At 67.2% G+C, this 228058-nt stretch carries 209 protein-coding genes, 3 tRNA genes, 1 other RNA gene and 1 pseudogene (1 of these 214 cut by a window edge); 81 read left to right on the plus strand and 133 right to left on the minus strand.

The window, feature by feature from the left end:
- The 4 genes from C7H84_RS11065 to C7H84_RS11080 all read right to left on the minus strand — a co-directional run.
- Positions 1-585, minus strand: a 585-nt coding sequence (locus C7H84_RS11065) for a beta-ketoacyl synthase N-terminal-like domain-containing protein (protein WP_276208397.1), incomplete at its 3' end; no start/stop codon positions are given.
- Positions 586-684: 99 nt separating this feature from the next.
- The gene (phaC, locus tag C7H84_RS11070; protein WP_121858864.1) at positions 685-2577 is read right to left on the minus strand and encodes a class I poly(R)-hydroxyalkanoic acid synthase; all 1893 of its coding nucleotides are present in this window, start codon (positions 2575-2577) and stop codon (positions 685-687) included.
- A gap of 378 nt (positions 2578-2955) precedes the next feature.
- On the minus strand, positions 2956-3795 hold the full coding sequence (gene pgeF / locus C7H84_RS11075; protein WP_121859038.1) for a peptidoglycan editing factor PgeF: 840 nt from the start codon (positions 3793-3795) through the stop codon (positions 2956-2958).
- A gap of 6 nt (positions 3796-3801) precedes the next feature.
- Positions 3802-5028, minus strand: coding sequence for an RluA family pseudouridine synthase (locus C7H84_RS11080; RefSeq protein ID WP_121858865.1), 1227 nt, complete (start codon positions 5026-5028; stop codon positions 3802-3804).
- Between the two features lie 41 nt (positions 5029-5069).
- Between C7H84_RS11080 and C7H84_RS11085 the strand changes: the two genes are divergently transcribed.
- The gene (locus C7H84_RS11085; protein WP_121858866.1) at positions 5070-5894 is read left to right on the plus strand and encodes an outer membrane protein assembly factor BamD; all 825 of its coding nucleotides are present in this window, start codon (positions 5070-5072) and stop codon (positions 5892-5894) included.
- Between the two features lie 96 nt (positions 5895-5990).
- Here C7H84_RS11085 and C7H84_RS11090 read toward each other — a convergent pair whose 3' ends face one another.
- From C7H84_RS11090 to C7H84_RS11100, 3 genes are all read right to left on the minus strand, one after another.
- Entirely contained in the window at positions 5991-8234 is a 2244-nt protein-coding gene (locus tag C7H84_RS11090; RefSeq protein WP_121858867.1) for an ATP-dependent DNA helicase, read from the minus strand.
- A gap of 55 nt (positions 8235-8289) precedes the next feature.
- Positions 8290-8505, minus strand: a complete 216-nt coding sequence (locus C7H84_RS11095) for a YdcH family protein (protein WP_006755091.1) — start codon at positions 8503-8505, stop codon at positions 8290-8292.
- Positions 8506-8582: 77 nt separating this feature from the next.
- Positions 8583-9332: a hypothetical protein gene (locus tag C7H84_RS11100; RefSeq protein ID WP_121858868.1), complete on the minus strand. Its 750-nt coding sequence runs from the start codon at positions 9330-9332 to the stop codon at positions 8583-8585.
- Positions 9333-9489: 157 nt separating this feature from the next.
- Between C7H84_RS11100 and C7H84_RS11105 the strand changes: the two genes are divergently transcribed.
- Positions 9490-11814, plus strand: a complete 2325-nt coding sequence (locus tag C7H84_RS11105) for a Tex family protein (RefSeq protein ID WP_121858869.1) — start codon at positions 9490-9492, stop codon at positions 11812-11814.
- 126 nt (positions 11815-11940) lie between these two features.
- Here the strand turns inward: C7H84_RS11105 and C7H84_RS11110 are convergent, their stop codons facing one another.
- The 17 genes from C7H84_RS11110 to ndk form a co-directional block, all read right to left on the minus strand.
- Complete coding sequence (locus tag C7H84_RS11110; protein ID WP_121858870.1) at positions 11941-13854, minus strand: potassium transporter Kup; 1914 nt, start codon at positions 13852-13854, stop codon at positions 11941-11943.
- Positions 13855-14127: 273 nt separating this feature from the next.
- The gene (locus tag C7H84_RS11120; RefSeq protein WP_006755319.1) at positions 14128-14724 is read right to left on the minus strand and encodes a phosphoribosyltransferase; all 597 of its coding nucleotides are present in this window, start codon (positions 14722-14724) and stop codon (positions 14128-14130) included.
- Positions 14725-14732: 8 nt separating this feature from the next.
- Complete coding sequence (locus C7H84_RS11125; RefSeq protein ID WP_121858871.1) at positions 14733-16079, minus strand: adenylosuccinate synthase; 1347 nt, start codon at positions 16077-16079, stop codon at positions 14733-14735.
- Between the two features lie 113 nt (positions 16080-16192).
- Positions 16193-17341: an ATP phosphoribosyltransferase regulatory subunit gene (locus C7H84_RS11130; RefSeq protein WP_059680129.1), complete on the minus strand. Its 1149-nt coding sequence runs from the start codon at positions 17339-17341 to the stop codon at positions 16193-16195.
- 100 nt (positions 17342-17441) lie between these two features.
- Complete coding sequence (locus tag C7H84_RS11135) at positions 17442-17633, minus strand: DUF2065 domain-containing protein (RefSeq protein ID WP_009687995.1); 192 nt, start codon at positions 17631-17633, stop codon at positions 17442-17444.
- 36 nt (positions 17634-17669) lie between these two features.
- Complete coding sequence (locus C7H84_RS11140; RefSeq protein WP_121858872.1) at positions 17670-18569, minus strand: protease modulator HflC; 900 nt, start codon at positions 18567-18569, stop codon at positions 17670-17672.
- 15 nt (positions 18570-18584) lie between these two features.
- A complete protein-coding gene (gene hflK / locus C7H84_RS11145) occupies positions 18585-19937 on the minus strand; it encodes an FtsH protease activity modulator HflK (RefSeq protein WP_121858873.1) in 1353 nt (450 codons plus the stop codon).
- Between the two features lie 47 nt (positions 19938-19984).
- Complete coding sequence (hflX, locus tag C7H84_RS11150; RefSeq protein WP_205611422.1) at positions 19985-21160, minus strand: GTPase HflX; 1176 nt, start codon at positions 21158-21160, stop codon at positions 19985-19987.
- 72 nt (positions 21161-21232) lie between these two features.
- Positions 21233-21472 carry an RNA chaperone Hfq gene (gene hfq, locus C7H84_RS11155; protein WP_006399927.1) on the minus strand — a complete coding sequence of 80 codons (240 nt, stop codon included), beginning with the start codon at positions 21470-21472 and terminating at the stop codon, positions 21233-21235.
- 153 nt (positions 21473-21625) lie between these two features.
- Positions 21626-22963 carry a ribosome biogenesis GTPase Der gene (der, locus tag C7H84_RS11160; protein ID WP_121858875.1) on the minus strand — a complete coding sequence of 446 codons (1338 nt, stop codon included), beginning with the start codon at positions 22961-22963 and terminating at the stop codon, positions 21626-21628.
- 246 nt (positions 22964-23209) lie between these two features.
- Positions 23210-24355: an outer membrane protein assembly factor BamB gene (bamB, locus tag C7H84_RS11170; RefSeq protein ID WP_121858876.1), complete on the minus strand. Its 1146-nt coding sequence runs from the start codon at positions 24353-24355 to the stop codon at positions 23210-23212.
- 40 nt (positions 24356-24395) lie between these two features.
- Complete coding sequence (locus C7H84_RS11175; protein WP_121858877.1) at positions 24396-25025, minus strand: tetratricopeptide repeat protein; 630 nt, start codon at positions 25023-25025, stop codon at positions 24396-24398.
- Positions 25026-25079: 54 nt separating this feature from the next.
- The gene (gene hisS / locus C7H84_RS11180; protein ID WP_121858878.1) at positions 25080-26420 is read right to left on the minus strand and encodes a histidine--tRNA ligase; all 1341 of its coding nucleotides are present in this window, start codon (positions 26418-26420) and stop codon (positions 25080-25082) included.
- A 21-nt stretch (positions 26421-26441) separates the two neighbouring features.
- Positions 26442-27746: a flavodoxin-dependent (E)-4-hydroxy-3-methylbut-2-enyl-diphosphate synthase gene (ispG, locus tag C7H84_RS11185; RefSeq protein WP_121858879.1), complete on the minus strand. Its 1305-nt coding sequence runs from the start codon at positions 27744-27746 to the stop codon at positions 26442-26444.
- Positions 27747-27852: 106 nt separating this feature from the next.
- Positions 27853-28875, minus strand: a complete 1023-nt coding sequence (locus C7H84_RS11190; protein ID WP_121858880.1) for a RodZ domain-containing protein — start codon at positions 28873-28875, stop codon at positions 27853-27855.
- 235 nt (positions 28876-29110) lie between these two features.
- On the minus strand, positions 29111-30250 hold the full coding sequence (gene rlmN, locus C7H84_RS11195; protein ID WP_044848980.1) for a 23S rRNA (adenine(2503)-C(2))-methyltransferase RlmN: 1140 nt from the start codon (positions 30248-30250) through the stop codon (positions 29111-29113).
- 55 nt (positions 30251-30305) lie between these two features.
- Positions 30306-30731 carry a nucleoside-diphosphate kinase gene (gene ndk, locus C7H84_RS11200; RefSeq protein ID WP_006478674.1) on the minus strand — a complete coding sequence of 142 codons (426 nt, stop codon included), beginning with the start codon at positions 30729-30731 and terminating at the stop codon, positions 30306-30308.
- A 250-nt stretch (positions 30732-30981) separates the two neighbouring features.
- On the opposite strand from ndk, the gene C7H84_RS11205 reads away from it, so the two are divergent.
- Positions 30982-31680: a Bax inhibitor-1/YccA family protein gene (locus C7H84_RS11205; protein ID WP_121858881.1), complete on the plus strand. Its 699-nt coding sequence runs from the start codon at positions 30982-30984 to the stop codon at positions 31678-31680.
- A 66-nt stretch (positions 31681-31746) separates the two neighbouring features.
- Here C7H84_RS11205 and rlmD read toward each other — a convergent pair whose 3' ends face one another.
- Positions 31747-33144 carry a 23S rRNA (uracil(1939)-C(5))-methyltransferase RlmD gene (gene rlmD / locus C7H84_RS11210; protein ID WP_121858882.1) on the minus strand — a complete coding sequence of 466 codons (1398 nt, stop codon included), beginning with the start codon at positions 33142-33144 and terminating at the stop codon, positions 31747-31749.
- 235 nt (positions 33145-33379) lie between these two features.
- Here rlmD and C7H84_RS11215 point away from each other — a divergent pair, with 235 nt between their 5' ends.
- Positions 33380-34240, plus strand: a complete 861-nt coding sequence (locus tag C7H84_RS11215) for an endonuclease/exonuclease/phosphatase family protein (protein WP_121858883.1) — start codon at positions 33380-33382, stop codon at positions 34238-34240.
- A 27-nt stretch (positions 34241-34267) separates the two neighbouring features.
- Here the strand turns inward: C7H84_RS11215 and C7H84_RS11220 are convergent, their stop codons facing one another.
- The 10 genes from C7H84_RS11220 to ffs form a co-directional block, all read right to left on the minus strand.
- Positions 34268-35044, minus strand: a complete 777-nt coding sequence (locus C7H84_RS11220; RefSeq protein WP_121858884.1) for a 3'-5' exonuclease — start codon at positions 35042-35044, stop codon at positions 34268-34270.
- 3 nt (positions 35045-35047) lie between these two features.
- Positions 35048-36133 carry an RNA polymerase sigma factor RpoS gene (gene rpoS / locus C7H84_RS11225; RefSeq protein ID WP_121858885.1) on the minus strand — a complete coding sequence of 362 codons (1086 nt, stop codon included), beginning with the start codon at positions 36131-36133 and terminating at the stop codon, positions 35048-35050.
- A gap of 11 nt (positions 36134-36144) precedes the next feature.
- Positions 36145-37026: a peptidoglycan DD-metalloendopeptidase family protein gene (locus C7H84_RS11230; protein ID WP_121858886.1), complete on the minus strand. Its 882-nt coding sequence runs from the start codon at positions 37024-37026 to the stop codon at positions 36145-36147.
- A 5-nt stretch (positions 37027-37031) separates the two neighbouring features.
- On the minus strand, positions 37032-37961 hold the full coding sequence (locus tag C7H84_RS11235) for a protein-L-isoaspartate(D-aspartate) O-methyltransferase (protein ID WP_121858887.1): 930 nt from the start codon (positions 37959-37961) through the stop codon (positions 37032-37034).
- Positions 37958-38719, minus strand: a complete 762-nt coding sequence (surE, locus tag C7H84_RS11240) for a 5'/3'-nucleotidase SurE (protein WP_121858888.1) — start codon at positions 38717-38719, stop codon at positions 37958-37960. The genes C7H84_RS11235 and surE overlap by 4 nt, the downstream gene beginning before the upstream one ends.
- Positions 38720-38936: 217 nt before the next feature.
- Positions 38937-40142, minus strand: a complete 1206-nt coding sequence (locus C7H84_RS11245) for a CaiB/BaiF CoA-transferase family protein (protein ID WP_121858889.1) — start codon at positions 40140-40142, stop codon at positions 38937-38939.
- 48 nt (positions 40143-40190) lie between these two features.
- Positions 40191-40787, minus strand: coding sequence for a recombination mediator RecR (gene recR, locus C7H84_RS11250; RefSeq protein WP_059693248.1), 597 nt, complete (start codon positions 40785-40787; stop codon positions 40191-40193).
- Between the two features lie 49 nt (positions 40788-40836).
- Positions 40837-41163 carry a YbaB/EbfC family nucleoid-associated protein gene (locus C7H84_RS11255; RefSeq protein WP_014896896.1) on the minus strand — a complete coding sequence of 109 codons (327 nt, stop codon included), beginning with the start codon at positions 41161-41163 and terminating at the stop codon, positions 40837-40839.
- Between the two features lie 94 nt (positions 41164-41257).
- Complete coding sequence (locus tag C7H84_RS11260) at positions 41258-43675, minus strand: DNA polymerase III subunit gamma/tau (RefSeq protein WP_121858890.1); 2418 nt, start codon at positions 43673-43675, stop codon at positions 41258-41260.
- Between the two features lie 127 nt (positions 43676-43802).
- An RNA gene (gene ffs, locus C7H84_RS11265) (signal recognition particle sRNA small type) lies at positions 43803-43901 on the minus strand.
- 413 nt (positions 43902-44314) lie between these two features.
- On the opposite strand from ffs, the gene trxA reads away from it, so the two are divergent.
- The 8 genes from trxA (at position 44315) to C7H84_RS11310 (ending at position 52914) form a co-directional block, all read left to right on the plus strand.
- Complete coding sequence (gene trxA / locus C7H84_RS11270; protein WP_006402348.1) at positions 44315-44641, plus strand: thioredoxin TrxA; 327 nt, start codon at positions 44315-44317, stop codon at positions 44639-44641.
- 194 nt (positions 44642-44835) lie between these two features.
- Positions 44836-46098, plus strand: coding sequence for a transcription termination factor Rho (rho, locus tag C7H84_RS11275; RefSeq protein ID WP_006478662.1), 1263 nt, complete (start codon positions 44836-44838; stop codon positions 46096-46098).
- A 130-nt stretch (positions 46099-46228) separates the two neighbouring features.
- The gene (locus tag C7H84_RS11280; protein WP_121858891.1) at positions 46229-46729 is read left to right on the plus strand and encodes a MerR family transcriptional regulator; all 501 of its coding nucleotides are present in this window, start codon (positions 46229-46231) and stop codon (positions 46727-46729) included.
- Complete coding sequence (locus C7H84_RS11285; RefSeq protein WP_121858892.1) at positions 46726-48282, plus strand: MFS transporter; 1557 nt, start codon at positions 46726-46728, stop codon at positions 48280-48282. Before C7H84_RS11280 ends, C7H84_RS11285 begins: the two co-directional genes overlap by 4 nt.
- A 38-nt stretch (positions 48283-48320) precedes the next feature.
- Positions 48321-49151 (plus strand): M90 family metallopeptidase, encoded by an 831-nt coding sequence (locus C7H84_RS11290; protein WP_121858893.1) that lies wholly within the window; start codon positions 48321-48323, stop codon positions 49149-49151.
- 160 nt (positions 49152-49311) lie between these two features.
- Positions 49312-49572, plus strand: coding sequence for a type B 50S ribosomal protein L31 (locus tag C7H84_RS11295; protein ID WP_121858894.1), 261 nt, complete (start codon positions 49312-49314; stop codon positions 49570-49572).
- A gap of 220 nt (positions 49573-49792) precedes the next feature.
- Positions 49793-51550, plus strand: coding sequence for a glycosyltransferase family 39 protein (locus C7H84_RS11305; protein WP_121858895.1), 1758 nt, complete (start codon positions 49793-49795; stop codon positions 51548-51550).
- Between the two features lie 2 nt (positions 51551-51552).
- A complete protein-coding gene (locus tag C7H84_RS11310) occupies positions 51553-52914 on the plus strand; it encodes an MATE family efflux transporter (RefSeq protein ID WP_121858896.1) in 1362 nt (453 codons plus the stop codon).
- 15 nt (positions 52915-52929) lie between these two features.
- On the opposite strand, the gene lipA is transcribed toward C7H84_RS11310, so the two are convergent.
- The 5 genes from lipA to C7H84_RS11335 form a co-directional block, all read right to left on the minus strand.
- Entirely contained in the window at positions 52930-53895 is a 966-nt protein-coding gene (lipA, locus tag C7H84_RS11315) for a lipoyl synthase (RefSeq protein WP_121858897.1), read from the minus strand.
- A gap of 2 nt (positions 53896-53897) precedes the next feature.
- Complete coding sequence (locus C7H84_RS11320) at positions 53898-55013, minus strand: acetoin dehydrogenase dihydrolipoyllysine-residue acetyltransferase subunit (protein WP_121858898.1); 1116 nt, start codon at positions 55011-55013, stop codon at positions 53898-53900.
- A gap of 4 nt (positions 55014-55017) precedes the next feature.
- Positions 55018-56022 (minus strand): alpha-ketoacid dehydrogenase subunit beta, encoded by a 1005-nt coding sequence (locus tag C7H84_RS11325; RefSeq protein ID WP_121858899.1) that lies wholly within the window; start codon positions 56020-56022, stop codon positions 55018-55020.
- A gap of 86 nt (positions 56023-56108) precedes the next feature.
- Positions 56109-57092, minus strand: a complete 984-nt coding sequence (locus C7H84_RS11330) for a thiamine pyrophosphate-dependent dehydrogenase E1 component subunit alpha (protein ID WP_121858900.1) — start codon at positions 57090-57092, stop codon at positions 56109-56111.
- A 63-nt stretch (positions 57093-57155) separates the two neighbouring features.
- Positions 57156-58226, minus strand: a complete 1071-nt coding sequence (locus tag C7H84_RS11335; RefSeq protein WP_121858901.1) for an NAD(+)/NADH kinase — start codon at positions 58224-58226, stop codon at positions 57156-57158.
- A gap of 524 nt (positions 58227-58750) precedes the next feature.
- Here C7H84_RS11335 and C7H84_RS11340 point away from each other — a divergent pair.
- Positions 58751-60682 (plus strand): sigma-54-dependent Fis family transcriptional regulator, encoded by a 1932-nt coding sequence (locus C7H84_RS11340; RefSeq protein ID WP_121858902.1) that lies wholly within the window; start codon positions 58751-58753, stop codon positions 60680-60682.
- A 29-nt stretch (positions 60683-60711) separates the two neighbouring features.
- Here C7H84_RS11340 and C7H84_RS11345 read toward each other — a convergent pair whose 3' ends face one another.
- Together C7H84_RS11345 and C7H84_RS11350 are read right to left on the minus strand one after the other, a co-directional pair.
- Positions 60712-61146 carry a carboxymuconolactone decarboxylase family protein gene (locus C7H84_RS11345; protein ID WP_121858903.1) on the minus strand — a complete coding sequence of 145 codons (435 nt, stop codon included), beginning with the start codon at positions 61144-61146 and terminating at the stop codon, positions 60712-60714.
- Complete coding sequence (locus C7H84_RS11350) at positions 61130-61603, minus strand: MerR family transcriptional regulator (RefSeq protein WP_121858904.1); 474 nt, start codon at positions 61601-61603, stop codon at positions 61130-61132. Before C7H84_RS11350 ends, C7H84_RS11345 begins: the two co-directional genes overlap by 17 nt.
- 322 nt (positions 61604-61925) lie before the next feature.
- On the opposite strand from C7H84_RS11350, the gene C7H84_RS11355 reads away from it, so the two are divergent.
- Positions 61926-62537 carry a helix-hairpin-helix domain-containing protein gene (locus C7H84_RS11355; protein WP_121858905.1) on the plus strand — a complete coding sequence of 204 codons (612 nt, stop codon included), beginning with the start codon at positions 61926-61928 and terminating at the stop codon, positions 62535-62537.
- Positions 62538-62625: 88 nt separating this feature from the next.
- The gene (locus tag C7H84_RS11360) at positions 62626-63057 is read left to right on the plus strand and encodes a YidB family protein (RefSeq protein ID WP_121858906.1); all 432 of its coding nucleotides are present in this window, start codon (positions 62626-62628) and stop codon (positions 63055-63057) included.
- Between the two features lie 128 nt (positions 63058-63185).
- Here the strand turns inward: C7H84_RS11360 and clpB are convergent, their stop codons facing one another.
- The gene (gene clpB, locus C7H84_RS11365) at positions 63186-65783 is read right to left on the minus strand and encodes an ATP-dependent chaperone ClpB (RefSeq protein WP_121858907.1); all 2598 of its coding nucleotides are present in this window, start codon (positions 65781-65783) and stop codon (positions 63186-63188) included.
- A 157-nt stretch (positions 65784-65940) separates the two neighbouring features.
- The gene (locus tag C7H84_RS11370; protein ID WP_121858908.1) at positions 65941-66459 is read right to left on the minus strand and encodes an Rrf2 family transcriptional regulator; all 519 of its coding nucleotides are present in this window, start codon (positions 66457-66459) and stop codon (positions 65941-65943) included.
- 263 nt (positions 66460-66722) lie between these two features.
- Here C7H84_RS11370 and C7H84_RS11375 point away from each other — a divergent pair, with 263 nt between their 5' ends.
- Positions 66723-67283 carry a group III truncated hemoglobin gene (locus C7H84_RS11375; protein ID WP_121858909.1) on the plus strand — a complete coding sequence of 187 codons (561 nt, stop codon included), beginning with the start codon at positions 66723-66725 and terminating at the stop codon, positions 67281-67283.
- Positions 67284-67369: 86 nt separating this feature from the next.
- Here the strand turns inward: C7H84_RS11375 and C7H84_RS11380 are convergent, their stop codons facing one another.
- From C7H84_RS11380 to C7H84_RS11405, 6 genes are all read right to left on the minus strand, one after another.
- Positions 67370-67846, minus strand: coding sequence for a molybdenum cofactor biosynthesis protein MoaE (locus C7H84_RS11380; protein WP_121858910.1), 477 nt, complete (start codon positions 67844-67846; stop codon positions 67370-67372).
- Positions 67847-67853: 7 nt separating this feature from the next.
- A complete protein-coding gene (moaD, locus tag C7H84_RS11385) occupies positions 67854-68111 on the minus strand; it encodes a molybdopterin converting factor subunit 1 (protein WP_006758354.1) in 258 nt (85 codons plus the stop codon).
- Positions 68112-68130: 19 nt separating this feature from the next.
- Complete coding sequence (glp, locus tag C7H84_RS11390) at positions 68131-69378, minus strand: gephyrin-like molybdotransferase Glp (RefSeq protein WP_121858911.1); 1248 nt, start codon at positions 69376-69378, stop codon at positions 68131-68133.
- A 264-nt stretch (positions 69379-69642) separates the two neighbouring features.
- Positions 69643-71094: a threonine synthase gene (gene thrC / locus C7H84_RS11395; RefSeq protein WP_121858912.1), complete on the minus strand. Its 1452-nt coding sequence runs from the start codon at positions 71092-71094 to the stop codon at positions 69643-69645.
- 14 nt (positions 71095-71108) lie between these two features.
- Complete coding sequence (locus C7H84_RS11400) at positions 71109-72437, minus strand: homoserine dehydrogenase (RefSeq protein ID WP_121858913.1); 1329 nt, start codon at positions 72435-72437, stop codon at positions 71109-71111.
- Between the two features lie 54 nt (positions 72438-72491).
- Positions 72492-73730 carry a pyridoxal phosphate-dependent aminotransferase gene (locus C7H84_RS11405; RefSeq protein WP_121858914.1) on the minus strand — a complete coding sequence of 413 codons (1239 nt, stop codon included), beginning with the start codon at positions 73728-73730 and terminating at the stop codon, positions 72492-72494.
- A 316-nt stretch (positions 73731-74046) separates the two neighbouring features.
- Here C7H84_RS11405 and C7H84_RS11410 point away from each other — a divergent pair, with 316 nt between their 5' ends.
- The 9 genes from C7H84_RS11410 to C7H84_RS11450 all read left to right on the plus strand — a co-directional run bounded on the left by C7H84_RS11410 (position 74047) and on the right by C7H84_RS11450 (position 82447).
- A complete protein-coding gene (locus tag C7H84_RS11410) occupies positions 74047-74421 on the plus strand; it encodes an Mth938-like domain-containing protein (protein ID WP_121858915.1) in 375 nt (124 codons plus the stop codon).
- Positions 74422-74567: 146 nt separating this feature from the next.
- Positions 74568-76244 (plus strand): glycosyltransferase family 39 protein, encoded by a 1677-nt coding sequence (locus C7H84_RS11415; RefSeq protein WP_121858916.1) that lies wholly within the window; start codon positions 74568-74570, stop codon positions 76242-76244.
- A gap of 13 nt (positions 76245-76257) precedes the next feature.
- Complete coding sequence (locus C7H84_RS11420; RefSeq protein WP_121858917.1) at positions 76258-76629, plus strand: SMR family transporter; 372 nt, start codon at positions 76258-76260, stop codon at positions 76627-76629.
- Between the two features lie 151 nt (positions 76630-76780).
- The gene (locus C7H84_RS11425; protein WP_121858918.1) at positions 76781-77932 is read left to right on the plus strand and encodes a DegT/DnrJ/EryC1/StrS aminotransferase family protein; all 1152 of its coding nucleotides are present in this window, start codon (positions 76781-76783) and stop codon (positions 77930-77932) included.
- A gap of 6 nt (positions 77933-77938) precedes the next feature.
- Positions 77939-78961: a glycosyltransferase gene (locus tag C7H84_RS11430; RefSeq protein WP_121858919.1), complete on the plus strand. Its 1023-nt coding sequence runs from the start codon at positions 77939-77941 to the stop codon at positions 78959-78961.
- Positions 78958-79905, plus strand: coding sequence for a formyltransferase (locus C7H84_RS11435; RefSeq protein WP_121858920.1), 948 nt, complete (start codon positions 78958-78960; stop codon positions 79903-79905). The genes C7H84_RS11430 and C7H84_RS11435 overlap by 4 nt, the downstream gene beginning before the upstream one ends.
- A complete protein-coding gene (locus C7H84_RS11440; protein WP_121858921.1) occupies positions 79902-80957 on the plus strand; it encodes a bifunctional UDP-4-keto-pentose/UDP-xylose synthase in 1056 nt (351 codons plus the stop codon). Before C7H84_RS11435 ends, C7H84_RS11440 begins: the two co-directional genes overlap by 4 nt.
- A 12-nt stretch (positions 80958-80969) precedes the next feature.
- Complete coding sequence (locus C7H84_RS11445) at positions 80970-81866, plus strand: polysaccharide deacetylase family protein (protein ID WP_121858922.1); 897 nt, start codon at positions 80970-80972, stop codon at positions 81864-81866.
- A gap of 119 nt (positions 81867-81985) precedes the next feature.
- Positions 81986-82447, plus strand: a complete 462-nt coding sequence (locus tag C7H84_RS11450; protein ID WP_121858923.1) for a peroxiredoxin — start codon at positions 81986-81988, stop codon at positions 82445-82447.
- Positions 82448-82639: 192 nt separating this feature from the next.
- On the opposite strand, the pseudogene C7H84_RS37145 reads toward C7H84_RS11450, so the two are convergent.
- Positions 82640-82884, minus strand: a pseudogene (locus tag C7H84_RS37145) (hypothetical protein); the annotation flags it as partial.
- Between C7H84_RS37145 and C7H84_RS11460 the strand changes: the two are divergent.
- Positions 82780-84591, plus strand: a complete 1812-nt coding sequence (locus C7H84_RS11460) for a PhoH family protein (RefSeq protein ID WP_121858924.1) — start codon at positions 82780-82782, stop codon at positions 84589-84591. The pseudogene C7H84_RS37145 and the gene C7H84_RS11460 overlap by 105 nt on opposite strands.
- Before the next feature lie 239 nt (positions 84592-84830).
- Positions 84831-85898, plus strand: a complete 1068-nt coding sequence (locus C7H84_RS11465; RefSeq protein ID WP_121858925.1) for a C40 family peptidase — start codon at positions 84831-84833, stop codon at positions 85896-85898.
- A 116-nt stretch (positions 85899-86014) separates the two neighbouring features.
- Here C7H84_RS11465 and C7H84_RS11470 read toward each other — a convergent pair whose 3' ends face one another.
- The 10 genes from C7H84_RS11470 to C7H84_RS11520 all read right to left on the minus strand — a co-directional run bounded on the left by C7H84_RS11470 (position 86015) and on the right by C7H84_RS11520 (position 93707).
- The gene (locus tag C7H84_RS11470; protein WP_096503049.1) at positions 86015-87025 is read right to left on the minus strand and encodes an inorganic phosphate transporter; all 1011 of its coding nucleotides are present in this window, start codon (positions 87023-87025) and stop codon (positions 86015-86017) included.
- A gap of 10 nt (positions 87026-87035) precedes the next feature.
- Positions 87036-87662: a DUF47 domain-containing protein gene (locus tag C7H84_RS11475; RefSeq protein ID WP_121858926.1), complete on the minus strand. Its 627-nt coding sequence runs from the start codon at positions 87660-87662 to the stop codon at positions 87036-87038.
- Positions 87663-87808: 146 nt separating this feature from the next.
- A complete protein-coding gene (locus tag C7H84_RS11485; RefSeq protein ID WP_121858928.1) occupies positions 87809-89191 on the minus strand; it encodes a replicative DNA helicase in 1383 nt (460 codons plus the stop codon).
- Positions 89192-89331: 140 nt separating this feature from the next.
- Positions 89332-89784, minus strand: coding sequence for a 50S ribosomal protein L9 (rplI, locus tag C7H84_RS11490; protein ID WP_121858929.1), 453 nt, complete (start codon positions 89782-89784; stop codon positions 89332-89334).
- 27 nt (positions 89785-89811) lie between these two features.
- Positions 89812-90087, minus strand: a complete 276-nt coding sequence (rpsR, locus tag C7H84_RS11495; protein ID WP_004193360.1) for a 30S ribosomal protein S18 — start codon at positions 90085-90087, stop codon at positions 89812-89814.
- Between the two features lie 4 nt (positions 90088-90091).
- Positions 90092-90391, minus strand: coding sequence for a primosomal replication protein N (priB, locus tag C7H84_RS11500; RefSeq protein WP_121858930.1), 300 nt, complete (start codon positions 90389-90391; stop codon positions 90092-90094).
- A gap of 40 nt (positions 90392-90431) precedes the next feature.
- Positions 90432-90806: a 30S ribosomal protein S6 gene (rpsF, locus tag C7H84_RS11505; protein ID WP_006755436.1), complete on the minus strand. Its 375-nt coding sequence runs from the start codon at positions 90804-90806 to the stop codon at positions 90432-90434.
- Between the two features lie 237 nt (positions 90807-91043).
- On the minus strand, positions 91044-91976 hold the full coding sequence (locus C7H84_RS11510; RefSeq protein ID WP_121858931.1) for a zf-HC2 domain-containing protein: 933 nt from the start codon (positions 91974-91976) through the stop codon (positions 91044-91046).
- Positions 91966-92607 (minus strand): RNA polymerase sigma factor, encoded by a 642-nt coding sequence (locus C7H84_RS11515; protein WP_121858932.1) that lies wholly within the window; start codon positions 92605-92607, stop codon positions 91966-91968. The genes C7H84_RS11510 and C7H84_RS11515 overlap by 11 nt, the downstream gene beginning before the upstream one ends.
- A 188-nt stretch (positions 92608-92795) precedes the next feature.
- A complete protein-coding gene (locus tag C7H84_RS11520) occupies positions 92796-93707 on the minus strand; it encodes a LysR family transcriptional regulator (protein ID WP_121858933.1) in 912 nt (303 codons plus the stop codon).
- A 171-nt stretch (positions 93708-93878) separates the two neighbouring features.
- Here C7H84_RS11520 and gcl point away from each other — a divergent pair, with 171 nt between their 5' ends.
- The 4 genes from gcl (at position 93879) to lysM (ending at position 98384) form a co-directional block, all read left to right on the plus strand.
- Complete coding sequence (gcl, locus tag C7H84_RS11525; protein ID WP_121858934.1) at positions 93879-95654, plus strand: glyoxylate carboligase; 1776 nt, start codon at positions 93879-93881, stop codon at positions 95652-95654.
- Between the two features lie 44 nt (positions 95655-95698).
- Positions 95699-96508 carry a hydroxypyruvate isomerase gene (gene hyi, locus C7H84_RS11530; protein ID WP_011549644.1) on the plus strand — a complete coding sequence of 270 codons (810 nt, stop codon included), beginning with the start codon at positions 95699-95701 and terminating at the stop codon, positions 96506-96508.
- On the plus strand, positions 96396-97454 hold the full coding sequence (locus C7H84_RS11535) for a 2-hydroxy-3-oxopropionate reductase (RefSeq protein WP_346428382.1): 1059 nt from the start codon (positions 96396-96398) through the stop codon (positions 97452-97454). The genes hyi and C7H84_RS11535 overlap by 113 nt, the downstream gene beginning before the upstream one ends.
- Before the next feature lie 459 nt (positions 97455-97913).
- Positions 97914-98384, plus strand: coding sequence for a peptidoglycan-binding protein LysM (lysM, locus tag C7H84_RS11540; protein ID WP_006755060.1), 471 nt, complete (start codon positions 97914-97916; stop codon positions 98382-98384).
- Between the two features lie 145 nt (positions 98385-98529).
- Here the strand turns inward: lysM and C7H84_RS11545 are convergent, their stop codons facing one another.
- A complete protein-coding gene (locus tag C7H84_RS11545; RefSeq protein WP_121858935.1) occupies positions 98530-99552 on the minus strand; it encodes an asparaginase in 1023 nt (340 codons plus the stop codon).
- Between the two features lie 278 nt (positions 99553-99830).
- Between C7H84_RS11545 and C7H84_RS11550 the strand changes: the two genes are divergently transcribed.
- The 3 genes from C7H84_RS11550 (at position 99831) to C7H84_RS11560 (ending at position 101767) form a co-directional block, all read left to right on the plus strand.
- Entirely contained in the window at positions 99831-100121 is a 291-nt protein-coding gene (locus C7H84_RS11550; protein ID WP_121858936.1) for a PsiF family protein, read from the plus strand.
- A gap of 368 nt (positions 100122-100489) precedes the next feature.
- Complete coding sequence (locus tag C7H84_RS11555; RefSeq protein WP_121858937.1) at positions 100490-100948, plus strand: hypothetical protein; 459 nt, start codon at positions 100490-100492, stop codon at positions 100946-100948.
- A gap of 231 nt (positions 100949-101179) precedes the next feature.
- Positions 101180-101767, plus strand: a complete 588-nt coding sequence (locus C7H84_RS11560) for a YSC84-related protein (RefSeq protein ID WP_121858938.1) — start codon at positions 101180-101182, stop codon at positions 101765-101767.
- A 131-nt stretch (positions 101768-101898) separates the two neighbouring features.
- On the opposite strand, the gene C7H84_RS11565 is transcribed toward C7H84_RS11560, so the two are convergent.
- The 9 genes from C7H84_RS11565 to mltG form a co-directional block, all read right to left on the minus strand.
- Positions 101899-102963 (minus strand): glycosyltransferase family 4 protein, encoded by a 1065-nt coding sequence (locus C7H84_RS11565; RefSeq protein ID WP_121858939.1) that lies wholly within the window; start codon positions 102961-102963, stop codon positions 101899-101901.
- Between the two features lie 252 nt (positions 102964-103215).
- The gene (locus C7H84_RS11570) at positions 103216-104394 is read right to left on the minus strand and encodes an AAA family ATPase (protein WP_121858940.1); all 1179 of its coding nucleotides are present in this window, start codon (positions 104392-104394) and stop codon (positions 103216-103218) included.
- 45 nt (positions 104395-104439) lie between these two features.
- The gene (locus tag C7H84_RS11575) at positions 104440-105612 is read right to left on the minus strand and encodes a mechanosensitive ion channel domain-containing protein (protein ID WP_121858941.1); all 1173 of its coding nucleotides are present in this window, start codon (positions 105610-105612) and stop codon (positions 104440-104442) included.
- 96 nt (positions 105613-105708) lie between these two features.
- The gene (locus C7H84_RS11580; protein WP_121858942.1) at positions 105709-106065 is read right to left on the minus strand and encodes a Rap1a/Tai family immunity protein; all 357 of its coding nucleotides are present in this window, start codon (positions 106063-106065) and stop codon (positions 105709-105711) included.
- A gap of 119 nt (positions 106066-106184) precedes the next feature.
- On the minus strand, positions 106185-106895 hold the full coding sequence (locus C7H84_RS11585; protein ID WP_121858943.1) for an ankyrin repeat domain-containing protein: 711 nt from the start codon (positions 106893-106895) through the stop codon (positions 106185-106187).
- 43 nt (positions 106896-106938) lie between these two features.
- Complete coding sequence (locus tag C7H84_RS11590; protein ID WP_121858944.1) at positions 106939-107718, minus strand: TatD family hydrolase; 780 nt, start codon at positions 107716-107718, stop codon at positions 106939-106941.
- A 78-nt stretch (positions 107719-107796) separates the two neighbouring features.
- The gene (locus C7H84_RS11595; protein WP_121858945.1) at positions 107797-108825 is read right to left on the minus strand and encodes a DNA polymerase III subunit delta'; all 1029 of its coding nucleotides are present in this window, start codon (positions 108823-108825) and stop codon (positions 107797-107799) included.
- An 18-nt stretch (positions 108826-108843) separates the two neighbouring features.
- On the minus strand, positions 108844-109464 hold the full coding sequence (gene tmk, locus C7H84_RS11600; RefSeq protein WP_121858946.1) for a dTMP kinase: 621 nt from the start codon (positions 109462-109464) through the stop codon (positions 108844-108846).
- Positions 109464-110483 (minus strand): endolytic transglycosylase MltG, encoded by a 1020-nt coding sequence (gene mltG / locus C7H84_RS11605; protein ID WP_121858947.1) that lies wholly within the window; start codon positions 110481-110483, stop codon positions 109464-109466. Before mltG ends, tmk begins: the two co-directional genes overlap by 1 nt.
- A 77-nt stretch (positions 110484-110560) precedes the next feature.
- On the opposite strand from mltG, the gene C7H84_RS11610 reads away from it, so the two are divergent.
- The gene (locus tag C7H84_RS11610; RefSeq protein ID WP_121858948.1) at positions 110561-111595 is read left to right on the plus strand and encodes a folate-binding protein YgfZ; all 1035 of its coding nucleotides are present in this window, start codon (positions 110561-110563) and stop codon (positions 111593-111595) included.
- A gap of 82 nt (positions 111596-111677) precedes the next feature.
- Positions 111678-112523, plus strand: coding sequence for an NRDE family protein (locus tag C7H84_RS11615; RefSeq protein WP_121858949.1), 846 nt, complete (start codon positions 111678-111680; stop codon positions 112521-112523).
- 40 nt (positions 112524-112563) lie between these two features.
- On the opposite strand, the gene C7H84_RS11620 is transcribed toward C7H84_RS11615, so the two are convergent.
- The 5 genes from C7H84_RS11620 to C7H84_RS11640 form a co-directional block, all read right to left on the minus strand.
- The gene (locus tag C7H84_RS11620; RefSeq protein ID WP_121858950.1) at positions 112564-113004 is read right to left on the minus strand and encodes a GNAT family N-acetyltransferase; all 441 of its coding nucleotides are present in this window, start codon (positions 113002-113004) and stop codon (positions 112564-112566) included.
- A 34-nt stretch (positions 113005-113038) separates the two neighbouring features.
- A complete protein-coding gene (locus C7H84_RS11625; RefSeq protein ID WP_121858951.1) occupies positions 113039-113998 on the minus strand; it encodes an alpha/beta hydrolase in 960 nt (319 codons plus the stop codon).
- Between the two features lie 61 nt (positions 113999-114059).
- Positions 114060-115058: an NADP-dependent oxidoreductase gene (locus tag C7H84_RS11630; protein WP_121858952.1), complete on the minus strand. Its 999-nt coding sequence runs from the start codon at positions 115056-115058 to the stop codon at positions 114060-114062.
- Positions 115059-115190: 132 nt separating this feature from the next.
- Positions 115191-115670, minus strand: a complete 480-nt coding sequence (locus C7H84_RS11635; protein ID WP_121858953.1) for a PaaI family thioesterase — start codon at positions 115668-115670, stop codon at positions 115191-115193.
- Positions 115667-115981 carry a Dabb family protein gene (locus C7H84_RS11640; RefSeq protein WP_121858954.1) on the minus strand — a complete coding sequence of 105 codons (315 nt, stop codon included), beginning with the start codon at positions 115979-115981 and terminating at the stop codon, positions 115667-115669. Before C7H84_RS11640 ends, C7H84_RS11635 begins: the two co-directional genes overlap by 4 nt.
- 842 nt (positions 115982-116823) lie before the next feature.
- On the opposite strand from C7H84_RS11640, the gene C7H84_RS11645 reads away from it, so the two are divergent.
- On the plus strand, positions 116824-118965 hold the full coding sequence (locus tag C7H84_RS11645; RefSeq protein WP_121859039.1) for a hypothetical protein: 2142 nt from the start codon (positions 116824-116826) through the stop codon (positions 118963-118965).
- A 133-nt stretch (positions 118966-119098) separates the two neighbouring features.
- Here the strand turns inward: C7H84_RS11645 and C7H84_RS11650 are convergent, their stop codons facing one another.
- The 5 genes from C7H84_RS11650 to C7H84_RS11670 all read right to left on the minus strand — a co-directional run bounded on the left by C7H84_RS11650 (position 119099) and on the right by C7H84_RS11670 (position 126617).
- Positions 119099-120499, minus strand: a complete 1401-nt coding sequence (locus C7H84_RS11650) for a GGDEF domain-containing protein (RefSeq protein ID WP_121858955.1) — start codon at positions 120497-120499, stop codon at positions 119099-119101.
- A gap of 311 nt (positions 120500-120810) precedes the next feature.
- Positions 120811-121989: an acetyl-CoA C-acyltransferase gene (locus tag C7H84_RS11655; RefSeq protein WP_121858956.1), complete on the minus strand. Its 1179-nt coding sequence runs from the start codon at positions 121987-121989 to the stop codon at positions 120811-120813.
- 42 nt (positions 121990-122031) lie between these two features.
- The gene (pncA, locus tag C7H84_RS11660; RefSeq protein ID WP_121858957.1) at positions 122032-122664 is read right to left on the minus strand and encodes a bifunctional nicotinamidase/pyrazinamidase; all 633 of its coding nucleotides are present in this window, start codon (positions 122662-122664) and stop codon (positions 122032-122034) included.
- A gap of 44 nt (positions 122665-122708) precedes the next feature.
- Positions 122709-124793: a 3-hydroxyacyl-CoA dehydrogenase NAD-binding domain-containing protein gene (locus C7H84_RS11665; RefSeq protein ID WP_121858958.1), complete on the minus strand. Its 2085-nt coding sequence runs from the start codon at positions 124791-124793 to the stop codon at positions 122709-122711.
- A 180-nt stretch (positions 124794-124973) separates the two neighbouring features.
- Positions 124974-126617 carry a 3-(methylthio)propionyl-CoA ligase gene (locus tag C7H84_RS11670; RefSeq protein WP_121858959.1) on the minus strand — a complete coding sequence of 548 codons (1644 nt, stop codon included), beginning with the start codon at positions 126615-126617 and terminating at the stop codon, positions 124974-124976.
- A 164-nt stretch (positions 126618-126781) separates the two neighbouring features.
- Here C7H84_RS11670 and C7H84_RS11675 point away from each other — a divergent pair, with 164 nt between their 5' ends.
- The 5 genes from C7H84_RS11675 (at position 126782) to C7H84_RS11695 (ending at position 130583) form a co-directional block, all read left to right on the plus strand.
- On the plus strand, positions 126782-128350 hold the full coding sequence (locus tag C7H84_RS11675) for a protein adenylyltransferase SelO (RefSeq protein ID WP_121858960.1): 1569 nt from the start codon (positions 126782-126784) through the stop codon (positions 128348-128350).
- Between the two features lie 36 nt (positions 128351-128386).
- Positions 128387-128818, plus strand: coding sequence for a peptide-methionine (R)-S-oxide reductase MsrB (msrB, locus tag C7H84_RS11680; RefSeq protein WP_121858961.1), 432 nt, complete (start codon positions 128387-128389; stop codon positions 128816-128818).
- A 123-nt stretch (positions 128819-128941) separates the two neighbouring features.
- Positions 128942-129472, plus strand: coding sequence for a septation protein A (locus tag C7H84_RS11685; protein WP_121858962.1), 531 nt, complete (start codon positions 128942-128944; stop codon positions 129470-129472).
- 1 nt (position 129473) lies between these two features.
- Positions 129474-129782, plus strand: coding sequence for a BolA family protein (locus tag C7H84_RS11690; protein WP_012364068.1), 309 nt, complete (start codon positions 129474-129476; stop codon positions 129780-129782).
- An 18-nt stretch (positions 129783-129800) separates the two neighbouring features.
- Complete coding sequence (locus C7H84_RS11695) at positions 129801-130583, plus strand: peptidylprolyl isomerase (protein WP_121858963.1); 783 nt, start codon at positions 129801-129803, stop codon at positions 130581-130583.
- Between the two features lie 211 nt (positions 130584-130794).
- Here the strand turns inward: C7H84_RS11695 and C7H84_RS11700 are convergent, their stop codons facing one another.
- Entirely contained in the window at positions 130795-131337 is a 543-nt protein-coding gene (locus C7H84_RS11700) for an N-acetyltransferase (protein ID WP_121858964.1), read from the minus strand.
- Positions 131337-135401: a phosphoribosylformylglycinamidine synthase gene (purL, locus tag C7H84_RS11705; RefSeq protein WP_121858965.1), complete on the minus strand. Its 4065-nt coding sequence runs from the start codon at positions 135399-135401 to the stop codon at positions 131337-131339. The genes C7H84_RS11700 and purL overlap by 1 nt, the downstream gene beginning before the upstream one ends.
- Before the next feature lie 329 nt (positions 135402-135730).
- Here purL and C7H84_RS11710 point away from each other — a divergent pair, with 329 nt between their 5' ends.
- The 3 genes from C7H84_RS11710 (at position 135731) to pgi (ending at position 140365) form a co-directional block, all read left to right on the plus strand.
- Positions 135731-137035, plus strand: coding sequence for an FAD-dependent oxidoreductase (locus C7H84_RS11710; protein WP_121858966.1), 1305 nt, complete (start codon positions 135731-135733; stop codon positions 137033-137035).
- 51 nt (positions 137036-137086) lie between these two features.
- On the plus strand, positions 137087-138631 hold the full coding sequence (locus C7H84_RS11715; protein ID WP_121858967.1) for an NAD(P)H-hydrate dehydratase: 1545 nt from the start codon (positions 137087-137089) through the stop codon (positions 138629-138631).
- 111 nt (positions 138632-138742) lie between these two features.
- Complete coding sequence (pgi, locus tag C7H84_RS11720; protein ID WP_121858968.1) at positions 138743-140365, plus strand: glucose-6-phosphate isomerase; 1623 nt, start codon at positions 138743-138745, stop codon at positions 140363-140365.
- A 73-nt stretch (positions 140366-140438) separates the two neighbouring features.
- Here the strand turns inward: pgi and C7H84_RS11725 are convergent, their stop codons facing one another.
- Positions 140439-141140 carry an ABC transporter ATP-binding protein gene (locus C7H84_RS11725; protein WP_121858969.1) on the minus strand — a complete coding sequence of 234 codons (702 nt, stop codon included), beginning with the start codon at positions 141138-141140 and terminating at the stop codon, positions 140439-140441.
- Here C7H84_RS11725 and C7H84_RS11730 point away from each other — a divergent pair.
- Positions 141139-141822 carry an arylesterase gene (locus tag C7H84_RS11730; RefSeq protein ID WP_121858970.1) on the plus strand — a complete coding sequence of 228 codons (684 nt, stop codon included), beginning with the start codon at positions 141139-141141 and terminating at the stop codon, positions 141820-141822. The two genes, C7H84_RS11725 and C7H84_RS11730, sit on opposite strands and share 2 nt — an antisense overlap.
- 73 nt (positions 141823-141895) lie before the next feature.
- On the opposite strand, the gene C7H84_RS11735 is transcribed toward C7H84_RS11730, so the two are convergent.
- The 7 genes from C7H84_RS11735 to tig form a co-directional block, all read right to left on the minus strand.
- Positions 141896-143830, minus strand: a complete 1935-nt coding sequence (locus C7H84_RS11735) for a SurA N-terminal domain-containing protein (RefSeq protein WP_121858971.1) — start codon at positions 143828-143830, stop codon at positions 141896-141898.
- Between the two features lie 308 nt (positions 143831-144138).
- Positions 144139-144215: transfer RNA gene (locus C7H84_RS11745), tRNA-Asp, on the minus strand.
- A 23-nt stretch (positions 144216-144238) separates the two neighbouring features.
- Positions 144239-144314, minus strand: a tRNA-Val gene (locus C7H84_RS11750).
- 207 nt (positions 144315-144521) lie between these two features.
- Complete coding sequence (lon, locus tag C7H84_RS11755; RefSeq protein ID WP_121858972.1) at positions 144522-146945, minus strand: endopeptidase La; 2424 nt, start codon at positions 146943-146945, stop codon at positions 144522-144524.
- A gap of 197 nt (positions 146946-147142) precedes the next feature.
- Entirely contained in the window at positions 147143-148414 is a 1272-nt protein-coding gene (clpX, locus tag C7H84_RS11760; RefSeq protein ID WP_006754177.1) for an ATP-dependent Clp protease ATP-binding subunit ClpX, read from the minus strand.
- Positions 148415-148578: 164 nt separating this feature from the next.
- Complete coding sequence (gene clpP / locus C7H84_RS11765) at positions 148579-149232, minus strand: ATP-dependent Clp endopeptidase proteolytic subunit ClpP (protein WP_006496351.1); 654 nt, start codon at positions 149230-149232, stop codon at positions 148579-148581.
- A 140-nt stretch (positions 149233-149372) separates the two neighbouring features.
- Complete coding sequence (gene tig / locus C7H84_RS11770) at positions 149373-150719, minus strand: trigger factor (protein WP_121858973.1); 1347 nt, start codon at positions 150717-150719, stop codon at positions 149373-149375.
- 402 nt (positions 150720-151121) lie between these two features.
- On the opposite strand from tig, the gene C7H84_RS11775 reads away from it, so the two are divergent.
- Positions 151122-152267, plus strand: a complete 1146-nt coding sequence (locus C7H84_RS11775; protein WP_121858974.1) for a glycerate kinase — start codon at positions 151122-151124, stop codon at positions 152265-152267.
- Between the two features lie 62 nt (positions 152268-152329).
- Positions 152330-152779 carry a MarR family transcriptional regulator gene (locus C7H84_RS11780; RefSeq protein WP_121858975.1) on the plus strand — a complete coding sequence of 150 codons (450 nt, stop codon included), beginning with the start codon at positions 152330-152332 and terminating at the stop codon, positions 152777-152779.
- A 254-nt stretch (positions 152780-153033) separates the two neighbouring features.
- On the opposite strand, the gene C7H84_RS11785 is transcribed toward C7H84_RS11780, so the two are convergent.
- Positions 153034-154032 carry a 2-dehydropantoate 2-reductase gene (locus tag C7H84_RS11785; protein WP_121858976.1) on the minus strand — a complete coding sequence of 333 codons (999 nt, stop codon included), beginning with the start codon at positions 154030-154032 and terminating at the stop codon, positions 153034-153036.
- A gap of 403 nt (positions 154033-154435) precedes the next feature.
- On the opposite strand from C7H84_RS11785, the gene C7H84_RS11790 reads away from it, so the two are divergent.
- On the plus strand, positions 154436-154666 hold the full coding sequence (locus C7H84_RS11790; protein ID WP_121858977.1) for a hypothetical protein: 231 nt from the start codon (positions 154436-154438) through the stop codon (positions 154664-154666).
- 114 nt (positions 154667-154780) lie between these two features.
- Here the strand turns inward: C7H84_RS11790 and C7H84_RS11795 are convergent, their stop codons facing one another.
- Together C7H84_RS11795 and C7H84_RS11800 are read right to left on the minus strand one after the other, a co-directional pair.
- The gene (locus C7H84_RS11795; RefSeq protein ID WP_205611419.1) at positions 154781-155089 is read right to left on the minus strand and encodes a hypothetical protein; all 309 of its coding nucleotides are present in this window, start codon (positions 155087-155089) and stop codon (positions 154781-154783) included.
- Between the two features lie 161 nt (positions 155090-155250).
- Positions 155251-155337: transfer RNA gene (locus C7H84_RS11800), tRNA-Leu, on the minus strand.
- A 236-nt stretch (positions 155338-155573) separates the two neighbouring features.
- Between C7H84_RS11800 and hpnD the strand changes: the two genes are divergently transcribed.
- Positions 155574-156407 carry a presqualene diphosphate synthase HpnD gene (gene hpnD / locus C7H84_RS11805; protein WP_121858978.1) on the plus strand — a complete coding sequence of 278 codons (834 nt, stop codon included), beginning with the start codon at positions 155574-155576 and terminating at the stop codon, positions 156405-156407.
- Between the two features lie 51 nt (positions 156408-156458).
- Here hpnD and C7H84_RS11810 read toward each other — a convergent pair whose 3' ends face one another.
- From C7H84_RS11810 to C7H84_RS11820, 3 genes are all read right to left on the minus strand, one after another.
- A complete protein-coding gene (locus C7H84_RS11810) occupies positions 156459-157676 on the minus strand; it encodes a DUF1501 domain-containing protein (RefSeq protein WP_121858979.1) in 1218 nt (405 codons plus the stop codon).
- Positions 157677-157743: 67 nt separating this feature from the next.
- Complete coding sequence (locus tag C7H84_RS11815) at positions 157744-159240, minus strand: DUF1800 domain-containing protein (RefSeq protein ID WP_121858980.1); 1497 nt, start codon at positions 159238-159240, stop codon at positions 157744-157746.
- 121 nt (positions 159241-159361) lie between these two features.
- Positions 159362-159637, minus strand: a complete 276-nt coding sequence (locus tag C7H84_RS11820) for a hypothetical protein (RefSeq protein WP_121858981.1) — start codon at positions 159635-159637, stop codon at positions 159362-159364.
- Between the two features lie 267 nt (positions 159638-159904).
- Between C7H84_RS11820 and ompR the strand changes: the two genes are divergently transcribed.
- The 4 genes from ompR (at position 159905) to C7H84_RS11845 (ending at position 163374) form a co-directional block, all read left to right on the plus strand.
- On the plus strand, positions 159905-160630 hold the full coding sequence (gene ompR / locus C7H84_RS11830) for a two-component system response regulator OmpR (protein ID WP_004199523.1): 726 nt from the start codon (positions 159905-159907) through the stop codon (positions 160628-160630).
- Positions 160631-160670: 40 nt separating this feature from the next.
- Positions 160671-162032, plus strand: coding sequence for an ATP-binding protein (locus tag C7H84_RS11835; RefSeq protein ID WP_121858983.1), 1362 nt, complete (start codon positions 160671-160673; stop codon positions 162030-162032).
- A gap of 189 nt (positions 162033-162221) precedes the next feature.
- The gene (locus tag C7H84_RS11840; RefSeq protein ID WP_006478563.1) at positions 162222-162770 is read left to right on the plus strand and encodes a peroxiredoxin; all 549 of its coding nucleotides are present in this window, start codon (positions 162222-162224) and stop codon (positions 162768-162770) included.
- 76 nt (positions 162771-162846) lie between these two features.
- On the plus strand, positions 162847-163374 hold the full coding sequence (locus C7H84_RS11845) for a carboxymuconolactone decarboxylase family protein (protein WP_096503187.1): 528 nt from the start codon (positions 162847-162849) through the stop codon (positions 163372-163374).
- 119 nt (positions 163375-163493) lie between these two features.
- Here C7H84_RS11845 and ispF read toward each other — a convergent pair whose 3' ends face one another.
- Positions 163494-163979, minus strand: coding sequence for a 2-C-methyl-D-erythritol 2,4-cyclodiphosphate synthase (gene ispF / locus C7H84_RS11850; RefSeq protein WP_121858984.1), 486 nt, complete (start codon positions 163977-163979; stop codon positions 163494-163496).
- A 29-nt stretch (positions 163980-164008) separates the two neighbouring features.
- On the minus strand, positions 164009-164719 hold the full coding sequence (gene ispD, locus C7H84_RS11855) for a 2-C-methyl-D-erythritol 4-phosphate cytidylyltransferase (protein WP_121858985.1): 711 nt from the start codon (positions 164717-164719) through the stop codon (positions 164009-164011).
- A 107-nt stretch (positions 164720-164826) separates the two neighbouring features.
- Here ispD and mfd point away from each other — a divergent pair, with 107 nt between their 5' ends.
- The 4 genes from mfd to C7H84_RS11875 all read left to right on the plus strand — a co-directional run bounded on the left by mfd (position 164827) and on the right by C7H84_RS11875 (position 171307).
- A complete protein-coding gene (gene mfd, locus C7H84_RS11860) occupies positions 164827-168297 on the plus strand; it encodes a transcription-repair coupling factor (RefSeq protein ID WP_121858986.1) in 3471 nt (1156 codons plus the stop codon).
- A 96-nt stretch (positions 168298-168393) separates the two neighbouring features.
- On the plus strand, positions 168394-169614 hold the full coding sequence (gene argE, locus C7H84_RS11865; protein WP_121858987.1) for an acetylornithine deacetylase: 1221 nt from the start codon (positions 168394-168396) through the stop codon (positions 169612-169614).
- Between the two features lie 60 nt (positions 169615-169674).
- Positions 169675-170694 carry a threonine/serine dehydratase gene (locus tag C7H84_RS11870; RefSeq protein WP_121858988.1) on the plus strand — a complete coding sequence of 340 codons (1020 nt, stop codon included), beginning with the start codon at positions 169675-169677 and terminating at the stop codon, positions 170692-170694.
- A 133-nt stretch (positions 170695-170827) separates the two neighbouring features.
- Positions 170828-171307 carry a DUF3574 domain-containing protein gene (locus tag C7H84_RS11875; RefSeq protein WP_240462021.1) on the plus strand — a complete coding sequence of 160 codons (480 nt, stop codon included), beginning with the start codon at positions 170828-170830 and terminating at the stop codon, positions 171305-171307.
- A gap of 84 nt (positions 171308-171391) precedes the next feature.
- Here the strand turns inward: C7H84_RS11875 and C7H84_RS11880 are convergent, their stop codons facing one another.
- Entirely contained in the window at positions 171392-173911 is a 2520-nt protein-coding gene (locus C7H84_RS11880) for a penicillin-binding protein 1A (RefSeq protein WP_121858990.1), read from the minus strand.
- Between the two features lie 434 nt (positions 173912-174345).
- Between C7H84_RS11880 and C7H84_RS11885 the strand changes: the two genes are divergently transcribed.
- From C7H84_RS11885 to C7H84_RS11900, 4 genes are all read left to right on the plus strand, one after another.
- A complete protein-coding gene (locus C7H84_RS11885; RefSeq protein WP_121858991.1) occupies positions 174346-175026 on the plus strand; it encodes a PspA/IM30 family protein in 681 nt (226 codons plus the stop codon).
- 78 nt (positions 175027-175104) lie between these two features.
- Positions 175105-176295, plus strand: a complete 1191-nt coding sequence (locus C7H84_RS11890) for a tetratricopeptide repeat protein (RefSeq protein WP_121858992.1) — start codon at positions 175105-175107, stop codon at positions 176293-176295.
- A gap of 233 nt (positions 176296-176528) precedes the next feature.
- On the plus strand, positions 176529-176960 hold the full coding sequence (gene mscL / locus C7H84_RS11895) for a large conductance mechanosensitive channel protein MscL (RefSeq protein WP_121858993.1): 432 nt from the start codon (positions 176529-176531) through the stop codon (positions 176958-176960).
- Between the two features lie 341 nt (positions 176961-177301).
- Positions 177302-177748, plus strand: coding sequence for a hypothetical protein (locus tag C7H84_RS11900; protein WP_179949053.1), 447 nt, complete (start codon positions 177302-177304; stop codon positions 177746-177748).
- A gap of 77 nt (positions 177749-177825) precedes the next feature.
- Here the strand turns inward: C7H84_RS11900 and C7H84_RS11905 are convergent, their stop codons facing one another.
- Entirely contained in the window at positions 177826-178719 is an 894-nt protein-coding gene (locus tag C7H84_RS11905; protein ID WP_121859040.1) for an NAD(P)-dependent oxidoreductase, read from the minus strand.
- Between the two features lie 135 nt (positions 178720-178854).
- Here C7H84_RS11905 and C7H84_RS11910 point away from each other — a divergent pair, with 135 nt between their 5' ends.
- On the plus strand, positions 178855-179064 hold the full coding sequence (locus tag C7H84_RS11910; RefSeq protein WP_121858994.1) for a dodecin: 210 nt from the start codon (positions 178855-178857) through the stop codon (positions 179062-179064).
- A gap of 222 nt (positions 179065-179286) precedes the next feature.
- Positions 179287-180216, plus strand: coding sequence for a LysR substrate-binding domain-containing protein (locus C7H84_RS11915; protein ID WP_006762467.1), 930 nt, complete (start codon positions 179287-179289; stop codon positions 180214-180216).
- A gap of 176 nt (positions 180217-180392) precedes the next feature.
- Here C7H84_RS11915 and C7H84_RS11920 read toward each other — a convergent pair whose 3' ends face one another.
- Complete coding sequence (locus C7H84_RS11920) at positions 180393-181805, minus strand: 8-oxoguanine deaminase (RefSeq protein ID WP_121858995.1); 1413 nt, start codon at positions 181803-181805, stop codon at positions 180393-180395.
- Here C7H84_RS11920 and C7H84_RS36325 point away from each other — a divergent pair.
- The 3 genes from C7H84_RS36325 (at position 181788) to C7H84_RS11935 (ending at position 183916) form a co-directional block, all read left to right on the plus strand.
- Positions 181788-182240: a hypothetical protein gene (locus C7H84_RS36325; RefSeq protein ID WP_162999263.1), complete on the plus strand. Its 453-nt coding sequence runs from the start codon at positions 181788-181790 to the stop codon at positions 182238-182240. The two genes, C7H84_RS11920 and C7H84_RS36325, sit on opposite strands and share 18 nt — an antisense overlap.
- 76 nt (positions 182241-182316) lie before the next feature.
- A complete protein-coding gene (uraH, locus tag C7H84_RS11930) occupies positions 182317-182670 on the plus strand; it encodes a hydroxyisourate hydrolase (protein ID WP_011657188.1) in 354 nt (117 codons plus the stop codon).
- 52 nt (positions 182671-182722) lie between these two features.
- Entirely contained in the window at positions 182723-183916 is a 1194-nt protein-coding gene (locus C7H84_RS11935) for a urate hydroxylase PuuD (RefSeq protein ID WP_121858996.1), read from the plus strand.
- Positions 183917-184018: 102 nt separating this feature from the next.
- On the opposite strand, the gene C7H84_RS11940 is transcribed toward C7H84_RS11935, so the two are convergent.
- From C7H84_RS11940 to C7H84_RS11990, 11 genes are all read right to left on the minus strand, one after another.
- Positions 184019-184429: an ACT domain-containing protein gene (locus C7H84_RS11940; RefSeq protein WP_121858997.1), complete on the minus strand. Its 411-nt coding sequence runs from the start codon at positions 184427-184429 to the stop codon at positions 184019-184021.
- A gap of 322 nt (positions 184430-184751) precedes the next feature.
- Positions 184752-185264, minus strand: a complete 513-nt coding sequence (locus tag C7H84_RS11945) for an ureidoglycolate lyase (protein WP_121858998.1) — start codon at positions 185262-185264, stop codon at positions 184752-184754.
- On the minus strand, positions 185261-186274 hold the full coding sequence (alc, locus tag C7H84_RS11950; protein ID WP_121858999.1) for an allantoicase: 1014 nt from the start codon (positions 186272-186274) through the stop codon (positions 185261-185263). The genes C7H84_RS11945 and alc overlap by 4 nt, the downstream gene beginning before the upstream one ends.
- A 75-nt stretch (positions 186275-186349) precedes the next feature.
- Complete coding sequence (gene uraD / locus C7H84_RS11955) at positions 186350-186871, minus strand: 2-oxo-4-hydroxy-4-carboxy-5-ureidoimidazoline decarboxylase (protein WP_121859000.1); 522 nt, start codon at positions 186869-186871, stop codon at positions 186350-186352.
- Positions 186868-187821: an allantoinase PuuE gene (puuE, locus tag C7H84_RS11960; RefSeq protein WP_121859001.1), complete on the minus strand. Its 954-nt coding sequence runs from the start codon at positions 187819-187821 to the stop codon at positions 186868-186870. Before puuE ends, uraD begins: the two co-directional genes overlap by 4 nt.
- 149 nt (positions 187822-187970) lie before the next feature.
- Positions 187971-188807, minus strand: coding sequence for an aspartate/glutamate racemase family protein (locus tag C7H84_RS11965; protein ID WP_121859002.1), 837 nt, complete (start codon positions 188805-188807; stop codon positions 187971-187973).
- A gap of 10 nt (positions 188808-188817) precedes the next feature.
- Positions 188818-190302 carry an NCS1 family nucleobase:cation symporter-1 gene (locus tag C7H84_RS11970; RefSeq protein WP_121859003.1) on the minus strand — a complete coding sequence of 495 codons (1485 nt, stop codon included), beginning with the start codon at positions 190300-190302 and terminating at the stop codon, positions 188818-188820.
- Between the two features lie 149 nt (positions 190303-190451).
- A complete protein-coding gene (locus tag C7H84_RS11975) occupies positions 190452-191156 on the minus strand; it encodes a GntR family transcriptional regulator (protein WP_121859004.1) in 705 nt (234 codons plus the stop codon).
- 310 nt (positions 191157-191466) lie between these two features.
- On the minus strand, positions 191467-192405 hold the full coding sequence (gene ldcA, locus C7H84_RS11980; protein WP_121859005.1) for a muramoyltetrapeptide carboxypeptidase: 939 nt from the start codon (positions 192403-192405) through the stop codon (positions 191467-191469).
- A gap of 125 nt (positions 192406-192530) precedes the next feature.
- A complete protein-coding gene (gene tadA / locus C7H84_RS11985; protein ID WP_205611420.1) occupies positions 192531-193112 on the minus strand; it encodes a tRNA adenosine(34) deaminase TadA in 582 nt (193 codons plus the stop codon).
- Entirely contained in the window at positions 193109-193510 is a 402-nt protein-coding gene (locus C7H84_RS11990; protein ID WP_057925390.1) for a DnaJ family domain-containing protein, read from the minus strand. The genes tadA and C7H84_RS11990 overlap by 4 nt, the downstream gene beginning before the upstream one ends.
- Positions 193511-193581: 71 nt before the next feature.
- Here C7H84_RS11990 and C7H84_RS36330 point away from each other — a divergent pair, with 71 nt between their 5' ends.
- The 9 genes from C7H84_RS36330 to C7H84_RS12030 all read left to right on the plus strand — a co-directional run bounded on the left by C7H84_RS36330 (position 193582) and on the right by C7H84_RS12030 (position 201456).
- The gene (locus C7H84_RS36330) at positions 193582-194013 is read left to right on the plus strand and encodes a hypothetical protein (RefSeq protein ID WP_162999264.1); all 432 of its coding nucleotides are present in this window, start codon (positions 193582-193584) and stop codon (positions 194011-194013) included.
- A 115-nt stretch (positions 194014-194128) separates the two neighbouring features.
- Entirely contained in the window at positions 194129-194899 is a 771-nt protein-coding gene (locus C7H84_RS11995) for a GntR family transcriptional regulator (RefSeq protein ID WP_121859006.1), read from the plus strand.
- Complete coding sequence (locus C7H84_RS12000; protein ID WP_121859007.1) at positions 194896-196635, plus strand: fumarate reductase/succinate dehydrogenase flavoprotein subunit; 1740 nt, start codon at positions 194896-194898, stop codon at positions 196633-196635. The genes C7H84_RS11995 and C7H84_RS12000 overlap by 4 nt, the downstream gene beginning before the upstream one ends.
- 17 nt (positions 196636-196652) lie before the next feature.
- A complete protein-coding gene (locus tag C7H84_RS12005) occupies positions 196653-196898 on the plus strand; it encodes a ferredoxin family protein (RefSeq protein WP_006755644.1) in 246 nt (81 codons plus the stop codon).
- A gap of 49 nt (positions 196899-196947) precedes the next feature.
- On the plus strand, positions 196948-198372 hold the full coding sequence (locus C7H84_RS12010; protein WP_121859008.1) for an ABC transporter substrate-binding protein: 1425 nt from the start codon (positions 196948-196950) through the stop codon (positions 198370-198372).
- A 49-nt stretch (positions 198373-198421) separates the two neighbouring features.
- On the plus strand, positions 198422-199297 hold the full coding sequence (locus tag C7H84_RS12015; protein ID WP_121859009.1) for an ABC transporter permease: 876 nt from the start codon (positions 198422-198424) through the stop codon (positions 199295-199297).
- On the plus strand, positions 199294-200082 hold the full coding sequence (locus C7H84_RS12020) for an ABC transporter ATP-binding protein (protein ID WP_121859010.1): 789 nt from the start codon (positions 199294-199296) through the stop codon (positions 200080-200082). The genes C7H84_RS12015 and C7H84_RS12020 overlap by 4 nt, the downstream gene beginning before the upstream one ends.
- A 40-nt stretch (positions 200083-200122) precedes the next feature.
- The gene (locus C7H84_RS12025; protein ID WP_121859011.1) at positions 200123-201127 is read left to right on the plus strand and encodes a HEAT repeat domain-containing protein; all 1005 of its coding nucleotides are present in this window, start codon (positions 200123-200125) and stop codon (positions 201125-201127) included.
- A complete protein-coding gene (locus tag C7H84_RS12030; protein WP_121859012.1) occupies positions 201124-201456 on the plus strand; it encodes a gamma-butyrobetaine hydroxylase-like domain-containing protein in 333 nt (110 codons plus the stop codon). Before C7H84_RS12025 ends, C7H84_RS12030 begins: the two co-directional genes overlap by 4 nt.
- Before the next feature lie 134 nt (positions 201457-201590).
- On the opposite strand, the gene guaA is transcribed toward C7H84_RS12030, so the two are convergent.
- The 5 genes from guaA to C7H84_RS12055 form a co-directional block, all read right to left on the minus strand.
- Positions 201591-203210: a glutamine-hydrolyzing GMP synthase gene (gene guaA, locus C7H84_RS12035; protein ID WP_121859013.1), complete on the minus strand. Its 1620-nt coding sequence runs from the start codon at positions 203208-203210 to the stop codon at positions 201591-201593.
- A gap of 107 nt (positions 203211-203317) precedes the next feature.
- Positions 203318-203935, minus strand: a complete 618-nt coding sequence (locus C7H84_RS12040) for a hypothetical protein (protein WP_121859014.1) — start codon at positions 203933-203935, stop codon at positions 203318-203320.
- 6 nt (positions 203936-203941) lie between these two features.
- Entirely contained in the window at positions 203942-205402 is a 1461-nt protein-coding gene (gene guaB, locus C7H84_RS12045; protein ID WP_121859015.1) for an IMP dehydrogenase, read from the minus strand.
- Between the two features lie 334 nt (positions 205403-205736).
- Positions 205737-206600, minus strand: a complete 864-nt coding sequence (locus tag C7H84_RS12050; RefSeq protein WP_121859016.1) for a DUF2182 domain-containing protein — start codon at positions 206598-206600, stop codon at positions 205737-205739.
- 28 nt (positions 206601-206628) lie between these two features.
- Positions 206629-207393 (minus strand): DUF899 domain-containing protein, encoded by a 765-nt coding sequence (locus C7H84_RS12055; RefSeq protein WP_121859017.1) that lies wholly within the window; start codon positions 207391-207393, stop codon positions 206629-206631.
- Positions 207394-207506: 113 nt separating this feature from the next.
- Here C7H84_RS12055 and C7H84_RS12060 point away from each other — a divergent pair, with 113 nt between their 5' ends.
- The 3 genes from C7H84_RS12060 (at position 207507) to C7H84_RS12070 (ending at position 210732) form a co-directional block, all read left to right on the plus strand.
- Positions 207507-208727: a helix-turn-helix domain-containing protein gene (locus tag C7H84_RS12060; RefSeq protein WP_121859018.1), complete on the plus strand. Its 1221-nt coding sequence runs from the start codon at positions 207507-207509 to the stop codon at positions 208725-208727.
- 30 nt (positions 208728-208757) lie between these two features.
- Complete coding sequence (locus tag C7H84_RS12065; RefSeq protein WP_121859042.1) at positions 208758-209441, plus strand: glutaminyl-peptide cyclotransferase; 684 nt, start codon at positions 208758-208760, stop codon at positions 209439-209441.
- A 307-nt stretch (positions 209442-209748) separates the two neighbouring features.
- Positions 209749-210732, plus strand: coding sequence for a DMT family transporter (locus C7H84_RS12070; RefSeq protein ID WP_121859019.1), 984 nt, complete (start codon positions 209749-209751; stop codon positions 210730-210732).
- Between the two features lie 72 nt (positions 210733-210804).
- Here the strand turns inward: C7H84_RS12070 and C7H84_RS12075 are convergent, their stop codons facing one another.
- A complete protein-coding gene (locus C7H84_RS12075) occupies positions 210805-211128 on the minus strand; it encodes an RnfH family protein (RefSeq protein ID WP_121859020.1) in 324 nt (107 codons plus the stop codon).
- Positions 211129-211132: 4 nt separating this feature from the next.
- Entirely contained in the window at positions 211133-211570 is a 438-nt protein-coding gene (locus C7H84_RS12080) for a type II toxin-antitoxin system RatA family toxin (protein ID WP_121859021.1), read from the minus strand.
- A gap of 99 nt (positions 211571-211669) precedes the next feature.
- Here C7H84_RS12080 and smpB point away from each other — a divergent pair, with 99 nt between their 5' ends.
- Positions 211670-212116, plus strand: a complete 447-nt coding sequence (smpB, locus tag C7H84_RS12085) for an SsrA-binding protein SmpB (protein WP_006478511.1) — start codon at positions 211670-211672, stop codon at positions 212114-212116.
- Positions 212117-212267: 151 nt separating this feature from the next.
- Here smpB and C7H84_RS12090 read toward each other — a convergent pair whose 3' ends face one another.
- From C7H84_RS12090 to ppsA, 3 genes are all read right to left on the minus strand, one after another.
- The gene (locus C7H84_RS12090; protein ID WP_121859022.1) at positions 212268-213203 is read right to left on the minus strand and encodes an SPFH domain-containing protein; all 936 of its coding nucleotides are present in this window, start codon (positions 213201-213203) and stop codon (positions 212268-212270) included.
- Between the two features lie 36 nt (positions 213204-213239).
- Positions 213240-213674 carry an NfeD family protein gene (locus tag C7H84_RS12095; protein WP_121859023.1) on the minus strand — a complete coding sequence of 145 codons (435 nt, stop codon included), beginning with the start codon at positions 213672-213674 and terminating at the stop codon, positions 213240-213242.
- Positions 213675-213911: 237 nt separating this feature from the next.
- Positions 213912-216311 (minus strand): phosphoenolpyruvate synthase, encoded by a 2400-nt coding sequence (gene ppsA, locus C7H84_RS12100; protein ID WP_121859024.1) that lies wholly within the window; start codon positions 216309-216311, stop codon positions 213912-213914.
- A gap of 375 nt (positions 216312-216686) precedes the next feature.
- On the opposite strand from ppsA, the gene C7H84_RS12110 reads away from it, so the two are divergent.
- A complete protein-coding gene (locus tag C7H84_RS12110) occupies positions 216687-217502 on the plus strand; it encodes a pyruvate, water dikinase regulatory protein (protein WP_121859025.1) in 816 nt (271 codons plus the stop codon).
- Between the two features lie 127 nt (positions 217503-217629).
- Here the strand turns inward: C7H84_RS12110 and C7H84_RS12115 are convergent, their stop codons facing one another.
- The 10 genes from C7H84_RS12115 to C7H84_RS12160 all read right to left on the minus strand — a co-directional run.
- A complete protein-coding gene (locus tag C7H84_RS12115) occupies positions 217630-218412 on the minus strand; it encodes an RNA methyltransferase (protein WP_121859026.1) in 783 nt (260 codons plus the stop codon).
- Positions 218409-219053, minus strand: a complete 645-nt coding sequence (gene rnhB, locus C7H84_RS12120) for a ribonuclease HII (protein WP_121859027.1) — start codon at positions 219051-219053, stop codon at positions 218409-218411. Before rnhB ends, C7H84_RS12115 begins: the two co-directional genes overlap by 4 nt.
- The gene (gene lpxB / locus C7H84_RS12125; protein ID WP_121859028.1) at positions 219050-220219 is read right to left on the minus strand and encodes a lipid-A-disaccharide synthase; all 1170 of its coding nucleotides are present in this window, start codon (positions 220217-220219) and stop codon (positions 219050-219052) included. Before lpxB ends, rnhB begins: the two co-directional genes overlap by 4 nt.
- Positions 220220-220222: 3 nt before the next feature.
- Positions 220223-221011 (minus strand): acyl-ACP--UDP-N-acetylglucosamine O-acyltransferase, encoded by a 789-nt coding sequence (gene lpxA, locus C7H84_RS12130; protein WP_121859029.1) that lies wholly within the window; start codon positions 221009-221011, stop codon positions 220223-220225.
- Positions 221012-221078: 67 nt separating this feature from the next.
- Positions 221079-221546: a 3-hydroxyacyl-ACP dehydratase FabZ gene (fabZ, locus tag C7H84_RS12135; RefSeq protein ID WP_006495559.1), complete on the minus strand. Its 468-nt coding sequence runs from the start codon at positions 221544-221546 to the stop codon at positions 221079-221081.
- Between the two features lie 130 nt (positions 221547-221676).
- Positions 221677-222756 (minus strand): UDP-3-O-(3-hydroxymyristoyl)glucosamine N-acyltransferase, encoded by a 1080-nt coding sequence (lpxD, locus tag C7H84_RS12140; RefSeq protein ID WP_121859030.1) that lies wholly within the window; start codon positions 222754-222756, stop codon positions 221677-221679.
- 16 nt (positions 222757-222772) lie between these two features.
- Positions 222773-223270 (minus strand): OmpH family outer membrane protein, encoded by a 498-nt coding sequence (locus tag C7H84_RS12145; RefSeq protein ID WP_205611421.1) that lies wholly within the window; start codon positions 223268-223270, stop codon positions 222773-222775.
- Positions 223271-223334: 64 nt separating this feature from the next.
- Positions 223335-225641 (minus strand): outer membrane protein assembly factor BamA, encoded by a 2307-nt coding sequence (gene bamA / locus C7H84_RS12150; RefSeq protein ID WP_121859032.1) that lies wholly within the window; start codon positions 225639-225641, stop codon positions 223335-223337.
- A 64-nt stretch (positions 225642-225705) separates the two neighbouring features.
- Positions 225706-227079 carry an RIP metalloprotease RseP gene (gene rseP, locus C7H84_RS12155; protein ID WP_121859033.1) on the minus strand — a complete coding sequence of 458 codons (1374 nt, stop codon included), beginning with the start codon at positions 227077-227079 and terminating at the stop codon, positions 225706-225708.
- An 11-nt stretch (positions 227080-227090) separates the two neighbouring features.
- Positions 227091-228058 carry the 3' portion of a 1-deoxy-D-xylulose-5-phosphate reductoisomerase gene (locus C7H84_RS12160; protein WP_121859034.1) on the minus strand. The gene runs 229 nt beyond the window's last position, so only the last 968 of its 1197 coding nucleotides appear in the window; its start codon lies beyond the right edge, outside the window; its stop codon occupies positions 227091-227093.

The raw sequence follows: 228058 nt of genomic DNA on the forward strand, positions 1-228058 counted from the left end.
GAAGCGGCCGGCCTTCTGCGCCGCTTCCGCCTTGTTCTGCGACAGCGCCGCGAATGCGTCCTGCTCTTCGCGCGTGATCCCGTATTCCTTCGCGACGTTCTCCGCCGTGATGCCCATGTGGTACTGGTTGTACACATCCCACAGGCCGTCGACGATCATCGTGTCGACCAGCTTCGCGTCACCCATCCGGAAGCCGTCGCGCGAGCCCGGCAGCACGTGCGGCGACGCGCTCATGTTTTCCTGGCCGCCGGCGATCACGATGTCCGCGTCCCCCGCGACGATCGCGTTGGCCGCCAGCATCACGGCCTTCAGGCCCGAGCCGCACACCTTGTTGATCGTCATGCCCGGCACCGCGCTCGGCAGGCCGGCCTTAATCAGCGACTGGCGCGCCGGGTTCTGCCCCGAGCCCGCCGTCAGCACCTGGCCCATGATCACTTCGCTCACCTGCTCCGGCTTCACGCCCGAGCGCTCCAGCACCGCGCGAATCACCGTCGCGCCCAGTTCCGGTGCCGCGACCTTCGCGAGCGAGCCGCCGAATTTGCCGACCGCGGTCCGCGCGGCCGATACGATCACTACGTCCGTCATTTCCCTTTCCTCCAGGCCCGCACGACACGGCGCATCGCTACCGGCCCTGTTAAAAAAACTGCGGTGCGCCGGACAGCGTGCGCCGCTGTCCGGTTTTCGTCAATCGCGCTGCAACACGTAGCGGCCCGGCGCCGGCTCGATCACCGGGAACTGCGCGGAACCGGCCTTGGCGGGCGGCGCCACCTTGCGGCCGCCGTACTGATCGAGCCATTCGACCCAGGTCGTCCACCAGCTGCCCGGCTGCTCGGTCGCGCCGGCAAACCAGTCGTCCGCGGCTTCGGGCAGGTCGCTGTCGTTGACCCAGTAGCTGCGCTTCTTCTTCGCCGGCGGATTGATCACGCCCGCGATGTGCCCCGACGCGCCGAGCACGAACTTCAGCGGGCCCGTCAGGATCGACGTCGATGCGTAGGCCGTCTGCCACGGCACGATGTGATCCTCGCGCGACCCGTAGATGAAGGTCGGCACGTCGATGCGCGACAGGTCGACGGATTCGCCGCACACGGTCAGCGCGTTCGGCACGCGCAGCTTGTTCTCGAGATAGGTATTGCGCAGGTACCACGCGTACATCGGGCCCGGCAGGCTCGTCGAGTCGCTGTTCCAGTACAGCAGGTCGAATGCGGCCGGCGTGCGCCCCTTCAGGTAATTGTCGACGACGTAGTTCCACACGAGGTCGTTCGGGCGCAGGTACGAGAACGTGTTCGCGAATTCGACGCCGCGCATCAGCCCCGGCGCCGCGCCATTCTTGCCGCCGATGGTCTGCTCGCGCATCTGCACGTGCGCCTCGTCGACGAACACGTCGAGGATGCCGGTGTCGGTGAAGTCGAGCATCGCGGTCAGCAGCGTCATCGAAGCGGCCGGGTGTTCGCCGCGCGCGGCGAGCACCGCAAGCGCGGTCGCGAGCATCGTGCCGCCGACGCAGAAGCCGAGCGTGTTGATCTGCTCGCGGCCGCTGATTTGCTGCACCGCGTCGATCGCCGCGAGCAGCCCTTCGTTCATGTAGTCGTCCCACGTCTTGTGCGCGACCGACGCATCGGCGTTGCGCCACGATACGAGGAAGACCTGATGGCCGCACGACAGCGCATGCGCGACGAGCGAATTCTCGGGCTGCAGGTCGAGGATGTAGAACTTGTTGATGCACGGCGGCACGATCAGCAGCGGCCGCTCGAACACCTGGTCCGTCTTCGGCGTGTACTGGATCAGCTGGATCAGGTCGTTCTCGTAGACGACCGCGCCTTCGGTGCAACCCAGGTTCTTGCCGACGACGAACTGCGATTCGTCGGTTTGAGAAATCTTGCCGCGCTGCAGGTCGCCGAGCAGGTTCATCATCCCCTGCCGCAGGCTTTCGCCCTGCGTCTCGAGGATCGATTTCTGGGCATCGGGATTGAGCGCGAGGAAGTTGCTCGGCGCGGCGGCGGCCGTCCATTGCTGCACGGAGAAACGGATGCGTTCGCGCGTCTTCGGATCGGTCTCGAGCGCGTCGGCCAGTTCCTGCAGATAGCGCGCGTTGAGCAGATACCACGCAGCGGCGAATGCATGCGCGGGCGACGCCTTCCATGCCTCCCCGCTGAAGCGGCGGTCCTTCAGTTCGGGCGACTCGAGCTTCGCCGCGGCGGCCTGCTGCATCAGCGTCACGCAGTCGCGCGCATAGTCGGCCTGCAGCTTCTGGAGCCGTTCGGGCGGGATCGCCGCAACCGGCAGCTTCAAGCCCGCGAACGGCGACGCGAGATTGCCGAAGCCACCGAGACTGCCGAGGCCGCCGAAATCGGGCATCGACGGCATCTGGAACGGCACCGAGGTCGGAAACTGGAATGCGGCGAACGGATTGGCGCTGGTCGCCGCCGTTGCGGCGCGCGCCGGGTCGGCGAAACCGCGCCAGGCGTTCAGCCATGCCTCGAACATCTGCTGCATCGGCTGCGTAGCCTGGCCAAACCCGGTGCTGCCTGCGGAAGTGCCCGCCTGAGCGGACGTCGACGAATTTTTCGATGCTGTCATTACCTGCCTTACCGGTGATTCGTGAGCGTCAATCGTGAAATCCTGCTCGCGCGCGGCGTGCCGGCGACGAGCCGGGCCGTCATGCTCTGGAGAGGCGTCTCCAGATTCTGCCGCAGTGCGGTAGTTTTATCATTATCGTTTTCCCCATGTGAAGCGCCCCGTCAAACCACTGAACATTTCCGCTCGAAGATAATCCGCGCGCAACAGACGGGACAAGGCTTCCGGCGAAACATAAAACATTTTGATCGACTTGACTGCGCAATTATTTATTTGGTTGCCTGCGCAACATGCCATTGCCGCGCCAATATCGAGATAAGTCGATTTTGCAGTGCAACAAGCCGCGCGCGCAAGTGCGCGCTGCCGACTCGTGGGCAGCCATCAATCGACCAGCCAGATCGCCGCCGCCATGCGGCCCGTCACACGGTCGCGCCGATACGAATAGAAACGTGCGGGTTCGATGACCGTGCAGGCGGTCCCGCCGCTCACGTGAGCCACGCCCGCGCGCGCGAGGCGCAGGCGCGCGAGCGCATGGAGATCGGCGAGGAACTTGCCGGGCGCGCCGTCGATCGCGACGAACGCGTGTCGCGTCTCATCATGCTCCGACTGCGGAGCCGTGTCGAGAAACGCCGCGCGCACGTCGGCGCCGACTTCGAACGCCTGCGGGCCGATCGCGGGCCCGAGATACGCATGGAGCTCGGCGGTCGCGCCGCCGGCCAGCGCCGCGACGCGTGCCGCGGCCTGCTCGACGATGCCGGCCGCGAGGCCGCGCCAGCCCGCATGCGCAGCGCCCACCGCCCGGCCCTGCGCGTCGCACAGCAGCACCGGCAGGCAATCGGCGACCATCACGACGCAAACCGCATTCGTGCGGTCCGTCACGCTGGCGTCGGCCTGCACGGGCGCCGCGGCATCCGGCGCCGCGGCGATCACCTCGTCCGCGCGCACGATCCGCGCACCGTGAACCTGCTCGAGCCATGCCGCGCGCGACTGGCCCGCGAGCGCGAGCACGCGTGCGCGGTTCTCGGCGACATGGGCCGGATCGTCGCCGGTATGCAGGCCGAGATTCATCCCGCCCGGCAACGCGACACCGTCGTGCCAGCGCCCGTACGGGCCTTCGCTCACGCCGCCATTACGCGTCGTGATCAGCGCGCGCACGCGCGGCGCCACCTGCCAGTCGGGCTGCACGCAGTCCTGCCACGTCAACGGCGCCAGGTTCGTCATCGGCACTCACTCCTCCTCTTCGTCCGGATCCGACTCGTCGTCGTAATCGTCGTCGTGATCGTGATACTCGCCGGCGAAATCGTCATCGTCGTAGATGCCGTCTTCATCGTCGAAGTCTTCTTCGCGCTGCCCGAAACCGAGCGCCGCGACGAGCGCGTTCATGTCGTCGGGCAACGGGCAGCGCCACTGCATCGTCCTGCCCGTGACCGGATGCACGAGCCCGAGCCGCCATGCATGCAGCGCCTGCCGTGCGAACCCGTCCGGCAGCGGTGCGACCGAGCGCTTGCCGCGCGCGCGCCCGTACACCGGATCGCCGAGCAGCGGATGCCCGACATGCGAGCAGTGCACGCGAATCTGGTGCGTGCGCCCGGTTTCGAGGTCGCACTGGATCGCCGACACCGGCTGACGTTGCCACATGCATGTGTCAACCGTGCGGAAATGCGTGCGCGCAGGCTTGCCCGACGCGCCGGTGACCACCGCCATGCGCGTGCGCTCGCGCGGATCGCGGCCGATCGGCGCGTCGATCGTGCCGTCCTCGGGCATCGTGCCCCAGACGAGCGCGAAATAGCGGCGCTTCACGGTACGCGCCTGCAGCTGCCGCACGAGGTCGGTCTGCGCGGCGAGCGTGCGTGCGACCACCATCAGGCCGGAGGTCTCCTTGTCGAGCCGGTGCACGATGCCCGCGCGCGGCAGGCCGGCCGCCGCGTCGCCGTAACGATGCAACAGCCCGTTGAGGATCGTGCCGCTCCAGTTGCCGGCGGCCGGATGGACGACGACGCCGGCCGGCTTGTTGATGACGACGAGCGCGTCGTCCTCGTAGATCACGTCGAGCGGCACGGGCTCGGGCGTGAACGCGAGCTGCTCCGGCAGCAGGTCGGGCACCAGCTCGATCTTCGCGCCGAGCGGCACCGGCTGGCGGATCTTCGCGGGCGCGCCGTCGACCAGCACGCGCTGCGCCTCGATCCAGCTCTGCAGGCGGCTGCGCGAGAATTCGGGGAACAGCTGGGCAAGCGCCTTGTCGAGGCGTTCGCCCGCGAGCGACAGCGGCACTTCGACGACGCGCGGCGTCTCATCGGCCGCCGCGGACGGCACGACAGGCGGCTGCATCGCGCCTGCTGCCGGATCGAGATCGGGGGATTCCCCCGAAGCAGCGTCGGCGGGCCGATCGCTTGGGCTATAATCTTCGCGATTTGGCTTGCCCCGCGGGGCATTCTGCGAACTTGAACGGGTCATTTAGACTGGGTCACCGAGACTTGAAGCTAGGACATGCGAGCATGATGAATTCGACCAAACGTACGGCCAAAACCGTCGCCGCCCGAGCTGCGGCGGTAGCGGCCGCGGCCCTCATCGCCGGCTGCCACGGCTTGCCGCAGAAGCAGGACGAGACGGCTACCTGGTCGAACAACAAATTATACTCAGAGGCCCAGGACGCACTGTCCGGCGGCGACTGGGGCAAGTGCGCGAAATATTTCGAATCGCTGCAAGGCCGCGATCCGTTCGGTCATTTCGCGCAACAGGCGCAGATCAACGTCGCGTACTGCAACTGGAAGGACAACGAAGCGGCAGCCGCCGACCAGGCCGTCGACCGCTTCATCCAGCTGCATCCGGATCACCCGGACATCCCGTACGCGTACTACCTGAAGGGGATGATCCACTTCAACGACGATCTGGGCCTGTTCGGCCGCTTCTCCGGCCAGGACATGAGCGAGCGCGATCCGCAGGCACTGCGCGAATCGTACGATGCGTTCAAGGTCGTCGTCGACCGCTACCCGAAGAGCAAGTACGCGCCCGACGCCGCGGCGCGGATGCGCTACATCGTCAACGCGCTCGCGTCGCACGAAGTGCACGCGGCCGACTACTACTACCGGCGCGGCGCGTATGTCGCGGCGATCAACCGCGCGCAGCTCGCGATCAAGGACTACAAGGGCGCGCCGGCGATCGAAGACGCGCTGCACATCATGATCCTGTCGTACGGCAAGCTGAACCAGCCGCAACTCGCGGAAGACACGAAGCGCGTGCTGGCAGGCACCTTCCCCGACAGCCCGTACATCACCGGCCATGCGCGCCCCGGCGCGAAGAAGTCGTGGTGGCAGTTCTGAGCGACGCCCGACGCATCAACAAAAAACCCGGCCATCGAGCCGGGTTTTTTGTTGCGCTGCGGTAGCAGGCGGCGGTGCGGGGTGCGGGCAAGGTGATTACGCGCGCTTTTCCGCGCGACGCTCGTCGAAAAAGTCCTGCACGACCGCGATCTCGCGGGTGCGCTTGAACGGCGGCAGGCTCTGCCAGATCCGGCGACCGTAAGGCTTGTCGACGAGCCGCGTGTCGCAGATCATCAGCACGCCCCGATCCGTCTCCGCGCGAATCAGGCGGCCCGCGCCCTGCTTCAGCGTGATCACGGCCTGCGGCAGCTGGTGAACGGCGAACGGGCTCAAGCCCTTCTTGGTCAGCGCGTCGAGGCGCGCGGCGAGCACCGGATCGTCGGGCGGCGCGAACGGCAGCTTGTCGATCACGACGAGCGACAGCGCGTCGCCGCGCACGTCGACGCCCTCCCAGAAGCTCTGGCTGCCGACGAGGATCGCATTGCCGTACGAACGGAAGCGATCGAGCAGCTCGGTGCGGCTCGCATCGCCCTGCACCAGCAGCGGCGTGTTCCAGCCGCGCGACTCGATCACGTCGCGCAGCTTCGACGCGATCCGGTCGACCGCGCGCAGCGTCGTGCACAGCATGAAGACGCCGCCGCCCGACGCCTCGATCGCCGGCAGCGCGGCGTCGAATACCGCATCGGTAAACGCCGGCGACGACGGCTGCGGCAGGTTGCGCGGCACGTACAGCAGGCCCTGCGTCTGATAATCGAAGGGGCTCGCGAGCGTCATCGAGCGTCGCGAGCTGAGGCCCATCTGGGCCGCGTAGTGCGTGAAGTCACCGCGCACCGACAGCGTCGCCGACGTGAAGACCCACGCGCGCGGCACGCCGGCGCGCTGCTTCGCGAAAATCGGCGCGACCGACAGCGGCGTTTCGTGCAGCTGGACGGTATGCGCGAACACCTCGACCCAGCGCACCTTCTCGTTCGGATCGTCGGCGGCCGCCTTGTCGCCGGCTGCCGCCGCATCGGCCTTCGCCGCCGCGTCCGCCGCACCGGGCGCAACCCAGCCGGCGAGCAGGTCCTGCAGCTCCCGTGCGCGCCGCAGGCACGCGCCGAGCGATTCCGCGCGCTCGGCCTGGCTCGCGAGCGCCGATGCAAGCGCATCGAGCGCCACCTCGAGCGCGTCGAGCGCGCCGAACATCGGATGATCGTCGCCCAGTTGCGCGAGCGACATGCGCACGATCTGGTCGTTCGCGAACGCGAGGCGCAGGTCGCGCGCCGCGCGCTCGAGATCGCCGCCGAGCTTGACCCACTCGACCGCATCGCGCGCATGGCTCAAGCCTTCGGCGACCGTATCGCGCGCGAGTTCGAGGATCTGCGTGGTCGACAGCGTCTCGCCGAAGAACAGCGTGGCCGTTTCAGGCAGCTGGTGCGCTTCGTCGAAGATCACCGTGTTCGCGTTCGGCAGCAGTTCGGCCATCCCGGTGTCGCGCAGCATGATGTCCGCGAAGAACAGGTGATGGTTGACGACGACGACGTCGGCCTGCTGCGCCTCGCGCCGCGCCTGCATCACGAAGCACTCCTTGTAATGCGGGCACTCCTGGCCGAGGCAGTTGTCGCGCGTCGACGTGACCATCGACCACACGGGCGCCGTCTCCGGCACGCTCGCGAGCTCGGCCTTGTCGCCGCTCTTCGTGAGCTTCGCGAACCGGACGATTTCCTGCAGATACGCGGTGTCCTGCCGCGACGGCAGGCGGCCGTTGTCGGCCGTGCGCTGCAGGTAGTAATGGCACAGGTAGTTCGAGCGGCCCTTCAGCATCGCGACCGTCACCGGCACCGCGAGCGCGTTGCGCACGGTCGGGATGTCGCGCTGGAACAGCTGGTCCTGCAGGTGCTTCGTGCCGGTCGACACGATCACCTTGCCGCCCCACAGCATCGCGGGCACCAGGTATGCATAGGTCTTGCCGGTGCCGGTGCCGGCCTCGACGATCAGCGTGTTGTCGCCGGCGTCGGCGTCTGACTCGGCCGCGGCGCCGTCGGCGGCGGATTCGGCCGCCTTGTCGGCGTCGCCCAGACGGCGCGCCGGCCGCTTGCGGGTTTCGAAGATTTCCGGCTCGGGCATCCGGCGTGCAGATGCTTCCATCGCGGACGCGACCGCACGCGCCATCTCGATCTGCGACAGACGCGGGTGATAGCCGTCGAGCGCGCGCGCGAGCAACCCGCCTTCGCCGAAGATCGTGTCGAGTTCGTCGACACGCTTGCGGCTCAGCTCGAAGGTGCCGTCGGGCGCACGAACGCGCCCGGCGGACGACGCGTCACGCCGGGCATCGGGATTGGCTTCAAGCGGTGAATTCAAGGCAAGCGTTCCTGTGTCCAGCGCCCGAGCAGCGCCGGCGCTTGCCAGGCCGCGCTCAGGCGCGCTTATCCGGTTCCAGCTGCGATTGCAGCAAAATGATTTTGTCCTTGGCCGCCAGCTTTTCCTTCTTCAGGCGGTGCAGCGTGATGTCGTCGATGTCGGAGTGTCCTTCCTTCAGCTCGATCTCCCGAGCGAGCTGCTGGTGCTGCTCCTGCAGTGCGGCCAAACGGTTGTGCAATTCCTGCTGCTGTTCCGTGGGACGGTTTTGCATATGCGCCTCCTCATCGAAGCAGCGCGCCGACTGGCGTGCCGGCACGCACGAGACTGATTCCGGATCAATCCAACACGTTACTGCCCCTGCTGTTGCTGCCTGGCCTTCTCGGCCGCTTCCTTCTGACGCCGCTCGACATCGGCCTTGTGCTGCTCGGCTTCCTTCCGCTTCTGCTCGTAGCGCGCGGCGTTGTCCGCCCGCTCCTGCGCCTTCTGCGCAGCCTGCTGGTGCGCCTGGTCGAGCTTGCGCTGGAAATCCGCCTGCTTCTGGTCGTATGCCTGCTTGCTCGCCGCATGCTGCGGCGCTTCCGCGCCGCGCTGCGCCTGCTTCAGTGCATTCTGCTCCTGCTTGTCGCGGAACGCAGCCGCGTTCGCCGCCTCGTTCGCCGCGCGCTGCGGCGCATCCGCCGCATTTTGCGCCTGCTTCAGCGCCTGCTGCTGGTCGCGCTGCTGCGCCCGCACCGCGCGCTGTTCGTCGTCGAGCGCGAGCTGCTCCTGGCGAATGCTCGCCCGCTCCTCGCGCATCCGGTCGCGCGCATTGCCGAGACAGTGATTGACGAAGAACTTGCTGTAGCAATCGTGCTCCGCCACGGCATAACGATAATCGTTTTCCGCGGACCGTTGATTGAGCACTTTTTGACGGGCATCAAAATCCTGCGTGCCCGAAGCCTCGACGGGCGCGGCGACAGCGGCGGCCGGCGCGCTTGCGCCCGATGCCTGTGCGTAAGCGACGATGGATCCGGCGGACAAAGCCGCGGCAAGCGCTGCGCCGAGCGCGACGAGAGAAATGCGGGAAGTTGGCAACGTCGTAGGAAAGCTGCGGGACATGTGTCAAATTCTATCACCCCCGGCTGGACGCTCCGCCATTTATGGCAAAATGCCCCGCTTCACTCACCCGCGGCATCTGGTCCGGCGGGCCCGTCTCGCAGCCCGCGCGCGGTCTGCCGGCCCGCGCCGCGCTTTCAGCAGGCAGATCATCCACGACATGACGGAAACCGTAGCACTCAAGATCGTACAGCGCATCGCCACCGAACTGTCCGTCCAGCCGCGCCAGGTCGCGGCGGCGGTGCAACTCCTCGACGAAGGCTCGACCGTTCCGTTCATTGCCCGGTACCGCAAGGAAGTGACCGGCAACCTGGACGACACGCAGCTGCGCAACCTCGAGGAACGCCTCCTGTATCTGCGCGAACTCGAGGATCGCCGCGCGACGATCCTGGCGAGCATCGACGAACAGGGCAAGCTGACCGACGAACTGCGTGCCGCGATCGACGCGGCCGACAGCAAGCAGGTGCTCGAAGACCTTTATTTGCCGTACAAGCCGAAGCGCCGCACGCGCGCGCAGATCGCCCGCGAAGCCGGCCTGGAGCCGCTCGCGCAGGCCCTGCTCGCGAACCCGCTGCTCGACCCGCAGACGGAAGCCGCCGCGTACGTCGACGCCGACAAGGGCGTCGCCGACGTGAAAGCCGCGCTCGACGGCGCGCGCGACATCCTGTCCGAACAGTTCGGCGAAACGGCCGAGCTGCTCGGCAAGCTGCGCGACTACCTGCACAGCCAGGGCGTCGTGTCGTCGGCGGTCGTCGAAGGCAAGGAAAACGAGGAAGGCGAGAAGTTCCGCGACTACTACGATTACTCGGAAACGATCCGGACCGTGCCGTCGCACCGCGCGCTCGCCTTGTTCCGCGGCCGCAATGCCGGCGTGCTGACCGTCAAGCTCGGCCTCGGCGAGGAACTCGACGCGCAGGTGCCGCATCCCGGCGAAGCGATGATCGCGCGCCATTTCGGGATCGCAAACCAGAACCGCCCGGCCGACAAGTGGCTGTCCGACGTGTGCCGCTGGTGCTGGCGCGTGAAGGTGCAGCCGCACATCGAGAACGAACTGCTCACGCAGCTGCGTGAATCGGCGGAAGCCGAAGCGATCCGCGTGTTCGCGCGCAACCTGAAAGACCTGCTGCTGGCCGCGCCGGCCGGCCCGAAGGCCGTGATCGGTCTCGACCCCGGCCTGCGCACGGGCGTGAAGGTCGCCGTGGTCGACCGCACCGGCAAGCTGCTCGCGACCGACACGATCTACCCGCACGAGCCGCGCCGCGACTGGGACGGCTCGCTCGCGAAACTCGCGCGGATCGCCGCGCAGACGCAGGCCGAGCTGATCAGCATCGGCAACGGCACCGCGTCGCGCGAAACCGACAAGCTCGCGAGCGAACTGATTTCGAAGCACCCTGAACTGCGGCTGCAGAAGATCGTCGTGTCGGAAGCCGGCGCGTCGGTGTATTCGGCGTCCGAGCTGGCGGCGAAGGAGTTCCCGGAACTCGACGTGTCGCTGCGCGGCGCCGTGTCGATCGCGCGCCGCCTGCAGGATCCGCTCGCCGAGCTCGTGAAGATCGAGCCGAAGGCGATCGGCGTCGGCCAGTACCAGCACGACGTGAACCAGCGCGAACTCGCCCGGTCGCTCGACGCAGTCGTCGAGGACTGCGTGAACGCGGTTGGCGTCGATGCGAACACCGCGTCGGTCGCGCTGCTCGCGCGCGTATCGGGCCTGAACGCGACGCTGGCACGCAACATTGTCGACTACCGCGACGCGAACGGGCCGTTCCCGTCGCGCGATCACCTGCGCAAGGTGCCGCGCCTCGGCGACAAGACCTTCGAACAGGCGGCCGGCTTCCTGCGCATCAACGGCGGCGAAAACCCGCTCGACCGCTCGTCGGTGCACCCGGAAGCCTATCCGGTCGTCGAACGGATCCTCGCGAAGATCAGCAAGCGGATCGACGATGTGCTCGGCAGCCGCGATGCACTGTCCGGCCTGTCGCCGGCGGAATTTGTTGACGAACGTTTCGGCCTGCCGACCGTGCGCGACATCCTGTCCGAACTCGAAAAACCGGGTCGCGACCCGCGCCCCGAATTCAAGACCGCCACGTTCCGCGACGGCGTCGAAAAGGTGTCCGACCTGATGCCGGGCATGCTGCTCGAAGGCGTCGTGACCAACGTCGCGGCATTCGGCGCGTTCGTGGATATCGGCGTGCACCAGGACGGCCTCGTCCACGTGTCCGCGATGTCGACGAAGTTCATCAAGGATCCGCACGAAGTCGTGAAGGCCGGCCAGGTCGTCAAGGTCAAGGTGCTCGACGTCGACGTGAAGCGTCAGCGCATTGCACTGACGATGCGCCTCGACGATGAAGCGGCCGCGCCCGGCATCGCGCCGCGCGGCGGCCAGGATCGCGGCAATGCCGGCCGCGGTGCGGCCCGCCCGCAGCGTTCGCGCGAGCCGGAACCGGCCGGCGCGATGGCCGCGGCGTTCGCGAAGCTGAAGCGCTGAGCGCGCGACGCGCCGTCGCCGTATGAAAAAACCCGCCGAAAGGCGGGTTTTTTCATGGTTTGGGCGAACGCGCCGCCGAAACGGCACGGGCAGCATGGGCCGCATGGGCGGCCCCGCCCGCGCGCGTCAGATCTCGATCTTGGTGCCGAGCTCGACGACGCGGTTCGCCGGGATCGAGAAGAAATCGGTCGGCTTCGCCGCGTTCTGATGCATCCACGCGAACACGCGTTCGCGCCAGATCGACATGCCGGGCAGATGCGTCGGCACGACCGTTTCGCGCGCGAGGAAGAACGACGTGTCCATCAGTTCGAAGGTCATGTCGTGCGTGCGGCCGAATTCCTCGAGCACGGCCTTCACGTCCGGCGTCTCGTTGAAGCCGTACTCGGCCTTGACGATGTACAGGCCGCCGCCCGCATCGCGCGAGCTCAGGCGCTTGTCGTCGCGCACGTACGGAATGTCGCGCGTGACGAACGTCAGGAAGATGGTCCGCTCGTGCAGCACCTTGTTGTGCTTCAGGTTGTGCAGCAGGCTGACGGGCACGAGCTTGTCGTTGCCGGTCAGGTAGATCGCGGTGCCGGACACGCGGTGCGGCGGATGCGCGAGCAGCCCCTGCAGGAACGGCTCGAGCGGGATACCGTCGGCGGCCGTGCGCTCCTTCACGATGTGACGGCCCTTGTACCAGGTCATCAGCAGGAAGAACAGCAGCGCACCGATCCCGAGCGGCAGCCAGCCGCCCTGCGCAACCTTCAGCAGGTTCGCGCCGAAGAAGCCGAGGTCGATCGCGAGGAACACCGTGATGATCGCGCCGACCAGCAAACGGTTCCAGTTCCACACCTTCACCATCACGACGCACGCCAGCACGGTCGTGATCACCATCGTCGCCGTCACCGCGATGCCGTACGCGGCCGCAAGGTTGTCGGAGCTCTTGAAGCCGATCACGATGCAGAGGATCACGAACAGCAGCAGCCAGTTCACGACCGGCACGTAGATCTGGCCGATCGCCAGCTCGGACGTATGCAGCACCTTCATGCGCGGCACGTAGCCGAGCTGGATCGCCTGCGACGTCAACGAGTACGCGCCCGAGATCACGGCCTGCGACGCGATCACGGTCGCCACCGTCGACAGCACGACGAGCGGCAGCAGCGCCCAGTCGGGCGCGAGCAGAAAGAACGGGTTCTCGATGGCTCGCGGATTCTGGATCAGCAGCGCGCCCTGCCCGAAGTAGTTCAGCACGAGCGACGGCATCACGAGCCCGTACGCGGCGAGGCGGATCGGCTTCGCGCCGAAGTGGCCCATGTCCGCGTAGAGCGCTTCCGCGCCGGTCAGCACCAGCACGACCGAACCCAGCACGACGTAAGCCTGGAGCAGGTGTTCCGACATGAAGGACGCGGCGTAGTACGGGTTGATCGCCGCGATGATGCCCGGCACGCGCAGGATGTGATACACGCCGAGTGCCGCGATCACGACGAACCACAGCACCATGATCGGCCCGAACAGTTTGCCGACCAGCGCGGTGCCGTGGCGCTGGATCCAGAACAGCGCGATCAGGATCACGATCGTGATCGGTAGCACGAGGTGCGACAGATGCGGCGTCGCGATCTCGAGACCTTCGACCGCCGACATCACGGAGATCGCCGGCGTGATCACGGCATCGCCGTAGAACATGCACGCGCCGAAGATCCCGAGCGCCATCAGCGCACCCGCGACGCGGGTTCTCGAATCGAGCGGCCGCAGCGACAGCGCCATCAGCGCGAGCACGCCGCCCTCGCCGTTGTTGTCGGCGCGCATCACGAACAGCAGGTATTTGATGCCGACCACGAGGATGATCGCCCAGAACAGCAGCGAGATCACCCCGAGGATCGAGCTTTCGGTCAGCGGAATGCCGTGCGCGGGGCTGAACGCTTCCTTCAGCGCATACAGCGGGCTGGTGCCGATGTCGCCGAACACAACGCCGATCGCCGCTATCGCAAGCGAGCGCATCGAATGTTGGTGCGTCGAATGCGCGTGGGCGGCGTCGGTCGCCTGGGTCGTGTCGTTCATATGAGGCGTAATAATCGGGTCCGGAGTCGGACAAAACGAGCGCTATTCTACTCGCGCCCCCTTGAAACACCGCCCTGCCTTGTTGCCCTTAAACCACGTGATCCACGCCGCGCATGCAATCCTGCGCAAGCTGTGGCAGGGGCTGCCATCATAGCCGGGGCCGCGCCGTCTGCCTACCGCCCGCGCATATCGCCGCGGCCGCGCCAGGGCGCGCAAATAAAAACGGCGCCGCAAGCGGCGCCGTGCAAGGCTTTCCTTCGATCGGCCGGACACTTACGCGCCCGAACCGTCGCGCTGTGCGCGACCGCGCTTGATCCATGCCTCGAGGTTGTGCGGACGCACCGTGTCCCACTCCTCGAACGGCTGATGAATCCACGGATTCGTCGGCAGATACTGCGTGTGATAGTCGGGCTTGACCTTCGAGCACCCCTTGTACCAGAGCACGGCCGAACGCACGGCCGTGACCGCCGGATAGCGCTCCTTCAGGTGCTCCTGCACGCGCGCGAGCGTGACGCCCGAATCGACGAGGTCGTCGACCAGCAGCACGTTGCCCGCGAGCTGGCCGCGCGTCATCGTGATGTACTGCGCGATGTCGAGCTCGCCCTGCTCCGTGCCGGCCGCTTCGCGGTACGAACTCGTCGCGAGGATCGCGAGCGGGACGTCATAGATGCGCGACAGCTGGTCGCCGACGCGCAGACCGCCGCGCGCGAGGCACAGGATCTGGTCGAACTTCCAGCCCGACGCATGCACCTGCAGCGCGAGCAGCTCGATCAGACGATGGTATTCGTCCCAGCCTACCCACAGGTTCTTGTCGTCGTTGCGCGGATCGGTCATCAAGTCTGCCGCCGTCATCGTGATTTGCTGCGTCATGCTGAAAATTAAACCTTGAACGGATGGCGGAGCAGGATCGTTTCGTCGCGGTCCGGGCCTGTCGAAACCATGTCGACCGGCACGCCGGCCACTTCCTGGACACGGGTCAGGTATGCCTGCGCATTCGCCGGCAGCGAGTCCCACGTGTTGATGCCGACCGTGCTTTCCTTCCAGCCCGCGAACGTTTCGTACACCGGTTCGCAGCGCGCGACATCGACCGCGCCGCGCGGCAGGATGTCCACGTCCTTGCCGTCGACCTTGTAGCCGACGCACAGCTTGACTTCATCGAGGCCGTCGAGCACGTCGAGCTTCGTCATGCACAGGCCCGACACGCCGTTGATCTGGATCGAGCGGCGCAGTGCCGCTGCGTCGAGCCAGCCGGTGCGGCGCGGACGGCCGGTGACCGAGCCGAATTCCTTGCCGACGTTTGCGAGCGTCACGCCGATCTGGTCCTGGCGCTGCGGATTGTCCGCATCGTACAGCTCGCTCGGGAACGGGCCCGAGCCGACGCGTGTGCAGTACGCCTTCGTGATGCCGAGGATGTAGTTCAGCTTCTGCGGACCGACGCCGGCGCCGGCCGATGCCGCACCCGCGACGCAGTTGCTGGACGTGACGAACGGATAGGTGCCGTGGTCGATGTCGAGCAGCGTGCCTTGCGCGCCTTCGAACAGCAGGTTCTGACCGGCATTGTTCGCGTCGTACAGGCGGCGCGACACGTCGGCCACCATCGGCTTCAGGCGATCGGCATAGCCGAGCATCGTGTCGAGCGTGGCCTGGAAATCGACGGCTGCGCCACCCAGGTACTGGGTCAGCACGAAGTTGTGGAAATCGAGGTTTTCGCGCAGGCGGTCGGCGAAGGTCTTCGGGTCGAACAGGTCCTGCACGCGCAGTGCGCGGCGGCCGACCTTGTCTTCGTACGCGGGGCCGATGCCGCGCCCGGTCGTGCCGATCTTGCCCGCGCCCTTGCGCGCTTCGCGCGCCTGGTCGATCGCGATGTGATACGGCAGGATCAGCGTCGTGGCTTCGGAGATGAACAGGCGGTCGCGCACGTTCACGCCGGCCTCTTCCAGCTCGCCGATTTCCTTGAACAGTGCCTCGGGGGACAGGACGACGCCGTTGCCGATATAGCAAGCGACGCCTTCACGCATGATGCCCGACGGAATGAGGCGCAAGATGGTCTTCTTGCCGCCGATGATGAGGGTGTGGCCGGCGTTGTGACCGCCCTGGAAACGCACGACGCCCTGAGCGTGGTCCGTCAGCCAGTCGACGATCTTGCCCTTGCCTTCATCACCCCATTGCGTTCCCACGACGACGACATTGCGCCCGGGAGTCACGTTCACTGCGCTGGCAGACATGTTGATTCGTTAGCTGGTTAAAAACGTATTCTACCTATGTTCGCGGGCGATTCCGAATTTTTCCGTTTCGCTTCAACGATATGCACGCCGAACGACGGCCCGCGAACGCCTCTTTAACGGGGTTCGACCACCCATGCGCCGTTACGCTCGACGAGCGAACGGTCGCACGCGAATTCGTCGAGCACGTGGTCGTGCCCCGGCAATGCCTGGATCACGACTTCGCCCGCATCGCGCAGCGCCGCGACGGCTGCGCTCAGCGCATCGTCCTGCGCCCACGGCGCGAGAATCGCGGTGCCGCGCGCCTCGATCGGCGAAATCCGCGCAAGCTCGCGCAGGTCGAGCGAGAAGCCCGTTGCCGGGCGGGCGCGACCGTAGGCCTGGCCCACGTGGTCGTAACGGCCGCCGCGCGCGATCGCATTCGGCACGCCGTCGATGTAGGCCGTGAACATCGCGCCGCTGTGGTACGCGTAGCCGCGCAGGTCGGCGAGATCGATCGCGACTTCGACGCCCTTCGCCTGCGCCGCGAGCTGCGCGAGATCGTCGAGCGCGCGCGTGATCTCCGGCAGCACCGGCAGGCGTGCACGTGCCTCATCGAGCACGCTCGCGTCGCCGTACAGATGCGGCAGCGCACGCAGCGCCGCGCGCGTGTCGGCGCCGAGATCGTCGGTGAGCTCGTTCAGCAGCGGCACGTCCTTGCCCGACAGCGCGTCGTACAGCGCTTCGCCCCGCTCGGCAGCTTGCGCGTCGCGCGCGAGCAGCGCCGCGAGCACGCCCGCGTGGCACAGGTCCAGGCGGATCCGCGACAGGCCCGCGAGATGCAGCGCGTCGAGCATCAGCTGCTGGATCTCGAGGTCGGCTTCCAGCCCGGCATGCCCGTAGATTTCGGCGCCGATCTGGATCTGTTCGCGCGTCGCGTGCAGGCCGCGCGGGCGCGTATGCATCACGTGGCCCGCGTAGCAGAGGCGTGTCACGCCCTGACGGTTCAGCAGGTGCGCGTCGATACGCGCCACCTGCGGCGTGATGTCCGCGCGCAGGCCGAGCGTGCGGCCCGACAGCTGGTCGACCAGCTTGAAGGTGCGCAGGCGCAGGTCGGCGCCGCCGCTCGTCAGCAGCGACTCGAGGTATTCGAGCAGCGGCGGCATCACCATCTCGTAGCCGTACGAACGGAAGCGGTCGAGCAGCCTGCGGCGCAGCTCCTCGATCTTGCGCGCTTCCGACGGCAGTACGTCGGCGATATTCTCGGGAAGTAACCAGGTCGACATCGGTACGGTCCTACGACGGGAAACAGGGCGCGACACGCGCGCCGCGAGATGAATCGGAAATCGGAAATCGGGCGGAACGAACGGCGGGTGCGCCGTCCGGTCAGGTGGCGAGCAGCAGCAGGACGAGCCCGAGCGCCATCACGATGAGCCCGCCGATCCGGATATGATGCGGCGGCCGCTCCGCTATTCTACGAAACGTGTCGCGCCAGGCGACAGGAAACACGAAGGGGAACGCCCCCTCGATAATCAGCATCAGTGCTACCGCGAGCAACAACGAGCCAGCCAGATCCATGCGAGCGACGGCGCCGCTCGACGCGGCGCCCCAAGGTCAGTGTTTGCGGGGAGCGGGCGCCGCCGGTGCGGCACCGCCCGTCGGGCTGCGCATGAAACGGAAAAACTCGCTGTCGGGATCGACGACGATGATGTCGTTGCGCTTGAAGGTATTCCGGTAAGCCTGCAGGCTCGCGTAGAACTGGTAGAACTGCGGATCGCGGCCGAACGCGTCGGCGGCGATCGAAGCGGCCTTCGCGTCGCCCTCGCCCTTGATCGTCTGCGCGGACTTGTACGCATTCGCGAGCACCGCCTGCTGTTCGCGTTCCGCGTCGGCCTTGATCCGCTCGACGTCGGCCGCGCCATCCGCGCGCACCTGTGCGGCCTGGTCGCGCAGCGCGCCGATCATCCGCTGATAGACGGCGTCGGTCTGCGCGGCCGGCAAATCGACGCGCGTCAGCTGCACGTCGACCAGGTCGACGCCGAAGCCGGATGCCTTCGCACGCGCCGCATCGCGGGCCGCATTGGCGATGTCGCGTTGGCCGCCGAGCGCGTCGTCGAGCGCGCGCTTCGCGAACGCGTCGCCGAGCGCGCTCTTCAGCGCACTGGCCAGACGCTCGTTGGCGGCCGCCGGGTCGCCGGCGGTTGCCGTGAAATACTTCAGCGGATCGCTGATCCGATACTTGACCGCATACGCGACGAGCAGGTCGTGCTTGTCTTCGGTCGCCAGTTGCAACGGATCCGACGATTCGAGCGACTGCAGGCGCGTGTCGATCAGCGTCGCCGTCTGGAGCGGCGGCGGCAGCTTGAAATGGATGCCGGGGCCCGCGAGTTCGGGCTGCGCACCGTCGCGGCCCGACAGCACGGCCGTATGGCGCGGATCGACGGTCAGCACCGTCGACGACGCCGCGAAGGCGGCGATCACGATTGCGACGACGAGCGCAATGATTCGGTTCATGTTCTGCGCTCCCCGTTACTTCAGATCATCTTCGCGCGAGCGGCTGCGGAACGCTTCGCGCGATCGCAGCACGTCGCTGCTCGCCGCGGGCGCCGCGGCCGATGCCGCACTCGCAGGCACCGCGCTCGCGGCTGCTGCCGGCACCGACGCCGCATCGGGCGCGGATGCGCCGGCGGGCGCCGCGCTGTTAGTCGCATTCGCGGCGTTTTGCCGCCCCTGCTCGACGAGCTTGTCGAGCGGCAGGTACACGACGTTGCTGCCCTTGTTGCCGACGAACACCTTCGTCGCGTTCGAGTAGATTTCCTGCATCGTCTCGAGGTACATCCGCTCGCGAATCACCGCCGGCGCCTTCGAATACTGGGCATAGACCTGCTTGAAACGATCGGCGTCGCCTTCGGCCTCCGTGACCACGCGATCGGCATACGCCTTCGCTTCGTCGGCGAGTTTCGCGGCATCGCCCTGCGCCTTCGGCAACAGGTCGTTCGCGTACGCCTGCGCGGCACGCTTGGCGGCCTCGCGGTCGTCGCGCGCCTTCGCGACTTCGGCGTATGCGGGCTGCGTCTGCTCGGGCGCCGCGACGCTCTGCATCGTGACGGCCGTGACCTCGAGCCCCGACTCGTAGCGATCGAGATCGCGCTGGATCGCCGCGGACAGCTGCGAGCGCAGCGCATCGCGATCCTGGTTCAGCATGTCGGCCGCGCTGCGCGTGCCGACGATCGCGCGCACCGCCGCCTGCGCGGCCTGCGACACGCTGCGCTCGGGATCGACGCTGCGGAACAGGTAATCGGTTGCCGAACGGATCCGGTACTGGACGACGAACCGCACGTCGACAATGTCGGCGTCGCGCGTGAGCATCGCCGCTTCCTTCACGTTCGCGAGCCGCACGACGTTGTTGCGGCCGATCTCGATCGAACGGACCTGCGACGTGTCGACGATCTCATGCGACGCGAACGGATACGGCGCGCGCCAGTGCACGCCCTGGCCGACCGTGCCGGACAGCTTGCCGAACTGCAGCACGACGCCCGTCTGGCCTTCCTGCACGACGAACAGCCCGCTGCCCGCGTAGACCGCGACCAGCACGCCGATCACGATGCCGACGCCGACGCGCGCGGCCCGGCCGTTGTCGGGCCGGAAGCCGTTGCCGCCCTTGCCGCCGAACAGGCCGCTCAGACGCCGGTTGAAGTTGCGCCACATCTCGTCGAGATCGGGCGGACCGTCACCGTCGCCACCGGGCGGACGCTTCGATTCGTTCACACGCGGACGGGATCCATCATTGCCCTTGCCTTCGCCACGTCCCCAGCGGGGATCATTGATCGACAGCAAGGCGCGCATCCGCCGCCAGGTACTCCGCTCGTTGTATTCGTTCACCAGAGTTTGTTCACCAGATTGGACGCCGGCGCACCGGCCGGGACCGGTTAGCGCCCGTGTTCGGAAATCGTGTGGTCTTCGTGCGGTTCAGCGGGTGCGCCGTCGAGCGCATCGTTGGGCAACGTCGAGCCGGAAAGGTGTTCCGCGGAGGCGATCTCGGCGATGGCGGCACGCAACGCGTCGAGACCCTGACCGGTGCGTGCGCTCAAAAAGACGCGCGAAATATTACCATACTCGTCCCGCTCGACCGCGTCGCCGCGGGCCGCCAGCTCGGGCACGGCATCGATCTTGTTGAACACCAGCACCTGCCGGATCGTGTCCGCGCCGATCTCGTGCAGCACGCCGTTCACCTGCTCGATCTGCTCGAGCCGCACCGCGCTCGATGCGTCGACCACGTGCAGCAGCAGATCCGCATGGATCGTTTCCTCGAGGGTCGCGCGAAACGCGGCAACCAGCTGGTGAGGCAGTTCGCGGATGAAGCCGACCGTATCGGACACGACGATCTGGCCGACCTCGTCGCCGAGGTACACGCGCCGCGACGTCGTATCGAGCGTCGCGAACAGCTGGTCGGCCGCGTAGGCCTGCGCTTTCGTCAGTGCATTGAACAGCGTCGACTTGCCCGCGTTCGTATAGCCGACAAGCGACACCGACATCGTGCCGCTGCGGGCGCGCTGGCGGCGCTGCGTGCTGTGCTGCCGGCGCAGCCGGTCGAGCCGCGACTTCAGCATCTTGATGCGCTCGCCGATCAGCCGGCGGTCGGTTTCGAGCTGGGTTTCGCCGGGGCCGCGCAGGCCGATACCGCCTTTTTGCCGCTCGAGGTGGGTCCACGCGCGAATCAGCCGGGTCGACAGGTATTGCAGCTGCGCGAGCTCGACCTGCAGCTTGCCTTCGTGGCTGCGGGCGCGCTGCGCGAAGATGTCGAGGATGAGGCTCGTGCGATCGACCACGCGCCGGTTAAGCGACTGCTCCAGATTGCGTTGCTGGGCCGGCGCCAAGGCGTGGTTGAAGATGACGATTTCGACGTTGTGCGCGTCGCAGGCAAGCCGCAATTCTTCGGCTTTGCCGCTGCCGATGAACATCTTCGCATCGGGGCTGGCGCGACGACCCGTGAGGGTGACGGCGGGACGGGCCCCCGCACTGGAGGCAAGAAGACTGAGTTCTTCGAGACTGGCTTCGAAATCGGTCTTGCCGAAATCGATGCCGACGAGCGCTGCGTTGATCAAATTATCGGGTGTCAAGATGAGGCGGCTGGCATCGGTCGCTCGCGGCGACCGGATGCCGGCCGCTGCGATAGGTTAGGACGAGGCTTCCGCGTCCGGGTGGAAATTCACCGGGCGCGCCGGCACGACCGTCGAGATGGCGTGCTTGTAGACCATCTGGGTCACCGTATTACGGAGCAACACGACGTACTGGTCGAACGATTCAATGTTCCCTTGCAGCTTGATGCCGTTGACGAGATAGATCGAAACGGGAACGTGCTCTTTGCGCAGTGCGTTCAAAAACGGGTCTTGTAACAATTGCCCTTTGTTGCTCATGGCGTACTCCATCTTTTTTTGCAGGTTGATCTGGATTGGCGACGAAGAAAAAGAGATCCGGCGCCAATCGCTACACTATAGCTGATTTTGCCTGCCCCGCCCCCGCGCAGGCCATGCGGCCTATGCCTTGCGGGAAGCGCGTGGCAGACGTGCTCAGCCCTTGTCCGCGTACGGGTTGGTCGACGAACGGAACTCTATGCGCAATGGAGTCCCGGTCAGGGAGAAAGTTTCGCGGAATCGGTTTTCCAGGTAACGCTTGTACGTCTCCGTCACCGCATCGAGCGCGTTGCCGTGGATCACGATCAGCGGCGGATTCTGGCCGCCCTGGTGCGCGTAGCGCAGCTTCGGACGCACCGGGCCGCGACGGCGCGGCTGCTGGAATTCGACGGCCTCGATCAGCGCGCGCGTGAGCTTCGGCGTCGGCAGCTTCGCCATCGCCGCCGCGTATGCGTCGTCGACCGAGCGCATCAGCGCGCCGATGCCCGTCTTCTTCGCGGCCGAGATGTAGTGCGATTTCGCGAAGTCGAGGAATTTCAGCTTGCGGGTCAAATCGGCTTTCGCGCGATCGCGCGCGTGGTCGTCGAGGCCGTCCCACTTGTTGACGCCGATCACGAGCGCGCGGCCCTGCTCGACGACGAAGCCGGCGATGTGCGCGTCCTGGTCGGAAATGTCCTGCTGCGCATCGAGCAGAAGAATGACGACGTTCGCGTCGGAAATCGACTGCAGCGTCTTCACCACCGAGAACTTCTCGATCGCCTCGAACACCTTGCCGCGACGCCGCAGGCCCGCGGTGTCGATCAGCGTGTATTTCTTGCCGTTACGCTCGAAGTCGACGTAGATCGAATCGCGCGTCGTGCCCGGCATGTCGAACGCGATCACGCGGTCCTCGCCGATCAGCGCGTTCACGAGCGTCGACTTGCCGACGTTCGGCCGGCCGACGATCGCGATCTTGATGCCGCGCGACGGATCGTCCTCGTCCGCTTCCTCGGGCTGGCCCGCGTACGCGACTTCCAGCGCCTCGTTGATCATGTCGGTCACGCCGTCGCCGTGCGCGGCCGAGATCGCGCGCGGGTCGCCGAGCCCGAGCTCGTAGAAGTCCGTCGCGACCGCCGTGTACTTCATCCCCTCGGCCTTGTTGACGACGAGGAAGATCGGCCGGCCGGTCTTGCGCAGGTAATCGGCAATCGCCTTGTCCTGCGGCGCGAGCCCGTTGCGGCCGTCGACGATGAACACGACGACGTCGGCTTCCTCGACCGCCTGCCGCGTCTGGCGCGCCATCTGGTGCAGGATGCCGTCCTTCGCGACGGGTTCGAAGCCGCCGGTATCGACGACCAGGTACGGCCGTGCGCCGACGCGCCCTTCGCCGTAATGGCGATCGCGCGTCAGGCCCGGCAAGTCGGCGACCAGCGCATCGCGCGAGCGCGTGAGCCGGTTGAACAGCGTGGATTTCCCCACATTGGGGCGCCCAACGAGGGCAATGACCGGTTTCATCTGTGTTTTCTACGGTGATGCGCAGCAGCGGGAGGCCCGCTGCTGCGGGCGGCTGCGCTGAATGAAAATATCACGATTTCGCGCCGCGCCGGATGCGCGCGCCGGGCGCGCGTTGCGCGCCGTCGTCTTTCGTTGCGAACTGCCTTTCAAATACCGAGCGGCCGGGGACACCGGCCGCCTTCGTGTTGCGCGACCGCGGCGCACGGGACAGGCCCGCCGCACCACGATTGCGCTGTTGCGTGCGCGTCAGCGCGGACGGAACCCGTACAGGCCGCCGTCCTTCGTCTGCACGACGAGCGTATTGCCCGCCAGGACCGGCGCCGCGGTAATCGGGCTGCCGTCGGTCTTCATCCGGGCGATGAAGCTGCCGTCCTCGCGCGACAGGAAGTGCACGAAGCCCTTGTAGTCGCCCAGCACGACCGCATGGCCCAGCAGGTAAGGCACGCCGACGTCGCGGCTCTTCAACTGCTCGTTGCGCCACAGCTGGTTGCCGCTCGCCGCGTCGTAGGCCGTCACGACCGACCAGTCGTCGCCGCCGGCGACGACCGAATCGTCCTGCGCGAGGCCGCTGCGGCTCGAGAACGCCTTTTCCCACAGCGGACGGCCCGAGTTCGCGTCGAAGCAGCCGAGCTGCCCCTGGAACGTGACCGCGCAGGCTTCGGCACCCACGAGCGTCGGCGGACCGCTGACGTCGTTGATGCGCTCCACTTCGGTCACGCCCTTCGGGAACGACACGGGCGTCTGCCAGAACGGCTCGCCCGTCTGCAGGTTGATCGCGACGAGACCGCCGCCGGGGAAGCCCGCCAGCACGGCCGCATCGCCCGCGAACGTCATGCCGGCCGACACGCGCAGGTTCAGCGGCACCGCGCGGTTGCGGTAGTTCCACTTCTGCTCGCCCGTCTGCGCGTTGAACGCGATCACCTGGCCGTCGATCGTGCGCACGACCACGAGGCCGTTGCCGACCAGCGGCGGCGAGAAGATCTCGCCCTGCACGCTCGTCTTCCACAGCTGCTTGCCGTCGGCGCCGAGCACGAACACGCCGCCCTTCAGCGCGCCGACCGCGGTCAGGTTGCCGTCGCTGCCGACGCCTGCCGACAGGTCCGAACCGACCTTCGTGCGCCACAGCGTCTGGCCCGTCTTCGCGTCGATCTTCTCGACCGAACCGTTCTCGCCCGCTGCGTAGACGGCATCGCCCACGGCCACCGGCGAGAACAGGTAGCGCCCGCCCTTGCCGACGCTCGCCTTCCAGACCTGTTGCACGTCCATGACGGGCTTGAACTCGGTGAGCGGCGTCGGCACGCGGCGCGCGTCCTTCGACGACGAGCAGGCCGCCAATGCCAGGACAGCCGCCGCGCAGGCGACGGGCACAGCGTAACGTTTCAGCAAATTCATCGGTTAGCGAAGCAGAGTTAAGAGGTTGAGGGGGCCGGGATCAGCCGCCGAGCGCATCGAGCTTGAACTGCACGAGCTGGCGCGCGGACTGGTCGTCCTTCGACAGGCCGTCGAGCGCGAGCTTGTAAGCCGCACGCGCATCGTCGGTCTTGCCTTGCGCGGCCAGCAGATCGCCGCGGCGATCGGCCACGAGGCCCTTGAATGCATCGACCGGCGTGCCGGACAGCAGCGCGAGGCCCGCGTCGTACGCCTTTTCGTCGAGCAGCAGCGACGCGAGACGCAGTTTCGCGATCTGCTTGTACTCGTCGTCCTTGGCATGATCGACGGCCCATTGCAGCTGTGCCTTCGCGCCGGTGGCGTCGCCGGCTGCGTACAGCGTCTTCGCGGCCGCGAGCGCGGTCATCTGTGCATACGGCGTGCTGCCGAACTTGTCTTCCATGTCGGCAGCCGCGCGGGCCATCGTCGCCTTGTCGTTCGCGGCGGCGGCCTTCTGGACCTGCTCGTACAGCCCGGAAGCCTCGGCGGCCTGACGGCGCTGCCAGTAGTTCCAGCCGTTGAAACCGGCCGCGACGACCAGCGCCGCGAGCACGATCCACGTGGTGAGGTTGCCCCAGCGGGCCCACCACGCCTTCAGACTTTCAATCGATTCTTGTTCGTCGTGATAACTCATCGGCGAGCGATTCCTTCCTTGTCAGGCTTTTCTTGTCAGCGAATGCCAGCGCGATCAGTCGTCGCCGTCTTCGGCGGATGCAACCATCGCATTGATTAGGAATTCGGTCAAGCTTTCGACCGGTACGGTCTGCTGAGCGTTCTTTTCCCCGTCCTGGCCCGCACCGCGCAGCGCCTTCACGCCCACCGTGCCGTTCGCGACCTCTTCTTCGCCGAAGATCACCGCGAACGCGGCGCCGCTTGCATCGGCCCGCTTCATCTGCGACTTGAAGCTTGCCGGCGCACCGTCGGCGCTGCAGTGGAAAATCACGTCGAGGCCCGTATCGCGCAGACGCTCGGCCGCGATGAACGCCTGTTCGCGGGCCGTCTCGCCCTGGTGCACGACATACACGTCGACACCTTCCTGCTCGGGCGCGAGATCCTCTTCCTTCAGCAGCTCGAGAATGCGCTCGATGCCCATCGCCCAGCCGCATGCGGCGGTCGGCTTGCCGCCGAGCTGCTCGATGAGCGGATCGTAGCGGCCGCCGGCCGCGACCGTGCCCTGCGCGCCGAGCTTGTCGGTCACCCACTCGAACACGGTCAGGTTGTAGTAGTCGAGGCCGCGCACGAGACGCGGGTTGATCTTGAACGGAATGTTGTTCGCAAGCAGCAGGCGCTGCAGCCCTTCGAAGTGCGCACGCGATTCGTCGCCGAGGAAATCGATCAGCTTCGGCGCGTTCTGCGCGATCTCCTGCAGCGCGGGGTTCTTCGTGTCGAGCACGCGCAGCGGGTTCGTATACAGGCGACGCTTCGCGTCCTCGTCCAGCACGTCGGCGAACTGCTCGAGGTACTTGATCAGTTCCACGCGATGCGCGGCGCGCTCTTCGGCGAGGCCGAGCGAGTTGATCTCGAGCTTGATGCCGGTCAGCCCGAGGTCGTCCCACAGGCGCTGGCACATCATGATGATCTCGGCATCCGCATCCGGGCCCGCGAAGCCGAGCGCCTCGACGCCGACCTGGTGGAACTGACGGTAGCGGCCGCGCTGCGGACGCTCGTGACGGAACATCGGGCCGATGTACCACAGGCGCTTCGGGCCGTCGTACAGCATGTTGTGCTCGATCGACGCGCGCACGACGGCCGCGGTGTTCTCCGGGCGCATCGTCAGGTTCTCGCCGTTCAGCGCGTCGGTGAAGCTGTACATCTCCTTCTCGACGATGTCCGTGACTTCGCCGATGCCGCGCGTGAACAGCTGCGTGTGTTCGACGATCGGCGTGCGGATGTTCTGGTAGCCGTATGCGCGCAGCAGCGATTTCACGGTAGCTTCGAAGAATTCCCACAGGCCGGCATCCTGCGGAAGGATGTCGTTCATGCCCTTGACGCCGGTGAGCTTCTCGATCTTGCGTTTCTGTTCAGTCATCGTTCGTGTGTGTGGACGAATTTAGTTCAGGGCCTCGGTGCGGCCGTAATTGCGTGCGACGTAGTCGCTGACGATCTGCTGGAATTCCTCGGCGATCCGCTCGCCGCGCAGCGTCTTGACCTTCTCGCCGTCGATGAAGACGGGCGCGGCCGGATTCTCGCCCGAACCCGGCAGGCTGATGCCGATGTTCGCGTGCTTCGATTCGCCCGGGCCGTTGACGATGCAGCCCATCACCGCGACGTTCATCTTCTCGACGCCCGGATACTCCTTGCGCCAGACCGGCATCTGCTCGCGCAGGTAGGTCTGGATCTGCATCGCGAGTTCCTGGAACAGCGTGCTCGTCGTGCGGCCGCAGCCCGGGCACGCGATCACCATCGGCGCGAACGAGCGCAGGCCCATCGTCTGCAGGATTTCCTGGCCGACGATCACCTCGCCGGTGCGCGATGCGCCCGGCTCCGGCGTCAGCGAAATGCGGATCGTGTCGCCGATCCCTTCCTGCAGCAGCACGCCGAGCGCGGCCGTCGACGCGACGATGCCCTTCGAGCCCATGCCGGCCTCGGTCAGCCCGAGGTGCAGCGCGAAGCCGCAGCGGCGGCCGAGTTCGCGGTACACCGCGATCAGGTCCTGCACGCCGCTGACCTTGCACGACAGCACGATGCGGTCGCGGCCGAGGCCCAGTTCGACCGCACGCTCGGCCGAGCCGATCGCCGACTGGATCAGCGCTTCGTACATCACGCTCTGCGCATCCCACGGCTGCGAACGCGCGCCGTTCTCGTCCATCATGCGCGCGAGCAGGTCCTGGTCGAGGCTGCCCCAGTTCACGCCGATCCGCACCGGCTTGTCGTACTTCGCGGCGGCTTCGATCATCTGCGCGAACTGCGTGTCGCGCTTCGCGCCCTGGCCGACGTTGCCCGGGTTGATCCGGTACTTCGACAGCGACTCCGCGCAGCCCGGGTAGTCGCGCAGCAGCAGGTGGCCGTTGTAGTGGAAATCGCCGACCAGCGGAACGCTCACGCCCATCCGGTCGAGCTGCTCGCGAATCGCCGGCACGGCGGCCGCGGCTTCCGGCGTATTGACGGTGATACGCACCAGCTCGGAGCCCGCGTTCGCGAGATCCTTGATCTGGATCGCCGTGCCGATCGCGTCGGCCGTATCGGTATTCGTCATCGACTGCACGCGCACCGGCGCATCGCCGCCGATCGTCACGAGCTGCCCGCCCCAACGGACATCCACCGCATGCGACACGCGACGCGGCTGATGCCCGCCGAACACCGGCTCGGTTGAACAAATCTGACTGCTGCGTGGGGATTGAGCTTCGGATTGCATCGATAGATCCATTTACGCGGAATGCGCCGCGAGGCGGCGCATGAATTGAAAAAGCGCCGTGCCCTCGCGGCCCGTCCAGGACAGGCCGTCGCCACGGCGCTTGACGTCAGGGCAAAGTGAACCGCGCCACGTTACCCCGCGCTGCCGAATATTTTGCCGGATCGACAGGTTTTCCGTCGAACGCGACCGCGTCGAGGCCTGCCTTGTTGCCGATCGTGACCTTGAACGGCCCGTCGCCGGCGACCTGCTTCGTTTCGCCGGCCCGCACCAGCGCCGAGAACAGCTCCTTGCCGTTCTTGTCGCGCACGCTGAACCAGCAGTCCTGCTTGACCTTCAGTTCGACCATCGACTGGCCTGCCGCGACCACGACGCTCGCGGGCTGGGCCGGCACGGCCGCGCCGCTCGCAGCTGCCGCCGCGACGACCGGTTGCGACGCAGTCGCAGCGGCGGTCGAAGCCGTCGGCGTCGGCGCCGGCGCCGGGGTAGCCGACGCCGACGCTGCAACCGGTGCCGGAGCGTCGTTGCCGACTGCCGTCGACGCGCCGCCCGTGGCAGCTTCTTCGACGGAAGACGCCGCCGGCGCGCTGGCCACCGTCCCACTGGCCGCCGACGCATGATTGGCGTCGTTGCCCTTGAAGCGCGCGAGCCAGCTCGACGAATCGCCGCCAGTGTGCCACATGAGCACCGCGATCACCGCGACGACGACGATCCCCGTGCCCCACAGCCACGGATGATGGCGCGACGAGCCGCCGAGCGGAATCGACACGCGGCCGCGCGGCAGATCCGTCCCCGACGACGCGGGCATCGACAGATCGACTTCCGGCACGCCGCGCTCGCGGCGCAGTGCCTGTGCAAACGGTTCCGGATCGACGCCGAGCATCTTCGCGTAGCTGCGCACGACGCCGAGTGCGAAGGTCACGCCGGGCAAGTGACTGATGTCGCCCGCCTCGAGCGCCCGCAGCTTCGGCGGAGCGACCTTGAGCCGCGCCGACACGTCGTCGACCGTCCAGCCCTTCGCTTCCCGGAGCTGCGCCAACCGGCTGCCGACGGCCGCCAGCGTTTCCAGTCCCGCCGGTGCCGGCTTTGCGGCATTCGTCTCTGCGCCGTGTGATGGCTGCGGCTCACTCATCCTTGTCCTCGCGTCGATTCTTCTTCACTGGCGAGCGCCGCCGGCTCCTGCCGGCGGACGTCCGCAACTGTCCATACCATGCGCGGCGCCGAGGCGCCGCGACCGATCGCTATTCGCGTGTTGTACCGCAATGAAGTTCGGGCGTCCGCACCCGGGCAAGCCCCGACCCCGGCGCCCCGACTTGGTGCTCCCGACCGGGCGTCCCCGACTAGGCGCCCCCGACTAGGCGTCCCCGTCAAATCGCCCGAACTTCGATGATTTTTGCTGCTGCGCCCGTACGCTCCGCCAGGCGCGTGCGGTCTTTCACCGCGCCGGCCAGCTGGCCGCATGCGGCGTCGATGTCGTCGCCGCGGGTCTTGCGCACGGTCGTGACGACACCCGCGTCGATGAGGACCTGCGCAAAGCGCTTGATTTGCTCCGGCTTCGAGCGGATGAGGCCCGATTCCGGAAACGGATTGAACGGAATCAGGTTGAACTTGCACGGCACGTCACGCGTGACGGCCAGCAGTTCGCGCGCATGCGCTTCGGTGTCGTTGACGCCGTCGAGCATGCAATATTCGAAAGTAATGAAGTCGCGCGGTGCGACCTTCAGGTAGCGCTGGCACGCGGCCATCAGCTCGCGAAGCGGATGCTTCTTGTTGAGCGGCACGAGCTCGTCGCGCAGCGCATCGTTCGGCGCGTGCAGCGACACGGCGAGCGCGACCGGCAATTCGGCGCCGAGGCGGTCCATCATCGGCACCACGCCGGACGTCGACAGCGTGACGCGGCGGCGCGACAGGCCGTAGGCGTTGTCGTCGAGCATCAGCCGCATCGCGGGCACGACCGCGCTGTAGTTCAGCAGCGGCTCGCCCATGCCCATCATCACCACGTTGGTGACGACCCGTTCGGCCTTGCCGTTCGGACCGGGCGCGCGACCGAGCGACGCACGCAGTGCAAATTCGGCCATCCGGAGCTGGCCGATGATTTCGGCTGTCGACAGGTTGCGGGAGAAGCCCTGCTTGCCCGTCGAGCAGAAGCGGCAGTTGACCGCACACCCGGCCTGCGACGACACGCACAGCGTGCCGCGCGTCTCTTCCGGGATGAACACGGTTTCGACCGCATTGCCGTTTCCGACGTCGATCAGCCACTTGCGCGTGCCGTCGGTGGAAACGTGATCGCTGACGATATCGGGCATCACGATCGACGCACGGCCCTTGAGCTTTTCTCTCAGGGACTTCGCGAGATCGGTCATGCCGTCGAAATCGCCGGCGTTGTACTGGTGGATCCAGCGCTGCAACTGCTTGGCGCGGAACGGCTTCTCGCCGAGGCTGCCGCAGTACGCGACAAGACCCTCGGCATCGAAGTCGAGAAGATTGACGGAAGTTTCGCTCGTCATGATGTGCTGCCTTGCTGCGTGCGCTGAATCCTGACTACTTGTTGCCAGCCGGAGCTTAGCGCGAGTAGACGTTCATTTCCGGGAAGAAGAATGCGATTTCGACCGCAGCCGTTTCGGCAGCGTCCGAGCCGTGCACGGCGTTCGCGTCGATGCTGTCTGCGAAGTCGGCGCGGATCGTGCCCTTTTCCGCCTTCTTCGGATCCGTCGCGCCCATCAGGTCGCGGTTCTTCAGGATCGCGCCTTCGCCTTCCAGAACCTGGATCATCACCGGGCCGGAGATCATGAAGTCGACGAGATCCTTGAAGAACGGACGTGCTGCGTGAACCGCGTAGAACTTCTCTGCGTCTGCACGCGACAGGTGCGCCATGCGCGATGCGACGATCTTCAGGCCGGCGCCTTCGAAACGGCTGTAGATCTGGCCGATCACGTTCTTTGCCACCGCATCCGGCTTGATGATCGACAGGGTGCGCTCGATTGCCATAAAAACTCCAAAAAATTAAGAAGTTACAGGTTCAAATGAATCCGCTATTGTAGCACGATCCCGTGTATCATTGCGATTGAACCCTTACACGAGTGAAAGGTTCCGAATCTGTATGTTTTTGCGTCGCCCGGCCATTGAAACCAAGCGGCGCGGAACGTATCTTAGCCATAGCTGCTCCGGTTTGCTGCGCCGCACACCGCGTGCGCCGAACCGGCCCCGGACGCCCACGCGTTCAATGTTAGGAGAAACCATGAACGACTATCCGTACAATTTCGGCCGCGGCGGCTCCGTCAGCACCGCGGAGGTTCGCAATCGCGTGCTGCGAAACACGTACTGGCTGCTCGCGCTGTCGATGATTCCGACGGTGCTGGGCGCATGGGTCGGCGTCGCGACGGGCTTCTCGCTGTTCGCGGCCACGAGCCCGATGATGAGCCTGCTTGCGTTCTTCGCGATCGCGTTCGGCTTCATGTTCGCGATCGAGCGGACGAAAAACAGCGCGGCCGGCGTGTTCGTGCTGCTCGGCTTCACGTTCTTCATGGGGCTGATGCTGTCGCGCCTGCTGAGCTTCATCCTCGGCTTCTCGAACGGCCCGTCGCTGATCATGCTCGCGTTCGGCGGCACCGGCATCATCTTCGCCGCGATGGCGACGATCGCAACCGTCAGCAAGCGCGATTTCTCGGGCCTCGGCAAGTGGCTGTTCATGGGCGTAATCGTGATCCTGCTGGCGTCGGTCGCGAACATCTTCCTGCACCTGCCGGCATTGATGCTCACCGTGTCGGTGCTCGCGATCGCGATCTTCTCCGCCTACATGCTGTTCGACGTCCAGCGCGTCGTGAACGGCGGCGAGACGAACTACATCTCGGCCACGCTCGCGATCTACCTCGACCTGTACAACGTGTTCACGAACCTGCTCGCGCTGCTCGGCATCTTCGGCGGCAACCGCAACTGACGTTCGGCGCCCCCCATGAAAAAACCGGCCCGCGGGCCGGTTTTTTTACGTCCGCCGCCCGGCCGCTCAGTCGCGCTCGAACAACGCGATCGATTCGACGTGCGACGTATTCGGGAACATGTTAACGACCCCGGCGCCCTTCAGCCGGTAACCGGCCTCGTGCACGAGCAGGCCTGCGTCGCGTGCGAGCGTCGACGGGTTGCACGACACGTAGACGATGCGCTTGGGCAGCGGACCTTCGCCGCTCTGCGCGATTTCGGCCAGCGCCTTCGACACCGCGAGCGCGCCTTCGCGCGGCGGATCGATCAGGAACTTGTCGAACGCGCCGAGCGCGCGAATATCGTCGCCCGTCACTTCGAACAGGTTGCGGCACGCGAACGTCGTATGGCCGTCGACGCCGTTCTCGCGCGCATTCGCGAGCGCGCGCGTCGTCAGCGTTTCACTGCCCTCGATGCCCACCACCTCGCGCGACAGCCGGGCGAGCGGCAGCGTGAAGTTGCCGATCCCGCAGAACAGGTCGAGCACGCGATCGTCGCGCGACGGCGCGAGCAGGCGCAGCGCACGGCCCACCAGCACGCGGTTGATCTGATGGTTGACCTGCGTGAAGTCGGTCGGCTTGAACGGCATGCGGATGCCGAATTCCGGCAGCGTGTAGTCGAGCGGCACGTCGAGCGGATAGAACGGCGTCACCGTGTCCGGGCCCTTCGGCTGCAGCCAGAACTGCACCTTGTGCTCGTCCGCGAACGCGCGCAGCAGCGCTTCGTCGTCCGCGTTGATCGGCTCCAGCACGCGCAGCACCAGCGCGGTGACCTGCGAACCGACCGCGAGTTCGATCTGCGGCATCCGGTCGCGGATCGACAGCCCCTCGACGAGCCGGCGCAGCGGCACGAGCATCGCCGACACGTGCGGCGGCAGCACTTCGCAGCTCGTCATGTCGGCGACGTAGCTGCTCTTCTTTTCATGGAATCCAACCAGCACGCCGCCCTTCTTCGCGACGTTGCGCACGGTCAGGCGCGCACGGTAGCGGTAGCCCCACGACGGGCCGTGGATCGGCGCGAACATCGTCTCGGCGCGCAGCTTCGACAGGTGCCACAGGTTGTCCTCGAGCACGCGCTGCTTGATCGCCACCTGCGCGCGCATGTCGAGGTGCTGCATCGAGCAGCCGCCGCAGGTACCGAAGAATTTGCACTTCGGCTGCGTGCGCAACACGCTCGGGCGCAGAATGTCGACAACCGTCGCCTGCTCGTAGCTCGGCTTGCGGCGATAGCTCGAATAGGTCACGCGTTCGCCCGGCAACGCGCCTTCGACGAAGATGACCTTGCCGGGCGTGCCGTCCTCGGTCACCGTGCGGCCGACACCGCGCGCTTCCATGTCGAGCGATTCGATCTCGAGAACCGGGGCAGGCCCGGGCGCGACGGGCGCATTTTTCGATTTGCGCGCAGAAGTGGGGACGGCTTCGGACACCAGCTTTTCCTGACAAAACGTTGAAGAAGGCGAGATTGTAGACGACGAAAGCCCGCATCGCCTGCTTTCGTGGCGCAGGCGTCGATGCGAATGCGCATGACGCACTGCGCGGCGCGCGAATGGTCCGCAGACAGGCGCTTGGCCAGCGCGCCGCCGGCACGGACGCGCCCCAGCGCACGCGGCCGGCCGGAGGCACGGGTTCTGCTCGCAGACAAGAATTTCAGGAGACTCGACCATGCGACTGATCGACTGGAACATTCAATGGGGTCGGGATGCGGACGGCGGTGTCGACCTCGCGCGCACGCTCGCCGCCGCCCGCCTGCTCGGCGACTTCGACGTGCTGTGCATGCAGGAGGTCACGCGCGGTTTCGGCGCGCTGCCCGGCCAACCGGGCGCCGACCAGTTCGCCGAACTGGCGGCCCTGCTGCCCGGCTATACGATCGTCGAGGCAATCGGCGCCGACCTGCCGGCGCTCGCGCCGGGCGCGCCGCGCCGCCAGTTCGGCAACGCGATCGCGACCCGGCTGCCGGTCGCGCGCGTGCTGCGGCAGTTGCTGCCGTGGCCGGCGGACGCCGATGCACCGTCGATGCCGCGCGTCGCGGTCGAGGCCGAACTGGTGACGTCGTCCGGCCCGGTGCGCGTCGTCGCGACGCACCTGGAGTTCTATTCGGCGCGCCAGCGACTCGCGCAGGTCGATGCGCTGCGCGCGCGGCACCGCGAAGCCTGCGCGCATGCCGAGCACCCCGCCCCGGCCGAGAATGCGACCGGGCCGTTCAGCGCGACCGCCCAGCCGCGCGATGCGATCATCTGCGGCGACTTCAACAGTGCGTTCGGCAGCGATGCGTACCGGCACCTGCTGGAGCCGATCGCCGACGCGCCGCCGTTCGTCGATGCATGGGTCGCCCGGCACGCGGGCCGCACGCCGCCGCCGACCGCCGGCGTCTACGACACCGTGCAATGGTCGGACGGGCCGCTCGCATGCGATTTCGTGTTCGTGACCGATACGCTGCTGCCACGCGTCACGCGCTGCGAGATCGACAGCCACGTGCGCGCGTCGGATCACCAGCCCGTCATACTCGAACTCGATCTAGATTGAGTGCGGCCGCAACGCGGGCGGCCGAGCTCACGCGTCGAAACCGGCCAGGTATTCGGCCCAGTGCGACGCCGGCTCCTGTGCGAGCGAATTCTTCACGAGCAGGATTTCGTCCGCATACTCGGTCGGCGTCAGCCCGCCGCGCATCAGCTGGAACCGGCAATACAGTAGGTACGTGTTCACGACGTCGGTTTCGCAGTAGTTGCGGATTTCGTCGATCCGCCCTTGCTGGAACGCCGGCCATACCTGGCTGCCGTCCATCCCGAGCTTGCCCGGAAAGCCGCATAGCTTCGCGAGCGCGTCGAGCGGCGCGTTCGCGCGCGCCTGATACATCGCGAGCACGTCCATCAGGTCGGTATGCCGCGAGTGATAGCGCGAGATGTAGTTGTTCCACTTGAACTCGCGGTCGTCCTCGCCCAGATCCCAGTAGCGGCTCGCCGGGATTCCATGCACGAGCGCACGGTAATGGAGCACCGGCAGATCGAAACCGCCGCCGTTCCACGACACGAGCTGCGGCGTGTATTTCTCGATCACGCGATAGAACGACTGGACCAGCGTCGCCTCGTTGTCCTGGGGCGTGCCCAGCGAGCGTACGCGGAATCCGTTGTTGTCGCGGAACACGCAGGAGATCGCCGCGATGCGTTGCAGATGGTGCGGGAGGAAATCGCTGCCGGTCTTCTCGCGGCGCGCGGCGAACGCGTGTTCGGCCACCGCGGCATCGTCGAGCGTTGCGGGCAGGTCTTCCAGACGGCGAATGCCGTCGACATCGGGAATGGTCTCGATGTCAAAAACGAGAATCGGTGTCATCAGTTACAGAACGGCGTCCTTGCGCACGCCATTGGAGGCGAAGAACCGCTTGAGGCGCACCAGCGCTTCCTGCTGGATCTGCCGCACGCGCTCGCGCGTGAGTCCCATCTCGTCGGCCAGCTCCTCGAGCGTGGCCGGTTCGATGTGGTTGAGGCCGAAGCGGCGCTCGATCACGTGGCGGTGCTTGTCCGACAGACGCGACAGCCACGCGCGCGTGAGCGTCTCGAGTTCGCGGTGCTGCACTTCGGCGTCGGGCGACTGGCTCTGGTCGTCGGGCAGCAGGTCGAGCAGGCTGCTCGCGGGATCGAGATCGAGCGGCGCGTCGAGCGACGCGGTGTGCTCGTTGAGCGCGAGGATGTCGGTGACTTCCTCGGCGGTCTTGCCGGTGAGATAGGCGATGTCGTCGATGCTGGCTTCGCGGCGCTCGGCCGCCTCGCCCGTCGACATCGAATTCTTTTCGAGGTGGCGCTTCGCGCGCAGCACCTGGTTCAGTTCGCGGATCACGTGCACGGGCAGGCGCACGGTGCGGGCCTGGTTCATGATCGCCCGCTCGATGCTCTGCCGGATCCACCACGTCGCGTAGGTCGAAAAGCGAAAGCCGCGCGTCGGGTCGAACTTCTCGATCGCATGCATCAGCCCGAGGTTGCCTTCCTCGATCAGGTCGAGCAGCGGCACGCCGCGATTCAGGTAACCCTTCGCGATGCTGACGACGAGACGCAGGTTGCGCTCGATCATCACCTGCCGCGCCTCGAATTCGCCGGCCTTCGCGAGCCGGGAATAGCGCTGCTCCTCCTCGACGGTCAGGAGCGGCTTCACGCTGATGCGGTTCAGGTAATGCTGGATCGTGTCGGCCGTGAGTTCGGCCTGCAGCAATGCGCGGAAATCGTCGACGTCGGGCGCGGCCTCCGCACGGCCTTCGCGCTCGTCGTCGCCGTCCGCTTCGGCGTCGCGTGCCTCGACATCGCGTTCGTTTTCCGCGACGTCGTCTTCATCGTCCGTCGAAGCGCCAGCCCGCTCCACCGATGCTTGCGTGGCACGACTGATCTTCTCAGAATCGGCTTGCGGCTCGTGGCGCTTCGATTTCGGCATGGTCGTCTCGGTTATTGAGGCGGCAAATACTTCAGCGGATCGACAGGTTTACCCTGCCGGCGAACCTCGAAATGCAGCATCACGCGGTCGGCATCGCTGTTACCCATCTCGGCGATCTTTTGCCCCTTCGTTACCGCGTCCCCCTCTTTTACCATCAAAGCGCGATTGTGTGCATACGCCGTGAGGTAAGTTGCATCGTGTTTGATGATAATGAGGTTGCCGTAGCCACGCAGCCCGTTGCCCGAGTAGACGACGCGGCCGTCGGCCGCCGCCTTCACGGCTTCGCCGGCCGTGCCGCCGATATTGACGCCCTTGTTCTTCGCGTCGTCGAAACCGTTCAGCACGGGGCCGCGCACGGGCCATGCAAACGTCACGGGGCCGCTCGGCGCAGCTGCCGTATCGCTCGATGCGGCGGCAGCCGGCGGCGTGATCGCCGACGACGAACCCGCAGCGGGCGTGGCCGGACCGCTGCTGAGCGGTGCGGTCGCAACGGCGGCGCCGCCGATTGGCGCGGCAACCTGCGAGCCGGCAAGCGCGGCACCGCCCGGCGGCGCGACGCGCAGCAGCTGGTCGACTTCGATCTGGTTCGGGTTCGCCAGGTTGTTCCAGGTGGCGATGTCGCGATAGTTCTGCCCGTTCTCGAGTGCGATCCGGTACAGCGTGTCACCCGGTTTCACACGATAGAAGCCGGGCGGCGGCGGGCCCAGCGGCACCGCCGGCTGTGCGGCGGCGGTCGTGCCGAGCGATCCGGAGCGGTCGACGACGGGCGCGTTGTCGAGCCGCGTCGCACAGGCGGCCAGCAGCGTGGAGAACGCAGCCACACAGATCGCGCGCTGGGCGAACGTGAGCGGTTCCCTGGTTCGGTGGTTTTGCATCGCGCGCAACATACTCATCGGTTTCAAATCACTCCGGATTTTAAAGGGACAAAGAAAACGCGATCAAGCCGTGACTCCCGCCATTGCGCGTGCGCGACGCGCTCGACGAGCGTGAGCACCTGGTGCTGCCCGCTCTGCGCGCCGACCGGCGCGACGAGCCGCCCGCCGATCGCGAGCTGCTCGAGCAGCGCCTGCGGCACGTCGAGCCCCGCCGCCGCGATCACGATCGCGTCGAACGGCGCCGCGGACGGCAGGCCGACACGCCCGTCGCCGTAGTGCAGACGGATGTTCGGCACGCGCAGCGGCCGCAGGTTCAGCTTCGCGCGCTCGTAGAGCGGCTTGATGCGTTCAATCGAATACACGTCGCGTGCCACGTGACTCAGCACGGCGGCCTGGTAGCCGCAACCGGTGCCGATCTCGAGCACGCGCTCGAGCGTGCGGCCGGCCATCGCGAGCTCGATCATGCGCGCGACGACCGACGGCTTTGAAATCGTTTGCTGGTGACCGATCGGCAACGCGGCATCTTCGTAGGCCTGCGTCGCGAGCCCCTGATCCACGAACATGTGGCGCGGGACCGCGGCCATCGCATCCAGCACGCGCGCATCGGTCACGCCGTTCGCGCGCAGGCGTTCGACCATCCGCTCGCGCACACGTTCAGAGGTCAGCGCGAACGCGCCTGCCGGCGCGATGCTCGGCGCGGCCGGCTTCGGCATCGCGGGCTTCAGCGCGGTCGGCTTCGGTGCGGTCGCCGGCTTCGCGGCGGTCGTGCCGGGCAAAGCGCGAGCGGCACTCACCTTTACCGCCACCGGCTTCAGCACGGTAGCCGGCTTGTCGACGGCCTTCGGCACCGCGCTCGCCGCATGGCGTTCGCCGGCCCGGCCTTCGGATTTACGTGGCGCTCGCTTGAGATCTTCGAGCGCGAGCGGGAACCGCTTCGCGCGCTCGCCGCTCATGAAGCCCGTCCTCCTGCCCGCGCCCATTCGCGCGTGGCAGGCAGCATTTGCGTATGCGTGAGATCGAGCTGCAGCGGCGTGATCGACACGAAACCGTTTGCGACGGCGTGGAAATCGGTGCCTTCGCTCGCGTCCAGCGCCGCACCGGCGGCACCGATCCAGTAGACCGGCTCGCCGCGCGGGTCGGTCTGGCGAATCACCGGCTGCGACGGGTGCCTCTTGCCGAGGCGCGTGACCTTCCAGCCTTTCAGTTGGTCGTACGGCAGGTTCGGAATATTGACGTTCAGCAGCGGCTGGCCGGGCAGCGGATGCGCGAGGTAGTGCGCGACGATTTCCGCGGCGATGCGCGCCGCGTCCGCCAGATGGGCCCAGCCCTTATCGGCCAGCGAGAACGCGATGGCCGGCACGCCGAACATGATGCCTTCGGTGGCGGCTGCAACTGTCCCTGAATAGAGCGTGTCTTCGCCCATGTTCTGGCCGTTGTTGATCCCGGATACGACGAGATCCGGCCGTGCATCGGCCATCCCCGTCAACGCGACGTGCACCGAATCGGTCGGCGTGCCGTTCACGTAGAAGAAACCCGTATTCGCCGCGCGCTGGACCGACAGCGGCCGCGACAGCGTGAGGGAATTCGACGCGCCGCTGCAGTTCTGCTCGGGCGCGATCACCGTGAGTTCGGCCAGCGGCTGCAGCGCGTCGCTGAGCGCGGCGAGACCGGGGGCGAGATAGCCGTCGTCGTTGCTGAGTAGGATTCGCATCCGGCGATTGTAACCGAGGAAAGATGGCGCGAGAGCGACAGTCCCGCGGCTGCGGACGGGCCCGCACGCACGATGCGCACGCGGTGCGCCGCCGCATCGGGCGCCAGCTTTTCGCACGTTCGGGAAAACACCCGGACGCCGGGTTTACCGCACCGAACCACGTGCCGTCGCGCGCCACTTCGGCAGACCCGGCGCGCCGCGCCCGGTAGCGCGACGCTCAGATCGCGCCGGCCTCGCGCAGCGCGGCAATCGCCTGCGCGTCGTAGCCGAGGCCGCGCAGCACCTCGTCCGTATGCTCGCCGAGCTCCGGCCCGAGCCAGCGCGTTTCGCCCGGCGTGTCGGACAGCTTCGGCGTGATGTTCGGCAGCGGAATGTCGGTGCCGTCGGCGAGTTTGAAGCGCTGGATCATCTGCCGTGCGATGAACTGCGGATCGGTGAACATGTCGGCGGCGCTGTAGATGCGCCCTGCCGGCACGTCGGCCGCGTTGAGCACGGCCAGCGCATCGTCGATCGTGCGTGGCGCGAGCCACGCGGCGATCGCATCGTCGATTTCCTGCGTACGCGGCACGCGTCCGTCGTTGCGTGCGAGCGCGGGATCGTCGGCGAGGTCGTCGCGCTCGATCGCCTTCATCAGCCGCTTGAAGATCGGGTCGCTGTTGCCGCCGATCACGATGCTGCCGTCGCGGCACGCGTAGGTATTCGACGGCACGATGCCCGGCAGCGACGCTCCGGTGCGCTCGCGCACCATCCCGTATACGCCGTACTCGGGCACCACGCTTTCCATCATGTTGAACACCGCTTCATACAGTGCAACGTCGACCACCTGCCCCGCGCCGCCGTTCATGTTGCGGTGGTGGAGCGCCATCATCGCGCCGATCACGCCGTGCAGTGCCGCGATCGAATCGCCGATCGAGATGCCGATGCGCGGCGGCGGCAGCTCCGGATAGCCGGTGATGTGGCGCAAGCCGCCCATCGATTCGGCGATCGCGCCGAAGCCGGGCCGGTCGCGATACGGGCCCGTCTGCCCGTAGCCGGACAGGCGCACCATCACGAGACCGGGATTGTCGGCCGACAGCACGTCGTAGCCGAGGCCGAGCTTTTCGAGCAGGCCCGGACGGAAGTTCTCGATCACGATGTCGGCCTCGCGTGCGAGCTGTCGCGCAATCGTCTTGCCGGCCTCGGACTTCAGATTGAGGGTGACCGATTTCTTGTTGCGCGCCTGGACCGACCACCACAGCGACGTGCCGCCCTGTTCCGGATGCAGCTTGCGCCACTTGCGCAGCGGATCGCCGCCGTTCGGATCCTCGATCTTGATCACTTCCGCGCCGAATTCGGCAAAGAGGCGCGACGCGAACGGCCCCGCGATCAGCGTCCCGAATTCGAGCACTTTGACGCCCGCGAGGGGGCCCTGGCTGGTGCTCATGTATCTCCCTGACATGACGAACGGCGCCGCCGAGCGGCGGCGCCCGGCTTACATCGTGCGGCGGTCGAGCATCGCGCGGGCGATAGTGCCCGCGTCGACGTATTCGAGCTCGCCGCCCACCGGCACGCCGCGGGCGAGGCGCGTGACCGCGAGCCCGCGCGCCTTCAGCGTCTGGCCGAGATAGTGGGCGGTGGCTTCGCCCTCGTTCGTGAAGTTGGTCGCGAGCACGACCTCCTTGACGATGCCGTCGGACGCGCGCCGCACGAGGCGGTCGAAATGGATTTCCTTCGGGCCGATCCCGTCGAGCGGGCTCAACCGCCCCATCAGCACGAAATACAGCCCGCGGTACGTCATCGTCTGCTCGAGCATGATCTGGTCGGCCGGCGTCTCGACGACGCACAGCAGCGTCGGATCACGCTCCTCGTCGCTGCATAGCTCGCAGATCTGCGCTTCGGTGAACGTGTTGCACTTCTCGCAGTGCTGCAGGTGCTCGGTCGCAAACAGCAGCGACCGGCCGAGCCGCTCCGCGCCCTCCCGATCGTGCTGCATCAGGTGGTACGCCATGCGCTGCGCGGATTTCGGCCCGACGCCGGGCAATACGCGCAGCGCTTCGACGAGCGCGGACAAGGCGGACGGCTGTTTCATACGGCGGCTGAAGGCTCAACAGGCTGATCGGGCTGAACGGACGCTGCGCTCAGAACGGCAGCTTGAAGCCCGGGGGCAGCGGCAGGCCCGACGTCATGCCGCTCATCTTTTCCTGCGACGTCGCTTCGGCCTTGCGCACGGCATCGTTGAACGCGGCCGCAACCAGGTCCTCGAGCATGTCCTTGTCGTCCGCGAGCAGGCTCGGATCGATCGCGACGCGGCGCACTTCGTTGCGGCAGGTCATCGTCACCTTGACGAGGCCGGCACCCGATTGCCCTTCGACTTCGATCAACGCAAGCTGCTCCTGCATCTTCTTCATGTTTTCCTGCATTTGCTGCGCTTGCTTCATCAGTCCGGCGAGGTTGCCTTTCAACATGGGAATACTCCTTCTTGATCGTGTGAAACCCGGCACGCGGCGCGTGCCGGTCAATGTGTGCGGGCGTGATTGTGCCTGTCGCGGTGCGATTCGTTCAATGCAGCGTCGGCGGCGTGCCGTCCGGCGCCGCATCGGCGAGCGGCCGCACCGAGCCTTCGACGATGCGCGCGCCGAAGTCACGCACGAGTTGCTGGACGAACGGATCGCCATGAATGTCTTGCTCGGCCTCGCGCTGGCGTGCCGCGCGTGCGGCCGCATCGAGCGCCGCCGCGGTGCGCCGCGCGGGCCCGACCTCGACCGCGACCTCGACCGGCTTGCCGAGCGCGTCGGCCAATGCGGCCTTCAGCTTCGCGACCTGCGCGGCATCCGCATACTGCGGCACCGGCACGGACAGCTTCAACGTCGTCGCGTCGACAGCCGTCAGTTCGCTGTTGAACGCGAGTTGATACGCGACGCCCTTCAGCGGCAGCCGCGCGGCCAGCGCCGGCCATTCGCCGTCGAAGCCTAGCGGATCGAGCGCGATCGCGGGCGGCAGCGGACGCGTGTCGACCGGTGCGGACGGACGCGCGTCCACCGGCTTCGGCGCGATGCGCACGTCGTCGGGGCCGCTGTCGAATACCGGGACGAAACCGTCGTCGGCCGCACCGCCGAACATCTCGTCGGCGCTGAGCGGCACGTATTCGTCCGGCGGGATGTCTTCCCACGGCGGTGGTGCCTGGCGCGTGTCGGCGGCTTGCGGTGCACGGGCCGCCGCGCGCGGCGTCGGCACCTGCACGGCAGGACGCGCGGCGGCCGGTTTTTCAACGGCCGGCTGGGCCGCCGCCGATTTCGGCGCGGCGCCTGCCCGCGAGCGGTCGGACGACACGCGCATGCCGGCATTGCGCAGCACGTCGAGCGCGGCGGCGGCGCCACCGCGGGCCGGCGGACGTGCGGCCGGCTCGGCCGGTTTGGCCGGCGCAGCGCGCGGTGCCGGTTCGGCAGGCGGTGCGGGTTCGTCGTGGCGCTTGGCGGCAACCGCGGGCGGTTCAGGTTCGTCGCGGGCTGCCGGCGGCGCATCGGTCGTCGGTGCTGCTTGCGGTGCCGCTTGAGGTGCTGCTTGCGGTGCCGCTTGAGGCGCTGCTTGAGACGCCGGTTTCGGTTCCGACTGCGGTGCGGCCGGTGCTTCGGCCGCAGCCGCAGCCGGCGACGCAGCAGGCTTCACAGCGGATGCAATCGTCGCATCGTCGGACTGCGCCGGCGACGGACGTGCAGCGGGAGCGGTCGGCACGGCAGCTTGCGGGCGCGCTGCTTCCGCGGGTGCCGGTGCCGGTGCCGGGGTCGACGGCTTCGGCGCCGCAGCCGACACGGCAACAGCAGCCGCACGCGGCGCGGGTGCCGTCACCGCACGCGGCGTGGCCGGCTGGCCACCCGGCGCACTGCCGGCGCCGACAGCCGGCTCGAACGCGAGCATCCGCAGCAACGTCATCGTGAAGCCGGCGTATTCGTCCGGCGCGAGGCCAAGCTCCGCGCGTCCGACCGTCGCGATCTGATAGAACAGCTGAACCTGCTCGGGGCTCAGCGTCTCCGCGAAACGGCGCAGGTCGGCCGCTTCCGGCCATTCGTCGAGCACGGAGCCCGGCGCGAACTGCGCCCATGCGATCCGGTGCAGCAGGCTCGCGAGATCCTGCAGCGCGGTGGAAAAGGACAGGCTGCGCAGCGACATCTCGTCGGCGATCGCGAGGATCTCCGGGCCGTTGCCGGCCGCGAGCGCATCGAGCAGGCGCACCATGTAGGTCTGGTCCAGCGCGCCGAGCATGCCCGACACAGCCGATTCGGTCACTTCGTTCGCCGAATAGGCGATCGCCTGGTCGGTCAACGACAGCGCATCGCGCATGCTGCCCTGCGCGGCACGCGCGAGCAGACGCAGCGCCTGCTGCTCGAACGAGATCCGTTCTTCGCCGAGGATCCGCTCGAGGTGCGACACGATGTGCCCGGCCGGCATCTGCTTCAGGTTGAACTGCAGGCAGCGCGACAGCACGGTGACGGGAATCTTCTGCGGATCGGTGGTCGCGAGGATGAACTTCACGTGCGGCGGCGGTTCCTCGAGCGTCTTCAGCATCGCGTTGAACGCGTGATTCGTCAGCATGTGCACTTCGTCGATCATGTAGACCTTGAAGCGCGCATCGACGGGCGCGTACACCGCGCGCTCGAGCAGCGCGGCCATCTCGTCGACGCCGCGGTTGCTCGCCGCGTCCATCTCGACGTAGTCGACGAAGCGGCCTTCGTCGATCTCGCGGCATGCGCGGCACACGCCGCACGGCTGCGACGTGACGCCGGTTTCACAGTTGAGCGCTTTCGCGAAGATCCGCGACAGCGTCGTCTTGCCGACACCGCGGGTTCCGGTAAACAGATAGGCGTGATGGAGACGCCCGCCGTCGAGCGCGTGCGTGAGCGCCCTGACGACGTGCTCCTGGCCGACGAGCGAAGCGAAATCCTTCGGACGCCACTTGCGTGCGAGAACTTGATAGGTCATCGGGAAATTGTATCAGTAACGCTGCGTCGCGCCGACACGCGAAACGGTGCGGAAAACGGGCAACGCGCAGGAAAAACGGAGAATGCCGCAGAAATAAAAAACGCCCAACGAACGGGGCGAGAGAGAAGGTGACGAGCCCAACCCTCGGCACTGGCAGAAAACGATTGTGGCTGCTTCGTTCCCGACCTGACCAGGTTCACCGCCCCACCATGCGAGGAGGCCCGTCACGGCATATTCTATCACCGCTCCTGGCCAAATGCGACCGTTTGTTCGCAACAATGCAAACGATCGAGTGAACCGGCGCGCGTAGGCACATGAAAAGCGAGCCCGAGCACGCGCATACCAGCGTACCCATTACGTCAGCTCTTGTATTTTGCGAGCCGGCCTCCACCTTCGAAACGCAACGGTCGAACGGCGCGTCGTACCCCTACTCGCGAAGCGGCTACTATCGCCGCCCGCAGCGGATAGCAATTTAGGCTAATATGACGCCCGAACGACCCGCGAGCCGCGCCAGCAGCGCCTACGCCCTTCCTTACGGAGAGCGGAGCGACCTGCCGCAGCGACCGGCAGCCGTCAGGCGGCCGGAGCGCCGCAACGCGCCGAGCAGGCAGTCCCCGAACCGTAAGAGGTATTGACCCAATGAGCGAACAGATCAAACACATCAGCGACGCATCGTTCGAACAGGACGTCGTCAAATCCGACAAGCCCGTGCTCGTCGACTTCTGGGCCGAATGGTGCGGCCCGTGCAAGATGATCGCCCCGATCCTCGACGAAGTCGCGAAGGACTACGGCGACAAGCTGCAGATCGCGAAGATCAACGTCGACGACAACCAGGCGACGCCTGCGAAGTTCGGCGTGCGCGGCATCCCGACGCTGATCCTGTTCAAGAACGGCGCGGCCGCCGCACAGAAGGTCGGCGCGCTGTCGAAGTCGCAGCTCACCGCATTCCTGGACAGCCACCTGTAATACCGGCCGTTACGCGGACGTGTTGTCAACCGACAACACGTCCGCCGTCATGCCGCCGATCGGCCGCTCAGGCTCGAATCGGCATATGCTAGAATCAAAAAACGTCTACAAGACGCATTAAGTCTCAGAGCGCTTCCGCTCGCCCTCCTCCCTTATTTCTTTTCGTCGCTTCTCCTCCCTGGCGGGTTCTCCGTATGCATTTATCCGAGCTCAAGTCTCTGCACGTGTCCGAACTGATCGAAATGGCCAATGGCCTGGAGATCGAAAACGCGAACCGCCTGCGCAAGCAGGAGTTGATGTTCGCCATTCTCAAAAAGCGCGCCAAGACGGGAGAGACGATCTTCGGCGACGGCACGCTCGAAGTGCTGCCGGACGGCTTCGGCTTCCTGCGCTCGCCGGAAATGTCGTACCTCGCGAGCACCGACGACATCTATATCAGCCCGTCGCAGATCCGCCGCTTCAACCTGCATACCGGCGACACCATCGAAGGTGAAGTCCGCACGCCGAAGGACGGCGAGCGCTACTTCGCGCTGGTGAAGGTCGACAAAGTCAACGGGCAGCCGCCCGAGGCCTCGAAACACAAGATCATGTTCGAGAACCTCACGCCGCTGCACCCGAACAAGCCGCTGTCGCTCGAACGCGAAATGCGCGGCGAAGAAAACGTCACGGGCCGCATCATCGACATGATCGCGCCGATCGGCAAGGGCCAGCGCGGCCTGCTGGTCGCGTCGCCGAAGTCGGGCAAGACCGTGATGCTCCAGCACATCGCGCACGCGATCAAGCAGAACCACCCGGACGTGATCCTGTTCGTGCTGCTGATCGACGAGCGCCCTGAAGAAGTGACCGAAATGCAGCGCTCGGTCGCCGGCGAAGTGATCGCGTCGACGTTCGACGAACCGGCCACGCGTCACGTGCAGGTCGCCGAAATGGTGATCGAGAAGGCCAAGCGCCTCGTCGAAATGAAGCACGACGTCGTGATTCTGCTCGACTCGATCACGCGTCTCGCCCGTGCATACAACACCGTGATCCCGGCGTCGGGCAAGGTGCTGACGGGTGGTGTCGATGCGAACGCACTGCAGCGTCCGAAGCGCTTCTTCGGCGCGGCACGCAACATCGAGGAAGGCGGCTCGCTGACGATCATCGGCACCGCGCTGATCGAAACCGGCAGCCGCATGGACGACGTGATCTACGAAGAGTTCAAGGGCACCGGCAACATGGAAGTGCACCTCGAGCGCCGTCTCGCGGAAAAGCGCGTCTATCCGTCGATCAACCTGAACAAGTCGGGCACGCGTCGCGAAGAAATGCTGATCAAGCCCGAGATCCTTCAGAAGATCTGGGTGCTGCGCAAGTTCATCCACGACATGGACGAAGTCGAGGCAATGGAATTCCTGCTCGACAAGATCCGCCAGACGAAGAGCAATTCCGAGTTCTTCGACCTGATGCGCCGCGGCGGCTGATCGCCGTCGCCCCGCACCGAACGGCCGCCCGCGCGTTTCGCCCGGCGGCCGTTTTTCCGCCCCAACCTGAACGTGAACGTACAGGTTGCTCTATAATCGCGTCATCGCCCTCTCCTGAAGCCGCCTTCCGATGCCGAACGATGACTCCCCCGCGCTGCTGACCGTGAGCGACGCCGCGTCGCGGCTCGGCGTCACGCCGCGCACGCTGAAGTACTACGAGGAGCGCGGGCTCGTCACGCCGTCGCGCAGCGGCGGCCGCTATCGGCTGTACGACGAAGCCGATCTCGAACGCTTCGCGCGCATCCTGCGGCTGCGCGCGCTCGGCTTTTCGCTGCACGGCATCACGGAGATGCTCAAGCGCCCGCTGGAAGAAACGGGCGATGGCCGGCGCCGCTATTCGGACGCGTCGCTGCGCGAGATCCGCACGGGGCTGGCCGAACAGATCGAGACGCTCGACCGGCGGATCGCGGCCGTGCAGCGCGAACTGAAGGAAGCCGTCGCGCTGCGCAAGGAACTGCAGCACGACATCGACTACGTCGAACGGCGTCTCGCCGGCGAAAACCCCGACGCACTGATCGCACAGCGGCGGGCCGAAGCCGGCGCGCGGCGCACGCGCAAGGATCGCGAATGAACGTCGCGCCCGGTCGCTCGCCGCTGTGGAGCCGCGCCAACCTGCGCGCGGACCTGTTCCCGTGGGCGCTCGCGCTCGTCACGGGCATCGACTACTTCGACAACGCGGCGTTCTCGTTCTTCGCGAGCTACATCGCGGGCGGCATCAACGCGTCGCCCGACGAACTCGTGTGGTCATCGAGCGCGTATGCGGTCACGGCCGTGCTCGGCATCCTGCAGCAGCAATGGTGGGTCGACCGGCTCGGGCATCGCCGCTACGTCGCCGGCTGCATGCTGATGTTCTCGTTCGGCGCGATCGCGGCCGCGATCGCCGACACGTCGCTCGAGCTCGCGTTCGCGCGCGGCTTCCAGGGCTACTTCATCGGTCCGATGATGGGCGCGTGCCGGATCCTGATCCAGATCAGCTTCAAGCCGCAGGAGCGGCCGCCCGCCACGCGCGCGTTCCTGATCATGATCCTGCTCGGCAGCGCGCTCGCGCCGATCGTCGGCGGGCTGCTCGTCGCGCATTCGACGTGGCGCGCGCTGTTCGCGTGCACCGCGCCCGCGGGCATCGCGTTCGCGATCCTCGCGCTTCTCACGCTGCCCGATTCGGGCAGGACGCCCGACGACGAGCGCGGCACCGGGCATTTCTGGCCGTACGTCGTGTTCGCACTCGCGCAAGGCGCGCTGCAGATCGTGCTGCAGCAGGTGCATTACCAGCTCTACAGCGGCTCGCCGATGCTGATCATGTTGACGTTCGCCGGTCTCGGCGCGCTCGCGTGGTTCGCGTATCACCAGTGGAACCATCCGACGCCGCTCGTGCGGCTGCATGCGTTTCGCGAGCGCACGTTCCAGGTCGGGTTGCTGCTGTACATGTTCTATTACTACGAGTCGACGGGCTTCAGCTACCTGACTTCCCGCCTGCTCGAAGGCGGCCTCGGTTATCCGGTCGAGAATGCCGGGCGCCTGGTCGGCACGATGTCGCTGATTTCGGCCACCGCGCTGTTCGCGTACCTGCGCTATGCGAAGCACGTCACGCACAAGAAATGGTTCGTCGTGCCGGGTTTCGCGATCGCGATCACGGCCGCGCTGTGGATGACGCGGATGACACCGCAGGTCGGCGAAGCCGCGCTGATCGTCCCGCTGCTGCTGCGCGGATTGCTGCTGCTGTTCATCGTGCTGCCGGTCGCGAACCTGACGTTCCGCATCTTCGCGATCGACGAATACACGCACGGCTACCGCCTGAAGAACATCGTGCGGCAGCTGACGATCTCGTTCGCGACGTCGTCGGTGATCATCGTCGAGCAGCACCGGGTGGCCGTGCACCAGACGCGGCTCGTCGAGCGCGCGAACGTGTTCGACCCGCTGTTCCAGCAGACCGTCGACGCGCTCACGCGCAGCTATGCGGCGGCCGGCCATGCGCTGACCGACGCGCACGCCCTCGCGATCGCATCGATCGCGCGGATGGTCGCGCAACAGGCGTCGTTCCTTGCCTCGCTCGACGGTTTCTATTTTCTCGCGGGCGTCGCGCTGGTCGGCGGCCTCTTCGCGGCTTGGCAAAAAGAGATCGATTGAGTTAAAAGACAGGCTTTGGCTTTTCCCGCGCCGCCTCCATGCTCTCGAAACTGACCCGCTGGTTCGACGACCGCCGCCGCGATCGCGCGCTGCGCAGCCATCCGATTCCCGATGCGCTGTGGCAGGACACCGTCGAACGCCTGCCGTTCCTCGACGCGCTGTCGCCGGGCGACCTGGGCAGGCTGCGCGAGCTGACGAGCCTGTTCGTCGCGAAGAAGTCGTTTTCGACCGCGCACGGGCTCGAACTCACCGACGAAATGATCGTCGCGATCGCCGCACAGGCGTGCCTGCCCGTGCTGAATCTCGATTTGTCGCTGTACGACGGCTGGGTCGGCGTCGTCGTGTATCCGGGCGAATTCGTGATCCGCAAGACCGTGCAGGACGAAGACGGCGTGGTCCATGAAGTCGAGCAGGACGCGAGCGGCGAAGCATGGGAAGGCGGCCCGGTGATCCTGTCGTGGGAAGACGCGCAGATGACGGACGGCCGCGACGCGTACAACGTCGTGATCCACGAGTTCGCGCACAAGGTCGACATGCTCAACGGCGAGGCCGACGGCTATCCGCCCCTCTTTCGCCGCTGGCACGCGCCGCATCTCGATGCGCAGGCGTGGGCCGACGTGTTCGAGCATGCGTACGACCAGTTCTGCGCGCGCGTCGACGCGGTGCCGGACCGCGCGTGGGCGCGCTTCGAGCGCGACTCGCTGATCGATCCCTATGCGGCCGACCACCCGTCGGAATTCTTCGCGGTGTGCAGCGAAGCACTGTTCGTGCGGCCGCGCGCGTTCGAGTCCGAATTTCCGGAGCTGTACCGGCTGCTCGCGCGCTACTACCGGCAGGATCCGGCGCGCACCGGCGCCCTCGACGCATGATGGAAATTATTCGTCAACCGTCTGATTTTCTGGCATAATCGCCGTTTTTCGACCTTAGGCAAGTGGCTCGCGCCGAGCTTGACGTCCGCTGATCCGCGCAAATTGCGCGATCCGGCACGGCAAGCGGCGGGTTGGCTACCGCTCTCACCAAGGAAAGACCATGAAAGAAGGCATCCACCCGAATTACCGCGAAGTCGTCTTCCAAGACATGTCGAACGGCTTCAAGTTCATCACGCGCTCGACGATCCAGACGCGTGAAACCATCGAACACGAAGGCAAGACCTACCCGCTCGCCAAGATCGAAGTGTCGTCGGAATCGCACTCGTTCTACACGGGTCAGCAAAAGATCATGGACACGGCAGGCCGTGTCGAGAAGTTCAAGAACAAGTTCGGCGTCCGCGCCAACGGCAAGGCGAAGTAAGCTTCGCACCGATCCGGTCGTTACGACGTACCGGTACCGCACGAAAGGGCAGCCCAGGCTGCCCTTTTTTGTCGCCGCTCGCCGGACCATCCGCCGGCCGGCGCCCGGGTAATCGTCTGACGCGCAACGGCCGGCGCGTCTACAATGCCGGATGCTCGAATCCGGCGCCGTCGGCGCATGACCGCACCGGCCGCCCGCTCATAACAAATCGCTCATCTGCATGAAGCCTGTCGTCCGTCTCACCGCCTCCGCCACGCGCGCGCTGCCGCGCTGGCTGCTGCTCACGCTCTGCCTCGTCTACGCGGCGTTCGGCCTGTTCGGCCGCGATCCGTGGAAGAACGAGGACGCGGCGGGCTTCGGCGTGATGTGGACGATGGCCACCGGCGGCTGGCACGACTGGCTGCTGCCGAATCTGGTCGGCAAGTTCATCACGACCGACGGGCCGCTCGGCTACTGGCTCGGCGCGCTGTCGATCCGCGCGCTGGCGCCGTGGGTCGACGCGAGCAACGCGTCGCGCGTCGACACGGGCGTGCTGTTCTGCGTCGCCTGTGCATTCGTCTGGTACGCCGCCTACCTGCTCGGCCGGCGCGCCGAGGTGCAGCCGTTCAAATACGCATTCGGCGGTGAACCGGAGCCGCGCGACTACGGCCGCACGCTCGCCGACGGCGCGCTGCTGGTTCTGGTCGCCTGCTTCGGGCTCGCGGAGCGCGGCCACGAAACCACGCCGCAGCTCGCGCAGTTCGCATGGATTGCGATGTTCGTCTACGGGATCGTGCGCGGCATCGACAAGCCGATGCAGGGCGCGCTGTGGTGGGGCGTCGCGCTCGGCCTCGTCGCGCTGTCCGGCAACCCGGTACTGGTCGTCGCGCTGCTCGCCGGCACGGCCGCGCTGTGGCTCGTCACGCCGGAGATGCGCAACCTGCGCCTGCCGCTGATCGGGTTGCCGCTCGCGGCCGCGATTTTCGCGCTGTGGCCGCTCGCCGCATTCCGCGCGGCGCCCGACGACGCCGCGTGGTTCTTCAACCAGTGGATCCACGGCAGCCTGATGCGCTTCTCGGGCCCGCCGACCGCGGTGCTAGGCTATGCGGCAAAGAACCTGCCGCTCTTCACGTGGCCTGCGTGGCCGCTCGCGATCTGGGCGTGGTGGAGCTGGGCCGGCATGCGCCGCCGCGCGCACATCGCGATTCCGCTGTCGGTCGTGGTGCCGCTCGTCGCGCTCGTGATCCTGCAGAGCCAGCAGTCGAACCGCATGTACATGCTGTTGCTGCCGCCGCTCGCGGTGCTCGCCACCTTCGCGCTGCCGACCCTGAAGCGCGGCGCGATCAACGCGATCGACTGGTTCGCGGTGCTGAGCTTCACGATCCTCGGCACGTTCGTGTGGCTGGTGTGGCTCGCGTCGCTCACCGGCTTCCCGCATCCGCTCGCGCGCAACCTCGCGCGCCTCGTGCCCGGCTACGAGCCGCACTTCAAGATCCTGTCGTTCGTCTGCGCGGTGATCGTCACCGTGTGCTGGTGCCTGCTCGCGCGCTGGCGCATCTCGCGCCAGCCGAAGGTGCTGTGGCGCAGCGTCGTGCTGTCGGGCGCCGGCACCACGCTGATGTGGGTGCTGCTGATGACGCTGTGGCTGCCGATCGTCAACTACGGCCGGACCTACAGCGACGTCGCGCAACAGATCGCGTCGCATCTGCCGAAGGACTACGAGTGCATCTCGCCCGTGCGGCTCGGCGATGCGCAGATCGCGACCTTCGCGTACTTCGGCGACATGCATTTCGAATTCTCCGGCGAGTGCGACGTGATCCTGCGCCAGGACCGCGCGGACTTCGGCGAGCCGAGCGCGATGTCGAAATACGTGTGGCGTCTCGTATGGGAAGGCCGCCGCGTGGCCGACCGCGACGAGCGCTTCCGCCTGTACGAGCGCATCGAGCGGCCGGTGGCACCCGTCAAGCGCCGCGGCCCACGCCACCGGGCGGTCGATTGACGATGTTCGCCGACATCCGCCGGATCGTCGGTCTCGCGTGGCCGGTGCTCGTCGGCCAGCTCGCGATCATCGCGTTCGGCGTGATCGACACGGCGATGGTCGGCCGCTACTCGGCCATCGATCTGGCCGCGCTCGGGCTCGGTTCGTCGATCTACGTGTCGATCTACATCGGGATGACGGGCATCCTGTCCGCGCTGCAGCCGATCACCGGGCAGCTTTACGGCGCGCGGCGCTATGCGGAGATCGGCGAGGAAGTCCGCCAGGCACTGTGGCTCGCGCTGATGCTCTCGGTGCCCGGCTTCCTGCTGCTGCATTTTCCCGAACCGCTGCTGCACCTCGCGCACGCGCCGCCCGCACTGCACGACCGCACCGTCGACTACCTGCGGATCCTGTCGTACGGCTTGCCGGCGAGCCTCGTGTTCCGCATCTACAACGCGCTGACCAACGCGGCCGGCAAGCCGCGCCTCGCGATGATCCTGCAGATCGGCGCGCTGCTGCTCAAGTTTCCGCTCAACGTGTGGTTCATCTTCGGCGGATTCGGCGTGCCGGCCCTCGGCGGCCCCGGTTGCGGGCTCGCGAGCACGCTGATCAACTGGGCGCTCGCGCTGATCGGCTTCACGCTGCTCGCGAAGCTCGACGTGTTCGCGCCGCTCGCGATCTTCTCGCGCTTTTGCTGGCCCGTATGGGCGCGCCTGAAGGCCATCCTGACGCTCGGCGTGCCGATGGGCCTGTCGTACCTGATCGAGGTCACGTCATACACGTGCATGGCGCTCTTCATCGCGCAGTTCGGCACGACGACGCTCGCCGGCCACCAGATCGCCGGCAACATCGGCGCGGTGCTGTACATGACGCCGCTGTCGATCGGCGTCGCGGCGTCGACGCTCGTCGCGCGCGCACTCGGCGCCGGCCGCCCTGACGAGGCGCGGCTGCTCGGCCGACACAGCGTGATGCTCGCGTGCGGGATCGCCGCCGCCTACGGCGTGCTCCTGTTCACGCTGCGCCCGCTGATCGTCAGCGGCTACACGCCGGACCCGGCCGTGGTCGCCGCCGCGCTGCCGCTGGTCGCGATCGTCACCTGCTACCACTTCTTCGACGCGCTGCAGATCACGTCCGCATTCGTGCTGCGCGCGTACAAGGTCGCGGTCGTGCCGACCGTGATCTATGCGGTCGCGCTGTGGGGCGTCGGGCTCGGCGGCGGCTACGTGCTCGGCTTCGACGTCGGCGGCATCGCGCCCGCCTGGCTGACCGGCGCGCGCGGGTTCTGGTTCGCGAACACGGTCAGCCTGATGCTCGCGGGCGCCGGGCTCGCGCTTTACCTGCGCCACGTCAGCCGCAGGCAGCTGTCCGCCAGCGCCAGCGCCTGACGCCCGGCCCGCGGCCTACGCGTCGGCCAGCACGTCGGCCGCGTGATACGACGATCGCACGAGCGGCCCCGCCACGACTTCCCTGAAACCGAGCGCCAGCCCCTCGTCGCGCCACGCGGCGAATGCATCCGGGCTCACGTAGCGCCGTACCGGCAGGTGGTGTTCGGACGGCGCGAGATACTGGCCGAGCGTCAGCACGTCGACCTCGTGCGCACGCAGGTCGCGCAACGTGTCCCGCACCTCGTCGTCCCGTTCGCCGAGCCCGAGCATCAAGCCCGATTTCGTCACGAGCGTCGGCCGCGCGGCCTTAGCCTGCGCGAGCAGTTCGAGCGAGCCGCGGTAGTCGGCGCCCGGCCGCGCGGCCCGGTACAGCGACGGTACCGTCTCGATGTTGTGGTTGAACACATCGGGCCATGCCACCGACAATGCGTCGAGCGCACGCGGAACGCGGCCGCGGAAATCGGGCGTCAGCACCTCGACGCCGATGCCCGGCACGCTCGCGCGCACCGCCGCGATGCAGGCCGCGAAATGCGCGGCGCCGCCGTCGCGCAGGTCGTCGCGATCGACCGACGTGATCACGACGTAGCGCAGCCCGAGCGCCGCGACCGCGTCGGCGAGCCGCGCGGGCTCGTCCGGATCGAGCGGCTCGGGACGGCCGTGCGCGACGTCGCAGAACGGGCAGCGCCGCGTGCACAGGCCGCCCATGATCATGAAGGTCGCGGTGCGCTGCGCGAAGCATTCGCCGATGTTCGGGCACATCGCTTCCTCGCAGACGGAATGCAGCCGGTGATCGCGCAGCACGGCCGCCATGTCGGCGACCGCCCCGCTCATCATCGGCCGCGCCCGCAGCCACGGCGGCTTCGGCAGCGCCGCGTCGCCCGCCGGCTCGACGCGCACCGGAATGCGCGCGAGCTTGTCGCGGCTTCTCGCGCCCGGCTGGCCGAGTGCGGTGAGGCTGGGTCGTTCGAGCGCGGCGGCCATCGTCAGTCTCCGAGGAAGGCGACGATCAGGCGGTTCACGTCGGCAGCCGCCTCCATCTGCACCATATGACCGCTGCCGGCGATCACCTCGGCGCGCACGCCGTCCGGCAAGCCCTGCGCATGCTGCGCGGGAATCACCTGGTCGCGCTCGCCCCAGATCACGAGCGTGCGCGGCGCGAGCGACGCGACGCGCTCGCGGAACACGCGCCGCTGGGTCGCGCCGTCGAACGCGGCGTTCGCGATCTTCTCCAGCGCGGCCTGCACGCCTTCGAGCCGCTTGTACTTGACGAGGTCCTCGACCAGTTGCCGCGTGACGAGCGCGTGGTCGGCGAACAGCGCGCCGAGGTGCGGCTTCAGCGTGTTGCGGCTGTTGCCGGCGACGAAGCCGTCGATGTAGTCGCGGTTGATGTCGGCGCCGAGCCCGGCGCTCGCGATCAGCGTCAGCGACGCCACGCGTTCCGGTGCGCGCTCCGCCGCCGCCATCGCGACCGCGCCGCCCATCGAATGACCGATCATGTGGGCGCGATCGATGTGCTGCGCGTCGAGCAGCGCGAGCACCGCGTCGGCCAGCTCGTCGAGGCTGCCGGTGTCGACCGCCTTGGCCGACTCGCCGTGCCCCGGCAGATCAAGTGCCCACACTGGCCGGTGCGCGGCGAGCTCTGCGTGGTTGAAGAGCCAGTTGTTCAGGTCGCCGCCGAAGCCGTGAATCAGCACGGCAGGCGTGCCCGAACCCTCTCCCAGCTTCAGGAACCGCAGCGTGCGTCCGCCGATCTGCGCCTTCTCGGGCTGCGGGCCGGCCGCGTCGTCGGTCGCCGCGTCCGGCACGAAATCGCGCTGGAATTCGGCGATCGCCGCATCGATGTCGGCATCGCTGGCCTCGGCCGCGGCCACCACCCCGAGCAGCGCGCCGACCGGCAACGTGTCGCCCTCCTGCGCGACCTGCCGGCGCAACGTGCCGTCGAACGCGCACTCGACCCCCGACGAGATCTTGTCGGTCTCGACGTCGAGCACCTCGTCGCCCTTCGTCACGCGCTCGCCGATTGCCTTCAGCCAGCCGTTGACCTGCCCCTGCTCCATCGACAGCCCCCACTTGGGCATCGTGATCATGTGAATCGACATCGTGTCAGCTCCTCGTCTTGAGTACCGCCTGCGCGATCGCATCGGCGGACGGGATGTACAGGTCTTCCAGCACGCCGGCGAACGGCGCGGGCGTGTGCGGCGCGGTCACGAGCTCGATCGGCGCTTTCAGCGAATGGAACGCGCGCTGCGCGACGAGCGCGGCGATGTCGGTCGCGATCGAGCAGCGCGGGTTCGCCTCGTCGACCACCACGACGCGCCCGGTGCGCTCCGCGCTTTCGAGGATCGTTTCCTCGTCGAGCGGCGACGTCGTGCGCAGGTCGATCACGTCGACGTGGATGCCGTCCTTCGCGAGCTTCGCGGCCGCGTCGGTCGCGAGATGCACCATGCGGCCGTACGTGACGATCGTCGCGTCGTCGCCTTCGCGCACGACGTTCGCCTCGCCGAACGGAATCGCATAGGATTCCTCAGGCACGTCGCCCTCGCGCGTGTACAGCAGCTTGTGTTCGAGGAAGATCACGGGGTCGTTGTCGCGGATCGACTGGATCAGCAGCCCCTTCGCGTCGTACGGCGTCGACGGGCACACGACCTTCAGCCCCGGGATATGCGTAAACAGCGACGTGAGCATCTGCGAATGCTGCGCGGCCGCGCGCAGGCCTGCGCCGTACATCGCGCGAATCACCACCGGCGTCACGGCCTTGCCGCCGAACATGTAGCGGAATTTCGCGGCCTGGTTGAAGATCTGGTCGAAGCACACGCCCATGAAATCGATGAACATCAGTTCCGCGACGGGCCGCATCCCGCACGCGGCCGCGCCGACCGCCGCGCCGATGTAGCCGCCCTCCGACAGCGGCGTATCGAGCACGCGGCCCGGAAACTTGTGGAACAGCCCCTTCGTCACGCCGAGCACGCCGCCCCACGCGTCGTCCTCGCCCGGTGCGCCCGCGCCGCCTGCGTTGTCCTCGCCCATCACGATCACGCTGTCGTCGCGCGCCATTTCCTGCGCGAGCGCCTCGTTGATCGCCTGCGAATAAGTGATCTTCCTTGCCATGTCTGTCTCCTGGTATGTTCGGTTCGCCGTGCCGACCGTACGGACCCTGCCGGCTGCCGGCGCTGGCTGCTTGTGTCAGATCGCGTTCACGGGTACGACACGTACACGTCGGCCAGCAGGTCGGCCGCGTCCGGCAGCGGCGCGGCCTTCGCCTGCGCGACGGCGTCGTCGATCAGCGCCTTCACCTGCGCGTCGACGGCACGCAGCTCGTCGGTCGTCAATGCCTCGGCGCGCACCACTCGCTTTTCGAAATGCTTCAGGCAGTCCTTCTCGTCGCGCAGCTTCTGCACTTCGCCCGGCGCGCGGTAGGTCTGCGCATCGCCTTCGAAGTGACCGAAATAGCGCGTGAACTTCACCTCGACGAGCGTCGGGCCACCGCCGTTGCGCGCACGCGCGACCGCTTCGCCGAGCGCCTCGTGCACCGCGAAGAAGTCGAAGCCGTCGACGATCACGCCGGGCATCCCGAAGCCGTTCGCGCGATCGGCAATGTTGTCGGTCGCGACCGACCAGCTCGACGACGTCGCTTCCGCATAGCCGTTGTTTTCGGCGACGAAGATCGCCGGCAGCCGCCACACCGACGCGAGGTTCATCGATTCGAAGATCACGCCCTGGTTCGATGCGCCGTCGCCGAAGAAGCACACGCCGACGCCGCCGGTCTTCTTGTGCTTGGCCGCGAGCGCCGCGCCGCACACGAGCGGGCCGCCGGCGCCGACGATGCCGTTCGCGCCGAGCATCCCCATCGCGAGGTCGGCGATGTGCATCGAGCCACCCTTGCCGTGACAGACGCCCGTCTTCTTGCCGTAGATCTCGGCCATCATCCCGTGCACGTCGACGCCTTTCGCGATGCAGTGGCCGTGGCCGCGGTGCGTGGTGGCGACGTAGTCCTGGAGGCCGAGGTGCAGCATCGTGCCGACCGCGGACGCCTCCTCGCCCGCATACAGGTGAACGAAGCCGGGGATTTCGCCGGTCGCGAACTCGACGTGCAGGCGCTCCTCGAATTCGCGGATCGTGCGCATCAGCCGGTAGGCGTCCAGCAGCGTGTTCCTGCTGAGCTGTGTCGAAACGGTCATGTGTGTCTCCTGGATAGGTCTGACTGCGAATGCCGCCGCGGCTCGGCCCCGGCGGCGGATAAATCAGAAGCGCCACGCGCCGGCGTCGCGCAACAACTGCCGCGACGCTGCATAGCGCAGCGTCCTGCCGACATCGACGGTCAACGGACCGCGCCAGTCGAGCGCGATCTCGTAGCGCTCGCCGCGCGCGACCTCGATCTCGCGCTCGCCGTCGAACGCGAGCGTGCCGTGCTCGAACGGGATCGTCTGCCACGCGTCCGGTTCGAGCCGCTCGCAGCCGCGCATCACGACGCGATCGACGCGCCCCGGCGCGATCGGCGCGACCAGCGGCGTGCCGGCCGCCCTCCCGGCCGTGCTGCCGTCGGTGGCGAAGCGCATCGCGAGCCCGTGCGGCGCGCTGCGCTCGAGCGGCGCCCATGCGCCGCCGAGCGCGGACAGCCCGATGCCGTCCGGCTCCGCGAAGGTCAGGTAGAGCGTGTCGATGTCGTCGGGCCCGGAGATCGCGCGTGCACCGATGAAACGCTGGCGCGCCGCGCACACGTCGACGAGCGCGATCTCCTCGCGCCCCGCGTTCGCGCCCGCGACGCAGCGCACGACGAGCCGCTTGTTGCGCGTGAACGCGACCTCGGCCGGCACGGCGCCGGTCGCGGCGAGTCCCGCCGCGATGCCCGCGACGGTCGCCTCGCGATGCTCGGGAAACGCGTTGTTGGTACCGGTCGAGAGCGCGACGAGCGGAGTCGCGCCGCAATGCGCGGCGACCGCGCGGTGGGTGCCGTCGCCGCCGAGCACGACGATCAGCGCGGCTTCCGTCCGGTGCATGTACGCGGCGCCGGCCTGCGTGTCGGCGACCGTATCCGAGATCGGCAGATCGACGAATTCGACGTCGGGCCAGCGTTCGTGCGGCGCGACCGCACGATGCGTGTCGAGCGCACGCATCAGCAGCGTCGCGATGCCGGTCTTGTCGCGCAGCGTCAGCACGCGCTCGACGCCCATCGCGCCGAGACCGGCGAGCAGGCGCACGACCATGTTGGCCTTCTCCGCCGTCGGGAACACGGATGCATGCGTCGTCAGGCGGCGAATGTCGCGTCCCGATGCGGGGTTCGCGATCACACCGACGGTCACGGGCGTCGTCACGGGCTTGTCTCCATCCAGTGGACCGGCGCTCGCACGCCGGCCCTGCATGTGTCGTCCGCCGTCATCGAGGGCAGCGGATCGTCGTCGCCGACGCGATCGCGCCGGACTTGCCCGTGATATCTGCAAGCGGCGTGCCACCGTGGGTGCAACGGCCGCGAAACCCGCGTACGGACTGGCTTGGCGGGTGCGCCGATCCGCTGCGCCCGCTGCCGTGATGGCCCACGGCCTCGCGAAACCGCTCGCGCGTCTCACCCCGGCGAATGCGTTGCGCGCCTGTTTTCGCACGTCGATTCGCATCGCGATCGGGCCGACAAGCCATGCGCATCGCGGCTTGGCGCGCGTCGCCGTGCGCCGGAGCGTCGTCGCGCCCGTCACGTCCGCCCGTCTCAGGCCCGCGAGACCGGGTGAGATGGCGCTGAGACGAACGTCTCACGCCGCGCGCGTGCTGCGATGCAATGTGATCCGCGCCAGCGGATGTGCTACAAGAACATCGAATGCCCCGCCGTACGGAACCGGAGCCGACCATGCCCTATGCCGTCCCCCAGGCCCAGCACGCCGACCGTGTGCTCGGCGCGCTCGCCGGACGCCTGCCCGCGCCGGCCGACTCCGCGCGCCTCGTGTCGTCGTGGCAGCGCTCGCTCGAGCGCTACGCGCTCGACCCCGCTTCGTCGATCGGCCCGCGCGTGCTGACCGCGGCCGAGCTGCGCGAAGTGCGCGACAAGGAAGAGGCGTTCCTGCGTGCGTCGGGCCAATGCCTGACGCGCCTGCACGACATGATTCGGGTCGCCGACTATTGCGTGATGCTGACCGACGCGCACGGCGTGACGATCGACTACCGGATCGATCGCGAACGCCGCCACGACTTCCGTCATGCGGGGCTGCACATCGGCTCGTGCTGGTCGGAAAGCGAGGAAGGCACCTGCGGCGTCGCGAGCGTGCTGACCGATCTCGCGCCGATCACCGTGCACAAGACCGACCACTTCCGCGCGGCGTTCACCACGCTGACCTGCAGCGCGGCGCCGATCTTCTCGCCGGGCGGCGAACTGATCGGCGTGCTCGACGCATCCGCCGTGCAGTCGCCCGACAGCCGCGACAGCCAGCGGCTCGTGTACCAGCTCGTGCGGCAGAGTGCGGCGCTGATCGAGGACGGCTATTTCGTGCACAGCACCGCGCAGCACTGGATCTTGTTCGGTCATCCGAACCGTCACTACGTCGAGGCGCAGCCCGAATGGCTGATCGCATTCGACGAATGCGGCAATATCGTCGCCGCGAACCGGCACGCACGCGACGCACTGCCGGCGTTGCGCGAGCCGCGCCACATCGACGAGATCTTCGATGCGACCGAGATGCCGCTGCGCGACGCGGCGCGGCTCGACGCGATCGTCGCGCTGCGACTGCGCGCGACCGGCGCGCCGCTCTATGCGCGGCTGCGTGCGCCGCTACGGCGTGCGGGCCGCGAAACCGGCACGGCACGGACCGCCCCGGTATCGCGCCGCCCCGGCACCGCGCCGCGCCACGTCGGCGCGCTCACGCCGTTTCTCCACAGCAGCGACGCACGCATCGCGCAACAGGCCGAACTCGCACTGCGCGTCGCGAGCAAGCGCCTGCCGATCCTCGTGCTCGGTGAAACCGGCGCCGGCAAGGAAGTGTTCGCGCGCGCGCTTCACGACGCCGGTGCGCGGCGCGCGCGGCCGTTCGTCGCGGTCAATTGTGGCGCGCTGCCCGAGGCACTGATCGAAAGCGAGCTGTTCGGCTATGCGGCCGGCGCATTCACCGGCGCACGCAAGCACGGCGCGCGCGGCAAGATCGCACTCGCCGACGGCGGCACGCTGTTCCTCGACGAAATCGGCGACATGCCGCTCACGCTGCAGACGCGGCTGCTGCGCGTGCTCGCCGACGGCGAGGTCGCGCCGCTCGGCAGCGATACGCCGGTGCGCGTCGATCTCGACGTGATCTGCGCGACCCACCGCGATCTCGCGCGGATGGTGGCCGACGGCACGTTTCGCGAGGATCTGTATTACCGGCTGAGCGGCGCGACGTTCGAGCTGCCGCCACTGCGCGAGCGCGCGGACGTGCGCGACGTGATCGCCGCCGTGTTCGCCGAGGAAGCGCAGGCCACCGGCCACGTGCTCACGCTCGATGCGACGCTGGCCGAGCAGCTCGCCGCGTATCCGTGGCCCGGCAACGTGCGGCAGTTGCGCAACGTGCTGCGCTATGCGTGCGCCGTGTGCGACGCCGCGCGCGTGACGCGACACGACTTGCCGGCCGATCTCGCCGCGCAGCTCGGTGGCGGTCCGGCCGGCGCGCTGCCGGACGACGAACGCGGCCGCATCGTCGCGGCGCTCACCACGCACCGCTGGCGGCCCGACGCGGCCGCGCAGGCGCTCGGCATCTCGCGCGCGACGCTGTACCGGCGGATCGCGAAGCACCGGATCGTCGCGCCGCACCGCATCTGACCCATCCAGCGCATCGGCACGTTTTCGCGTCACGCGGCGTGCGCAGCCGCTTCGGTCGTGCCACCGCCGTTTTCGGCCGCCGCGTCTCGCCGCGTAAAGACTTCATGCGCGGCGAACAACGCATTGAGCGCGGCCGGAAACCCTGCGTAGACGGCCATCTGCATGAACACCTCGACGATCTCGTCGCGCGTGCAGCCGACATTCAACGCCGCCTCGATATGCACCTTCAGTTGCGGCTGCGCATTGCCGAGCGCCGCCAGCGCGGCGATCGTCGCGATCTCGCGCGCCTTCAGGTCGAGCTGCGGCCGGCTGTAGATGTCGCCGAAACCGAATTCGACGAGCAGCCGCCCGAAGTCCGGTGCGATCGGCGCGAGCGCCGCGATCACGCGTTCGCCCACTTCGCCGTCGATTTCCTTCAGCTTGTTCCAGCCGCGCGTATAGCGATCTTCAACGAGTCGTTCCATGGTGTCCGTCCTGTTCCGGTGATTGTTCCGGGGATGATTGAGAAGGGTTCGCCCGTCGTTCCGTCTCGCGCGCCTGCGTCTCGTAGTACGCGATCTTGTCGCCGATCGCGTCGAGGCTTGCCTGCAACTCCGCGATATGCGCACGAACCGCATCGCGATGTGCAGCCAGCAAGTCGCGCCGTGCGCCGAACGTCGACTCGCCTTGCGCGCGCAGCGCCGCGAACTGCTGCATCTGCGCGATCGGCATGCCGGTCGCCTTCAGGCGCATCACGAAGGCCAGCCAGTCAAGGTCGGCCGGCGCATAGAGCCGGTGCCCGGCCGCCGTGCGCGAAATCGCGCGCAGCAGGCCGGCCTGCTCGTAATACCGCAGCGTATGCGTCGACACGCCGATCAGTTCGGCAACTTGACCGATCGTCAGCGGGCCGGCGGCGGGAGATCTGGATACGGTTTTCGACATGGCAGGAACAAGGTTAGGAGTTGGAGTTCACTCTAAGTCAAGCATCGTCGAGCGGCCAGATGCAATAATTTTTTCGGCCCTCGTCGCGGGGACTTTCGCGGCCACATTTGCGGGCACCTGCGCCGACACCGTAAAGAATGGTCAAAACCGCCGCCCCGCGCGGCTTTCTGTCTTTACAGCGACGCAAGCCTTCAGCAAGATTCGGTCAGCCTGTCTTAAAAAGGGCACGCATTTGTCCTATGCTTAACGGCGACGCCCGGCCGGGTCTCGCCCCGCCGTCCGTTGCAACAGCCATTCATCCGTCAGAACCAGGGAGCCTTCCATGCTGAAAAAGCTGCTGATGCTGTTCGTCGCGCTGTCGTTGTCGCTTGCCGCCGGCTTCGCCGCGGCCGTCGAAGTCAACACGGCCGACCAGGCCGCGCTCGAATCGGTGAAGGGCCTCGGGCCCGTGAAGTCGAAGGCGATCATCGACGAACGCACCAAGAACGGTCCGTTCAAGGACGCGGATGATCTCGCAACTCGCGTGAAAGGGCTCGGCACGAAGTCGGTCGGGCATCTCGAGGAGAATGGCCTGACGATCGGCGGCTCGTCGACGCCGCCGAAGGGCGTGAAGCTGTCGAAGCCGACCGCGACGACGACAACGACGACGTCGACCACGCCGGCCACGACGTCGGCAGGCACCGCATCGACGTCGACGACCGCAACGGCCGGCACGACGGCGACGGCCCCCGCGGCCAGCGCCCCGGAGGCCGCATCCAAGCCGGCCAAGAGCAAGCGTGCATCGAAGAAGGAGAAGGCGGCCGCCGCCGCGGCATCGGCCGACGCGGGCGCGAGCGCGCCGGCCGAGGCGTCGTCCACGAAGGTGACGAAGGGTTCGAAGAAAAAGAGCAAGAAGGACAAGGCAGCCTCCGCCGCCGCGGCGTCGGGCGCCTGAGGTGCGCCGCGCGCGCGACGGCGTGCGCGCGGCATTCGATCAACGGGCGCCGTCGCTACGGCGCCCTTTTCAGTGAAGGTGAAGAACCATGGGTCTACTCGACATCGTCGGCGGTCTGATCGGCGGCCAGGCCGGCGGCAACTCGCAAAGCGCGCTCATCACGACCGCGCTCGAATTCATCAACAACCAGCCGGGCGGCCTGAACGGGCTGATCGAGAAGTTCAAGGCCGGTGGCGCCGGCGACGTCATCGGCTCGTGGGTCGGCACCGGCGAAAACCAGCCGATCTCGCCGGACACGCTGCAGAACGTGCTCGGCTCCGACGTCGTCGGCTCGCTCGCGAGCAAGGTCGGCATCGATCCGGCGCAAGCGTCGTCGATCCTCGCGCAAGTGCTGCCGCACGTCGTGAACCACGCGACGCCGAACGGCGAAGTACCGGCCGGCGGCCAGGTCGACACGTCGAACGTGCTCGGCACGCTCACGCAGCTCGCCGGCATGTTCGGCGGCAACAAGCCGGCCTGAGTCCGCACCGCACCGGCTCGCACCCGCACAGCGGTTTCGGCCGCACCATATGCAAACACCCCGCTCGAGGCGGGGTGTTTGTTTTTGCGCGCCCGGCGCGAACTAGGCGTGCGGCCGATGGCCGGCGATCAGTGCACGACTCGGTCGAACACGAACTCGCCGTCGTTGACGTCGACCGGGATCACGTCCTTCGGACCGAAGCGGCCCGCGAGGATCAGCTTCGCGACCGGGTTCTCGATCTCCTGCTGGATCGCGCGCTTCAACGGCCGCGCGCCGAACACCGGATCGTAGCCCACCTTGCCGATCTGCTCGAGCGCCGCCGGCGAAACGTCGAGCGCCATGTCGAGCTTCGCGAGCCGGTCGTGCAGGCGTGCGAGCTGGATCTTCGCGATCGATTCGATATTGCTGCGATCGAGCGCATGGAACACGACGACGTCGTCGATCCGGTTCAGGAACTCCGGACGGAAGTGCTGTTTCACTTCGATCCACACCGCGTCCTTGATCTCTTCCTGCGGCGCACCGGTCATCGCCTGGATCACCTGCGAGCCGAGGTTCGACGTCATCACGATCACCGTGTTCTTGAAGTCGACCGTGCGCCCCTGCCCGTCGGTCATCCGACCGTCGTCGAGCACCTGCAGCAGCACGTTGAACACGTCCGGATGCGCCTTCTCGATCTCGTCGAGCAGGATCACGCTGTACGGCTTGCGGCGCACGGCTTCCGTCAGGTAGCCGCCTTCCTCGTAACCGACATAGCCCGGCGGCGCGCCGATCAGCCGCGCGACGCTGTGCTTCTCCATGAACTCGCTCATGTCGATGCGGATCAGGTGCTCTTCCGAATCGAACAGGAACGACGCCAGCGCCTTGCACAGCTCGGTCTTGCCGACGCCCGTCGGGCCAAGGAACAGGAACGAGCCGTACGGACGGTTCGGATCGGCGAGACCCGCGCGCGAACGCCGGATCGCATCCGCGACCGCGCTGATCGCCTCGTCCTGGCCGACCACGCGCTCGTGCAGCTTTTCCTCGATGTGCAGCAGCTTCTCGCGTTCGCCCTGCATCATTCGCGACACCGGAATCCCGGTCGAACGCGACACGACTTCCGCGATTTCCTCCGCACCGACCTGCGTGCGCAGCAGGCGCGGACGCGTCGGATTGTGCTGCTCCTGCTCTTCAGCCTGCGTGACCTGCTTCAGTTGCGACTCGAGCTGCGGCAGCTTGCCGTACTGCAGCTCGGCGACCTTCTCCAGCTTGCCTTCACGCTGCAGACGCGCGATGTCGGCGCGCACCTTCTCGATCTCTTCCTTCAGCTGTGCGCTGCCCTGCACCGCGGCCTTCTCGGCGGTCCAGATCTCTTCCAGGTCCGCATATTCGCGGCCGAGGCGTTCGATCTCTTCCTCGATCAGTTGCAGGCGCTTCTGCGACGCTTCGTCCTGCTCCTTCTTCACCGCCTCGCGCTCGATCTTGAGCTGGATCAGACGACGGTCGAGCTTGTCCATCTCTTCGGGCTTCGAATCGATTTCCATCTTGATCTTCGACGCAGCCTCGTCGATCAGGTCGATCGCCTTGTCCGGCAGGAACCGGTCGGTGATGTAGCGATGCGACAGCTCGGCCGCGGCGACGATCGCCGGGTCGGTGATGTCGACGCCGTGGTGCAGCTCGTACTTCTCCTGCAGCCCGCGCAGGATCGCGATCGTCGCCTCGACGCTCGGCTCGTCGACGAGCACCTTCTGGAAGCGGCGCTCGAGCGCGGCGTCCTTCTCGATGTACTTGCGGTATTCGTCGAGCGTGGTCGCGCCGATACAGTGCAGCTCGCCGCGCGACAGCGCCGGCTTCAGCATGTTGCCTGCGTCCATCGCGCCTTCGGCCTTGCCGGCGCCGACCATCGTGTGGATCTCGTCGATGAACACGATCGTGCGGCCTTCATCCTTCGCGATGTCGTTGAGCACGGCCTTCAGGCGCTCCTCGAACTCGCCGCGATACTTCGCGCCGGCGAGCAGCGCGGCCATGTCGAGCGACAGCACGCGCTTGCCCTTCAGCGTCTCGGGCACTTCGCCGTTGACGATCCGTTGCGCGAGCCCTTCGACGATCGCGGTCTTGCCGACGCCCGGCTCGCCGATCAGCACCGGGTTGTTCTTGGTGCGGCGCTGCAGGATCTGGATCGAGCGGCGGATTTCGTCGTCGCGGCCGATCACCGGATCGAGCTTGCCCGCACGGGCGCGCTCGGTCAGGTCGACCGTGTATTTCTTCAGCGCCTCGCGCTGGCTTTCGGCGTCCTGGCTGTGCACCTGCGAGCCGCCGCGCACCGCGGCGATCGCGGCTTCGAGCGACTTGCGCGTGAGGCCGTGCTGGCGCGCAAGCTTGCCGGCGTCGCCCTTGTCGTCGGACACGGCGAGCAGGAACATCTCGCTCGCGATGAACGTGTCGTTGAGCTTCTGCGCTTCCTTGTCGGCCTGGTTCAGCAGCCCGGCCAACTCACGGCCGATCTGGATGTCGCCGCCCGTGCCCGTCACTTGCGGCAGGCGCGAAATGGCCTCGTTCAGCGCGCCTTGCAGCGCCTGCACATGGACACCCGCGCGCGACATCAGCGAGCGGGCGGAGCCGTCCTGCTGCGCGACGAGCGCCGCCAGCACGTGAACGGGTTCGATGTATTGATTGTCGCGGCCGGCCGCGAGGCTTTGCGCGTCCGCGAGTGCTTCCTGGAACTTGGTGGTGAGCTTGTCGATTCTCATTTGGTTGAGACCTCCAATTTTCGATTACCACCAAGATGAGGATGGTTATGCGGGTTTCAAGCGAAATTCGGGTTGATTCAGCGCAAAGATCGGCAAGTGGCGACGCGTGGCCCGCAGGCGCGCGGCAGCGGGATGACGCGGCGAGGCCCCGCGCGTATCAGCCGGCCTTCGACGCGGTTTCGACGGACGCCGGTGCGTCGCCCCCGGACGACTCCGCCCGCACCAGTGTGGTCGGACGAATGCCCAGCAGCGCGACGAGCGGCGACCCGGGCCCGGCCAGCTCGCCGACCGTGTGACGGTCGAGTTCGGCGAAGAACGCGTCGCGCGCGGCCGCCAGCACGCCCTTCAGGCGGCACTGCGACTCGATCACGCAGCCGCGCGACTCGGTGCCGTCGGTCGGGAAGCAGCCGACCAGCGCGAAATCGCTCTCGGTCGCACGCACCACCTGGCCGACGGTGAGCTTCAGCGAGTCGGGAAAGAGCCGCAGCCCGCCGTTGCGGCCGCGAACCGTATCGACCCAGCCGAGCTCGCCGAGCTGCTGGACGACTTTCATCAGATGGTTCTTCGAGATGCCGTAGGCGTCCGAGATCTCCTGGATCGTCGCGAGCCCCTCGCCGCGCACGGCGAGATACAGCATGACGCGCAGCGAGTAGTCGGTGTAGTCGGTGAGTCTCATGAGCGAATACGGAAAATTATGATCGTGTCCCGATCATGCGAAGCGGGTCAATTGGAACGCGCACGGGGCCGCAGGTCGGACCGCTCGATGGCACCGGGTTGCCGGGATGGCCTGAGCGCAATAAGATGCATGTCATCCGCACATTTTTCAGGCCTTGGTGGACGCTATTTTGCGTCAAAATCCTGTCGGCGTCCTGCGCATTGCCCGCGTATTTGCCCGCGCCGATGCCGCGCCAAGCGTCGAATTTCCCGGCCCTTTTTGCCATGACTGCCCTGCCCGCCTCGCCCGATACCGCACCGGCCCGCCCTCGCGATGCCGAACCGACCGAAGACAACATCCGCGACCTCGTGTACGCGTTCTACGATCGCGTGCGCGCCGATCCGCTGCTTGGCCCCGTGTTCGACGCGAAGCTGGACGGCCGCTGGGACGATCACCTGCCGAAGATGGTCACCTTCTGGTCGAGCCTCGTGCTCGGGACCAAGGGCTATCGCGGCAACGTGCAGCACGCGCATCAGCCGCTCGAAGGCGTCGAGCCCGTGCACTTCAGCCGCTGGCTGTCGCTGTTCCTGAAGACCGTCGACGGGCGCTACACGCCGCCCGCGGCCATCCGTTTCATGGAGCCCGCGCTGCGGATCGCGCAGAGCCTGCAGTTGAGCCGCTTCGGCTGGGATTATCAGGTTCCGCCCGAGCAGCAGGCGCTGCTCGACGCGATCGCGCCGCGGCGCGCCGCCACCGCCGACGATCCGCATGCGCTGCCGTCACGCACGCGCGGCGAGCCGTTTCCGACGAAGATCATCGGTCGCGGCGTCGAGCCGGACGCCTGACACGGCCGGCGACGACTCGCGGCACTGGCGACACTCGAGCGCCCGCGGCACATCGTCGCACAACGCGCACGACGCGCACATCGCGTTCAACGCGGCGTGTTGCCCGATTCGACGCCCCAGCGTGCAAGCGCCGCGTCGTCGGTGCTGCGCGCATCGACCCAGCGTTCACCGTCCGGCGTCGTTTCCTTCTTCCAGAACGGCGCTTCGGTCTTCAGGTAGTCCATCACGAACTCGCACGACGCGAACGCGTCGCCGCGATGCGACGCGACCGTCGCGACCATCACGATCTGGTCGAGCGGCAACAGCCGCCCGACGCGATGCACGATCGCGACGTCGATCCCCGGCCAGCGCCGGCCGGCCTCGGCGGCGATCTTCTCGAGCGCCTTCTCGGTCATCCCCGGATAGTGCTCGAGCTCCAGCACGGCGACCGTATCGCCTTCGTTCAGGTCGCGCACGGTGCCGACGAAGCAGGCGACGGCGCCGATCTTCGGATTGCGCGCGCGCAGTGCCGCCACTTCAGCGTTCAAGTCGAAATCGTCCGTCTGGACTCGTACCGTAGCCATCTTTCCCTCAGCCGCCCGTCACCGGCGGAAAGAACGCAACCTCGCAGCCGTCGGTGAGCCGCGTGTCGGGGTCGGTCATCTCGTGATTGCACGCCATGCGCAACGCGCGCCCTTCGGCGAGCGTCTCGGCCCACGCGCCGCCGCGCAGGCGCAGCCATGCGCGCACGTCGCCCACGGTGGTCACGCCGTCCGGCACGTCGGCCTGTTCGTCGGACACGCCGAGCGCCTCGCGCACGCTTGCAAAGAATTTCAGCTGAATCTTCATAGGTCGGGAAGCCGTCGCGTTACGACAGCAGTTCGGAAAACGGAATGAAACGCACGGTCTCGCCCGCGCTGATCGCGTGCTGCGGCGGATTGTCGATCAGGCCGTCGCCCCACACCGTCGACGTGAGCACCGCCGAGCTCTGATTCGAGAACAGGTCGAGACCGCCGGCCGCGTTGACGCGGGCGCGCAAGAATTCGTTGCGCCGGTCGCCCTTGCTCTGCGAGAAGTCCGCGCGCAGCGACAGCGCGCGCGGCGCGACGTCGCGCACGCCGGACAGGCGCAGCAGGAACGGCCGCACGAACAGCAGGAACGTGACGAAGCTCGACACGGGGTTGCCGGGCAGCCCGATGAAGTGCGCGTCGGCGCGCTCGTCGCCGCGGCGCACCGCGCCGTACGCGAGCGGCTTGCCGGGCTTCATCGCGATCTGCCACAGCGCGAGCCGCCCTTCGGCCTCGACGGCCGGCTTCACGTGATCCTCGTCGCCGACCGACACGCCGCCGCTCGTCAGGATCACGTCGTGATCGCGCGCGGCCTCGCGCAGCGTGTCGCGGGTCGCGGCGAGCGAGTCCGGCACGATTCCGTAGTCGGTCACGTGGCAGCCGAGCCGCTCGAGCAGCCCGCGCAGCGTGAAGCGGTTCGAGTTGTAGATGGCGCCGGGCTTCAGCGGCTCGCCGGGCATCGTCAGTTCGTCGCCGGTGAAGAACACCGCGACGCGAATCCGGCGCGCGACCGGCAACTGCGCGCAGCCGACCGATGCGGCGAGACCCAGCGCCTGCGGCGTGAGCCGCGTGCCGGTCGGCAGGATCACCGAGCCCTGGCGGATGTCCGCGCCCTGCGCAGTGATCCATTCACCGGCTTTCGGCGTGTGCAGGATCTCGACCGCGTCGCCGTCGGCCGCCGTCTGCTCTTGCATCACGACGGCGTCGGCGCCGGGCGGCACCGTCGCGCCGGTGAAGATCCGCGCCGCCGTACCTGCCGCGAGGGGCGCAGCCGGATGGCCGGCCGGAATCCGCTGCGACACCGGCAGGCGCCGGTCGCCGTGCAGCAGGTCGGCAACGCGCACCGCATAGCCGTCCATCGCGCTCGTATGCATCGGCGGCACGTCGAGCGGCGAACTCACGTCGGCGGCCAGTACGCGGCCGAGCGCATCGAGCGTGGCGACGGCTTCAGTGCCGGGCAGCGGCTTCGCGGCATCGAGCAGCGCGGCGAGCGCTTCGGCGGTCGACAGCATCGGCGCGCGCGGCGCCGCGGGATTCGGGTTCGACATCGATGGAATCGGGGATCGTTGGAGTCAATACGTCATTGTAGCGACGCCGTCGCGCCCACGCGCGATATGGCCGACATGCGGAAACTGTGATCGGCGCGAACGCGCCCACCTGGCACTTGTTTAGCGCTGCCTGACCAGACCAAACAAACGAAACAAGCGAACCAAACGAAACGGCCGGAACCCCGACTCGTGCGACGAATCGGCATTCCGGCCGTGCTGCGCCGCCGGGTGTGCCACCCGGCAGCCCGGCGTTGCGGCGCGACGTCAGGCGCCCGTATGCGCGACGATGAAGTCCTTCACCTGTTGCGCGTCGGCCTTCACGACCTCGAAACGCTGCGGCAGCGCCTCGAGCCCGTCGAATGCGGCCGGCCGCTCGGCTTCACGATCGAGCGCTTCGCGGATCGTCTCGCCGAACTTGATCGGCTGCGCCGTCTCGAGCACGACCATCGGCACGCCCGCATCCAGATGCTCGCGCGCGACCTTCACGCCGTCGGCCGTATGCGTATCGATCATCGTGTCGTAGCGCGAGAACACGTCGCGGATCGTCGCGATCCGGTCGGTGTGGCTGCTGCGGCCCGACACGAAGCCGAACTCGGCCACGCGCGCGAAATCGCCGCTCGCCGCGAGATCGAAACCGCCCTTCTCCTCGACGTCGCGGAACAGCTGCATCACGCGCGCGGGATCGCGGCCGAGCAGGTCGAACACGAAGCGCTCGAAGTTCGACGCCTTCGAGATGTCCATGCTCGGGCTGCTGGTGTGATACGTGTTCTCGGCGCTGCGCACGCGATAGGCGCCGGTGCGGAAGAACTCGTCGAGCACGTCGTTCTCGTTGGTCGCGACCACGAGCTTCGCGATCGGCAGGCCCATCATCCGCGCGATGTGGCCCGCGCAGACGTTGCCGAAGTTGCCCGACGGCACCGTGAACGACACGCGCTCGTCGTTCGACGTGGTCGCCGCGAAATAGCCCTTGAAGTAGTACACGACCTGCGCGACGACGCGTGCCCAGTTGATCGAGTTGACCGTGCCGATCTTCTGCTGCGCCTTGAACGCGTGATCGTTGGACACGGCCTTCACGATGTCCTGGCAATCGTCGAACACGCCTTCGACCGCGAGGTTGAAGATGTTCGGATCCTGCAGGCTGAACATCTGGGCCGTCTGGAACGCGCTCATCTTCTTGTGCGGCGACAGCATGAACACGCGCACGCCGGCCTTGCCGCGCATCGCGTATTCGGCCGCGCTGCCCGTGTCGCCCGACGTCGCGCCGAGAATGTTCAGCGCTTCGCCGTGCTTCGCGAGCGTGTACTCGAACAGGTTGCCGAGCAACTGCATCGCCATGTCCTTGAACGCGAGCGTCGGCCCGTTCGACAGTTCGAGCAGCGACAGCGGCGCGCCGTTCTCGGTGCCGAGCGTCTTCAGCGGCGTAATGTCGGACGCGTTCTCGCCGTGGCGCGTGTTGCTGTACACGGCAGCCGTGTACGTGCGGCGCGTGATCGTGCGCAGGTCGTCGGCCGGCACGTCGTCGCAGAACTTCGACAGGATCTCGAACGCGAGATCCGCGTACGGCAGCGCACGCCAGCGCGCGAGTTCGTCGGCCGACACCTTCGGATACTCGGCCGGCAGGTAGAGCCCGCCGTCCTTCGCGAGGCCGCCGAGCAGGATGTCGGAGAACGTGTGGCGCTCGCCGATGCCGGCGCCGCGCGTGGAGATGTAGTTCATGTCGTTCCTGGTCCTCAGTTCAGCGCTTCCATGCGCAGCTTCGTCACCTTCGACACCACCGTCGCGAGGCTCTCGATCTGCGCGATCGCCGCGTTCACGTGCTTCTCGACCGTCACGTGCGTGATCAGGATGATGTCGGTTTCGCCGTTCGCGTCGTCGATCTGCTCCGACTCCTTCTGCAGCAGCGCGTCGATCGAGATGCCCGATTCGGCGAGGATGCGCGTGATGGCGGCGAGCACGCCGGTCTGGTCGGCCACGCGCAGGCGCAGGTAGTAGCCGCTCGTGACTTCCTCGATCGGCAGGATCGGCGTGTTCGACAGGCTGTCCGGCTGGAACGCGAGATGCGGCACGCGATGCTCGGGGTCGGCCGTGTGCAGGCGCGTGACGTCGACGAGATCCGCGACGACCGCCGACGCGGTCGGCTCCGCGCCCGCGCCCTTGCCGTAGTACAGCGTGGTGCCCACTGCGTCGCCATGCACGACGACCGCGTTCATCGCGCCTTCGACGTTCGCGAGCAGGCGCTTTTCCGGGATCAGTGTCGGGTGCACGCGCAGCTCGATGCCGTTTTCGGCGCGGCGCGCGATGCCGAGCAGCTTGATCCGGTAGCCGAGCTCTTCCGCGTAGCGGATATCGGTCGCGTCGAGCTTGCTGATGCCTTCGACGTACGCGCGGTCGAACTGGACCGGCACGCCGAACGCGATCGCGCTCATGATGGTCGCCTTGTGCGCGGCGTCGACGCCCTCGATGTCGAAGGTCGGATCGGCTTCCGCGTAGCCAAGCTCCTGCGCGGCCTTCAGCGCGGTCGCGAAGTCGAGGCCGCGGTCGCGCATTTCCGACAGGATGTAGTTCGTCGTGCCGTTGATGATGCCGGCGATGTACTGGATGCGGTTGGCGGTCAGGCCTTCGCGCAGCGCCTTGATGATCGGGATGCCGCCGGCGACGGCCGCCTCGAACGCGACCATCACGCCCTTCTCGCGCGCGGCCTCGAAGATCTCGGTGCCGTGCACCGCGAGCAGCGCCTTGTTCGCCGTCACGACGTGCTTGCCGTTCGCGATCGCGCGCAGCACGAGCTCGCGTGCGATGCCCGTGCCGCCGATCATCTCGGCGATGATCGAGATCGACGGATCGTCGACGACCGCGTTGAAATCGTCGGTGATCTGCGCGGTGCCGGCGTGCGCACCGAGCGCCGCCTGCGCCTTGGCCGGGTTGCGCACGGCAATGCGCGCGACCTCGATGCCGCGCCCCGCGCGTCGTTTGATTTCTTCCTGGTTGCGGTGCAGCACCGTGAAGGTGCCGCTGCCGACGGTGCCGAAGCCCAACAGGCCAACTTTGATCGGTTCCATGCTGCGTGTGATCGATGAGTAAGAATGAGTTTGAATGCCGGTGACCCTGTCCGCTCAGACCGAATGGCGCTTGCGGTAGCCGTCGAGGAAGCGCGCGATCCGGTTGATCGAATCGGTCAGGTCGTCGAGGTTCGGCAGGAAGACCACGCGGAAGTGATCCGGCGCCGCCCAGTTGAAGCCCGTGCCTTGCACGAGCAGCACCCGCTCCTCGAGCAACAGGTCGAGGATGAATTGCTGGTCGTTCTGGATCGGATAGAGCTTCGGATCGAGGCGCGGGAACATGTACAGCGCGGCCTGCGGCTTCACGCAGGTCACGCCGGGAATCGACGTGAGCATGTCGTACGCGAGTTCGCGCTGCTTGTACAGGCGCCCGCTCGGCACGATCAGCTCGTTGATGCTCTGGTAGCCGCCGAGCGCGGTCTGGATCGCGAACTGGCCGGGCACGTTCGCGCACAGACGCATCGACGACAGGATCCCGAGCCCTTCCAGATAATCCTTCGCGCGCCGGCGGTTGTCGCCGCCGAGGCCCGACACGGCCATCCAGCCCGCGCGGTAGCCGCACGAGCGATAGCTCTTCGACAGGCTGTTGAACGTGACGGTGATCACGTCTTCCGACAGCGAACCGAGCGCGGTGTGCTCGAGGCCGTCATAGACGATCTTGTCGTAGACCTCGTCGGCGAACACGATCAGCCCGTACTCGCGCGCGATCGCGAGCAGCTCGAGCAGCAATTCGTCGGAATAAAGCGCGCCGGTCGGGTTGTTCGGGTTGATCACGACGATCGCCTTGGTGTTCGGCGTGATCTTGCGGCGGATGTCGTCGAGGTCGGGCATCCATGCGTTCTGCTCGTCGCACACGTAATGCACGGGCGTGCCGCCCGACAGGCTCACGGCGGCCGTCCACAGCGGGTAGTCGGGCGCCGGCAGCAGCACTTCGTCGCCGTCGTTCAGCAGCGCCTGGGTCGCCATCACGATCAGCTCGGACGCGCCGTTGCCGATGTAGATGTCGTCGAGGCCGACGCCCACGACGCCCTTTTGCTGCGTGTAGTGCATCACGGCCTTGCGTGCCGAGAACACGCCCTTCGAATCCGAATAGCCGGACGACGCCGGCAGGTTGCGGATCATGTCCTGGATGATCTCGTCCGGCGCGTCGAACCCGAACGGCGCGAGGTTGCCGATGTTCAGCTTGATGATGCGGTGGCCTTCTTCCTCGAGGCGCTTCGCGTGCTCGAGCACCGGGCCACGGATGTCGTAGCAGACGTTGAGCAGCTTGTTCGACTTCTGAATCGGTTTCACGACGACACGGTTCCTGGGTTGGCCTTGCGGCCGGGGGACGGGGATCAAAACTGGAGAGCGGCCGGTCTGTGCGCGCTGTCTAGACTGGGAAAAAGCGGGCGGTCGGACGCGGCTTGTGGCGACGCACGACGCAAGTGGCGCCCTGAGGCGACCAAAAAGTTATAATTTAGCGGATTTTGGCCGACTTTCGCAATGCACCATGGCCGCTGCGGGCCCGCGCCGTCGGGCGTCCCGCGCGCGCCGGTCGCGAAACCGGCCGCCCGGGCCCGTGCGGGCCCGGCCAGACATTCCCCTTACGGAACCGCGGAATACCGATTTGAAACTGCACCAGGACACGAGCGGCGCGCTCAACACCGTCACCGGCTACGGCCCCGATTATGTCGACGTCAACCTCCAACGCCACGAACGAAGCGTCATCGTGCTGCCCGGCGCCCCGGTGCGGGACTGGCCCGTGTCGGCGTTCGACGCGCTGGCGCCCGAGCATTTCGCGATGCTGCTCGACCCGGCACCCGAGCTCGTGATCTTCGGCAGCGGCGCGCGGCTGCGCTTCCCGCACCCGCGGCTCGTGGCCGCGCTCACGGCCAAGCGGATCGGCGTCGAGACGATGGATTTCCAGGCCGCGTGCCGCACTTACAACATCCTGATGGCCGAGGGCCGCAAAGTCGCCGCCGCGCTCTTAATTGAACGTTAATCCCCGATGCGGTAAAACTCGGGCCGGCACACCGGGTCGATCCCCGGATCGCGACTCGGTTCGATAACCGGCTCGATAACCGGCAGGCCGCCCGCCCCGGCGCAACCCGCCGGCGGCTCTCACAACAACCAACAGGCTGAAAATCCATGAACGATACGCCGTCGAGGCTACCGCTCAATCGCATCACGCTCGTCCTCCTGCTCGTCGCGCTCGCGATCGTCTGGTTCGCGCCGCTCGGGCTGCGCCACCTGATCCCGAGCGACGAAGGCCGCTACGCGGAGATGGCCCGCGAAATGTTCGTCACCGGCGACTGGATCACGCCGCGCTACAACGGCTACAAGTACTTCGAGAAGCCGCCGCTGCAGACCTGGCTGAACGCGCTCACGTTCGCGTGGTTCGGCATCGGCGAATGGCAGGCGCGCCTCTACACGGGCCTCGTCAGCTTTGCCGGCGTGCTGCTGGTCTGCTTCACCGGCGCGCGCCTGTTCAATCCGCTGTCCGGCTTCCTCGCGGCCGTGGTGCTCGCGTGCTCGCCGTACTGGAACCTGATGGGCCACTTCAACGCGCTCGACATGGGGCTCGCGTTCTGGATGGCGCTGTCGCTCTGCTCGCTGCTGCTCGCGCAGCGCCCCGGGCTGCGCGCGGGCGCGGCGCGCGGCTGGATGTGGGCGTGCTGGGCCGCGATGGCGTTCGCGGTGCTGTCCAAGGGCCTCGTCGGCCTGATCCTGCCCGGCGCCGTGCTGGTGCTCTATACGCTGATCGCGCGCGACTGGGCGCTGTGGAAGCGGCTGTACCTGGTGAGCGGCCTCGTGATCTTCTTCGCGATCGTCACGCCGTGGTTCGTGCTGGTCCAGCAGCGCAACCCGGAGTTCTTCAACTTCTTCTTCATCGTCCAGCAGTTCCGCCGCTACCTGACCCCCGAACAGAACCGCCCGGGCCCGCTCTACTATTTCGTGCCGGTGCTGCTCGTCGGCTTCCTGCCGTGGCTGTCGGTCGCGTGGCAGAGCATCCGCCATGCGCTGCGCATGCCGCGCCAGCCGAACGGCTTCTCGCCGATGCTCGTGCTGCTGATCTGGAGCGCGTTCATCTTCCTGTTCTTCAGCGCGTCGCATTCGAAGCTGATCTCGTACGTGCTGCCGGTCGCGCCGGCGCTCGCGCTGATCATCGGCGCGTACCTGCCGCTGATGAGCGCCGAGCGGTTCCGCCGCCACCTGCTCGGCTACCTGGTGTTCTTCGCCGCCGCGGCGCTGGGGATCATCGCGCTCGCGTACCAGGGCGACGCCCGCACGCCGAACGCGCTGTACCGCGCGTTCCAGATGTGGCTGTACGCGGGCCTCGCCGTCGCGGGCGCGCTCACGCTCGGCGCCGCCTGGCTGAACCGCCGCGTGGGCGTGGCGGCCGCGATCACTGCGTTCGGCGCGGCCTGGCTCGCGTTCGGCACGATCGGCGGCACCGGTCACGACGAATTCGGCCGCTACAGCTCCGGCGCGCTTCTCGCGCCCACGGTGCGGGCCGAACTCGCGAAGCTGCCGCCCGACACGCCGTTCTACTCGATCGAGATGCTCGATCACACGTTCCCGTTCTATATGGGCCACACGACGATCATGGTCCAGCGCCAGGACGAGCTCGCGTTCGGGATCTCCGTCGAGCCGAACAAGTGGATCCCGACCGTCGACCAATGGATCGAACGCTGGAAACAGGAAACCCGCGCGCTCGCGATCATGCCGCCCGGCCAGTACGACACGCTGGTCAAGCAAGGCGTGCCGATGCGCGTGATCGCGCGCGACAACCGCCGCGTGATCGTCGAGAAACCGCAATCGTAAGGACGTTCACCGCATGAATCCCGTTTCGCTCGTCTGCATCATCACCGGCGTGATGCTCAACGCCTGTGCGCAACTTCTGCTGAAAGCCGGCGTCAACGCCGTTGGACACTTCGAATTCAGCCGTGCGAACATCATCCCGGTCGGGTTCAAGATCGCGACCCAGCTGCCGATCATCGGCGGCCTCGCCTGCTATGTGCTGAGCGTCGTCGTCTGGATCCTCGGGCTGTCGCGGGTCGACGTGTCGATCGCGTACCCGATGCTGTCGCTCGGCTACGTGGTCAACGCGTTCGCCGCCTGGTACCTGTTCGGCGAAGTGCTGTCGGTCCAGCGGCTCATCGGCATCGGCATCATCCTGATCGGCGTGCTCGTGCTCGCACGCAGCTGACCGAGGCCGGCCGGCCCGGGCGGCCGGGCCGGCATTAAGTGTCCGCCTACAAAAAATCACGGTACGAATCCGCCAACCGGTGTTTAATGCCGGTTTCGGGCCGGATCGCCCGACCCTTTATTACCAGCCATTACAGGCCAAACACGCGTTCATGAGCCAGACTACCGCTCCGTTTCTGCCGTTCACCCGCCCCGAGATCGATGAGGAAACCATCCAGGGCGTCGTCGACGTGCTGCGTTCGGGCTGGATCACCACCGGCCCGCAGAGCCAGAAGTTCGAAGCCGCGCTGTCCGAGTATTGCGGCGGCCGTCCGGTCCGTGCATTCAACTCCGGCACGTGCACGCTCGAGATCGGCCTGCGCATCGCGGGCGTCGGCCCCGGCGACGAAGTCATCACGACGCCGGCGTCGTGGGTGTCGACCAGCAACGTGATCCTCGAGACCGGCGCGACGCCGGTGTTCGCCGACATCGACCCCGTCACGCGCAACATCGACCTCGACAAGCTCGAGCAGGCGATCACGCCGCGCACGAAGGCGATCATCCCGGTCTACCTGGCCGGCCTGCCGGTCGACATGGACCGCCTGTACGCGATCGCCCGCGCGCACAACCTGCGCGTGATCGAGGATGCCGCACAGGCGCTCGGCTCGACATGGAAAGGCAAGCGCATCGGCGCGATCGGCGACATCGTGTCGTTCAGCTTCCACGCGAACAAGAACCTGACGACGATCGAAGGCGGCGCGCTCGTGCTGAACAACGAGGACGAAGCGACGCTCGCGCAGAAGTACCGGCTGCAGGGCATCACGCGCACCGGCTTCGACGGGATGGACTGCGACGTGCTCGGCGGCAAGTACAACCTGACCGACGTCGCCGCGCGCGTCGGCCTCGGCCAGTTGCCGCACCTCGACCGCTTCACCGCGCAGCGCCGCACGCTCGCCCGCGCGTATTTCGCCGCGCTCGACAACGGCGCCGCCGTGAAGCTCGGGCTCGGGCTGCCCGTCGCCGATTTCGAGAACAGCAACTGGCACATGTTCCAGGTCACGCTGCCGCTCGACCGGCTGTCGATCTCGCGCGCCGATTTCATGGCGCAGATGAAGGAGCGCGGCATCGGCACGGGCGTGCACTATCCGGCCATCCATCTTTTCACGCTGTATCGTGCGCGCGGCTTCAAGGAGGGCATGTTCCCCCACGCCGAACGGTACGGCGCCTCGACCGTCACGCTGCCGCTCTTCACGCAGATGACGGAAGACGACGTGCGTCGCGTGGCCGACGCCGTCAATCAGATTTGCGAACAATACGGAAAATAAGCGTACATGAATCACCTTGAAGCACGCGTCGGGCACCCGGGCGCCGCGAACCCGGAGGTATCGGTCATCATCCCCGTGTACAACGAGGAAGACGGCCTGGCTGCGCTGTTCGCGCGGCTGTACCCGGCACTCGACGCACTCGGCACGTCGTACGAAGTGATCCTGATCAACGACGGCAGCCGCGACCGCTCGGCCGCGATGCTGGCGGACCAGTTCCACGTGCGCCCCGACACGACGCGCGTCGTGCTGCTCAACGGCAACTACGGCCAGCACATGGCGATCCTCGCCGGCTTCGCGCAGTCGCGCGGCGAGATCGTGATCACGCTCGACGCCGACCTGCAGAACCCGCCCGAGGAAATCGGCAAGCTGATCGCGAAGATGCGCGAAGGCTACGACTACGTCGGCTCGATCCGCAAGCAGCGCCAGGACAGCCTGTGGCGGCGCAAGGCGTCGCAGATGATGAACCGGCTGCGCGAGCGCATCACGCGCATCAAGATGACCGACCAGGGCTGCATGCTGCGCGCCTACAGCCGCCGCATCATCGACACGATCAACGTGTGCGGCGAAGTCAACACGTTCATCCCGGCGCTCGCGTACACGTTCGCGCAGAAGCCGACCGAAATCGAGGTCGCGCACGAGGAACGCTTCGCCGGCGAGTCGAAGTACTCGCTGTACAGCCTGATCCGGCTGAACTTCGACCTCGTGACCGGCTTCTCGGTCGTGCCGCTGCAGTGGCTGTCGTTCATCGGCGTGATCCTGTCGCTCGGCTCCGCCGCGCTGTTCGTGCTGCTGCTGGTGCGCCGCTTCATCGTCGGCGCGGAAGTGCAAGGCGTGTTCACGCTGTTCGCGATCACGTTCTTCCTGCTCGGCGTGATCATCTTCGCGCTCGGCCTGCTCGGCGAATACGTCGGCCGCATCTACCAGCAGGTGCGCGCGCGGCCGCGCTACCTGATCCAGGCCGTGCTCGAGCAGCACGAGGGCGTGCCGCCGGTGCCGGCCGCCGCGAACCGCACCGGAGCCGCGCAATGAAGCCGCGCGCGGTCGTCTTCGCGTATCACAACGTCGGCGTGCGCTGCCTGCAGGTGCTGCTGGCGCGCGGCGTCGACGTCGCGCTCGTCGTCACGCACGAAGACAACCCGAACGAGAACATCTGGTTCGGCAGCGTCGCATCGGTTGCCGCCGAGCACGGGATCCCGGTCGTCACGCCGGCCGACCCCGCCGACCCGGCGCTGCGCCGCGCGGTGTCCGACGCGCAGCCGGACTTCATCTTCTCGTTCTACTACCGCCACATGCTGCCGGTCGACCTGCTCGCGATCGCACCGCGCGGCGCGTTCAACATGCACGGTTCGCTGCTGCCGAAATACCGGGGTCGGGTTCCGACCAACTGGGCCGTGCTGAACGGCGAGACGGAAACCGGCGCGACGCTGCACGAGATGGCCGCGAAGCCGGACGCCGGCGCGATCATCGGCCAGACCGCCGTGCCGATCCTGCCGGACGACACGGCCGCGCAGGTGTTCGACAAGGTCACGGTGGCCGCCGAGCAGACGCTCTGGCGCGTGCTGCCCGCGCTGCTCGCGGGCGAGGCGCCGCACCTGCCGAACGACCTCGCGAGCGGCAGCTACTACGGCGGCCGCAAGCCGGAGGACGGCCGCATCGACTGGTCGAAGCCGGCCGCGCAGGTCTACAACCTGGTGCGCGCGGTCGCGCCCCCGTATCCCGGCGCGTTCACCGACGTCGGCGGCACGCGTTTCGTGGTCGCCCGTGCGCGGCTCGCGGCGCCCGGCAGCACGATCGCCGCGGCCGCGGCAGATTTGCCGCCCGGCCTGCACGTAAGCGATAATGCGCTATTCGGCGTCTGCGGCGACAGCCGCGCCCTATCCATTCTCGAGCTGTGGCAGCAGCGCGACGGCAGCGAAACCGTCGTGACGCCCGCGGAATTCGCGCAGTTTATTCATTCTTCCCGTCATTCATGAAAGCAAAAAAAGTCCTGATCCTGGGTGTGAACGGCTTCATCGGCCATCACCTGTCGAAGCGCATTCTTGAAACCACCGATTGGGAAGTGTTCGGCATGGACATGCAGACCGATCGGCTGGGCGACCTCGTCAACCACGAGCGGATGCACTTCTTCGAAGGCGACATCACGATCAACAAGGAGTGGGTCGAGTATCACGTGAAGAAGTGCGACGTGATCCTGCCGCTCGTCGCGATCGCCACGCCGGCCACGTACGTCCAGCAGCCGCTGCGCGTGTTCGAGCTCGACTTCGAGGCGAACCTGCCGATCGTGCGTTCGGCCGTCAAGTACGGCAAGCACCTCGTGTTCCCGTCGACCTCCGAGGTCTACGGCATGTGCTCGGACGAGCAGTTCGACCCGGACGCCTCGGCGCTCACCTACGGCCCGATCAACAAGCCGCGCTGGATCTACGCGTGCTCGAAGCAGCTGATGGACCGCGTGATCTGGGGTTACGGGATGGAAGGCCTGAACTTCACGCTGTTCCGTCCGTTCAACTGGATCGGCCCGGGCCTCGACTCGATCTACACGCCGAAGGAAGGCAGCTCGCGCGTCGTCACGCAGTTCCTCGGCCACATCGTGCGCGGCGAGAACATCAGCCTCGTCGACGGCGGCTCGCAGAAGCGCGCGTTCACCGACATCGACGACGGCATCAGCGCGCTGATGAAGATCATCGACAACAAGAACGGCATCGCGTCGGGCAAGATCTACAACATCGGGAATCCGAAGAATAACTACTCGGTTCGCGAGCTCGCGCACAAGATGCTCGAACTGGCCGCCGAATACCCGGAATACGCCGGTTCCGCGAAGCAGGTGCAGCTCGTCGAAACGACGTCGGGTGCGTACTACGGCAACGGCTACCAGGACGTGCAGAACCGCGTGCCGAAGATCGACAACACGATGCAGGAGCTCGCGTGGGCGCCGCAATCGACGTTCGACGACGCGCTGCGCAAGATCTTCGAAGCGTATCGCGGCCATGTCGCCGACGCGCGCGCACTCGTCGAACAGCAGAACTGACGGGACGCTCGCTTGGCTCGTATCGTCCTCAAGATCGACGTCGACACGCTGCGCGGCACGCGCGAAGGCGTGCCGAACCTCGCGCGCATCTTCGACCGCTTCAATGCGCGCGCGACCTTCCTCTTCAGCCTCGGGCCCGATCACACGGGCTGGGCGCTGCGGCGCGTGTTCCGCCCCGGCTTCCTGAAGAAGGTGTCGCGCACGTCGGTGGTCGAGCATTACGGCGTGAAGCAGCTGATGTACGGCGTGCTGCTGCCGGGCCCCGACATCGGCCGCCGCGCGCTTGCCGACATGCGCGCGATCCACGAGGCCGGCTTCGAATGCGGGATCCATACGTGGGATCACGTGTACTGGCAGGACAACGTGCGCGTGCAAGATCGCGCGTGGACCACGCGTGAAATGCAGAAGAGCCACGCGCGCTTCGTCGACATTTTCGGTGCGCCGCCCGTCACGCACGGCGCGGCCGGCTGGCAGATGAACGACGCCGCGTTCGAGCAGATCGACGCATGGGGGATGCGCTATGCATCCGACGGCCGCGGCCATTCGCCGTACCTGCCCGTGGTCGGCGGCCGCACGCTGTCGCACGTGCAGATGCCCACCACGCTGCCGACGCTCGACGAAGTGCTCGGCATCGACGGCATCGACACGCACAACGTCGCCACGCACATCCTGAAGTTCACCGAAACCAATCCGCACGACCAGGTGTTCACGCTGCATGCGGAGCTGGAAGGCCAGAAGCTCGCGCCGGTGTTCGAGCAACTGCTCGCCGGCTGGCGTGCGCAGGGCCATACGTTTGCGACGATGGGCGACTACCACGCGACGCTGGACCGCGACTCGCTGCCATCGTACCCTGTCGCGTGGGGCGAAATCCCCGGCCGCTCCGGCGAACTGATCGTCCAGCCCGACTGAGTTCGGAGTTCGCGCGCGCCGGCGCGCCGCCTGCCCTGCCCTTGCGGCATGCCGCCGCGGCGCCCCCCGCCGAACCGCGCCGCCCGAGCGGCGCCTTTCCATAACAACAGGAGAAACACGTGTCCGTCGAAGTTGACCGTCAAGTTCCCGATTTCACCGCAGCTGCCACGGGCGGCGACATTTCGCTGTCCGACCTGAAGGGCAAGAAGCTCGTTCTGTATTTCTATCCGAAGGACAACACGCCGGGCTGCACGACCGAAGGCCTGCAGTTCCGCGATCTCTATCCGAAGTTCAAGAAGGCCGGCGCCGAAGTGATCGGCGTGTCGCGCGACAGCCTGCGCTCGCATGACAACTTCAAGGCAAAGCTCGAGCTGCCGTTCCCGCTGATTTCCGATGCCGACGAAGCGCTGTGCGCGCTGTTCGATGTCATCAAGATGAAGAAAATGTATGGCAAGGAAGTGCGCGGAATCGAGCGTTCGACGTTCCTGATCGACGCCGACGGCGTGCTTCGCCAGGCATGGCGCGGCATCAAGGTACCCGGTCACGTGGACGACGTGCTTAAGGCTGTACAAGCGCTTTGAGGCGCGTTATATTGGGCCGCAATGAATGCCAGTTCGCCCCATATTTCTCGTAGCTGCGCCGGTGCCCGTTGCGATGCTTGCCGGCACCTGACGCGCATCACGACGGTATCAGCCGAGCCGCATGTCCCGGTCCACGGGGCAGCGGCTTTTTTTATGGACTGCGCGCCGGCTCTCGGTCCGGCCCTCACCTCGTCAAGGAGTTGATCGACACTCAGGCGAACCGGCTCGACGAAATTCCTGTGCGCCACCGCGCGCAAACTGCATGCGTCTACGTCACGCAGGATGCGATCAGCGGCGCACGTCATGCGACACGATTCCTCCCGAGGGACACCATGCCTTTGCCTACTCCCCCCAGCAAGCTCGGCAGCCTTCTGCCGCCCGACGAATACAAGGCGAAAGCGCGGCCCGCGAAAGCCGCGAAGAAATCCGCCGAAGGGGACGCATCCACAGCCGGTGACTATGGCCCGGCCAGCGTGGCCCAACCGATGACCGAAGCCGCGAACACGGCCGCGCCGCTGCGCGCCGTCGCGGCGTCGGCGCAGGAAGCCGCCGGCACGCCCGCTCGCGGGCGCAAGACCAGACAGACGGCCGCATTGCTGCAGCCGCTGCAGGCACCGGCCGAACCGGCGGCGCCTGCCGCACCGGTCGTCGCACGCAACGACAAGCCCGCCGCCGGCAAGCCTGCCGCGGCGCCCGCGCGCGATGCCGGCGCCGCGACGAAGTCGCGCAGCCGCAAGCCGGCCGATGGCGAACTGCAGAAGCTGTTCGTGCTCGACACCAACGTGCTGATGCACGACCCCAGCAGCCTCTTCCGTTTCGAGGAACACGACGTCTATCTGCCGATGATGACGCTCGAGGAACTCGACAATCACAAGAAGGGGATGTCGGAAGTCGCGCGCAACGCGCGCCAGGTCAGCCGCACGCTCGACGCGCTGGTCGCCGACGGCGGCCCGATCTCGGCGGGCATTCCGCTGTCGCGCCTCGGCAGCCGCGAGGCGCTCGGCCGCCTGTACTTCCAGACGAAGCTGGCCGACATCGCGCCGGTCGAAGGTCTGCCCGAGGGCAAGGCCGACAACCAGATCCTCGGTGTCGTGCGCGCGCTGCAGCGCGACCGGCCGGACCGCCAGGTCGTGCTGGTGTCGAAAGACATCAACATGCGGATCAAGGCGCATGCGCTCGGCCTGCCCGCGGAAGACTACTTCAACGACCAGGTACTCGAGGACAAGGATCTCCTTTATAACGGCGTGCGCGAACTGCCGCAGGACTTCTGGACCAAGCACGCGAAGGGGATGGAGAGCTGGCAGGACACGAAGACGGGCACCACGTACTACCGCGTGACGGGCCCGCTCGTCGCGTCGATGCTCGTCAACGAGTTCGTCTATCTCGAGCCGCAGAACGGCGAGCCGACGTTCCACGCGATCGTCCGCGAGCTGAACGGCAAGACGGCGCTGCTGCAGACGCTGCGCGACTACAGCCACCACAAGAACAACGTGTGGGGCATCACCGCGCGCAACCGCGAGCAGAATTTCGCGCTGAACCTGCTGATGAACCCCGAGATCGACTTCGTCACGCTGCTCGGCCAGGCCGGCACCGGCAAGACGCTCGTCGCGCTCGCGGCCGGCCTCGCGCAGGTGCTCGACGACAAGCGCTACAACGAGATCATCGTGACGCGCGCGACCGTGCCCGTCGGCGAGGACATCGGCTTCCTGCCCGGCACCGAGGAAGAGAAGATGCAGCCGTGGATGGGCGCATTCGACGACAACCTCGAAGTGCTGCAGAAGACCGATGACGCAGCCGGCGAATGGGGCCGTGCGGCGACGCAGGAACTGATCCGTTCGCGCCTGAAGGTGAAGAGCATGAACTTCATGCGCGGCCGCACGTTCGTCGACAAGTATCTGATCATCGACGAAGCGCAGAACCTGACGCCGAAACAGATGAAGACGCTCGTGACGCGCGCGGGCCCCGGCACGAAGATCGTGTGCCTCGGCAACATCGCGCAGATCGACACGCCTTACCTGACCGAAGGCAGCTCGGGCCTGACCTACGTCGTCGACCGCTTCAAGGGCTGGGGCCACAGCGGCCACGTGACCCTCGCACGCGGCGAACGCTCGCGGCTCGCCGACTACGCGTCGGACATCCTCTAACGCGATACGCCGGCGGCTCGCCGGCCTTCGACGCCCACGCGGCGCTCCGTTTCCGGAGCGCCGTTTTCATTTGTGGGGTCGGAGGCGTTCGTCATCGTTCGTTACGCAACAGCCGCACTTACGCGCGAAACTTCAAGTAAATTCTCAGGAATGGTTGCCTAAGCCCCGCCGGAACGTCTACCATCGGGTCTGTCTGTTGTCATACGATTCGCGAGCGTGCCGCGCTCGTGCGCCTTGTCATGCATCGAATCTGGGTTCCCGTCGCCGTCGTTTCACTGCTCGCGGCCTGCTCCAGCGTGCCGCCGGAGTCGGCGTCGCGCACCTCCGGCATGAAGATCACGACGCCGCGCGCATTCCCGCCGCCCGCCAATTTCCCGAAATTCGTCGATCACAGCGTCGGCCAGGAAGAAATCTCGATCCAGGCGATGAGCCTCGTCGGCGTCCCGTATCGCTGGGGCGGCAACACGCCGACCAGTGGTTTCGACTGCAGCGGCCTCGTGCGCTACGTGCTCGACCGCGCGGCCGACGTGAACCTGCCGCGCACGACCGCCGACATGAGCAGCCGCGGCGTGTCGATCGACCCCGACCAGGTCGCGCCGGGCGACCTGATCTTCTTCAACACGACCGGGCGTCCGCATTCGCACGTCGGCATCTACGTCGGCAAGCTGCGCTTCGTCAACGCGCCGTCGACCGGTGGCACCGTGCGGCTCGATTACCTGACGAACCCGTACTGGGCCAAGCGCTTCGACGGCATTCGCCGGGTCGCGCCGCCGCGCGGGGCGCCAACGCCGTTCGATGCGCCGACTTACGAGGCACGGCGCGATGCACCGGCGGCGGCTCCCGTCGTCGCTGCTGCCGCCGCCCCGCGGCAACGTGCCAATGCTTCGTCGCGGGCCAGCGTCGCACCGTCGGCCGCTCCGGTCGTAGCGACCGCCGCGGTTGCGCCGGCGGTCGCTCCCGCCGCCGCACCGACCGCCGATGCGTACGAGCCGCCGCCGCCGCGCATGCAGACCGCGCAGCAGCAGGCAGCGCCCGCGAATGGCGACATGACGGCCATGACGGCCATGACGGAGAATGCGCCGACCGGCCGGGCCGAGACCGGCACGCAGATTCCGACCACCGCGCTGACGGCCGCCGAGGCGGCCGCATTCGACGCGGAACCGCCGCCCGCGGCCGCGGCGCCGTCATCGCCGCGCAGCCTCGAGCCCGTGCAGGTGCTGCGTGCGTCGACGCAATCCGCGCCGGTCAGCCCGCGCACCGGCACCGCGGACGATCCGATCGCCCGCTTCGCGAACGGCAGTTACTGACACACGCGTTCCGCGGCTGCGTCACCGTTCGCCGCACTTTTCCGGACCACCAAAGAAAATGCGCCGCAGCCTTTCGGCTTGCGGCGCATTTCGTGTCGATCAGGCCGTGTCGGCGATCAGAAGATCTGATGCCCGAGCCACCACCCGCCGGCTGCGAACAGCGCGGCTGCAGGCAGCGTCAGCACCCACGCCCACACGATATTGCCGGCGACGCCCCAGCGCACGGCCGACAGCTTCTGCGTCGCGCCGACACCGACGATCGCACCGGTGATCGTGTGCGTGGTCGACACCGGAATGCCGAGGAACGACGCGATGAACAGCGTGATCGCCCCGCCGCTTTCGGCACAGAAACCGCCGACCGGCTTGAGCTTCGTGATCTTCTGTCCCATCGTGCGCACGATGCGCCAGCCGCCGAACAGCGTGCCGAGGCCCATCGACAGGTAGCACGCGCCGATCACCCACGCCGGCGGCGCATCGGCGGTTGCCGACGCGTAGCCGCTCGCGATCAGCAGCATCCAGATGATGCCGATCGTCTTCTGCGCGTCGTTACCGCCGTGGCCCAGGCTGTACAGGCCGGCCGACAGCAGCTGCAGCCGCCGGAAGCGCCGGTCGACCTTGCTGGGCGCGGTCCGGAAGTACAGCCACGACACGCCGAGCATGAACAGCGAACCGAGGATGAAACCGAGCAGCGGCGAAATGAAGATGAACGCAATCGTCTTCAGCAGCCCGTCGATGTTCAGCGAGCTCCAGCCCGACTTCGCGAGCGCCGCGCCGACGAGGCCGCCGATCAGCGCGTGCGACGAGCTCGACGGGATCCCGTAGTACCAGGTGATCACGTTCCAGCCGATCGCACCGACCAGCGCGCCGAACACGACGTAGTGGTCGACGATCTCGGGATCGATCGTGCCTTTGCCGACCGTCTGCGCGACCTTCAGGTGGAAGATGAAATAGGCGATCACGTTGAACGCGGCCGCGAACACGACGGCCTGCTGGGGCTTCAGCACCCCGGTCGACACGACGGTGGCGATCGAGTTCGCCGCGTCGTGGAAGCCGTTCATGAAGTCGAATACGAGCGCGACCAGCACCAGCGTCGCGACCATCCATAGGGCGAGTTGTATCGAATGCATCGTGGTCCGCTCAGGCGTTTTCCAGCACGATGCCTTCGATGATGTTCGCGACGTCCTCGCACTTGTCGGTGATCTCTTCGAGCAGCTCGTAGATCGCCTTCAGCTTGATGAGCGTCTTCACGTCGTCTTCCTCGCGGAACAGCTTCGACATGGCCGAGCGCAGCACGCGGTCGGCTTCCGATTCCCAGCGGTCGATCTCCTCGCACTGCTTGAGGATCTGCGCCGACTGCTTCATGTCGGACAGCAAGCCGACGGCCTGCTGCACGTGTTGCGCCGACTGCGTGACGATGTGCGCGAGCTGGCTCGCCTCGGACGTGACGGACTGCACGTCGTACAGCGATACGGCCGTCGCGACGTCTTCCATCAGGTCGAGGATGTCGTCCATCGTCGTGATCAGCTTGTGGATCTCGTCGCGATCGAGCGGCGTGATGAAGGTCTTGTGCAGCAGATCGATCGCTTCATGCGTCAGCTTGTCGGCGGCCTTCTCGGCCTTCTGCACGTTTTGCTTGTGAATCTCGGCGTCGGCGAGATTGTCGATCAGCAGTTCGAGTTCGCGGCCACCGGAAACGATGTGCTTCGCGTGCGCGTTGAAGAGTTCAAAGAACTTGCCCTCGGTGGGCATGAATCGACCGAACATGGGATTCCTGAGAGATTGTCAAACTACTGTCACGAAAACGGGCGACATTGTACCGTTTTCGGTCGCGACGCGACGCGCGCACATGCGCGCGCCGGGATTGGATACAACGCTTGGTGATTTAGGACTTTACAATCGGCGCGGAAGTGTTATTCGCCGTAGAACGTCTGCGCCCCTGCAAAATTATCGAACTTCGTGTATTGACCCAGGAACGTGAGCCGAACAGGGCCGATCGGACCGTTACGCTGCTTGCCGATGATGATTTCGGCCGTCCCTTTGTCCGGGCTGTCCGGGTTGTAGACTTCGTCACGGTAAATGAACAGGATCACGTCCGCGTCCTGTTCGATTGCGCCCGATTCACGCAAATCGGACATCACCGGACGCTTGTTCGGACGCTGTTCCAGACCGCGGTTCAGCTGCGACAGCGCGATCACCGGCACGTCGAGCTCCTTCGCCAGACTCTTCAGCGATCGCGAGATTTCCGAGATTTCGGTCGCGCGGTTCTCGCCCTGCGACGAACCCGACATCAGCTGCAGGTAGTCGACGATGATCAGGCCGAGCTTGCCGCACTGGCGCGCCAGACGCCGCGCGCGCGAACGCAATTCCATCGGGTTCAGGCCACCCGTCTCGTCGATGAAGAGCTGCGCCTCGCTCATCTTCTGCACCGCGTGGGTCAGCTTCGGCCAGTCCTCGTCGGTCAGGCGGCCGGTACGCATCCGGTGCTGGTCGAGCCGGCCGATCGAGCCGAGCATACGCATCACGAGCTGGGTGCCCGGCATTTCCATCGAGAACACCGCGACCGGCAGCCCGTACTCGACCGCGACGTATTCGCCGATGTTCATCGAGAAGGCCGTTTTGCCCATCGACGGTCTTCCCGCCACGATGATCAGCTCGCCGCCGTGCATCCCGGAGGTCATCCGGTCGAGGTCGACGAAGCCCGTCGGCGTGCCCGTGACGTCGCTCGGGTTCGCGGTGTGGTACAGCGTGTCGATGCGCTCGACGACCTGCGTGAGCAGCGGGCCGATCTCGAGGAAGCCCTGGTTGCCGCGCGCGCCCTCTTCGGCGATCGAGAACACCTTCGACTCGGCCTCGTCGAGCAGCTGGCGAACTTCCTTGCCCTGCGGATTGAACGCATCGGCCGAGATTTCGTCGGCGACCGACACCAGCCGGCGCAACACCGCGCGGTCGCGCACGATCTCCGCATAGCGACGGATGTTCGCGGCGCTCGGCGTGTTCTGCGCGAGTGCGTTCAGGTACGCGAGGCCGCCAACGTCGTCGGCCTTGCCGGACGTGACCAGCGCTTCGTACACGGTCACGACGTCGGCCGGGCGCGTCGACGCGATCAGCCGGCCGATGTGCTCGTAGATGATCCGGTGGTCGTAGCGATAGAAGTCGCCCTGCGACAGGAAGTCGGCAATCCGGTCCCATGCCGCGTTGTCGAGCAACAGGCCGCCGAGCACCGACTGTTCGGCTTCGACCGAATGCGGCGGGACTTTCAGCGATTCGATTTGAGGATCTTGCGGCGCGTTCATGGGTTGGGATTATCGCGAATAGATCGCGGCAGCGCTACCACCGCTTGCCGGCGAGCGGGCAATAAAAAAGGCAGGCCCCGGTTGCCCGGGCGCCTGCCCTTGTCCGGACGGCGGAAGCCGCCCGGAAAGCTTGCATACGCTTACGCGTGGTCGCCGATCACGTTGATCGTGACGTCGACGACGACGTCCGTGTGCAGCGCGACCTGGACGTTGTGCTCGCCGATCATCTTCAGCGGGCCTTCCGGCATGCGCACTTGCAGCTTCTCGACTTCGAAACCTGCCTTCTTCAGCAGTTCCGCGACGTCGCCGTTCGTGACCGAGCCGAACAGACGGCCGTCAACGCCCGACTTCTGCGTGATTTCGAACGTCTGGCCGTTCAGCTTCTCGCCGACTGCCTGCGATGCCGCCAGCTTTTCAGCGGCGATCTTTTCGAGTTCAGCGCGGCGAACTTCGAATTCAGCGATCGCTTCCTTCGTTGCACGGCGAGCCTTGCGGTTCGGGATCAGGAAGTTGCGAGCGTAACCGTCCTTGACCTTGACGATATCGCCGAGGTTGCCCAGATTGGCGACTTTTTCCAACAGAATGATTTGCATTCGAATTCTCCTTATTGCGTCGCCTGATTACGCCTTGTGCTGATCGGTGTACGGCAGCAGCGCGAGGAAACGCGCACGCTTGATTGCCGTATCCAGCTGACGCTGATAGTGCGCCTTCGTACCCGTCAGACGAGCCGGCGTGATCTTGCCGTTTTCGCCGATGAAGTCCTTCAGCGTTTCCGTGTCCTTGTAGTCGATCTGCTCGACGCCGGCAGCCGTGAAACGGCAGAACTTCTTGCGCTTGAAGAGCGGGTTTTGTTGCTGACGACGCTTGTCGAATTTCTTACCAGTCGGGCGGGCCATGATTTCAGTCCTTTCCTATGTCCTGCAATGCAGTGATGTGAAACACCAAGGTTCTCGCGTTGCGGCTTTTCTTTGCCAGGAAGCCCGTGAACAGCGTTTCGACGCCCATTTCACGACTTTCCAGCTTGCCGCTCGCCTCACCGGCCGCCACCGCCTCGATCGTCAATTCGACCTGACGGGGAATGCCTGCTTCGACGACTTCCGTGCGGTGATGCAACGTGGCGCTTGCGATCGGAACACCTGCCGGCGTATATCGCACCGGTGCGCGTTCGACGACGCTCGCCGTCAATTGCATCCTGTTCACGTGAGTCGCGCGCTCCTTGGTGGCTTAATGAGTGACGAACTTAAGCCTGCGCTTCGGTCGGCTGAGCTGCAGCCGCCTTCTTGGCTTCTTCGCGCTGAACTTCCTTCATCATCGGCGACGGGCCGGTCTCGGCCTTCTTCATCTTGACGATGAGGTGGCGCAGCACGGCGTCGTTGAACTTGAACGCGTGTTCGAGTTCGTCGAGCGTCGTCTGGTCGCACTCGATGTTCATGCAGACGTAGTGAGCCTTCGCGAGTTTCTCGATCATGTAGGCCAGTTGGCGACGGCCCCAGTCTTCGACACGGTGGATCTGGCCGCCGTGCGTCGTGATCGTGGTCTTGTAACGCTCGATCATCGCGGGCACTTGCTCGCTCTGATCGGGGTGCACGATGAATACGATTTCGTAATGACGCATACACACTCCTTGTGGATTAAAGCCACCCGGGCGTCTGAACCGGTGTGGCAAGTGAGAAGCCGAAGATTCTAACCCGGTTACGGGGCGCATGCAAGCCCGATCGACGATTCCCGACCGGATTCGGCCATGTTTTCAACGACTTGACGGATGCGGCAGCGCCGCCGGCCAAAACGGCCGCCCGCGTGACCGCTCGGGAATTGGGGACGGAGCTTCGGGCAGGCCTGGCACGGCCTGCCGTCACTCGCTGCGGGCTACGCCGAGCCGCGTGTCGAGCGCCGTCCGGAACGCGGCGAGCGCCGACGGCTCGGCGTCGGTCACGGCCCACCACGTCATCCCTGCCGCGTCCCAGCGATCGAGCGCATAGCCCTGCGACACGGTCGCGTACGGTGCGCGATCGCGCCCTTCTCCGGCCGGACGCACGTACACGTCGATCACGTGCTGCCGATAGCGGTACACGAGCACCGCGACGCGGCGGCGCCCGACGTAGTCGAGCCGGCCGCCGGCCAGCGGGAAGCCGCTCGCCGCCAGGTCCTCGACCGGCGGCGCATAGTCGAGCCGGCCGTTGAACCACGGCTTGACGGTGTGCCGGTCGGTCGAGATCACGTCGATATCGCGTGCCGACAGGCCGGCCCGCACGTGGCTCGCGACCAGTTCGTCGACCGTCTGGTCGGTATCGGCGCGGTGGGTGGACAACACCATCCCGGCTGCCGCCGCGAGCGCAACCACCAGCGCCACGCCCCAGCCGAGCCCGGGCAACGCCCCGACCCGCGGCCCCGGCCCGGCAGACGCCGGGCGAGCCGATACGCCGCGCTCGGCCGGCCATGCGAACCAGCGGCGACCGCTCGGCCGAGGCCGAGGCCCGGGCTGCGGCTGCGGCCGCGCTGCAGCTTCGTCCGGCTCCGGTGCGGGTTCCGCACGGGCCGCGCCGCGCGCCCGTTCCTGCCCGCCACCTGCCGCCGGCAGCGCGGCGAGGATGCTCGCGCGCAGCGCATCCGGCACGCGGTGATAGTCCGCCTGCCGCACGGCCCGCGCGAGCGCGACGATCCGCGCGCGTTCGCGGCGGCACGCGTCGCACCCTTCGACATGCCGCTGGACGCGCAACGCATCGGGCGCCGACAGCTCGCGGTCGACGTCCGCGTCCAGCAATGCGCGCGCTTCGTTACAGTCCATCGATCGCCTCCGATGCGGTTCCGCCCGCCGACGCACGTCCCGGCGCGCTTTCGCGTGCCGGCGTCTGCGTGCCGACCAGCAGCGCGGCGAGCCGACGCCGGCCGCGCGCGAGCCGCGACATCACGGTGCCGACCGGTATGTCGGCGATCGCCGCGATCTCGCGGTAACTCAAATCCTCCATCTCGCGCAGCACCAGCACCTCGCGGTATTCGGACGGCAGCTTCGCGAGCGCCGCGTTCACGAGCCGCACGTTCTCGCCGCGCAGCAGGTGCACGAGCGGATCCTCGGTCGCCGGCTGCCAGTCGTCGGGCACCTCGGTGTCGTCGAGCGTGTCGGGCAGCGCGACCTCGTGCGCGTGGGTGCGGCGGCGCCACTCGGTGTACCAGGTGTGGCGCACGATCGTCAGCAGCCAAGGCCGCGCGTTGTCGCCGCGACACGAGTCGACGAAGCGCAGCGCGCGCATGCATGCGTCTTGCACGACGTCGTCCGCGTCGCCCGCGTTGCCGCTCAGCCAGCGCGCGAGGTTGTACGCGGCGTCGAGATGCGGCAGCACGAGCGCGCGAAACCGCTCGCCGCGTGCGAGCGCGTCGTCTCCTGGCCGCTCGTCGACCGCCTGTCCGGCTTGCCCCACATGGCCTCCTGTTCCGGCGGCCGAAGCCGCACACGTCTCGCGTCCGAAGTCGCGTCCGGTCTCGCGCCCGGCGCCCGGACAGACCGGCAGCGCGCGCACTCGATGACCTTACCGCCGCTGCGTCGAGTTTATTCCCGCACGAAGCCGATGAAGCGCAAAAAATTCGCGGAACGAACCGGCCGCGCTCGTTACGGCGTGCTGCTCCAGTAGCCGGGGCGCGCATAGGCGTCGCGCAGGTAGTCGATGAAGTAGCGCACGCGCGCCGGCACGTAGCGCTGCTGCGGGTAGACCGCGAGGATGTCGTAGTCGGGCAGCGCGTATTCGTCGAGCACCGTCTCGAGTTCGCCCGTTTCGAGCTGCGCGGCGATTTCCCAGGTCGAGCGCCAGCCGAGCCCGAGGCTCTCGGCCACCCAGCGATGCAGCAGCTCGCCGTCGTTGCAGTCCAGGTTGCCGGCCACCCGCATCGTCACGATCTTGCCGTGGCGCTGGAAATACCAGCCGCGGTTCTGGCCGCCCTGCAGGTTGAACGCGAGACAGTTGTGCTTCAGCAGGTCGTCGAGCGACTTCGGCCGGCCGTGCTTGCGGAAATACTCGGGCGTACCGCACACGACGCGCCGGTTCGACGCGAGCTTCACCGCGACGAAGTTCGGATCGACCGAGCCGCCGATTCGGATCGACAGGTCGTAGCCTTCGCGCACGAGATCGACGACGCGGTCGGTCAGGTTGAACGACAGCTGCATTTCCGGCTTGTCGGCGAGAAAACCGGGCGCGTGCGGCGCGACGTGCTTGCGGCCGAACGCGGCCGGCGCGGACACGATCAGATGCCCGCTGACCGCGCGCCGCCCGGCGGCCAGTTCGTTCTCGGCCTGGTCCCATTCGGACAGCAGCCCGCGGCAGCGCTCGAGGAACGCGGCCCCCTCCTCGCTGACCACCAGCCGCCGCGTCGAGCGGTACATCAGCTTCACGCCGAGGCGCTTCTCGAGCGCGTCGATGCGCCGCCCGAGCACCACCGGCGACACGCCCTCCTCGAGCGCGGCCGCCGCGAGGCTGCCCGCGTCCGCGACCCGCACGAACGTCTCGATCTGCTTGAAACGATCCATCTGCTGCCTCCGTCCCGGCTCCGACACCGGCGGGAAGCCCCGTCCGGCCGTCATTCCATACTTTTAGTTTCGAAATAAGCGACTTCGGCTGATCTTATCAAACCTTTCCTGCGTCCCTAAAGTGTTGCCAACAGACCGATTCGCAAGATCCGACTATCCAAGGAGACATTCATGGCCAAGATGAGAGCCGTCGACGCAGCCGTACTCGTGCTCGAGAAGGAAGGCATCCAGACCGCGTTCGGCGTGCCGGGCGCGGCAATCAACCCGTTCTATTCCGCGATGCGCAAGTCGGGCGGCATCAGCCACGTGCTGGCGCGCCACGTCGAAGGCGCGTCGCACATGGCCGAAGGCTTCACGCGTGCGGCACCGGGCAACATCGGCGTGTGCATCGGCACGTCGGGCCCCGCCGGCACCGACATGATCACCGGCCTCTACTCCGCATCGGCCGACTCGATTCCGATCCTCGCGATCACGGGCCAGGCCCCGCGTGCACGCCTGTACAAGGAAGACTTCCAGGCCGTCGACATCGAGTCGATCGCGAAGCCCGTCACCAAGTGGGCCGTCACCGTGCGCGAGCCGGCGCTCGTGCCGCGCGTGTTCCAGCAGGCATTCCACCTGATGCGCTCGGGCCGTCCGGGCCCGGTGCTGGTCGATCTGCCGATCGACGTGCAGCTCGCCGAAATCGAATTCGACATCGACACGTATGAACCGCTGCCGGTCTACAAGCCCGCGGCGACCCGCGCGCAGATCGAGAAGGCACTCGCGATGCTCAACGACGCGGACAAGCCGCTGATCGTGTCGGGCGGCGGCGTGCTCAACGCGGCGGCCGAAGACCTGCTCGTGCAGTTCGCCGAAACGGTCGGCGTGCCGGTGATCCCGACGCTGATGTCGTGGGGCGCGATTGCCGACGACCACCCGCTGATGGCCGGCATGGTCGGCCTGCAGACGTCGCACCGCTACGGCAACGCGACGATGCTCGCGTCCGACTTCGTGCTCGGCATCGGCAACCGCTGGGCGAACCGCCACACGGGCAGTGTCGAGGTCTACACGAAGGGCCGCAAGTTCGTGCACGTCGACATCGAACCGACGCAGATCGGCCGTGTGTTCGGCCCCGATCTCGGCATCGTGTCCGACGCGAAGGCGGCGCTCGAGCTGTTCGTCGCGGTCGCGCGGGAATGGAAGGCCGCCGGCAAGCTGAAGGACCGCAGCGAATGGGTGTCGGAGTGCCAGGCGCGCAAGCGCACGCTGCAGCGCAAGACCCACTTCGACAACGTGCCGGTCAAGCCGCAGCGCGTGTACGAAGAGATGAACAAGGTGTTCGGCCGCGATACGTGCTACGTCAGCACGATCGGCCTGTCGCAGATCGCCGCCTCGCAGTTCCTGCACGTGTTCAAGGCGCGCAACTGGATCAACTGCGGCCAGGCCGGCCCGCTCGGCTGGACGATCCCTGCCGCGCTCGGCGTGCGTGCGGCCGACCCGCGCCGTCCGATCGTCGCGCTGTCCGGCGACTACGACTTCCAGTTCATGATCGAGGAACTGGCCGCGGGCGCGCAATTCAAGCTGCCGTACGTGCACGTCGTCGTGAACAACTCGTACCTCGGCCTGATCCGCCAGGCGCAGCGCGCGTTCGACATGGACTACTGCGTGCAGCTCGCGTTCGACAACGTCAACGCACCGGAGCTGAACGGTTATGGCGTCGATCACGTGGCGGTTGCCGAAGGCCTCGGCTGCAAGGCGCTGCGCGTGTTCAAGCCGGAAGAAATCGAGCCGGCACTGCGCCAGGCGCAAACGCTCGCGGAAGAGTTCAGCGTGCCGGTGGTCGTCGAAGTGATCCTCGAGCGCGTGACCAACATCTCGATGGGCACCGAAATCGACGCGATCAACGAATTCGAGGAACTCGCCGAGAAGGCCGAGCACGCGCCGACCGCGATCTCGATGCTCGACTGATCCGCACGCCATTTTTTGACTGACCGACCGAAGAGGCTTAGCTCATGCCGAAGTTTGCTGCAAACCTGACCATGCTGTTCAACGAAGTGCCGTTCCTCGACCGCTTCAAGGCGGCCGCGGACGCGGGCTTCGACGCCGTCGAGTTCCTGTTCCCGTACCCGTACGCGAAAGAGGAACTCGCCGAGCGGCTCGAGACGCACCGCCTGCGCCTCGTGCTGCACAACCTGCCGGCCGGCAACTGGGATCAGGGCGAGCGCGGCATTGCGTGCCTGCCCGATCGCGTCGGCGAATTCCAGGAAGGGGTCGGCCGTGCGATCGAGTACGCGAAGGCGCTGAAGGTGCCGCAGCTGAACTGCCTCGTCGGGATCCCGTCGGCGAGCACGGCGCGCGACAAGACGTTCGTCACGATCGTCGACAACCTGCGCTTCGCCGCCGATGCGCTGAAGCGCGAAGGCATCCGCCTGCTGGTCGAACCGTGCAACAGCTTCGACATCCCGGGCTTCGCGCTGAACCGCTCGTCCGAAGGGCTCGACGTGATCCGCGCGGTCGGCTCGGACAACCTGTTCCTGCAGTACGACATCTATCACATGCAGCGCATGGAAGGCGAACTGGCCGCGACGATCGAACGCAACCTCGCATCGATCGGCCATGTCCAGCTCGCGGACAACCCGGGCCGCAACGAGCCGGGTACGGGCGAGATCAACTACGCGTTCCTGTTCGCGCTGCTCGACCGGCTCGGCTATGCCGGCTACGTCGGCTGCGAATACAAGCCGCGCACCACCACGACGGAAGGGCTCGGCTGGCTGCAAAGCGTCGCCGGCTGCGCACCGGCGTCGGCGCGTCGCGCGGCCTGAGATCCGCCCGTCCGCGGCTTTCCCCAGATACGCCCCTATAGGAGACTTTCACATGGCAACCATCGGTTTCATCGGCCTCGGCATCATGGGCGCGCACATGGCGCGCAACCTGCTCAAGGGCGATCATCAGCTCGTCGTGAACGGCGCGTTCCCGATTCCGGACGATCTGCGCGGCAGCGCGAAGGTCGTCGCGAACTCGACCGAAGTCGCGCAGCACGCCGACATCATCATCTCGATGGTGCCGGACACGCCGGACGTGCGTAACGTGCTGTTCGCAGACGACGGCGTCGCGAAGGGCCTGACGGCCGGCAAGCTCGTGATCGACATGAGCTCGATCTCGCCGCTCGACACGCAGGCATTCGCGAAGCAGATCAATGCGCTCGGCTGCGACTACCTCGACGCGCCGGTGTCCGGCGGCGAAGTCGGCGCCCGCGAAGCGACGCTGACGATCATGGTCGGCGGCCCTGAGAAGGCGTTCGAGCGCGCGAAGCCGCTGTTCGAGAAGATGGGCAAGAACATCACGCTCGTCGGCGACAACGGCGCGGGCCAGACCTGCAAGGTCGCGAACCAGATCATCGTCGCGCTGAACATCGAAGCGGTCGGCGAAGCGCTGCTGTTCGCCGCACGCTCGGGCGCCGATCCGGAGCGCGTGCGCCAGGCGCTGATGGGCGGCTTCGCCGCATCGCGCATCCTCGAAGTGCACGGCGCGCGCATGACCAAGCGCACGTTCGATCCGGGCTTCCGCATCGAGCTGCACCAGAAGGATCTGAACCTCGCGCTCGACGGCGCACGCAAGCTCGGCCTCGCGCTGCCGCACACGGCCAGCGCGCAGCAACTGTTCAGCGTGTGCGCATCGCACGGCGGCAAGGCATGGGATCACTCGGCACTCGTGCGCGCGCTCGAGATCATGTCGAACTTCGAAATCGGCCAGACGCCGGCCGCGTAACGCGGATGCCGGAACAGGCGTTTCGCTGCAATGGCGCAACGCGTGTCACGAACACACGCGATCCGGTCACGGCCGGTCGCATCGATGCGCGACATCACGCGCATCACGGTGGGGCGCCCCGCCGCGCATCGCTGAAATGCATGCGCGACGGGGCGAAAAACGCCGCTCTGGGCTGAGAGCGGCGTGGTGGGGTCCGCAGCGGCACCCGGCGGCGCCGGGGAAGCCTTGGTCGGTCAGACGTCGTCGTCGGGTGTCCGCCTGTCGGATTTCGCGCATAACATTTCTTTACGTTCACGCGTACGATTTTTCATGCAATCGTCGCGATGAACGCCTACACTTTTGCCACGCCTTTCGAAAAATCCGCCGCGCTTGCGCTCACTCCGGTGAGCGCGTCCAGCGCGGTGTTTTTTTCGCCACTTCACGGCGCGTTTTCTATTCAACCACCTAAGGAGTGCAACGATGGGTCTTCTTTCGTTTATCAAAGAGGCGGGTGAAAAACTGCTGGGTCACGCTGACGCGCAAGCAGCGGAAGATCCGAATGCCGCGAACCAGACCGCGGCCGATGCGATCAAGAACTACATCAGCACGCAAGGTCTCGACACGTCGAACCTGACCGTCGCGTTCGACGGCGCGTCGCGCACCGTCACGCTGTCGGGCAGCGTCGCCGACCTCGACACGAAGGCGAAGGTCAAGGTCGCGGCCGGCAACGTGCAAGGCGTCGCGGGCGTGAACGACGACGATCTGCAGCCGGACGATCAGGAAGTCCAGTACCACGACGTGAAGCCGGGCGACACGCTGTCCGCGATCGCCAAGGAAGTGTACGGCGACGCGAACAAGTACCCGGCGATCTTCGAGGCGAACAAGCCGATGCTGTCGAGCCCGGACCGGATCTATCCGGGTCAGAAGCTCGTGATTCCGCCGCAGTCCTGAGCATTCGCGCAGCGCTGACGTGACAAAGGCAGGCCGTTGGCCTGCCTTTTTTCATGTGCGCTTGATGGGCGCTTGATGGGCGCCTCATGCACGCTTCATGCGCGTGACGCCCCTGCATGTGCGCCGCCCGATCGGCGGCCGTCGCTCACAGCGTGTCGAATGCGCGTTGCAGCGCGTCGCGCTCGTGAATACCGTTTGCAAGTGCGAGCATCAGCAGCACACGCGCCTTGAACGGGTTCAGCGACCCGGCGCTGACGAAGCCGAGCGCATCGTCGCTCGCCGCGCCATTGCGCATCACGTGCCCGGAACCGACGCGCGACGCACGCACCACGACCACGCCCGCCTTCACCGCATCGGCGAGCGCCGCCTGCAGCGTCGCATGGATCGACCCGTTGCCGGTGCCCGCGACCACGAGGCCACGCACGCCGGCCGCGACGAGCGCGTCGACGGCCGTGCGCGTCACGCCCGCATAGCTCGCGATCACTTCGACCGGCGGCCACGTCGCGGCAATCGCCAGTTGCGCGTCGCGCGCACGCGTGACGCGGCGCGCGAATTCGACGCGGCCGTCCTGCACCCAGCCGAGCGCGCCGAGCTCCGGCGACTGGAATGCGTCGACCGCGTAGGTGCTGGTCTTCACGACATCGCGCGCGCCATGGATCCGGTTGTTGAACGCGACGAGCACGCCCTGCCCGCGCGCGGCCGGATGTGCGGCGACCGTCACCGCGTTCAGCAGGTTCAGCGGACCGTCGGACGACAGCGCGGTGGCCGGGCGCATCGCGGCCGTCAGCACGACCGGCTTGTCGCCGGTCACGACCAGATGCAACGCGTACGCGGTTTCCTCGAGCGTGTCGGTGCCGTGGGTGATCACGATGCCGTCGATCGCCGGATCGGCCATCAGCGCGTCGATGCGCGCGGCGAGCGTATTCCAAAGCGGCAGCGCGAGATCCTTGCTGTCGATGCTGGCGACCTGCTCGGCGTCGATGCGCGCGACCGACGCGAGTGCCGGCACCGCGTCGAGCAGGAAATTGACGCCGAGCGCGCCGGCCTGATAGCCGGCCGTGCTGGCGGCGTCCGGCGCGGCGCCGGCGATCGTGCCGCCGGTCGCGAGTACGGCGATGCGCGGCAACGCCGGCGCGGACGAAGGGGATGCGGAGTTCGGAGTGTTCATGGCCGCGATTGTAATGGCTCGCGGCCGGCATCCGGTAGGTTCCGCGCACGAGCGGCGCGGCGCGCCGGGACGACGCGCATCATGGTTTGTCCCGATCGCCGGCGCGTGCGCGCCGTCAACGGCGACACCGGCCGCCGCGTTATAGAAATGCCGTTCTGGTGTTTTCACATTGATTTGCCATAATCGGAGCGCGCGGCGCGATGTGGCCCTGTTCCCGTTGCGCCGGGCTTCGCGACGGCGTCGATATAAAACGCAATTCACCCCATGGGAGTGTCGAAATGAAAATCCAATCGCTCGTAGCCGCAGTGCTTCTCGGCGGCATGCTGGCTTCCCCCGCGTTCGCGGCGAATACCCAGCAGGACAAGATGAAGGCCTGTAACACGCAGGCAACCGGCAAGACGGGCGACGAACGCAAGGCGTTCATGAAGGACTGCCTGTCGGCCAAGCCCGCGAAGGCGATGACGCAGCAGGAAAAGATGAAGGCCTGCAACACCCAGGCTACCGGCAAGAAGGGCGACGAACGCAAGACGTTCATGAAGAGCTGCCTGAGCAGCCAGCCGGCCGCCTGAGTTCCGGCGCTCCCGCACGCATGCCGCGCACCGCTTCGGCGGCCGCGGCATTTTTGTTTTCGTTGTACGCGCATCGACGCGGCGATGAGGTCGGATGCGTGGCCGAATCGCCGAACCGCTGAATCGCCGGACTACCGCACCGCCGCACCCGTGCATCGCCCGGTTTGACGTCGGCCTGCGCGCCGCCACGGCATTCATCCCGCCATCCTTCCCCGCTTCCCGCTCGCACCATGCGAATGCCGCCACATGGTGCGGCAATTCGCCGCGATTTCTTCTATGATGGCTGCAACGCGGCCCCTCCAAGTACAAGAAGCGCCATCGGGCCGCCCTCGAGACGGACGCGCACGCCGCGTCAAACGGAGGCATGGATGGCATGGAGACAACACCGCTGGTTCCGCCGCTGGCTGATCGTGATCGTGTTCTGGGCCGTGCCCGTCGCGATCGTGGCCGTGCGCGAGATCCGCGAGGAAATGGCGTACAACAAGGCCGACCTGCAGCTCGCGCTGACCACCTGGCAGCTCACCGACGCGCAGCAGGCGGCCGGCGCCGCCGCGAAGTGCCACGGGGATCCTGACGCGGCACGCGCGGCCGGCTGCCCGGCCGACGTGCTGGCCGCCAATGCGGCGCGTCAGCAGGCGGCCCGCGACGAGTACGTCGTGCGCCGCAATACCCTGGCCGGTTACCTGTGGCATGCATTCGTCGGCTACTGGGTCGTGCCGGCCGCGTTCCTGTTCGCGTGCGGCGTGGTGATCGCGGTGATTCGCCGTGCGCTGCGGCGCCCGCCGATCAAGCCGCCCGCTCCGCCGGCGCCACCCGTCGCGCACTGACGCGCAGCATCTGCGCACCCTTTCCCTGCTGCCACCGGCTGCGGCCGGCCGCGCGCGACGCGTCGACGTCCGCGCGCCGGTCCGTCCGTTGGCGCGCCGCGACACCCCGAAACGATTTGACGCTTTTTCACGTCCGAATGAAAAGAGGCTGTAATCCGCTGTGATATAACTGCCGACGTGAACCGCTCCCTGAGCGAGACTCATCCGAACGTCATCCGATGGAGAAGAACGATGCAAAAACGGAACCTCGTGCTGAAAGCCGCCGCCGCGCTCATCGTCGGTAGCCTTGCGCTCACCGGTTGCACCACCACCCCCGACAAGCCCGACAGTGCCGCGACCAACGCGTCGAAGCGTCAGGCGATCGATTCGAGCGTCGACGCAACACTGTCGCGCATGTATTCGACGGTCCCGGGTTCGCGCGAACTCGTCGCGAAGTCGCGCGGCGTGCTCGTGTTCCCGGAAGTGCTCCAGGCGGGCTTCATCGTCGGCGGCCAGACCGGCAACGGCGCGCTGCGCGTCGGCGGCAGCACGGTCGGCTACTACAACACGTCGTCGCTGTCGGTCGGCCTGCAGGCCGGTGCGCAGTCGAAGGCGATCGTGTTCCTGTTCATGACGCAGCAGGCGCTCGACGAATTCCGCGGCTCGGACGGCTGGGCCGCCGGCGCCGGCGCATCGGTCGCGCTGGTGAAGATGGGCGCGAACGGCGCGGTCGACTCCAACACGGCCACCGCGCCGATCCAGGTCGTCGTGCTGACCAACGCCGGCCTGATGGGCGACGTGTCGATCAACGGCACCAAGGTCACCAAGCTGAAGATCTGACGCTGCGGCGTCCTCGTCCGCGCGCGGACGATGTGCGAACGGCGATGTCCTTGCAGGCATCGCCGTTTTTTTATCCGCGTGCGCAGCGCGTCAATGCGCGTCAACGCATCAAGCACCGGCGTGCGACGGCATCACGTCGTCGAATCGATCACCTTGAAGCGCGAGCGCTTCTGCGCGCGAATCAGCGACTGATACATGTCGACGTACTGCTGCGCCATCCGCCGCGACGTGAAACGCTCCTCGAAGCGCCGCCGCACGCGGGCGCGCGGCAGCAGGTGCAGCCGGCTCACGGCGGCCACCGCGCTGATCTCGTCCTCGACGATGAAGCCCGACACGCCCTCGTCCACCACTTCCGGCACCGCGCCGCGATTGAACGCGATCACCGGCGTGCCGCACGACATCGCCTCGATCATCACCAGCCCGAACGGCTCCGGCCAGTCGATCGGAAACAGCAGCGCGTGCGCGCCCGACAGGAATTCGGCCTTCTGGTGGTCGGCGATCTCGCCGATGTATTCGACGTGCGGCAGCGCGAACAGCGGCTTGATCTCCCGCTCGAAGTATTCCTCGTCGGCCGCGTCGATCTTTGCCGCGATCCGGATCGGCAGCCCGCACTGGCCGGCGATGCGGATCGCCGCATCGACCCGCTTCTCCGGCGAGATGCGGCCGAGGAACGCGAGATAGCGCGGCTCCACGGGCTGCGGCAGGTACAGCGTGTCGGGCAGCCCGTGGTACACGGTCGTCAGCCATTTCGCCTGCGGCAGCGGCTGGCGCTGCGAATTCGAGATCGAGATCACCGGCGCGGTGTTGAACGTATCGAACACCGGCTGCTGCTCGGGCAGGTCGAGCCGGCCGTGCAAGGTCGTCACGAACGGCGTGTCCTGCCGGTTGAAGACCGAGAACGAGTAGTAGTCCATGTGGAAATGAAGCACGTCGAAGTCCTTCGCGCGGCGCGCGACCGTCTCCATCAGCAGCATGTGCGGTGCGACGCGGTCGCGGATCGACGAGTCGAGCCGCAGCGCGCGCGGCCACACCGGTTCGAGCCTCGCCCGCGTGGTCGAATCGCCGCTCGCGAACAGCGTCACGTCATGGCCGAGATCGACGAGCGCCTCGGTAATGTAGGACACGACGCGCTCCGTGCCCCCGTACAGCTTCGGCGGCACGGATTCGGTCAGCGGGGCGATCTGGGCAATTCTCATGGTCCACGTCTCCTGGGTCCTCGGTCGGCCGGCACGGGTGCGTCGGCACGCGCGGCCCCGTACAGCACCTGGCCGGCATCGCGCCGGCCAGATATCTCATTATTATTCGCGATCCCGCTACCCGGAAGCGCCGGGCTTTCATTTTCTGGGGGTTGTTACAGACAAGATACATTCGCCCGCGCTCGCGACCGCACCGCATCGGTGCGCGCGGATCGCCGCGGCGGACGGACGAAGCGCGCGCCGTCATGCGCATCAGCGCGACGGCCACTTCCACGGCGGCAGCTCACGCGTGTCCGCATCGACGAGCACGGTCGCACCGAGCTGCTTGTCGAGCACCAGCGATTCGCAGCCGGGTTCGCGCTCGAGCGTCGCGATGAGCCGCGCCGCGTGCGACACCACCAGCACCTGCGAGCGCTGCGCGGCCTGTGCGATCAGACGGCCGAGCGCCGGCAGCAGGTCGGGATGCAGGCTCGTCTCCGGTTCGTTCAGCACCATCAGCGCGGGCGGCCGCGGCGTCAGCAGCGCCGCCGTGAGCAGCAGGTAGCGCAGCGTGCCGTCCGACAGCTCGGCGGCCGACAGCGGGCGCAGCAGCCCCGGCTGGCGCATCAGCACGTCGAAACGGCCGCGCCCGCCCGGATTGTCGATGTCGATCGATGCGCCGGGGAACGCGTCGTCGATCGCCGCATCGAGCGCGGCGCCGTCGCCGATCTCGCGGATCGTCTGCAGCGCGGCGGCCAGGTCGGCGCCGTCGTCCGCGAGCACCGGCGTGTGAGTGCCGATGTGCGACTGTCGCGCCGGCGCGTGCGCATCGGTGCGGAAGTGATCGTAGAAACGCCACGAACGGATCCGCTCGCGCACCGCGATCATCTCCGGCGCGCCGACCGGATCGGCGAACTCCGTCATCATGCTGTCGAAGCTCGCGACCGGCTGCGGCACCGTGTGCCAGTCGCCGGAGCCGGTGCGCGCACGAATCTGCGCGCCCTGGCGATCGACCAGCAGCGTCGACGGGCGCAGCAGCGCGCCGCCCCAGATGCATTCGCGCTTCACGACGGGATCGAGCCGAAACATCGACGCGTCGTTCTTCACCGGCAGGCCGAGATCGATCGCATAGCCGAAATCGTCACCGGCTAAGCCGAGCTTCAGGCTCACCGGCCCGTTGCGCACCGTGCCCGTCACCGGCATGTCGCCGCTCAGCATCGCGCGCGAAAACCGCTCGGGGCCGGCCCACAGCGTCGACGGCAGCCCGCCTTCGCGCGCGAGCGACGGAATCACGCGGCCCTGCGCGGTGTCGGCGAGCAGCCGCAGTGCGCGGTACACGCTCGACTTGCCGCTGCCGTTCGGCCCCGTGACGACGGTGAGCGCCGCGAGCGGCACGATCAGCTCGCGCAGCGAGCGGTAGTTGGCGACGGCGAGCGTCTTCAGCGCGGTCATGGGCAGGAGATGGCAGCGTGGATGGCAGCGGGAATCGGCACGCGTTCAGCGGCCTTCGGTGGCCTTCGGATCGGCCGCGGTGTTGGCCGCCGTGCTGGCGGCGGGCGGCCGCGCATGCGGCCGTTCGGGATTCGGCTCGTCGGGCGCCGATTCGTGCGGATACAGCTCCATCCGGCTGCGCGGCAGGCATTGCGGAAAACGCGCCTGCAGATACGCGATCAAGCCTTCGCGCACCCGGCAGCGCAGGTCCCAGCATGCCGACGAATCGACCGCGCTGACGAGCGCGCGCAACTGCATCGTGCGCTCGGTCGCGTCGGTCACCTGCAGCACCTGCACGCGACCGTCCCACTCGGGCGCCGCATGGACGAGCCGCGCGAGCTCCTCGCGCAACGGCGCGAGCGGCGTGCGGTAGTCGACCGACAGATAGACCGTGCCGATGATCTCCGAGCTGCTGCGCGTCCAGTTCGTGAATGGGTTTTCGATGATCCACTGCAGCGGGACCACCAGCCGGCGCTGGTCCCACAGCCGCACCGACACGAACGACCCGGTGATTTCCTCGATACGGCCCCACTCGCCCTGGATCACCACGACGTCGTCGATGCGGATCGGCTGCGTGAGCGCGATCTGCAGCCCGGCGATCAGGTTGCCGAGCACCGGCCGTGCGGCGATACCGGCGACGAGGCCCGCGACGCCGGCCGACGCGAGCAGGCTCGCGCCGATCTGGCGCACGTTCGGGAACGTCATCAGCGCGGCGCCCGTGCCGATGATCACGATCAGCACCATGATGGTCCGCACGAGCACCTTGGCCTGCGTATGGATGCGCCGCGCGTTGAGGTTATCGGCCGTATCCATCGGATGGGCCTGGATGATCGCGTCGCCGACGCCGGCCGCGAGCCGCACCAGCAGCCAGGTGAGCGATACGATGCAGCCGACCGCGGCCGCGGTGCGCATCCCGCGCACGAACGACAGGTCGTCGTCGGCCTGGACCCACACGAACTCGAGCACGAGCAGCGCGAGCGTGACGAGCGACGGCTTGTCGATGTAGCGCAGGATCACGCTCATCAGCGGATACGGCTGCGCGATGCGCTTGACGATGCGTGCGCCGAGACGATGCACGACCCACACGACAAGCACGACGAGGACTGACACGATCAGCGTGCCGAGCCACGAATGCAACGGCGCATCGGCGATGCGCTGCACTTTGTCGATTGAAATCATCGGCGCCCGGGATGCTTCGGTTATGACGCGCGGCGGCGTCGTCCTGGATGCGTCGGCGACGTCCGGGCGATGCACGCGCCCGGACCCGGCTTCAGATCAGTTGCCGCCCCGGCAGGGGAACGCCTTGCCGAGACCGAGCGACACCGCGGTGCTCGCGTTGTAGTCGGCCAGCTTCGGGTTCTCCGCGATGTACTTGCGCACCGCGTCGGTCATTTGCTGCGCCCGGATGTCGGGCGGCAGGCAGAAATACTGCCCGACGCGCGGCCCGGTGGTGCCGCCGATCGCGTCGATGGTGTTGTAGACGCCATCGGCGGCGCCTTCGATGTAGGCCGCGCACGACGCCCGCGACTTGACGTCCGTCTTCGCGCACAGCCGGTCGAGATCCGCGCCCGTGAAAGCCGCCGCCGACAACGGCACGGCAAACACCGCGGCACAAAACATAGCCCGCAACATGGTGTTCCTTATGTCAATGCGGCGCGAGGCCGCTTACTGCGCTGACCGGCGCGGCCGCCGCAACGCCCGCTGCCGCCGGGTGGCGGCCGGCCGGGCGCTGCGCCACCGCGCCGAAACCGTCATTTTGCACTCTTTTGCGCATCTGCCGGCGCCGATGCGCCGACGCGCACCGTCCGCTTGCTCAGGATGTCGATCGCGTCCGGGGCCTTGTAGTGCTTCGCGAACTCGAGCGCGGTGATACCGAGCTGGTTCTTCACCTGCGGATCGGCACCCTGGTCGAGCAGCAGGTTGACCGTCGACGCGTGATTGCCGCGCGCGGCCATCATCAGCGGCGTCGTGCCGTTCGGCGATGCGGTGTCGATGTATGCGTCGTGGTCGAGCAGCACCTTCACGACCGCATCCTGGCCGTTGGTGGCCGCGTAGTGCAGCGGCGCCCAGCCCTTCTTGCTGACTTCCGCGCCCTTGTCGATCAGCAGCTTGACGAGCGCGACGTCGCCGTTCAGCGACGCGAGCATCAGCGCGTTCTCGCCGGCCTTGTCTTCCTTCTCGAGGTCGACGTTCGGCGTGGTTGCGAGCGCCGCGGCGACCTTGTCGGACTTCTCGCGCGCGGCGATCACGATGAGCGGGTCGCCGTTCGGCGCGAGCGTGTTCGGATCGAGCTTGCCGCTCTTCAACTGCTTGCCGATGTCGTCGATGTCGTCGAACTTGACCGCCTTGACGATCGCGTCGAGCGACTCGGCATGCGCGCCGGCGGCGGCAAACAGGCCGCTCGCGACGAGCGCGGCGGCAACGAGTGCGCGCTTGGGCAGGATTGTGGTCGGCTTCGTCATTGTTGTGGGCTCCTTCCCTGGGTTGTCGGCTGGCCGCGCGTCATCAGCGGGCGATCTTGAACAGCCGGAAAAAGTTCTGTGTCGTCGCATCGGCGAGCGCCTCGACGGCGATCCCGCGCTCGGATGCGATAAAGCGTCCGACATGGCTGACGTACGCAGGTTCATTCGGCTTGCCGCGATACGGCACCGGCGCGAGGTACGGCGAGTCGGTTTCGATCAGCAGGCGGTCGAGCGGCACGCGCCGCGCGACGTCCTGCACGTCGGTCGCGCTCTTGAACGTGACGATGCCCGACAGCGAGATATGGAAGTTCTGCGCGAGCGCCTGTTCGGCGACCGGCCACGGCTCGGTGAAGCAATGCATCACGCCGCCCGGCACGTCCGCGCGCTCCTCGGCCATGATCCGCAGCGTGTCTTCCGACGACGAACGCGTATGGATGATCAGCGGCTTCATCGTCGCGGTCGCCGCGCGGATATGCGTGCGAAAACGCTCGCGCTGCCATTCCATGTCGGCGATCGAACGGCCTTCGAGGCGGTAGTAGTCGAGGCCCGTCTCGCCGATCGCGACGACCTTCGGGTGCGCGGCCAGCTCGACCAGTTCCGCGAGCGTCGGCTCGCGTGCGTCCTCGTGATCCGGATGCACGCCGACCGACGCGTACACGTTGTCGTGCGCCTGCGCGATCGCGAGCACGTCGGGCAGCGTCTCGAAGTCGACCGACACGCACAGCGCGTGCGTAACGTCGTGCTCGCGCATGTTCTCCAGCACGGCCGGCAGGCGGTCGGCGAGACCCTTGAAATTGATGTGGCAGTGAGAATCGACGAACATCGTGTTTCCTGAATTCGTAAGGCGGGCGCTACGCGCTCGCCGGCAATCATTTCCCCACCCGCAGGAAACAATGCGCGCTCATGCGAACATTTCCCGATAACCGAGAAACAGTTCCTCGAATACGAGTCGTGCATTGAGCGGATGGTTCTCGACCGTGCGCTGGCGCGTCACGGCCTTCATGAAACGCGCGAACGCATTCGCGTCGACGGCCTGCGCACAACGCGCGAGCGCGGCCGCCTGCATCGGGAAGTAGCGCGGCGCGCCCGCCATCCGCTGCGCGAGCAGATCGTACAGCCATCGCTGCAGCCAGCCGAGCACGAGCGGCACCGGCAGCTTCTGCAGCGCCTCGCCGCACGCGAACGGGTCGCACGCGGCGCCGGCCGCGAGCTGGCCCAGCGTGAAATCGCGCAGCGGGCGGTTCTCGTCGCTTGCGAGCGCCAGCGCGGCGAGCGGGGCGCCGCCGGCTTCGGCAAGCAGCGCACGCGCATCGTCGACGCCCTGCGCCGCGAGCCACGCCGCGGCCGCGTCGGGCGCCGGAACCGTCATCGGCCACTGCCGGCAGCGGCTGATGATGGTCGGCAACAGCCGGTCGATACGCGCCGACACCAGCAGGAACACGACGCCGGACGGCGGCTCCTCGAGCGTCTTCAGCAGCGCGTTCGACGCGGCGACGTTCAGCGCCTCGGCCGGATACAGCACGACCACGCGCGCGCCGCCGCGGTGCGAGCCGACCCCGCAGAAGTCGAGCAACGCACGCACCTGCTCGATCTTGATTTCCTTGCTCGGCGCGCGGGTTTTCTTGCCGCCTTCGTCCGCATCGGCCGGCTTCGCGTCGTCGGCGGCGCCCGGCGCTTCGCCCGCGAGCGCCTCCGGCAGCACGATCCGGTAGTCCGGATGGTTGCCCTGCGCGAACCACGTGCAGGCCGCACAAGTGCCGCACGGCTCGCCGTTCGGCTGCGGCGCTTCGCACAGGAAGCCCTGCGCGAGATGCTGCGCGAACTGCAGCTTGCCGATCCCGGCCTGGCCGTGCAGCAGCAGCGCATGCGGCCATTGCGCGCGCAGTTGCTGCAGGCGGTTCCAGTCGTCGGTCTGCCACGGATAGATCATCGGGTGCGTTCCTTCGTGTTACAGCGCGGCGAGCACGCGTTCGAGCTGCTGGCGGATTTCCGGAATCGTCTGCGTCGCATCGACGATCGCGAACCGGTGCGGCGCCTCTTCCGCGCGCCGCAGATATTCGCCGCGGGTACGCGCGAAAAACGCGTCCGACTCGCTTTCGAACTTGTCCGGCATGCGCGCGGCGCCGCGGCGCTCGCTCGCCACCTGCGGCGCGACGTCGAACAGCACCGTCAGTTCGGGCTGGAAGCCGCCCTGCACCCAGCGCTCGAGCGTCTCGAGCTTGTCGCGCGGCAGCCCGCGACCGCCGCCCTGGTACGCGAACGTCGCGTCGGTGAAGCGATCGGACACGACCCAGTCGCCGCGCGCGAGCGCCGGCTCGATCACGAGTGCGAGGTGCTCGCGGCGCGCGGCGAACATCAGCAGCGCCTCGGTCTCGAGATCCATCGGCTGGTTCAGCAGGATCTCGCGCAGTTTCTCGCCGAGCTGCGTGCCGCCCGGCTCGCGGGTGACGACGACCTGCCGGCCGCTCGCGGCCAGCCGCGCCTGCAGACGTTCGCAGAACCATTGCAGGTGGGTGGTCTTCCCCGCCCCGTCGATGCCTTCGAACGTGATGAATTTACCGCTCGCCATTATTGACCTCGTATGTACTTGTCCACGGCCTTGTTGTGATCGCCGAGCGTGTCGGAGAACACGCTCGTGCCGTCACCCTTCGCGACGAAATAGAGCGCGCTCGTCTGAGCCGGATTGATCGCCGCCTGCAGCGACGCGACGCCCGGCAGCGCGATCGGCGTCGGCGGCAGCCCGCGGCGCGTATAGGTATTGTAAGGAGTGTCGGCCTGCAGATCGCGCTTGCGCAGGCGGCCGTCGTACGCGTCGCCGAGGCCGTAGATCACCGACGGATCGGTCTGCAGCGGCATACCGATGCGCAGCCGGTTCGCGAATACGGCCGCGACGAACCCGCGGTCGGCCGCGTGCCCCGTTTCCTTCTCGACGATCGACGCGATCGTCAGCGCTTCGTAAGGCGTCTTGTACGGCAGCCCCGGCGTGCGCGCGGCCCACGCTTCGTCGAGACGCGTCTGCATCAGGTGGTACGCGCGCCGGTAGATGTTCAGGTCGCTCGTGCCCTTGTCGAACAGATAGGTGTCGGGAAAGAACAGCCCTTCGCCGCTGCCGCGCTGGACCGCGCTTTCCGGTGCGCCGATCGCGCGCAGCAGCTCGGCGTCGCTCATGCCGGCCGTCGCGTGCGCGAGATCGGGGTTGCCGTCGAGCTCCGCGCGCATCCGCTTGAAGGTCCAGCCTTCGATCACGGTCGCCACGTATTCGTTCACATCGCCGCGCGCGATCTTCTGCAAGACGTCGTACGCGGTGACGCCGGTCTTGAATTCGTAGTTGCCGGACTTGAGCCGGCTCGACAGCCCGAGCACGCGCGTCATCGCGACGAAGCCGAGCGGCTCGATCGGCACGCCGCCGCGCTTGAGCTGCAGCGCGACGCTCTTCACGCTGCTGCGCGGCTTGATCGTGACGTCGAGCGATGCGGCACCCAGCAGCAGCGGCCGGGTCGCCCAGTAATATCCGCCGCCCGCGCCGGCAGCGGCCACAACGACGGCCAGCGCCACGATCGCCGTGGCGCATTTCTTCAGTAGGGACATGGAAACGAGACTCGGGTAAGACCCATATAATACTTGCTCGCCTCCGTCAAAGTCAGGGTTGACTGTTCCCTCATTCCATGAGCACACCGTTCGCTTCACCGGCTGCCCAGGCCGCATCTGCCTCGCTCCCCGTTTTCCCCCGCCCGTCCGCCGCCGATTTCGACGCGCCGGGCGCCTGCATGCTGCTTGCGCAGTTCGGCGTGATCGACGTGGCCGGCGACGACGCCGCGACGTTCCTGCACAGCCAGCTCACCAACGACATCGAGCATCTCGATGCCGCGAGCGCGCGCCTGTCCGGCTATTGCTCGCCGAAGGGCCGCCTGCTCGCGTCGTTCCTCGCGTGGCGCGCCGGTCACGGCGTGCGCCTGCTGGTGTCGAAAGACGTCCAGGCCGCCGTGCAGAAACGGCTGTCGATGTTCGTGCTGCGCGCGAAGGCGAAGCTGACGGACGCGAGCGACGCGCTCGCGGTGGTCGGCTTCGCGGGCGACGTGCGCGATGCACTGTCGGGCATCTTCGACGCGCTGCCGGACGGCGTGCACGTGAAGGTCGACGGCCCCGCCGGCGCACTGATCCGCGTGCCGGACGCGGCCGGCCGCAAGCGCTACTTGTGGATCGGGCCGCGCGCGGAAGTCGACGCACGGCTCGCGGCGCTGTCCGGCACGCTGCCGGTCGTATCGCCGGCCGTGTGGGACTGGCTCGACGTGCGCGCGGGCGAGCCGCGCATCACGCAGCCGGCCGTCGAACAGTTTGTGCCGCAGATGGTCAACTTCGACGTGATCGGTGCCGTTAACTTCAGGAAGGGGTGCTACCCGGGCCAGGAAGTCGTCGCGCGCAGCCAGTATCGCGGAACGATCAAGCGCCGCACCGCGCTCGCGCACATTGCCGGCGAAACCGACACCGTGCATGCCGGCGTCGAGCTGTTCCACAGCGACGACCCGGGCCAGCCGTGCGGGATGATCGTCAACGCGGCGGCCGCACCCGCGGGCGGCGTCGATGCGCTCGTCGAGATCAAGCTGGCCGCGCTCGACAGCGGCACGGTTCACCTCGGCTCGGCCGACGGTCCGGCACTCGCGTTCGACGCGCTGCCGTACGCGTGGCCGACCGACGCATGAACGTGACGCACTGACAACCCGTTCGCACGCCGGTTCGCCTGTCGCGACCGGCGCCCGAAGTTTCCTGCGAGAGATTCACCCGATGTGTCTGATTGCCTTCGACTGGCAGCCTGATGCCGCCGCCGGTCCCCTCTTTACCCTGGCCGCCAACCGCGACGAGTTCTTTCGCCGCACGAGTGCGCCGCTTTCGTGGTGGGAAGACGTGCCGGGCGTGCTGGCCGGACGTGATCTCGAAGCGGGCGGCACGTGGCTCGGCGTGTCACGCGACGGCCGCTTCGCGGCGCTGACCAATTACCGCGCGCCGTTCGACATTCGCGCAGGCGCGCCGACGCGCGGGAAGCTCGTATCCGATTTCCTCCGCGGCCCGTCGGTCGCGCCGCTCGACTACCTCGGCGAACTGGCCGAGCACGCGGCCGTGTACAACGGCTTCAACCTGTTGGTCGGCGACTGGAAGCGGCGCGAGCTCGCGTGGTTCTGCAACCGCGCGGCCGAAGGCGAAACCCGCGTCGCGGCGCCCATTGCGATCAGCGCCGGCGTGCATGCGCTGTCGAACGCGCGCCTCGATACGCCGTGGCCGAAGGTCGTGCGCAAGCGCGCGGAACTCGGCACGCTGCTGACCGACAATCCGACGCCGTCGCTCGACGAGCTGATCGAGCTGATGCGCGATCCGCACGTCGCGGACGACGACGCGCTGCCGCACACCGGCATTCCGATCGAGCGCGAGCGTGCGCTGTCGGCCGCGTTCATCGAGACGCCCGAATACGGCACGCGCGGCACGACCGCGCTGCGCGTGACGATGAAGGAAGGCGTGCGACTGACGGTCGACATCAAGGAACGTTGCGACGACGACGGTTCGCACCGCACCGTTCGCCCGGGCACGTTCGAGCGCGCGTTCACGTTCGACATCGACGCGACGCAATCGCGCTGAGCGAGTGCGCGCGGCGCCAGCGCGATACCGCGATGCCGCGCTACGGCGCACGCGCCATCTCGAGATGCGGCACGCCGATTTCGACGAACGGTTCGCCGATCGCCGTGAAGCCGTGCCGCTCATAAAACGGCACCGCGGCATCCTGCGCATAGAGCCGCACCAGCGGCTCGCCGCGATGGCGGGCCGCGTCCAGCAGCGCCTGCAGCACGGCCGATCCGGCACCCTGTCCGCGCGCGTCGGCCAGCACCGCGACCCGGCCGATCGTGCCGGAGCGCAGCAAGCGTCCCGTCGCGACCGCGCGGCGTGCGCCGGTCGCCGTATCGACGCGGTAAGCCACCGCATGCAGCGACAACGGATCTTCGTCGTCGAGCTCCCATTCCGGCGGAATTCGCTGCTCGCGCACGAATACCGCATCGCGAATACGCGCGGCATCGCCGCCCAGCATCGTCCAGTCGCCCGTTTCCACCAAGCCGTCGGTCATCGCTTTCTCCGCGCGGCGTCGGACGCCGCCGCCGTCAAATGTCGTCGAATGCGGCCTTGAGCGCCGCCACCGCGTCGGCATGCGCGGCCCGCACCTCGGGCACGTAGCCGCCCATCTTGAAGAACTCGTGGATCATCCCCGGATAGCAGACGAGCGTGACCGCATTGCCGGCCCCGCGCAGCTTGGCCGCATAGGCGGCGCCCTCGTCGCTCAGCGGGTCGTATTCGGCCGTCGCGATCCACGCCGGCGCGACCCCGGCGAACGACGGTGCGCCGCGCGTGCCGTCGAGTGGCGCGAAACGCCAGTCGTCGCGGTCGGATCGATCGCGCACGTATTGCGTGAAGAACCACTGGATCGTGTCCTGCGTCAGCAGGTAGCCGTTCGCGAGCCGTGCGTGCGATTCGGTGTGCTGATGCCCCGTCACGCCCGGATAGATCAGCATCTGCAGCGCAAGATCGATGCCCGCGTCGCGCGCGAGCACCGCGCAGACGGTCGCGAGCGTGCCGCCCGCGCTGTCGCCGCCGACCGCGAGGCGCGCGGCGTCGATCCCGAATGCGGCGGCCTCGCGATGCAGCCAGCGCAATGCGTCGTCGGCGTCGTTCACCGCGGTCGGAAACCTGTGTTCGGGCGCGAGCCTGTAGTCGACCGACAGTACCGCGCACCACGCGTCGCGCGCGAGCATCCGGCACAGCGCGTCGTGCGTATCGACGCTGCCGACCGTGAAGCCGCCGCCGTGGTAATAGACGAGCGCCGGCAGCGGTTCGGCGAGGCTCGGCTCGACCGGCAGGTACAAGCGCGCGCCGATCGTGCGGCCGTCGCGCGTCGGCACGACGCAGGCTTCGACCGAATGCATCGGCGCCGGTGCGACGTCGAGGATCGGCGCGCTCTTCTCGTACGCGGCGCGCGCCTGCTGCGGCGTCTGATGGTGATAGGACGGGCGTTTCGCGCGCTCGACCATGTCGAGCACCTGGGCGATCTTCGGATTCAGCGGCATCGGTGAGGACGGCGCGTACGGCGCCGTGAGCGGACAAGCGTCACATGATGCCATGCGCGGCTCAGACGAGCTGCACGAGCTGCTTGCCGAAATTGTGGCCCTTCAGCAGTCCGAGGAACGCCTCTGGCGCGCGCTCGAGCCCGTGGGCGATCGTCTCGCGGTAATGCAGCTGCTTCGCCGCGACGAGTTCGCTCAATTCGGCCAGCGCGGGCGGCCATGCGTCGGGGTGCTCGAACACGATGAAGCCCCGCATCGTCAGCCGCGAGCGCAGGATCAGGCCCGGGTTCGCGAGCGGCACGGGCTCGCCGTCGTAGCCGGCGATCATTCCGCACACGGCAATCCGGCCGAACGCGTTCATCCGCGCCATCGTGGTGTCGAGCACCGCGCCGCCGACGTTCTCGAAGCAACCGTCGACGCCGTCCGGCGTCGCGGCGGCCAGGTCGTCGGCCAGCCGGCCGGCCTTGTAGTCGACGCATGCGTCGAAGCCGAGCGTGTCGACCACGTAGCGGCATTTGTCGGGGCCGCCGGCGATGCCGACCGCGCGGCATCCGGCGCGCTTCGCCAGTTGGCCGACGACGCTGCCGACCGCGCCGCTCGCCGCGCTAACGACCACCGTTTCACCGGCCTTCGGCGCGATGATCCGGTTCAGCCCGACCCAGGCCGTCACGCCCGGCATGCCGGTCACGCCAAGCCAGGCCGACAGCGGCACGCGCGACGTGTCGACCTTGCGCAGCCCGCTGCCGTCCGACGTGCCGTATTCCTGCCAGCCGAACTGGCCGACCACGTGCTCGCCCACCGCGAAATCCGGATGCCGCGACTCGACCACTTCGCCCGCCGTGCCGCCGATCATCACCTCGTTCAACGGCTGCGGCGCCGCGTACGACTTCGCGTCGTTCATGCGCCCGCGCATGTACGGATCGAGCGACAGGAAGTGGTTGCGCACCCGCAGTTCGCCGTCGGCGAGCGGCACGAGCGGCGTTTCGACGAGCCGGAAGTTGTCGGTGCTCGCGGCGCGTTGCGGGCGCGACACGAGCAGGATCTGGCGGTTGACCGTGTTCATTGCTGGCTCCTTGACTGCGTTTGCACCGTGTCGTCGTGCGGGGCGTCGTCTATTGCGTCGCCCCGTTGCGAATCCGTGCCGCAAAACAAAACGGCCCTGCCGTCGATCAGGCAGGGCCGTGCGTCCGAGCGCTTACGCGTCGCTCGGGCCGGGCTGGGCATCCGGCGCCGTGCGCGTGCGTTGCCGCTTGATGTCGCGGCCCACCGCGAGCCGCCGCATGTATTTGAACGTGCCGAGCGCCTTCGCGACGAAGTTGCCGTCGCTGTCGCGCACTTCGCCTTCGCAGTACGCCATCGTCGTCGAACGATGCATCACGCGGCCGTACGCGCGCAGTTCGCCGCGCCCCGGCTGCATGAAGTTCACCTTCATCTCGACCGTGACGACGCCGACGCCGTCGTCGGTCAGGCTGCGCGCCGCCATCGCGAGCGCGATGTCGGACAGCGTCATCGTCACGCCGCCGTGCGCGATGCTCCACGTGTTCATGTGCCGCTCGTCGAGCGGCAGCACGATCTCGCTCGCGCCGTCCTTCGCGGAGACCAGCCGCACGCCGAGCAGATCGACGAACGGGCTTTCGATCGACGGGCCGTCCGTCGGGGGTGTCGCGTCGCTCATCGTGCGCTGTCGGACAGGTAGTCGACGCACTGGCGCGATTCGGCCACCGCCACGATGAATTTCTTCACCTCCTGGTGAACCGGGTGCACCTGATATGCATCGAGCGCCGCCTGGTCCGTGAAGTCGGACACGAGCACGACGTCCGACGTGGCCTCGAGGCCCGGCGTCGCGATGCCGACGTCGAGCTGCAGGATGCCCGGCACGAGGTCGCGGCAGCCTTCGAGCTTTTCCTTCAGCTTCAGCGCGTTCTGCGCGCGTGTGCCGCCTTCTGCCGATTCTTTCAGCTTCCACATGACGATATGTCTGATCACTTCCGTTGCTCCTGTCCGTTGGGTGAGCCGCCCGCGCGGCGGGCGACGCACCCTGTCTGTTATCGGTCTGCGCTGCTTGCCCGCGAATGCGGGCGGGCCGGGACGAAACGGGTCGAGTAACAAGGATCGTCCGGCCTTTTCGGCGACGATACGCGATTTCGCACCGCATCGATATTCGACCGCGCGGCCCGGCAAAACGGCGGCAGGCCCCAAGCCTACCAAACTTGACGGTAACGATGGGTCAATCATGCAATGGGCGCGCGTGTGCACGGCCAGTCACGGGAACGCGCATTGCTCGGACGAATCGCACCGTTTCGCATGCACAATCGCGATGCGTCTCGACATGGCCGATTAATCGCCGGCTTGAACGGATATCACGACCCACTCGAATCGATCCTTATCCGGATTCATTATCCAAGCCGCTTCAATTGCACGTTTTACCGACCCGTCGAGTAATAATTACGATTGCACGTCGAATAAAACATTCGCAAACAGATCAAACATTATTGACATTGCCTTTCATCGAAATCTAGAATCCCCTTCAACGTCTTTCGTCTGATTTTATAGTTGCGCATCGACGTAGTCCTGCGCCAGCGCGAAAACATTCGCCATCGACTCCACCCGTATCGCGACGGATGGCGGAATCTAATTGCTTCCTCATTACCGAATTAATCGTCGATCCAAATAACGCCGCTCAATTCGCCCCGGCGAGCATCACGACACGATTAATTGCAGGCATTTCCCCAATGCCCGCGACGCAGAACCAACCAAGCCGATCAAGCCGTCCGCATATTCAAGCATTCCGATAAAAAATCGCAGTCATCAGGAGGGTCGTCATGAGCATGCATGGGTACGCGAAGTCGTTGTGTGTCGGATTCGTCTGCGCCGGTCTGCTGGCCGCGTGCAACGACGACGACGTCCAGTCGAACAGTCCCCCTTCGAACACGCCCGCCCTGTCGTTCCGCATGGACACCGGCGGCCAGATCAATGCGTTCTACCGTCAGGACAAGGTCGCCGCACACCTGCTGGTGCGCTCGTCGACGAAACCGCGTCTGCTCGTGGTATTCCCGGCCGGCAACAGCGGCACCGGCCTGTGGTTCGACGATACCGCGCAGCCGGTCAACTGGAGCCTCGACACGCCGCCGGCCGCGCTGTCGGCCCCCGACACGCACGGCCGTCCGCTGTACGGCATCGGCGCCGACGTGTCGGTCGACACCGACACGCTGACGATCCGCCAGGGCCTGCTCAGCAACGTGCGCTTCCTGCGCGACTTCAACGGCGGCGCGACGATTCCGCCGGAGATCGTCACCGCGCCGACGATCCAGGGCAGCACCGCGCAATGGCAGCGCGACCGGATCGACGGCGCTCCCGGCTACGCGCTGCGCATCACGCTGCGCGACGGCGGCGGCATCGCGACGGCCGCCGGCGGCAAGCTGGTACTGCGCGCGGCGGCCGGCTCGCGCACGCTGAAGCTGCACGTCGATGCGCTGTCGGGCGAGACGCCGTTGTCGCCGATCACACGCACCGACCTGCTCACGTCGGCCGCGAACCCCGATCCGGTCAGCCAGAACGTGCTCGAATTCCTGAGCTTCCACGACAAGCTGCTGGCCGGCTCGTGGCAGTACGACACGTACTTCGGCCGCGACACGCTGATCTCGGTGCGCATGCTGATGCCGGTGCTCGAGCCTGCGACGATCGAGGCCGGCCTGACGTCGGTGCTGACCCGCCTGTCGAGCGACGGCAAGGTCGCGCACGAGGAAGGCATCGGCGAATTCGCGCTGGTCGACAACGCGAAGAACGGCCGGCCCAACGATGCGACGCCGACCTACGACTACAAGATGATCGACAGCGACTACCTGCTCGCGCCGATCGCGGCGGCGTGGCTGATCGACGACACACGCGGCCAGGCGCGCGCGGCCGCCTATCTCGCGCAACGCGGCAGCGACGGCCGGACGAACGGCAGCCGGCTCGTCGTCAACCTGCTGCACGTCGCCGCGACCGCGCAGCCGTTCGCGCAGCAGCCGTCGGTCGCGAACCTGATCCACCTGCGGCCCGGCGAGATCGTCGGCAACTGGCGCGACAGCACCGACGGCCTCGGCGGCGGCGTCTATCCGTACGACGTCAATGCGGTGCTCGTGCCGGCCGCGCTGCGCGCGGCGAACGCGTTCCTCACGCGCGGCCTGCTCGACCCGTACCTCGACGCCGCGCAACGCACGACGCTCGCGAATACGGCGACCCAGGCAGCCATCTGGGAGCAGCAGGCCCCGCCGCTGTTTCAGGTGAGCGTGCCGGCCGCGCAGGCGGCGACCGGCGTGTCGACCTATGCGCCGTCCGCCGGCGTGCCGGCCGGCACCGCGCCGAGCGCACCGCTGACGTTCTACGCGTTGTCGCTCGACCAGCAGGGCACGCCGATCCCGGTGATGAATTCCGATGGCGGCTTCGCGCTGCTGTTCGGCACGCCGCCGGACGACGCACTCCAGCGCATCGTCGCGGACGTCACGCGGCCCTTCCCGACCGGGCTCGTCACCGACGTCGGGATGCTGATCGCGAACCCGGCGTATGCGAGCCAGGCGCTGTGGCCCAAGTTCACGAGTTCCGCGTATCACGGCACGGTCATCTGGTCGTGGCAGCAGGCGATGTGGGTTGCCGGGCTCGATCGCCAGCTCGCGCGCCAGGATCTGTCGGCCACGACGCGCACGCTGCTCACGCAAGCGCGCCAGACGATCTGGCAGGCGATCTCGAACGGACGCGACATGCGCACGTCGGAAATGTGGACGTGGTCGTACGTGAACGGCCAGTACCAGACCGACGCATTCGGCACGCGCAGTGCGGATGCGACGGAGGCCAACGCGGCGCAGCTGTGGAGTACGACGTATCTTGCGATCCGCGATCCGCAACTGCGCGCCGGCAAGTACTGGTGGCAGGCGTCGCAGCGGATGGAGGACACGCAACCGCCAAGCACGGCGGCCATTGCGGCGCGCTAGTCACGCGCCGGCGAAAAAAAAGAAAGCCCCGCACCCAAATTCGTGTGCGGGGCTTCATTCGGATCCTCGGCGAAACGGATTTACGCCGCGTCGTGCGTACGCGCCATGTCGCAGAATCAGCGGCGGTCGCTCGTCAGTGCGCGACCACGCGATTGCGTCCGTCGCGTTTCGCCTGATACAACCGTGCGTCGACCGCACGCAGCAACGCATCGACCGTACCGCCGTCGATCCCGTACTGCGCGACGCCGACGCTGACCGTCACCTGCACGCGCTTGAAATCCAGCCCGAACGGCGCGCTCGCGATCGACGAACGCACGCGCTCGGCCGTCATGCGCGCGCCTTCGAGCGGCATCTCCGGCAACAGCGCCATGAACTCCTCGCCGCCGACCCGCGCGAGCGCGCCCGCCGGCCGAATCGCTTCGAGACACTGGCGCACGACGCCGCGCAGCACCTCGTCGCCGATCTGATGCCCATACGCGTCGTTGATGTTCTTGAAGTTGTCGAGGTCGAGCGCGAGCAGGCAGAACGGCGTGCCGTCGCGCTCCGCACGCACGATCTCACGCTCGACCAGCGCGATGAACTGACGGCGGTTCGATGCGCCCGTCATCGGATCGGTCGCGGCCATGTACTCGAGTTTCTGGTTCGTGCGGCGCAGCTCCTGCAGCGCGCTCTCGGTGCGTGCCATCGATTCCGACAGCCGGCTCATCAGGTCTTCCTGGCGGTAGATCGCGGAGAACGAACGCGTCGTCTGCAGCGCCTGCACGACGCCATAGCTCAGCAGGAAGAAGCCGCCCGCGAAGATCGCGTGTGCGAGCCACCACATGTGATTCCAGGGCTTGCCGAGCATGAACGCGACCGACGACAACGCGAACGCCATGATCGACACACCGTAGATCATCATCAGCGGCGAGCGGATGCGCCGCGCGAGCAGCACGCCGACGTTCAGCAGCGAGAACACGAGCGCGCCGCCTTCCATCGACGTCCGCGTGGCGTATGCGCCGGCGATCGGCGAATACGCGATGTAGGCGACCACCACGTTGATGACCAGGAACATCACGATCCACGGCAGCCAGGTGCGCACGCGCGTGCGCTTCTCGACGCGATCGGGCTGCTGCGAATACGACAGCAGGCCCGTCAGCAGCAGGATCGACATCACGAGGCGCGACGCGGGCCCGTACAGCAGGAACAGCCAGATGTTGTGATGCGCCATCCCGGTGAAGAGGCCGTGCATCGCGTAGATCATCGCGAAGCCGAGAAAGCCGAGTGTCAGCCAGCGCAGCAGCGGCTCACCGGACGACCGGTAGCACACCCAGGTCACGTAGGTGACGAACGCGCCTTCGAGGGTCGCGGCCGCGATCGCGATTTCATGGAATGCGTGGCTCTCGAACACGACGTGCGGGTCGCTGAAGAACCACAGATAGGCGATCAGATAGGCCGGCAGCAATGCGAATCCGACCAGCAGGCACTTTGCGTAGAACTTCGCGGCCGCGCTGACGACGCGCGGCGGCTCCCCGGCTGCATAGATCGTGCTCAATTCGGTCCCCGTTCGGTCAGCTGCTCGTTTCGAACGTTCACGGTGCCGTACACGCGCGATGTATCGTCGGTGCCGGCTACCGGAAACGCGTTGCATGCATTGGTGCGCTGCACGCGCCGCCCCATCCCGCCGAAAGGCAAATGTCAGAGCAAGTATAGGTGCCGGAATTCGTTTGACAAGTAAGGGGAAACGGCAGCATTGAACGCCCGGCCATTATTTCACGTCCCTTACGAATCGCCTCCGGACGCCGCCGATTCGCGCCGCGGGCGGCGCGTCCGTCCCGCCAAGCGGCGCCCGCCCCCGCAAAACCGTCAAACGATTTCGAACAGGCCGGCAGCGCCCTGGCCGCCGCCGATGCACATCGTGACGACCACGTATTTCACGCCGCGCCGCTTGCCTTCGATCAACGCATGGCCGGTCAGGCGCGCGCCCGACACGCCGTACGGATGACCGACCGCGATCGCGCCGCCGTTCACGTTCAGACGGTCGTGAGGGATGCCGAGCGTATCGCGGCAGTACAGTACCTGCACCGCGAACGCTTCGTTCAGTTCCCACAGCCCGATGTCGTCGACCTTCAGCCCCGCCTGCTTCAGCAGTTTCGGCACAGCGAACACCGGGCCGATGCCCATTTCGTCCGGCTCGCAACCGGCGACCGCGAAGCCGCGGAACACGCCGAGCGGCTGCAGCCCTTCGCGCTGCGCGACATCGGCGTTCATCACCACACACGCCGACGCACCATCCGAAAACTGGCTCGCATTGCCTGCCGTGATCACGCCGCCCGGCACGGCCGAGCGGATCTTCGACACGCCTTCGAGCGTCGTGTCGGGCCGGATGCCTTCGTCGGCCGACACCGTCACGTCCTGCGTGAAGAGCCGCCCCGTCGCCTTGTCGGCGATGCCCGCACGCACGGTGATCGGCACGATCTCGTCGTTGAAGCGCCCGGCTTCCTGCGCGGCCGCCGCCCGCAGTTGCGACTGCACGCCGTATTCGTCCTGCCGCTCCTTCGCGATGCCGTAGCGCTTCGCGACGTTCTCGGCCGTCTGCAGCATGTTCCAGTAGATCTCTGGCTTGTGCTCGACGAGCCAGCCTTCCTGGAGCATATGCCGGTTCATCTCGTTCTGCACGCACGAAATCGATTCGACGCCGCCCGCGACATACACGTCGCCTTCGCCCGCGATGATTCGCTGCGCGGCGAGCGCGATCGTCTGCAGCCCGGAAGAGCAGAAACGGTTCACCGTCATTCCCGGCACGCTGACCGGCAGCCCGGCGCGCAGCGCGATCTGCCGCGCGATGTTCGCACCGGTCGCGCCTTCGGGGTTCGCGCAGCCCATGATCACGTCCTCGATGCGCGCGGGGTCGAGCTTCGCGCGTTCGAGCGCGGCGGCGACCACGTGGCCGCCGAGCGTCGCGCCGTGCGTCATGTTGAAGGCGCCGCGCCACGATTTCGCGAGCGGCGTGCGTGCGGTCGATACGATTACGGCTTCGGTCATGCGAGTCTCCTTCGGTCCTGCTTCATGTCGGATGGGAATGCGCTACGCCGTCGGGCGCGCGCCCGCGGACGTCACATGTGCGACGCCCGCCGCCTGCATCTGTTGCCATGCGTGCGCGAGCGACCCGTCGAGGTCGATCGCACGGCACGCATCGTTGATCACCGCGGCCTCGAAGCCCGCCGCGCGCGCATCGAGCGCGGACCACGCGACGCAATAGTCGGTCGCGAGCCCGCAGCACCACACGCGCTTCGCGCCGAGCTCGCGCAGATAGCCGGCGAGCCCCGTGCGCGTCGTGCGGTCGGCTTCGACGAATGCCGAATAGCTGTCGACCTGCGCGTCGCCGCCCTTGCGGATCACGAGCCGCGCATGCGGGATGTCGAGGTCGCGATGCAGCGCCGCGCCTTCGGTGTCCTGCACGCAATGCACGGGCCACAGCACCTGCTCGCCGTACGGCAGCGCGAGCGTCGAGAACGGTTCGCGCCCCGCGTGATTCGCCGCGAACGACACGTGGTCGCGCGGGTGCCAGTCCTGCGTCAGCACGACGTGGTCGAAGCGTTGCGCGAGCGCGTTGATCACCGGCACGACCCCGTCGCCGTCCGGCACCGCGAGCGCGCCGCCCGGCATGAAGTCGTACTGCACGTCGATCACGAGCAATACGTCGTCGGTGCGTTTCATTGCGTTTCTCCTTGCGGGTGCGGTCGTGCGTTCATGCGCGGCCGTCAGCCGTTGAAGCCGCGCCCGGCTTTCGCCAGTTCGGCGATCGACGGCGCGAGCTGCCACGCGTCGCCGTTCGGTGCGGCCGCATAGCGGCGGATCGCCCGCTCGACGTTGTAGAGGCCGACCGTGTCCGCGTAGAGCATCGGGCCGCCGCGCCACAGCGGGAAGCCGTAACCGGTCAGATAGACCATGTCGATGTCGGACGCCTTCGATGCGATCTTTTCCTCGAGGATCTTCGCGCCTTCATTGACGAGCGCGAACACGAGCCGCTCGACGATCTCGTCGTCGCCGATCTTGCGCCGCTCGACGCCGCGCTCCTTCGAGTACGCAACGACCATCTCGTCGACGAGTGCCGACGGTTTCGCTTTGCGCTCGCCCGGCACGTAGTCGTACCAGCCGCCGCCCGTCTTCTGGCCGAAGCGGCCCTGCTCGCACAGGCGGTCGGCGATCTTCGAGTAATGCAGATCGGGCTGCTCGACATAGCGGCGCTTGCGGATCGCCCAGCCGATGTCGTTGCCGGCGAGGTCGCTCATCCGGAATGGCCCCATCGCGAAACCGAACTTCTCGATCGCGCGATCGACCTGCGCGGGCAGCGCGCCTTCCTCGAGCATGAAGAGCGCCTGGCGGATGTACTGCTCGATCATCCGGTTGCCGATGAAGCCGTCGCACACGCCCGACACCACCGCCGTCTTGCGGATCTTCTTGGCCACCGCCATCACGGTCGCGAGCACGTCCTTCGCGGTCCGCGCGCCGCGCACGACCTCGAGCAGCTTCATCACGTTCGCGGGGCTGAAGAAGTGCATGCCGACCACGTCCTGCGGACGCTTCGTGAACGCGGCGATCTTGTCGACATCGAGCGTCGACGTGTTCGACGCGAGGATCGCACCGGGCTTCGCCACCGCGTCGAGCTGGCCGAACACCTGTTCCTTCACGCCGAGTTCCTCGAACACGGCCTCGATGATCAGGTCCGCATCCTTCAGGTCGTCGTAGGACAGCGTCGGCGTGATCAGCGCCATGCGCGCGTCGAGCTTCTGCTGCGTGAGCTTGCCCTTCTTCACCTGCGCGTCGTAGTTCTTGCGGATCGTGGCGAGCCCGCGGTCGAGCGCGTCCTGCTTCGTCTCGAGCAGCGTGACGGGCAGGCCCGCGTTGATGAAGTTCATCGCGATCCCGCCGCCCATCGTGCCGGCGCCGATCACGCCGACGCGACGAATCTCGCGCACCGGCGTGTCCGACGGCACGTCGGGAATCTTGCTCGCCGCGCGCTCGCCGAAGAACGCATGCCGCAGCGCGCGGCTTTCCGGCGTCATCAACAGCGCGACGAAGCCGTCGCGCTCGGCGATGCTGCCCTGGTCGAAGCCGTTCAGCACGCCGGCCTCGATCGCATCGATACACTTGTGCGGCGCCGGGAAATTCGGCGCGGCGGCCCGCGCGGAATTGCGCGCGAACTGGATGAAACCCGCGGCATTCTCGTGGACGATCTTGCGATCACGCACGCGCGGATGCGGCCCCTTCTGCGCGCCGACCTTGCGCGCAAACGCGACGGCCGCATCGAGCAGGTCGCCGTCGACCAGTTCGTCGAACAACCCGCTCTTCGCGAGCTGCTCCGACGGCACCGGCGCGCCCGATACGATCATGTTCAGCGCGGTTTCGAGGCCGACCGCGCGCGGCAGTCGCTGCGTGCCGCCCGCGCCCGGCAGCAGGCCGAGCTTCACTTCGGGCAGCGCGACCTGCGCGCCGGGTGCCGCGACGCGATAGTGCGCGCCGAGCGCGAGCTCGAGACCGCCGCCCATCACGACGCTGTGCAGCGCCGCGACGACCGGCTTCGCGCTCGTTTCCACCGCGCGGATCACGGTATGCAGCGTCGGCTCCTGCACGGCCTTCGGCGTATTGAATTCGGTGATGTCGGCGCCGCCCGAGAACGCGCGGCCCGCGCCCGTCAGCACGATCGCCGTGACCGACGCATCGTGCGCGGCGCGATCGAGCGCGTCCATGACGCCCTCGCGCGTCGACAGGCCAAGCCCGTTGACGGGCGGATTGTTGAGCGTGATGACGGCCACGCCGTCGCGAGTCGAGTAATCCACTGCCATCTGCCTGCCTCCATGCATCGCGCGCCGGGGTGGCTGCGCTTCATTGTGCGCGGTCGAACGGCCGCATGTCCGGATCGAACGGAGGCAGCATACAACGAAAAAGCACGGTCGTTCAATTTGAATTTTTCCCGATCCGGGGGACGGATCGGGCGACGTGCGGCGGACCGTTGCCGGCCCGGCTTACGGCGCACAGACCGCCGTGGGCAGCACGTAGTCGCGGAACGTCTCGCGCAGCTTCAGCTTCTGCAGCTTGCCGGTCGCGGTGTGCGGCAGCGATTCGACGAACACGACGTCGTCGGGCACCCACCACTTCGCGACCTTGCCTTCGTAGAACGCGAGGAGCGCGTCGCGCGTCAGGTTCGCGCCTTCGCGCGGCACCACGACGAGCAGCGGCCGCTCGGTCCATTTCGGGTGCGCGCACGCGATGCACGCGGCTTCGGCGACGCCCGGATGCGCGATCGCGACGTTTTCGATGTCGATCGAGCTGATCCACTCGCCGCCCGACTTGATCACGTCCTTGCTGCGGTCGGTGATCTGCAGGAAGCCGTCGGGGTCGATCGTCGCGACGTCGCCGGTCGGGAACCAGCCGTCCGACAGCGGCGACGTATCGCTGCCGAAGTAGTGATCGATCACCCACGGCCCGCGCACCTGCAACTCGCCGAACGCGACGCCGTCCCACGGCAACTCGTGCCCGTCGTCGCCCACGATGCGCATGTCGACGCCGCAGATCACGCGCCCCTGCTTCTCCAGCAGGCGGCGCTGCGCGTCGAGCGGCCGCTGCGACTGCGCCCAGTTCAGCTTCGCGAGCGTGCCGAGCGGCGACAGCTCGGTCATCCCCCACGCATGGATCACGCGCACGCCGTATTCGTCCTCGAACGTGCGCAGCATCGCGGGCGGACACGCGGACCCGCCGATCACCGTGCGGTTCAGCGTCGAGAAGCGCACGCCGGCCTCGCGCATATAGTTCAGCAACCCGAGCCACACGGTCGGCACGCCCGCGGAGAAGGTCACGCGTTCGGCCTCCATCAGCTCGTACAGCGACTTGCCGTCGAGGTCCTTGCCGGGCAGCACGAGCTTGCCGCCGGTGAGCGGCACCGCGTACGGCAGCCCCCACGCGTTCACATGAAACATCGGCACGACCGGCAGCACCGCGTCGAGCGCCGACAGGTTCATCGCATCGGGCAGCGCGGCGCCGTACGCGTGCAGCACCGTCGAGCGATGCGAATACAGCACGCCCTTCGGATTGCCGGTCGTGCCCGACGTGTAGCAAAGACCGGACGCCTGCCGTTCGTCGAGGCGCGGCCAGTCGTAGCGGCCGTCCTCGGCGTCGACGAGCGTTTCGTAGCACAGGTACGGCGTCGCGCCGGACGGCAGGTGCGCGGCGTCGGTCATCGCGATCCAGCCCTTCACGTGCGGGCACTGCGGCGCGAGCGCATCGACGAGCGGCGCGAAATTGATGTCGAAGAAGACGTAGCGGTCTTCCGCGTGATTGACGATGTAGGCGATCTGCTCGGGAAAGAGGCGCGGGTTGATGGTATGGCACACGGCGCCCATCCCGCCAATCCCGTAATAGGCTTCCAGATGCCGGTAGCCGTTCCAGGCCAGCGTGCCAACGCGGTCTCCCGTTTCGACGCCGAGCCGTGCGAGCGCCTGTGCGAGCCGCTTGGCGCGCTGCTCGCAGTCGCGGTACGTGTAGCGATGCAGGTCGCCTTCCACGCGCTTCGACACGATCTCCGTGTCGCCGGCATAACGCGCGGCATGCGCGATCAGCGACGACACCAGCAACGGCATGTCCATCATCTGGCCCAGCAACGGCTTACCCATCGTCTTGTTCTCCCTGAAGGACGCGAATCGGTGACCAGCCTCGCAGCGATGCGCCGGCTTGCGGCCCGTCCACGGCCAGGACGGGCGCGGCGCGCCGCGTGCGGGCCGCCATGCGGGCGGCGCGGCGCCGTCTTACAATATCGGCTTACCCAGAGGCGCTCAACATGTCGTTTTCCCGAAGCGCAGCCGATTCGGCTGACACTCTCCCCGACCTCGCCGCGACGCTCGGCGCGCCCGCCGCGGGCGCGTTCGTCGCGCTCGGCGACGCGTTTCATACGCGGCTGCCGGCCGCGCCGCTGCCCGCGCCGTACGTCGTCGGCTGGTCCGATGAAGTCGCGCATCTGCTCGGCCTGCCGGCATCGCTCGCGGCCCAACCGGGCTTCGCCGAACTGTTCGCCGGCAACCCGACGCGCGACTGGCCCGCGAACGCGCTGCCATATGCATCGGTGTATTCCGGCCACCAGTTCGGCGTGTGGGCCGGCCAGCTCGGCGACGGCCGCGCGCTGACGATCGGCGAACTCTCCGGCACCGACGGCCGGCGCTACGAACTGCAGATCAAGGGCGGCGGCCGCACGCCGTATTCGCGCATGGGCGACGGCCGCGCGGTGCTGCGCTCGTCGATCCGCGAATTCCTGTGCTCGGAAGCGATGCATCACCTCGGCATTCCGACCACGCGTGCGCTGGCCGTGATCGGTTCCGACCAGCCGGTGGTGCGCGAGGAGATCGAGACATCGGCCGTCGTCACGCGCGTGTCGGAGAGCTTCGTGCGCTTCGGTCACTTCGAGCACTTCTTCTCGAACGATCGCCCGGACCTGCTGCGCCAGCTCGCCGATCACGTGATCGACCGCTTCTACCCGGCATGTCGCGACGCGGACGATCCGTACCTCGCGCTGCTCGAAGCCGCGACGCGGCGCACAGCCGACCTCGTCGCGCAGTGGCAGGCAGTCGGCTTCTGCCACGGCGTGATGAACACCGACAACATGTCGATCCTCGGCCTGACCATCGACTACGGCCCGTTCGGCTTCGTCGACGCGTTCGATGCGAACCACATCTGCAACCACTCCGACACGAGCGGGCGTTACGCGTACCGGATGCAGCCGCGCATCGCGCACTGGAACTGTTACTGCCTCGCGCAGGCGCTGCTGCCGCTGATCGGATTGCAGCACGGCATCGCCGACGACGATGCGCGCGCCGAGCGCGCGGTGGACGACGCACAAGCCGTGCTCGCGAAGTTTCCGGAACGCTTCGGCCCCGCGCTCGAACGCGCGATGCGCGCGAAGCTCGGCCTGGAGCTCAAGCGCGAAAACGACGCGGAACTCGCGAACAAGCTGCTCGAAACGATGCACGCGAGCCATGCGGACTTCACGCTGACGTTCCGCCGCCTCGCGCAAATCTCGAAGCACGATGCGAGCCGCGATGCGCCGGTGCGTGACCTGTTCATCGATCGCGACGCGTTCGACGCATGGGCGAACCTCTACCGCGCACGGCTGTCCGAGGAAACGCGCGACGACGCGGCCCGCGCGGCCGCGATGAATCGCGTGAACCCGAAATACGTGCTGCGCAACCATCTGGCCGAAGTCGCGATCCGGCGCGCGAAGGACAAGGATTTTTCCGAAGTCGAACGCCTCGCGCAGGTGCTGCGCCGGCCATTCGACGAACAACCGGAACATGAAGCGTATGCGGCATTGCCGCCAGACTGGGCCGGGTCGCTCGAAGTGAGCTGCTCGTCGTGACCGACGACCCGACCGACCGATCAGGAGAACTCCCACATGTCACACGATTCCGACGATAAAACCTTCCCGTACCAGAAGGACGACGCCGAACTGCGCCGCCGGCTCACGCCGATGCAGTACGAGGTCACGCAGCATGCTGCGACCGAGCGCGCATTCACCGGCGAATACACCGACACTGAAGACGCCGGCATCTACAAATGCGTCGTCTGCAGCACGCCGCTGTTCGAATCCGGTGCGAAATTCCATTCGGGCTGCGGCTGGCCCAGCTATTTCAAGCCGCTGAACGGCGAGGTGATCGACGAGAAGATCGACCGCTCGCACGGGATGGTGCGGGTCGAGGTTCGCTGCAACAACTGCGGCGCGCACCTCGGCCACGTGTTCGAGGACGGCCCGCGCGACCAGACCGGTTTGCGGTACTGCATCAATTCGGCTGCGTTAAACTTCGAGTCCCGACCCGAAAACGAATGAGCGGTGCCGGACGGATCGGTCGGACAGCCTCCCGGCTGCCCCGATCCGCGACGGTGACGCCTGGCGGGTCCCTACAACGGTGAAAGGCCGCGCAATGCGGCCTTTCACGCAGCTGCGAGCGCCATGAAATTCCTGTTCGATCTGTTTCCGATCATCCTGTTTTTCGCCGCCTTCAAGGTCTGGGGCATCTTCACCGCCACCGCCGTCGCGATCGTCGCGACGCTGGCCCAGGTCGCGTGGGTCGCCTTCCGGCACCGGAAGGTCGACACGATGCTGTGGGTCAGCCTCGGCGTGATCGTCGTCTTCGGCGGCGCCACCCTCGTCCTGCATGACGAAAAATTCATTCAATGGAAACCGACTGTGCTGTACTGGCTGTTTGCGATCGGGCTGTTCGCCGCACGCTATGCGTTCGGCAACAACCTGATCGAGAAGATGATGGGCAAGCAGCTCACGCTGCCGCACCCCGTGTGGGACAAGCTGAACGTCGCGTGGGCGCTGTTCTTCGCGGTGCTCGGCGTCGCGAACCTGTACGTGGTGCACAACTACACCGAATCGCAGTGGGTGAACTTCAAGCTGTTCGGCACGACGGGTGCGATGGTCGTATTCATCATCCTGCAGAGCCTGTGGCTCACGAAATACATGAAGGACGAATGACATGACCGACGCTTTCCTCGACGCCTCGCCCGACGAGCGCATCGCGCTGATCGAAGCGCGCCTCACCGCGTCGCTCGCCCCGCTGTCGCTCGCGGTGCGCGACGACAGCGCGCAGCACGCGGGCCACGCCGGTGCCGCCGCCGGCGGCCACTACACGGTGACGATCGTGTCGGCCGCGTTCGCGGGCAAGCCGCGCGTCGCACGACACCGGCTGGTGTATGATGCGCTCGCTGATGCGATGCAGCGCGGCATTCACGCGCTCGCGATCGTGGCTTACACGCCCGAAGAATTCAACGAATCTTCAATCTAGTCTCAACAGGAATTCCCGATGATCCTGAAATCCCCCCGCCTGTGGGTCGCGGCGGCTGCTTTTGCAGCGGCACCGGCATTCGCCCAGAACATCGCCGTCGTGAACGGCACGCCGATTCCGAAATCGCGCGCCGACGCGATGGTCGCGCAGCTCGTCCAGCAAGGCCAGGCCGACAGCCCGCAACTGCAGCAGGCCGTGCGCCAGGAACTCGTGAACCGCGAAATCCTGATGCAGGAAGCGATCCGCGAAGGCATCCCGAATCGTCCCGACGTGAAGGCGCAGGTCGCCGTCGCGCAGCAGACGGTCGTGCTGCGCTCGATGATCGAAAACTTCCTGAAGAAGAACCAGCCGACCGATGCGGAAGTGAAGGCGCGCTACGACGATCTCGTGAAGGGTGCCGGCGGCAACCGCGAGTACCACCTGCACCACATCTTGGTCGACAGCGAGCAGCAGGCGAAGGACCTGATCGCGAAGATCAAGGGTGGCGCGAAGTTCGAGGATCTGGCGAAGCAGTACTCGAAGGATCCGGGCTCGGGCAAGAACGGCGGCGACCTCGACTGGTCCGACCCGAAGGCGTACGTGCCGGAATTCGCGGCCGCCGCGCAGAAGCTGCAGAAAGGCCAGATGACCGACGCGCCGGTGAAGACGCAGTTCGGCTGGCACATCATCCGTGTCGACGACACCCGCGACGTCGCCCCGCCGCCGTTCGACCAGGTGAAGGCGCAGATCGCGCAGCAGCTCGTGCAGCAGAAGCTGCAGGCGTTCGAGGAAGGTCTGCGCCAGCAGGCGAAGATTCAGTAACGTCGGCTAAGATTGCCCGCGCGAAGGCCGCTCCCAGGAGCGGCCTTTTTTGTTTTGGACGCACGCTCGCGCTTGCGGGTACGGCCGGTGCGTTGCGCCCCGATGCGTGGATGCACCTCGTCGAAGCGGCGGCCGCGCAAAGAAAAAGCCGCTTCGAAGCGGCTTTTCAGTTCGACACGGCGCAATCGCGTGCAGGCGGTTCAGGCAAGCGTCATGCCACGTGGAATACGTCGTGATAGCGAACTTCGCCCGACGGCTGCGGCGCGTTTGCGTCGAACGCCAGCGCGAGGAAATACTCGGGCGGCGCGTCCGGAAACACGAGCTCGCCGGACGGCACGAACCCGAACCGCGCGTAGTACGCGGGATCGCCGAGCACGACGCAGCCGCGCGCACCGAGCCGGCGCAACGCGTCGAGCCCCGTGCGAACCAGCCCTGCCCCGATGCTCTGGCGCTGGCATTCGGGCCGCACCGCCAGCGGCGCGAGCCCGTACCATCCGTGGCTGCCGGCCGGCGCGCCGCCGATCGACACCGGCGAGAACGCGACATGACCGATCACGCGCTCATCGCGCTCCGCGACGAGCGACACGCTGAGCGCGCGCTGCACACGCAACGTGTCGACGATCCGCCGTTCGAACTCGCCGTGTTCCGGCGCGTGCGCGAACGCAGCCACGATCACGCGACCGATCGCATCGACATCGCTCGCGCGCTCGTCGCGCAGCGTGACGATCTCGACCGGTGCGTGCGGATCGAACATCAGCCGATCCAGCGGCGTGCGTTACGGAACGCGCGCAGCCACGGGCTCGCTTCGCCCCAGCCTTCCGGATGCCAGCTCATCGTGACCGTGCGATGCACGCGCTCCATGTGCGGCATCAGCACCGAGAAGCGGCCATCGGCCGTCGTGACCGACGTGATGCCGGCCGGCGACCCATTCGGGTTGAACGGATAGCGCTCGGTCGCTTCGCCGCGGTGGTCGACATAGCGCATCGCGACCGCGACGCGATCGATGTCGCCCTGCTGCGAGAAGTCCGCATAGCCTTCGCCGTGCGCGACCGCCACCGGAATGCGCGAGCCTTCCATCCCCGCGAAGAAGATCGACGGCGACTTCTCGACTTCGACGAACGAGAAGCGCGCCTCGAACTGCTCGGACTTGTTGCGCGTGAACTTCGGCCATGCGTCCGCGCCCGGGATCATCGACGCGAGGCTCGACAGCATCTGGCAGCCGTTGCAGATGCCGAGCGCGAACGTGTCGGGACGCGCGAAGAACGCCGAGAACATATCGGCGAGGTTCGCGTTGAAGCGGATCGTCTTCGCCCAGCCTTCGCCGGCACCCAGCACGTCGCCGTACGAGAAGCCGCCGCACGCCACCGCGCCCGCGAAATCGGCGAGCGTCGCGCGACCGGCCAGCAGGTCGCTCATGTGCACGTCGTGCGCATCGAAGCCCGCGCGGTCGAACGCGTAGGCCGTTTCGAGGTGCGAGTTCACGCCCTGCTCGCGCAGGATCGCGACGCGCGGACGGGCGCCCGTCGCGATGAACGGCGCGGCGATGTCGTCGGCCGGATCGAACGTGAGCACCGGCGAGATGCCAGGATCCGCCGCGTCGAGCAGCGCGTCGTATTCGGCGTCGGCACAGGCCGGGTTGTCGCGCAGGCGCGCGATGCGCCAGCTGACTTCGCCCCACGCGCGATGGAGTTCGGTGCGCGGTGCATCGAACACCTTCTTCGCGTCGCGATACACCTCGATCACGTCGCGATCGTTGACCGTGCCGATCACGTGCGAGCACGCCGACAGGCCGCACTCGCGCAGCGCGCCGAGCACCGCGTCGCGGTCGGCCGCGCGCACCTGCACGACGGCGCCGAGCTCTTCGGAGAACAGCGCGCGCAGCGTGCGATCCTCGCGGCGGCCGCTCGTCTGCTTCGCCCAGTCCTTCGCGTCGCCGTAGTCGGATTCGTGGTTCGGGTCGAGCGTCAGCATGTCGACGTTCAGCGACACGCCCGCATGGCCCGCGAACGCCATTTCGCACACCGTCGCCCACAGGCCGCCGTCCGAGCGGTCGTGGTACGCGAGCAGCTTGCCTTGCGCGTTGAGCGACTGGATCGCGTTGAAGAAGCGCTTCAGGTCTTCCGGATCGTCGACGTCCGGCGTCTCGTCGCCGACCTGCTGCGTGACCTGCGCGAAGATGCTGCCGCCCATGCGGTTCTTGCCGCGGCCGAGATCGATCGCGATCAGCACGCTGTCGCCGGCGTCGGCGATGCGGCGCAGTTGCGGCGTGAGGTGCCGGCGCACGTCCTCGACCGGTGCGAACGCGGAGATGATCAGCGACACCGGCGACACCACTTCCTTCGCGACACCCTGCTCGTCCCACTTGGTCTTCATCGACAGCGAGTCCTTGCCGACCGGGATGCCGATCCCGAGCGCCGGGCACAGCTCCATGCCGATCGCCCTGACCGTGTCGAACAGCGCGGCGTCCTCGCCGGCCGTGCCGCACGCGGCCATCCAGTTCGCCGACAGCTTCAGCTTGTCGAGCGACGCGATCGGCGCGCTCGCGATGTTCGTGATCGCCTCGCCGACGGCCATGCGGCCCGAGGCCGGCGCGTCGATCACCGCGAGCGGCGTGCGCTCGGCCATCGTCATCGCCTCGCCCTTGAAGCCCGCGTAGTCGAGCGCGGTCACCGCGCAGTCGGCCACCGGCACCTGCCACGGGCCGACCATCTGGTCGCGCACCGACGTGCCGCCGACCGAACGGTCGCCGATCGTGATCAGGAACGACTTGCTGCCGACGGTCGGATGCTTCAGCACGTCGACCGCGACTTCCGACAGCGCGATGCCCGTCACGTCGACCGGCGCGCGCTCGGTCGCGACGCGCGCGACGTCGCGGTGCATGCGCGGCGGCTTGCCGAGCAGCACTTCCATCGGCATGTCGACCGGGAATTCATCCGTGCCCTTCGCTTCGTCGTCGACGAGCTGCAGCTGGCGTTCGTCGGTCGCGACACCGACCACCGCGAACGGGCAGCGCTCACGTACGCAGATCGCCTCGAAGCGCGGCAGGTCGGCCGGCGCGATCGCCAGCACGTAGCGTTCCTGCGCCTCGTTCGACCAGATTTCGCGCGGCGACAGGCCCGATTCCTCGAGCGCGACCTTGCGCAGTTCGAAGCGCGCGCCCTTGCCCGCGCCATCGACGATCTCGGGGAACGCATTCGACAGGCCGCCCGCGCCGACGTCGTGGATGCTCAGGATCGGGTTTTCCGCGCCGAGCTGCCAGCAGCCGTTGATCACTTCCTGCGCGCGCCGCTCGATTTCCGGGTTGCCGCGCTGCACCGAGTCGAAGTCGAGTTCGGCCGTGTTCGCGCCGGTCGCCATCGAGCTCGCCGCGCCGCCGCCCATGCCGATCCGCATGCCGGGGCCGCCGATCTGGATCAGCAGGGAACCCGCCGGCACGTCGTGCTTGTGCGTGTGTTGATCCGCGATGTTGCCGAGGCCGCCCGCGATCATGATCGGCTTGTGATAGCCGCGCACCTGGCCGTCGACGTTCTGCTCGTACACGCGGAAGTAGCCGCCGAGGTTCGGACGGCCGAATTCGTTGTTGAACGCGGCGCCGCCGAGCGGGCCGTCGATCATGATCTGCAGCGGCGACGCGATGCGGTCCGGGCGGCCGTACGGGCCGTGCTGCTCGTTCGGGTTGCGCTCGGCCACCGGCTGCGCCGCGTCGCGGTCGTTTTCCCACGGCTGGCGGGCGTCCGGCAGGTCGAGGTTCGACACCGTGAAGCCGGTGAGGCCGGCCTTCGGACGCGCACCGCGGCCCGTCGCGCCTTCGTCGCGGATCTCGCCGCCCGCGCCGGTCGCCGCGCCCGGGAACGGCGAGATCGCCGTCGGGTGGTTGTGCGTCTCGACCTTCATCAGGGTGTGCGTGAGCTCGGTGTGGCGCCCATAACGTTCACCCGGCTCGCCGGCCGTGCCCGCGTTGCGCGGGAACCAGCGCTCGGCTTCGGCGCCGACCATGATCGACGAGTTGTCCGAATACGCGACGATCGTGCCCTGCGGGCTCAGCTTCTCGGTGTTGCGGATCATCGCGAACAGCGACATGTCCTGCTCTTGCCCGTCGATCGTCCACTGCGCGTTGAAGATCTTGTGGCGGCAGTGCTCGCTGTTCGCCTGCGCGAACATCATCAGCTCGACGTCGGTCGGGTTGCGTTCGAGCTTGCGGAACGCGTCGACCAGGTAATCGATCTCGTCGTCGGCGAGCGCGAGGCCCAGTTCGACGTTCGCGCGCTCGAGCGCGCCGCGGCCGACGCCGAGCACGTCGACGGTCGCGAGCGGCTTGGCCGGCAGTTCGTCGAACAGGTGCTTCGCGTCGTCGCGCGCGGCGACCACGCTTTCGGTCATCCGGTCATGCAGCGCGGCCGCGACCGCGGCGCGCGCGTCGTCGGACAGCGCCTTCTTGCCGCCGAGCAGGCCCGACTTCAGCGTGACCGTGAATTCGACGCCGCGCTCGATGCGGCGCACCTGCGTGAGGCCGCAGTGCTGCGCGATGTCGGTTGCCTTGCTCGCCCACGGCGAAACCGTGCCGAAGCGCGGCAGCACGACGAAGGTCTCGGCCGTCCCCTTTTCGCTGGCCGGCTCGAACGGCGCGCCGTAGTGCATCAGCGCGTCGATGCGGGCGCTGTCGTCCGCCGACAGCGGCTCGGCCGCATTGACGAAGTGCAGGAACTGGCCGCGCACCGCGACGATGTTGGCGTCGATTTGCCTGAGCGTGTCGAGCAGACGGGTTTGACGGAAATCGGAGAGGGCCGAAGCGCCGGGAAAACACGAGAAGTGAGCCATGGGCTGGACTGACGTCGATGAGTCGCGCGAGGTGGCGACGTGGGGCGAAAGGAAGGCCGTAATTATACCCGGAAGTGGGCCGTCCCAGACCGGCTGATCCGCACCCGCGATGCACCGCGACGGTGCGTCCGCGGACGCCCGCCCAACCGGGCATCGGGCCGGCCTGCCTGGCCGCTGCAGCCGCCGACCGCGCGACGGCGGAATCGGACGGGGTCACGTGGCGCCGTTCTGCCTGATTTTGGCGCTATCATTCCCGGTTCCCCGGGCCCGGAGCCCGTCAGCGAATTCTCACCGGGCGGCGTGCGCGCCGCCCGTCATCGAAGCAATCCATGGATGTCATCGTCATCGGCGGCGGAATCAGCGGCGTCGCCACCGCCTACCAGCTGCGTGCGGCCGGCCATCGCGTGTGCGTGGTCGAACGCCACGCGACCGTCGCGCAGGGCGCGACCTACGGCGACGGCGGCACGCTGCTGCCGAGCCCGCTCGACGTCTGGTTCGGCCCGACCTTCATGCGCCAGCGCCAGCCGCGCGACAACGGCATCGTCTACAAGCCGGGCTTCAACGGCGGCGTGCGCCGCTTCGTCAAGCAACTCGCCGCGTTGCGCGAACCCGACGCCTTCGTCGCGCAATACGCGCGGCTGCGCCCGCTGATCGACGCGTCGCGCGAAACCCTCGCCGACATCGAGGCGCGCTTCCAGCTCGAATTCGAGCAGAAGCCCGGGATCCTGCACGTCGTGCGCGACCCGCGCGACTGGGAAGCGCTGCAGCCCGCGCTCGACCTGCTGCGCACGCTCGACCAGCCGTACCGCGTGCTCACGGCCGACGAATGCGCGGCGCTCGAGCCGTCGGTACCGGCCGAGCCCGGCTTCGCCGGCGGCGTGCTGCTCGAGACCGAACGCACCGGCAATTGCCCGCTGTTCGCGAAGCTGGTCAAGCAGACGCTCGACGAGCACGGCGTGCAGTTCCGCTTCGGCGCGGACGTCGCCGCGATCCGCGTCGACACCGGCCGCGCCGCGGTCGAACTCGCGCCGGCGGCCGGCGGCCGCCACGCGCCGAATGCGCGCGAAGTCGACGTGATTTCGGCCGACGCGATCGTGGTCGCCGCCGGCGCCGGCAGCCTGCCGCTGCTGGAGCGGCTCGGCTGGCGGCTGCCGCTGCATCCGGTCCGCGCCCATACGCTGACCGCGCCGGTCGCGTACGAAGAACATGCGCCGCACCTGAGCGTCGTCGATTCGATCAAGCGGATCTCGATCACGCGCACCCACCAGCGGCTGCGCATCGGCGGTGGTGCGGTGCTGCAGAGCGTCGCCGAGACCGCCAAGCCGCTTCCCGAGCCGCTGTCCGAAGCCGCGCTTGCGCTGCTCGGCCAGGCCGTCCACGACTGGGTGCCGGGCGCCGCGAAGATTTCCGCCGCGCTGTCGTGGCAAGGCACGCAACTGCTGTCGCCGGACGGCCTGCCGGTCGTCGGTCCGACCCCGCACCCGCGCGTATTCGTCAACTTCGGGCACGGCCCGGCCGGCTGGGGCCTCGCGTGCGGGTCTGCTAAAGTGGTGACCGACTGCATCGGCGGCGACACGCAGCACTGGCCCGCCGATACGCTCGCCGCGCTGAACGCGGCGCGCTTCACGACCTGACCGCCGCGGGTTCGTCCCGGGGCGGCACCCTCCGGCCGCCATGACCCCGCGATGACGAATCCCCGCCCGCTTCCCGATTCCACTCCGCTCGCGCTGCTGCGCGTCGCCGACCTGCGCGACGCTGAGGCCGCCGCGGCCGCCGACCTGCCGCCGCACACGCTGATGGCCCGCGCGGGTGCTGCCGCCGCGCGCTGGCTGTCCGAACGTGTCGCCGGCGACGACCGCCCGATCTGGTTCGCGGTCGGCCCCGGCAACAATGGCGGCGACGCGCTGGTCGCCGCCGCGCACCTGCAGCAGCTCGGCGTCGCGACGCTCGCGTGGATGCCGGTGCCGGTCAAGCCGGACGACGCGCAATGGGCGCTCGGCGTCGCGCGCGCGGCCGGCGTGCCGCTGTCGGACGAGCCGCCCGCGTCGCTCGACGATTACGCCTGGGTAGTCGACGGACTGTTCGGGATCGGCCTCGGCCGCGCGCTCGACGGCCCGTTCGCCGCGCAGGCCGCGCGCATCGCCGCGCACGCCCGCAGCGGCGGCCGGGTGCTCGCGCTTGACGTGCCGAGCGGGCTCGACAGCGACACCGGCCGGATCGTCGGCGCGGGTGCCGCCGTCGCCGCAACGCATACGCTCACCTTCATCGGCGCGAAGCCCGGCCTTTACACCGGCGACGGCCGCGATCTCGCCGGCGACATCGACATCGCGTCGCTCGACGTGGCTCCGCCCGCCGCACCGGCGATCGTGCTGAACGAGCCGGCACGCTTCGCCGCCGCACTGCCCGTCCGCGCGTTCGCGTCGCACAAGGGCACGTTCGGCAGCCTCGCGGTGCTCGGCGGCGACACCGGCATGTGCGGTGCACCGATCCTCGCCGCGCGTGCCGCGCTGTTCGCCGGCGCCGGCAAGGTGCATGTCGGCTTTCTCGGCGCCGGCGCGCCGCCGTACGACCCGCCGTTTCCCGAGCTGATGCTGCATCCCGCGGACAGCCTCGAGCTCGATGCGATGTCCGCGATCGCCGCCGGCTGCGGCCTCGGCACGCGCGAGGCCGCGGCGACGCTCGTGCGCGACGTGCTCGCGCACGATGCGGCAACGCTGCTCGACGCCGACGCGCTGAACCTCGTCGCGACCCATGACGACCTCGCGGCCGCCGTCGCCGCCCGCGGCCCGCGCGGCCATGCGTGCGTGCTGACGCCGCATCCGCTCGAGGCAGCGCGGCTGCTCGGCAGCGACACCGCGACGGTGCAGCATGACCGGCTCGCCGCGGCCGCGGCGCTCGCCGCGCGCTACGCGAGCATCGTCGTGCTCAAGGGTTCGGGCACGGTGATTGCCGCGCCCGACGGCCGCCTGACGATCAATCCGACCGGCAACGCCGCGCTCGCCACCGGCGGCACCGGCGACGTGCTCGGCGGCCTGATCGGCGCGCTGCTTGCGCAGCGCGTGGCGCCGTACGAAGCCGCGCTGGCCGGCGTCTACCTGCACGGCCTTGCGGCCGACACGCTGACCGCGCACGGCACGGGCCCGGCCGGACTCACGGCCGGCGAACTCGCGCCGATGGTGCGCACGCTGATCAATCGCCTTTTTTACCCGTCGCCGCGCGCCGACATATAACGCCGCTATACTGGGTGCCCCGCCGCACGGCGGGCCCTCTCGTCCGCCGGCCTTCCGATCCCGACGCGCCGGCGCGGCATTCCTCCCGATTCACGCTTCACTTGAACCGCCATGACGCTGAATTCGCTCCCCGCCTGGACTGCCCTTCAATCCCACTTCGAACAGATCCGCCATGCGCGGCTGCGCGACTGGTTCGCGCCGGAAAACGACCGCGCGCCGACCCGTGCCGAACGCTTCACGATTCCCGGCGGCGGCCTTGCGGCCGACTTCTCGAAGAACCGCATCAACGACGACACGCTGCGCCTGCTCGTGCAGCTGGCCCGCGAAGCGGGCGTCGAAGCGCGCCGCGACGCGATGTTCGCCGGCGAGATCGTCAACCCGACCGAAGGCCGCGCCGCGCTGCACACGGCACTGCGCGCGAGCGACCCGAACGCGCCGTTCCATGCACAGGTCAGCGCCGAGCGCGCGAAGATGGCGAGCTTCGCGCGCACCGTGCGCAGCGGCGCGTGGACCGGCTACAGCGGCAAGCGCATCCGTCACGTGATCAACATCGGCATCGGCGGCTCGGACCTCGGCCCGAAGATGGTCACGCACGCGCTGCACCACGTCGCGACGCCGGAGATCTCGACCCACTTCGTGTCGAACGTCGACGGCGCCGATCTTGCGCGCGTGCTGGAACAGGTCGATCCGGAGGAAACGCTCGCGATCATCGTGTCGAAGACCTTCACGACGCTCGAGACGATGACGAACGCACGCTCGCTGCGCGACTGGTTCGTCGCGCGCGGCTGCCCGGAGGATGCGCTCGCGAAGCACTTCGTCGGCGTATCGGCGAACCCGGCCGAGGTCGTGAAGTTCGGCATCGCCGCGGACAACGTGTTCGAAATGTGGGACTGGGTCGGCGGCCGCTATTCGCTGTGGTCGGCGGTCGGCCTGTCGATCATGATCGCGATCGGGCCCGAGCAGTTCGACGAACTGCTGGCCGGCGCGAACGACATGGACCGCCACTTCCGCGAAGCGCCGCTCGAACGCAACCTGCCGGTGCTGCTCGGCCTGATCGGCATCTGGTACCGCAACTTCTTCGGCTCGCAGAGCTACCTCGTCGCGCCGTATTCCGAAGCGCTGCACTACCTGCCGTCGTACCTGCAGCAACTGGAGATGGAAAGCAACGGCAAGTCCGCGCGCCTGGACGGCACGTTCGTCGACTACCCGACGTCGGCCGTCACGTGGGGCGAGCCGGGCACCAACGGCCAGCACGCGTTTTTCCAGATGCTGCACCAGGGCCCGACGATCGTGCCGATCGACTTCATCGCGGTGCTGACGCCCGAGCATCCGCTCGCGAGCCATCATCCGAAGCTGCTCGCGAACTGCTTCGCGCAGAGCGAAGCGCTGATGCTCGGCCGCACGCTCGACGAAGCGCGCAAGGTCGCCGGCCCCGGCAACGAAGCGCTCGCGCCGCACCTGACCTTCCCCGGCAACCGCCCGACGACGACACTGCTGGTCGATGCGCTGACGCCGCGCACGCTCGGCGCGCTGATCGCGCTCTACGAGCACAAGGTACTGGTGCAGGCGACGGTGTGGGACATCAACCCGTTCGACCAGTGGGGCGTCGAGCTTGGCAAGATTCTCGGCAAGGTCGTCGAAGCCGATCTGTCGGCCGAGTGGGTCGATCCCGCGAAGCACGATTCGTCGACGACCGCGCTGATCGAGCGCGCACGGTCGGCGCTCAAGCGCTGACGCGACAGCGTCGTCCACACGTCGGTCGCATCGGCATCTGCCGTATGCGCCGGCGCGCGAATTCAGCGCCGTGCTAGGCCGTGTGCGGCGCGACGATGCGCCCGGCGTCGATGGTGACCGTCGCGGCACAGCGCCGCGCGAGTTCGGCATCATGCGTGACGAGCACGAGCGTCGCGCCGTGCGTGCGGTTCAGTTCGAACATCAGGTCGATGACCGCGTGGCCCGTGGCCGCATCGAGGCTGCCGGTCGGTTCGTCGGCGAACAGGATGGCCGGATGCGTGACGAACGCACGTGCCAGCGCGACGCGCTGCTGCTCGCCGCCCGACAGCAGCTTCGGATAATGCGCGGTGCGTTCGCCGAGCCCGACCTGCACGAGCAGCGCGCGGGCACGCTCAGCCGCTTCGCGCGCACTGATGCCGCCCTTCAGCTCGAGCGGCAGCATCACGTTCTCGAGTGCCGTCAGGTGCGGCATCAACTGGAACGACTGGAACACGAACCCGACGGCACCGTTGCGCAGCGCGGCGCGCTCGTCCTCGTCGAGCTGGTCGAGCGCGCGGCCGAGCAGGCGAACCGTGCCGCTCGTCGCGCTGTCCAACCCGGCAAGCAGCCCGAGCAGCGTCGATTTGCCGGACCCCGACGCACCGACGATCGCGAGGCTGCTGCCGGGCCGCACGGCGAGCGTGATGCCGTCGAGGATCGTCAGCTCGCCCGTGGCATCGGCAACCCGTTTGCACACGTCATGGACTTCGATGATCGGATCGGTAATCTTGAACATGGACACGACATTCCGCTGGAAAAGACGCGCGGCGCTCGCCGCGCTGCTGGGCACGCTCGTCGCAGCAACCGTGCCCGCACGCGCCGCGACGGCGGCGGCTGCCCCGACCTCGAGCGAGGGCCGGCCCGCGCTCGTCGTGCTCGGCGACAGCCTGTCGGCCGAATACGGACTGCCGCGCGACACCGGTTGGGTTGCGCTGCTGCGGCAACGGCTCGCGACCGAGCGAATCGATTATAGCGTCGCGAACGCAAGCGTCAGCGGCGATACCACGAGCGGCGGCCGCGCGCGGCTGCCGGCGGTGCTGCAACGGTTGAAGCCGTCGATCGTCGTCGTCGAACTCGGTGCGAACGATGCGCTGCGCGGCGTGCCGCTCGCGACGACCGAGCAGAACCTGCGCGACATCATCGCCGCTGCGCGCAACACGCACGCGAAGGTCGTGCTGGTCGGCATGTACGTGCCGCCCAACTACGGGCCCGACTACACGCAGAAATTCCACGCGGTCTATACGCGACTGTCGAAGGAACTCGGCGTCCCGCTCGTGCCGTTCCTGCTGGCCGGCATCGAGAACAGGCCCGAGATGTTCCAGTCGGACCAGATGCACCCGACGCAGCAGGCGCAGGGCATCCTGCTCGACAATGTCTGGCCCGCGCTGAAGCCGCTGCTGGGCAAGCCGCGCGGCTGATCGCGAGTCGCCACGCCGGAAAACAAAAAGCCCCGCTTCGAGCGGGGCTTTTTATCGTTGCGTGCGAAACCGTTCAGTTGCCGCCGTCCTGCGACGGGCTCGGCGTGGTGCCGTACATCTTCACCTTCGAGCGGTCGCGCAGCGCGGCGAGATACGCTTCGCCTTCGCTTTGGGCTTCGACCTGCGCCATCTGCTGCTGCGCGGCCGCGAGTTGCTGCGGATCGACGGCCGTACCCGCGATCACCGCGTTCACGCGATAGATCGCGTAACCGTCCGCACCGAGATCGACACCGACGTACGCCGGCAGCGTCTTCGGATCGACCTTGTAGACCGCGCTCAGCGCCGCCGGCGCCAGGCCTTGCGACTGCGTGCGCGACACCTTCTGTGCCGCCGTGAAGCCGTCAGCCGACTTCGACTTCTGCAACTCGGCCAGCTTCGCCGCGCCGTCCTTCTTCGCGAGTTCCGCGGCCTGCTCGGCGACGACCTTCTGGCGCACGGCGTCCTTGATCGTATCGAGCGCGGGCACGGCAGCCGGCTTGTAGTCGGTGACGCGCGCCGAGATCAGCGTGTTGTTGCCCACGTCAATCGCCTGCGTGTTGTTCTGGTTCTTCACGGCGTCGCTCGCGAACACGGCCGCGAGGAACTTCGCATTGTTCAGCGGGCTCGTCGGCGGCAGTTGCGGATTCGGCGTCGGCGTGACGGTGGCCGTCTGGATCGTCAGCTTGTACTTGTCGGCGGCCGGCTGCAGCGTCTTTGCCTTCTCGTACACGGTCGACGTGAAGCCTTCCGCGTTGTCCGTGAACGCCTTCGCTGCGTACTGCTGCTTCAGCGTCGCTGCGATCTGGTCCTTCACGTCCGCGAACGGCTTGACCACCGACGGCTTCACTTCCGTTGCCTTCAGCACGTGGAAGCCGAGATCCGATTGCACGACGCCGCTCACGTCGCCCTGCTTCAGCGCGAACGCGGCGTCGTCGAATGCCTTGCCGCCCGCGGTCGAACCGCGCGTGATGAAGCCGAGGTCGCCGCCCTTCGCTGCCGACGGCGCGTCCTGCGAGTTCTTCTGCGCGATCTGCGCGAACTGGTCCGGATGCGCCTTCACGTCGGCCAGCACCTGCTCGGCTTTCGCCTTGGCCGCGGCCTTGTCGGCCGCGCTCGCGCTGCTCGCCGCGGCGATGAAGATGTGGCTCACGCGCACTTGCGCTTCCGAGCGGAAGTGCGTCGGGTTGTCGTCGTAGAACTTCTTGATGTCGGCATCGGTCGGCTGTGCGCTCGCGGCAGCGGCGGCCGGCGAATACACGAGATACTGGATCGTCGCGGTTTCCGGCGTCGCGAAGCTCTGCTTGTGCGCGTCGTAGTACGCGGCGAGCTGTGCGTCGGTCGGCTGCACCTTCGCCGCGTAGTCGCTCGTCTTCAGCACGAGCGCCTGCACTTCGCGCTGCTGCGCGGCCAGTTCCGACAGACGTTGCGCCGGGCCCTTCGGCGTGAATGCGGTTGCCACGATGCTCGCCGGAATCTGCTGCAGCGCGAGGCTGTAGCGCACGCGTTCCTGGTACTGCTCGGGCGTCATCCCCTGGAACGACAGGAGCTGCGCATAGCGTTCGACGTCGATCGAACCGTCGGGCTTCTTCAGCGACGCGATCATCGGGTCGCTCATCAGCGCGTCGCGCACCGCGTTGTCGGATGCGGTCAGGTGCAGGCGTTGGGTCTCGTCGGCCAGCACGCGTTGCTGGATCAGGCCGTCGAGCACCTGCTTGCGATGTTCGGGCGTGTCGAACGTCTTGACGTCGAACTGCGCGCCGAGCGCCTGGCGCGCCTGGTCGATCTGCTGGCGGAACGCGCCGTCGAATTCGGCCCGCGTGATCTTGTGTCCGTTGACCGCCGCGGCGTTCGCACTGTCGTCGAAGAAGCCGCGGAAACCTTGGATCCCGACGAAACCCAGCCCCGGCAACACGATCAGGAGCAGGAGCGCCATCATCAGGCGCTGGTGATTACGGAAGAAATCGAGCATGCGTGACGGGAAAATTGGACAAAACGACCGATATTACAACATACGGGGTGGGACGGGAAAAAACGCGGGTGCGCTATCGACGATACAAATGAAAAAGCCCGCACAAGGCGGGCTTTTTCATTTTCTGGCGGAGCGGACGGGACTCGCCTACATCCTGCAGGCCGCGGTTGCGCGTGCACGCGCAACCCTTCTCGTCCCGCCGGAAGCCGCGCAGGCGGCTTCCTCCACTCCGCAGTCACGCGCCCGCAAGCGTGCGCACTGGATGATACAAATGAAAAAGCCCGCACAAGGCGGGCTTTTTCATTTTCTGGCGGAGCGGACGGGACTCGAACCCGCGACCCCCGGCGTGACAGGCCGGTATTCTAACCGACTGAACTACCGCTCCTTGGTCCGGCTGAATCGTGAAACTGGTGGGTGCTGAGGGGTTCGAACCCCCGACCTACGCCTTGTAAGGGCGCCGCTCTACCAGCTGAGCTAAGCACCCGTTTCCGATTCATTCTGGCTGCGATCTGCGTTTCGGCATCAACAACCAGCGAGCCTGCGAGTTTAATTCATCCCCGATCATTTTGCCAAGCCCGCGCATGAATTTTTTTCGATGCGCGTACTCGCGCACCCGTTTCCGGCGCGCATAAAAAACCCGCGGACTCGCCGCGGGTTTCGTGAACCACCGTCAGCGACGGCGTTCAGGTTCTCAGTGCTTGACGACTTCCGTCGAGCCGGCATCCTTCGCCGCATCACCGACCGGTGCCGCAGCCTTCGCCTCTTCTTCCGGTGGCAGCGGGGTCGGCGTACGTTCGAGCGCCAGTTCGAGCACCTTGTCGATCCAGCGGACCGGCACGATCTCGATCGCGTTCTTCACGTTGTCCGGAATGTCCGCGAGATCCTTCACGTTCTCTTCCGGGATCAGCACGAGCTTGATGCCGCCGCGGTGCGCCGCCAGCAACTTTTCCTTCAGCCCGCCGATCGGCAGCACTTCGCCACGCAGCGTGATCTCGCCCGTCATCGCGACATCGGCACGCACGGGAATGCCCGTCAGCACCGACACCAGCGCGGTCGTCATCGCACCGCCGGCGGACGGACCGTCCTTCGGCGTCGCGCCTTCCGGCACGTGGATGTGGATGTCCTGCTTCTCGAACGCTTCGTCCTTGATACCGAGACGTCGCGAACGCGAGCGCACGACCGAACGTGCAGCCTCGACCGACTCCTTCATCACGTCGCCGAGCGAACCCGTGCGGATCACGTTGCCCTTGCCCGGCATCACCGCGGCTTCGATCGTCAGCAGGTCGCCGCCGACTTCCGTCCACGCGAGGCCCGTCACCTGACCGACCTGGTTTTCCTTCGCCGCGAGGCCGAAGTCGTACTTGCGCACGCCGAGGAACGTATCGAGGTTCTCGCCATCGACCTTGATCGCGCCCGATGCCTTCTTCAGCAGCAGCATCTTCACGACCTTGCGGCAGATCTTCGACACTTCCCGCTCGAGCGAACGCACACCGGCTTCGCGCGTGTAGTAGCGGATGATGTCGCGGATCGCCTGTTCGGTGACGTCGATCTCGCCGTCCTTCAGACCGTTGTTCTTCTTCTGCTTCGGCAGCAGGTAACGCTGCGCGATGCTGACCTTCTCGTCTTCCGTGTAGCCCGACAGACGAATCACTTCCATCCGGTCGAGCAGCGGCGGCGGGATGTTCAGCGAGTTCGACGTCGCGACGAACATCACGTCCGACAGGTCGAAGTCGACCTCGATGTAGTGGTCGGCGAACGTGTGGTTCTGTTCCGGATCGAGCACTTCGAGCAGCGCCGACGACGGATCGCCGCGGAAATCCATCCCCATCTTGTCGACTTCGTCGAGCAGGAAGAGCGGATTGCGCACGCCGACCTTCGCGAGGCTCTGCAGGATCTTGCCCGGCATCGAACCGATGTACGTACGGCGGTGACCCCGGATCTCGGCTTCGTCACGCACGCCGCCGAGCGCCATCCGGACGAACTTGCGGTTCGTCGCACGGGCGATCGACTGGCCGAGCGAGGTCTTGCCGACGCCCGGAGGTCCGACGAGGCACAGGATCGGCGCCTTCACCTTGTCCACGCGCTGTTGCACCGCGAGATACTCGAGAATGCGTTCCTTCACCTTCTCGAGGCCGAAGTGATCCTCGTCGAGCACCTGCTCGGCGTTTGACAGATCGTTGTTGACCTTGCTCTTCTTGCGCCACGGCAGGCCGATCAGCGTGTCGATGTAGTTGCGCACGACGGTCGCTTCAGCCGACATCGGCGACATCAGCTTCAGCTTCTTGAGCTCGGCGTCGGCCTTCTTCTTCGCTTCCTTCGGCATGCGCGCGGCGTTGATGCGCTTCTCGAGTTCCTCGAGATCCGCACCCTCTTCGCCTTCACCCAGTTCCTTCTGGATCGCCTTGACCTGTTCGTTCAGGTAGTACTCGCGCTGGCTCTTTTCCATCTGGCGCTTCACGCGCCCGCGGATGCGCTTTTCGACCTGCAGGATGTCGATCTCGGCTTCGAGCTGCGCGAGCAGGTGCTCGAGGCGCTCGATGACCGGGAACATCTCGAGGATATGCTGCTTCTGGTCGAGCTTCAGCGGCAGGCGCTCGGCGATCATGTCGGCGAGGCGACCGGCTTCATCGATGCCCGACAGCGACGTGAGGATCTCCGGCGGGATCTTCTTGTTCAGCTTCACGTACTGGTCGAACTGCGACACGATCGCGCGGCGCAGCGCTTCGGTCTCCGCGCTGTCGGCGTGATCCGGCTCGAGCGGCATCACTTCGCAGGAGAATTGCGTCTCCTGTTCCTCGATCGACAACGCCTTCGCGCGCTGCAAGCCCTCGACGAGCACCTTCACGGTGCCGTCCGGCAGCTTCAGCATCTGCAGAATGTTGGCGATACAGCCGACCTCGTACATGTCTTTTTCGGTCGGCTCGTCCTTGGCCGCGGTTTTCTGTGCGACGAGCATGATGTGCTTGCCGCCTTCCATCGCTGCTTCGAGGGCCTTGATCGATTTCGGCCGGCCCACGAAGAGCGGAATCACCATGTGCGGGAAAACGACGACGTCCCGCAGCGGCAGCAGCGGGAGCGTGATGCGTTCCGGCGGAAGAAGTTGGGTGCCTGACATTTCATTTCCCCATGAGTGGAATCAATTGTTCGGTAATTGAGGCCGCCACAACGAATTGCAAGCCTTCAAGTGCGGGAAATATTCGGTAAGAAAGTAACCACCGCGTGTCGAGTCAGAGTTACCCACAAGATAAACGAAAAAAAGCCGCCCACGGACTCATGAACGGCCTTTTTCGCAGAACATCGTCGGCAAGCCGGTCAGTTCGAACCCGCCACCTTCGGCGTGTCCTCATAGATCAGCAGGGGCTTGCCGTCGCCATCGATGACGTTCTCGTCGATGATGACCTTGCTGACCCCTTTCATCGCCGGCAGCTCATACATCACGTCGAGCAATGCCTGTTCGATGATCGAACGCAAACCGCGCGCGCCGGTCTTGCGGCGGATCGCCTTGCGGGCGACTGCCTGCAACGCGCCCGGCCGGATTTCCAGCTCGACGCGTTCCATCGCGAACAGCTTGTGATACTGCTTGACGAGCGCATTCTTCGGCTCGACGAGGATCTTCATCAGTGCGGCTTCATCGAGCTTGCCGAGCGTCGCGACCACCGGCAGACGGCCGATCAATTCGGGGATCAGACCGAATTTGATCAGGTCTTCCGGTTCGGTTTCGCGCAGCACTTCGCCCGCGTCGCGTTCCTGCTTGCTCTTGACCGTCGCGCCGAAGCCGATGCCCGTCTTTTCGGTACGATCGGTGATCACCTTCTCGAGGCCGTCGAACGCGCCGCCGCAGATGAACAGGATGTTGGTCGTGTCGACCTGGATGAAATCCTGGTTCGGGTGCTTGCGGCCGCCCTGCGGCGGCACCGACGCCATCGTGCCTTCGACGAGCTTCAGCAGCGCCTGCTGGACACCCTCGCCCGACACGTCGCGCGTGATCGACGGGTTGTCCGACTTGCGGCTGATCTTGTCGATTTCGTCGATGTAGACGATCCCGCGCTGGGCCTTGTCGACCTCGTAGTTGCAGTTCTGCAACAGCTTCTGGATGATGTTCTCCACGTCCTCGCCGACGTAGCCGGCTTCGGTCAGCGTCGTCGCATCGGCGATCACGAACGGCACGTTGAGCAACCGCGCGAGCGTCTGCGCGAGCAGCGTCTTGCCGGAGCCCGTCGGACCGATCAGCAGGATGTTGCTCTTCGACAGCTCGACGTCGTCCTTCTTGTCGAGATGCTTCAGGCGCTTGTAGTGGTTGTACACGGCGACCGCGAGGATCTTCTTCGCACGCTCCTGGCCGATCACGTATTGATCGAGGATGTCGCGAATTTCCTGCGGGCTCGGCAGATCCGAGCGGGACAGGCTGGCCTCGACGCCGGCGGCAGCCGCCTCGTCGCGAATGATCTCGTTGCAGAGGTCGATGCATTCATCGCAGATGAACACCGACGGGCCCGCGATGAGTTTTTTCACCTCATGCTGGCTCTTCCCGCAAAACGAGCAATACAACAGCTTCTCGCTGTTCGAACCTTTTTTGTCCGCCATGAATGTAGAGCCTCCGGACAGGTAGATGACATGATACGCCGATTGCTCCGGACGCCGCGCCTAGGGCGCGACCGGAGCCGGCTGGATGCGCTTGCCGCAGATGCTCAGGGCACTCGGGACATTGCCGGGGCGCCGCGCGAATCGGGGCGGCACCCCACTTAAACTCACGGGCGCTTCAGCAGCACCTGATCGATCAGCCCGTACGCCTTCGCGTCCTCGCTCGACATGAAGTTATCACGGTCGGTGTCGCGCGCGATGCGCTCGACGTCCTGGCCCGTATGCTGCGCGAGCAGGTTGTTCAACCGTTCCTTCAGGTAGAGGATTTCGCGCGCCTGGATCTCGATGTCCGATGCCTGGCCGCGTGCGCCGCCGAGCGGCTGGTGAATCATCACGCGCGAGTTCGGCAGCGCGAAACGCTTGCCCTTCGCGCCCGACGCGAGCAGGAACGCGCCCATGCTGGCCGCGAGACCCATGCACAGCGTCGACACGTCCGGCTTGATGAACTGCATCGTGTCGTAGATCGCCATGCCGGCCGACACCGAGCCGCCCGGGCTGTTGATGTAGAGGCTGATGTCCTTGTCGGGATTCTCGCTCTCGAGGAACAGCAGCTGCGCGACCACGAGGTTGGCGGTCTGGTCGTTCACTTCGCCGACCATGAACACAAGGCGCTCCTTCAGGAGACGCGAATAGATATCGTACGAACGCTCGCCGCGGCCGCTCGTTTCGACGACGATCGGCACCAGCCCCAGCGCTTGCGCCTCGAAACCCTGCGGCGCGTTCGAAGCAAGCATGTCCAGCAATTCAGCGCGAGTGATCATTCAATGAACCTTGTTCGAATGGAAAATTGAACGGAGGGAAGCCGCCCGCTCAATCGCCATATTAATGGCAACCGTGCGCTTGACGTGAAAACGGCGTGCAGGCCGTCGCTCCGACAGCCGGCACGCCGCTAGAGCGACACTTACGCTTGCGCCGATGCGCTCGCGAGTGCCTCGAAGCTCACTTCCTTGTCCGTCACCTTTGCCTTGCCCAGCACGAAGTCGACGACGTTGCTTTCAACGACGAACGCTTCCATCTCGGCGAGGCGCTGCTGGTTGGAATAATACCAGCGGACCACTTCCTTCGGGTCTTCGTAGCTCTTCGCGAACTCGTCGACTTCCGCGCGGATCTGTTCCGGCTTCGCTTCCAGGCCGTTCGCCTTCACGAGCTCGGCCAGCACGAGGCCCAGCTTCACGCGACGCTCTGCCTGCTCGGCGAACATCTCGGCCGGGATCGGTGCGTCCTTCGCGTTCGGCACGCCGCGCTGCGCCAGGTCCTGGCGAGCCATTTCGACGAGGCGTTGCTGGTCCTGCTCGATCAGTGCCTTCGGCACGTCGAGTTCGGAAATCTTCAGCAGCGCGTCCATCACCTGGTTCTTGACGATGGATTGCGTGCGACGCTTCGCTTCGCGCTCGAGGTTTTCCTTGATCTCGGCACGCATCTTCGTCAGGTCGCCGTCTTCGATGCCGAGCGACTTCGCGAATTCAGCGTCGATTTCCGGCAGGTGCGGCCATTCGATCTTCTTCATCGTGACCGTGAACTGTGCCGTTTTGCCTGCCACGTCCTTGCCGTGGTAGTCGTCCGGGAACTTGAGGTCGAACGTACGCTGTTCGCCGACCTTCAGGCCCAGCGCCGCGGTTTCGAATTCCGGCAGCATGCGGCCTTCGCCGAGCACGAACGGGAAGTCTTCGGCCGTGCCGCCCTGGAACGCGACGTCATCGATCTTGCCGACGAAGTCGACCGTCACGCGGTCGCCGTTCTTCGCTGCGGTGTCCGCACCGCCGTCGCCGTGCTCGCCGGCTTCGCCGCGCGCGTGGAAGTGCACGCGCTGCTTGCGCAGGATGTCCAGCGTGCGGTCGATTTCGGCGTCGCCGATCGTCGTCGTCGAGCGCTCGACTTCAGCCGTCGCCAGATCGCCGATCTTCACTTCCGGGTAGACCTCGAACGTCGCGTCGAACGCGTATGCATCTTCAACCTGCTCCTGCTTCGGCTCGAAGCTCGGCTGGCCAGCGACGCGCAGGTTTTCCGCGCGGCTGATCGTGAAGAATTCCTGGCCGATCTTGTCGCTCAGCACTTCCGCTTCGACCTGACCCGAGTACTGCTGGGCAACCATCTTGAGCGGCACCTTGCCCGGGCGGAAACCCGGCATGCGAACGTTCTTCGCGAGTTTCTGGATACGGGCGTCGATTTCCTTCTGCACGGTGTCTTTCGGCAGGGAAATCGTCACGCGGCGTTCAAGCTTGCCGAGGTTCTCAACAACGTTAGCCATGGCTTCAATCGTCCTAAAATTATTCGAGCGAATCGGGTTTTCCTTGCCGTGCCTGCCTGCGGCGTGAGGTGCGTCACATGAGGTGCGTCACATACCCACGCCGCGCCGGAGCGCCACGCCATCCCTGCACGCGCCGAATGGCTAGCGCAAGCGGCTCGGAGCACGGCTTTGGCCGGAAGAATCGACTATTCTAGCAAACAATTTTCCTCACACCGCCAGATCGGCACGACAACCGTGCGTACCCGCCGTGACGCCTGCTCTCGTGCGCGGCCATCCGCCTTGGATCGCGGCTATGCCGAACCCCGTATCCACCGCCGGGCCGCCATCCTGTAAGCTCCGATTGAACGTGCGCCGCCACCGCGGCCCCATTTCGTCACACCAATTACGCCTTCCGGAGACACCATGCCGCAACACCCGTCCGCGCCTGTCGTCGTCATCGCGCCCGATTCGTTCAAAGGCTCGCTTTCCGCCGAGCAGGTCGCGGACGCGATCGCCACCGGCATCCGCCGTGCCCGCCCCGACGCGGTCGTGCGCTGCTGCCCGATGGCCGACGGCGGCGAGGGCACGCTCGACGCGATGCTGGCCGGCGGCGGCACGCGGCGCACGCTGCAAGTGGCCGGCGCGTCGCTCGCCGGGCGCGACGCGGCGGTCGGCGTGATCGATGCGCGCACCGCGATCGTCGAGACGGCCGAAATCGTCGGGATCACCGACGCCGTCGGCATGAGCGTGCCGGTCGACGCACGCAGCACGCGCGGGATGGGCGAGGCGATCCGCGCGCTGCTCGACGAAGGCGTGCGGCGCTTCTTCGTCGCGCTCGGCGGCAGCAGCACCAACGATGCCGGCGCAGGGTTGCTCGCGGGCCTCGGCCTGCAATGCTTCGACGCGGCCGGCCAGCCGGTCGAGCCGATCCCCGCGCGGCTCACCGACATCGCGCGCATCGACGCGTCGACGCTTGATCCGCGCCTGGCGGAAGCGGAATTCATCGGCATGTCCGACGTCGACAACCCGCTGACCGGCGCGCATGGCGCGACCGCGGTGTTCGGCCCGCAAAAGGGCGTGACGCCCGAGCAGGTCGCGACGCTCGACGCCGCGCTCGGCCACTTCGCCGACCTGCTCGAAGCCGCGCTCGACCGCCGTGGCCGCGATTCGGCCGGCGCCGGCGCCGCGGGTGGGCTCGGGTTCGCGCTGCACATGCTCGGTGCGCAGTTCGAAGCCGGCGCCGAAGTCGTCGCCCGGCAGGTCGGGCTCGACGCGGCACTCGCGGGCGCCGACTGGCTGATCACCGGTGAAGGCCGCTCCGACGTGCAGACGCTGCACGGCAAGGCGCCGTTCATCGCATGCCGCCACGCGCGCGCCGCCGGCGTGCCCGCGTCGCTGCTGTCGGGCGCGGTCGACCCGGCCGCGCTGCCGCGCCTGTCCGAACATTTTTCCGGCTGCTTCTCGCCGGCGCCGGGGCCGATCACGCTCGACGTCGCGATCCGCGATGCGGCGAATCTGCTCGCGAACGAAGCCGAACAGTTGACACTGCTGAAGTACGGCGCACACTGACCGTTGACCCGAGCGCGCGATACAGGAACAATCGGGCCCGCCCTTTTTCTCCAGGATTCGACATGAAAGGCCGCCAAGCCGGGCTCGATCAGTTTCTGACCTATCGCCTCCATGCGCTCACGAAGCGATCCGACCGCGGGATCGCCGACGTGTACCGGAACAAGCTGGACATCTCGCTGCCCGAGGCGCGCGTGATCGCCGCCGTCGGCGCGTTCGGGCCGTTTTCGATCATGGATCTCGCGCGCCACACGAACCTGGACAAGAGCCAGGCGAGCCGCGCGGCGGAAGCGCTACTGCGTCAGGGGCTGCTCGAGCGCAGCGCGAGCGAGGAGGACGGCCGGATCGTGCTGATCGCGCTGACCACCGACGGCCGCTCGCTGCATCGCAAGATCGTGCCGATCATACGCAAGTGGAACGAAGGCTTGCTTGCATGCCTGTCCGACAGCGAGCGCCAGACGTTCGAGCGGCTGCTCGACAAGGTCGTCGCGAACGCGGTCGAACGCGACGAGTAACGCGCGCGGAGCGCGGGATCCGTGCCGCGCCCGTGTTGCAACGGTGTGGGACCTGCGGGGACCTCGCCCGTGGGTCGTCGGCGATCCAGCGCTTCTCTTCTCTTATTCAGACGAATCCTGCAGGCAACGCGCGCCGCACCAACACATCCGCGCATGAGCGCTGCCAACCTCCGCTACAGGACGTGCCGAGGACGACCATTCATCGTGCGTCACCCTGCCCGGTGTGTCAGCCATCGCCGCCGCTCTCCCCTCCGCTATAACCCGCTGTTTGCCGCGCGCTGACGCAGCAATCCGAGCACCGCGTCGCAGTACGGCGTCGGCACCCCGAGCTTGCGCCCCAGCTCCGGAAACACGCCAAGGATCGGTCCGATTTCGAGCGGCCGGCCGGCTTCGAAATCCTGCAGCATCGATGTCTTGAACGCGCCGAGCTTGCGCGTGACGGCGATCCGCTCCGGCCCGCTCATGCCCGTCTCGAGACCGAGCTTCGCACCGATATCGGCCGCCTCCTCCATCATCCGCAGCGCGAGATCCTGCGTGAACGGATCGTCGAGCAGCTGCTCGGCGGTCGACCCCGTCAGCGCGCTCAGCGGATTCATGTTCATGTTGCCCCACAGCTTCGCCCAGATCTCGGTGCGAATTTCCGATGTCGATTCGACGTCGAAGCCGCCCGCTGCGAGCGCCGCCGCGAACCGCGCGGCAGGCGCGGCGAGTCGCGCATCGGGCGCGCCGACGATCAGGCGATTGCCGCGGCCGCGGCGCACGATACCGGGCGCATCGGTGCTCGACGACAGATGCACGACGCAGCCGATCGCCTGCGCGGGCGGCAGCGCCGCCGACACCGTGCCGGCCGGGTCGACCGCGTCGAGCGGCACGCCGTCGAGCGGCCCCGCGAGCCCGTGCGTGAACCACCACGGCAGTCCGTTCATCGCGGCGACGATCACCGTGTCGGGCCCGACGAGCGGCGCGACGCGCGCGGCCAGCGCCGGCAGCGCCTGCGCCTTCAGCGCGATCACCACGTAGTCCTGCACGCCAAGCTCGGCTGCGTCGTCGCTCGCACGCACCGGGACCGACGACACGGCGCCTGCCTCATCGACCACGCGCACGCCGTGCGCATTCAGCGCGTCGAGCGTCGCACCGCGCGCGTAGGCGCTCACCGTCATCCCGGCCCGCGACAGCGCGGCCGCGAGCAATCCGCCGATCGCGCCGACGCCGACCACCGCCGCGCGCACCGACCCTGAATTCGTGTCGTTCATGATGGACATCCGTCTGCTGGGAGCTGACGAGCATAACGCTCAATGGTTGCGGATACAACCATTCACGCGTGCGCCCGTTGGCATGGATTCGCTCGCGCAATTCAACGCGATGCGCCGCCCGCTTGCGTCGGCGCGTCGTCGGCCGGGCCGTTGGCCACGCGCAGCACGCCGGCGATCTGGCTCTTCTCGTGCATGCCGAGTTGCGGTACGCGTAACGCAGGTCGTGACGCACGCCGCGCTGCCCGCGGGCATCTCGATCGCGGCGGTCGATACCGTCGTGGCCGAGCACCGGGTTGTAGCGCGCGTGCGTCCATGATGCGGGGCCGGCCCGCGACGGCCCTTGCACGATCCGTGCGGATGGGGTCTCCTGTGCTTTTACACTGCCAGGCCGGCCCTTCTTCAAATGAAATCGTCTCCGCGCGAACCCGACACCGATGACAAAGCGCGCCGCCAGCCTTCGAAGCTCGCCCTGAACATTGCGGCCGTGCTGGTCGGCCTCATCACGTTCGCGATAGGTGTGGCGTGGTTGATCTATAGCTGGATCGTCGATCGCGAAGCGCAGTATTTCGCGATTCCGCTGGTGTTCTCGGTCCCGGTGATCGTGGCGGTCGCGGTGCGGAGTTTCTGGGATTAGGCGCGCTCGCAACGACAAAGCGCCGCGGTCGGTGGACGCGCGGCGCTTTCGTTTATTGGGTGTCGTGTGCGGGCCCGGACGGGCAACGAGCCGCTGCTTTCGGCAGGAAGCGATTCACAGACCCGCGCGTGCGCACGGATTCGCAACTGCCGCCTGAGATTGTTGCATGCTGCCCTTCGTTACAACACTGAGCGCGGAAACGGCCAGAACGGTGCCGACCGTTTTCAGCACCGATTCCGTGGAGGGACGCTCGCCCGTGATCCGCCACCCCGACCCAGTGGGCGTGGAACAGTCCAGCGGCTTGCTGGCGATCGGCTCCGGCTGTGCGCTCCATGCGACGTTGTCGGCAGGTGTAGCGGCAAAAGCAGGAATTGCCAGCGTTAGCGGCAGAACGGAAATCAGCATCCGTGTGGTGTTGGTCATCGACGCCCCCGTTAAAACAGCCCGTGCGAATGAAAGGTTTCGTTCATATTACACGACGCAGGTTTTTCCGGGCACGCGGAACCGGAGCAACAAAAAAGCGCTGCCGGTCAGCCCGGCAGCGCTTTTTTTGGAACGGCCGTTGCGTGGCACGTTCGACTTCGTGGTGCGTGAGGCCGGACTCGAACCGGCACACCCTTGCGGGCGTCAGGACCTAAACCTGGTGCGTCTACCAATTTCGCCACTCACGCGTATTTCCGTCGCCTGACCGCGCGGCACGCAAGATGCGTTCTCCACGCGCCCGGGGCTTCATGCCGGCCCGAAAACCGGCACGCCCGATCAGGCGAGCGCGAGATTCTACCCGATCTCTGCAGCGTTGTCTCGCCCCGCCGGCACCGGCCCGAGAGCGGTGCTAGAATGCCGCGCTCGACGTGCCGGCCACGCGCCCGCACGCGCTCCCGAACCCGCCTCCGCCACGATCCCATCCGTGAACTTCGACGACTACTGTCAGCAAAAGGCCGCTCCCGCCGGCTCCAGCGTCTACTACGCGCTGCGCCAGGCGCCACTCGCCGCCGAACCGCGCCTGACGGCCCTGTTCGCGCTGCGCCGCGAACTCGAGGAAACCGTCAAGGAAACCAGCGACCCGACCGTCGGGCACACGAAGCTCGCGTGGTGGCACAAGGAACTCGCGGCGCTCGCCGCCGGCGAACCGTCGCACCCGGTCACGAAGGCGCTCGCCCAGCACCACCCGGCAATCGCGGCCGAAGCCGACGCACTGCGCACGCTCGTGAACGGTTTCGGGATGGATCTCGAACAGGCGCGCTATCTGGATTTCGCGAACCTGCAGCGTTACATCGCGCAGACCGGCGCCACCTTCGCGTCGCTGGTCGCGCGCGCGAGCGCCGCGAATCCGGCCGACCCGCAACCGTGGGCCGCGGATGTCGGCCGTGCGCTGATGCTCGCGCAATTCGTGCAGGAACTCGGCAACGATGCGCGCCACGGCCGCATCTATCTGCCGATCGACGAACTGCAACGCTACAACGTGACCGCCGCCGACCTGCTGAACCGTCGCTACAGCCCGGCCTTCACCGAACTGCTGCAATTTCAGACGGCCCGCGCGCGCGAAGCGCTCGCCGCCGCCGACGCGGCGATCCCGGCGGCGGAACGCCGCACGCAACGCACGCTACGCGCGCAGATTGCGCTGGCCGGCGCGCTGCTCGACGAAATCGAGCGCGACGGCTACCAGGTACTGCACCAGCGCATCGCGCTGACGCCGATCCGCAAACTGTGGATCGCGTGGCGCGCCGCACGCCGCCGCTGATTCGCACCAGGCACCGCACATCACGCACGGCGCACCAGCAACGCGCGGTCATCACACCTTGAGCAGCGGCAGCGTGTCGAAGCGTTGCTGCAGCACCTGCGTCGCATCGAGCCCCCACCACGGCCCGAGCACGGTCGCATAAAGCTGGCGGAAGTCGACCGCGACCGGCAGGTTGCCGTTGCCGTCGAGGCGCCCGAGTACGGGCGCCGCCCCATACAGCCCGCCGGCCACGCGGCCGCCCATCACGAAGTGCGGCGCAGCGGTACCGTGATCGGTGCCGTTGCTCTGGTTCTCGCGCACGCGCCGGCCGAATTCCGCATACGTCATCACGAGCGTCTGGTTCCACCGCCCGAGCTCGACCAGCGCCGCACGCATCGCATTCATCCCTTCCGCGAACTGCTTGAGCAGCGCAGCGTGCTGACCCGGCTGGTTCTGGTGCGTGTCGAAACCGTTGAGCGTGAGTCGCAGCACCGCGACGCCATCCTGCGCGCCGGGCCCCGACGCTTCGCAGGCCGCGAGCACCTGCATCGCGGTCTTCACCGAGGTTCCGAACGTGCCGGCCGGAAAGGTCGTCCTGAACTCGCGCATCCCGCCGCGCGGACGCAGCCGGTCGGCGGCCTTCACGATGTCGTTCTCGACGTCGATGATGTGTGCAAGCGCCGGGTTCTGTTCCCGTAGCGACGACGGCTCGGCGAGGCGCGCCGCGCGGATGAACTGCGCGGGATTGACGAGCGCGATCGCACGCGCGCCGTTCGCGAGCGGCCCCATCTCCGCACTGCCGAGCACGACGCCGTCCGCCGCGAAGCCCGGCGGCACCGGCGCCTGCGCGAACGTGCGCGTCAACCAGCCTTCATGCAGGTACTGGTCGGAGCGCGACGCGGTATCCCAGATCTCGATCGAACGGAAATGCGACAGGTTCGGCTGCGGATAGCCGACACCCTGCACGATCGCGAGCTGCCGGTCGTGCCACAGCGGCATCAGCGGCGCGAGCGACGGGTGCAGCCCCGTCTGCGCATCGAGTTGCAGCACCTGATCGCGCTTGATGCCGATGCTGCGGCGGAACGAGTAGTAGAGCGGGTCCGCATACGGCACCACGGTATTGAGGCCGTCGTTGCCACCCTTCAGCTCGACGAGGATCAGCACGTTCGCATAGCCGGCCGCCGGGTGGCGCCCCGCCGCCGCTGTTGCCGCCTGCGCGGGCGGCTGCCACAACGACACGCCGGCCGCGGCCGCGGCGCCCGTCAGCGTCAGAAAATCACGTCGGTTCATCGTGCATCCTTCGGTTCGCCGTGCAGCATGGTCGCCGCTGCAGCACACCTGTTCGTCGTCGTTTCCATCATTTCAGTTGATAGGCCGGATCCATCAGCAGCGCCTCGAGATACGCGCTGCCGGTCGAATCCGTATCGATCGCCGCAACCGGCGACACCGGCAGCACCGCGTGCTGCAGTTGCAGCTCGGTCGACAAGCCGGCCATGGCCTGCGGCCGCGCACGATACTGTGCGAGCCAGCGTTCGAGATCGAATCGCAGGCCGCCGCGCGGCGGTTTGCCCGGCGCGCCGCGCATGCCGGCGGCAGACGCGGTGTCCGCCACCGGCATCGCATGGGCACGCGCATTCGGCGCCGCCGTCGCGGCTGCAGGTGCCCGCATGCCGGTCGTCTCGGTCGCACGGAACAACTGCTCGACGAACTGCTTGCGCGCGAGCAGCGTGGTGCTGTTGATCCAGAGCGCGCCGCCCGGCCAGCCCTTCACGTTCGGCGGATAAAACAGGTTCTGCCCGAGCGTGCGCACGGTGTTCGCGAGCATCTGCGGATCGCCGTACGCGACGTCGAACAGCCGCACCGACCCGACGACGAATTCGGCCGGCGACTTCACGAGCACGCCGCGATTGCGCGGATCCCAGAACGCATCGGTCGACCATAGCGCAGCGAGCGCCACGCGGATGTCGTAGCCGCTCGCGCGAAAGCGTTCGGCCACCGCATCGAGCGCGCCGGCATCGGGTGTATCGGACACGAACTCGCGCCACAGCCTGGCCGCGATGAAGCGCGCGGTGTCGGGTTGCTTCAACAGGATGTCGAGAAACCCGTCGCCGTCGAATGCGCCGGTCTCACCGAGGATCGTCTTGTCGCCCGCGTCGTGCCAATCGGGCCGCACGGCGAAGCGCAGCGTATCGGGATCGACGCTCCAGCCGGTCATCGCGCGCGCAGCCTCGGTCACGTCGCGCTGCGTGTAATGCCCTTCGCCGAGCGTGAACAGCTCCATCACCTCGCGCGCGAAATTCTCGTTCGGTCGCCCCTTGCGATTGCTCGCGCCGTCGAGATACTGGAGCATCGCCGGATCCTTCGCGACGGCATGCAGCAGCGTGCCGAAGTTGCCGAGCGCTTCGCGGCGAAACAGCGCATTCTGGGCGGCCATCGTCTGCGGATACGGGACCTTGTCCTGCCCCGACGTGAAGTGCCCGTGCCAGAACAGCGTCATGCGCTCGGTAAGCGGCGACGGCGTCACGACCATCTCGTTGACCCACGCGGCACGCAGCGCATCGTAGCGTCGATTGCGTTCGCGCTGCTCGTCGCGCCGCATGTCGGGAGTCAGCGCCTGACGCTGCGCGCGGGTCGGCGGCAGTTCGGCGAGCCAGTCGGGCCAGGTCGTCACGGGTTCGCGACGCACGTTGCCGAGCGTATCGGCGACGACCTGCCCGCGCGTCATGCCGACGATCCGGGCGACCTCGGCCGGTGCGGGAGAAAAGCCGGTACGGCTCAGGAAGAACAGCGCATCGTCGGCGTCGAGCGGTGCCTGCATCGCGGGCGATGCCGGGGCGGCAGCGTTCGCTTTCATCGTCGTGGACTCCCGGGGCGCACCGGCGGTGCGGATGCCGGTTCAACGGCGGCACGCACCCGAAAGTTGACCGGAAAATTGCTACGGAATCTTTCCGACGCCGTGCAGGACGCGCGGCGGTTCAGCGCTTGTACAGCTCGCGAACGGCGTCCTCGATGTGCTGGCGCAGCAGGTGGCGCTCTTCGGGCGTCATGTGCCCGTCGCGGCGATGCTGTTCGAGATCGGGAGGCAGCGCGGAACGTGCGATGTCGGGCGCGCGATCGGACTGCGGCGCTTTGCCGCGCGGCAGCTTGCGTGACGAGGCGCCGGGCTCGGCGCGCTGCGCATACGCGACGTTCGACGCGTATGGACCGGCAAGTGCGATCGTCAGCATCAGTGCAATCCGGGCAGATCGCATGACCGTCCTCGCTTCTCTGGTCGATTTGTTCCCTTCGTCACGCGGCAACCGGTTACCTCTGGTACTTGAAAAACCCTGCGGAATTCGGGTGTACAAAGATGAAAGATGGAGTGCTGGGGAGTATCTAACGAATTTCGGTTTCGAGTAAAGGAATCTCTATAGCCTGCCTTTACTCCGCGCGACACTACGGGTAAATTTTGTAACGGACTGTAACGCACGAAAATACGCGACCGTGCGTGTTTTCCCATTCGCGATAAGATGCCGCTCATGGAAACGAAAAACCCCTCCAAGATTCTCGTCGTCGACGACGACCCGCGCCTGCGCGACCTGCTGCGCCGCTATCTCGGCGAGCAGGGTTTCAACGTGTACGTCGCGGAGAACGCGACCGCGATGAACAAGCTCTGGGTGCGCGAGCGCTTCGACCTGCTCGTGCTCGACCTGATGCTGCCGGGCGAAGACGGCCTGTCGATCTGCCGGCGCCTGCGCGGCAGCAACGATCGCACGCCGATCATCATGCTCACCGCGAAGGGCGAGGACGTCGATCGCATCGTCGGCCTCGAGATGGGCGCCGACGACTACCTGCCGAAGCCGTTCAACCCGCGCGAACTCGTCGCGCGCATTCACGCGGTGCTGCGCCGCCAGGCACCGGCCGAACTGCCGGGCGCACCGTCCGAGACCACCGAGGTGTTCGAGTTCGGCGAGTTCTCGCTGAATCTCGCGACGCGCACGCTGACGAAGTCGGGCCAGGAAATTCCGCTGACCACCGGCGAATTCTCGGTGCTGAAGGTGTTCGCGCGTCATCCGCGCCAGCCGCTGTCGCGCGAGAAGCTGATGGAGCTCGCGCGCGGCCGGGAATACGAAGTATTCGACCGTAGCCTCGACGTGCAGATCTCGCGTCTGCGCAAGCTGATCGAGCCGGATCCAGGCAGCCCGCGTTTCATCCAGACCGTCTGGGGCCTCGGCTACGTGTTCATTCCTGACGGCGCCGCCTGATCTTTTTTCTTTCCGGTTTCGCCTGTCCACGGCCCGTCCCATGCGTATCGACCGGCGCCTCCTGCAGCTCGCGTTCGGCGGGCTGTTCTGGCGCACCTTCCTGCTGATCGCGCTGCTGATCTCGGTCAGTCTCGCCGCGTGGTTCCAGAGCTTTCGCGTGATCGAGCGGGAGCCGCGCGCGCAGCGCGTGGCGCTCCAGCTCGTCGCGGTCGTGAAGCTCACGCGCACCGCCCTGCTCTATTCCGATCCCGATTTGCGGCGCGCGCTGCTGCAGGATCTGGAGAGCAACGAGGGCGTGCGCGTCTACCCCCGCGAAAAGACCGACAAGTTCAAGCTGCAGCCCGACGAATCGCTGAACCGCCTGATCGAACACGACATCCGCAGCCGCCTCGGCGACGATACCGTGATCGCGCAGTCGGTCAACGACATCCCCGGCGTGTGGATCAGCTTCAAGATCGACGACGACGATTACTGGGTCGCGCTCGACCGCGACCAGCTCGACAACGTCACCGGCCTGCAGTGGGCCGGCTGGGGCCTGTTCGCGCTGGCGCTGTCGCTGTTCGGTTCCGCGTTCATCACGAGCCTCGTGAACCGGCCGTTCTCGCGGCTTGCGCTCGCCGCGCGCCAGGTCGGTTCCGGCCAGGCGCCCGATCCGCTGCCCGAGCGCGGGATGGGCGTCGCGGCCGACACCAACCGCAGCTTCAACCAGATGGTGCGCGACCTCGAGCAGCTCGAAGCCGATCGCGCGCTGATGCTCGCGGGCATCTCGCACGACCTGCGCACGCCGCTCGCGCGGCTGCGGCTCGAGACCGAGATGAGTCCGTCCGACCAGGCGACCAAGGACGCGATGGTCGACGACATCGAACAGATGGACCGCATCATCGCAGCCTTCATCGACTACGCGCGTCCGAGCCAGCGCAAGCCGGAGCCGGTCGACCTGTCGTCGATCGCGCATGAAGTCGCCGCACGCGTGTCGGGCGAGGACGGCGTCGAGATCCGCACGCGGCTCGCGCCGAGCGCCGTGATCGAAGCGGACGAAACCGACATGCGCCGCGTGATCGGCAACCTCGTCGAGAACGCGCGCAAATACGGCCAGAGCCGCGACGACGGCGTGTCGCGCATCACGCTCGAGACGCGCGTGACGCATGCGCGCGTCGAGCTGTCGGTGAGCGACGAAGGCCCCGGCATCCCCGAGGACCAGCTGCCGCTCGTGATGCGCCCGTTCTACCGCGTCGACACGGCGCGTACCAAGGCGGACGGCACGGGGCTCGGCATGGCGATCGTGCTGCGCCTCGTCGGCCGCTATCGCGGTGCGCTGCGCCTGCGCAACCGCAGCCCCGAAGCGGGCCTCGAAGTCACGCTCGAATTCCCCGGCGCCGGCAGGGCGCGTGCGACGGCGTGACGCGTTCGCGCACGCTTCTTGCGCGTCACACTATCGCCGCGGTTGACAAAAACTATGGGAATCGTTAGTCAAAATCTATTGAAGCGGTTTATTAATAGTGTTATAGTCATTCCCATGCTGTCACATCATCGTTGCAGCACCGAGGTAGCTTGACTCAGTCTTCTTCCCAACTCACACAGGAGTATCCGCATGAAAACCGTGGGCGATAAACTCGAAGCATTCACCGTCGTAGCCGCGAAGCCGGGCTTCAACAATCACGAGGAAAACGGCCAGTCGGCGTTCGAGACCGTCACCGAAGCGTCGTTCCCGGGCAAGTGGAAGATCATCTACTTCTATCCGAAGGATTTCACGTTCGTGTGCCCGACGGAAATCGTCGAGTTCGCGAAGCTGACGAAGCAGTTCGAAGAGCGCGACGCCGTCCTGCTCGGCGGCAGCTCGGACAACGAATTCGTGAAGCTCGCATGGCGCCGTGAGCACAAGGACCTCGACAAGCTGAACCACTACTCGTTCGGCGACGTCAAGGGCGAGCTGATCGACCAGCTCGGCGTGCGCGACAAGGAAGCCGGCGTGGCACTGCGCGCGACGTTCATCGTCGATCCGGACAACACGATCCAGCACGTCTCGGTGAACAACCTGAACGTCGGCCGTAGCCCGGAAGAAGTCCTGCGCATTCTGGACGGCCTGCAAACGGACGAACTGTGCCCGTGCAACCGCGCAGTCGGCGGCGCAACGCTGTAAGCGTAGCAATGCACGAAGCCCGCGGCGCACGTTCTGCCTGCGGGCTTTTTTAACGGCCAACCCATAGGAGATATCAATGGAATTCATCGACTCGATTAAGGCACGTATCCCCGACTACGCGAAGGACATTCGCCTGAACCTCGACGGCACGATCTCGCGCTCGTCGCTCGAAGGCACCGATGCAGTCGGCGTCGCGCTGGCGGCGGCGGTCGCGGCAAAGAGCACCGTGCTCGTGAAGACGATCCGCGAAGCCGGCGTGCTGTCGCCCGAAGAGACGCACGCCGTACTGACCGCGGCCGCGCTGATGGGGATGAACAACACCTGGTATCCGTATGTCGAAATGGCCGACGACGCCGACCTGAAGACGCAGCGTGCCGAGCTGCGGATGGGCGCGTATGCGTCGCACGGCGGCGTCGACAAGCGCCGGTTTGAGATGTACGCGCTCGCCGCGTCGATCGTCGGCAAGTGCCACTTCTGCGTGAAGTCGCACTACGCGCTGCTGAAGAACGAGCAAGGGATGACGACGACGCAATTGCGCGACGTCGGCCGCATCGCGTCGGTGATCAACGCCGCCGCGCAAGTGATCGCCGCCGAAGGCGAATAAGCGCTCTTGGCTCGTACCGGGCCGCAAACGAAAATGCCACGCAAACGCGTGGCATTTTTCATTGCGGCGGCGCGACTTGCGCGCCGCATCAGGCGCGCGTCACCCCGTCGCCAGGACGCTCACGCGCCCTGCTTCACCAGCAGCGCGGCAGCCTGCGCCTCGATGCCTTCGCCGCGGCCGAGGTAGCCGAGCTTCTCGTTGGTCTTCGCCTTCACGTTCACCCGCTCGAGCGGCAGGCCGAGATCGGCCGCGATGTTCGCGCGCATCCCGTCGATATGCGGCGCGAGCTTCGGCGCCTGCGCGATGACCGTGCTGTCGACGTTCTGGATCCTGAAGCCGGCCGCCTTCACGCGGGCCACGCACTCGCGCAGCAGCACGCGGCTGTCCGCGCCCTTGAACGCCGCGTCGGTGTCGGAGAAGTGACGGCCGATGTCGCCGAGCGCCGCCGCGCCGAACAGCGCGTCGGTGATCGCGTGCAGCAGCACGTCCGCGTCCGAGTGGCCGAGCAGGCCGCGCTCGTACGGAATCGTCACGCCGCCGATGATGAGGGGGCGCCCCGGGACGAGCTGGTGCACGTCGTAGCCTTGTCCGATTCTGAAGTCCATGCGTATTCCGGTGTGAGGTGAGGTGAAAGTCAGGAAGCGTTCGCGGGGCGCGCGAGGATCGCTTCCGCGAGCGCGAAATCTTCCGGGTACGTGACCTTGAAGTTGCGCAGGCTGCCCTGCACGACGCGCGGCGTATGGCCGGCCCACTCGATCGCGCTGGCCTCGTCGGTCAGGTCATGCCCTTCCCGCTGCGCCCGCAGGATCGCGTCGCGCAGCATGCCGATGCGGAACATCTGCGGCGTCTGCGCCTGCCACAGCGCGTCGCGCGACTCGGTGCGCGCAATCGCATCGCCGCCGGCCGGCACACGCTTGAGCGTATCGGCGACCGGCAGCGCGACGATGCCGCCGACCGGGTCTTCCTTCAGCGTCGCCACCAGCGTGCGGATCAGCTCCGGCGTGATGCCGGGGCGCGCCGCATCGTGCACGAGCACCCAGTCCTGGTCGGTCGCGCCGAATTCGGCGAGCTCGAGCAGCCCGTTCAGCACCGACGCCTGGCGCGAGCCGCCGCCGCAGCGGCGCACCGCGAAGCGCAGGCCCGCGAAGCGGCGCGCGTCGAAGTGCGTGTCGTCGGGTGCGAGGACGACGAGCGTCTGCGCGAATTCGCTGCACGCGTCGAACGCGGCGAGCGTGTAATGCAGGAGCGCGCGGCCGGCCAGCGTGCGGTATTGCTTCGGCACGGCCGAACCGGAGCGGCTGCCCGTGCCGGCGCAAGGAATCAGGGCGAAGAGTCGGGGAGTCACGAAAGAAAACGCCGGAAAGGTGAAATCGAGAAGCGGATTTTATAATAGGTCTTTCGTCTCGACCGGCGCACCGCGCTGCGCCCGTGCCCGCCACCCCTGCCGTCCCTATGCCAGACAACGCTTCCACCCCGTTCGCCTCGCCCGTCGCCCGCGTCAAACCGGGCCAGCGGTTCGCCTTCGACGGCACGCACGGCTCCGCCGACGCACTCGCCATCGCCCGCTATCTGGCCGACAACCGCGACGCGGTCCCGCTCCTTGCGGTGATCTGCGCGAACGCGGTCGACGCGCAGCGACTGTCGCAGGAACTCCGCTACTTCTCGCCCGATGCGCGCGTGCGCCTGCTGCCCGACTGGGAAACGCTGCCGTACGACACGTTCTCGCCGCACCAGGATCTCGTCTCCGAGCGCCTCGCAACGCTGCACGACCTCGGTGAAGGCCGCTGCGACATCCTGCTGGTGCCGGCGACCACCGCGCTGTACCGGATGCCGCCCGCGTCGTTCATGGCCGCCTATACCTTCGCGTTCGCGCAGGGCGAGCGGCTCGACGAGGCGAAGCTGAAGGCGCAGCTCACGCTGGCCGGCTACGAGCACGTGAGCCAGGTCGTGCGCCCCGGCGAGTACTGCGTGCGCGGCTCGCTGATCGACCTGTACCCGATGGGCTCGCCACTGCCTTACCGGATCGACCTGTTCGACGACCAGGTCGACTCGATCCGCGCGTTCGATCCCGATACGCAGCGCAGCCTGTACCCGGTGCGCGACGTGCGCCTGCTGCCCGGCCGCGAGTTTCCGTTCGACGAAGCCGCGCGCACGGCCTTCCGCAGCCGCTGGCGCGAAACCTTCGAAGGCGACCCGAGCCGCGCGCCGATCTACAAGGACATCGGCAACGGCGTGCCGTCGGCCGGCATCGAGTATTACCTGCCGCTGTTCTTCGACGATACGGCGACGCTGTTCCACTACCTGCCGCAGGACGCGCACCTCGTGTTCACCGGCGATCTCGAAGCGTCGATCCGCCGCTTCACCGCCGATACGAAGCAGCGTCACGCATTCCTCGCGCACGATCGCGAGCGGCCGATCCTCGAGCCGCGGCGGCTGTTCCTGTCCGACGAAGACTTCTTCGCGTTCGCGAAGCCGTTCGCGCGCGTCGTGCTGCCCGCGCAGCCGGCCGGCGGCTGGGCGACGGGCCTGCCCGAACTGACGGTCGATCGCCATGCCGACGATCCGCTCGCCGCGCTGCGCACGTTCGTCGAATCGTCAGGCAAGCGCGTGCTGCTGACGGTCGAATCGGCCGGCCGCCGCGAAACGATCCTGCAACTGCTCGCCGAGCATCACCTGCGCCCGGCGTCGAACGACCACTTCGCGGGCTGGCTCGAAAGCGACGCGCGCTTCGCGCTCGGCGTCGCGCCGCTCGCGAGCGGCTTCGCGGTGCCGGGCGAAGGCTACGCGGTCGTCACCGAAACCGAGCTGTACGGCGCGCTGGGCCGCCGCGCGGGGCGTCGTCGCCAGGAGCAGGCGAGCAACGTCGATGCGATGGTGCGCGATCTGTCGGAGCTGAAGGTCGGCGATCCGGTCGTGCATGCGCAGCACGGCATCGGGCGCTACATGGGGCTCGAGTCGATGGACCTCGGCGAAGGCGAGACCGAATTCCTGCATCTCGAATACGCGGGCGACAGCAAGCTCTACGTGCCGGTCGCGCAGTTGCATGTGATCTCGCGCTACAGCGGCGCCGATCCCGACAGCGCGCCGCTGCACGCGCTCGGCTCGGGCCAGTGGGAGCGCGCGAAGCGCAAGGCCGCGCAGCAGATTCGCGACACCGCCGCCGAGCTGCTGAACCTGTACGCGCGCCGCGCGGCCCGCGAAGGCCATGCGTTCGCGCTGGAGCCGCGCGACTACGTGAAGTTCGCGGAAAGCTTCGGTTTCGAGGAAACGCCCGACCAGGCCGCGGCGATCGCCGCCGTGATCGGCGACATGACGAGCGGCAAGCCGATGGACCGCCTCGTGTGCGGCGACGTCGGCTTCGGCAAGACCGAGGTCGCGCTGCGCGCGGCGTTCATCGCGGTGATGGGCGGCAAGCAGGTCGCGCTGCTCTCGCCGACCACGCTGCTCGCCGAGCAGCACACGCAGACCTTCGCCGACCGTTTCGCCGACTGGCCGGTGCGCATCGTCGAGCTGTCGCGCTTCAAGACCACGAAGGAAGTGAACGCGGCGATCGCGCAGATCAACGAAGGCACCGTCGACATCGTGATCGGCACGCACAAGCTGCTGTCGTCGGACGTGCAGTTCAAGCGGCTCGGCCTCGTGATCATCGACGAGGAACACCGCTTCGGCGTGCGCCAGAAGGAAGCGCTGAAGGCGCTGCGCGCGGAAGTCGACGTGCTGACGCTCACGGCCACGCCGATCCCGCGTACGCTCGGGATGGCGCTCGAGGGGCTGCGCGATTTCTCGGTGATCGCGACCGCGCCGCAGAAGCGGCTCGCGATCAAGACCTTCGTGCGCCGCGAGGAAGAAAGCGTGATCCGCGAGGCGATGCTGCGCGAGCTGAAGCGCGGCGGCCAGGTGTACTTCCTGCACAACGAAGTCGAGACGATCGAGAACCGCAAGGCGATGCTGGAGGAGCTCGTACCCGAAGCGCGCATCGTGATCGCGCACGGCCAGATGCACGAGCGCGAACTGGAACGCGTGATGCGCGATTTCGTCGCGCAGCGCGCGAACGTGCTGCTGTGCACGACCATCATCGAAACCGGCATCGACGTGCCGAGCGCGAACACGATCATCATGCACCGCGCGGACAAGTTCGGCCTCGCGCAGCTGCACCAGCTGCGCGGCCGGGTCGGCCGCTCGCACCACCAGGCGTATGCGTACCTGCTGGTGCATGACCCGCAGTCGCTGACCAAGCAGGCCCAGCGCCGGCTCGAGGCGATCCAGCAGATGGAGGAGCTCGGTTCGGGCTTCTATCTCGCGATGCACGACCTCGAGATCCGCGGCACCGGCGAGGTGCTCGGCGACAAGCAATCGGGCGAGATCCACGAGATCGGCTTCCAGCTCTATACGGACATGCTGAACGATGCGGTCAAGGCGCTGAAGAACGGCAAGGAGCCCGACCTCACCGCCCCGCTCGCCGCGACGACGGAAATCAACCTGCACGCGCCCGCGATCCTGCCGGCCGACTACTGCGCGGACGTGCAGGAGCGGCTGTCGCTGTACAAGCGGCTCGCGAACTGCGAGCACGGCGACGCGATCGACGGAATCCAGGAAGAGCTGATCGACCGGTTCGGCAAGCTGCCGCCGCAGGCGCACGCGCTCGTCGAGACGCACCGGCTGCGGCTCGCCGCGAAGCCGCTCGGCATCGTCAAGATCGATGCAAGCGAAGCCGCGATCGGGCTGCAGTTCGAACCGAACCCGCCGATCGATCCGATGCGGATCATCGAGATGGTGCAGAAGCACCGGCACATCAAGCTCGCGGGCCAGGACAAGCTGCGCATCGAGACGCGCTCGCCCGATCTCGCGATCCGCGTGTCGACGATCAAGGAAACGCTGCGCGCGCTCGCACCGCGCGCCGATACGGCGAGCGCGGCACGCTGACGGCATGGCCGCGATGCTGCACTGCATCGCGGCCGGCGCAGGCGGGCGAACGCGTTTTTGAGTATGATTTTCCCATTCTTCAGACGGAGTCTTGCCATGTCCACTCTCGACGCGACGGCGCCGTCCGCCGCCGACCACGGCGACGCTGCGCTCGTCAGCCTGCCCTGGATCAAGCAACTGGTGTCGATGGACACGACAAGCCGCGTGCCGAACCTCGGCCTGATCGAAACGGTGCGCGACGCGCTCGCGGCGAAAGGCATCGAATCGACGCTCACGCACGATCCGCGCGACGGCTGGGCGAACCTGTTCGCGACCGTGCCCGCGCACGACGGCTCGACCGACGGCGGCATCGTGCTGTCGGGGCACACCGACGTCGTGCCGGTCGACGGCCAGCAATGGGACAGCAACCCGTTCGCGCCGGAGCTGCGCGACGGCCGCCTGTACGGCCGCGGCACCTGCGACATGAAGGGCTTCATCGGCGCGGCGCTCGCGCTGCTGCCCGAGATGCAGGCGACCAAGCTCGCGAAGCCGATCCATTTCGCGCTGTCGTACGACGAGGAAATCGGCTGCGCGGGCGCGCCGCTCCTGATCGCCGATCTCGTCAAGCGCGGCGTGAAGCCGTCCGGCTGCATCGTCGGCGAGCCGACCAGCATGCGGCCGATCATCGCGCACAAAGGCATCAACGCGTACCGTTGCTGCGTGCGCGGCCACGCGGCGCACTCGTCGCTGACGCCGAAAGGCCTGAACGCGATCGAATACGCGGCGCGCCTGATCTGCCACATCCGCGACATCGCCGAGCGCTTTCGCGCCGAAGGGCCGTTCGACGAACTGTACGACGTACCGTTCACGACCGCGCAGACGAGCACGATCCAGGGCGGCAACGCGATCAACACGGTGCCGGCCGAATGCCGCTTCGACTTCGAGTTCCGCAACCTGCCGACGCTCGATCCCGAACAGATCTTCACGCGCATCGAAGCGTATGCGCAGGAAACGCTGCTGCCGCAGATGCGTCGCGAGCATCCGAATGCGGCGATCGAGTTCTCGAAGATCGCCGCGGCGCCCGGGCTCGATGCGACCGAACAAGCCGCGATCACGCAGCTCGTGCGCGCGCTGACGGCCGACCAGGACAAGCGCAAGGTCGCGTACGGCACCGAGGCCGGGCTGTTCGAACGCGCGGGCATCCCGAGCATCGTCTGCGGGCCCGGCAACATCGAGCAGGCGCACAAGCCGAACGAGTATGTCGAGCTCGCGCAGCTCGCCGGTTGCGAGCAGTTCCTGCGCAAGTTCATCCGCAGCATGTCGGTCGACGCACACTGACTGCCCCCCGCCACGCCGGCCTGCGTGCGCGGGCCGGCCCACCCCGCCACCCGCCACGTCATGTCGACTGACCAACAGGGCAATGCCCATACGACGATCGACGGCGAGCCGATTCCGACGCTCGACGAAATCGCCGCGCAGCATTTTGCGTTGACCCCGTGGGTCGCGCGCACGCCGGTGTTCGAGCGCGCCGACCTGCCGTCCCTCGAGGGCACGCACGTCAACTTCAAGTTCGAGCTGCTGCAGGCGAGCGGCAGCTTCAAGGCGCGCGGCGCATTCACGCACCTGCTGGCGCTCGACGGCGCGCGCAGGAATGCCGGCGTGACCTGCGTGTCGGCCGGCAATCATGCGGCGGCCGTCGCGTATGCGGCGATGCGGCTCGGCAGCAGCGCGAAGGTCGTGATGTTCCATACCGCGAGCCCGACGCGCATCGCGCAGTGCAAGCAGTACCGCGCGGAAGTCGTGCTCGCCGGCAGCGCGTCGCAGGCGTTCGACCTCGTGCGGCGGATCGAGGCCGAGGAAGGCCGCTTCTTCATCCATCCGTTCAACGGCTATCACACGATTCTCGGCACCGCGACGCTCGGCTACGAATGGGCGACGCAGACGCCCGATCTCGACGCGGTGATCGTGCCGATCGGCGGCGGCGGGCTCGCGGCCGGCATGGCGACCGCGCTGCGGCTCGCGAATCCGCGGGTGCACGTGTACGGCGTCGAGCCCGAAGGCGCCGACGCGATGAGCCGCAGCTTCGCGGCGAATCACACGGTCAAGATGAGCGCGATGCACACCATCGCCGACTCGCTGATGGCGCCGCACACCGAGGAATACAGCTACCAGCTGTGCCGGCGCCACGTCGACCGCATCGTCACGGTGTCCGACGACGCGCTGCGTGCGGCGATGCTGTTCCTGTTCACGAACCTCAAGCTGTCGGTCGAACCGGCGTGCGCGGCGGCGCTCGCGGCGCTGCTCGGCCCGCTGCGCGAAACGCTGCAGGGCAAGCGGGTCGGCGTGCTGCTGTCGGGCACGAACACCGACCCCGCGACGCTCGGCATGCATCTCGCGCACGCGAAGCTGCAGCGCTGAACCCGCGCCGGGCACTCAGGGTTATCCCCAGTTTATGTTGACAGCCCTGTTGATAACCCGCCGGAGAACCACGCAAGTGATTGAGCGCGCAGCGTTTTACACGCACGAAGGGTGCCGGACGCGAAATAGGCAGATGCTGCCGCCGGATCCACGTCGCGCGACGTGGCAACGGTGCACGCGGCGCGCGATCGGCGCGGCCGCGATTGCGCTTCTTGCCGGTTGTGCGGCCCCGCCCTCACCCGTCTCCAACGTCTCCGACGCCTCCCTCGCGTGCCGGCAACCGGACGCGCACCGGATGCTGCAGGCCGACCTGCTGTTCGGGCGCGATATCGCGGGGCGCGGCACGGTCACCGACGCACAACGCGCGGCCTTCCTCGCCGATATCGTCACACCACGCTTTCCGGACGGCTTCACGCTCTGGGATACCCACGGCCAATGGCGCGACCGCGTCACCGGCCGGATCGTCAGCGAAGCAAGCTTCGTGGTCCGTATCGTCGCCGACGATACCGCCGACACGTACGCACGGCTCGCCGCGATCCGGCAAGCGTACCGCGAGCGTTTCCGGCAGGAGTCGGTCGGCATCACGCTGGTGCCGGCCTGCGCGTCGTTCTGATTCGTCGTCCCCGTCTTTCCCGACAACCGGCAAAAAAACGGGCGCCCGAAGGCGCCCGTCGCATGCGAATCGTTCGAGTCCTGCCTACTTGCTCTCGAACATGTCCATGATCTGCTGCTTCTCCTGCTGCGTGACGGGCGGCGGCGCGAGCCCGGCCGCGCCGGCCGAGCCGAGCGCATCGTTCGCGCTGATCGCGTTCTCGGCCGGGTTGATGTCCACGCTGCCGACGAAGCCGGTACCCGGCGTGCGGTCCGCGTAGTACAGCTCACCGTCGATCGTCGTCAGGCCATCGGGCATCGCCATCTGCTGCTCGGGCACGCCGTTCAGCGCGGTGCGCATGTAGTTCACCCAGATCGGCAGCGCGAGCTGCGCGCCGAATTCGCGGCTGCCGAGGCTCTTCGGCTGGTCGAAGCCCATCCATGCGACCGCGACGAGCGACTGCTGGTAGCCGGCGAACCAGCCGTCCTTCGCATCGTTCGTCGTACCCGTCTTGCCCTGCAGGTCGCCGCGACCGAGCGCGTTGGTGCCCGCGCCCGTGCCGGCCGTCGCGACCGTGTGCAGCAGGCTGTTCATCACGTACGCGTTGCGGCCTTCGATCGTGCGCGGCGCGGTGCCGCCGGCGACCACCGGCTGCGACTTCTGCAGCGGCTGACCGCGCGCATCGTCGACCTCGGCGATCAGGTACGGATCGACCTTGTAGCCGCCGTTCGCGAACACCGCATAACCGGTCGCGAGCTGCAGCGGCGTGACGAGACCCGCACCGAGCGCCATCGGCAGGTACGGCGGCGTCTTCGCCGGATCGAAGCCGAAGCGCTGCGTCACGTACTGCTGCGCGTACTGCGTGCCGATCGATGCGAGGATCCGGATCGACACGAGGTTCTTCGAACGCTGCAGGCCGGTACGCATCGTCATCGGGCCGTCCGGCTGGTCGTCGTCCTTCGGCTCCCACGCGGTGCCGCCCGGCACGCTCGGCGGGAAGTACAGCGGCGCATCGTTGATGATCGTCGCCGGCCCCATGCCCTTGTCGAGCGACGCCGAATAGATGAACGGCTTGAACGACGAACCGGGCTGGCGCCACGCCTGCGTCACGTGGTTGAACTTGCTCTTGTTGAAGTCGAAACCGCCGACGAGCGAGCGGATCGCACCGTCCTGCGGCGCGATCGCGACGAGCGCGCCTTCGACCTGCGGCAGCTGCACGATCTGCCAGCCGGTTTTCCCGTCCTTCAGCACGCGCACGATCGAGCCCGGCTTGATGTGCAGCGTCGCGTTCGCGCGCGGGCTCAGTGCCGCCGACACGAAACGCAGCCCGGCGGGGCCGATGGTCGTCGTCGCGCCGCCGACGAACTGCACCTCGACCGCGTTCGGCGACGCCGCGAGCACCACCGCCGACTGCAGGTCGCCGTTGTCCGGATGATCGGCGAGCGCGTCGTCGATCGCCTCGTCGCGCTCGTCGCCGGCGGCCGGCAGGTTGATCGCGCCTTCCGGCCCGCGATAGCCGTGGCGGCGCTCGTAATCGAGGATGCCGCGGCGCACGGCCTGGTACGCGGCCTCCTGGTCGGCGGCGTTGATCGTCGTCGTGACGGTCAGCCCGCGCGTATAGGTTTCGTCCTTGTACTGCTCGTACATCATCTGCCGCACCATCTCGGCGACGTATTCGCCGTGCACCGCGTACTGGTTGCCGGGCGTGCGCACGTGGAGCTCTTCCTTCACCGCCTGGTCGTACTGCGGCTGCGTGATGTAGCCGATCTCGAGCATGCGCTTCAGGATGTACTCCTGACGCACCTTCGCGCGCTTCGGATTGACGACCGGGTTATACGCGGACGGCGCCTTCGGCAGCCCCGCGAGCATCGCTGCCTCGGCGAGCGTGATGTCCTTCAGGTCCTTGCCGAAATACACGCGCGCGGCGGCGGCGAAACCGTACGAGCGCTGGCCCAGGTAGATCTGGTTCATGTACAGCTCGAGGATCTGGTCCTTCGTCAGCGCCTTCTCGATCTTGTACGCGAGCAGCATCTCGTAGATCTTGCGCGTGTAGGTCTTCTCGCTCGACAGGAAGAAGTTGCGCGCGACCTGCATCGTGATCGTGCTCGCGCCCTGGCGCGCGCCGCCGTGCATCAGGTCGGCCACGCCCGCGCGCAGGATGCCGAGGAAATCGACGCCGCCGTGTTCGTAGAAGCGGTAGTCCTCGATCGCGAGCACCGCCTTCTTCATCACGTCGGGAATCTCCTGGAAACGCACGAGGCTGCGGCGCTCCTCACCGAACTCGCCGATCAGCACGTGATCGGCAGTGAACACGCGCAGCGGCACCTTCGGCTGGTAGTTGGTCAGCGCATCGAGCGACGGCAGTTGCGGCGCCATCACGACGAGTGCGTAGCCGACGATCAGCGCGCCGACGATCGCGAGCGTCGCGAACAGGCCGACGAACCACAGCGCGACGCGCGAGCCGAACGAGCGGTGGCCATCGCCCCCGCGGCCGCTGCGCTGTGCGCGCCGGTCGTCGTCGCGGTCGTCGTCATCGGGGTAGTAGGCGCCCGACGGCGAACGGCGCAGCGTGTAGTGGGGTTCGTTCCGGTCGGAACGAGAAGACGGTCGTTTGATAATTGGCATGTCGGAATGGCGGGCGGACGTAGCGCCCTCGGACGCATGCGGAAATGCAAGCGGATGAATCAGAGTGAGTCGTGGCAACTGTCACGTCGACAGACCCCGCCGCGCGGCGATCCGTTCCCGCGACGTGACAGCGCATTTTAATGAAATCGACCGTGCGGCTTCGCGATTTTTTGTAAAAATTCCCGCGCGACAGTGATTTGCGAAACGTATTGGCCGCATGCTCGGCCTATGATGGACACGCAGCCGCGCGCATGCGGCGGCGTTTCTTTCAAGCGCGAAAGGTTCAAATTCCGCACACGCGTGCCGCTTGAACTCCGGCGCTTAAGCCGTATTTAAGGGGCCGGCGGTGTAATATCCGCCGGCTCACGCGAGTCGGACCCGATTCGCGACGGGCACTGCCGCACAAGCGGCGCCTTTCAACCACGGAGGATTTCATGTCGCTTTTCGACTCTATTTCGCGCACGATCAAAGGCCTGCTGAACGATGCGGCCGACTCGGTACAGGATCCGTCGCGCGACGCACGGCAGATCGTGCGGGAGCTCGACGACAGCATCGGCCGTGCCGAGAATTCGCTGATCGAGATCGAGGCGCAGGTCGCCACGCAGCGCAGCAAGCGCGATGCGGCCGACGACAAGGTGAAGAAGTACGAGGACGGCGCGAAGCGCGCGCTGCAAGGCGGCGACGAAGCACTTGCACGCGAGGCGCTCGCCGCGCAGTCGAACGCGGAAGCCGAACGGGATGCCCTCGCGGCCGAGCTGGCCACGCTCGAGCCGTCCGTCGACAAGCTGAAGGGGCAGATCGCCGACATGCGTCAGCGCCGCAACGATCTCAACTCGCGTTCGAACATCCTGCAGGCGAAGCAGGAAATCGCGCAGGCGAAGGATGTCGCGGCGAGCGCGCTGGGCGGCATCGGCGGCAAGAACCTGTCCGAAGATTTCCAGAAGCTCGAGGACAAGGTCGCGCTGCAGAACGCACGCTCCGACGCACGCCTGAATTCGGCCGACACGTCGAGCGGCAAGGCGCTCGACGACAAGCTCGCCGCGTTGAACAAGGGCCCGTCGGTCGAGGATCGCCTCGCCGCGCTGAAGAAGCAGCTCGACACGCCCGCGCAGTAACGGCCACCGCGCCGCGGCCCGCCGGGCTCGCGGCGCGCACCGATCGTCAGGAGACGGGCGCATGCGCCCGGTTCGACCATGAAGAAATCTCTCGCCGCACTCGGCTTCTCGCTGATGTTGCTGTCGTCCGCCGCATTCGCGGTTCCGTCGCTGCAGCAAGTCGAGCAGTCGATCGCGCAACGTGACTGGCAGCGCGCCGACACGCAGCTGTCGCAAGTCATCGACGCCCATCCGAACAACGCACATGCGCACTACCTGTACGCGCAGGTGCTGGACCGCGAAGGCCGCGCGTCCGACGCGCTCGCGCAACTGCAGAAAGCGAAGTCGCTCGATCCGCAACTGCGCTTCACCGATGCGTCGCACTTCGCGCAGACCGAATCGCGCATTCGCGCCGATGCCGCGCGCGTGAGCGGCAACGCACCGGCGGCCACGCAGAGCGGTTCGTTGCAATCGTCGCTCGCGCCCGCCGCGCCGGCCGCGAAACACGGCCCGTCGACCGGCATGTGGATCGGCCTCGCGCTGATCGCCGTGATCATCGCGCTGGTGCTGCGCTGGACGCTGCGCCGCGCGCGCTCGGCCGACAACAGCCGCGCCGACGACGAACGCCGCACGCAGTTGAAGCGCGCGACCGACGTGCTGAACGACATCCGTCCGCTGAAGCTCGATGCGAAGCTGTCGACCGCGCCCGGTGCCGCGTCGCTCACGAGCGAACTCGAAGGCATCGAGACCGATGCACGCGCGCTCGTCGAAGCGTTGTCCAACGGCAAGAACCCGGTGCCGCCGTATCGCATCGACGAGCTCGAACAGCGTCATGCGAGCGTGAAGGCACGCGTCGAAGGCCGGCCCGACCCGAGCGCGCAGCCCGCTGCGCCCGCGAACGGCAGCGGCTCCGTGTATGCGCAGGAAGCCGATCGCATGACCGGCATGCAAGGCCAGCCGTATCAGCAGCAACCGTACCCGCAAGCGCCGTATCCGCCGCAGTATCCGCAACAGCAGCCGCCTGTCGTGGTGCAGCAAGGCGGCGGTTTCGGCGGCGGGATGGGCGGGCTGCTGACCGGCGTGCTGCTCGGCGAAGCCATGTCGGGCGGCCGTGAGCGCGTGGTCGAACGCGACGTGATCGTCGACGACCAGCGCCACCGCCAGAACAACAACAACGATCCCGGCTTCGACCTGGGTCGCGGCGACGATTCGAACTGGAGCGACGGCAACAGCGGCGGCGGCGTCGATCTCGGCAGCAACGACGACGGCTGGACCGACGACAACACCTGAGCGTCCCGCTCGCGGGCGTCGCCCTCTCGCGCGGCGCCCGTCCCCCTTCCGCGCTTTCTTTCATTTCGGCGCGCGCCGGCCGGCAGATTTGTCAATCATTTCAAGATGGGCTACCGGCATTGGGGCACGTTCGCTATCATGCGGCCATCGGCGTGCCTCCGATCCCGTCCGACGTTTCGCAGCCTGCGCGTCGCGGCACGCCTCCCCTCGCCCCAACCAGGAGAAAGCCGCTCATGAGCATAATCAAGGAATTCAAGGAGTTCGCCGTCAAAGGCAACGTGATGGATCTCGCCGTCGGCGTGATCATCGGCGGCGCATTCTCGAAGATCGTCGACTCGGTCGTGAAAGACCTCATCATGCCGGTGATCGGCGTGGTGACCGGCGGTCTGGATTTCTCGAACAAGTTCGTTCTGCTCGGCACCATCCCCCCGTCGTTCAAGGGTAATCCCGATTCGTACAAGGACCTGCAGGCCGCGGGCGTCGCCGCATTCGGCTACGGCTCGTTCATCACCGTGGCGATCAACTTCATCATCCTCGCGTTCATCATCTTCATGATGGTGAAATTCATCAACAAGCTGCGCAGGCCGGAAGAAGCCGCGCCGGCCGCGACGCCGGAAGACATCGTGCTGCTGCGCGAAATCCGCGATTCGCTCAAGCAACGCTGAGCGCCGCGCGACACTGCATCTGCCGGGCCCGCCATGTGCGGGCCTTTTTCATGGGCACGCATCGTGCACCGCCGCGCGAGGCTTGTCTCATTTTTTTGTGACGTGCGAATGCACGCGCGGGAAAAGCAGGTCTATGATGGAGACTAAACGACAGTACGGGCGCCAAGACGCTGGCTGTGTCGATCATCGTGGCATGCGGGTCGACGGGAGACATTGATCGTCGTACCGCACGAGCGCAGCATTTTCGTGTGCTATAAAGGATCGACATGCGGCGTACATAGCCGGGAGTGGGTCGCATGAAAGTGCCGCATTTCTTGCAATTGTTTTTGAGGCGAGTGTTTATGTCCTTCCCGAAAAAACGTCGACGTGTGCAACAGGATGGCCAGGAGTCGTTCCTCGCGGTCTTGCGCCACTCGAAACCGTTCGCGCAGCTCGACACCAAGATTGCCCGCGCCCGTGCGCAGGACGAACCCGTCCTCTATGCGCATGTGCTGCCCGGCCTCGACGTGCTCCTGTGCAGCGTGCGCGGCGCCCAGCCGCCCTATCCGGCCATCGCCGAATTGCGCAAGCGCTGCATCGAATCGATTGCGAACGCACTCGAACAGCCGCTCGACGGCCTCGAGAACGGCGGCTACTGGTACGAGGCAAACGGCTTCGGCTTCCTCGTATTCGCGAGTCGCGCCCGCGCGCGCATCCTGCCCGAATTTGGTGCAGGCACGAAGGCGAGCCTGCGCGGCGGCCTCGGACGCCAGAACGCCGGCGACACGACACCGCGCTCCCTCGGCTGAACCGACACCGACACGATGGGCCGCCTCCGGGCGGCCCATCGGCCATTCAGGCTTCCCGCTTCAGCGTCGCCGCGCGATCACTGCGCCGTTCCGCGCCCGTTCCCGGGCCGCACGATGTCGATGAACGCGGCGAAATCGGCGCCGGCGAGCCCCTGCGCGGCGCCCAGTCTCAGCACCTGCTGCACCGTGGCCGACACGGGCATCACCGCGCCCGCGTCGCGCGCGGCGTCGGCGATCGCATCGACATCCTTCTGGAACGTGCTCAGCGCGCCGATCGGGGCGTGACCGCCTGACGTCATGCGCGGCACGAAGGTCTGCAGCAGCACCGAATCCGCCCATCCGCCGGCCAGTGCGTCGGCCAGTCGCGCGGCGTCGATCCCGCTTGCCTGCGCCAGGCCGACCGCTTCGGCGATCGCGGTCACCGTCGCGGTGACGATCGCCTGGTTGCACAGCTTCGCGGTCTGGCCCGCGCCCGCATCGCCCATGTGCGTAATGCGCGACGCGTACGTGTCGATCAGCGGACGCACTGCGTCGAGGTCGGCCGCGCCGCCGCCTGCCATCACCGCGAGTGTGCCGGCCTGCGCGCCGGGCACGCCGCCGGACACCGGCGCATCGATCCAGCCCACGCCGAGCGCGGCCGAGCGCGCCGCATAGTCGCGCGTCGCGGCAGGCGCAATGCTCGAATGATCGACGATGCGCTTCAAGCGGCGCGCGTTCGCGGCGCCGGCAAGGAGCCCGTGCTCGCCGAATACGACATCGCCCACCGCGCGAGCGTCGAGCACGCACACGAACACCGTGTCGACGCGCTCGGCCAGTTCGCGCGGCGTGTCGACCACCTGTGCGCCGTCCTGTTCAAGCGCCTCGGCCTTGCCGCGCGTCCGGTTCCATACGCTGACCCGGTGGCCCGCCGCCAGCAAATGCCGAATCATCGGCGCGCCCATCAATCCCGGTCCGCAAAATCCGACTTCCACGATGTTCGTCGTCTCCAATTGAGGTTGCACTTGCCGCCCATCATACCTATCACTCAAGAAGCCGGACACGCGCGACACCGCTTCGGGTCCGCCGCTTGCGCCGGCCATACACACCGACATCCCAGGGAGCGCATCATGAGCGACCACGTCTACAAGCTGATCGAACTGACCGGCTCATCGCGTCAATCGTGCGACGACGCCATCCGCAACGCGATCTCGAAAGCCGGCAAGACGCTGCACAACCTGCACTGGTTCGAGGTGACCGAAACGCGCGGTCACATCGAAGGCGATCAGGTCATCCACTGGCAGGTCACGCTGAAAGTCGGCATGCGCATCGACGACTGACGCGCCGCGCGCGTCACGCGCGGTGCCGTCACCCACCGGATGCGTGCAATGCGCATCCGCGCGGCGCCGCGCCGCCCCTTCCGCCCCGTTCGGACCCCTTATCAAGGCCCGGCCGGCGTGCGGTTGCGGGTATCCATCTCTTGACGCTGGCTCTGGTTCATATTAAAAACGATATACCCCTACACCCCATCGATCAGCCCAGACATATAAACCGGAGATACCATGAGTCAGCAACGCGAGGCGATCGACACGTACCTCTTGCGCGTCTTGCACACCTTGTTGATGGAGCGCAGCGTCACGCGCGCGGCCGTCAAACTGAACCAGTCCCAACCGGCGATCAGCGCCGCACTGCGCCGCCTGCGCGACATCACCGGCGATCCGCTGCTCGTGCGCGGCAAGTCGGGCATGGTCCCGACCGAATACGGGCTGCGCCTGCTCGAACCGGTCCAGAACGCGCTGCGTGAAATCGAGCGCATCAAGTTCCAGCAGCACAATTTCGACCCGGCCACGTCGATCCGCTGCTACCGGATCGGTTGCCCCGACTACCTGAACGTGCTGTTCGTGCCGACCGTCGTCGAACGCTTCCGCCAGGCCGCGCCGAATGCGACGCTCGAGTTCCATTCGCTCGGCCCCGCGTTCGACTACGAGCTCGCGCTGGAGGACGGCAAGCTCGACATCGTCGTCGGCAACTGGCCGGAGCCGCCCGAGCAGCTGCACCTGTCGAACCTGTTCGTCGACGAAATCGTCTGCCTGATGAGCAATACGCACCCGTTCGCAAAACGCGGCGGGCTCACGCTCGACCAGTACCTGAACGCGCCGCACCTCGCGCCGACGCCGTACTCGGTCGGCCAGCGCGGCGCAATCGATGTGCACCTCGCGCGCGAGCGGCTCAAGCGTCACGTGGTCGTCACGCTGCCGTACTTCAACCTCGCGCCGTACGTGCTGGTGAAGTCGGACCTGATCTTCACGACGACGCGCCTGTTCGCCGATCATTACGCGAAATTCCTGCCGCTGTCGGTGGTGCCGGCACCGCTCGATTTCCCGCCGATGCAGTACTACCAGCTGTGGCACGAACGCTGCCACTACTCCGACGAAGTGCGGTGGCTGCGCAGCCTCGTCGCCGAGGCGACCCGCACGCTGATCGAGGCGTAAGCGCGTACGACGAGCACCACGCGCGCGCCGGCCACGCTGTTGCGGGGGCGGCCCGGTACGATGCGCGGCGTGCGGCGGCCGCTGCCTGAACCGCCACCGCGCCAGCCACCGCGCGCCCGATCCGCCACGCGCGGCGCGACCGTCACTTCACCTCGTCATCGTTTCACCTCGTCGCTTCAGCGCGACGCCTCCACGAGTGCCCGCGCGAGCGCGTTGTGACGCTCGATCACGGGTGGCAGGTCGAGCGTCGCGAGCCGCCCTTCCCGCACCACCACCTTCCCGTTCACCACCGTGTACGCCGTCTGCGACGGCGCGCAGAACACGAGCGCCGCGACCGGATCGTGCAGCGCGCCCGCGAACAGCGGCTGGCGCAGGTCGAACGCAGCAAAGTCCGCGGCCATGCCCGGCTTCAGCGCACCGATGTCGTCACGGTTCAGCACCTTTGCGCCGCCCAGCGTGGCGATTTCGAGCGCCTCGCGCGCGGTCATCGCGTCGGGCCCGAAGCCGACCCGCTGCAGCAGCAGCGCCTGCCGCACTTCCGCGACCATCTGCGCGCCGTCGTTCGACGCGGAACCGTCGACGCCGAGCCCGACCGGCACGCCGGCGAGACGCATCTTCTGCACCGGCGCAATGCCCGACGCGAGCCGCATGTTCGAGCACGGACAGTGCGCGACGCCGGTGCCGGTGCGCGCGAACAGGCCGATGCCCGCATCGTCGAGCTGCACGCAGTGCGCGTGCCACACGTCGTGGCCGACCCAGCCGAGGTCTTCCGCGTATTCGGCTGGCGTCATCCCGAACTTCTCGCGGCTGTACGCGATGTCGTTGACATTCTCCGCCAGGTGCGTGTGCAGTGACACGCCGTATTCGCGCGCCAGCACGGCCGCGTCGCGCATCAGCCCGCGGCTCACCGAGAACGGCGAGCACGGCGCGACGACCACGCGCAGCATCGCGTAGCGGCCTTCGTCGTGATAGGTCTCGATCAGGCGCTGCGCGTCGCGCAGGATGTCGGGCTCGCGCTCGACGACCGAATCGGGCGGCAGCCCGCCGTCGCGCTGACCGACGCTCATCGCGCCGCGGCTCGCGTGAAAGCGCATGCCGATCCGCCGCGCGGCGCCGATGCTGTCGTCGAGCCGGCTGCCGTTCGGGTAGATGTACAGATGATCGCTCGACGTCGTGCAGCCCGACTGCAGCAACTCGGCCATCGCGGTGAGCGTCGACACCTCGATCATTTCGGGCGTCAGGTGCGCCCAGATCCGGTACAGGTTCGTGAGCCAGCCGAACAGCTCGGCGTTCTGCGCGGCCGGCACCGCGCGCGTGAGGCTCTGGTACATGTGGTGGTGCGTGTTCACGAGCCCCGGGATCACGAGGTGGCCGCGCAGGTCGAGCACTTCGTCCGCGGTCTCGGGCAGCTCGGCGCTCGGGCCGACTGCGACGATCCGGTTGTCTTCGATGTAGAGCCCCGCGTCGCGCAGTTCGCGGCGCGTGTCGTCCATGGTCACGAGCACGTCGGCGTGCCTGACCAGCAGGGTTTTCGGGCGGGATGAGGATGGGTTGGGCGTGCGTGCGCCGCCGTGCTGCTCGAGGTTCATGCGTTCTCCGCGTCGTTCCGCCTCCGGGAGCCGCTCCCGGAAGCCATCACAAAGCCGTTCGAACGCTGCTTCGCGGCACGCCCCGGTGCCTGCGTCCGTTCGAACGCGCTGGCCCGGTTACCCGGCGTGATTGCCGTCTTCGGGGTACGCGCGGGCTCGCTGCCCGACGCGCACGGCGGCAGCATCGCCCAAGCGCGCGCGGCGCACAATGCGCGATCCCGAATACCGCGCTTCACGGATTCGATATGGTACGCCGCGCGGGGGGCCGCCGCGGCGCCGCAGCCGCCGGCCGCGAGCCGCTCCGGCGGGCCGTCGACAGCGGTTCATGCGCGGCGCATTATCTTTGATATCGCGCCCGTATTTGCGCGGGGAACCTTTTTACAATGCCTGCACGGCGCTCGCATCAATGTCGCCGACGGGTATGTAGCCACGTGACGTGGAGCCTCGATCCGCCGCACAGTCATGGATCGAGTCGCCGCCGAACCTCGCATTCACACAAGGACAACTGCGAATGGGAAAGCTCACTACCCACGTACTCGATACGGCACACGGTCGCCCCGGCGCTGCCATCAAGGTGGACCTCTACGCGCTGGACGGCGAATCGCGCCGCGCGATCAAGACCGTTCTGACCAATAGCGACGGCCGCTGCGACGAACCGCTGCTCGAAGGCGCGGCACTCGCCGCCGGCGAATACGAACTCGTGTTCCATGCCGGCGACTACTTCGCATCGCTCGGCGTGAAGGTGCCGGAACCGCGCTTCGTCGACCGCGTCGTACTGCGCTTCGGCATCGCCGACACCGCATCGCACTACCACGTGCCGCTGCTCGTGTCGCCGTGGTCGTACAGCACCTATCGCGGCAGCTGACATCGAATCAGCGCCCGCATCAAAGACAACGATCTGAGTCTGGAGGAGTTTCATGGAAGGCTTCATCACCGACTGGCTGAACCTCGCGCTGCGATGGCTGCACGTCATCGTCGCCATTGCGTGGATCGGCGAGTCCTTCTATTTCGTCGCACTCGACAACAGCCTGAAACCGCCCACCGACGCGAACCAGCGCAAGCGCGGCGTGTTCGGCGAACTGTGGCACGTGCACGGCGGCGGCTTCTACAACATGCAGAAGTACACGGTCGCCCCGCCGGAAATGCCGGATGACCTGCACTGGTCCAAGTGGCCGTCGTACACCACATGGTTGTCGGGCTTCTCGCTGTTCTTCGTGCTGTACCTGCTTGCACCGAACACGTACCTGATCGACAAGAGCGTGCTCGACATGGGCCCGGTGGTCGCCGTCGCATCCGCACTCGGCTTCCTCGCGGCCGGCTGGATCGTCTACGACTCGCTGTGCCGCATCCTCGGCACCAACGATCGCGTGCTCGGCATCTGCGTCGGCATCTACGTCGTCGTCGCCGCGTACCTCGCATGCCATATCTTCGCGGGCCGTGCGGCGTACCTGATCGTCGGCGCGATGCTCGCGACGATCATGTCGGCGAACGTGTTCTTCGTGATCATCCCCGGCCAGCGCAAGATGGTCGACAAGATGCTCAAGGGCGAAGAACCGAACCCGATCTACGGCAAGCGAGGCAAGCAACGCTCGGTGCACAACACGTACTTCACTCTGCCGGTCGTGTTCGCGATGCTGTCGAACCACTATGCGATGACGTACACGAACAAGTTCAACTGGGTCGTGCTCGTGCTGATCATGCTGGCCGGCGCGCTGATCCGTCAGTTCTTCGTGATGCGTCACCGCGGCAAGCAGCTGTGGTATCTGCCGATCGGCGGCGTCGCGCTGCTGTCGGGCGCGCTGGTGTGGACGATGCCGAAGCCGGTCGCACCGGAAGCGCAAGCGGCGAACGCCCCGAAGATCGTCATCAACGACATCATGCCGGTCCTGCAGCAGCGCTGCGTCGCATGTCACTCGGCCAAGCCGACGCTGATGGGCAGCGCGCCCGCCGGCGTGATGTTCGACACGCCGGACGAAGTGTCGAAGAACGCGCAGCGGATCTACGAACAGGCCGTGCGCCTGAAGGCGATGCCGATCGGCAACGTCACGCACATGACCGACGACGAGCGCGTGAAGCTCGCCGCCTGGTTCGAAGGTGGCGCGGCGAAGTAAGCCGCGATGCGCCGGCCATCGGTTGCCGGCGTAATCCTCTCCGTTCGCGGGCCCGGGTCAAACCGGGCCCGTTTTTTTTGCGTGCGCGGAATGTGCCGTCCGTTAGCCTCGCCGTGCACCGCGCTGCAGCGCGACGAGCGCATCGAGCGCGCGCGGGCCGTCGTCGAACGGCACGAAGATGTGATCGTGATACGCGGCGGCCATCACGTTGCAACTGATGCCGGCCGCGCCGAGGGCGTTCGCGAACGCGGCCGTCAGGCCGACCGCCGCGAGATCCGAATGCACGGTCAGCGTGATCCACGCGGCGCGAAACAGCACGGGCCAGCCGCGCCGCGCAGCCGTCGCTTCGTCGACCACGACCGTCATCCCCTCCGTCTCGCGGAACGTCGCGATCGTTTCGGATAACGATATGTCCGCATCATCCGGCAGCGCGACGAACGCGAATACGCCGCGATGCAGCTCGGGCTGCATCGTGCGCAGCAGAGTCGTGAGGTCGCTTTCAGGTTGGCTCATCGAGAGGAACGCGTCCGGAACCGGACGTCGAGCTGTGGCGATGCGGGCACGATACCATGCGGCCGATGCCCACCCCCATTCATGTCGTCACGCACGCGCTGGCGCGCCTTGGTCCGCGAAAACAATTGCCGCGCCGCGTGTCACGGCCTGCGACATGATCACGAAACAGCGGCAACCGACCGGCCGCCGATAACCGACGCCAGCGTGCATACGAACAGGCATCGCTCGTTGCGTCGCGTCGCGACGCTCACGCGCGGCGCATAAAAAAACCCGCGCGAATCGCGCGGGTTTCTTCGACGTAGCGGTACGACTGAAATCCGGCTCAGGCCGTCACTGCATCCAGCGCATCCTCGGTGAGCCACAGCGACTCCTGCAGATCCTGCTCGTTCAGGTTCAGGCCGTCGCCGCCGCGATCGACGACGATGAAGTCGCTGACGCCGCCCAGCGCGATCAGCGGGTGATGCCACACGCCCTTCGCGTAGTTGACGCCTTGCCAACCGCTCGTCACGAACGCGCGGATCTTCGCCGGATCGAGCTCGCCCGCCGGTGCGACGACGACGAGATACGGCTGGTCGTTCAGCGGCACGAACGCCTGACTGCCGAGCGGATGGCGCTCCAGCATCCTCACTTCGAACGGCAGCGTGCGCGGCTGGCCGCGGAACAGGTTGACGAGCGTGCGACCGTCCTCATCGGTCACGTCGACTTTCGCGAGATCGTGAAAGCGGATCGTCGTGCCGAGGTTGATCGGAATCTGCTTCGCGCCTTCGGTTTCGATCACGTCGCCAAACGGCGCGAAGGCTTCCTTGGTCAGCGGTTCGATGGCAAGCGTCTTCATTTGTCGAGCGTTCCCCACAGACGCAGGCGCGACACGCCGCCGTCCGGAATGATGTTCAGGCGCACGTGGGTCACCGGGCCCAGCGACGCGATTTCCTGTTCGAAGTAATGCTGCTTGTCCATCTGCAGCTTCTGTTCGCCGAGCAGCCCCGGCCAGAACATCGACTGCGTGATCAGCGAGCTGTCGGTCCCGCCGGACACGTACGCGGCCTGGATCGAGCAGCGGTCCGGGTAGTTGCCCTTGAAGAACGCGGTGTCGACTTCGATCTTGCGGATCACACCCGGCTGCGCGAGCGCGATGATCGCCCAGTCGTTGCCCGGTTCGCGGCGGCGGCGGGTTTCCCAGCCGTCGCCCATGTTCACGCCGCGGCCCGGCAGCAGCAGGTTCGACGCGACGCCGAAGTGCTGGTTGTTCGCGGCCACCACGTAGCCGCCGTTTTCCATCGCCGCGAGGTCGAACTGCTCGGTCGCGCTCGCGCCGGCCCAGTCGAGCTGCGGCTGGCCGTACACGCGCAGGCGCGCGATGCCGCCGTCCGGATAGATGTTCACGCGCAGGTGCGTGAACGCCCGCGCGTCGGTCGCTCCGACGTAGTGATGGCTGTTGCCTTGCAGCGTCGTCGACGGGACGATCTCGACCCACTCCGTCGCGTGCGTCGGCGCGCCGTCGGCCACGAACGCAGCCTCGATCGATGCAGCCGGCGGGAAGTTGCCGGTGAAGTGGCTCGTGTCGATGTCGAAGCCCTTGATCACGCCCGGCCGCGCGAGCTTGACGATGCACCAGTCATAGCCGGTCGTGCGCTTGCGGCGCGTCTCCCAGCCGTCCATCCACTTGCCGTGGTCGTCGTACTTGCCGGGGATGAATACCGCGGGCTCGGGGTTCAGCATCCGGTCCTTCGGCGCGAAGAAGTCGTCGCTGGCCTCGAGCGCCTGCGCACCGAGACGCGGGTCGGCGAGGTTCACGTAGCGCCGCGTGAAATCGGGCGCGTTCGGATCGAGAAGCGGAACAGCCATGATGTTTCCTTGTTTCAGTGAGGCGATCAGGCCGCTGCGACGCAGCAGGCCATATTGCGGTGTCAGGCGGTGGTGTCAGGCGTCGATCAGGTCGTCGAGGCGAAAGCGCGCAATCCGGTAGATCTGGTCGAGGCTCGCACGCAGCTCCTCGTCGCGCGAATGATTCACGCGCGACTCGAAGTTCGCGATGATGCCGTGGCGGTCATAGCCGCGCACCGCGAGGATGAACGGGAAGCCGAATTTCTCGCGATAGGTGCGGTTCAGCGTCAGCAGCTTGTCGAACTCTTCCTGCGTGCACTGGTCGAGGCCCGCGCCGCTCTGCTCGCGGGTCGACTCGGCCGTCAGCTCGCCGCGCACGGCGGCCTTGCCGGCCAGCTCCGGGTGAGCGTTGATCAGCGCGAGCTGGCGCGCTTCGCCGCCGGTTTCCACCGCATCCGACATCGTCTCGTGCAGCACGTCGATGCTCGCGAACGGCCGCTTCCCCGCGGCGACCTCGGCCACCCACGGCGAATGTTCGAAGATGCCCGACAGCGCTGCGACGAATGCGCTCGGCGCCATCGTGTTCAGTTGCTCCAACGTGTAACGCATCGCCTTCATGCCTTTCCTTCGTTTCGATGATTGGGCTGATACGGATGATGTTCACGCCAATGACGCGCGATATCGACACGGCGCGTCACCCATACGCGATCGTGCTTCTCGATGTGATCGAGGAAACGCTGCAGCCCGCGGAAACGTCCCGGGCGCCCCAGCAGCCGGCAGTGCATGCCGATCGACAGCATCTTCGGCGCTTCGTCGCCCTCCGCGTACAGCACATCGAATGCGTCCCGCAGGTAGTCGAAGAAGTGGTCGCCGGTGTTGAAGCCTTGCGGCGTCGCGAAGCGCATGTCGTTCGTGTCGAGCGTGTACGGCACGATCAGTTGCGGCGACGTGCCGCCGCCCGACACTTCGACGTCCATCCAGAACGGCAGGTCGTCGCCGTAGTTGTCGGAGTCGTACAGGAAGCCGCCGTATTCCGCGACGAGACGGTGCGTGTTCGGGCTGTCGCGGCCGGTGTACCAGCCGAGCGGACGCTCGCCCGTCACGCGCTCGATCGCTTCCATCCCGAGGCGCATGTGTTCGGCTTCGAGCTCCGGCGTCATGCTCTGGTAGTGGATCCAGCGCCAGCCGTGGCACGCGATTTCATGGCCGAGCTCGACGAATGCACGCGCAAGCTCCGGATGGCGCTCGATCGCCATGCCGACGCCGAAGACCGTCAACGGCAGCCCGCGCTTCTCGAATTCGCGCAGGATGCGCCACACGCCGGCCCGCGAACCGTATTCGTAGATCGACTCCATGCTCATGTGGCGGTCCGGATACGCGGCCGCGCCGACGATTTCGGACAGGAACTGCTCGGAGCCCGGATCGCCGTGCAGCACGCAGTTCTCGCCGCCCTCCTCGTAGTTCAGCACGAATTGCACGGCGACGCGGGCGCGCCCGGGCCAGTTCGCCTGCACGGGGTGGCGGCCGTAGCCGATCAGGTCGCGAGGATAGTTGGGATCGAGTGACATGGGTTCGAAGTGCGGCGCAAGCTCGCTGGAATAATGGGTTCGCATCGACCCGCGCGGGTGCCGAGGCCGGCCGCAGAGGCCGATGCGATGACGGCCCAGTGTAGCGAAAAGGTTCATACGCGCCCATACAGCGGCGCAGATAGTGCATGTCAGACGGAGTGTATGTGCGGTTGCGGCAAATTCGGCACCGGTTCCGCTGCGGCGTTCCCGCCGTGCGCGGCGGCGGCGGCCGATGCGGCCGCCGGCGCGTCCTCCGGCGGGCTGAACCGCGCGAATTCGCCGTCGTAGCGCTTCGGCAGCGGCCGCGCATAGTCGCCGCGCTTCGCGGTCGCGAGGCGCAGCGCGACGAGCGCCTCGGCCCATTTCACGGCCGCCGTCACCCCCTCGACCACCGGCGCGCCGATCTGCTGCTCGATCTCGTGCGCGAATTCGGCCATCCCCGCGCAGCCGAGCACGATCGCGTCGGCGCCGTCCTCGTCGAGCGCGCGCCGGCATTCGTCGACGATGATGCGCCGCGCGGCCGAACCGGGCCGGTCGAGCTCGAGCACCGCGACGTCGGTCGCGCGCACGTTGCGGCAGAAGCGCTTCATCCCGTAGCGCTCGGCGAGATGCCACGCCATCCCGCAGGTGCGCGCCAGCGTCGTGACCACCGAGAAGCCCGGCGCGAGCACGCTCGCCGCGTGCATCGCCGCCTCGGCGATGCCGATCACCGGCCCGCGTGCGACTTCGCGCGCCGCATACAGGCCCGGATCGCCGAAACATGCGATCACGTACGCGTCGCAGCCGTCGCGCTCGCCCCGCGCGACCTCGGCGAGGAGGCCCGGCGTCGCGAGCGCCTCGTCGTAATACCCTTCGATCGACGGCGGCCCCATCGGCGGGCTCACCGCGACGATCTCGGTGCCGGCGGCCGCGACCTCGCGCGCGCAGCGGCCCATCGCATCGGTCATCCGCTGCGTCGTGTTCGGATTGATCAGCCTGATCTTCATCGCAAGCTCCTTACGCCTTCGCGCTCACGAGCAGCCGGTAGAAGACGAAGCCGAGCCCCGCGCCGATGAACCACGAGAAGTTCGCGGCGGCCTGCCAGCCCGGCACCATCACGCAGATCACAGCGATCACCGCGGCCGGCAGCAGCGCGGCGAGCGCGCGGCGGTTCACGCCGCCCGTGTACCAGTAGGTGCCGCGCTCGGACATCGTGTACAGGTCGTCGCGCACGAGCCGGCCGCGCTTGACGAGGTAGAAGTCGGCGATCAGCACGCCGTACAGCGGGCCGATGAATGCGCCGAGCACGTCGAGCGTGTAGTGGATCACGGCCGGGTTGTTGAACAGGTTCCACGGCGTGATGAAGATCGACGCGACGGCCGCGAGCATCCCGCCCGCGCGCCAGCTGATCAGCCGCGGCGCGACGTTCGAGAAGTCGAACGCCGGCGACACGAAGTTCGCGACGATGTTGATGCCGATCGTTGCGATCGTGAAGGTCAGCGCGCCGAGGATCACCGCGGTCGGATGGTCGATGCGCCCGACCGTCGCAACGGGATCGGTGATCAGTTCGCCGAACACCGGCAGCGTCGCGGCCGTCGTGATCACCGTGACGAGCGAGAACGCGAGGAAGTTGACCGGCAGCCCCCAGAAGTTGCCGCGCTTCACGTCGCCGAACGAGCGGCAGTAGCGCGAGAAGTCGCCGAAATTGAGCATCGGTCCGGAGAAGTACGACACGACGAGCGACACGGCGGTGATCATCACCGGAATCACTTCCGCGCCGTGATACTTGACGCCGCCGAGGTTGAGGCCGATGTTGCGCCAGCCTGCGCGCCACACCATGTAGCCGGCCAGGATGAACATCACGACGTAGACGGCCGGGCCCGCGAAGTCGATGAATTTCTTGATCGTCTCCATCCCGTTCCAGAACACGAACGCCTGCAGCACCCACAGCAGCATGAAGCCGGCCCAGCCGACCGCCGACAGCCCGAGGAAGCCGTAGCGATGGACGTCCGCGTACGGCAGCCATTGCGGAAAGAACTTCAGCACCACGATCACGAGCGCGCTGGACGCGAGATAGGTCTGGATGCCGTACCACGCGATCGCGATCAGCCCGCGGATCACGGCCGGCACGTTCGCGCCGAGCACGCCGAAGGTCGCGCGGCACGCGACCGGATACGGCACGCCGATCTGCTGGCTCGGCCGCGCGATCAGGTTGCACAGCCGGTTCACGATCGTAATGCCGACGATCAGCGCGATCAGCACCTGCCAGCTCGTCAGCCCGAGCGCGAACAGGCTGCCGGCGAACACGTAGCCGCCAACGCTGTGCACGTCCGACATCCAGAACGCGAAGATGTTGTACGAGCCCCATGTCTGATTCCTCAGGGGTGCCAAATCTTCGTTATACAGACGTTCGCTGTAACCATCCGGCAGTGCCGGACCGCCGCCCTCGCCGCCTTCTTCCGCCGGGTAGGCGCTGTCGTGCGCCACACTGAACTGAGCCATGACTTCTCCTTGACGCGGCCGTGCAGCCGCTCCACCGTCATCGAAATCGCTCCGGGTCGTCGCCCGGAGTCGGACTGGCGGCCGGCGGCGCGAACCGCCGGCCTGCATTGCTCTTGTCGTGTGGCGCGCGGCCGGGTTCGCGTCGCCGCTCAGGCGCCGCCGAACACTTCGCGCAAATCGACCTGCCCTTGCGCGGGCCGGTCCAGCATCTTCAGTTCGACATGCTGCAGGTGGCGCGCCATCAGCGTCACCGCCTGCTTCGGATCGCCCGCTTCCAGCGCGGTCAGGATCTCGTCGTGGTCGTCGCACGAGCACGGGCTGCGCCCGTGCGACTCGTACAGCGCCGACATCAGCGTCGAGCGTGCGACGAGCCCGTCGAGGCACTCGCAGAGCGTCGCATTGCCCGTCAGCGCGGCGAGCGCCGTATGGAATTCGCCCGACAGGCGGATCCACGCCGCGAAGTCGTGCCGCTCGAACGCTCGGCGTTCCTTGTCGATCAGCGCGGCGACGCCCTTCAGCCGTTTCGCGCCCGGCCCCGCCGCGAGGCGCTCGACGACGGCCAGCTCGATGATCCGGCGCATCTCGAACACTTCGTGCACGTCCTGCAGCGTCGGACTCGCGACGAACGCGCCGCGGTTCGGCTCCAGATCGACCAGCTTGTCGGCCGCGAGCTGCGCGAGCGCCTGGCGGATCGTGCCGCGCTTCACGCCGAACACGTCGCAGAGCTGCGCCTCCGTCAGCTTCGCGCCGGGCGCGAGCCGATGCTCGAGGATCGCGGTGCGGATCCGCTCGGCGATCGCTTCGGGACCGGCGGCGCCGGACGGATGGGAATCGGGCTCGTTCATGTTCTGCATCGTGTGATGGTCCTCATCCTAGGACGGACATAAAGATTGTCAACAATTCTTTTCCGAGAATGCGCACAATCGGTGTGCATTGCGCTGTGCCGGATCGGTGCGCGGCGCACGAAATGCTGGCATGGCAAGGCTCTCATGCTTGTTCAAGGCGGCTCACGGCGTGTGCCCTGCCGGCCATTTTGTTGACAAAAATGGTGCGCATGCGAAGTCGAACCGATCGACGGCGTCGAAAATTTCCGACCGTTAGTTGCACACATGCTTAAAGAAAAAGGCGGGAAGCCCGCCTTTCGAGGGTACCCGCCGCCCGGCATCAGCCGAGATGGGGATAGTCGGACAGCGTCAGCCGGAAACCATGCGCGTTCGCGATGAGCTGCGCCTGTGCGCCGAACGGCAGCGTGAGCAGATCGGGCACGTGACCGAACTGCAGCCCCGTGACGACCGGGATGCCGACCACCGAGCGCACCTGGTCGATCATCGCCTGCATGTCGTAGCCGTTGTCGTACTCGAACGGCCGCGCGCCCGTGAACTGGCCGAGCACGAGCGCCTGCTGGCGCGCGAGCAGCCCCGACAGGTGCAGCTGGTAGATCATCCGTTCGATCCGGAACGGCTGCTCGTTGACGTCCTCGATGAACAGGATCCCGCCTTCGATGTCGGGCATGTACGGCGTGCCGACCAGCGACGTGAGGATCGCGAGGTTGCCGCCCCACAGCGTGCCCGTCACGTTCACGCTCTGCACTTGCGGCGCTTCGGCAATGATCGTCGTGGTCGGCTGCGACAGCGTCTGCCAGAAGTGCTGCATCGTGAAGTCGCTCGGCGTTTCCGCGCCGAAGTCGGCCGACAGCATCGGGCCGCCGAAGGTCTTGACGCGCGCCTTCGCGTACAGCGCGAGCTGGATCGCGGTGAAGTCGCTGTGACCCACGAGCGCGATCGGCTGGTCGCGCAGGCGCCGCTCCAGCCCGCGATAGTCGAGCCCGTGCAGGATGCGCGCGGCGCCGTAGCCGCCGCGCACCGCGAGCGCGATGTCCGGCAGCGCGCGCTCCGGGTCCGCGAGGCGATTCAGGTCGGCGGCACGCTCGCCGTCGGTGCCGCCGAAACGCTGAAAGCGCCGCTGCGTCGCCTCGATATTCTCGATGCGCTGCTGCGCGCCGCTCAGGCGCTCGAGCGCGCGATTGATCGCATCGGGGTCGTGCGGATAACCGGACGGCGCCAGCAGGCGGATGGTGTAGGACGCGGCGGGCTGAAAGGACATGGGAAAGGTATCGGGATCGTCAAACCTGCTTAGAGGGTCCGAACCGTCGCCGGTTCACGGAATCGCGCGACCCGCCCCGCTCGGGGCCGGCCCAGGTGTGGCGGCGGGCCGGCGCCGCGGCCGCGCTATGACGCGCCGGATTCGGCGTCGCGGGCGAGCCGGGCTTCCCGCAGCGCGCGGCGGCGCTCGGCGAAGAACGACTTCAGCGCGGCGCCGCACTCGTCGGCGAGCACGCCGCCCGTCACTTCGGTGTGGTGGTTGAGCTGCGGATTCGCGAACGCGTCGATTACGCTGCCGCAGGCGCCCGTCTTCGGGTCGGCGGCGCCGTAGACGACCCGTGCGATGCGCGCGTGCATGATCGCGCCCGAGCACATCAGGCACGGCTCGAGCGTCACGTACAGCTCGCAGCCGGGCATCCGGTAGTTCTGCAGATGCTGCGCGGCCATGCGCAACGCGGCCATTTCCGCGTGGGCAGACGGATCGTGACCGCCGATCGGGTGGTTGAAGCCGCGCGCGATCACTTCGTCGCCGCGCACGAGCACCGCGCCGACCGGCACTTCGCCGGCCGCCCGCGCCTCTTCGGCAGCGGCCTGCGCGAGCCGCATGAAATGCAGGTCGCGCGCCGACACGGGCGCGGCTTGGGGAACGGGGGAATCGGAAGCGGCGGCGGCGGCGGCCGCCGCGTCAGGCAGCGCGTCGGCGCTCACATCGGCCCCGCTTCGGCGGGCACGTCGTCGAGCCCGCGCTCGCACAGACGTTCCGCGATGCGCCGGCAATAATCGCGCGGCATCACCATCGGGCCGCCGCGCAGCGATTCGAGCGCCATGTCGAGCGCGAGGATCTTCGCCTGCAGCCGGCAGCGCGCGGCGCGGTCGCTGACCGCCTGCAGTTCGTCCTGCAGATTGCGCAGCGCGCGCAGTTGCTCGACGGCCGGCGGCACGAAGCCCGCATTCTTCAGGATACGGTTGGCCACCCGCACCTCCTCGGGTACGAGCAGGTCGTCATCCAGCGCCTGTGGCGCGCCGGTACCCGGCAAATCGTCGAACTCGCCCCGCGCGGCGGCGGCGGCGATACGTTGTTCGACCAGTGCGTCAAGCAATCTCATTAGTCAATCGGAACAAATGCGGCAGCCGAATTCTAGCAGGGTGACGTGCGTATGACAGGCCCTTCGAAGGGTTGCTCGATATTGTGTTTTTAGGGGCCGAATCGGCGCGCATGCGCGCCGATCGCGGCGACTTCCCGCTGTGCTGCGCCGCAGCAGGCTCTGCGCGAGTCTGGTCCGGATTTGGCGCGGTTTTACGCGGGCCATGGCCGCCGTATTTTTTATTTTTGGCCCGACGAACCGGTGCGGACGATTCCACCGAAATCGCTGTTTCGCGACTACCCGGTCACGAAGCAACCGACAGGCGCGCGGCGCACGAGCAGCGACGCCGGAATCATCACGGCGGCGAGGATCCGGGCGACATGCGCGTGCGGACACCGACGCACCACCCCGCCGATACCGATACGACATACGACGCAGCGAAAAATCGACACGCACGGACCATGCTGGCGCAAGTGTCCGGTTTGGACCGATCCGGTGAGCTGACAACGGGCGGATCGGGATGAACCTCGGCCACCGCCCCGCTTTTCCGGAATCGGAAAGTAGAAATCAGAAAAACTTGGTTTGGGCGCACGAGCGCGCTCACTACACTCGAGCCATCTTGTCATAACAAGTTGACCGATGACCCCACCCAACGTCGTGCCGCTGTCGGCGGCCCCGCTCTACGTGCAGATCAAGGACACGCTGCGCGCGCGCATCCTGGACGGCACCTATGCACCGCACAGCCGGATGCCGTCCGAGCACGAACTCTGCGCGATGTTCGACGTGAGCCGCATCACGGTGCGCCAGGCGCTCGGCGATCTGCAGAAGGAAGGCCTGCTGTTCAAGCTGCACGGCAAGGGCACGTTCGTGTCGAAGCCGAAGGCATTCCAGAACGTGACGTCGTTGCAGGGCTTCGCCGAGGCGATGTCGTCGATGGGCTACGAGATCGTCAACCAGCTGCGCACGTTCCGCACCGTGAAGGCCGACCGCCATCTCGCGTCGAAGCTGAACCTGCCGGAAGGCGCGCCGCTCGTCGAGATCCACCGCGTGCGCCTCCTGAACCGCGAACCCGTGTCGCTCGAACAGACGTGGGTGCCCGAGGCGATCGGCAAGCGCCTCGCGGGCGCCGATCTCGCGACCCGCGACATCTTCCTGATCCTCGAGAACGACTGCGGCGTGCCGCTCGGCCACGCCGACGTGGCGATCGACGCGATCCTCGCCGACGACGAAATCGTCGATGCGCTGCGCGTCGAGGAAAGCAGCCCCGTGCTGCAGATCGAGCGGCTCACGCACGACGCGTCGGGCGTGCCGATCGACTACGAACACCTGTACTTCCGCGGCGACGCCTTCCAGTACCGGCTGCGCATCGACCGGCAGAAGTCGCGCCAACCTGCAAGGAACCCGCAATGAACACCCATGTACTCGAATACGACATCGTCGTGGTCGGCGGCGGCACGGCCGGCCCGATGGCGGCGCTCAAGGCGAAGGAGCGCGACCCGTCGCTGCGCGTGCTGCTGCTGGAAAAGGCCAACGTGAAGCGCAGCGGCGCGATCTCGATGGGGATGGACGGCCTGAACAACGCGGTGATCCCCGGCCATGCGACACCCGAGCAGTACACGCGCGAGATCACGATCGCCAACGACGGGATCGTCGACCAGGAAGCCGTGTACGCGTATGCGACGCACAGCTTCGCGACGATCGAGCAGCTCGACCGCTGGGGTGTGAAGTTCGAAAAGGACGGCACCGGCGACTACGCGGTGAAGAAAGTCCACCACATGGGGTCGTACGTGCTGCCGATGCCGGAAGGACACGACATCAAGAAGGTGCTGTACCGGCAGCTGAAGCGCGCGCGCATCGCGATCACGAACCGGATCGTCGCGACGCGCGTGCTGACCGACGCGCAGGGCCGCGCGAGCGGCGTGCTCGGCTTCGACTGCCGCACGGCGGATTTTCACGTGATCCGCGCGAAAGCCGTGATCCTGTGCTGCGGCGCGGCCGGCCGTCTCGGGCTGCCGGCGTCCGGCTACCTGATGGGCACGTACGAGAACCCGACCAATGCGGGCGACGGCTACGCGATGGCGTACCACGCGGGCGCCGCGCTCGCGAACCTCGAGTGCTTCCAGATCAATCCGCTGATCAAGGACTACAACGGCCCGGCCTGTGCCTACGTGACGGGCCCGCTCGGCGGCTTCACCGCGAACGGCAAGGGCGAGCGCTTCATCGAGTGCGACTACTGGAGCGGCCAGATGATGTGGGAGTTCTACCAGGAACTGCAAAGCGGCAACGGCCCGGTGTTCCTGAAGCTCGACCACCTCGCGGAAGAAACGATCCAGACCATCGAGCAGATCCTGCACACGAACGAGCGGCCGAGCCGCGGGCGCTTCCACGCGGGGCGCGGCACCGACTACCGGCGCCAGATGGTCGAGATGCACATCTCCGAGATCGGCTTCTGCAGCGGCCACAGCGCGTCGGGCGTGTACGTGAATGCCCGCGCGGAAACGACGGTGCCGGGGCTCTACGCAGCCGGCGACATGGCAGCCGTCCCGCACAACTACATGCTCGGCGCATTCACGTACGGCTGGTTCGCCGGACAGAACGCGGCCGACTACGTGGCCGGCCGCGAACACGCGCCGGTCGACGACCAGCAGGTCGCGGCCGAACGCACCCGCGTGCTCGCGCCGCTCACGCGCGAACGCGGCCTCGCGCCCGCGCAGGTCGAATACAAGCTGCGCCGCATGGTGAACGACTACCTGCAACCGCCGAAGGTGACGCGCAAGATGGAAATCGGGCTGCAACGTTTTGACGGAATTATTGAGGATATCGAAGAAATCAAGGCGAACAATCCGCATGAACTGATGCGTGCGGCCGAAGTGCGCGCGATCCGCGACTGCGCCGAAATGGCCGCGCGCGCGTCGCTGTTCCGCACCGAGAGCCGCTGGGGGCTGTACCACCATCGCGTCGATTTTCCGCATCGCAACGACGCCGAATGGTTCTGCCACACATGGCTGCGCAAAGGCGCCGACGGCGCGATGCGCAGCGAGAAGCGGCCGGTCGAACCCTATGTCGTGCCGCTCGCCGACGACGAACGCAGCGCCTACGCGCACCTGCGCATCCGCGAACCGGCCGCCGTCGCGGCCGCCCTCTGACTCCGAGGAGCCCTACCGTGCCCCATACCCCGCACGACATCTTCCTGCGCAGCAGCGCGCCCGTGACCATCGACGAGGACCGCTGCATTGCCGACAAGGGCTGCACCGTCTGCGTCGACGTGTGCCCGCTCGACCTGCTCGCGATCGACGTGACCAAGGGCAAGGCCTACATGCAGTTCGACGAATGCTGGTACTGCATGCCGTGCGAACGCGATTGCCCGACCGGTGCGGTCAAGGTCGATATCCCGTACCTGTTGCGCTGATCCCGCGCGCCGCCGGCGCGGCGCTTTCCCTTTTTCGGACTCACGACACATGAAACCCACGCTACGGATGTTCCGCCTGTTCGCCATCTCGCTCGCGGTGTCGGCCGCCGGCCTCGTGCACGCCGAGACGATCCGCGTCGCGATCGGCACGCAGGACACGACGATCAATTGCGCGACCGGCGGCCTGCTGATCCGCGAGCTGCATCTGCTCGACAAATACCTGCCGCATACCGGCAAATACCAGGACGTGAAGTACGACGTGCAGTGGAGGGACTTCACGTCCGGCGCGCCGCTCACCAACGAGATGGTCGCCGGCAAGCTCGACTTCGGCGCGATGGCCGATTTCCCCGGCGCGCTGAACGGTGCGGCGTTCCGCAAGGCCGGCCGCCAGAGCGTGTTCATCACCGTGCTCGACGGCAGCATCGAAGGCAGCGGCAACGGGATCGTCGTGCCGACGAACTCGCCGGTGCACGCGCTCGCCGACCTGAAAGGCAAGACGATCTCGGTGCCGTTCGCATCGACCTCGCACGGGATGCTGCTGCGCGCGATCAAGGCCCAGGGCTGGAACCCCGACACCGACGTGAACATCGTCACGCAGGCGCCCGAAGTGGCCGGCAGCGCGCTGAAGGCCGGCAAGATCGACGCGCATGCGGACTTCGTGCCGTTCGCCGACCTGTTCCCGTATCGCGGCATCGCGCGCAAGATCTACGACGGCGCGCAGACCCATACGCCGACCTTCCACGGCGCGCTCGTCGACGCGGACTACGCGCAACGCTATCCGGAAGTGGTCGTCGCGTACCTGCGCGCGGCGCTCGAAGCGAATCGCCTGCTTACGCAGAACCCCGAGAAATACAGCGTGCTGATCGAGAAGGTCACCGGCATCGAGGCGCCGGTCGACTACCTGTATCACGGCCCGCTCGGGATCCAGACCCGCGACTTCACGTGGAAGCCCGAATACCGGCAGGCCGTCGCGACCGCGATCGACACGCTCAAGCTGCTGAAGAAGACCGATACCGCGCCCGACCCGGCGACGTTCATCGACGACCGCTATATCCGCGCCGCGTTCAAGGCATCGGGGCTCGACTACGAAGCCGCGCTGAAGCACTACGGCAAGCAGCCGCTCGTCGCGAACGACGCGGCGACCGGCAAGCCGATCCGCGACTTCAACGACGTCGCGCAGGTCTGGCTCGCCGACGACGAACCGGTGCGCAACTACGCAAGCCCCGCGGGCGCGTTCGCGGCGCTCGGCAAGCTCGGCGCTTCGGCGAAGGTGCGCGCGGTGTTCGTGCACGACCACGCGAGCGGCCTGAAGCTGTTTGCCGACCAGGCGTGGTACGTGAAGGACGCGCACGGTGTGCTGAGCGCGTTCCTGCTGAAGACCGGCGCCGATGCGTATGCGAAGCAGGTGTCCGGTTCGGTCGTCGATTACGCGGCCGCGAAGACCGGCGCGACGCAGGCCCTCGCGTCACGCTGACCGCCCTGCTTTTCCGTTCACCGCTCCTTCAACGCTACCGGATACTCGCATGGCCGCCACCTTCGAGCTTGCCAAACGCCGTCCTTCCGCGTCGCCGCGTGTTGGCGACACCCGCACCGCGCACGCCGCCGCGCGCGGTCGCCCGACTTCGTTGCGCCGCCGCGCGTGGCGGATCGTGTCGCTCGCCGCCTGCATCGCGTTGTGGCAGGCTGCCGTCCAGTGGCGGCTGTCGCTCGGCATCGTCACGTTCGCGAACGTGCCGGCGCCCGCCGACGTCGGGCCCGCGCTGTGGTCGCTGCTGCATTCGCCGAAGCTGCCGATGCACCTGTTCGCGAGCATCATGCGCGTGCTCGCGGGCTTCGTCGCGGCGGCGTTCGCCGGTGTCGGCCTCGGCCTCGCGATCGGCCGCTATCGCGCGCTCGAGGACACGCTGCTGCCGCCGCTCGAAGTGTTGCGGCCGATTCCGGCCGTCGCGTGGATTCCGCTCGCGATCCTGATGTTTCCATCGTCCGAACTGAGCATGATGTTCATCACGTTCGTCGGCGCGCTGTTCCCGATCCTGCTGAACACCGTGCACGGCGCCGAAGCCGTCGATCCGCGGCTGGTCGCGACCGCGCGCAGCCTCGGCACGCGCGGCATCGCGCTCTATGCGGAAGTCATCCTGCCTGGCGCCGCGCCCGCGATCTTCACCGGCCTGTCGATCGGGATGGGCACCGCCTGGTTCTGCCTCGTCACGGCCGAGATGATCGCGGGCCAGTACGGCCTCGGTTATTTCACATGGGAGTCCTACACGTTGCAGAACTACCCGGACATCGTGGTCGGGATGGCGGTGATCGGCTTGCTCGGGATGGGCAGCAGTCTCATCGTCAAGCGCATCGGTACGGCGCTCACGCCGTGGTATGCCCCGCGCGGAGGCCGGCAATGAGCGCAGCCAATCTCGCTGTGCCCGCGCCGGGGCGCGTCGGCGTGCGCGCGCTGACCGTCGAGCTCGGGCCGCCGCATGCGCGCTTCGCGGCACTCGACGCGCTCGACGTCGACATCGCGCCCGGCGAATTCGTCTGCGTGCTCGGGCCGTCCGGATGCGGAAAATCGACGCTGCTCGGCGCGCTGGCCGGGCACGTCGCCGCGACGCACGGCGAGATCGTCGTCGACGGCGAACCGGTCGATCGTCCGCATCCCGATCGCGGGCTCGTGTTCCAGCAGCACACGCTGTTTCCGTGGAAGCGCGTGATCGACAACGTCGCGTTCGGTCTCAAGATGAAGGGCGTGCCCGCGCACGAACGCCGTCGCGAGGCGGCCGCGCTGCTCGACCTCGTCGGACTCGGCGGCTATGGCGCGCACTACCCGGCGCAACTGTCCGGCGGCATGCAGCAGCGCGTCGAGATCGCGCGCGTGCTGATCAATCGGCCGCGCATCCTGCTGATGGACGAACCGTTCGGCGCGCTCGATGCGCAAACACGCCGGATGATGCAGACGCTGCTGCTCGACATCTGGTCGCGCATCGGCACGACCGTGCTGTTCGTCACGCACGACATCGAGGAAGCGCTGTTTCTCGGCGACCGCATCCTGATGCTGTCGCCGCGGCCCGCGCGCATCGTCGCCGACATCCACGTGCCACTTGCGCGGCCGCGCACCGACGACAGCACCACCGAGCCCGCGTTCGTCGACATCAAGCGCCGCTGCCTCGCGCTGCTGCGCGATGCGGCCTGAGCCCCATCGCGCGCCCCTCACCCTTTCGAGCTTTCCGCCCATGACCGCTTCTTCCCCTGCTTTCCCGCTGCCCGGCGCGCACGATCCCGATCACGCCGCGCTCGTCGCGCGCGTGGCCGCGCCTGACGCATCGGTCCGCCGCATCGCACTGCTCGAACTCGCCGATCTCGAGGATCCCGAGCTCGTCCCGACCTTCATTGCGGCACTGCGCGACGATCCGTCCGCCGACGTGCGGGGCGAGGCCGCGCGCGTGCTCGCCGCCTGGGAACAGCCGGAGGTCGTCGACGCGCTGTGCCACGCGCTGCGCGATTGCGACGACGACGTGCGCGCGATCACCGCACAAAGCCTGTCCGAGCTGAAGGATGTCGCGTCCGGCACCGTGCTGTGCCGCTGGGCCGAACGCGCGGAACACGCCGAACCGTTCGTGCTCGGCGCCGTGCTGCGCGGCTTGCGCGAACTGCGCGACCGCGACGCGTTCGGACCGGCGCTGCGCGCGCTCGACGCGCCTGCGTCGGCCGTGCGCGCCGAGGCCGTTGCCGTGCTCGGCTGGCTCAAGGACCCTCGGGCGCTGGCGCCCCTCGCCCGCGTCGCGACGACCGATGCGCAGGCGGACGTGCGACGCATCGCGGTCGGCGCGGTCGGCTTTGCGGCATCGAGCGACACGGCCGTCGTGACCGCGCTGCTCACGGCACTGCGCGACGCCGAATGGCAGGTACGCGAGGAAGCGGCCGCGACGCTCGGCAAGCTGCGCGTCGCGAGCGCACGCGATCCGCTCGTCGCCGCGCTCGACGACGACTACTGGCAGGTGCGCCTGCGTGCGGTGCGCGCGCTCGGGCAATTGCGCGATGCCGCCGCGGCATCGGCCGTCGTCGCGCTGTTGTCGCATGCGATCAGCAACTTGCGCAAGGAGGCGGCGCTTGCACTTGGCGAACTGCGCGATCCGGCGACGCTGCCCGCGCTGCGCGACGCGCTGGAAGATCGCGATCCGGAAGTACGCAAGGCCGTGCGGATCGCCATCGCGCAGATCGACGGTGACGCGCGATGATGGCGCCGACCGAGATCCTGCTCGATCATGCAACCCATGCACTGACGCTGCGCTGGCCGGACGGCGACATGCAGCGCATCGGCTATGCGCGATTGCGCTGCGATTGCCCGTGCGCGGCGTGCCGGAAGATCCGGCTTGAGGGCGGTCGGGTCGACGCGCCATCGGGCCTGACGCTGGACGGCGTCGAAGCAGCCGGTTACGGCATCCGTTTGCTGTTCGGCGACGGACATGCGCGCGGGATCTATCCGTGGACGTATCTGGCAGAATTCGAGAAGGACGGTGCGGATGCGGCCATCGCGTCGCACGTCACCGACGGCAGGGAGCAATAAAGGCGGCTTGCAGCGCTAGGATCAGCCGGAACGGCTTCCCGCACGACGCAAAAAAACGCCCGGCAGGTTCCCCTGCCGGGCGTTCGCATCATCCGATGCCGTGAGCGGCTACCGACGCACGCGCCGGCGCCGGATCACTCCCACTCGATCGTCGCCGGCGGCTTTCCCGAGATGTCGTACACCACCCGGTTGATCCCGCGCACTTCGTTGATGATCCGGTTCGACGCACGGCCCAGCAGCGCGTACGGCAGGTGCGCCCAGTGCGCGGTCATGAAGTCGGTGGTCTGCACCGCGCGCAGCGACGTCACGTAGTCGTACGTGCGGCCATCGCCCATCACGCCGACCGACTTCACCGGCAGGAACACCGCGAACGCCTGGCTCGTCAGGTCGTACCAGGTCTTGCCGACGTCGGCCTCGCCGCACAGGCCCGCTGCCGCATCCTGGGCGGTGGCGGTCGTGCCGCGCAGTTCCTCGATGAAGATCGCATCGGCGCGACGCAGGAGCTCCGCGTATTCGCGCTTCACTTCGCCGAGAATCCGCACGCCGAGGCCCGGACCCGGGAACGGATGGCGGTACACCATCTCCGGCGGCAGGCCGAGCGCGACGCCCAGCTCGCGCACTTCGTCCTTGAACAGGTCGCGCAGCGGCTCGAGCAGCTTCAGGCCGAGCGTTTCCGGCAGGCCGCCGACGTTGTGGTGGCTCTTGATGGTCGTCGCCTTCTTCGTCTTGGTCCCGCCCGATTCGACGACGTCCGGATAGATCGTGCCCTGTGCGAGCCACTTCGCCTTCGACAGCTTCTGCGCTTCAGCCTGGAACACCTCGACGAACTCGCGGCCGATGATCTTGCGCTTCGCTTCCGGATCGGTCACGCCGGCCAGGTGGCCGAGGAACTGCTCGGATGCGTCGACATGCACGACCTTCGCATGCAGGCGGCCTTCGAACATGTCGAGCACCATCTTGCCTTCGTTCAGGCGCAGCAGGCCGTGGTCGACGAACACGCAGGTCAGCTGGTCGCCGATCGCGCGATGGATCAGCGCGGCGGCAACGCTCGAATCGACACCGCCGGACAGGCCGAGAATCACTTCCTCGTCACCGACCTGCTCGCGGATCTTCGCGACGGCTTCCTCGATGTGGTTCTTCATGATCCAGTCGGGCTTTGCGCCGGCGATCTGCAGCACGAAGCGTTCGATGATCTGGCGCCCCTTCACCGTGTGCGTGACTTCCGGATGGAACTGCACCGCATAGTAGCCACGCGCCTCGTCGGCCATGCCGGCGATCGGGCAGCTCGGCGTCGACGCCATCAGCGCGAAGCCCGGCGGCAGCTCGGCAACCTTGTCGCCGTGGCTCATCCAGACCTTCAGCATGCCGTGGCCTTCGGCCGTCGTGAAATCCTCGATGCCGTCGAGCAGGCGCGTATGGCCGTGCGCGCGCATTTCCGCGTAGCCGAATTCGCGATGATCGCTCCACTCGACCTTGCCGCCGAGCTGCACGGCCATCGTCTGCATGCCGTAGCAGATGCCGAGCACCGGCACGCCGAGATCCCACACGGCCTGCGGCGCGCGCAGCTGGTGGTCTTCGTACGTGCTCGCGTGGCTGCCCGACAGGATCACCGCCTTCGGCGCGAACTCGCGGACGAAGTCGTCGGACACGTCGTTCGGGTGGATTTCGCAGTAGACGTGCGCTTCGCGCACGCGGCGCGCGATCAGTTGGGTGACTTGCGAACCGAAGTCGAGAATCAGGATTTTGTCGTGCATGGCTGCGGACGGGATGAAGAGAATAAGAAAAGCAGCGCATGAAGCGCTGCGTCAAAAGCATGGACAGCGGCGTCGGGCGGCCGGCGGCTCGCGCGACGCATCGCCGGTCAATCCTGCGACGGCGGGCGCGCGTCGAACGCGACGCTGCCTGATGCGCGGTCGGACGCGGCCGACGTAGCGGCCGCGGTCGACGCCGAACGCGCCACCGGACGGCTGACGACCGGTTCGACCCGCGGCTGCGGCGCGGAGGCCGGCGCCGGCTCGAGCGGACGCTTCACGCGCTGGCCCTCGAGCGGCTGCGCGCTGTCAGCGCTGCCCGCTCTTTCGCGCCGCCGCACGGCCGCTGCGAGCCGCACGCCGCCAAGACCCAGCAGGATCAGCGCGACACCGGCCACCGCCGACAGCACCCGGCCGGCAGCTGCAAGCGCGGGACCGCTGCCGGTGCCGATCGACCACACGACCGTCAGCACGCCGATCAGCCAGTTCACATGGCCGACCGCCCGTGCGACGGGCGCCGTGAGGTCGCCGTTGAACGCCGCGTGAAACGCGAGCCACGCAAGCCCCAGCAACGCGATGCCGAACGCCTGGCCGAGCATCGCCGGCTGGATGTTCGCCAGCTGCAGCGCGTTGAACAGCGCCTGCCAGGGCGTCAGCACGAACAGCACGCCGAACGCCAGCAGCAGCACGGCGTCGACGACCAGCACGGCTCGCAGCAGCGGTTTCATCGGCGATCAGTCCACGTGATAGTTCGGCGCTTCCTTCGTGATCTGCACGTCGTGCACGTGCGACTCGCGCATGCCTGCCGCGGTGATCTGGACGAATTCGGCCTTGTCGTGCAGCTCGTCGATCGTCTTGCAGCCGCAGTAGCCCATGCTCGCGCGCACACCGCCGACCAGCTGGAACAGGATCGCGTTGACCGAACCCTTGTAAGCGACGCGGCCTTCGATGCCTTCCGGCACGAGCTTGTCGATGTTCGCGGAGTTGTCCTGGAAGTAGCGGTCTGCCGCGCCGTCCTTCATCGCACCGACCGAACCCATGCCGCGATACGACTTGAACTGGCGGCCCTGGTACAGGAACACGTCGCCCGGCGCCTCTTCGGTACCCGCGAACATGCTGCCCATCATCACCGCGTTCGCGCCGGCCGCGAGGGCCTTCGACACGTCGCCCGAGAAACGCACGCCGCCGTCGGCGATGCACGGCACGCCGGTGCCCTTCAGCGCTTCCGCGACGTTCGCGATCGCGCTGATCTGCGGCACGCCGACACCCGCGACGATCCGCGTCGTGCAGATCGAGCCCGGGCCGATACCGACCTTGACGGCGTCCGCGCCGTATTCGACGAGCGCCTTCGCGGCGGCTGCCGTCGCGATGTTGCCGCCGATCACCTCGACGTGCGGGAAGTTCTGCTTGACCCAGCGCACGCGCTCGAGCACGCCCTTGCTGTGGCCGTGCGCGGTATCGACGACGATCACGTCGACGCCGGCCTGCACCAGCAGCTCGACGCGCTCTTCGTTGTCGGGGCCGACGCCGACCGCCGCGCCTGCGCGCAGCTTGCCGTGTTCGTCCTTGCACGCGTCCGGGTGTTCGGTCTGCTTCGTGATGTCCTTGACGGTCATCAGGCCGCGCAGTTCGAACGCGTCGTTGACGACCAGCACGCGCTCGAGGCGGTGGCTGTGCATCAGCGCCTTCGCTTCGGCGAGCGGCGTGCCTTCCTTGACCGTGACGAGACGCTCGCGCGGCGTCATGATCGACTTGACCGGCTCATCGAGACGGGTTTCGAAACGCAGGTCGCGGTTCGTCACGATGCCGACGAGCTGCGGGCCTTCGACGACCGGGAAGCCCGAGATGCCATGCTGGCGCGACAGCGCGATCACGTCGCGCACCTTCATCTGCGGCGGGACCGTGATCGGGTCGCGCACGACGCCCGATTCGAAACGCTTGACCTTCGCGACCTCGCGGGCCTGCTCGGCCGGCGTAAGGTTCTTGTGGACGATACCCACACCACCCTGCTGCGCCATCGCGATCGCGAGGCGACCTTCGGTGACCGTATCCATCGCGGCGGACACGAGCGGCATGTTCAGGGAGATGTTGCGGGTCAGCTTGGTTTTCAGGCTGGTGTCGCGCGGGAGAACGTCGGAAAAGGCGGGAACGAGGAGCACGTCATCGAAAGTGAGTGCTTTTTGGATCAGACGCATGGCAAATCCTATGGGCGCAAAAGCGAATTATACGCGAAGCGCTGCGAATTTTCACAACACGAACAACGGGTTAGCCGTTTCGAAGCGTTCGGGGGCCGAATCGTTCGGATCGCCGTTCGGTTCGTTTTCGATCAACTTTCGTTTCACCCCTGCATCGACCCATTCGCGCAGCCGGCCGGAATCGGGCCGATCGCGGGTCGCGGCAGGACCCCGCCGGGCCCGACCGCGGCGCCGCCAGCGGCCCCGCTCGACGCGTTGAAGGGGGCTCGATACGGGCTCGCGGCGTGCTCGAAGCGTGCACGAAGCGTGCTCGCGGCGGGCTCGCGACGCGCCGCTAGCCCAAGCCGGCCGCGGCGCGCGCGATCATCAGCGCGCCGGCACCGATCGCCACGGCGCCGACGATCCGCCCGACGCGCTCGCCGGCCGGCGCCGGCGCCAGCCGCTCGGCGGCGATCGCCACCGTCACGACGGCCATCACGCGCAGATCCATCATCCCGGCCACGAGTGCGGCGACCATCAGGTTCCCGCAGCAGGCGCCGCACCGCTGCGCGGCACGCACGCCATACCACCACGCGGCTCCGGCTCCGGCTCCGGCTCCGGCTCCGGCGCCGGTGGCCGCGTGCCGTGCATGCCCGTCGTTCGGTACGTGCCGGCAGCAGGCCAGCCGCCGCCTCTTCCAGCCCGAAAGCTGCAGCGCGCCTGCGCCGAGCACGACGACACCGGCGGCAAGCGGCATCGCAGCGGCCAGCGCGGGGAACCGCGTGGCGACGGCCACCCACGCCGTGCCGACGGGGAACAGCAGCCCACCCAGCGCCATCCACACGCAGAAATACCCGGCGCCCGCGACCGCGACGAACCCCGCCGCACGCGGCGCACCCGACCGACCAAGACCCTGCCGATACCGCCACAGCATGGGTGCCAGCACCGGCAGCATCATCGTCACCGTCATCGCGCCCCACATGCCGGCGAATGCGGCGAACGCGCGCCCTGCCCGCCAGCCGCACGGCCTGAGCCATCCGGCCGACAGCGTCCAGCCGCCCGCCATCGGCATCCCGCCCATCGCGTCCATCGAGGCGTGCTGCGCGAGCGTCGCCCACATGGCGGCGGCGAACACCGCGGCCAGCACGGCGCCGAAGGTCCACCGGCCTCGGCCGTCACGCGCAGCGCCGGTCGCCGCCCGTTTCGTCGCCGTGCTCATCGCGCGCCCTCCGCTCGCCGGCCCGCGCTCAACCGTGCGCGTACTCGTCATGACGGCGCCACCACACGCCCGCCTCGTTGCGCCCGAGCGGCGCGCGATCGAGCCACTGGTACATCCCCCACAGCCCGTCGAGCCCGCGCGCGTACGTCGAATACGTGTGATAGACGACGCCGTCCTCGCGCACGAACGCGCTCATGCCCGGCCGGTCGAGCGAATACGTGGCGGCGTCGGTGCCGCACGTCGCCGCGAACTGCGCGACGGCGGCCGGCGGCGGGTCCATGTCCATTGCGTGGCCGGCCCGCGCGTAGTTGTATTCGACATCGCCGCTACGCTGCTGGGCTTCGGTGAACGAAACGTTGAAGTCGAAGTTGAACTCGCCGCCCGCCGACGACGCCCACGGGAAGTGCCAGCCCATGCGCTGCCGGTACGCGAGCAGCTTCGCGAGCGGCGCGCGCGACACCGCCGCGAGCGTCACGTCGTGGTTCGCGAGATGGATCGCAAATCCGTCGAAACCGTCGGCCAGCGCCGAGCACGACGGACAACCGGCCTTGTAGTCGGGGCCGAACATGAAGTGATAGACGAGCAGCTGCGAGCGGCCGCCGAACAGATCGTCGAGCGTCGCCGGGCCGTTCTCGGTATCGAACCGGTAGGCCTTGTCGACGCGCACCCACGGTAGCGCCTGGCGGCGTCGCGCGAGTTCGTCGCTTTGGCGCGTCAAGGTCTTTTCTGCGTCGAGCAGCGCGCGGCGCGCGGCCAGCCATTCGTCGCGGGTGCCGGTGAGATGGTTCGTCATTGCGGGTTCCTCCTTTCGACTGGGATCCGGGCACGGCGCATCGGCCGTGTGCGTGGTGCTAGATTAGGGCCGGGCATCGAACCGGAGGGAGTGACAACTGTGTCGGGATTCGGATGGATTCGCTGATCACGGCCGCCGCGCGTGCGCTCGCGGCGGGCGACCCGCTAGGCGCGCTGAACCGCGTCGCGCTGCGCGACGACGCACCGGCGCTCGCGTTGCGCGGCATCGCGATGGCGCAGCTCGGCGATTTCGAGCGCGCGCGGCTGCTCGTGCGCGGCGCGGCCCGCGCATTCGGCGCGAAGGAAGCCGTCGCGCGGGCGCGCTGCGTCGTCGCGGAAGCCGAGATCGCGCTGGCATCGCGCGATCTCGGCTGGCCGTCGCGTGCGCTCGACGCCGCCTGCGCGACGCTCGACGCGCACGGCGACCGCGCGAACGCCGCGCATGCACGCTATCTCGGCGTGCGCCGGCTGCTGCTGATCGGCCATGTCGACGATGCCGAACGGCGGCTCGCGGGCCTCGATCCCGGGCCGCTGGCGGCCGCGTCGCGCGCGGCCCACGAGCTGATCGCGGCCGGCATCGCGATGCGCCGCATCCGCCCGCACGCGGCACGCGTGGCGCTCGCCCGAGCGCGGGCGGCCGCGCGGGACGCCGGCATCGCCGCGCTCACGGCCGAAGTCGAAACGGCCGCACGCGTGCTCGATACGCCGGCCGCGCGGCTGATCGCGCACGGCACGTCGCGACTCGTGCTGCTCGACGAGGTCGAGGCGCTGCTGGAATCGAACGCGCTCGTCGTCGATGCGTGCCGCTACGCAGTACGCGACGCCCGCACGACCGTGTCGCTCGCGCGCCGCCCGGTGCTGTTCGTGCTCGCGCGCCTGCTCGGCGAGGCGTGGCCCGCCGACGTGTCGCGCAACGCGCTGGTTGCCGCGGCGTTTCGCGCGAAGCACGCGGACGAATCGCATCGCGCCCGCCTGCGCGTCGAGATCGGTCGCTTGCGCGCGATGCTGCGCCCGCTCGCGAACGTCACGGCGACGCCGAGCGGCTTCGCGCTGGAGCCGCTCGGTCAGCGCGAGACCGTCGTGCTCGCGCGACCGGTCGACGACCGCCACGCAGCCGTGCTCGCACTGCTCGCCGACGGCGAGGCGTGGTCGAGTTCGGCGCTCGCGCTCGCGCTCGGCGCGAGCCAGCGCACCGTGCAGCGCGCGCTCGACGCGCTCGCCGCAGCGGGCAAGGTGCAGGCGCTCGGCCGCGGTCGCGCGCGCCGCTGGATGACGCCGCCGCTGCCCGGATTCGCGACCACCTTGTTACTCCCCGCGCCGCTGCCGGGCGGCTAGGATGACTACACCAACGAAGAGGTGACGAACATGAAACGCTCCACCGCAGACATCCTGCGCGAATACGGCCCGTTTCCGGGCGGCGACGGCGTGCACGGCGTCACGTTCGACGGCCGGCACGTGTGGTTCGCATCCGGCGACAAGCTGAACGCGCTCGACCCGGCGAGCGGCACCAGCGTGCGCGCCCTCGACGTCGCCGCGCACGCCGGCACCGCGTTCGACGGCCGTCACCTGTTCCAGATCGTCGAGGACCGCATCGAGAAGATCGATCCCGACTCGGGCCGCGTGCTCGCGACGATTCCCGCACCCGGCGGCGGCGCCGATTCCGGCCTCGCGTGGGCCGAAGGCACGCTGTGGGTCGGCCAGTACAGCGAACGCAAGATTCATCAGGTGGATCCGCAATCGGGCGCCGTGCTGCGCACGATCGAATCGAACCGCTTCGTCACCGGCGTCACGTGGGTCGACGGCGAGCTGTGGCACGGCACCTGGGAAGCCGACGAAAGCGCGCTGCGACGGGTCGACCCGCGCACCGGCCAGGTACTCGAACAGGTCGACATGCCGCCGGGCATCGGTGTGTCGGGGCTGGAATCCGACGGTCGCGACCTCTTCTACTGCGGCGGCGGCAGCAGCGGCAAGCTGCGCGCCGTGCGCCGCCCCGCGCGGGTGTCCGCGGCGGGTGACAGCGCGGCGGCAACCGAGCCGGTCGAGCGCTGATCCGCATGCGGGCCGACGCGCCGCACGATCTCGGCCGCGCGATCGCGCAGGATGCCGAGTTCGGTGCGCCCGATCGTCGACGGGCAAAACACTCAGTGCCGTCGCGATCCATCCGGCCTCTTCGCCGCGAGCGCGCGATGCGCGCACCGTCCATGCCACGGCCGCCGCGCGTTCGTCCTGTATACGGGAATGGATCGCGGCCACCGTCGTCGATCCCCACCCGCGCCCGAGTGCAGGAATGAACAAGACGCGACCGCGCGGCCGTCGCTAACATGCGCGCTCGTCAGTCATTTGTTCGGAGCAGTCGATGCAGCGCGGTGTGGTGTATGGCGTCCTGGCGGGCGCGATGTGGGGAATGGTCTTTCTCGTGCCGCGGCTGTTGACCGACTTCTCGCCGCTGCTGCTGAGCGCAGGCCGCTACGCGATGTACGGCCTCGTATCGCTGGCCGCGGCCCTGCCGGCCGCCCGTTCGCTGCTCGCGCGCCTCACGCGGGAGGACCTCATCGCGCTCGCGCGACTCGCGCTGATCGGCAACGTCGCGTACTACATGCTGCTGTCAGGCGCCGTGCATCTGATCGGCATCGCGCCCAGCTCGCTGATCGTCGGCGTGCTGCCCGTGACCGTCACGCTCGCGGGCCTCGGCGACCACGGCGCGGTGCCGCTGCGGCGCCTCGCCGCTCCGCTCGCGCTGGTGATCGCCGGCATCGTCTGCATCAACGTCGATCTCTTCACGTCGGAAGCCGCGCATGCGACGACGCTCGGCCAGAAGCTCGCCGGCATTGCCTGCGCAAGCGGCGCGCTCGCGAGCTGGACCTGGTACGCGGTCGCGAACGCGCGCTACCTGCAGCGCCACCATCATTTCGGCGGCAACGAGTGGTCGGTACTGTGGGGTGTCGTGACGGGCCTGATCGGCGGCCTCTGTTGGCTCGCGATCCTCGCGCTGCCGGCCGGCATGGTGCAGGCGGCCGTCCCGGCGTCGCGCTGGCAGCTGTTCTGGCTGCTGAACCTCGTGCTCGCGATCGGCGCGTCGTGGCTCGGCAACGGGCTGTGGAATGCCGCGTCGAAGCGGCTGCCGCTCACGCTGTCGGGCCAGCTGATCGTGTTCGAAACCGTGTTCGCGATGCTTTACGCGTTCGTCTACGACCAGCGGATGCCGCGCGCGCTCGAGATCGCGGCGCTCGCGCTGCTGCTGGCGGGCGTGTACGGGTCGGTACGCCGGCACGGCGATACGCATGCGGGCGGCAATCCGCCTGGTAAGGCGGCCACCAACGCGAACGTCACGGCGCACTGAGCACGTGAGAGCGGGCGCGGTCGCGGGCGCGTCTGGTCTGACGAATCGAAACGAAGAAGCGGGCGCGACGCGTCAGCGCGCGTCCTTGTGCATCCACTTGCGGCCCTCGATGGAGCCTGCGCGGCGGGTCTTGTCGACGCGCCGCTGGCGCGCGAGCTTCGGATCGACGATCAACGGGCGATAGATCTCGACGCGGTCGTGATCGACGAGCGGCGCGTCGAGCGACGCAAGCTTGCCGAACACACCGGTTTTCGCGTGCGCGAGGTCGATTTCCGGATGCAGCGCGAGCACGCCGCTCGCATCGATTGCCGCGCGCACGGTCGCGCCTTCGGGCAGCGACACCGGAATCAGCGTCTGGCGATCCGGCAGCGCGTAGCAGACTTCGATCGACAGCATCGCGTCACCCCTTCCCGTAGCGCTGGTCGGCGCGCTTGACGAACGAATCGACGAACGTGTTCGCGATGTGGCTGAACACGGGCCCGATGATCTTTTCGAGCAGGATGCTCGAAAACTCGTAGTGCAGCGCGAATTCGATCTTGCATGCATCGGCGCGCAGCGGGATGAAGCGCCACGAGCCCGTGAACTTCTTGAACGGGCCGTCCGCGAACTCCATGTCGATCCGCGTCGGACGCTGCTGGATGTTGCGCGTCGCGAAGTGCTGCTTGATGCCCTTGAAGTTGATGTCGATGCGCGCTTCCATCCCGCTGTCGTCCTGACGGCGAACCTCGACGCCGCCGCACCAGGGCAGAAAATTGGGGTAATCGGCCACGTCGGTGACGAGGTCGAACATCTGTTCCGCCGAATGACGGATCAATACGGTTTTCTGGACATCTGCCATAAATCGCGCGGCATCGCTTAAAGTAGGAACGCCAAGCCGGGCGATTCCCGCCCCGCTTTGCTAAAATCGTGATTTTAAACGAGTTGGCCCGATCCTTTCATGAGCATCATCGACAACAGGAAAGCGCACTTCGATTATCACATCGAGGAACGCTACGAGGCGGGGCTCGTGCTGGAGGGCTGGGAAGTCAAGGCGCTGCGCGCCGGACGCGGCCAGATCAAGGAAGGCTACGTCGTGGTGAAGAACGCCGAGATCTTCCTGATCGGTACCCACATCAGCCCGCTGCCCGAAGCCTCGACGCACATCAAGCCCGATCCGGTCCGCACGCGCAAGCTGCTGCTGCACCGCGAGGAAATCAAGAAGCTGATCGGCAAGGTCGAGCAGCGCGGCTACACGCTCGTGCCGCTGAACTTCCACTACAAGGGCGGTCGCGTGAAATGCGACATCGCGCTCGCGAAGGGCAAGAAGCTGCACGACAAGCGCGAAACCGAGAAGAAGCGCGACTGGGAACGTGAAAAGGCCCGCATCATGCGCGCCGGCACCTGACCGCCACCCTCGCCTCGCAAACGACACGGCCCGCTCGAAGCGGGCCGTGTTGCTTTGGACTCCCTGAATTGCGCGCGTCGGTCACCGGCTGCGCGACGATTCGCCGCACGACGATGCGCACGCGGCAGCTGCACGCGCCTCGATTTCGGGCTCAGCCCTTCGCGCTGGCCCCCACGCCCGCGTTCTTGACGATCGTCAGCGCCGACGCGATCGCCGTGCCGAGATCCGACAGGTTGGCCGGCACGATCAGCGTGTTGCCCTGCTTCGCGAGATTCGAGAACGCGCCGACATACTGCTCGGCGACTTTCAGGTTCACGGCATCCATCCCGCCTTGCGACTGAATCGCGTTCGCGATCTTCTGGATGGCCTGCGCATTCGCCTCAGCCACCGCCAGAATCGCGGCCGCCTCGCCCTGCGCCTGGTTGATCGCGGCCTGCCGCTCGCCTTCGGACTTCTGGATCGCCGCCTCACGCGCGCCCGATGCGAGGTTGATCTGCTCCTGCTTGCGGCCTTCGGACGCGGCGATCAACGCGCGCTTCTCCCGCTCGGCGGTGATCTGCGCCTGCATCGCGTGCAGGATTTCCTTCGGCGGCGTGAGGTCCTTGATCTCGTAGCGCAGCACTTTCACGCCCCAGTTCGCCGCGGCGTCGTCAAGCGCCGACACGATGCTGTGGTTGATGAAATCGCGCTCCTCGAAGGTCTTGTCGAGCTCGAGCTTGCCGATCACCGAGCGCAGCATCGTCTGCGACAGCTGCGTGATGGCGAGCACGAAGTTGCTCGACCCGTACGACGCCTTCATTGGATCCATCACCTGGAAATACAGCACGCCGTCGACCTGCAGCTGCGTGTTGTCGCGCGTGATGCAGACCTGGCTCGGCACGTCGAGCGGAATTTCCTTCAGCACGTGCCGGTACGCGATGCGATCGACGAATGGCAGCACGATATTGAGACCGGGCGACAGCGTCGCGTGATAGCGACCGAAGCGTTCGAGCACCCACGCATGCTGCTGCGGCACGATCTTCACCGTCTTCGACACGATCACGATGGCGATGACGAGCAGGACGACCCAGATGATCAGCGAATCCATGAAATATTCCCTCCTTGTTGTTGTATCAGCGGACGATCAGCCCGCGGGTTTCGCCACGACCACGAGGCAACTACCGCGCACGGCACGCACCTGATATACGCGCGCATCGTCGCGCTCGCCGGTCGCGAGCTCGACGTCCCAGTCCGCGCCGCGATACTGCACGCGCGCGCGGCCGTCATGCCACGCATCGACCGTGACGGTCGCGCCGATATCGAGATTGACGTCGGGATTCGTCGACGTGTCGCGTTTCTGCTTGCGCCCGAGCCCCGAGCGGCGCAGCACGATCATCGCGACGATCGCGACCACGGCGGCCGCGCCGAACTGCACGTGCGGCGCGAATCCGGCGAGCTGCAACAGCGCGCCCGCGAGAAAGCCGAGCGCGATCATCAACAGATAGAACGTGCCGGTCAGCAGTTCGGCCACGACCAGCACGCCGACTCCGACCCACCAGAACAGATGCCCCGACATCATTGTGGTCTCCCGAAAAAGCTTCCCCGCTGCTCACTATATGCGTTGCGCTCGCTTCCGTGGGCAGCGTTCACTGCCCGCGAGCGGACGGTCGGCACGCGCGGCGCGGCACGTACCGACAAAAAAAAACACCCCGGCGCTTACCGGGGTGTTTATAGCATGAACCTTGCATTTTGCCTTCAACGAAAGCGCGCCGGGGTGCCCTTTCGTCGGAGATGCACGACTGACCGTTACCGACCGTTACTTCCGGTTGGCAAGCGCCTGCCACGTATCGATGATCGTGTCCGGGTTCAGCGAGATCGACACGATGCCTTCGTCGGTCAGCCATTGTGCGAAGTCCGGGTGATCGGACGGGCCCTGGCCGCAGATACCGACGTACTTGCCCATGCGGCGGCAGGTTTCGATCGCACGCTTGAGCAGGAACTTGACCGCCGGGTCACGTTCGTCGAAGTCGACGGCCAGCAATTCCATGCCCGAGTCGCGGTCGAGGCCGAGCGTGAGCTGCGTGAGGTCGTTCGAACCGATCGAGAAACCGTCGAAGTGCTCGAGGAACTCTTCGGCGAGGATCGCGTTGGTCGGGACTTCGCACATCATCACGAGGCGCAGGCCGTTCTCGCCGCGCTTCAGGCCGAACTTCTCGAGCAGCCCGACGACGCGCTCCGCCTGCTTCACGGTACGCACGAACGGCACCATGATTTCGACGTTGGTCAGGCCCATCTCGTCGCGCACGCGCTTCAGTGCACGGCACTCCATCTCGAATGCCTGCGCGAAGTCTTCAGCGATGTAACGCGACGCGCCGCGGAAGCCCAGCATCGGGTTTTCCTCGTCCGGCTCGTAGCGCGAACCGCCGATCAGCTTCTTGTACTCGTTCGACTTGAAGTCGGACAGACGCACGATCACGGGCTTCGGATAGAACGCCGCGGCAATCGTCGCGACGCCTTCCGTCAGCTTGTCGACGTAGAACTGGCGCGGCGACGCGTGACCGCGCGCGACGCTCTCGACCGCCTTCTTCAGGTCCTGGTCGATGTTCGGGTACTCGAGGATCGCCTTCGGGTGCACGCCGATGTTGTTGTTGATGATGAACTCGAGACGCGCGAGGCCAACACCACCGTTCGGCAGTTGCGAGAAGTCGAACGCGAGCTGCGGGTTACCGACGTTCATCATGATCTTGACCGGGATTTCCGGCAGTTCGCCGCGCTGCACTTCCGTGACTTCCGTCTCGAGCAGCCCGTCGTAGATCTTGCCTTCGTCGCCTTCCGCGCACGACACGGTGACGAGCGCGCCATCCTTCAGGATGTCGGTCGCATCGCCGCAACCGACCACTGCCGGCACGCCGAGCTCGCGCGCGATGATCGCCGCGTGGCACGTGCGGCCGCCACGGTTCGTGACGATCGCCGCCGCACGCTTCATCACCGGCTCCCAGTTCGGGTCGGTCATGTCGGCCACCAGCACGTCGCCCGGCTGCACGCGTTCCATTTCCGACGGATCCTGGATCACGCGCACGGGGCCCGCGCCGATCTTCTGGCCGATCGCGCGGCCCGTTGCCAGCACCTGCGACTGACCCTTCAGCTTGAAGCGCTGCTCGGCCTTGCCGCTCGCCTGGCTCTTCACCGTTTCCGGACGCGCCTGCAGGATGAAGATCTTGCCGTCGCGGCCGTCCTTGCCCCACTCGATGTCCATCGGACGCTGGTAGTGCTTCTCGATGATGACCGCGTACTTCGCGAGCTCGATCACGTCTTCGTCGGTGATCGAGTAGCGGTTGCGCTGCTCGTGCGACACGTCGACCGTCTTCACGCGGCCCGGCTCGCCCGGCTGCGTGAATTCCATCTTGATCAGCTTCGAGCCGATCGAGCGGCGGATGATCGGGTACTTGTCCTGCGCGAGCGTCGTCTTGAACACGTAGAACTCGTCCGGGTTCACGGCGCCCTGCACGACGGTTTCGCCCAGGCCGTAGCTCGACGTGATGAACACGGCGTCCTTGAAGCCCGATTCGGTGTCGATCGTGAACATCACGCCGGCCGCGCCGACGTCCGAGCGGACCATGCGCTGCACGCCGGCCGACAGCGCGACTTCGGCGTGCGTGAAGCCCTTGTGCACGCGATACGAGATCGCGCGGTCGTTGTACAGCGACGCGAACACGTGCTTCATGCGGTCGAGCACGTCGTCGATGCCGACGACGTTCAGATACGACTCCTGTTGACCGGCGAACGAAGCGTCGGGCAGGTCTTCCGCGGTTGCGGACGAACGCACGGCGAACGACAGCTCGCTCGGCGAGCCGCTCTTCAGGATTTCGAACTGTGCGCGGATTTCCTGCTCGAGGCGTGCCTGCAGCGGCGCGTCGACGATCCATTTACGGATTTCGGCACCGGCTTCGGCGAGCGCCTTCACGTCGTCGATGTCGAGCGACTCGAGACGCTTGGCGATCCGATCGGTCAGATCGTTGTGCTTGAGGAAATCGCGGAATGCGAGCGCGGTCGTGGCGAAACCGGTGGGTACGCGAACGCCTGCTTCGGAAAGCTGGCTGATCATCTCGCCGAGCGACGCATTCTTGCCGCCCACGATCTCCACATCGGTCATCCGCAACTGCTCGAACGGGATTACATACGCCTGGTCCTTTGCGACGTTTGCTGCGTTAGTCATACAAGCCCCTAAGTGTGAAAAAAATGCTCGGCTGCGCAAGTGGGCTCGGACGCGGGCGCTTGCAAAAAGGCGCGGCGCGTCTTGCGCAACCTGTTGGAGAAACAATCGCGGCGGCCGGAAATCATCCGACCCGATTTGCAAAAATCCCGGCAGAAGGACGATATATTCGGACAAATCGTCGAACTTGCCGGGAGTTTTCGCACGACCGCGGCACGCGTGGGACACCGTTCGCGCCCCGCCCCGCAATTGCTTATCCAACAGGTTGTCGCTATTCTACCGTGCCGGCTGCCGGATGTGGCGCGACCTTGTCACTGCGTCTGGAGGCGGCCCTCCAGCCGCCCGCGCAACCGCCCTTCACGCTCGACGTCCAGATTCATGCTGCCTACCGTATTCATCGTCTCCGACGGCACCGGGATCACTGCCGAAACCTTCGCGCACTCGATCCTCTCCCAGTTCGACCAGAAATTCCGCCTCGTGCGCGTGCCGTTCGTCGACTCGCTCGACAAGGCCTTCGCGACCGTCGAGAAGATCAACGACGCCGCGGTGCACGACGGCCGCCGCGCGATCGTGTTCACGACGCTCGTCGACAGCGAGTCGAACGACATCGTCAAGCGCTCGAACGCGCTCGTGCTGGACATGTTCCAGCGCTTCGTCGAGCCGCTCGAGCAGGAACTGGAACTGAAGTCGAGCCACGCGATGGGCCGCGGCCACCAGAACGCCGACACCGAGGAATACAAGACGCGAATCGAGGCGATCAACTTCTCGCTCGCGCACGACGACGGCCAGTCGAACCGCAACCTGTCGGAAGCCGACGTGATCCTGGTCGGCGTGTCGCGCAGCGGCAAGACGCCGACGAGCCTGTATCTCGCGATGCAGTACGGTGTGAAGGCGGCAAACTATCCGCTGATTCCGGAAGACTTCGAGCGCGGCAAGCTGCCGTCGGCGCTGTCGCCTTACAGCGAGAAGCTGTTCGGGCTGTCGATCGACCCGCAGCGCCTGTCCGAGATCCGCAACGAGCGCCGTCCCGGCAGCAAGTACGCAGCGCCGGAGAACTGCCGCTACGAGATCAACGAGGCTGAAGCGATGATGCGCCGCGAAGGGATCAAGTGGCTGTCGTCGACGCACAAGTCGATCGAGGAGATCGCAACGACGATCCTGCAGGAAATCCGGCTCGACCGGCAGTCGTACTGACGCTTTGCCCGCCGGGGCGGCCTCTGCGCCACCGGGCCGTCGCCAGAAACGAAAAGGCCGCGTCGAACGCGGCTTTTTTCATGGTCCGGGGAGATCGGCGGATAACGCGGTGCGCCCCGCCGCGACGTCACGTGCGCCGCTGCTGCCGCACCTGCTCGAACAGGCACACGGCCGCCGCCGCGGCGACGTTCAGCGATTCCATGCCGCCCGGCTGCGGGATCGTCACGCGATGCGTCGCGGCATCGCGCCAGAACGCCGACACGCCGGCGCCCTCGTTGCCGAACACCCACGCAACCGGCCCGGCCAGGTCGCAATCGTAGACCGCCTGCGCACCGTGCGAATCGGTCAGCGCGACCGGCACGTCGAGCCGTTCGGCGAGCGCGCCGGGCTCGACATCCTCGTGGATCGACAGCAGGAAATGCGCGCCCATCCCGGAGCGCAGCACCTTCGACGACCATGCATACGCGGTGCCCGGCGCGCAGAACACGTGCCGCACACCGGCCGCCGCCGCGCTGCGCAGGATCGAACCGACGTTGCCGGCATCCTGCACGCCGTCGAGCACGACCGACGTATGCGCGACACGCTCGGGCAGCGGCTGCACGGGCCGGTCGACGAGCAACAGGAAACCGACGCCGCTGACCACGTTCGACAGTTGCCCGAACAGCGCATCGGGCAGCGTGACGACCCGGTGCGCGTCGATGCGCGCGAGGAGCGCCTGCGCTTCCGCGTGCGCGAGCGCGCCTTCGGTCGCCACGCACAGCTCGGGAGTCGCGCCCGTATCGAGATACGCGCCGGCGAGATGGAAACCTTCGAGCAGCGCGTTGCCGCCGCGGCGCTGCTGGGACGTCGAACCCGCGAGCGCCTTCAGGCGCTTGTACAGCGGGTTGTCGCGGGAAGTGATGCTCTTCATCGAATCAGGTCAAGCGCCGCGCGCACGGGCGCGAACGAGCGCCGATGCGCTTCGCACGGGCCGTGCTCGCGCAGCGCGGCAAGATGTTTCTCGGTGCCGTAGCCCGCATGCACGTTGAAGCCGTACACCGGGAAGCGTTCGTGCAGCTCGACGAGCATGCGGTCGCGCGAGACCTTCGCGAGAATCGACGCGGCCGAGATGCTCGGCACGAGCGCGTCGCCGCTGACGATCGCCTCGGCACGCACCGTCAGCGTCGGGCAGCGGTTGCCGTCGATCTGCGCGAGCGTCGGCAGCAGCGACAGGCCTTCGACGGCCCGCTTCATCGCGAGCATCGTCGCGTGCAGGATATTGAGCGTGTCGATCTCGTCGACGCCGGCCGATGCGACGCAATACGCACGCGAGCGCGCGACGATCAGCTCGTACAACGCGTCGCGCTTTTTCGCGGACAGCGCCTTCGAATCGTCGAGCCCGTCGATCGGCTGGGCGGGATCGAGGATCACCGCGGCGGCAACCACGGGCCCCGCGAGCGGGCCGCGGCCCGCTTCGTCGACGCCGCAGACGATCTCGTCGGGCCGGTTGAAGTCGAAACCGCCCTGCACGTCGGTCGACTCGCGGCGGCGTGGCGCGCGGGCCGTCGTCATGCGCGCCCCCTGCGTTGCTCGAGCACGCGCACGACTGCTTCGGCGGCCTTCTCGGCCGTGTTCTGCCGCAGCGACAGATGCATTTCGGTGAAGACTTCAGTCAGCGTGCGGCGGTTCGCGTCGTCGCGCAGCTGCGTGAGCGTCGCATCGGCGAGCGCCTCGGGCGTCGCGAAATGTTGCAGCAGCTCGGGCACGACGAAGCGCCCGGCCAGGATGTTCGGCAGGCCGACGTACGGCAGATAGCCCTGCCGGCGCATGATCTGCCCGGTCAGCCAGGGCACCTTGTACGAGATCACCATCGGCTTCTTCAGCAGCGCCGCTTCCAGCGTGACGGTGCCGCTCTTCACGAGGATCGCGTCAGCGGCCGTCATCGCGACCTGCGAGCGGCCGTCGGTGATCGTCAACGCGAGTTGCGGATGCGCGTCGACGAGCGGCTGCAGCAGCTCGCGCAGCGCCGGCGTCGCCGCCGGCATCACGAACCGCACGCCGGGCTCGCGCTGCTGCATCAGCGCCATCGCCGCGAAGAACGTCGGGCCGATCAGCGCGATCTCCGAGCGCCGGCTGCCCGGCAGCACCGCGATCACCGGGCCGTCTGCGGGCAGGCCGAGCGCGATGCGCGCGCCGTGCGTATCGGGCTCGAGCGGGATCTCGTCGGCGAGCGGATGGCCGACATACGTCGACGCGACGCCCGCCTTGTCGAGGATCGCCGGTTCGAACGGGAACAGGCACAGCATGTGGTCGACGGACTTCGCGATCTTCTTGATCCGCCCGCCGCGCCACGCCCAGATCGACGGACACACGAAGTGGATCGACGGGATGCCCGCGTCGCGCGCGGCCTGCTCCACGTTGAAGTTGAAGTCGGGCGCGTCGACGCCGATGAATGCGTCCGGCCGCTCCGCGAGCAGCTGACGCTTGAGCTCGCCGCGAATCCGCAGGATCTCGGGAATCTGGCCCAGCGCCTCGACGTAGCCGCGCACGGTCAGCTTGTCCATCTGCCAGTGCGAGTCGAAGCCATGCGCGAGCATCCGCTGCCCGCCGATCCCGTAGTAGTGGGTCGACGCGGGCAGCCGCGCCTGAAGCCCGCCGAGCAGCGACGCCGCGAGCAGGTCGCCCGACGGCTCGCCGGCCACCATCGCGAGCCGGAGCTGATTGGTCGGGAGCGACATCGCTTAGCGGATGATGCCGCGTTGGGACGCGTCGATGAACTCGACGAACGCGGTGACCGCTGCGTCGCCTTCGCCGCCCGCGGCCGCCAGCTCGCGCAACTGCACCTTCGCTTCCTCGAGCGACAGGCCGTTCTTGTACAGCAGGCGGTACGCGCTGCGCAGCGCGGAAATCGCGTCGGGCGAGAAACCGCGCCGGCGCAGGCCTTCGACGTTGATGCCGTGCGGCTCGGCCTTGTTGCCGGCTGCGATCACGAACGGCGGCACGTCCTGTACGAGCGCCGATGCGCCGCCCAGCATCGAGTGCGCGCCGATGCGCACGAACTGGTGCACGCCCGACATCCCGCCGACGATCGCGAAGTCGCCGATCTCGACGTGGCCGGCCATCTGCGCGTTGCTCGACAGGATCACGTTGTTGCCGACGCGGCAGTCATGACCGATATGCACGTAGGCCATGATCCAGTTGTCGTCGCCGAGCGTCGTCACGCCGACGTCCTGCACCGTGCCGGTGTGGATCGTCGTGAATTCGCGGATCGTGTTGCGGTTGCCGATCACGAGCTTCGTCGGCTCGTCCTTGTACTTCATGTCCTGCGGACGGCCGCCGACCGACGCGTAATGGCCGATGCGGTTGTCCTCGCCGAGCGTCGTGTGACCTTCGATCACGCTGTGCGAACCGATCGTCGTGCGCGCGCCGATCGTGACGTGCGGCCCGACGATCGCGTACGGCCCGATCTCGACGGACTCGTCGATCTGCGCGCCCGGTTCGACGATCGCGGTAGGATGAATCCTGGTCATGCGCCGTTGCCTCTCGATGTGATGTGTCGCGTTGCTCGCGTTACGTTGCCCATGCTTGCCGCGTCGCTCAGGGCGCCGCGTCGGCCGTCTTGACCGTGCACATCAGTTCGGCTTCCGCAGCCACCTTGCCGTCCACTTCCGCCACCGCCTTGAACTTCCAGATGCCGCGGATGTAGCGTTCGAACGTCACGTTCAGAATCAGCTGGTCGCCCGGTTCGACCACGCGCTTGAAGCGCGCGCCGTCGATGCCGACGAAGTAGTACAGCGTGTTTTCCGGATCCTTCGGCTGCTCTTCCGCGAAGGTCAGCAGCGCGGCCGCCTGAGCGAGCGCCTCGAGGATCAGCACGCCCGGCATCACCGGCCGCTTCGGGAAGTGCCCCTGGAAGAACGGCTCGTTGATCGACACGTTCTTCAGCGCTTTGATGCCCTTGTGCGGCTCGAGTTCGAGCACGCGATCGACGAGCAGAATCGGATAGCGATGCGGCAGCAGCGTGAGGATCTTGTGGATGTCGAGATTGATTTTTTCAGTGCTCATGATGGTTCGTCTCACGCAGAGGCTGCGCGGTGGTGATGCAAAGGCTGAAGCGGGCCGCCGCGCGGCCCAGTCTGGCAAACCGGGCCGGTTGCGCTGGCCGTGCCCGGTTCGTGGTCTCGCATGGTGGCGGTCAGGCGTCCGTGCCGCCCTGGGCGGCCAGCGCGGTTTCGAGCGCCTTGATGCGGTCGCGCAGCTTGTCGAGGTTGCGCACGAGCGCGGCGCTCTTGTTCCATTCGCCGTGGTCGACGGCCGGGAATGCGCTCGTGTAGATGCCGGCCTTCGGCAGCGACTTCGACACGCCGGATTTCGCGGTGATGATGACGTAGTCGCCGAGCGTCACGTGGCCGGCAATGCCCGCCGCGCCGCCGATCATGCAGTGGCGGCCGATCGTCGTGCTGCCCGCGATGCCCGCGCTGCCGGCGATCACCGTATAGGCGCCGATCCGGCAGTTGTGGCCGATCTGGACCTGGTTGTCGATCTTCACGCATTCCTCGATGACGGTGTCCGCCATCGCGCCGCGATCGATCGTCGTGTTCGCGCCGATCTCGACGTCCGGGCCGATCGACACGCCGCCGACCTGCGGGATCTTGACCCAGCTGCCGGTTCGCGCGTCGCCGTCGCCGACGAAATCCGGCGCGAAGCCGAAGCCGTCGGAGCCGATCACCGCACCGGAGTGGATGATCGCGCGCGGGCCGATCTTGCAGCCGTGGTACACGGATGCGTTCGGATACAGGTGCGAGCCCGCACCGATCGTCGTGCCGCGGCCGACGAACACGTTCGCGTCGAGCTGCACGCCGTCCTCGATCACCGCGCCGGCGTCGACCGTCACGTGCGGGCCGATCACCGCGGTCGCGGCGACCTGCGCGGCCGGATCGATCGTCGCGCTCGGATGCACGCCGGCCGCGCGCGGCGGCGTGGCGAGATCGATGAACATCTGCGCGACACGCGCGAAGTACGCGTACGGATTCGGCGTCACGATGAAGCTGCGACCGTTGGCGGCCGCGCCCAGCTTTTCGAGATCCTTCGGCGCGATCAGCACCGCGCCGGCGCGGGTCGTCTCGACCTGCGACAGGTACTTCGGGTTCGCGAGAAACGCGAGTTGCTGAGGGCCTGCCTGGTCGAGCGGCGCGAGGCCGCTCACCGTGCACTGGGCGTCGCCGACGATCTCGCCGCCGAACCGCTTTACGAGTGCCTCAAGCGTCAATGCCATACGTCATCTGCTCCGTTCAGTTCGTCGAGCCGGACGCGAGCGCCTTGAGCACCTTGTCGGTGATGTCGATGCGCGGGCTGACGTACACGGCTTCCTGCACGATCAGGTCGTAATTCTGCTGCTCGGCAATCTGCTTGATGACCCTGTTCGCCCGCTCCAGCACCGCCGCGAGTTCTTCGTTGCGACGCTGGTTCAGGTCTTCGCGAAATTCGCGCTGCTTGCGCTGGAAGTCGGTGTCGAGCTGCGCGAGATCACGCTGCTTCTGTGCGCGATCGGCTGCCGACAGCGACGCGCCGTTCTTGTCCAGCGAATCCGACATCGACTTCAGGCGCGCCGCGAGGTCCTGCAGATCCTTGTCGCGCTTCGCAAACTCGGCTTCGAGCTTCGTCTGCGCCGCCTTGGCGGGCGCCGACTCGCGCAGGATCCGATCCGAATTGACCGCCGCGATGCGGGCGACGTCCTGAGCGTGTGCCGTCGCCGCGCCCAAGGCCAGCGCAACGGTCAGCGCACACATCACTCGTTTCGAAAACTTACCGGTTAGCAAAATTACCCTCTCGTTACTGTTGTCATGCGTTCGATCAGAACGCCGTCCCGATCTGGAACTGGAATTTCTGGTACTGGTCGCCTTCGTGCTTCTGCAGCGGGAAGCCGAGGCTCAGCTTCAGCGGGCCGATCGGCGAGATCCACGCGAGACCCACACCATAGCCGTAGCGCAGGCCGTTCGCGCCGGTACTCGTGCCGCCCGGCGCGTTGCCCCACACGTTACCGCCGTCGAGGAACGTGAACACGCGCAGCGTGCGGTCGTAGCCGGTGCCCGGCAGCGGGAACGTCAGCTCGATGTTGCCGACCAGCATCTTCGAACCGCCGATCGGGTCGTTCGTCTTCGTGTCGCGCGGGCCCAGCGAGCTCGGCTCGTAGCCACGCACGGAGCCGATACCACCCGCGTAGTAGTTCTTGAAGATCGGGTACGGGTTGCCGATGCCGTTACCGTAGCCGCCTTGCAGGTTCATGCCCAGGATGAAGCCGCGCGAGAACGAATAGTAGTACTGCGCCTGCAGGTCGGCCTTGTAGTACTGGATCTTGCCGACCGGCACGCCGTATTCGACGTTCGCCTGCGTGAAGTAGCCGCGGCTCGGGATCAGCGCGCTGTCACGCGCGTCGCGCGACCAGGCCACCGTCAGCGGCACCGTGTTCGACACGCGGCCGAACTCGTTCACGTAATCCTGGTAGCTCTGCGGCGTGTTCGAGTCGACGTCGAGACGGTTCTGTTCGAAGCCCGCGCCGAAGTAGACGGTGTCGACTTCCGAGAACGGGATGCCGAACTTCAGGTTGCCGCCCGCGCTGATGATCCGGAAGCTCGAGCTCGTCGAATAGTAGAGCGGCTGATACGTGCGGTAGAAGACGTCGGTGATCCGCTTGATGCCGTCGACCGTGAAGTACGGGTCGACCTGCGTGACGGTCAGCGTGCGGTAGCTCCGCGCGGTGTTGACGTTCACCGACAGGCTCGTGCCCGAGCCGAACACGTTGTCCTGCGATACGCCGGCCGACAGCACCACCTTGTCCGTCGACGAGAAGCCCGCGCCCAGCGTGATCGCGCCGGTCGGTTTTTCGTCGACCTTCACGTTCACGTCGACCTGGTCGTTCGTGCCTTCGACCGGCAGCGTCGTCACGTCGACGTTGGTGAAGTAGCCGAGACGGTTCACGCGGTCCTTCGACAGCGCGAGGCGGTTCGAATCGAACCACGAGCTCTCGAGCTGGCGCATTTCGCGGCGCACGACTTCGTCGCGCGTGCGCGTGTTGCCGACCACGTTGATGCGCCGCACGTATACGCGGCGGCTCGGATCGACGACGAGGTTCAGGTTCACCTTGTGGTTCGCCTGGTCGATGTCCGGCTGCGCATTGACGGCCGCGAACGCGTAGCCGTATTCGCCGAGCTTGTCGACGATCGACTTCGTGGTCTGCTGCAGCTTTTCGGCCGAGAAGCGATCGCCCGGCTTGATCTTGATCAGCTTGTTCAATTCGGCTTCGCGATCGAGCAGGTTGCCCGACAGCTTGATGCCCGACACCGTGTACGGCTCGCCTTCGTGCAGCGTGACCGTCAGGTACATGTCCTTCTTGTCGGGCGAGATCGACACCTGGGTCGACTCGATGTTGAACTCGAGGTAGCCGCGGTTCAGGTAGTACGAGCGTACGGCCTCGAGGTCGCCCGTCAGCTTTTCCTTCGAGTACAGGTCGTTCTTCGTGTACCAGGAGAACCAGTTCGGCGTCGACAGCTGCATCTCGTCGCGCAGCGTGCTGGTGCTGAACGCCTTGTTGCCGATGAAGTTGATCTGGCGGATCTTCGCGCTCGGGCCTTCGGCGACCGCGAACAGGATCGACACGCGGTTCGCGTCGACCGGCGTGATCGTCGTCTTGACCTCGGCCGCATAGAAGCCGCGCGTCAGGTACTGACGCTTGAGCTCCTGCTCCGCCTTGTCGACCAGCGCCTTGTCGTAGTAGCGGCCGTCGGCCAGACCCACCGCGCGCAGCGCCTTCGTCAGGTTGTCCTTTTCGAATTCCTTCGTGCCGGTGAAGTCGATCGACGCGATGGCCGGACGCTCCTGTACCTGCACGACCACGACGTTGCCCTGGGTGGCGATGCGCACGTCGTTGAAGAAGCCCGTCGCGTACAGCGCGCGGATTGCTTCGGATGCCTTGTCGTCGGTGAAGGTATCGCCCTGCTTGATCGGCAGGTAGGCGAACACCGAACCCGCTTCGACGCGCTGCAACCCCTCGATCTTGATGTCTTGCACCACGAACGGTGCCGCTGCATGCGCCGCGAGGCCGTGAGCAGCGAGCGCGGCCGCTGCAACTGTCTTAGGTACAAAGCGATGAGGTTTGAACAACGTGCATCCCCAATATTTAGCTGCATCAAATCAGGCGGCGGCCGACCGGCCGCCGCCTGACGCTTCAGAAATGGATTAACCGAGCCAGGTCGTTGAACAGCGCGATCGCCGACAATGCGACGATGCAGATCAACCCGGCTCTTTGCAGAATCAGCTGCCAGCGCTCCGAGACGGCTTTCCCGGTCGCGGCTTCAACCAGATAATATAACAGATGCCCCCCGTCCAAAACGGGAATCGGCAGCAAGTTCAGCACCCCGAGGCTAATGCTGACAAGGGCGAGGAACGACAGGAAGGCCGACGGACCGAGCCGCGCGCTCTTGCCCGCGTAATCGGCGATCGTCACCGGGCCGGACAGGTTCTTCAGCGACGCATTGCCCGTGATCATCCGGCCGAACATCCTCAGCGAATAAACGGCGATGTCCCAGGTGCGGTGCGCGCCGAGCTGCAGGCTCTCGAGCGGCCCGTAGCGCACGTCGACCGACGGCGTGTGCATCGACAGCGCCGCGCCGATCCGGCCGACCTGCTGCCCCGTTTCGTCGTCGCGCTGCGCCTGCGGCACGATCTGCACCGTTTGCGTCGCACCACCGCGCTCGACCTGCAGCGCGACCGCCTGGCCCGCGTGGTGCTTCACCGCGTCGATGAAGCGCGATGCGCCGCCAATCGGCTTGCCGTCGAGGGTGAGCAGCTTGTCGCCGGCCTTCAGACCCGCCTGCGCGGCCGCGCTGCCCGGCTGCACCGACGCGACCGACAGCGTGCCGCCGCCGGTCTCGAAGCCCAGGTGCAGCATGAAATCGTCGTCGAGCTGGCTTTCGGGAACATTGCGCAGGTCGACGCGGAAGTCGAAGGTCGACGCGCCTCCGTCGCGCGCGCCGAGCACGACCTCGCGATGATCGAACGCGGCGGCCAGCAGCTTCCAGCGCAAGTCCGACCACGAGCGCACCGGCACGGCGGCGCCGCCGTCGGCGTCACGGATCGACACGATCGTCTCGCTGCCGTCGAAGCCCGCGCGGGCCGCCGCCGTGCCGGCGGCCGGCGGCGCGAGCACCGCGGCCGGCTCGGTCACGCCGGTGGCGAATACGACGGAGAACAGGACGATTGCCAGCAGGAAGTTCGCGATCGGGCCAGCGGCGACGATCGCGATGCGCTTGTAGACCGATTGCCGGTTGAACGCCTGGTCGAGTTCCTCGGGCTTCACGCCCGGCCCCGGCTCGCGCTCGTCGAGCATCTTCACGTAACCGCCGAGCGGCAGCGCGGAGAGCGTCCATTCGGTGCCCGTCCTGCGGCTGACCCAGCGTGCGACGGGCTGGCCGAAACCGATCGAGAAACGCAGCACCTTCACGCCGCACCAGCGCGCGACACGATAGTGTCCGTACTCATGCACGACGACCAGCACCCCGATCGCCACCGCAAACGCGATCAGTTCGACCAGCACGTTCATGAGCACCTCATTCAGACAGTACGCTCCACGCGTGGCGCAGGCGCTTTCGCAATGATCTCGGCGGCGAGGCGGCGTGCCTCCGCGTCCGCTGCAAGGACGTCGTCGAGCCCGTTCGGATTGCGGTTCGGCAGTGCGTTGAGCACCGCATCGACCGTCGCCGCGATCGCCATGAAGCCGATCCGGCGCTCGAGAAACGCTTCGACCGCGATTTCGTTCGCCGCGTTCAACGCGGCGCTCGCGATCCCGCCTTCTTCAAGCGCCTTCAGCGCGAGCGCGAGGCACGGGAAGCGCGTGTAATCGGGTTTCTCGAACGACAACTGCGCGATCTGCGCGAGGTCGAGCTGCTCGACGCCCGCGTCGACGCGCTCCGGGAATGCCAGCGCGTGCGCGATCGGCGTGCGCATGTCGGGGTTGCCGAGCTGCGCGAGCACCGAGCCGTCGCGGTACGACACCAGCGAATGGATCACGCTCTGCGGATGGATCAGCACGTCGATCCGGTCGCCGGCCAAGCCGAAGATCCAGTGCGCCTCGATCACTTCGAGGCCCTTGTTCATCATCGTCGCGGAGTCGACCGAAATCTTGCGGCCCATCACCCAGTTCGGGTGCTTGCAGGCCTCGTCCGGCGTCACGTCGGCGAGCGTGGCCGGCTCGCGCGTGCGGAACGGGCCGCCCGACGCGGTCAGGATGATCTTCGAGATTCCGCCGTGCTGGTTCTCGTCGCGCGGCATGCACTGGAAGATCGCGTTGTGTTCGCTGTCGACCGGCAGCAGGATCGCGCCATGGTCGCGCACCGCGTCCATGAAGATCGCGCCCGACATCACGAGCGATTCCTTGTTCGCGAGCAGGATGCGCTTGCCGGCGCGCGCGGCCGCGAGGCTCGGCGCGAGGCCGGCCGCGCCGACGATCGCCGCGACGACCGTGTCGCAACCGTCGCTCTTCGACACGTCGACGAGCGCCTGCGGCCCGTACAGCACGGTGG

This window comes from Burkholderia sp. Nafp2/4-1b (genome assembly GCF_003635165.1).
Classification (GTDB): domain Bacteria; phylum Pseudomonadota; class Gammaproteobacteria; order Burkholderiales; family Burkholderiaceae; genus Burkholderia.

Excerpts from the sequence above, each read along its gene's own strand:
- phaC (WP_121858864.1), bottom strand. The coding sequence starts at position 2,577 with ATGACAGCATCGAAAAATTCGTCGACGTCCGCTCAGGCGGGCACTTCC.
- pgeF (WP_121859038.1), bottom strand. The coding sequence starts at position 3,795 with ATGACGAACCTGGCGCCGTTGACGTGGCAGGACTGCGTGCAGCCCGAC.
- C7H84_RS11080 (WP_121858865.1), bottom strand. The coding sequence starts at position 5,028 with ATGACCCGTTCAAGTTCGCAGAATGCCCCGCGGGGCAAGCCAAATCGC.
- C7H84_RS11085 (WP_121858866.1), top strand. The coding sequence starts at position 5,070 with ATGATGAATTCGACCAAACGTACGGCCAAAACCGTCGCCGCCCGAGCT.
- C7H84_RS11095 (WP_006755091.1), bottom strand. The coding sequence starts at position 8,505 with ATGCAAAACCGTCCCACGGAACAGCAGCAGGAATTGCACAACCGTTTG.
- C7H84_RS11100 (WP_121858868.1), bottom strand. The coding sequence starts at position 9,332 with ATGTCCCGCAGCTTTCCTACGACGTTGCCAACTTCCCGCATTTCTCTC.
- C7H84_RS11105 (WP_121858869.1), top strand. The coding sequence starts at position 9,490 with ATGACGGAAACCGTAGCACTCAAGATCGTACAGCGCATCGCCACCGAA.
- C7H84_RS11110 (WP_121858870.1), bottom strand. The coding sequence starts at position 13,854 with ATGAACGACACGACCCAGGCGACCGACGCCGCCCACGCGCATTCGACG.
- C7H84_RS11120 (WP_006755319.1), bottom strand. The coding sequence starts at position 14,724 with ATGACGCAGCAAATCACGATGACGGCGGCAGACTTGATGACCGATCCG.
- C7H84_RS11125 (WP_121858871.1), bottom strand. The coding sequence starts at position 16,079 with ATGTCTGCCAGCGCAGTGAACGTGACTCCCGGGCGCAATGTCGTCGTC.
- C7H84_RS11130 (WP_059680129.1), bottom strand. The coding sequence starts at position 17,341 with ATGTCGACCTGGTTACTTCCCGAGAATATCGCCGACGTACTGCCGTCG.
- C7H84_RS11135 (WP_009687995.1), bottom strand. The coding sequence starts at position 17,633 with ATGGATCTGGCTGGCTCGTTGTTGCTCGCGGTAGCACTGATGCTGATT.
- C7H84_RS11140 (WP_121858872.1), bottom strand. The coding sequence starts at position 18,569 with ATGAACCGAATCATTGCGCTCGTCGTCGCAATCGTGATCGCCGCCTTC.
- hfq (WP_006399927.1), bottom strand. The coding sequence starts at position 21,472 with ATGAGCAACAAAGGGCAATTGTTACAAGACCCGTTTTTGAACGCACTG.
- der (WP_121858875.1), bottom strand. The coding sequence starts at position 22,963 with ATGAAACCGGTCATTGCCCTCGTTGGGCGCCCCAATGTGGGGAAATCC.
- bamB (WP_121858876.1), bottom strand. The coding sequence starts at position 24,355 with ATGAATTTGCTGAAACGTTACGCTGTGCCCGTCGCCTGCGCGGCGGCT.
- C7H84_RS11175 (WP_121858877.1), bottom strand. The coding sequence starts at position 25,025 with ATGAGTTATCACGACGAACAAGAATCGATTGAAAGTCTGAAGGCGTGG.
- hisS (WP_121858878.1), bottom strand. The coding sequence starts at position 26,420 with ATGACTGAACAGAAACGCAAGATCGAGAAGCTCACCGGCGTCAAGGGC.
- ispG (WP_121858879.1), bottom strand. The coding sequence starts at position 27,746 with ATGCAATCCGAAGCTCAATCCCCACGCAGCAGTCAGATTTGTTCAACC.
- C7H84_RS11190 (WP_121858880.1), bottom strand. The coding sequence starts at position 28,875 with ATGAGTGAGCCGCAGCCATCACACGGCGCAGAGACGAATGCCGCAAAG.
- rlmN (WP_044848980.1), bottom strand. The coding sequence starts at position 30,250 with ATGACGAGCGAAACTTCCGTCAATCTTCTCGACTTCGATGCCGAGGGT.
- ndk (WP_006478674.1), bottom strand. The coding sequence starts at position 30,731 with ATGGCAATCGAGCGCACCCTGTCGATCATCAAGCCGGATGCGGTGGCA.
- C7H84_RS11205 (WP_121858881.1), top strand. The coding sequence starts at position 30,982 with ATGAACGACTATCCGTACAATTTCGGCCGCGGCGGCTCCGTCAGCACC.
- C7H84_RS11215 (WP_121858883.1), top strand. The coding sequence starts at position 33,380 with ATGCGACTGATCGACTGGAACATTCAATGGGGTCGGGATGCGGACGGC.
- C7H84_RS11220 (WP_121858884.1), bottom strand. The coding sequence starts at position 35,044 with ATGACACCGATTCTCGTTTTTGACATCGAGACCATTCCCGATGTCGAC.
- rpoS (WP_121858885.1), bottom strand. The coding sequence starts at position 36,133 with ATGCCGAAATCGAAGCGCCACGAGCCGCAAGCCGATTCTGAGAAGATC.
- C7H84_RS11230 (WP_121858886.1), bottom strand. The coding sequence starts at position 37,026 with ATGAGTATGTTGCGCGCGATGCAAAACCACCGAACCAGGGAACCGCTC.
- C7H84_RS11235 (WP_121858887.1), bottom strand. The coding sequence starts at position 37,961 with ATGAGCGGCGAGCGCGCGAAGCGGTTCCCGCTCGCGCTCGAAGATCTC.
- surE (WP_121858888.1), bottom strand. The coding sequence starts at position 38,719 with ATGCGAATCCTACTCAGCAACGACGACGGCTATCTCGCCCCCGGTCTC.
- C7H84_RS11245 (WP_121858889.1), bottom strand. The coding sequence starts at position 40,142 with ATGAGCACCAGCCAGGGCCCCCTCGCGGGCGTCAAAGTGCTCGAATTC.
- recR (WP_059693248.1), bottom strand. The coding sequence starts at position 40,787 with ATGAAACAGCCGTCCGCCTTGTCCGCGCTCGTCGAAGCGCTGCGCGTA.
- C7H84_RS11255 (WP_014896896.1), bottom strand. The coding sequence starts at position 41,163 with ATGTTGAAAGGCAACCTCGCCGGACTGATGAAGCAAGCGCAGCAAATG.
- C7H84_RS11260 (WP_121858890.1), bottom strand. The coding sequence starts at position 43,675 with ATGACCTATCAAGTTCTCGCACGCAAGTGGCGTCCGAAGGATTTCGCT.
- trxA (WP_006402348.1), top strand. The coding sequence starts at position 44,315 with ATGAGCGAACAGATCAAACACATCAGCGACGCATCGTTCGAACAGGAC.
- rho (WP_006478662.1), top strand. The coding sequence starts at position 44,836 with ATGCATTTATCCGAGCTCAAGTCTCTGCACGTGTCCGAACTGATCGAA.
- C7H84_RS11280 (WP_121858891.1), top strand. The coding sequence starts at position 46,229 with ATGCCGAACGATGACTCCCCCGCGCTGCTGACCGTGAGCGACGCCGCG.
- C7H84_RS11285 (WP_121858892.1), top strand. The coding sequence starts at position 46,726 with ATGAACGTCGCGCCCGGTCGCTCGCCGCTGTGGAGCCGCGCCAACCTG.
- C7H84_RS11290 (WP_121858893.1), top strand. The coding sequence starts at position 48,321 with ATGCTCTCGAAACTGACCCGCTGGTTCGACGACCGCCGCCGCGATCGC.
- C7H84_RS11295 (WP_121858894.1), top strand. The coding sequence starts at position 49,312 with ATGAAAGAAGGCATCCACCCGAATTACCGCGAAGTCGTCTTCCAAGAC.
- C7H84_RS11305 (WP_121858895.1), top strand. The coding sequence starts at position 49,793 with ATGAAGCCTGTCGTCCGTCTCACCGCCTCCGCCACGCGCGCGCTGCCG.
- C7H84_RS11310 (WP_121858896.1), top strand. The coding sequence starts at position 51,553 with ATGTTCGCCGACATCCGCCGGATCGTCGGTCTCGCGTGGCCGGTGCTC.
- lipA (WP_121858897.1), bottom strand. The coding sequence starts at position 53,895 with ATGGCCGCCGCGCTCGAACGACCCAGCCTCACCGCACTCGGCCAGCCG.
- C7H84_RS11320 (WP_121858898.1), bottom strand. The coding sequence starts at position 55,013 with ATGTCGATTCACATGATCACGATGCCCAAGTGGGGGCTGTCGATGGAG.
- C7H84_RS11325 (WP_121858899.1), bottom strand. The coding sequence starts at position 56,022 with ATGGCAAGGAAGATCACTTATTCGCAGGCGATCAACGAGGCGCTCGCG.
- C7H84_RS11330 (WP_121858900.1), bottom strand. The coding sequence starts at position 57,092 with ATGACCGTTTCGACACAGCTCAGCAGGAACACGCTGCTGGACGCCTAC.
- C7H84_RS11340 (WP_121858902.1), top strand. The coding sequence starts at position 58,751 with ATGCCCTATGCCGTCCCCCAGGCCCAGCACGCCGACCGTGTGCTCGGC.
- C7H84_RS11345 (WP_121858903.1), bottom strand. The coding sequence starts at position 61,146 with ATGGAACGACTCGTTGAAGATCGCTATACGCGCGGCTGGAACAAGCTG.
- C7H84_RS11350 (WP_121858904.1), bottom strand. The coding sequence starts at position 61,603 with ATGTCGAAAACCGTATCCAGATCTCCCGCCGCCGGCCCGCTGACGATC.
- C7H84_RS11355 (WP_121858905.1), top strand. The coding sequence starts at position 61,926 with ATGCTGAAAAAGCTGCTGATGCTGTTCGTCGCGCTGTCGTTGTCGCTT.
- C7H84_RS11360 (WP_121858906.1), top strand. The coding sequence starts at position 62,626 with ATGGGTCTACTCGACATCGTCGGCGGTCTGATCGGCGGCCAGGCCGGC.
- clpB (WP_121858907.1), bottom strand. The coding sequence starts at position 65,783 with ATGAGAATCGACAAGCTCACCACCAAGTTCCAGGAAGCACTCGCGGAC.
- C7H84_RS11370 (WP_121858908.1), bottom strand. The coding sequence starts at position 66,459 with ATGAGACTCACCGACTACACCGACTACTCGCTGCGCGTCATGCTGTAT.
- C7H84_RS11375 (WP_121858909.1), top strand. The coding sequence starts at position 66,723 with ATGACTGCCCTGCCCGCCTCGCCCGATACCGCACCGGCCCGCCCTCGC.
- C7H84_RS11380 (WP_121858910.1), bottom strand. The coding sequence starts at position 67,846 with ATGGCTACGGTACGAGTCCAGACGGACGATTTCGACTTGAACGCTGAA.
- moaD (WP_006758354.1), bottom strand. The coding sequence starts at position 68,111 with ATGAAGATTCAGCTGAAATTCTTTGCAAGCGTGCGCGAGGCGCTCGGC.
- glp (WP_121858911.1), bottom strand. The coding sequence starts at position 69,378 with ATGTCGAACCCGAATCCCGCGGCGCCGCGCGCGCCGATGCTGTCGACC.
- thrC (WP_121858912.1), bottom strand. The coding sequence starts at position 71,094 with ATGAACTACATCTCCACGCGCGGCGCCGGCATCGGCGAGCGCCACACG.
- C7H84_RS11400 (WP_121858913.1), bottom strand. The coding sequence starts at position 72,437 with ATGGAACCGATCAAAGTTGGCCTGTTGGGCTTCGGCACCGTCGGCAGC.
- C7H84_RS11415 (WP_121858916.1), top strand. The coding sequence starts at position 74,568 with ATGAACGATACGCCGTCGAGGCTACCGCTCAATCGCATCACGCTCGTC.
- C7H84_RS11420 (WP_121858917.1), top strand. The coding sequence starts at position 76,258 with ATGAATCCCGTTTCGCTCGTCTGCATCATCACCGGCGTGATGCTCAAC.
- C7H84_RS11425 (WP_121858918.1), top strand. The coding sequence starts at position 76,781 with ATGAGCCAGACTACCGCTCCGTTTCTGCCGTTCACCCGCCCCGAGATC.
- C7H84_RS11430 (WP_121858919.1), top strand. The coding sequence starts at position 77,939 with ATGAATCACCTTGAAGCACGCGTCGGGCACCCGGGCGCCGCGAACCCG.
- C7H84_RS11435 (WP_121858920.1), top strand. The coding sequence starts at position 78,958 with ATGAAGCCGCGCGCGGTCGTCTTCGCGTATCACAACGTCGGCGTGCGC.
- C7H84_RS11440 (WP_121858921.1), top strand. The coding sequence starts at position 79,902 with ATGAAAGCAAAAAAAGTCCTGATCCTGGGTGTGAACGGCTTCATCGGC.
- C7H84_RS11460 (WP_121858924.1), top strand. The coding sequence starts at position 82,780 with ATGCCTTTGCCTACTCCCCCCAGCAAGCTCGGCAGCCTTCTGCCGCCC.
- C7H84_RS11465 (WP_121858925.1), top strand. The coding sequence starts at position 84,831 with ATGCATCGAATCTGGGTTCCCGTCGCCGTCGTTTCACTGCTCGCGGCC.
- C7H84_RS11470 (WP_096503049.1), bottom strand. The coding sequence starts at position 87,025 with ATGCATTCGATACAACTCGCCCTATGGATGGTCGCGACGCTGGTGCTG.
- C7H84_RS11475 (WP_121858926.1), bottom strand. The coding sequence starts at position 87,662 with ATGTTCGGTCGATTCATGCCCACCGAGGGCAAGTTCTTTGAACTCTTC.
- C7H84_RS11485 (WP_121858928.1), bottom strand. The coding sequence starts at position 89,191 with ATGAACGCGCCGCAAGATCCTCAAATCGAATCGCTGAAAGTCCCGCCG.
- rplI (WP_121858929.1), bottom strand. The coding sequence starts at position 89,784 with ATGCAAATCATTCTGTTGGAAAAAGTCGCCAATCTGGGCAACCTCGGC.
- rpsR (WP_004193360.1), bottom strand. The coding sequence starts at position 90,087 with ATGGCCCGCCCGACTGGTAAGAAATTCGACAAGCGTCGTCAGCAACAA.
- rpsF (WP_006755436.1), bottom strand. The coding sequence starts at position 90,806 with ATGCGTCATTACGAAATCGTATTCATCGTGCACCCCGATCAGAGCGAG.
- C7H84_RS11510 (WP_121858931.1), bottom strand. The coding sequence starts at position 91,976 with ATGGACTGTAACGAAGCGCGCGCATTGCTGGACGCGGACGTCGACCGC.
- C7H84_RS11520 (WP_121858933.1), bottom strand. The coding sequence starts at position 93,707 with ATGGATCGTTTCAAGCAGATCGAGACGTTCGTGCGGGTCGCGGACGCG.
- gcl (WP_121858934.1), top strand. The coding sequence starts at position 93,879 with ATGGCCAAGATGAGAGCCGTCGACGCAGCCGTACTCGTGCTCGAGAAG.
- hyi (WP_011549644.1), top strand. The coding sequence starts at position 95,699 with ATGCCGAAGTTTGCTGCAAACCTGACCATGCTGTTCAACGAAGTGCCG.
- C7H84_RS11535 (WP_346428382.1), top strand. The coding sequence starts at position 96,396 with ATGCCGGCTACGTCGGCTGCGAATACAAGCCGCGCACCACCACGACGG.
- lysM (WP_006755060.1), top strand. The coding sequence starts at position 97,914 with ATGGGTCTTCTTTCGTTTATCAAAGAGGCGGGTGAAAAACTGCTGGGT.
- C7H84_RS11545 (WP_121858935.1), bottom strand. The coding sequence starts at position 99,552 with ATGAACACTCCGAACTCCGCATCCCCTTCGTCCGCGCCGGCGTTGCCG.
- C7H84_RS11550 (WP_121858936.1), top strand. The coding sequence starts at position 99,831 with ATGAAAATCCAATCGCTCGTAGCCGCAGTGCTTCTCGGCGGCATGCTG.
- C7H84_RS11555 (WP_121858937.1), top strand. The coding sequence starts at position 100,490 with ATGGCATGGAGACAACACCGCTGGTTCCGCCGCTGGCTGATCGTGATC.
- C7H84_RS11560 (WP_121858938.1), top strand. The coding sequence starts at position 101,180 with ATGCAAAAACGGAACCTCGTGCTGAAAGCCGCCGCCGCGCTCATCGTC.
- C7H84_RS11565 (WP_121858939.1), bottom strand. The coding sequence starts at position 102,963 with ATGAGAATTGCCCAGATCGCCCCGCTGACCGAATCCGTGCCGCCGAAG.
- C7H84_RS11570 (WP_121858940.1), bottom strand. The coding sequence starts at position 104,394 with ATGACCGCGCTGAAGACGCTCGCCGTCGCCAACTACCGCTCGCTGCGC.
- C7H84_RS11575 (WP_121858941.1), bottom strand. The coding sequence starts at position 105,612 with ATGATTTCAATCGACAAAGTGCAGCGCATCGCCGATGCGCCGTTGCAT.
- C7H84_RS11580 (WP_121858942.1), bottom strand. The coding sequence starts at position 106,065 with ATGTTGCGGGCTATGTTTTGTGCCGCGGTGTTTGCCGTGCCGTTGTCG.
- C7H84_RS11585 (WP_121858943.1), bottom strand. The coding sequence starts at position 106,895 with ATGACGAAGCCGACCACAATCCTGCCCAAGCGCGCACTCGTTGCCGCC.
- C7H84_RS11590 (WP_121858944.1), bottom strand. The coding sequence starts at position 107,718 with ATGTTCGTCGATTCTCACTGCCACATCAATTTCAAGGGTCTCGCCGAC.
- C7H84_RS11595 (WP_121858945.1), bottom strand. The coding sequence starts at position 108,825 with ATGATCTATCCGTGGCAGACCGACGACTGGAACCGCCTGCAGCAACTG.
- tmk (WP_121858946.1), bottom strand. The coding sequence starts at position 109,464 with ATGGCGAGCGGTAAATTCATCACGTTCGAAGGCATCGACGGGGCGGGG.
- mltG (WP_121858947.1), bottom strand. The coding sequence starts at position 110,483 with ATGTCCCTACTGAAGAAATGCGCCACGGCGATCGTGGCGCTGGCCGTC.
- C7H84_RS11610 (WP_121858948.1), top strand. The coding sequence starts at position 110,561 with ATGAGCACACCGTTCGCTTCACCGGCTGCCCAGGCCGCATCTGCCTCG.
- C7H84_RS11615 (WP_121858949.1), top strand. The coding sequence starts at position 111,678 with ATGTGTCTGATTGCCTTCGACTGGCAGCCTGATGCCGCCGCCGGTCCC.
- C7H84_RS11620 (WP_121858950.1), bottom strand. The coding sequence starts at position 113,004 with ATGACCGACGGCTTGGTGGAAACGGGCGACTGGACGATGCTGGGCGGC.
- C7H84_RS11625 (WP_121858951.1), bottom strand. The coding sequence starts at position 113,998 with ATGCCGCTGAATCCGAAGATCGCCCAGGTGCTCGACATGGTCGAGCGC.
- C7H84_RS11630 (WP_121858952.1), bottom strand. The coding sequence starts at position 115,058 with ATGAACACGGTCAACCGCCAGATCCTGCTCGTGTCGCGCCCGCAACGC.
- C7H84_RS11635 (WP_121858953.1), bottom strand. The coding sequence starts at position 115,670 with ATGAGCGACGCGACACCCCCGACGGACGGCCCGTCGATCGAAAGCCCG.
- C7H84_RS11645 (WP_121859039.1), top strand. The coding sequence starts at position 116,824 with ATGCATGGGTACGCGAAGTCGTTGTGTGTCGGATTCGTCTGCGCCGGT.
- C7H84_RS11655 (WP_121858956.1), bottom strand. The coding sequence starts at position 121,989 with ATGACCGAAGCCGTAATCGTATCGACCGCACGCACGCCGCTCGCGAAA.
- pncA (WP_121858957.1), bottom strand. The coding sequence starts at position 122,664 with ATGAAACGCACCGACGACGTATTGCTCGTGATCGACGTGCAGTACGAC.
- C7H84_RS11665 (WP_121858958.1), bottom strand. The coding sequence starts at position 124,793 with ATGGCAGTGGATTACTCGACTCGCGACGGCGTGGCCGTCATCACGCTC.
- C7H84_RS11670 (WP_121858959.1), bottom strand. The coding sequence starts at position 126,617 with ATGGGTAAGCCGTTGCTGGGCCAGATGATGGACATGCCGTTGCTGGTG.
- C7H84_RS11675 (WP_121858960.1), top strand. The coding sequence starts at position 126,782 with ATGTCGTTTTCCCGAAGCGCAGCCGATTCGGCTGACACTCTCCCCGAC.
- msrB (WP_121858961.1), top strand. The coding sequence starts at position 128,387 with ATGTCACACGATTCCGACGATAAAACCTTCCCGTACCAGAAGGACGAC.
- C7H84_RS11685 (WP_121858962.1), top strand. The coding sequence starts at position 128,942 with ATGAAATTCCTGTTCGATCTGTTTCCGATCATCCTGTTTTTCGCCGCC.
- C7H84_RS11690 (WP_012364068.1), top strand. The coding sequence starts at position 129,474 with ATGACCGACGCTTTCCTCGACGCCTCGCCCGACGAGCGCATCGCGCTG.
- C7H84_RS11695 (WP_121858963.1), top strand. The coding sequence starts at position 129,801 with ATGATCCTGAAATCCCCCCGCCTGTGGGTCGCGGCGGCTGCTTTTGCA.
- C7H84_RS11700 (WP_121858964.1), bottom strand. The coding sequence starts at position 131,337 with ATGTTCGATCCGCACGCACCGGTCGAGATCGTCACGCTGCGCGACGAG.
- purL (WP_121858965.1), bottom strand. The coding sequence starts at position 135,401 with ATGGCTCACTTCTCGTGTTTTCCCGGCGCTTCGGCCCTCTCCGATTTC.
- C7H84_RS11710 (WP_121858966.1), top strand. The coding sequence starts at position 135,731 with ATGGATGTCATCGTCATCGGCGGCGGAATCAGCGGCGTCGCCACCGCC.
- C7H84_RS11715 (WP_121858967.1), top strand. The coding sequence starts at position 137,087 with ATGACGAATCCCCGCCCGCTTCCCGATTCCACTCCGCTCGCGCTGCTG.
- pgi (WP_121858968.1), top strand. The coding sequence starts at position 138,743 with ATGACGCTGAATTCGCTCCCCGCCTGGACTGCCCTTCAATCCCACTTC.
- C7H84_RS11730 (WP_121858970.1), top strand. The coding sequence starts at position 141,139 with ATGGACACGACATTCCGCTGGAAAAGACGCGCGGCGCTCGCCGCGCTG.
- C7H84_RS11725 (WP_121858969.1), bottom strand. The coding sequence starts at position 141,140 with ATGTTCAAGATTACCGATCCGATCATCGAAGTCCATGACGTGTGCAAA.
- C7H84_RS11735 (WP_121858971.1), bottom strand. The coding sequence starts at position 143,830 with ATGCTCGATTTCTTCCGTAATCACCAGCGCCTGATGATGGCGCTCCTG.
- lon (WP_121858972.1), bottom strand. The coding sequence starts at position 146,945 with ATGTCAGGCACCCAACTTCTTCCGCCGGAACGCATCACGCTCCCGCTG.
- clpX (WP_006754177.1), bottom strand. The coding sequence starts at position 148,414 with ATGGCGGACAAAAAAGGTTCGAACAGCGAGAAGCTGTTGTATTGCTCG.
- clpP (WP_006496351.1), bottom strand. The coding sequence starts at position 149,232 with ATGATCACTCGCGCTGAATTGCTGGACATGCTTGCTTCGAACGCGCCG.
- tig (WP_121858973.1), bottom strand. The coding sequence starts at position 150,719 with ATGGCTAACGTTGTTGAGAACCTCGGCAAGCTTGAACGCCGCGTGACG.
- C7H84_RS11775 (WP_121858974.1), top strand. The coding sequence starts at position 151,122 with ATGCCGCAACACCCGTCCGCGCCTGTCGTCGTCATCGCGCCCGATTCG.
- C7H84_RS11780 (WP_121858975.1), top strand. The coding sequence starts at position 152,330 with ATGAAAGGCCGCCAAGCCGGGCTCGATCAGTTTCTGACCTATCGCCTC.
- C7H84_RS11785 (WP_121858976.1), bottom strand. The coding sequence starts at position 154,032 with ATGAACGACACGAATTCAGGGTCGGTGCGCGCGGCGGTGGTCGGCGTC.
- C7H84_RS11790 (WP_121858977.1), top strand. The coding sequence starts at position 154,436 with ATGAAATCGTCTCCGCGCGAACCCGACACCGATGACAAAGCGCGCCGC.
- C7H84_RS11795 (WP_205611419.1), bottom strand. The coding sequence starts at position 155,089 with ATGACCAACACCACACGGATGCTGATTTCCGTTCTGCCGCTAACGCTG.
- C7H84_RS11810 (WP_121858979.1), bottom strand. The coding sequence starts at position 157,676 with ATGAACCGACGTGATTTTCTGACGCTGACGGGCGCCGCGGCCGCGGCC.
- C7H84_RS11815 (WP_121858980.1), bottom strand. The coding sequence starts at position 159,240 with ATGAAAGCGAACGCTGCCGCCCCGGCATCGCCCGCGATGCAGGCACCG.
- C7H84_RS11820 (WP_121858981.1), bottom strand. The coding sequence starts at position 159,637 with ATGCGATCTGCCCGGATTGCACTGATGCTGACGATCGCACTTGCCGGT.
- ompR (WP_004199523.1), top strand. The coding sequence starts at position 159,905 with ATGGAAACGAAAAACCCCTCCAAGATTCTCGTCGTCGACGACGACCCG.
- C7H84_RS11835 (WP_121858983.1), top strand. The coding sequence starts at position 160,671 with ATGCGTATCGACCGGCGCCTCCTGCAGCTCGCGTTCGGCGGGCTGTTC.
- C7H84_RS11840 (WP_006478563.1), top strand. The coding sequence starts at position 162,222 with ATGAAAACCGTGGGCGATAAACTCGAAGCATTCACCGTCGTAGCCGCG.
- C7H84_RS11845 (WP_096503187.1), top strand. The coding sequence starts at position 162,847 with ATGGAATTCATCGACTCGATTAAGGCACGTATCCCCGACTACGCGAAG.
- ispF (WP_121858984.1), bottom strand. The coding sequence starts at position 163,979 with ATGGACTTCAGAATCGGACAAGGCTACGACGTGCACCAGCTCGTCCCG.
- mfd (WP_121858986.1), top strand. The coding sequence starts at position 164,827 with ATGCCAGACAACGCTTCCACCCCGTTCGCCTCGCCCGTCGCCCGCGTC.
- argE (WP_121858987.1), top strand. The coding sequence starts at position 168,394 with ATGTCCACTCTCGACGCGACGGCGCCGTCCGCCGCCGACCACGGCGAC.
- C7H84_RS11870 (WP_121858988.1), top strand. The coding sequence starts at position 169,675 with ATGTCGACTGACCAACAGGGCAATGCCCATACGACGATCGACGGCGAG.
- C7H84_RS11875 (WP_240462021.1), top strand. The coding sequence starts at position 170,828 with ATGCTGCCGCCGGATCCACGTCGCGCGACGTGGCAACGGTGCACGCGG.
- C7H84_RS11880 (WP_121858990.1), bottom strand. The coding sequence starts at position 173,911 with ATGCCAATTATCAAACGACCGTCTTCTCGTTCCGACCGGAACGAACCC.
- C7H84_RS11885 (WP_121858991.1), top strand. The coding sequence starts at position 174,346 with ATGTCGCTTTTCGACTCTATTTCGCGCACGATCAAAGGCCTGCTGAAC.
- C7H84_RS11890 (WP_121858992.1), top strand. The coding sequence starts at position 175,105 with ATGAAGAAATCTCTCGCCGCACTCGGCTTCTCGCTGATGTTGCTGTCG.
- mscL (WP_121858993.1), top strand. The coding sequence starts at position 176,529 with ATGAGCATAATCAAGGAATTCAAGGAGTTCGCCGTCAAAGGCAACGTG.
- C7H84_RS11900 (WP_179949053.1), top strand. The coding sequence starts at position 177,302 with ATGTCCTTCCCGAAAAAACGTCGACGTGTGCAACAGGATGGCCAGGAG.
- C7H84_RS11910 (WP_121858994.1), top strand. The coding sequence starts at position 178,855 with ATGAGCGACCACGTCTACAAGCTGATCGAACTGACCGGCTCATCGCGT.
- C7H84_RS11915 (WP_006762467.1), top strand. The coding sequence starts at position 179,287 with ATGAGTCAGCAACGCGAGGCGATCGACACGTACCTCTTGCGCGTCTTG.
- C7H84_RS11920 (WP_121858995.1), bottom strand. The coding sequence starts at position 181,805 with ATGAACCTCGAGCAGCACGGCGGCGCACGCACGCCCAACCCATCCTCA.
- uraH (WP_011657188.1), top strand. The coding sequence starts at position 182,317 with ATGGGAAAGCTCACTACCCACGTACTCGATACGGCACACGGTCGCCCC.
- C7H84_RS11935 (WP_121858996.1), top strand. The coding sequence starts at position 182,723 with ATGGAAGGCTTCATCACCGACTGGCTGAACCTCGCGCTGCGATGGCTG.
- C7H84_RS11940 (WP_121858997.1), bottom strand. The coding sequence starts at position 184,429 with ATGAGCCAACCTGAAAGCGACCTCACGACTCTGCTGCGCACGATGCAG.
- C7H84_RS11945 (WP_121858998.1), bottom strand. The coding sequence starts at position 185,264 with ATGAAGACGCTTGCCATCGAACCGCTGACCAAGGAAGCCTTCGCGCCG.
- alc (WP_121858999.1), bottom strand. The coding sequence starts at position 186,274 with ATGGCTGTTCCGCTTCTCGATCCGAACGCGCCCGATTTCACGCGGCGC.
- uraD (WP_121859000.1), bottom strand. The coding sequence starts at position 186,871 with ATGAAGGCGATGCGTTACACGTTGGAGCAACTGAACACGATGGCGCCG.
- puuE (WP_121859001.1), bottom strand. The coding sequence starts at position 187,821 with ATGTCACTCGATCCCAACTATCCTCGCGACCTGATCGGCTACGGCCGC.
- C7H84_RS11965 (WP_121859002.1), bottom strand. The coding sequence starts at position 188,807 with ATGAAGATCAGGCTGATCAATCCGAACACGACGCAGCGGATGACCGAT.
- C7H84_RS11970 (WP_121859003.1), bottom strand. The coding sequence starts at position 190,302 with ATGGCTCAGTTCAGTGTGGCGCACGACAGCGCCTACCCGGCGGAAGAA.
- C7H84_RS11975 (WP_121859004.1), bottom strand. The coding sequence starts at position 191,156 with ATGCAGAACATGAACGAGCCCGATTCCCATCCGTCCGGCGCCGCCGGT.
- ldcA (WP_121859005.1), bottom strand. The coding sequence starts at position 192,405 with ATGTCCTTTCAGCCCGCCGCGTCCTACACCATCCGCCTGCTGGCGCCG.
- C7H84_RS11990 (WP_057925390.1), bottom strand. The coding sequence starts at position 193,510 with ATGAGATTGCTTGACGCACTGGTCGAACAACGTATCGCCGCCGCCGCC.
- C7H84_RS11995 (WP_121859006.1), top strand. The coding sequence starts at position 194,129 with ATGACCCCACCCAACGTCGTGCCGCTGTCGGCGGCCCCGCTCTACGTG.
- C7H84_RS12000 (WP_121859007.1), top strand. The coding sequence starts at position 194,896 with ATGAACACCCATGTACTCGAATACGACATCGTCGTGGTCGGCGGCGGC.
- C7H84_RS12010 (WP_121859008.1), top strand. The coding sequence starts at position 196,948 with ATGAAACCCACGCTACGGATGTTCCGCCTGTTCGCCATCTCGCTCGCG.
- C7H84_RS12015 (WP_121859009.1), top strand. The coding sequence starts at position 198,422 with ATGGCCGCCACCTTCGAGCTTGCCAAACGCCGTCCTTCCGCGTCGCCG.
- C7H84_RS12020 (WP_121859010.1), top strand. The coding sequence starts at position 199,294 with ATGAGCGCAGCCAATCTCGCTGTGCCCGCGCCGGGGCGCGTCGGCGTG.
- C7H84_RS12025 (WP_121859011.1), top strand. The coding sequence starts at position 200,123 with ATGACCGCTTCTTCCCCTGCTTTCCCGCTGCCCGGCGCGCACGATCCC.
- C7H84_RS12030 (WP_121859012.1), top strand. The coding sequence starts at position 201,124 with ATGATGGCGCCGACCGAGATCCTGCTCGATCATGCAACCCATGCACTG.
- guaA (WP_121859013.1), bottom strand. The coding sequence starts at position 203,210 with ATGCACGACAAAATCCTGATTCTCGACTTCGGTTCGCAAGTCACCCAA.
- C7H84_RS12040 (WP_121859014.1), bottom strand. The coding sequence starts at position 203,935 with ATGAAACCGCTGCTGCGAGCCGTGCTGGTCGTCGACGCCGTGCTGCTG.
- guaB (WP_121859015.1), bottom strand. The coding sequence starts at position 205,402 with ATGCGTCTGATCCAAAAAGCACTCACTTTCGATGACGTGCTCCTCGTT.
- C7H84_RS12050 (WP_121859016.1), bottom strand. The coding sequence starts at position 206,600 with ATGAGCACGGCGACGAAACGGGCGGCGACCGGCGCTGCGCGTGACGGC.
- C7H84_RS12055 (WP_121859017.1), bottom strand. The coding sequence starts at position 207,393 with ATGACGAACCATCTCACCGGCACCCGCGACGAATGGCTGGCCGCGCGC.
- C7H84_RS12060 (WP_121859018.1), top strand. The coding sequence starts at position 207,507 with ATGGATTCGCTGATCACGGCCGCCGCGCGTGCGCTCGCGGCGGGCGAC.
- C7H84_RS12065 (WP_121859042.1), top strand. The coding sequence starts at position 208,758 with ATGAAACGCTCCACCGCAGACATCCTGCGCGAATACGGCCCGTTTCCG.
- C7H84_RS12070 (WP_121859019.1), top strand. The coding sequence starts at position 209,749 with ATGCAGCGCGGTGTGGTGTATGGCGTCCTGGCGGGCGCGATGTGGGGA.
- C7H84_RS12075 (WP_121859020.1), bottom strand. The coding sequence starts at position 211,128 with ATGCTGTCGATCGAAGTCTGCTACGCGCTGCCGGATCGCCAGACGCTG.
- C7H84_RS12080 (WP_121859021.1), bottom strand. The coding sequence starts at position 211,570 with ATGGCAGATGTCCAGAAAACCGTATTGATCCGTCATTCGGCGGAACAG.
- smpB (WP_006478511.1), top strand. The coding sequence starts at position 211,670 with ATGAGCATCATCGACAACAGGAAAGCGCACTTCGATTATCACATCGAG.
- C7H84_RS12090 (WP_121859022.1), bottom strand. The coding sequence starts at position 213,203 with ATGGATTCGCTGATCATCTGGGTCGTCCTGCTCGTCATCGCCATCGTG.
- C7H84_RS12095 (WP_121859023.1), bottom strand. The coding sequence starts at position 213,674 with ATGATGTCGGGGCATCTGTTCTGGTGGGTCGGAGTCGGCGTGCTGGTC.
- ppsA (WP_121859024.1), bottom strand. The coding sequence starts at position 216,311 with ATGACTAACGCAGCAAACGTCGCAAAGGACCAGGCGTATGTAATCCCG.
- C7H84_RS12110 (WP_121859025.1), top strand. The coding sequence starts at position 216,687 with ATGCTGCCTACCGTATTCATCGTCTCCGACGGCACCGGGATCACTGCC.
- C7H84_RS12115 (WP_121859026.1), bottom strand. The coding sequence starts at position 218,412 with ATGAAGAGCATCACTTCCCGCGACAACCCGCTGTACAAGCGCCTGAAG.
- rnhB (WP_121859027.1), bottom strand. The coding sequence starts at position 219,053 with ATGACGACGGCCCGCGCGCCACGCCGCCGCGAGTCGACCGACGTGCAG.
- lpxB (WP_121859028.1), bottom strand. The coding sequence starts at position 220,219 with ATGTCGCTCCCGACCAATCAGCTCCGGCTCGCGATGGTGGCCGGCGAG.
- lpxA (WP_121859029.1), bottom strand. The coding sequence starts at position 221,011 with ATGACCAGGATTCATCCTACCGCGATCGTCGAACCGGGCGCGCAGATC.
- fabZ (WP_006495559.1), bottom strand. The coding sequence starts at position 221,546 with ATGAGCACTGAAAAAATCAATCTCGACATCCACAAGATCCTCACGCTG.
- lpxD (WP_121859030.1), bottom strand. The coding sequence starts at position 222,756 with ATGGCATTGACGCTTGAGGCACTCGTAAAGCGGTTCGGCGGCGAGATC.
- C7H84_RS12145 (WP_205611421.1), bottom strand. The coding sequence starts at position 223,270 with ATGTGTGCGCTGACCGTTGCGCTGGCCTTGGGCGCGGCGACGGCACAC.
- rseP (WP_121859033.1), bottom strand. The coding sequence starts at position 227,079 with ATGAACGTGCTGGTCGAACTGATCGCGTTTGCGGTGGCGATCGGGGTG.